Consider the following 185,941-nt stretch of genomic DNA (forward strand, 5'->3'; position numbering starts at 1 on the left):
CATCGCGGTCGCTCAGATCAAACTCCACAAAACCGTCGGTGTCGTCGTCGCATTCCTCCAAGGCCATTGGCATGTTCGCAACTGGATTGCCCAATACCTCTAGTTCTAAGGTGGTGACTGCATAACAATTTGTAGCAGCGTCCTCCAAACGAACATAAATTGTTTGGTTATTTTGAGTTGTATTTACATAACCATCAAATATTTCTGCAGTGTCAGTATCTGCTCCAAGCATTGATTCGTGAAAAGACACATCAACTCCTGTTTGTCCATTTAAAATTTCAGTAATCTTAGTTGTAATGTTAAATGGTGCAAAACCATCAGTATCATCATCACAAACCTGAAGTGGAGTTACAGCAACAACATTTGGTAAAGGATTAACTATTACATCGAAAGTAGTAGTACCATAACAATCTGGATTTGCAGGATCTTGGACTCTAACAAATATTGTTTCTGTATTTGGAGTAACATTAGTGTAAATTGTAGGTAAACCACCTACATTATTATCAGCATCGTCTTGGCTAATATGAAAGGATACGTCATAAATGGCTGGATCTTGACCACCTAAAATAGCCGCTTCCTGAGTGCTTAAATCAAATGTTTCAAAACCATCGTTAGTTGGATCATCACATGCCACCATATTATTAGGTTGGTTAGCCAAGGCACTAGGAATAACAATTAAGTTAAACACCGGATTAGCTGAAGCATTGTAACAATTAGAATCCCCAACACTTTCAACTCTCACATATATTGGCTCTGGATTTCCACCGTTGGTATACAGAATTGGTAAAACACCTGTACCTGCATCAGCATCAGCAAAACTTGTATGATAGGTTACAGTAAAATCTGTATCTGGCTGAGGACCTAGTATTCCAAGAGTTTGTGCGCCTAGGTTAAACTCTTCAATTCCATCATTAGACACATCATCACATAATTCTAAATCTGGAACAGGATTTATATCTGGTTGACCTGAAACATTCAATGTAAATGGTAGCACCTCATAACACCCAGAATCTAAATACTCAACCCTAATGTAAATAACTTCGCCATCTGTACCTGAATAGTTATTTAAGTCTACGATTGCTCCAACATCAGTATCTGCATCTGCTTGTGAATTATGGTAAGTAACCACCAAATCGCCAGCATTAGCAGCACTTGCCAGAACAACTGCCGTATTTGTTTCTAAATCAAAAATGTAAGGAGGAACACCTGTATCACAAATAAATAAGTTGTTTGGCGCTTCTGTTACTATTTCTGGTAACACATCGATACATACTTCTTCTGTGTACTCACAACCAAAGTCATCCATCGCTCTATAAGTGTAACAATACTGGCCAGAATTAGGAGGTGTTACTGTAATAATATTTCCGTTAGTGTTTGTTATTGTAGGATCTGCGTCCCAAGCCTCTGAGGTAATAACAGGTGTAAAAGATAATTCTGGTGGTTGAATCGCTGGATCGAAATTCAAATACCACTCAAATATATATCCATTATCAATCGATAAATTGTCTACAACTCTAATTGTCCAAGTTCCATTTAATTGTGTACCAAGTAAACCATTAAAACTCTCAAATGGTAAATATGTACCAGGCACCCAAGAATTATTAGGTGGATTTGTACCATTAATCTCTGTTGGTGCATCCTCTAATAACACAGAAGCACTCATTGAAAAACAGTATGTCTCGCCTGTTCCTGGTACTAGCGAGTTATCATCATTGGCTCCACCAAAATAAGTACCTCCACCTGCTTGATCAAATAATCTAATTTCTTGTCCACTAGGTCCTTCTATAAATATATCTAAATCACCTGAATAAGAATGTTCCATATTCAAACAAACCTCTATTAATTGGTTAGGGTCTGTTAATGTTTGTGAAGACTCAAAACAATCAACAACTATTGAAGATGTATATTGTTGACCCGATCCGTCAGGTAAAAATGTTTGTTCAGCTACAGGCGGAGTACAGTCATTAATAAACTGAACTGGGTTGACAACACCTGTTATATCTGTACTTTCCCCGAAACATATGGTGTTTTCGGCAGCACCTGTACCAGTAAAATCTGCTTCTGTACCTACTTGAATGACTTGATTTATAAGATTAGTATTGGAACAACCTTCTGGATCTTCAGATGTATTGGTATCTCTAATATTTAAGTTTACAATATAAACACCTGGGTCTGGATATGAAAAAACGGCTGTTTGACCTGTAACTGTATTACCATCGCCTAAATCCCATTCGTATGTGGCACCTGTGCCATCAACTTCAAAAACTCCACTACCATTTAATGTAATTTCTTCATCGGGACACACTCTAATATAACCATCTCCATTTGGCGCCGGAACAGAAGAATCTATTTGAGAATTAATGGACTGGCAAGGAGTTAAACAAGATATATTTGCTGCCCAACCACTTCCACTACCCGAAGCATTGGATATAAATTCAATTGTTATACAACCTCCTGTATTTTCCTCTGTTGCAGAAACTACACCAGGTGAATCACCACCTGAGAATTGACCAAAGGCGTCGGCAGCTGTAGAATCACCATTATATATAGTCATCACATCTGCATTCAACTGAGTGGTAAACTCCGTAAAATCCAATATCACTCTTTGCCCTGGATTTTCAGGACATATTGTTAATACAAAACTTTCGTCATTTCCATAATTTCCAAACTCACCACCAGAATCGTAAAAAACTCCACCACATTGGCTAACTGTCCCATTCTGCATATTAACATCTTGAGCAATCAAAACCGATGAAAATACTATTGTTATTAAAGTTAATAAATACTTCATTGTGTAATTTTTTTAGTGATGTTGAGATTTTATGGTTATAAAATAATTGGTGTTGTCTACCTGATACATCTTGTCTCCTCTAGCATGAAAAGCAAAATTATATTTTAAAGGATTGAAGTTCTTTGGGTCAAACGTTTTATCTCTCTCTAAATCTGAAACAAAACTATTTAGAAGAGGAATCTCTGATAGCTTCTGACAATCTTTTTTATCACTCTCTTTAGAGATGTACTCAATTACTATTCTATTTCTTAACAAATCTTTAACACTCTTTAAACGGAAAGCGTTACTGTAAATGTATTTTTCTGCGTACTCACCATAAACCTCATCTATTTGAAGTCGCTCCTTAGTTGTTAATGGTAAATCTACATTGTCTTTAAACTCAATAACCTTAAGAGGAACTTTGTTATTTTTTTCTTGACCAGATGAACACAACGGCAAGAGTATTAAAATGAAAATTGTAAGAAATTTATTCATAGCTTAACCTTATTTTAAAGTTTGGAAAATTAAGAAAATTTTATAAAAACCATTGTTAATTCGTCAATGATATTAACATTTTAACGGTTTTAGATATATAACAAGTATAATTGTAAAACTCCTACCACTCCTATCCTATTTTTATTACGTATCTTTGCAATTTCTTTTTAAAGATTGATTAATAATTATTTAACTATGAAAATCGATAACGATTTTAACGATATAGACGCTTTGGGCGATAACCACATAGGTTCATCTAGCGATACGCCAATGAGAGATGATGCTTTTGAATTATCAAAAGAAGAAAAAATAGACATTATTAAAGATGATGTAAGACACATCATGGAAACCCTAGGACTAGATCTTACCGATGATAGCCTAAAAGGCACACCAAACCGAGTTGCAAAAATGTTTGTAAATGAAATTTTTGGTGGACTTAACCCTAATAAAAAACCTAGTGCATCTACTTTTGACAATAAGTATAAGTATGGTGAAATGCTAGTAGAAAAAAATATTACCGTTTATTCTACTTGCGAGCATCACTTGTTGCCTATCGTAGGAAGAGCTCATGTTGCTTATATTTCTAATGGTACTGTAGTTGGCCTTTCTAAAATGAATAGAATTGTAGATTACTATGCCAAACGTCCTCAGGTGCAAGAGCGCCTTACCATACAAATTGTAAAAGAACTTCAAAACGTATTGAACACCGAAGATGTTGCCTGTGTCATTGACGCTAAACATTTGTGCGTTAACTCTCGCGGCATAAGAGATATTGAAAGTAGTACTGTGACTTCTGAATTTGGTGGAAAATTTAAAGAAAAAGAAACGCGAAGAGAGTTCCTTGACTACATTCAATTAGACACAAAGTTTTAATTTGTTTCCTCTTACTTTGTTCTTTAGTTTTGTTTAAACATTTTTTGAATTTTACAACATGCCTTTGTACGATACCCAAACTATAAAAATTTACAATTCCTTTTCTGGCGAAAAAGAAGTCTTTAAACCTATAAATGATGGATATGTTGGTATGTATGTTTGTGGTCCGACAGTATATAGCAACGTACATTTAGGAAATGTAAGAACCTTTATGTCCTTTGATGTTATCTTTAGATATTTAAAACATCTAGGATATAAAATAAGGTATGTTAGAAATATCACTGACGCTGGTCATTTAGAAAATGATGCAGATGAAGGTGAAGACCGAATTGCTAAAAAGGCAAGACTAGAAGCTATTGAACCAATGGAAGTGGTGCAACGCTACACTGTAGATTTTCATAACATCTTAAACAAATTCAACTTTTTACCTCCTAGTATAGAACCAACCGCAACTGGTCATATCATTGAGCAAATAGAACTCATTAAAACCATTATAGATAATGGCATGGCATATGTAGTTAATGGTTCTGTTTACTTTGATGTACATAAATACAATGAGACTAAACCTTACGGAATCTTAAGCAAGCGTAAACTCGAAGATTTAATTCATAACACCAGAGCACTTGATGGTCAATCAGACAAGAAAAACCCTCAAGATTTTGCGCTTTGGAAAAAAGCCGAGCCACAACACATAATGCGTTGGCCTTCTCCTTGGAGTGATGGTTTCCCAGGATGGCATTTAGAGTGTACAGCTATGAGTACCAAGTATCTTGGTGAGCAGTTTGATATTCATGGTGGTGGAATGGATTTAAAATTTCCGCATCACGAATGTGAAATTGCTCAGGCTGAAGCTTGTAATAATCATTCACCAGTAAATTATTGGATGCATGCCAATATGCTTATAATGAATGGCAAAAAAATGGCGAAATCTACAGGTAATTTTATTCTGCCTAATGAAATTTTTTCTGGAGACAATCCTCACATCACTAAAGCATATGCACCAAGCGTAGCTAGATTTTTTATGCTTCAGGCGCACTATAGAAGTATTTTAGATTTCACTAATAATGGTTTATTAGCTAGTGAAAAAGGGTTTTATAGATTAATGGATGCTATTAATTTAATTGAAGATTTAAAAACTAGTGAATCATCATCATTTAATATTTCTGAATGGAAACAAAAATGTTATGATGCAATGAATGATGACTTTAATACTCCTATTTTAATAGCAACCTTATTTGACGCTGCAAAGTTTATCAATCAAGTTAAAGATGGTAGCGCAACAATAACTAAAGAAGATTTGGGCTTATTGAAAGAAACACTAGAAAACTTCACTTTTGATATTTTAGGCTTAGTTAATGTTTCTAAAGAAAATACAGGTTCTGACAAGTTATCTGGTGCTGTTGAAATTTTAATTAACCTTAGAAAAGAAGCGAGACAAAATAAAGATTTTGCATTGTCTGATAAAATCAGGGATGAACTCGCAGAAGTTGGTATTCAACTAAATGATAGTAGGGAAGGCACTACATTTACGACTAATTAAAGCCTATCCTAAATCCTTTCCAAAGGAAAGGACTTTACTAAGAATATGAAAAAAGTTCTGATTGCACCGTTTATTTTTTTAATCAAAGTCTATCAAACTTTTATATCGCCAATAACTCCAGCAACTTGCAGGTATCAACCAACGTGTTCTCATTATGCCAAGGAAGCTTTAGAGGTGCATGGTTTTTTTAAAGGAGGTAAATTGGCATTAAAACGGATTTTTAGTTGTCATCCTTGGGGAGGTAAAGGATTTGACCCAGTACCTAAAAAGGATGACAACTAAAAATTTTGCTATCGCGCCAGCTCGCCCATTGACTACGTCGAATCTTCGATTTCGTTAAAAATGTACACTGTACATTTTCTTAACACTCTGTCGCCTTGGGGCGGTAAAGGTTATGACCCTGTACCTCCAAAAGAAGATTAATATTACGTTAATCCTATTTTCTCTCCCTAACAAAATCTTATATTTACAGCGAAAAGATTATAAATATGCATGCATTAAAAATATATTGGGATCCTATAAAATCTATTGATTTAGGCTTTTTTGAACTTCATTTCTACAGCCTTATGTGGATAATAGCCTTTATCTTAGGGTTTCAAATCACCAAGCGTATCTGGAAAAATGAAAATCAATCTAACGAGTCTTTAGATTCTTTGTTTATATATTCCGTTTTAGGAATAATGATTGGTGCGAGATTAGGCCATGTCATTTTTTACCAACCAGAATTATTTGGAGAAGACTTTTTCAGCATCTTTTTACCATTTAAGTTTAAAGGTGGTTTTGAGTTTACCGGTTTTCAAGGCCTAGCTAGCCATGGTGCTGCTATTGGTATGATAATCTCAATGTATCTATTTAATAAAAAAGTATTAAAAAAATCCATCTTATGGATACTAGACCGTGTAGTTATTGCCACGGCACTTGGTGCAGTGTTTGTAAGAATAGGGAATTTTATTAATTCAGAAATTATAGGAAAATACACTAACAGTGATTTTGGTGTCGTATTTAGACAACTTGGCGAAACAGAACCAAGACATCCTGCGCAGTTATACGAAGCATTTTGCTACATATTTGTATTTATCACTTTACTTTATTTCTACTGGAAAACCAATAAATCTAAACAAGAAGGTTTCTTATTCGGATTATTTTTAGTCTTCCTTTGGACTATACGATTCTTTGTTGAATTTGTTAAAGAAGCTCAGGTTGATGAACGCGCAGAATGGGCTTTAAATACCGGACAGTGGTTAAGCATACCTTTTATGTTAATTGGGTTATACTTTATGTTTGTCTACAAACCAAAAAACAAGATTGCTTAATGAGTTATAATCGTTTTATAAGATTTTTAATCCTTATTTTTTCTTTGGTTATGTTTTTCAATTGTAAAAATGAAAAGCATGCTACTTCGGGTGATAAAGTAGAAGTTAGTTTTAAAAAGGAAGGTATTTTACATCTCAAAAAAGCAAGTTCAGATTCTGTTATAAAAACTTTAGATATAGAACTTGCAGATGATGACTACGAAACGCAGACAGGTTTAATGTATCGAAATAAGCTTGGTATTAACCAAGGTATGCTGTTTGTATTTCATAATGAGCAAATCCGAAGCTTTTATATGAAGAACACTAAAATCCCTCTAGATATTATTTACATAAATGAGGCACAAGAGATTGTAAGCTTTCAGAAGAATGCTAAACCATTTGATGAAACATCCTTACCTTCTGAAGCGCCTGCCAAGTACGTTCTAGAAATTAATGCTGGTCTGTCGGATGAATGGGAGTTAGAAGTTAGTGATAAGATTGTTTTTGAAGTAACAAACTAATGATACCCTAGCTTAGTCACCATTAAAGTTACACATCCTAAGACTATTAGGACGTAACTCAACTTTAGCTTAAAATTACTACATAAAAATAATCCACAACTTGCAAGCATTGCCATAAAAGCCGTTTCGAGCCTAGTAATTAATATACCTAGAATCATTAAGACCAATAGTATGTGTACCCATGCTCTTTTTGGTTTCCAAAGTATGGCCATGGCAACTATAAATTCAAAAGCAATAGTTATTTTGGCAAAGAGTAAACTTACATAACCAATATTTGGAGTTATATTTTTAAAAACAATGGTTTGCCCATCATTGGGATTGGTTTCCCATAGATTCAAATAACTTTCAGAATTACTTTGCACAATATCTAAACTTTCAGGGAAAAATTTCATTATAAACTGAAATAACGCACCCTTATTAATCATGAAGTAGTAAAAATTACCACTTGTAAACTGATCTGACATTAGTTTTTGCACTATCGAAGTTAGAATAACAATTACTAGTATTATTTGAATGTTTTTTTGAAGAACTCCTTTATGCTGATGATACATATAAGCTATTACCGAAAGCACTACAAATGTTATCATAAAATGATGATTAGCAACCCAGAAATAAGAATGCCAAAAATCACACAAAAGAAGTGCTAAAAAAACCAGCCAAATGATAGGGTGTTTTGTTTTATCACGTAAAAAAAACCAAATGAGCAACCCTAAAAAAAGTATAGGCACTTTCCATATACTATTGAATTGAGACATAATAAAAACATAAACACCAAGTATTAAAAGTAACATTTGTATTGCCACCTTGTTACCTTCATAGAGTTTGGACTTTATATCTTCTAAATATCTCATGGATTTATGTTTTTTAAATAAACCTCATCAATCAAAACCCTAGTATAAAGACCACTTTTTGAATCTATCTTTGGCTTCCATATCTGCATGTGAATACTGTCTCTCTGTGTTTTTTTTAAGACTAGTTTAGCGACTTTCTCTAGATGATTATTATTAGGCATTAATCTGAGAAGCTTAAAAGCTTCTTTTATATCCATGTCTTTCTCTAGTGAGTCTACAGATATACCATCCTGAATATAAATTTGGTTATGGGAGTAATGAATCTCCGTATACATTCCATATCCACCACCTTTCCATCTGCTTAGCTGCTTGGTATGTACTAAAAAAAGCTGTACTATAATTACAATAACCATAAAAGCTGGTATGGTATAATTAAGCAATTGTCTTTTAATAGTATCGTTCATTTCTTATGATTCTTTTACTAAAATAAGGAAACTACATTCATTTTTCTATAGGTTTTAATTGTTAAGCCACCAAAAAATGATATATCTTAGAGAACAATTTTTAATCATTAACTGCATGAAATCATTTAAAAATCTTTCAATTTTAATTCTATCCTTAGTTTTATTCTGTTCTTTTTCACTTAAAGATTCACCTTCTTATGTAGGCAAATGGAAAGGGGAAGACAAAGGTGATATAGGCTATATAACACTTACAAAAGACGGTTATGCTTTGTTTGAATTTGATGGCCAAGTAATGGGCGGAAAATCTTTTGTGAGAGACGGTGTTGAAGCATCTATGCAATACGAAGTAGAGAAAAAAGACAATTATTACAACCTGGATATCATAGTTAAAAAAATTGAAGATGATGAAACTATGGGAACACTACAAGGCATTTTTAGGATGAATTCTGATACAGAAATGATTTTGGCTCTTGGTTTTGATGGATCTTCACGACCAACTAATTTTGAAACCGATCAAATCACCTTGAAAAAGGTGGACTAAAAAAAAACAAAAAGCCTTTCTTTTCAGAAAGGCTTTTTCGTAAATAAATTAATATTAAACTATTTCTTCATTATTTTCCTTACTTCTTTTAAACCAATTGTTTTGTTAGATATTTCTATAAAATATTGCGCCTTCACGAGATTATTTAAATATTCTATCTTGATTTCTTTTTCATCACAATCATGAACTTGACGATAAACTTGTCGACCACTTAAATCATAAATAACGACATCTACCTTAGATCCAACCATTTGTTCTGGCAAACTCAAAACAATAACGTCCTTGAATGGGTTTTGCAAAATTTCTATAGTTTCTAATCTAAAATCATCTAAGCTTAATAGATTACCATCAACACCATCACAATTTTCATCAACACCATTCCCTTCGGAGTCATCAGCATCAGGATTTACCGTATTGTTTGTATCATTACAATCTAAACCGTTTACCACATATCCAAAAGGAGGAGTATCCGAACAGTCTTCAATTGTGCTATTAGGATCTCCGTAACCATCGCCATCTAAATCCTCATAGAACGTTGTTGGTGGTTGACCTTCAGCTGTCATAGTCACACAGACTTCTTCAGTATACTCACAACCAAATTCATCTACAGTTCTAAAGGTGTAACAATGCTCACCCTCAGATTCTGGTGCAACAGTAATAATGTTACCGTTTATTTCTGTAATACTAGAATCAGTATCCCATGATTGAGAAATTATCTGAGGCGTATATTCATAATCTTGTAATTCTAAACTTGGGTCAAAATTAAGTTCCCAAGAAAAAATATAGCCATTATCTATTGAGAGGTTATCTACAATTCTAATGCACCATTCTCCATTTAATGGACTACCTAATAGCGCATCAAAATTTTCGTAAGGTAAATAAGTACCTGGCACCCATGAATTATTTGGAGGATTAGTTCCGTTAATTTCAGTTGGTGCATCAGCTAATAAGGTAGTTGCACTCATTGAGAAGCAATAATCTTCACCAGTGCCAGGGTCTAATGTCTGATCATCATTTGCACCACCAAAATATGTACCACCACCTGCTTGATCAAACAATCTAATTTCCTGACCATTTGGACTTTGAATAAAAATATCTAAATCACCTGAGTAAGAATGCTCAATATTCATGCAAATATCAATAATTTGAGAGACATCTGTTAGCACAGCATCGTCAGCAAAACATGTAACATTGATACATGTACTATAAGCAACACCACTACCATCTGGCAAAAAGGTTTCCACGCTCTCTGGTGGAGGACAATTATAGAACAATAATAAAGGATCAGCTACACCCTCAATTGTCGTTGCACCACCAAAACACAAAGTACTATCATCTGCCTCTGTACCTGTAAAGTCTGGAGCTCCAGAAACCCTAATTACTTGATTAATTGAATTTGTATTTGGACATCCATCCATAAAATTATCCATGTTTGTATCTCGGATATCTAAATTCACCAAATAAACACCTGGTTGGTCGTAAGAGAAATTAATATTTTGGCCGTTTAATAAATTTCCATCTCCCAAATCCCATGTATAAGTTGCTCCCGTTCCATCATTTTCAAATATTCCACTTCCACTTAGGCTAATTAAATCACCTGAACAAACTTCTATTATACCTTCTGCATTTACTATTGGATTGGTTGAGTCTAAAACTGCAGTAATATCCTGACAAGGATTGGCACAAGAAATTTCTGCTTGCCAACCTGAACCGTTTCCAGCGTTGTCAGAAGAAAATTCAATAGTTAAACAACCACTTGTATTATTAAAACTTGCAAAAACTAATCCAGGTGAAGAAGGCCCAGAATAGGAGTTTATGATATCTGATGTTACATCTGGTCCATCATAAATGGTCATTACATCAGAATTAAGTTGTGTAACAAAATCATAAAAATCTAATCTAGTACGCTGTCCGTCTTCTTCAGGACATATTGTCAATACGAAATTTTCGTTATTACTATAATTGGAAAATTCCCCTCCAGAGTCATAAAATATTCCTGAACATGAAGTGACAGTTCCGTTTTGCATAAGTACATCTTGACTAAAAACTGAAAATGAAATCCCTAATAAGAGGATGGATACTATTTTTTTCATAGGATTGATTGGATTAGTGATTCTAGTAGATAATATAAGACTTTTATACCTTACTCTCCATTTAGATAGATAAAGTGTAAAATGGTTGCGTCTAAAAACAAAAAAAGCCTTTCTGAAAAGAAAGGCTTTTTGTTTTAATATATAAGAAATCAGAGATTTACTCTTCGTCTTCTTCTTTTACTTTTTTCTTTAAAGATTCTGCAGCGTCACCTTTTTTAGCTGTGTCATACATTAAAGGTGTTGCTATAAACATAGAAGAATATGTACCTACTAGCACACCTATAATTAATGCAAACAATAATCCTCTTAATGATTCTGCACCAAAAATGAACATTGCCAATAACACTACCAAAGTAGTTACAGAGGTGTTTAATGTTCTGCTTAATGTACTGTTAAGAGATGCGTTTATTGTCTTGTCAAACTTCCAAGATGTATGTTCATTTAAGAACTCTCTAATTCTATCAAACACAACTACGGTATCATTTAGCGAGTAACCAATTACTGTTAAGATTGCCGCAATAAATGCTTGGTCAATTTCCATACTAAATGGCATAAACTTCCATGTTAATGAGAAGATACCCAACACAATTAAAACGTCATGGAATACTGCTGCAACTGCACCAAGTGAGAATTGCCATCTCTTAAATCTAAATAAGATATAAAGGAATACGACTACTAAAGATCCTAAAACTGCCCAGAAAGATGACTTCTTAATGTCATCTGCAATTGTAGGACTTACTTTACTAGAAAGCATTTTACCAATTTTAGCTTCACCTGAGCCATCTTGGAACTCCGAATAAGTCATACCATCTGGTAGGTAAGGCTTAAGTGCTTCGAACAATTTAGTTTGCACTTCTTCATCAGCTTCAACCGAATTATCTTCCACTTTATATTTAGTGGAAATCTTTAATTGGTTTGCTGCACCAATAGTTTTAACTTCTGCACTACTGAAAACGTTAGGATCATTAAGAACACTTGTTATTTCCTCTGTACTTACAGGTTGCTCAAAGCGCACTTGGTATGTTCTACCACCAACAAAATCGATACCTTGATCTAATCCTGTTGTGAATAAAGACCCTAAACTAGCTAGAATTAATACGCCAGAAATAACATAAGCAATCTTACGTTTCTTTAAGAAATCAATATTTACATTCTTAAATAAACCTTTAGTCATTGCTGTTGAGAAATCTAAGGTACCACCTCTATTTACCCACCAGTCTATTAATAAACGCGTGATGAAAATTGCGGTAAATAACGATGTTAAAATACCAATGATTAACGTTGTTGCGAAACCTTTAATAGGTCCTGTACCAAATACAAATAAGATTAATGCTGTTAAACCAGTAGTGATGTTAGCATCTAAAATTGAAGATAAAGCATTTGAGAAACCGTCTTTAATAGACTCTTTTTGTGACTTCCCTTTTGCCAATTCTTCTCGTATACGCTCAAAGATAAGTACGTTAGCGTCTACCGAAATACCAATGGTTAAAACGATACCTGCAATACCTGGTAAGGTAAGCACAGCACCTAAACTTGCTAAAACACCAAAGATTAATAAAATGTTTAACAATAATGCAACATCTGCAGCAAGACCTGCTTTACCGTAATAGAATACCATCCATAATAAGACAAACACTAATGCTATGATAAAAGATTTCATTCCACTATCAATAGCCTCTTGTCCTAAAGAAGGGCCTACTTCATCTGCCTGAACAATCTCAGCAGATGCTGGTAATTTACCAGCTCTAAGTACGTTAGCTAAATCCACTGCTTCATTCAGCGAGAATGCACCTGAAATTTGAGATCTACCACCAGCAATACCTTCTGGTTGGTTTCTTACACTTGGTGCAGAATACACTATGTCATCTAGTACTATAGCTATGAATCCATTTTCTTGATTGGCTCTTTTAGTTATTTCTTGCCATTCTCTTGCCCCTTTAGGATTCATTTGCATGCTTACCGCAGGTCTGCTTAGTTCGTCATAATCTTGTCTTGCATCTGTAATAACAGCACCACTCAATGGTGGTACACCATCTCTGTTACTCTTTATAGCATAAAGCTCAGAGAACTCAGAATCTTTAGACTGTATACCCCAAACAAATTTTGCATAACGCATCTCTGCTGGTAAAAGTGCTCTATTTTTTGGGTCATTAAGTGCTTCTAATACTTTCTTTTTATCCTTTGCTAAAAATGTTGCAATCATTGGTCCACCACCTGGACCTTGAATACCTAACGGATTAACATCTGCAACATTAGTAGTGTCTGTTTCTATTTGCCCTGTTAACTCGTCAATAGTACTTGTTGTTGTATCTTGCTCTACTTCTTCTGTAGCTTCAGCAACTTCGTCTTCGTTTTCTTTTTCTTTAGCTGCTTCTACCAATGCTTGGTTTACCTGAAATACATAAGGCAACATTTCTTCTGCTTTGTAAGTATCCCAAAACTGTAATTGTGCTGTTTTAGTAATAATATCTACGACACGCTTCTTATCTCTTGCACCTGGCAATTCTATCAATATACGACCAGAGTTTCCTAAACGTTGAATGTTTGGAGATGATACACCAAAACCATCAATACGATTACGCAATACCTCAAATGCAGAAACTATTGACTCATCTATTTTCTTTTCTAAAATGGTTTTAACCTCATCGTCTGACATATCAAATTTGATGTCATCACTTAAGTCTCTGTTTGCAAAAATATCTGGAGATGCTAATTTAGTATCACCTTTAATAGCATCAAATGCTCTAAAAAATGACTCTAAATACGACTCTTGTGCGTCTTTTTGTAACTCTTCTGCATCAGCTAGTGCTTTATTAAAAACAGGGTCTTTACTATTGTTCGCCAATCCTTTCAAGATGTCTTTTACAGAAATCTGAATAATAGCATTAATACCACCTTTAAGGTCTAAACCTAATTTCATGGCATTACTTTCAACTTCATTATAAGTATATTGCTGCACGCCTAACATATTGTAAACTTCTATAGACTCATAATTGTCTCCAACCTGAACTTTAGAAGTTTTTAAAGAATCTAAGTAATTAATCTCTGCTTGAGTTCTTAAATCCTGATAACCATCTACTGTTTCATCGTACTTTGCTATGGCTGCTTGCTTTGCCTCATCTTCAATTTGGTTGGCCTTAAATGTAAAAGACAATTGGTAAATACTTACCAAACCAAATAGTAGTGCAAACAGTTTAATTATTCCTTTGTTTTGCATTTTGTTTTGTTTTACGTCTAATTTTTAACGCGCAAATATAGAATTTACCGTATAATCAGACAATTGATTTTTTATGTTATAAATTATTTTTTTGTGTCTTTTGATTGATTCAAAAGTGAAATGGAAAGTGCTGGAATTACTTTATTTTAATTCCTTAAGCTAAAGGTCCTGCTCTAACTTCTGGTATGCAATACGTTTTTTTACCACTTATGCCATATACAGAATCATTAATTTTAAAAGCTGTTTGTGTGAGTTGATTTATAGCATCAACTTGGTTTAAATAGCCTGAAACAACTTTTTTTATTGTATTAAATCGATCTGTTTTTTGATTGTGTTCTGTAATTTGAACTCTATCAAAATCCCAGTCGTTAGTTTGACTATCCTTTTTTATTTCAGACACATTAAGTTTGTAGTCCTTTACAATTTTAGTGTCGGAATTTTTATTCGAAGTGTTTGAATCTATTCCGAACAAAAGGTTAAAATCACTATTGTCGGACAGAATTTGTTCTATACTTTGAGCATCAGTAGCGCTGTAGTATGCGATTTTAAAACTTCCTGAATCGTCATAACGTATTACAAAATTTTCGGCACCTATTTTATGTAGTTTTTGCTGAATATCCTGAAGCGCATTTTGCACTTCAATTTTGGTAACGTTTACATCAGAAAACTGAACAGTAATCTCTTGATTAGGAGTAGCAGGAGTTTCTATAAACCTTCCTAAAAAAGCTAATAGAACTATTATAATACCAAAATGTAATTTGGTGCGCATTCGGCAAATATAACAAAAAATAAAGACCGCATTTCTGCAGTCTTTATTTATATATAATTTAATGACCTAAGTCTTATAATTCTAAAAGACCATTTGTCTTTTTAACACCTTCAGCGCTTTCTGCTAAATGTTGCTTTTCTGCATCGCTTAACAGCACATCTACTATTTTTCGATAGATACCATTAACAGATATATCACTAACAAATAATACTCTTCTATTTATAAAATATATTTTTTAAGTAATTTAAATACAATATTTAGCATAAATAATAATGCAACCAAAATAAAGATGTATGAATAACTTATTAAGTAGTATGTTTCGTAAATATTTACATTAAAAAAATAATTTCTTAATAAAAAACCTAACAGAAGTAAAGTAATGATTATAGCTATTTTTTTTGTCATAAAAACAATGATTTTTCGTCTGAAAAAAGCTTATTCACAATTTTGAACAATCATCTTATTTAAACTAGAATTAAAAATTGTCATGCTTGTTCTGTTTATTTCTTCAATAGGAAACACATATTGTAACAATTCGTCAATATAAATAGCAAGAAAATACGTTTCGTTTATTTTTTCAATGCTGAATCCTTTATATGTTATATCCTCTAACGTCTTGGAATCTGAATTAGAAGATTGCTTTATTTTTAATTCTTTATTCTCATCAACATATAATTCTAAACAAGATATTTTCATTTTAATGTCATCTTCATTTAAATCGGTATCAGTTTCCTCTATTTTAAAATACTTCATCATTAAACTCTTATCTGGATTAGTATTTAATAGAATGACATTGTCACTAAGGAATTCAAAATTAGCTTTAACTCCGGAAGGATAAGTAATAAAATTGTTAGATACCACAATTGAAGTCGAATCAATAGGTCGATTAAAATCATAACTAATCATCTTGCCTTCTTTGAACTCAATCACAGGAATAGTAGGTTTTGACATTACGTTTATTCCTTTCATATGTATCCATTTTCCTTCTAATTCTTGTGCATTTAATAATATGTTTGCTATTACAAATACTGAGAATATGATTTTCTTTATTATGTTCATTTTAATTTGTCTATTTTATAGTTTTCATTTCCAACTATCTGAGGAATTTCATTTATCATATAATTATAAGGAAGAAATTTTGAAAAAAATACACCTCCTAGACGGCAATTGAAATTATTAAAACCACTCATTGTAACTTTTAACTTATCAATATCCATAGCATCCAATGCAAAAGGTAAAAATAAAACACCATTAAATTTATTATTTATTAGATTTTCAATAAATTTAAATTCTTCATCAAAAAATCCATCAGTAGGTGAAACTACTAAAACATCTATTTTTCGATTGATATAATTTTTAGGGCTATTGTTTTTCACCTGTATTTTTGGCTCTTCACTAATATATGCAATATGAATAGAGAAAACATTAAGTATTAAGCTTACATAAAAATGTAGTTCAATAACTTGGTTACCTTTCTTTCCTAACTGAACATATCCTCCATAATTTGGTGTCGTCCCAAACGTTGCACCAACAACTGGTAACTTTAATTCTTCTTCAACTGCTTTGCAAAAGCCTTGAACCCAAACATGGTTAAAAACTTTTTTATTAACAATATATTTTTGTATCAGCTTATTATTTATCTCTTTTTTTTCCTTATGGAGAAATCCATCCTCAAGATTATAATTTATGTTTAGTATACTATAAATCTTTGGTGCAATAGATTTAAGTTTCTCTATATTACTTTCAAATCTTTTTCCCATTAATCATCATTTATACAATAAACAGCCTCGTTTGTAGGAACGTTATCACATGGTGCTGAACTAAAAGAAGAACCTGATTGCTCAATTATTAATTCTTCGAGTAAAAATTCTTTAAACAAAAGAGTTGCTGTAATACTATTATATTGTAAAGGGTTTCCTCCAACTTCGTCAAAAAGCCTAACCTTAGAGTCTTCCCACGCACTATTAAATGCATTAGAAGCTCCAATGGTAGAAAGATATGGGATGCTTACACAAATTTCATTCAGATTAATATCAATAACATCATAAGTACTCACACTAGTTTGGACATAAAATTCAATGTGTAAATTTGAAATATTAGCATATTGAGAATTTCCTATTTGAGTAAAGTTATAATTGCCACATATTACAGTTAAACTTTGTTCTTCATTAATACACTCTTCAAGATCATTCCCTTCAGCCACACACTCACAGACTTCTTGGCTGTTGCCACCTAATTGGCAATCTATAGCATCTACATCACAATCTCCATCTTTATCTTGGTCAATTATATCTTCAGGTAATTCACACTCTTCACTACCGCCAACAATAACAGTTATAGATTCTTAGTCGGATGGTGAGCCAGTATCAGATGGATTTTGCCCAAGATCATCATCAGGATCTGTATTTACAGGATCGTTTGGGTCATTGCCAGACCAGCCGTCATCCATGGTCATACAACTGTAATAAGGGATCTGTACGTCTCTAAAACCATCAGAACAACCTTGCGGACTACAATTGCCAGGCAAATGATCCATACAGTAACAAAGTGACAGGGTTTCGTAGGTAACAAGTACTATACCATCACAGTCCCAAGGGTATTCTGGACTAAATTCTGATGGTAAACTCTCTTCGCCTGCACCACCTTCGTGGTCAAACACCCAAGTAAGGTCTGTTACACTATTTGTAGGATTGTTGAAATCACCATCTCCAAAGGAAGTAATGGTGCCCTCAAAAGGTTGCTTTTTATCGTTCAGCCAATTTTGGGTTGGACTGTATTTGGTAACGAGCATTTTAGATTGTCCATTTTTATCCTCTATGGTAAGGTTGTAAAATGCTGTTGTATCGACCTCTTGTATTATTTTCATGGATTAAGAGGTGTAATCGTCTAGTGTAACTTGTTTTATGACATCAGTATCAATTTTAATGCCTAAAGTATCGAGTGTGTTTCTTCCCTGTAGGTGAGAATCATGAGGCAGTTGCAGATAGTTTTCGATATGCAGGTCGCTTACTAGTCTGTTAAAAGTTTGATTGACTTGGTCATAGGATACGGTTTCTATTTTTGGTATTTTTTGTTTAGAACTTTGTTCTAGAGTAATAGCGTCATCTTTTTGGCAAGCAAAGTAAAGCGTTAGCAATCCTAATAATAGGATTGGAATTAGAAATTTGTTTTTCATTTTTATATTTGATTTATAAGTTACATAATGTAGCTATAAATCAGTTCTAAGAGGGTTGCTAAATTTAGTATATATAAGTTTTCTATCAAAATATAGGACAATAAGTGTTTATATAGTTAAATAAGTGGGAAATAAGTATATTTATAAAATAACATATTTAGTTACTGCCAATATATCAGACGGTTTTTAGATAAAACTACCTTAGCTTTTATCTAATTGATACAAATCATATTGTTAAAGTATGACACTTAAAAATATTGGAAAGATAGAAACTCTAAAAAATTAATTAAATTCAAAAGAAAAGGTGTAAAATCGTAAAAACCTTAAATTTACAATAATTATAACGAGAATGTAATAAAAAATAAAGACCGCATTTCTGCAGTCTTTATTTATATATAATTTAATGACCTAAGTCTTATAATTCTAAAAGACCATTTGTCTTTTTAACACCTTCAGCGCTTTCTGCTAAATGTTGCTTTTCTGCATCGCTTAATGGTACATCTACTATTTTTTCGATACCATTTTTGCCTAAGATTACTGGCACACCAATACAAAGATCGCTCAATCCATACTCACCTTCTAACAATGTAGAACATGGGAACATTTTCTTTTGATCGCAAGCAATTGCTTGTACCAATCCACTAACAGCAGCACCTGGCGCATACCACGCAGAGGTTCCTAACAATTTTGTTAAGGTTGCTCCACCCACCTTAGTATCTTCTTTTACTTGATTTAAGCGTTCTTCTGATAAAAACTCAGAGACTTTAATACTATTTCTTGTGGCATGTGATGTTAATGGCACCATACCTTTATCGCTATGACCACCTATTACCATACCATCTACATCGCTGATTGGAGCTTCTAAAGCTTCAGCTAATCTGTACTTAAAACGAGCAGAATCTAAAGCTCCACCCATTCCTATAATTCTATGTTTTGGCAAGTCTGTAGTTTTGTGAGCTAAATACGTCATTGTATCCATAGGGTTACTCACTACAATTAAAATCGTATTTGGCGAATGCTCAACTAAGTTGGCAGAAACTGTTTTTACAATACCAGCGTTAATACCTATTAACTCTTCGCGAGTCATACCTGGCTTACGAGGAATACCAGAAGTAATAACACAAATATCACTATTTGCAGTTTTTGAATAATCATTTGTACTTCCTGTAATTTTAGTATCAAAACCATTTAAAGAAGCTGTTTGCATTAAGTCCATTGCTTTACCTTCTGCATAACCTTCTTTGATGTCTAATAGAACAACTTCAGATGCAAAATTTTTAATCGCGATGTATTCTGCACAACTTGCGCCAACTGCACCAGCGCCAACTACGGTTACTTTCATTTTATTTTTTATTTAAATCGTTAAAAATGTGACACAAATTTACGGTTTTACAATCTAAATTCCATGATTTATGTCATGTATCTAAAATAAAAAAGCAGCCTTTTCAGACTGCTTTAAGATATATCTAATTTGATTTTATCTGAACCCAAAATTAACACCTACTGAGAAGGCATCAAACTCTGATATGTGATATTCTCCGTTAAGTCTAAAAAATCCTAATTTCAGTTTAAAACCTACTGTACCTCTAACTGCCGAAACATCACTTGATACTGAAAACGGATCTACTATAGTTTGAGAAGTTAAAATACCATCTGTTACCCTATAACTCCCCAATAAATCTGACTCAGATGTACCTTTTAAGTAACCTAAACCTCCGTAAAGATTAAACACAGGCAATTTTGTAGACACTATCATCTGAAACAACCATGTATTTGTCTTGTTTTCTAATCTTTGATTTTCACCTTCTATACCAGAAGATTCCGTAAGATTATATGAACCATCTATATGATTATAAGCCACTAATGCAGATAATGCAACTGGCCAAATCTTATCTGCTGGCAACCATTCTGTAAATTCTAACTGTAGTGCAGCACCATACATATTAAAAGTTACTTCATCTGTATCTATTTTTGGCAAGTAACGTGCTTTGACCTCTATGCCACTTCCTAAACCTACTGCACCTTGTAAAGCCGCAGAAGGAATTAAATTATAACTGTCTTCTCCTATACCTTGAGGCAATTCAAACTCTGCGGTTTGAGATCCAAAAATAGGGTCGTCGTACTCAACTTCAACAAAAATTGAAGGGTCGTTTTCGCCTAAAACAGTTGCTACATTTTGTACACTAGGCCCTGTAACAAACTGAACATTATTATAATCGGCTGCGTTCATACCAAAGCTCTTATCATCATCACCAACTAAAGATGCATTAGCTACTAGCGAAATCTCAAAACCTCCTAATGGTTTGACTTTAGCTGAATTAAACCAATTGGTATTCATACTATGCATAACACCATTGGTTCCAGGCGCTAAATAATCATTAGCAAAACGCTGGGCATCATCTACACCTGCTGCTAAAAGTACATCTATGTCATTTTGAGCTTTTAGAGAAAAAACACATACAAACAAGACCAGAGATAAAACAATTTTTTTCATTTAGGTTAAGTTTATCATTAGTTACAAATATATTAAAATAACGCAAAAAAATGCATTTTGTCGTTATTAATTGCTTTTTATCGTTGTTTTAATTCTATTTTAATAGAATTTAAACCTTATTTAATGTAACTACGTATATAATCGTAATAACTTATTACAATAACCAAATCTTAAAAAAATTAAAATCAAACTATTTACAAGTTCAATACTCCTATTAATTTTTTTCAATTTTGGTGTGTATGCACAAAGCGATGATACAACAAAAACTTCAAACTTTGGAATTAAAGGTGGTTACAATTTAGCTGCTGTAAGTTTTGATGAAGATAGCGAAACTGGTCAACGACATAGCTTTCATGTTGGTTTCTATGGTGAGTCATTCTTTACAGAAAGCATAGCTTTACAAGTAGAGCTTATATACTCACAACAAGGTTACGAGATTGAAAATAATGGAGGTACATTTACACAAAAGCTAGACTACATCAATGTACCATTAATGTTTAAAATGTATCCAGACAAAAACTTTTTCTTAGAAGTTGGTCCTCAGATAGGTTTAGCAATTTCTCACAAAGAAGAATTTGACAGTAGTTTTAATCTATTTGACACTTCACAAGAGTTTGACCCTAATAGTTTTGATTGGGGAGTTAATTTTGGTGGTGGCATTAAAACCAATTCTGGCATTAACTTAGGTGTAAGATACCACCTTGGACTTGGAGATATCTATGAAGAAGGTAACCCTAAAAACAGAGTCTGGCAATTTTCTATAGGATTCGATTTCTAACAGAAACATTAAAGCATAAAAAAAACCGCATAGGAGATTATGCGGTTTTTATTTTTGTATACTGTTGTTAATTATGCATCGATATTTGCATATATAGCATTCTTTTCAATAAACTCTCTACGTGGTGGCACTTCATCTCCCATTAGCATAGAGAATATACGATCTGCTTCTGTACCATTATCAATCTGAACTTGACGCATAGTTCTAAATTCTGGATCCATTGTGGTGTCCCAAAGTTGCTCTGCATTCATTTCACCAAGACCTTTATATCTTTGAATTTTTGAATTCTCCCCAAATTCTGAAATAATAGCATCTCGTTCTTTATCTGACCATGCATATTGTTTTTTAGCACCTTTTTTAACTAAATACAATGGTGGAGTAGCAATATAAACGTGCCCATTTTCTACCAATTCTCTCATATATCTGAAGAAAAATGTTAGAATTAAGGTTGCAATATGACTACCATCAATATCAGCATCACACATAATGACAATTTTGTGGTATCTTAATTTTGAAAGATTTAATGCTCTCGGATCTTCTTCGGTACCAATAGTAACACCCAATGCTGTAAAGATATTTTTGATTTCCTCATTCTCAAACACCTTGTGCTGCATTGCTTTTTCAACATTAAGAATCTTACCCCTTAATGGCAGAATTGCTTGAAAGTTTCTATCTCGTCCAGCCTTAGCTGTTCCACCTGCAGAATCTCCCTCTACAAGATACAATTCACATTTTTCTGGGTCTTGTTCTGAACAGTCAGATAATTTTCCTGGTAATCCGCCAATACTCATCACTGTTTTACGCTGCACCATTTCGCGAGCTTTCTGTGCTGCATGACGTGCTTGCGCTGCTAAGATTACTTTTTGCACAATAGTTTTAGCGTCATCAGGATGTTCCTCTAAGTAATCGGTTAGCATCTCGGAGACTGCTTGTGAAACAGATGCCGAAACTTCACGGTTACCAAGTTTGGTCTTGGTCTGACCTTCAAACTGAGGCTCTGCTACTTTTACAGAAACAATAGCTGTTAACCCTTCACGAAAATCATCACCAGAAATATCAAACTTCAATTTATCTAGCATACCTGATCCATCAGCATACTTTTTAAGTGTATGTGTTAAACCTCTGCGAAAACCAGAAAGGTGTGTACCTCCTTCGTGGGTGTTAATATTGTTTACATAAGAATGTAAATTCTCAGCGTAAGATGTGTTGTAGACCATTGCTACCTCAACAGGAACTCCGTTCTTTTCTCCTTCAAATGAAATAACATCGTTCATTAGAGGCTCTCTATTGCCATCTAAAAACCTCACAAATTCTGAAAGCCCTTCTTCGGAATAGAATGTTTCACCTTCAAAAGAGCCATCTTCCTTCTTGTTACGACGATCTATCAAATGAACAGTAATACCTTTATTAAGATATGCCAACTCGCGCATACGGCTAGCTAGCGTATCGTAGTTGTACTCTAATGTTTGTTGAAAAATTTGTGGATCTGGTTTAAAGGTTACAATAGTTCCTGTTTTGTCAGATTCACCAACTACTTTTACAGGATACATAGTTTTACCACGTTCGTATTCTTGCTCCCATATCTTACCTTCTCTGTAAACGGTAGCCTTTAAATGCTCTGATAATGCATTAACACAACTTACACCTACACCATGCAGACCACCTGATACTTTATATGAGTCTTTATCGAACTTACCACCTGCACCAATCTTAGTCATAACAACTTCTAATGCAGATACTCCTTCTTTTTTGTGAAGACCAACCGGAATACCACGACCATCATCTTCTGTAGTTATAGAATTATCTTCATTTATAGTTACAGTAATATTATCACAATGGCCAGCTAAAGCTTCATCAATAGAGTTATCTACAACTTCATATACCAAATGGTGTAATCCTCTTGTACCTACATCACCAATATACATTGACGGACGCATACGCACGTGCTCCATCCCTTCTAGGGCTTGGATACTGTCTGCGCCATACTGTTTTTTGTTTTCTTCGCTCATTTTATTATTAATAAGATTTAGTTCTAACTTTACAGCAAAAAAGACGCTTGTCGCGTCTCTTTTGAGTACTTTCAAAGATACAAAAAATTAAAGCCTAAACATAGCTTTTTATCGACTTTAAGCAATAATTATCAACAATTGTTAAAAACTTAAAAATGTCTTAAAACGCTTAAAAAGTGCCTTAAATTGGATTTTAATGATTTTTGAACCTAACTAAAAATTGAAATTTAAAAAAGCAGCTTAGAAGTGAAGTTTTGGATGAACCATAATATAAATCGAAATGAAATTTAGGTCATTTTTTTTCAATAAATCTTCAAAATCGACATAGTTTTCATTTTAAACAATATCCTTTAATTTGAAAAACTTTAATTGCATCAAATAAAGTATTGAAGCCAATGTTATTACCGAAGGAAACAATCCTTTGAAAGGACTAAAATAAAGCCAGTCCCAATCCCTTAATTCTACCTTAGATATAGCTTCAAAAATGAGTTCACCATAAGGCTGAGATTCAAAAAAGAATGAATTTGTAATATTTATACCTAGATGAAAACCAAAACCCATCATTATAGATTTAGTTTTATAAAAACTGTATGCCCAAACATATCCTGTAAACCCAGTCACCAAAATGACATATAGAATAGGGATAAGTCGTTCATTCATCATACCATAAGAAAATACATGATACACACCAAAAAATAAAGCAGAAATAAAAATGGCCCATTTCGCACCAATTCTTCTTATGAGAATATAAAGAATGGCTCCTCTAAATATTAAATCTTCGGTTAATGCAGACTTTAAATGATACCATAAAGCGTTAAAAATAGTCCTGTAACTTACTGTTTTTAATTCCCAGTCTATATTTAAAATTCTAGTTTCAACATAGATGTTAATCAATGCTATAAGCGAGATAATAATGAAACCTACAAAAAATTGAAAAGCCCTATTGACACTTGGCATAATACCAAGCGCATCAATACTTTTCTGTTCAAAAAAATGCAATAGTAACCAAGAGATTACTATTATGATTAATAATCCTAGCATATTCTATAAATGTGATTAGTGTTAGTCTTTTTTAGGTTTTAAAAAAGGGATTGATAAAGGGTATTTACAAGTTTGTTTGTTTAAGGCCGAAGAAACATTAATAATACTTACAATTATTCCGAAAAGAAAAATACCGCCAGTAAAGAAAAAGTTAAACCCAGGTATTATGAAAAATGTAAGTAATGAAATTAACAAGAGTACATTTAAGGTAATGTGAAAGTTGACCACTGCTCTCCCATGTTCGTCATAAATTTTATTGCCATTGGCCTTACTTATCCAGATGAATAATGGAAATAACACATTTGCTAGAGGAATAATAAGACCGAAAAAAGGCGAGCCATGTATTAATAACATCCATTTACGTTGAATAGTTTCTTCCTTTGGATCATCTAACACCAATAAATCGTCTACTTCAATACCCAACCCAGTGGCCAACAATCTTACCGTTTGTAAATGTGGCTGCACATCTCCTTTTTCTATGCGCTGAATCGTTCGTACGGTTACTGTAGTTTTATCAGAAAGTTCTTCTTGCGTGAATCCTTTTAACTTTCTTTGGTAGATTAAATTCTCACTTAATGTTTGATTCTTCATTTTGTGTATTTTGATGACACAAATCTAGAACTAAGAATTGGTTTTTTACACGACATTTAATGTCATCTATCTGTCATTTACAGTAAATATAAGGGTTTCAAACTACATAATACGACCTTATAAAACACAGAGATTGTTTAAAAACAAAAAGGTTGGTATAAAAACCAACCTTTAAAAAACTCAAACTAAATATATTAATATGCATCATCGTGAACATTGGCAATAGCTCTACCAGAAGGCTCATTCATATTCTTAAACGCTTCGTCCCATTCTAGTGCTGTGGCAGTACTACAAGCTACGCTTGCTTCTTGCGGTACACTTAATGCTGCTGCATCACTTGGAAAATGCGACTCAAAAATAGAGCGATAATAATATTCCTCTTTATTTAATGGTGTGTTTATTGGAAATCTAAATTTAGCATTTGTCAATTGCTCGTCCGTGACTTCTTTTTCTACAATTTCTTTTAAAGTATCAATCCAGCTATAACCCACACCATCACTAAATTGTTCTTTCTGCCTCCACGCTACACTTTCAGGTAAATAATCCTCAAAGGCTTTACGAATTACCCATTTCTCCATTCGCTCGCCATTAATCATTTTGTTTTTTGGGTTGATGCGCATTGCCACATCAATAAACTCTTTATCTAAAAATGGTACGCGACCTTCTATTCCCCAAGCCATTAAACTTTTGTTAGCACGCAAGCAATCATACATATGCAATTTGTCTAACTTACGAACCGTTTCTTCATGAAATTCTTTTGCATTTGGCGCTTTGTGAAAGTAAAGATAACCACCAAAAATCTCATCTGCCCCTTCGCCAGATAGCACCATTTTTATTCCCATAGATTTAATAACACGAGCCATTAAATACATTGGTGTAGAGGAACGTATTGTAGTTATATCATACGTTTCAATATTGTATATAACATCTTTAATAGCGTCTAAGCCTTCTTGTATAGTAAATTTTATTTCATGATGAATGGTCCCAATATGATCTGCAACTTTTTGTGCTGCAGCCAAATCTGGTGACCCTTCCAATCCTACAGAAAAGCTATGCAATTGTGGCCACCAAGCTTGTTCTTTATCATCAGCTTCTATACGTCGTTGAGAATATTTTTTTGCTATTGCTGATGTTACAGAAGAATCTAAACCACCTGATAATAAAACACCATATGGCACATCGCTCATAAGCTGTCTGTGTACCGCATCTTCTAATGCTTGTTTTACTTCTTCAATACTAGTTTCGTTATCTTTAACAGCATCATAGTCTTCCCAATCGCGCTTATACCATTTTACAAACTCGCCATTTGTACTAGACATGTAATGCCCTGGAGGGAATAATTCAATTTTTGTACACACACCTTCAAGAGCTTTTAATTCTGAAGCCACATAGAATGTTCCGTGCTTATCCCAGCCCATATATAATGGAATGATTCCCATGTGATCCCTTGCTATGAAGTACTCATCTTTATCAACATCGTAAATGGCAAAGCCGAAAATGCCGTTCATTTCATCTACAAAGTCAACACCTTTCGCCTTATAGAGTGCAAGAATAACTTCACAGTCACTTTTAGTTTGAAACTTATAATCTGGAAATTGAGCACGTAAGGCTTTATGGTTATAGATTTCTCCATTTGCTGCTAAAATCAACTTTTTATCTCCACTAAATAGTGGCTGTTTTCCTGATGCAGGATCAACAATGGCCAAACGCTCGTGAGCCAAAATTGCTTTTTCATTACTGTAAATACCACTCCAGTCTGGCCCTCTATGACGAATCGTCTTTGCCATTTCTAACACCTGAGGTCTTAAATCTTCTGATTTTTGTTTTATATCAAACGCACATACTATTCCGCACATAACTCTTTCTTTTATTATTAATTATGAAACAAATATGAAATTAAACTTTCATTTTTTAAACATAAACAGCCATAATGATTTCAATATAAAACACAACTCATTTAATTTTAAAATTATTAAAAGTTAAAACAACCCAAATCACCTGTTTAACTTTTAATCTGTAAACTTTAGGATTTCTTTTCGACCATTTGATTTATCAAAACCTAATTTTATTAAAACTAAAAAACCAAAAACATGAAAACAACACGACTAATTGCAACCATTGCCTTTGCATTTGCTCTACTCCTATCTTTTAATGCTGAGGCTCAAAAATTTTCAGGATTAGATAAAAGCCCTATGGATGCGGCATCTTACCCAAGTGATTACAAAGTATCTGACAAACTGATAAAAATAGTTTACAGCAGACCTCAGTTAAAGGACAGAGAGGTATATGATTTAGCTAAGCCTGGAAAAGTATGGAGACTAGGAGCCAATGAAGCAGCCGAACTCCATGTATATTCCGATATGAAACTGAATGGAGCAGATGTGAAAGAAGGCACCTATACTGTATATGCGATTCCTGGAGAAAAAGAATGGACCGTTATTCTTAGTACAGATTTAAATGTTTGGGGAAGCTATTTTTACAATGAAGAAAATGATGTAGCCAGAATTACTGTACCTACTAGTAAAGATGATGAATCTCTAGAGGCTTTTTCTATAGCTTTTGAGGCATCTGATAATGGTGTACACATGCACATGGGTTGGGACACTGTTAGAGTTGTGGTACCCTTTACTAAATAAGTATTTAAGAATTAAAAATACAAATCGATTGAAATGCTTTGGTTTCAATCGATTTTTTATTTAAAAATAAAAAAAACAGTACCTATTTTAAGGCAGGAACATGCGCCCAATTTTCTCCTGTTTTAATCCTTTGTAATTGCATTGTACTTACACCAAACTGTTTAGCAATAATCTTTAACCGTGTTTTTCTGTTTGGGTTATTTAGCATTTTTTTTATTCTCATAACATCAATTTCAGTAAGCTTCGCTGATGTTAATTTTTTGGGCTTTTTGTAATTAGGATTGCTAAACTGATGTATTTCTTTTTCTCGTTTTGTAGCCCATTTAAGATTATCGATATGATTATTTAACTTATCATAATCTAAATGTATAACGTAAATACCATCATTTTGCACTAAGAAATGTTGCGCCATGAGCTTATGGACATAGTAGGTTTTGAATTTTCCTTTTTGCTTTTTTTTTACTCTAAAATAGAGGTAGCCATGCATATTATAAGGATTAAAAAGTTTCTCTTCACCATCTCTAATTCGAATTAGACGGCCATAATTAGAAACTTTAAATTGTTCATCTGGATGAACAAAATCATCAAAAACTACGATTTTCCATTCCTCGTTCCAGAAATTTCGAATCATTGCGTATTTATTATTAATTAAGGGTTCTGTAAAAATACAAAAAAAATAAGAAAGCTTAATTCTTACTAGTATTTACGGTATGTTTAGGTATTTGTGTGTTTGTAGAGACACCTTCCATTTTGGGTTAGCCATTACATAATCTACAATCTGTGGCATCATTTTTTCGCGCTTACTCCACTCTGGTTGCAAGTACAGAATACAATCCCTATTTACTTTGGCTGCTTGTTGTTCTGCAAATTTAAAATCGTCTTTATTGTAGATTATACATTTTAACTCGTGTGCCTTATCGTAAATTTCTTCGGTAGGTAATTTTACTTTTTTAGGAGATAAACAAATCCAATCCCATTGACCCGTTAATTTATATGCTCCAGAAGTTTCAATATGTGTTTGCACACCTTTGGCTTTTAACTGCTCAGTTAGTGGTCCCATATCCCAAGTTAGTGGTTCACCTCCTGTAACAACAATTGTATTACTATACTTTACAGCATTGGCTACAATTTTTTCCGTTTCAGTAGGTGGATGCAACTCTGCTAGCCAACTTTCCTTTACATCGCACCAGTGGCAACCTACATCGCAACCACCAATTCTTACAAAATATGCAGCAGTACCTTTATGATATCCTTCACCTTGAATAGTATAAAACTCTTCCATTAAAGGTAACAGATGTCCTTTATCTATTAATTCTTGTCGTTCTCTTCTCGTCATAGTCGGCAAATATATCAATAAGTCTTCAGTATTCTGTTGTTGATAGTACTAAAGTACTAGACAGATTGGTGTTTTAGCGATGAATTCAATTTTATACTTGATTAAAATTACACTATTTTTATGCAAATTTTCTGATCAATGCGTAATTCTGAAAAATTCATAAACGATATTAATTCTGGCAACACTTTTAAAGGAGATTACATCACCTTAGGTGCTGCTATGTTAGATGGCGAAACTAAAACAAATGCCTTTGTTAATATTCCTTTAAAAACAATGAACCGTCATGGTCTCATTGCTGGAGCAACAGGTACAGGAAAAACAAAGACACTTCAGGTGTTGGCGGAAAATCTTTCTGAAAAAGGTGTACCGGTTTTATTAATGGATATAAAAGGTGATTTAAGTGGATTAGCAAAGGCAAGTCCAGGTCATCCAAAAATTGACGAGCGTCATAAAAAAATAGGACTTCCGTTTGACCCTAAATCTTTTCCTGTTGAAATTTTAACCTTATCCGAACAAGATGGTGTTAGACTTAGAGCTACTATTAGTGAATTTGGACCAGTTCTTATTTCGAGAATATTAGGTGTTACCGAAACACAAGCCGGAATTATATCTGTTATCTTTAAATATTGTGACGATCATAAATTGCCGCTTTTAGATCTAAAAGATTTTAAGAAAATTTTACAATACGCAACAGGCGAAGGCAAAAAAGAATTCGAAGAAGCCTATGGTCGTATCTCTACAGCATCAACAGGTGCAATTCTGAGAAAAATTATTGAAATAGAACAACAAGGTGGTGATTTATTCTTTGGAGAAACCTCTTTTGATACACAAGATTTATTAAGAATAGATGAGAATGGTCTTGGTTATATCAACATTATCAGACTAACAGATATTCAGGATAAACCAAAGTTGTTTTCAACATTTATGTTGAGTCTTTTGGCTGAGATTTATTCTACCTTCCCAGAACAAGGAGATAGCGGAAGACCAGAATTGATTATGTTTATTGATGAAGCACATTTGATTTTTAATGAGGCTTCAGATGCTCTTTTAAACCAGATTGAAAGTGTAGTAAAACTCATACGTAGTAAAGGAGTTGGCTTGTATTTTGTAACTCAAAATCCTACAGATGTTCCGGAAGCTGTGCTTGGACAATTAGGCTTAAAAGTGCAACATGCCTTACGTGCTTTTACTGCTAAAGATCGAAAAGCAATAAAGTTAACTGCACAGAACTACCCAGACACAGAATATTACGATACTGCAGAAGTTTTAACTTCCTTAGGAATTGGTGAAGCTTTAGTTTCGGCATTAAACGAAAAAGGAAAACCAACACCACTTGCCGCTACAATGATGCGCGCACCAATGAGCCGTATGGATATCTTAACAGAAAGTGAACTTGTTAGTTTATTAGCACAATCTAAATTAGCTCAAAAATATAATAAAGAGGTCGATAGAGAGAGTGCCTATGAAATGCTAAACGAAAAAATAAAACAAGCAGAAGCTGAAGAAGCCAAACATAAAGCTGAAGCCGAAAAAGCGGCTTTAAAAAAGGCAGAAAGTAAACGCAAAGCCAGTACAAGCAGAAGACGAAGCACAAGACAAAACCCAATAGTAAAAGTACTCTCTAGTCCAACAGTAATTAGAAGTGTACTAGGAATTTTAACCAAAATGCTAAAATAATAAACCCTCAATCTTTGATATGAAAGCCCATAATGGGCATTTGGCAAACAATGACCATTATCTAACCAAATAATTAGATAACAAAATCATAAGTTTTTGAAAAATTTAAATTAGATGAAGAAAACAATTTTTATAATTTTAATTGTAACTATACTTTTTACAAGTTGCTCTAATGACAGACCAGTAGATCCTTTTTTAGTTAAAAAGTATAATATAGGGTTGCTAACAGACTCTACAACCGTAAAAGATTTAGATGCTGTTTTCAGCAATGACTCTGTTGTAAAATATGTTTCTGGTGATGAATTTGCAGGTACTGTTAATGTTATTGAAATATTTGATAAAAACGGTAAAAAGCTTTTAGACTTATCGCCGAAAGAAGCCCTAGACTCTACTTCTGTAATTTCTAGCGTACGCATTAACGATGAGCGCTACAGAACAGAAAAAAACATCTCAACATTAAGTACGTTTAAGGATATAAAAGACAATTATAAAATTTCTAAAGTTGATAACCTTATCAATACTGTCGTTGTTTCTGTTAATGAGATAAATGCTTCATTTACTATTGACAAAAAGGAATTACCAAGTAGTCTCAGATTTGACATGGACGCAACTATTGATCCTATTCAAATACCAGAGAAGGCAAAGATTAAGTATTTTATGATTCATTGGTGATTAAGGTTTAAGTAAACAGTATTCAGTCACAGTAAACAGTAAACAGTAGCACAAACATTGAAGAAAGAGAAAAAATATACCATCCAAAATTCACCATTTGTTGTACCAACTGATGACGGTAAAATTATTAAGGAACATTTTGGAAATGCAACTGATGGCAATTCAGAAATAAGTATTGCTCACATGGTTGCACCTCCTGGCTGGAGTGAACCTTTTCAAACACCAGAATTTGACGAATACACCTTTATCATAAAAGGAAAAAAACAGTTTATAATAGAAGGTGAAACTATAGTTTTAGAAGCAGGGCAATCTATTAAAGTTGAGAAGAATACAAGACTTCAATATTCTAATCCTTTTGATCAACCTTGTGAATATATTGCTATTTGCTTACCTGCATTTTCAATAGAAGCCGTAAACAGAGAAAACGAGTAAAATGAGCAGTTTTGTTATAAAATCTATCGGTAACGCTTTAAATGCTACAAGCTTAATCTCTTCTAAATACGCTTCAAAAAAGGCATTACATCTATTCGCTTCACCTCGTAAAGGTCGCTATACAGACAACCAAAAAACATTAGTTGCTTCTGCTAAATTTGAAACCTTGTCCCGCAACGGACATAACATTGCAACGTACCATTGGCAAGGTAATGGACCAACAATTTTACTAGCTCACGGATGGGAAAGTAATGCGTCACGTTGGAGTTATATTCTCAATGACTTAAAAGCTCAAGAGTACAACATTATTGCTTTAGATGCACCTGCGCATGGAAAATCCAGTGGTCGTCAATTTAATGCTGTTTTATATGCCGATTGTATTTCTGTAGTGGCAAAAAAGTTTGAACCTGAAGTTATTCTTGGTCACTCCGTAGGTGGCATGGCAACAATTTTTAGTTTACACAACTATCATTTACCTTTTGTAAACAAGATTGTTTCGCTTGGTGCACCAGCCCATTTCAGTGGAGTATTCTCTAGATACAAATCTATGATGGGCTATAACAGACGAATTTCTAAAGGCCTCGACAATATCGTTTATGAACGTTTTGGAAAACCTGTTGATTATTTTTCTGCAGCCAACTTCACAAAGACTATTGAAGCTGAAGGATTAATCATTCATGATAAAAAGGATAAAATTATTCCTTTTGAAGATGCACTCTTATTTGCCAATCGCTATAAAAACTCTGAGCTTATAGAAACCGAAGGTTTTGGCCATGGCCTTAAAGACGCATCGCTCACACCAAAAATTATAGGATTTATAAATCGTTAGTTCTTTATTATGCTGAATAATAAAACACTTTTCATTCTTTTAATATCGCTTTGTTTTAACTGCAAACCAAACACCAAAGCGCAACAAAACAATACTTATGCAGATGTTGTTAGTGTTGCAGCCATGAAAGATGTCATGTGGAAAGGTGAACTATTTAGTAAAATACAATTAGACACCATTAATCCAAAAAATGGACTTTACGGTCTTGGTCCTGAAGCCTTTTTGCGTGGTGAAATCCTCATCAATAATGGTAAAACTTATGTGTCGAAGGTACTTACAGACACTACAATGACTGTTAAAAAAATGCCTGATGCTGAAGCTCCATTTTTTGTTTATGCTAACGTTAATGAATGGAATAAAATTAGATTACCTAGCACTGTAAAATCTATTAAAGATTTAGAAACATTCATCGATAGTAAAACAAAAGACAAAAAGAGGCCTTTCACTTTTAAACTAGAAGGTGGTATTTCAAAAGCTACAATTCATATTCAAAATTTACCTGAAGGTACTAAAGTCTCTTCTCCAAAAGAAGCACATCAAGGCCAGACCAACTATGAATTAGATAATGAGAGTGTTGAAATCATTGGTTTCTTCTCTACCGAACACCAAGGTATTTTTACACATCATGATTCTTTTTTACACATGCATCTTATCACCACAGATGAAACTAAAATGGGACACTTAGATAGCGTTATTTTTGACGAAATGCTATTGTTATTACCTAAGTCCTAAAAGACTTTATTGTATTTTTGCGACATGTCTGATGATTTAAAACGCCTTAACAAATACCTCAGCGAAGCAGGTTATTGCTCTCGTCGTGAAGCGGATCGATTAATCGATGCTGGCAGAGTAACGATTAATGATGTTGTACCAGAAATGGGAACTAAAGTTGCACCTGACGATGTGGTAAAAGTAGATGGAGACGTTATTGGCGAACGCAAACAAGACTTCGTCTACTTAGCATTTAACAAGCCTGTTGGTATTGTTTGTACTACAGATACACGTGTTGAAAAAGATAATATTATAGATTACATCAATTACCCTAAACGCATTTTTCCAATAGGTCGATTAGATAAGCCGAGCGAAGGGTTAATTCTACTCACAGACGATGGTGATATCGTTAATAAAATTCTACGTGCTAGCAACAATCACGAAAAAGAGTATGTTGTCACAGTAGATAAGCCTATTTCGCAAACATTTATTCAACGTATGGCAGGCGGCATCTATATTGAAGAACTTAAACAGCGTACCAAAAAATGCGTCGTTAAAAAAATAGATAAATACACGTTTAGTATCATACTAACCCAAGGTTTAAACCGACAAATACGTAGAATGTGCGAGTACTTAAACTACGAAGTACAAACCTTAAAACGGGTAAGAATAATGAATATAAAGCTCGATATACCCATAGGAAAATATCGAGAACTTACTAAGGAAGAGTTTAAAACTTTGAGTGAATTAATAAGCGACTCTAAGAAAACGTTTCAACCAAACCAACGTCGAACCAGAAAAAATTGATATTTAATTAAACTATGGCTTTATCTCCGTTTCACCTAGCAATTCCTGTTCATAACCTTTCGGAATGCAGAAATTTTTATACTAATACTTTAAATTTTGAAGAAGGCAGAAGTAGCGACCATTGGGTAGATTACAACTTTTTTGGACATCAATTAGTGATCCATCTGAAACCAAAAACCAAGGAGGACGCACATACTAATTCTGTAGATGGTAAAGATGTACCTGTGCCACATTTTGGTGTGGTCTTACAGTGGCAAGCCTTTCAGGATTTTGCAGAATTGCTAAAAAGCAAAAACATTAAATTTATTATTGAACCTTATATCCGTTTTAAAGAACAAGTAGGCGAACAAGCTACAATGTTTTTTAAAGATCCTTCAGGAAATGCCTTAGAGTTTAAAGCATTTAGAGATATGAGTCAATTATTTGCTAAGTAGCTATTTTTCTTTCTGCTAAATAGAATGGTAAATAAATCAATAAAAACAAAGGAACAACTATCAGTTGCGCTACTATAATGTAATAAGGCCAATCACCAAAATAATCTAATAATGACGCTGACTTTGGCTTTTCATTGAGATAAAAATAATTAGCATCAAGCGCATAATTAATCATTACCATCAGAACAACATACAATTGCAGGGCAAAAAAAGACTTAAAAACACTTTTTAATCTTGGTTTCATCTCTAAGACAAAAATGAAATAGAAGATTATTGACAATAAACCTAAGTGAACTATCCAATACCTAAAATAATCGAAACTTGGTATTCCTACTGCAATATCTGGTGTAATAACACCTTGAAGCGTTCCTCCAATAATCCAGAAGACTAATACTTCGAACATCCAGTATTTTCTATAATGAGTAAATATGGGAATTATTAGAGCCATTAAACTACAGAGGTATAAAGGTAGATCCGTTTTAAAGTTATAATTATCAAAACCTATCCTATACAAGTGGAAACTAATAATTGTAATAGATACAAAACAAGCTAATACATGTATTGTATTTTCTTTCTGTTTTTGGGTTAAATGCTTTTTGGAGTATTTGATGAGCCAAGTTGTAAAACCTAAAGCAAAAACTATTGGAAAGACATGCTGCAAACTTCCTATCGTAACTTTACTAAAACCGACAAGAACCTGCACTAAAAACATAGCATAGAATTACTTATGATTAGCTCTATGCTGCTCTCTGGCTAAAAGGGTGTTTTTAAGTAACATAGCAATAGTCATTGGTCCTACTCCACCTGGAACAGGTGTTATGAAACTTGCCTTTTTACTAACATTTTCAAAATCTACATCTCCCGTTATGTAGTAGCCTTTTTCTGAGTCGTCCGGAACACGCGTAATACCAACATCAATAATAACAGCATCATCTTTTACCATTTCGGCTTTTAAGAAATTAGGAATACCTAAAGCTGAAATAACTATATCTGCTTGTGATGTTATTTGGGTAATATTTTTAGTATGGCTATGAGTTAATGTTACCGTAGAATTTCCAGGAAAACCTTTACGTCCCATTAATATACTCATTGGACGACCAACAATATGAGAGCGACCAATAACAACGGTATGTTTTCCTTTAGTCTCTACTCCATAACGGTCTATCAATTCTAATATACCAAAAGGTGTAGCAGGAATAAATGTAGACATATCTAATGCCATTTTACCAAAGTTTGTTGGGTGGAAACCATCGACATCCTTATCTGGATTTACAGCCATTAATACTTTTTGGGTATTTATTTGTGGTGGTAATGGTAATTGAATGATAAAACCATCGATATCATCATTGTTATTTAATTCCTCGATTTTATCCAATAATTCTATCTCACTGGTCGTACTAGACAAACGCACCATAGTAGACTCAAAACCAACACGCTCGCATGCTCTTACTTTACTACCAACATAGGTTAAACTTGCACCATCATTACCAACAATCACTGCGGCAAGGTGAGGCACCTTTTCACCATTAGCCTTCATTTTATCAACTTCAGCTTTTATTTCGTTTTTAATGTCGTTACTGGTTTTTCTTCCGTCTAGTATGGTCATTTTTTATTGTTTTCTTGCTAAGACGCCAAGGCGCAAGAGCTAATTGAAAATATATTCATAACTTCTCGACTACGCTCGAAGTGACTGTTTACTGTATACTACTTACTGCCAACTATCTCGGCATATTTTTCATCATCTGCATCATGCGTTTTCCGCCACCACCTTGCATCATCTTCATCATTTTACTCATTTGCGTAAATTGCTTAAGCAACTGATTAACCTCTTGTACTGATGTACCAGAACCTTTGCCAATTCTCTTTTTTCTACTTGAATTTATAATTGAAGGATTAGCACGTTCTGCTGGTGTCATAGAATGAATAATGGCTTCAATACCTTTAAAAGCATCATCGTCAATATCTATATCTTTCATCATTTTTCCAGCTCCAGGTATCATACCGATTAAATCTTTCATGTTACCCATTTTTTTGATTTGCTGAATCTGTTTTAAGAAATCATCAAACCCAAACTGGTTTTTGGCTATTTTCTTTTGAAGTTTACGTGCCTCTTCTTCATCAAATTGTTCCTGGGCACGCTCTACAAGAGACACAACATCACCCATCCCAAGAATTCTGTCTGCCATACGTGAAGGATAGAAGACATCAATTGCTTCCATCTTCTCACCAGTACCAATAAATTTAATTGGTTTGTTTACAACAGACTTAATTGAAATTGCCGCACCACCACGTGTATCACCATCTAACTTGGTAAGAATAACACCATCAAAATTTAAAATATCGTTGAAGGCTTTTGCTGTATTTACAGCATCCTGACCTGTCATAGAATCTACCACAAACAGCGTTTCTTGTGGCTGAATAGCTTTGTGGATGTTAGAAATCTCGGTCATCATTGCTTCATCAACCGCTAAACGACCTGCGGTATCTATAATTACCACATTATGGCCATTAGCCTTTGCATGAGCAATACCTGCTTGTGCAATAGCAACCGGATCAATATTTCCTTTGTCGCTATAAACCTCAACATTGATTTGATCTCCAACCACATGAAGCTGATCTATCGCTGCAGGACGGTAAACATCACAGGCAACTAATAAAGGCTTCTTTGTTTTTTTATTTTTAAGATAGTTAGCAAGCTTACCAGAAAAAGTCGTTTTACCAGAACCTTGCAAACCAGACATTAAAATCACACTTGGGTTTCCAGAAAGGTTAATGCCTTCTGCATCGCCTCCCATAAGTTCGGTTAACTCGTCTTTGACGATTTTAACCATTAACTGACCTGGTTGAAGTGTCGTTAATACATTTTGGCCAAGTGCTTTTTCTTTAACCTTATTGGTAAATTCTTTAGCGATTTTAAAGTTAACATCGGCATCTAAAAGCGCACGTCTTACTTCTTTTAAAGTTTCGGCAACATTAACTTCGGTAATGCTTCCGTGTCCTTTTAATACGTGTAACGCTTTATCTAACTTATCACTTAAATTATTGAACATAATCTTTATCTCTTTTTGAAGTTGCAAATTTAAGAATTTACAAGAGATAAACGAATGGCATATCTATAATTCTAAAATTCAATATTTAAGAATACAACAAAAAAAAAGAGCTGCCTAGCGGTTGGCAACTCCTTTCCTCAACTTAAACTTACTAAAATTACTAACTAAGCGGTTCTTTTATATATTATTCACATGCTCTCTCAAGAACTAAAATATCATCTCCACTGTGCAACTGTAAACGATCTTCTTCACATTCTACAACCAACCACTCACCGTTTATTGCTTGAATATTTGGTCCTGCAACATTAGAAAATGTAAGGATTACACCATCTTCTGATTGTGATGTTGTCCATGTGGCATCTATTGTAGTGTCGTTATTATAAATTACTACAGTTTGGCTATTTGGTTCAAAATCAAAATTCCAGTTCATAAGATTATCACTGCCATTATAATTTACGGCATTCCAAATACACTCCACTAAAAAGCCGTCTACATCTTCTTCTGAACAGCCTGATGGATTACAGTCTTGAACAACTAGAACAATAGGAAACACCTCAAACTGATCTTCGATTACAACTCGAGTATATAAAATAGCTTCTACTCCAATGATTGTATATGATTCTGGATTTGAAATTGGATTAACATCAGTTTCAGCATCTACCAAAGTTTCATGATAAGTCACAACATCAGCACTAGGATTACAGTTTGAAAATGCAATGGTTAGGTCAAAACTATATGGTCCATCAGTACCATTGTCACATTGTTCTATAACAGCATCAAAACTTTCAAAACATTCAAAATAGTTACATTCTTCTGTATTGAGATAAATAGTAAACACTTCATATTCTCCATTCTCTGCCTCAATTCTTAAGTACACTTCACCAGTACCAGACCAATATGATTCTGTTTCTACAATAGCACTAACTCCTGCTTCAGCATCGGCTTCAGTTTCATGGAAACTAGCTTCAAAAGCATACTGACAATCTATTAAACCAATGGTATCTGCACTTAGATTAAACTCAGCCTCATTATTTGGGCCTAAACATTCTTCGAGTTCAAAATCACCGAAACATTCAAAAACTTCGTCATAAGTTTCACAATCTTGTTCGAGCACCAGTTCATTTTCATCTGCAACAACTACTAGCCTATCATCCTCACACTCAACAATCCTCCAATCATAAGACAATACTCCGTAATCGCCTGGTAAATCTAAAATTAAAAATATACCTGTATTACCAACTAAAACCTCCCACGATCCTGTAAGCGCTTCGTTGTTACCAATGGCAACGGTTCCACCTTCGTAGAAATTTAATGGTCCGTTATAGTTAGGGCTTAATAAGTCTGTTCCTAAATACCATAAACACTCTTTTAACTCTTCTACAATTTCTTGAGCATCACAGTCTTCAACATCATCGCAATCTAGTTCTAATTCCATAGTAACAATACCGTCCTCAGTTTCTTTTTCAAACTCAAGCTCATCATCGTCGTCGCAATCGGTTAATAACCATAAGCCATTAGCAGTACCGAAAGTTTCTAATCCTTCAATAACAAGTTTATATCCTAAATCTGTTTCTATGACATTCCATTCACCTGTTTCAACAACTGTTGGATCTCCAGTTACTGTTACTTCACCATTTTCATTAAAATAAAGGTGGAATGTGTCGCTTAAATCTCCACTTTCGTTATAAAATTCAGCTTCAAGCCCACATTCTAGTAATAGATTTTCAATACCTTCAATATTAAGATCACAATCTTCGTCATCGTCATCACAATCGTCTTCAGCGGCTTCAATAGCATCAGATAATTCCTGATTTGAATTTACCTCAACAGTAGCTCCATTTGCATAAACGAGTGTTACAGGATAGTTGAGACTAACAATAAGTGCATTATCATCATCTTCTAAATCTTCTAGAAAATTATATAGTGCTTCATCATTAGCTATGGTTACCGTATCTACAATATTAAAGTCACCATTAAACACGGAGAACGTTATTGGATACACAAAATCCACACATTCAATAACATCATCATCTTCGAGGTCGCAATCTTCGATAAAATCTTCTAATTGCTCTTCGTTTTCTATTATAACTTGGTTGTAATCGTTAAAAATTATTGTAATTGGAAACACAAAATCGAAGAAATCATCTTCATCTTCATATTGAGAAAATATATCTTCTAGTTCTTCTAAATCGTTTAAAGTTTCTATAACAATTGTAATATCACCAACTATTATTGTCACTGGTAATTCCACAGAAAAACAGCTAGAGTCATCTAAAATATTATCGTATTCGCCATAGTTGGCGGTTACATTACCCATAAATCTTGCCAACTCTGAGTTAGGCTGAATCATCTCCTGTTCTTCAGGATTATTGACATCTATAGTTTCGTCTTGACAAGACGTAAATACCAAAAGGGCAAAAAAGGCATAAACGATTAGATAATTAAATTTAATTTTCATCTTTTGGAGCATTATGATTTTAATATATAACATTTAAGGTTTTAAATCTCCTACCATTGCTTTAGAAAAATTAATTTATAATTTGTAGGCGAAATTATGAGCCAACCAATTAAAGATAATATCTGCGAGGAACAGTTATTTGAGCGTATCTATAAAAAACACTCAAAAAACCTGCATGATTTTTTGTACTATAAGTTTGGTGATCACTTAAATCCTAGTGATAAAGTACAAGAAGCTTTTATTAAGCTATGGCAAAATTGTGGTAAGGTAACACCAGATAAAGCCAAAAGTTTTTTATTTACCACTGCAAACAACCTAATGCTTAATGCTGTTGCACATCGTAAAGTAGTTTTAAAATTTGAGAAAATACCTCAAAAAAAATCCACAAATGAAACTCCTGAGTTTGTTTTACAGGAAAAAGAATATCACGAAAAGCTACAAAAAGCACTTGGTAAATTAACAGAAGCACAACGTGTAGCTTTTTTAATGAACAGAGTTGAGGGTAAAAAATTCAAAGAAATCGCAGTGCTTTTAGATATCTCAACCAAGGCTGTAGAAAAACGCATTTATGGTGCGCTAAAAAAGCTTCGAGAAGATATAGATGGATTATAAAATAATTTGTGGGTAGGAAATTTAATAAGTTAACTGTTCTATAACTGAATTGAAATTTATGACAAGAGAAGAACTCATACAAAAATGGCTAGACCATAGCCTTAACTCAGAAGAGCAAAAAGCTTTTGAGCAGTTAGAGGACTATAAAGATTTAATGCAGTTAAACAATGCTTTACACTCTTTTAAGTCTCCAGAGTTCTCTGTTGATAAAAACTACCAAGCATTACGACCTAGTTTAAAGAAAAAGTCTACACAATCTTGGCATAAACCATTACTTAAAGTTGCTGCAGTACTAGCAATATGCTTTAGCGTCTATTATTACACAACTACTTTAGACAGCACATTTAACACTGAAATTGCACAGCAAACCACTATAGATTTACCAGACACCTCTGAAGTTATTCTAAATGCAAATTCTAATTTGGTTTTTAACAAAAGTAGTTGGGACGACCAACGTAACGTAAAACTTAATGGTGAAGCATTTTTTAAAGTTGCTAAGGGAGAGAAATTTAATGTGGTAACAGACAAAGGTATTGTTAGTGTCCTTGGAACTCAATTTAATGTAAAACACCGTGAAAACTACTTTGAAGTAAAATGCTATGAAGGTTTGGTTGGCGTAAAAACAAAAGATAATTACACTGAGTTAACGCCAGGAAATGGACTAAAAATAATTGATGGGAAGTTATTTGCCAATGAAAAAGAAATCACTACGCAACCCAATTGGTTGCGTGGTGAAAGTACTTATGTTAATACTCCCTTTAAACACGTTATTACTGAGTTAGAAAATTATTATGATATAAAAATAGTTGTAGATAAAGCTGATGCTGACCGACTATATACTGGTGGTTTTACACATAAAAATCTAGAATTGGCATTGAAATCTGTAACAATACCATTAAATTTAAGCTATAGTAAGTCCGGAACTTCTATTGTATTAAAGCGTGAATAAACTTATACATCGTATTGTTTTATTTCTACTAATTTTTACCTTCTCTAATCTTGCATTCAGCCAAAAAGAGGAACCACAACAACTCGTTCAAATACTAGAGCGTTTAGAAAAACGCTATGAAGTAAAGTTTTCTTTTGAAACTAAAACTATTCTGAATATTGAGCTTTACCCATTAAAGGAAGAACTTTCATTAGAAGAAGCGTTAAACCAACTCAAATCTATTACCAACCTTAATTTTGAAGTTTTAAGTCGACGTTTTATTGCTATTACACCAAGCGATAAAACAGTGCACACATTAGAAGAAGTCGTCGTTAACAACTATTTATCTAGAGGTATTTCTAAAACCAACAATGGTACCATTACTGTAGACGCCAATGCCTTTGATATTTTACCTGGATTAATAGAACCAGATGTTTTGCAAATAGTACAAAATCTACCTGGTATTGTGAGTGTAGACGAACGTATATCTAACATCAATGTAAGAGGTGGTACCAACGATCAAAACCTTATACTTTACGAAGGTATTCGTATGTACCAATCTGGTCATTTCTTTGGGCTAATTTCAGCATTTAATCCTTATTTGTCAGATGATATTCGTATTTCAAAAAATGGTACAAGTGCACTTTATGGTGATGCTGTTTCTGGTACAATATCCATTAAAAATTTAGATAAAATAGACCAGACCTTTAATGCAGGCTTAGGCAGTAATTTACTTAATTTAGATGGTTATGCAAAAGTACCTTTAAGTAAAAAAACAGAATTACAACTTTCTGCCAGACGCTCTTTTACAGATATATTGGTGTCTCAAACTTACGACGCTTATTTTGACAGAATTTTTAGAGACTCAGAACTTAACATTGCCAACAATGTTAATACACTTTTGGCATTAGACGAGCGCTTTTTATTTTATGATGTCAATGCCAAGTTTCTTTACGATATTAACGACACATCTAAACTTAGAGTAAGTCTATTAAATATCTATAACAATCTCGATTACAACCAAACCTTTGCCAACTCAGATAATAATATTCAAGAAACAAGAAGTGCACTCAACCAAGTAAGCTATGGCGCAAGTGCAACGTACTCTAAAGTTTTTAAAAATGACATACAGGCTTCCGCACAGGTATATTATTCTCATTATGATTTAGATGCTCAAAATAATGATATAACCAATAGTCAATTACTTATACAGGAAAATAAAGTTGAAGATTACGGCTTACGTTTCGATATAAATAAAACAATAGATAATAATGTTGAGGTAAGAGGTGGATATCAATTTAATGAAGTGGGAGTTACTAATTTTGAAGATGTATCTAACCCTGACTTTACACGTTTAGTAAAAGAAATTGTAAGAACACATGCTATTTTTGGTGAAACAGAGCGTTATTCAAAATCCCGAAACACATATATACGGCTAGGTGCTCGTATCAGTTATTTTGAAAAATTAAAAGAACTTGTATTAGAGCCAAGATTTGCTTTTAATCAAAAAATCTCTGATGATATCAGATTAGAAATTTTAGGCGAACTAAAGAGTCAAACTATTTCTCAAGTAATAGATCTACAGCAAGACTTTTTTGGTATCGAAAAACGTCGTTGGCAATTATCTAATCTAGAAAATGTTCCGCTTGTAAAGAGTCAACAAGTTTCCCTTGGATTAAGTTACAACCAAAACAACTTATTGGTTTCGCTTGAAGGGTATTACAAAAATGTTGAAGGTATTACTGCTCAAAACCAAGGGTTTCAAAATCAATTTCAATTTGTAAATGATATAGGTGCGTATACCATTACTGGCTTGGATTTTTTAGTAAATAAACGTTTTAATAATTTTAGTACTTGGATGAGCTATACCTTAAGTAACAACGATTATAAGTTTGATGTTATAAATGAAGGCAGTTCATTTCCTAACAGTGTAGATTTAACACATGTTGCCAACGCATCGTTGACTTATAGCTTAAAAAACCTTAAAATAGGTTTGGGTGTTAATTGGCACTCTGGGAGAGCTTATACAAAGCCATTACAAATACAAGATAACAGCAATTCTTCTATAGAATACCAAAGCCCAAATAGTGCCCGATTAGAAGATTATTTTAGAGCTGATGTATCTGCAATCTATAAATTTCACATTTCAAAAGGCATAAAAGCAGAAGCCGCTGCTGCTGTTTGGAATATGTTTAACCAAGATAATATTATAAATCGTTATTACACCTTAGACACAGACAATACTATTGTTGAAATTGACAATCGCTCATTAAAATTTACACCCAATCTAAGCTTTAGAGTCAGTTTTTGATTAATTATGCTTAATTTACATATTGCATAAAATCTGAACTAATTTTTTCATAAATGCAATTATGATACAGATAAATATAATTACCAAAGACAGAGAGCAAGCAGAGGAAATAACCACGCTTTTATTCGAAGAGAGATTAGTTGTTAACGAGTTTATAATCAACGATATGACTGGCAGGAATCCTAACGAGCGAGGTAATTTAACCAGTGAGAAAGAAGTCCTTATTGTAGGTACTACCAAGGCTCTATTATTTAATGCGATTGACGAATTATTACAGCTAAAGTATGGTGAGCATATGCCTGTAATTTACGCAATACCAATAGTCTACATGAATTCTAAGCAGAGTGATTATTTAAGGCAAAATACCGCAAAAGTTTAATACCCTTAGATAATGACTGAACAAGAATTATATAAACTAAGGTTTCCGATTGGCGAATTTGAAAAACCCAAACAAATTACTAAAAACCATATCAATAGTTGGATTTCTATTATTGAGGATTTTCCTCAAAAAATAGAAAATATTACAAAGAATCTTAGCGAAGAACAACTCAATTATAAATACAGACCTAATGGTTGGACAATTAAACAAGTAGTGCATCATTGTGCTGACAGCCATATAAATAGTATTATTAGATTTAAGCTTGCAATTACTGAAAATACGCCAACTATAAGACCCTATTTTGAAGACAGATTTGCCACACTTATAGATTACTCTCAACCTCTTGATGCTTCACTATTTATTTTAAAAGGTGTACATCACAAGCTTGGTGTACTGTTAAATAATTTTTCTGAAGACGATCTAAAACGAACATTTATCCACCCAGAACATGGCAAACAATTTTCGATTGAAGAAACCATTGGTGTTTATGCGTGGCATAGTAATCATCATTTTGCTCATATAGAGCAAGCTTTAAAATACAATGGATCGTTTAACTAAAAAAAGAGCCTGTCTGAAAGGTACAAGAATCTGTCATTCTGAATTGTCCCACAGAGTGCAGTCGAAGTGTATTTCAGAATCTCAACAAACCGATTTTCAATTTTATATTAGAATCTGAAACGAGTTCAGATTGACAAAATTTTAACTATTTCAAATAGCCTCTAATGTATTGGTATGTCTTTAAGGTCTACCATTTGCAGCACGCTCTGCCTTTTGTTTTTGTTTCTCAATACTTTTTTTAATTTTTTCTATAGCAGACTCAATAGATTTATCTGGTTCTATAAGATTATATTTTCCCCAGAAATCTGGATCTGAAAAACCTGAAATTGCATCTGTAATAATAACAGAAGGTCTTAATTTATCTTTACTTTTTATTCTTCTATCTGTTGAGTTTATTTCCCAATCGGTTACAGCCATCTCACTTGATAACGAATAAACCTTATTAAAAATTTCTCGCTTTTTATTAACCTTGAATTCTAAAAATAAATTAGAATAACTATAATACCACTTACCACCTTTCTCCTTATAGTTAACTTTATAGTTAGCTTCTAATGGATAAACGATAACATTACTAGGCTTCTTTTTAACTAAAAGGTTTTTACTCTTGTTTTTATTACTAAGATCTAATGAGTAATCTGCACTTACAAGAGCCAAGGACTCAACATCTATAAATAACTTGCCATTGTAACTATAGTTTAAAGCATTATTCTTAGGACTAAAATTAACAACATAAACATTTCTGTTATTTATGTTAGACGGATTGTCAAAAGAAAAATTATAACTATTTATGGTAGCATCTGTAAAAATGTATTCAGGGTATTTCATAATGTCCAAATAAATAGTTGAAAACGGGCCACCTTGTAATTTTACGGAAACTGTATCTAGTCGCTTATAATCTGTACTTTTTCTGGCTTTATTTAATTCAATTGCATCTGCAACAGAAGATCTGTTAGGATACTTTAGAATATTAACTACAGCCTCTGTTAGTGATACATTTCTATTACGCCTTTTAATGGTTTCCCTATAAAAAGCAGTCATATAAACTGATTCGTCTTGATGATTTTTGCTTTTGTTTTCAAATACTTTCCTAATTAGGCTTTCGGCATTTTTAAAGGCAGAAATACTTACCTCAGATAACTCAGTAACTGTTCTATACAATTCAATCTTATTGTCCTTAGCAGACAATTCTGATAATGGAATAACCCTAGTACTATAACCCAATAAACTTATAATAACTTTAGAGTCTAAATATTCATTTGAAACTTTTAACACAAATTCACCTTCTGAATTTGTAATCGTTCCAACATTAGTTTCATTGACGTTAAGACTTGCAGCTTCTAGTGCATTATTTGTTTTACCGTCTACCACCTTACCACTAAATTCTGAGAAATTCTCTTGAGCACTTAGGGTAAAAGTCACCAACAAAATAGCTAGGAATGTGTTGGCTAAAGATTTAAAATACCGTGTAGTTTTCATCTGTTAGTTTTTATTGCTTTTTTTATTTGTCAGATGGAATTCGCTATAAAATTTAAGTCTATTTAAAATTTATTATCATTGCTCATTTCATAGCATAGTTCCTTAATTTAACATTATCTAAGATACTAAAAAACGAACATATTACTACACAGCAATCTGTTAAAACTACTGTAAACACTACACTTAGTAAGATATTTCTTAATAAACCTACATACGTTCTGGCACGTCAATACCTAGAACACTAAACGCATTTTTTATAGTTTGCCCTACAGTTTTAGACAACTGTACTCTAAAGACTTTCTCTTCTTCCTTATCAGCACCAAGAATAGATACATTTTGATAGAACGAATTAAAATCTTTGACCAAATCGTAAGTATAATTTGCAACTAAAGCTGGACTATGGTTTTCTGCTGCATTTTGAATAACTTCAGGAAATTGCTCTAGCTGTTTAAGAAGCTCTCTTTCTTTTTCATGAAGTGTCACTTTGGATCCGCTCAGTGTGACATTTTGATCAATATTAGACTTTCTTAAGATAGATTGAATTCTTGCATAAGTGTACTGAATAAAAGGCCCTGTATTTCCTTGAAAATCTATTGATTCTTTAGGGTCGAATAAAATTCGCTTTTTAGGATCTACTTTTAAGATGTAATATTTAAGCGCACCTAAACCAATGGTTTTGTACAGTGCCTTTTTATCAGCTTCAGAATAATCATCTAGCTTTCCTAATTCTTTAGAAATCTCCTCTGCAGTATCTGCCATTTCTTGTATAAGATCGTCTGCATCTACTACAGTACCTTCTCTACTCTTCATTTTACCACTTGGTAAATCTACCATACCATAACTTAGGTGGTATAGATTTTTTGCCCAATCAAAGCCTAGTTTTTTAAGAATTAAAAACAGCACTTTAAAATGATAATCTTGCTCATTTCCAACCGTATAAACCATACCATCAACATCTGGATAATCTTTTATACGCTGAATAGCAGTACCAATATCTTGAGTCATATAAACTGCTGTACCATCTGAACGAAGTACTATTTTTTCATCGAGACCATCTTCGGTTAAATCGCACCAAACAGAGCCATCCTCTTTTTTAAAGAACACACCACTTCTTAAACCTTCAGCAACAAATTCTTTTCCTAAAAGATAGGTTTGGCTTTCATAATAATATTTATCAAAATCTACACCTATAGCTTTATAAGTCTCTTCAAAACCTTCATAGACCCAACCGTTCATTTTTTCCCAAAGTGCCACGACGTCTTTATCTCCTGCTTCCCATTGTCTTAGCATTTCTTGAGCCTCTAAAAGAATCGGTGCATTTTTTTTGGCATCTTCATCGTTTTGTCCTTGTGCCACCAATTCTGCAATTTCTGCTTTGTAGGCTTTATCAAATTCAACATAGTAATTCCCAACAAGTTTATCACCTTTTAATCCAGTAGATTCAGGTGTTTCTCCATTGCCAAAACGTTGCCAAGCTAACATACTTTTACAAATATGAATGCCTCTATCATTGATGATTTGCGTTTTATAAACTTTCTTTCCAGAAGCTTTTAAAATCTCAGAAACCGAGTAGCCCAAAAGCACATTTCTAACATGTCCTAAATGCAATGGCTTGTTGGTATTAGGTGAAGAGTACTCAACCATTACAGCTTTATCGTCTTTAAGACTCGCAAAACCATAGTTTTTTTGATCTTTTATGGTGTTGAAGAAATCTATATAATACGAATCATCAATTTCTATGTTCAAAAAGCCTTTTACAACATTAAACCCTTTAACCAGAGTAACATTATCCTGAAGATATTGCCCTATCTGCTCGCCAATAACCACAGGATTTCCTTTTACCACGCGTAACATAGGAAAAACAACAACAGTGATGTCGCCGGCAAACTCTTTGCGAGTGGCCTGAAATTCAACAGATTCTAAATCTGCCTGAAATAATTCCTTTACAGCTGCTTTTACGTGTAATTCTAAAGTATCCTGAAGCTTCATATTAATTTTAATTTAGGCTTTTAAAACGCCTGCAAAGATAGCAGTTTTATTATTCTATTAAGACAACAGCGCATCATTATTCCCTATTTTTAAAGACATACAAAAACATCAATTAAAAATGGAACGAAAATCGCGCCTCCTAAGAGGCATTCCTGTTTTAGCTTCTTTAAACATCAAAAAGACTGTAGAGTTCTATAAAACTAAACTCGGTTTTAATAAAATTGGTTATCTAGACGACAATTATGCAGTAATTGCACGCGACAATTTTGTGGTTCATTTTTGGAAATGTAATGACAAAATTCACCCAGAAAACACAAGTTGTTATGTAGATGTAGAGGATATCGACGCGCTCTACGAAGAATTAAAAACTTTTGGTGTTATTCACCCAAACGGCACCTTAAAAAATCATCCTTATGGAATGCGAGAATTTGCAATTTTAGATCGCGACGGAAATATGATTAAATTTGGTCAGGAAATTTCATGAAAATAGTTTTTAAACTTAATAAGTTATAAATACACATTTAAGAAAATCAGAATGAAAAAGTATTGGATTATTAGCCTAATCATTTTAGCATCTTGTTCTAGTGATGATGACTCAAATGGAGAAACTACAAATCAATTTTACAGAGGCATGGATTTATCTTTTCAAAGCGAGCTGGAAAACTACAATGTAGATTATAAAGATGAAGATGGCAACTCAGTTGAGTTATTAGATTTTGTAAGATCTAAAGGTACCAACTTAGTACGTTTAAAACTATGGCACACACCACAAGATGGGCAAAACGGACTTGAAGACGTAAAGGCTTATGCACAAAAGATTAAAGCCCAAAACATTGACTTTTTGCTCAATTTTCATTACAGCGATTATTGGGCAGATCCTGGTACACAAACTCCGCCAGCTGCTTGGCAAAATTTGAATATTGACCAATTAAAAGTGGCAATCTATAATTATACAAAAGATGTTGTACAACAGTTAAAATCTCAAAATACATTACCAGACATTGTACAAATTGGCAATGAAACTGACAGTGGATTTTTATGGGATTTTGGCAGAGTTTGGGGTAGTTTTAACAATAATTGGGGAAATTATACAGACTTAGTATCTGAAGCTATACGCGCCGTAAGAGATGTTGATACCGAAGGTAAAACAAGAATAATGCTGCACCACTCTAGCGTAGAAAATGCTATTTTCTTTTTTAATGAACTAGTGCCCTATAACATTGATTTTGATATCATTGGTTTATCCTATTATCCTCAATTTCAAATCAAAGATTTAGATCTTGTTGCTTCAAAATTAAATGAACTCGCCAACAATTTCAGCAAAGATATTTTAATGGTAGAAGTAGCCTATCCCTTTACTTTACTGTGGAATGATAACCAAACAAATTATATCGGTAGCTTAGACCAAACATTAGTTGAATTTTCACCTACTCCACAAGGACAAAAAGCATACTTTGAATGGTTGATACAAACCATAAAAAACATACCTAACGACCATGGGATTGGTTTTTGTTATTGGGCACCAGATTGGGTAGCATTTGATGGCAACGAAGCAACCTCAACAAATGGCACATCCTGGGAAAATCAATGTCTTTTTGATTTCGAGCTAAAGGCATTACCAGCGCTAGAAACATATAGTACTAATTAACTAAATATCAATACATTATAACTTATGTGCATTTTATCGATAAAATGGTCGTTTTCCTATGATATTTGCCGTTAATCGATACATCATTTTTTTTATGAATTTCATCTGTCATTTCATCTAATTTATTAGCATTAAATCCCAATAATTAGCGTATTTAAGTGCATTATGGCATTTTTGGTAGGCTATTAACAAATGTCCCAAACATTAAATGAGGCTTTATAATCGAACATTAACCGCGTTGTTATTGTTTAGTGTTGACTTACTTTTTACACCTCACTATAAAAGTTACGTAAACCAAAACATAACACTTCGTCTATCAACCGCTAAATGATGAAGCAGTTAATGACATTAACTGTTTGTCTGCTAACTTTCATTGGCTTTTCTCAAAATGAAAGAATAGACGACCTTACGGTAAAATTGGCATACCAAGAAGCTGATTCTACAAAGGTCGACCTCTCGTTAATGCTTATAGATGAACTATATGCTGTTAAAGATTTTGATAAAGCTTTGCTCTATGTAAATCAGACTGCAAAACTTTCAGAAAAATTAAATTACACCAAAGGACTTGCGGAAAGCACATACTACAGAGCGCTAATTTACACCCAACGCAATGACTACTTTAATGCAATTGATAACTACGACAAATCCAGAAAGTACTATCTACAAATTAGCGACACGCTTGGCATAGCAAAAGTGAGTAATAGTATTGGACTCATTGAAATAAAGCGAGGAAACTATTCGGTTGGACTTCAAAACTCGCTTTCGGCAATTGACATTTTTGAAAAACAAAATCTTTTTGATGAACTCAGTACGGCTTATAACAATTTGGCAGAAGCATACTTTAAAACCAACCAGATTGACAAGGCTATAGACTTTAACTTTAAGGCGCTTGATGTTAGAAAAAAGATAGATGATCGTACTGGTATTATCATCTCTACAAAAAACATTGCAAACCTTTACTCACTAAGAAAAGAGCATCGTAAGTCTATTGAATACTACGAAAAGGTCTTAGAAATGCTAAACCCTACCAAAGACCAAAACTTACGTGGTGAGATACTACCAAAACTTGGTAGTGAATATTTAGAATTTAAAGAATATGATAAAGCTTCAGAATATTTAGTTGAAGGATTAAAATATAACCGCAAACAAAATAACGATGAAGGTATTTTACTAGCACTTAATGCCATTGGCAATCTAAACCTTCAAAAACGTAAAGTTAAGTTAGCAGAAATTCAACTTAATGAAGCTTACAGCATTGCTCAAAAAATTAACAATAAACCAGCACTTTTAGAAAATTACAAGCTTCATATTGCCTTAGACTCTACTCGAGGTTATTTTCAGAATGCCTTTTTCTGGCAAAACAAATATTACGATTTAAAGGATGAATTATCAAAAATAGATCAACCTGTTTTTCCTGTTGATACTGAACCTCTGGATCTCATTAACGCTAACCCAATCGAAGAAGAAATAGATAATTTTGAAGGAGAAGAAAACAATAATAAAACCATAAAAACATGGTTAAATAATCCTATAGTTGTGTATGGTGCGCTTGCCGCTACTGCTGTTCTGCTTACGTTATTATTACTTAATTACTTAAAAAATAAAAAGTACAGAGAAACCATTGTTGAACAGAGAGAAAAACTAAAACAAGAGCAAATACGAAGTGAAGCTATATTAGAGCAAACCCATCATCTCGAAGAGGTTAACCAAGTTAAAGACAAATTATTCTCAATAGTCTCGCACGATTTAAAAGATTCCATTTCATCCATAAAAGCTTTTTTAGACTTATTGAAAGAAGACAGTATATCTAAAGAAGAATTTAGAGAGTTAATACCAGAGCTGAGTGAAAATGCAAATAATGCGTCTTCACTATTGTTTAATTTACTAAACTGGTCTAAATCTCAAATGCAGAATTTAGAGCCAAATCCAGAACTATTTAATATTCAGGAAGTATTTCATACAAAAATGGCATTGGTAGAACAAAAGGTTGAAGATAAACGCATAGTTCTAATTGATGAGTCTCAACGCGACTTTGTTTATGCCGACAGAAGCATGGTGGAAATTGTAATTCAAAATTTAATTACTAATGCTGTAAAATTCAGTAGAACTGGCGATGTTATTACGGTATCTAATCAAGATGTAAATGGTAAAGCTTTAATTTGTGTTGAAGATACTGGTGTCGGTATTTCTGAAGAAAACATTAATAAACTTTTTAATGCCAATAAAAACTTTACTACTATTGGGACTAAAAATGAAAAAGGAACAGGTCTTGGTTTAACTATTGCTAAAGACTTAGTAGAATTAAATAATGGACGCATTTGGGTGGAAAGCACACTAAATGTTGGTAGTAAATTCTTTATAGAGCTTCCTAAGACTGCACCAAAAGCTTAACTTATTTTATATATTTGAGCTTTAATCATATACTTACATGAAACGTTTTCTCCCAATACTTTTAGTTTTTTTTATAGTTCTTAATTGTAAAAACAGAGATAAATCAAAATCAGATACAAAAGTCAAAGAAGACACAGAACTTGAGGAACTCTTCGCTTTAATGCAAGGTTCTTTTAATTCCGAAATACAATCTCAAGTAGACTCTACGTATTACAATATTTCATTACACATGTATCCTATTTGGGAAGACAAGGGAAATTATCTTTATGTTGAACAAGCCTTAAACAGTAGGCAGAACAAACCTTACAGACAACGTATTTATGAGGTAAAGCGTTTAACAGATAGCACATTTAGTTCTGCTGTATACAACCTTAACATAGACTCGCTTTGGATTGGCAAATGGAAAAACCCAAAAGTTTTCGACTCTATTTCACTCAACGAGATCGCACTTAAAGAAAGTTGTGAGGTAATCTTAAAACGAATTTCTAAAAACCATTACATGGGAAAAACAGGAGATACTACTTGTGTTAGCACCATGCGAGGGGCTTCTTTTGCCAGAAGCGAAGTTGAGATACTTGAAGACAAAATATTATCTTGGGATAGAGGTTTTGACAATGATGGCAACTACGTTTGGGGAGCTGAAAAAGGACCTTATATCTTTAATAAACTAGATTAGCTGCTATAGTAGTAACCAACAAACAAGTAGTTTATACTAAACATGCTTTGGCAAAAACACCTCTGCCATCATACAACGCGCACTACCACCACCACATGTTTCTATGGTTTCTAAAGAACTTGAAATTATAGGACAGTGCTTTTCAATTTTATTAATCTGATCATTAGTTAAGCTATTATGTGCAGCTTTACTCATAATTAAATAACGCTGATTATCCTTCCCTCTAAGCTGTAACATATTACCAGCAAACTGGTGCATTTGCGCTTCCGAAATTGATATAATTTCTTTATCATCTTCTTTTAGATGCTTAATTATATTTTTGCGCTCTTTTTTGTCATCAATTGTTTCTAAACAAATCACTGCGAAAGTTTCTGCCAAACACATCATTACATTGGTATGATAGATTGGTAAACGCTTTCCTTCTACGGTTTGATTGGCTACAAAAACTATTGGTGTATATTCAAAATCTTCGCAAAACTCAATAAACAAATCTTCGTCAGCTCTAGGTGATAATGCACAGTAAGCCTTTCTATTAACACGGTCTAAAATAAGACTACCTGTGCCTTCTAAAAATACACCTTCATCTTCAGCAGCAGTATAGTCTACAATATTTTCAATTTTAAAACCCTCATTTTCTAGCCTAATAAATACTTCATCTCGTCTTTCTTTACGTCTATTTTCTGCAAACATTGGATACAAAGCTATGTCACCATTACTATGAAAGCTCACCCAATTATTTGGAAAAATAGAGTCTGGCGTATCCATTAACTCATCATCACTTTCTACAACAACATTAATACCAACTGCCTTTAATTTTTCGACAAAAGCATCAAACTCTTCTTGAGCTTTAGCATTGATTTCTGCATTTTTTAAATCAATATCCTCTTGAAAATAATTGTTAACAGCAGTCTGCTCATTCATCCTAAAATTCACAGGACGAATCATTAAAATAGTGTCTGTAGTTTGTTGCATTATCCAGTTTTTAAAAGTGATGCAAAATTAGTCTTTTTTCTATTTTGAAATTTATGATGTTAACATTTTTTAGATTAAAAATCTGTAAGTTTGAAAGCCCATAATGGGCACTTGGCATACAATGCGATTTATCAACTATATAATTAAATTACTGAACCAAAAGCTCTTGAAAATTTTCAACTATATGAAAAAACTTATACTTCTTCTGTTATTTCTTGTATCATGCACCGAAAAAAGTAACCACACTGAAACTATAGATTTTACAACAGTTTTTGAAAAAAGTAATGGAACCGAAACAGCAACATACCAAGAGACTATTCAGTTTTATTCAGATTTAGCAGATAATTACAGAGAAATTTCAATCCGAGAAATGGGTGAGACAGATTCTGGTGAACCTCTACATATTGTAATTTACAATCCAACGCAAGTTCATAATGATTTTAGACTATTAAGAGATAAAAATAGAATCATGTTAATTAACAATGGAATTCACCCAGGCGAATCTGATGGCATAGATGCTACTATGATGCTTTATAGAGATATCGTACAAGGTAAAGTTAAAGCTCCTAAGCACACCATTTTAGTTACAATTCCTATTTACAATATTGGTGGAAGCCTTAATAGAAATTCTGGCACACGCACCAACCAAAATGGACCTAAAGAATATGGCTTTAGAGGTAACGCACGCAACTACGATTTAAACAGAGATTTTATAAAATGTGATACCAAAAATGCTAAGGCTTTTGCGGAAATATTTCATACAGTACAGCCAGATGTATTCATAGATAACCATGTAAGCAACGGTGCAGATTACCAATACACACTAACGCATTTATTTACCCAACATAATAAATTAGGTGGTAATTTGGGAGCTTATCTTCACTTGGAAATGATGCCAAAACTAGAGCAAAAATTGGCTCAAAAAGAGTGGGACATCACTCCATATGTCAATGTTTTTAATCGTACACCTGAGTCTGGTTTTTCTCAATTTTTGGACTCACCACGTTATTCCACAGGTTACACCACTTTATTTAACACCCTTGGTATGATGGTCGAAACACATATGCTTAAACCATATAAACAACGTGTTGAAGGCACATACGAACTAATGAAAAGCATGATGGAGATTACAGAAGAAGATGCTGAAAAAATAAAAGACTTACGCAGTGCTCATCAAAACAATTGGAAACCAGGTAAAGAATACCCAATTGTATGGACAATCGATACGACACAATCTACAACGCTTCAGTTTAAAGGTTACGAAGGTAAAATGATAGAGAGTGATCTAACAGGTGCTCAGCGATTAAAATACGACAAGTCTAAACCGTTTACAAAGCCTGTGGAATACCAAAATTTCTTTGTACCAACAAGCAAGGTTACTATACCTAAGGCTTATATAATTCCTCAAGGCTGGCATAACGTAGTAGAATTATTAAAGTTGAATAAAGTAGATTTAAAACCTTTTGAAAAAGATACCACTTTAACTGTAGAATCTTATAAAATTGAGGATTACAAAACCAGAACATCTCCATACGAAGGACATTACCCACACTACAATACTAAAGTAAAAACAACAAAAGAAAACTTAACTTTTAAAGAAGGAGATTATTTGGTAAAAACAGACCAAAAAGCCTTACGTTACCTCATTGAAACCCTAGAACCAACAGCACCAGATTCGTTTTTTAATTGGAATTTCTTTGATACCATATTACAGCAAAAAGAAGGTTTTTCACCTTATGTTTGGGAAGACAGAGCAAAACAGGTGCTTAGGGAAAACCCAACCTTACAAATAGAGTACAATGTTAAAATAAGTTACGATGAGGAGTTTGCAAATAACTGGTTTGCCCAATTAGATTGGCTTCATAAAAAAAGTAAACACTACGAAAAAACGCATTTACAGTATCCTATTTATAGACTAGATTAAAAAACTAAAAAGCCACCATTTACTGGTGGCTTTAAAGGCTCATTTCCCGTAATTTTAATGCTATTAATTTACATGAACCTTGGTCGTGAAGTTTCTAAATTCTGAGTTAAGTTGAACAATGTATGTCCCAATACTTAGATTACTCATTTCAATCTGGTGTTTGTCAGATGATAATGTAGTGATTACTCCACGTTTTAAAAGTCGTCCTTGCATATCAACAATAGTATAGTTAACGATTTCATCTTGCAATAAAAGTGTGTTGATATTTAATGTTGTTCTTACCGGGTTTGGATATACTGTAGTTTTAGTATACTCGGCAAGCATGGCATCTTCAAAACTTTGATAGCTATCATAATCATTTAAAAAAGCATTTACAGCGTCAACCTCTATATTTCTACCATATCCAAAGTAATAATTGAAGAAATTACAAAACCAACCTGGAAGAACTAAACTAACTGGTGCCTTAACTTCTAACGATGCACATATATCACCACCACTTTGTTGTAATAAAGGTAAAATATCAAATGCGGTAGTGGCACCAAATTCAACAATACTTAAATCTAAGGTACTCGGATCATAAACTAAGCTGTGAATTCTATAAAATCCAACTTGAGATATATCAAATTGAGGTGTGTTTGAAACGTTTAAAATTGTTAGATTGAATGCATTTGTAAGAACATAAAGCTGAGAATAACCTTCTGGAATTATTGGTGCTTCATTCACATCTGCATAAATAGTAGCAACACCTTTTTCAAGACATTGTATTGGTTGTTCTGAATACAAAGTTCCTGCAAAAGCAATACATTCTTCAGAGCCTTCGATCACATGAATCGGTGCACCTGCAACATCCAAGGATGCACACAAATCACCACCACCTTGCACTAACAGACCGTTAACATCAAAGCCTGTGGTAACTCCCGGTACAACAACACTTAAATCCAAACCTGTTGGATATACCAAGGTATGGATCGTGTAATCCCCTGCCTCATTTACCATGAACTCTGGCGTACCGCCTACCTGCTCGATTACCAAGTCTTCTCCTCTGGTCAGTACAAATAAAGTACTGTAACCAGCCGGCACATTGGCATCACCATTTGGTGTTGCAGAGATCATCGCTTCACCGCCTGATAACTCAACGCTGTTATTATTTGCGGTCAAGGTTCCTGCATCTGGATTTGTTATATGTACTGGTGCTCCAGCTACGTCTAAGGACGCACACAACTCACCGCCTCCCTGTATCAATAAACCATTGACATCAAAGCCCGTGGTAACGTTCGGTACTACTCCACTCAAATCCAAACCTGTCGGATATACGAACGTGTGGATGGTATAATCTCCTCCTCCTGAAACCGTAAACTCCGGTGTACCGCCTACTTGACGAATCACTAATCCTTCACCCTCTGTCAGTACATATAATACACTATAGCCTTCAGGTACGAATGCATCACCGTTCGCGTGTGCGGAAATCATCACCTCGCCTGTACTACAAACCGAACTATCAGTAGCGGTAAGCGTGCCTGCATCTGCTAGGCATGGCTCTTCTCCTACATGAATCGGTGCACCTGCTACATCCAAGGATGCACATAAATCACCACCACCTTGTACTAACAGACCGTTAACATCAAAGCCTGTGGTAACTCCAGGAACAACAACACTCAAATCCAAACCTGTTGGATATACCAAGGTATGGATCGTGTAATCTCCTGCCTCATTTACCGTAAACTCTGGCGTACCGCCTACCTGTTCAATTATCAAGTCCTCTCCTCTAGTCAGTACAAATAAAGTACTGTAACCAGCTGGCTCATTGGCATCACCATTTGGTGTTGCTGAGATCATGGCTTCACCACCTGATAATTCAACACTGTCATTATTTGCAGTCAAAGTTCCTGCATCTGGATTTGTTATATGCACTGGTGCTCCAGCTACATCTAAGGATGCGCATAACTCTCCGCCTCCTTGTATTAATAAACCATTAACATCAAAGCCTGTGGTAACATTCGGCACTACTCCGCTCAAATCCAAACCTGTAGGATATACAAACGTATGGATAGTATAATCTCCACCTCCTGAAACCGTGAATTCTGGTGTACCGCCTACTTGACGAATCACTAATCCTTCACCCTCTGTCAGTACGTATAATACACTATAGCCTTCAGGCACGAATGCGTCACCGTTCGCATGAGCGGAAATCATCACCTCACCTGTACTACAAACCGAACTATCAGTAGCGGTAAGCGTACCTGCATCTGCTAAACATTGCTCTTCTCCATCATTAATTGATATGGTAATCGTTTCTCTATCACAAATCCAGCCTCTTCCACCATTAAAATTATAAAGTGACGCTGTTATTCTAAATGTACCATTACCTAAATCCCATGAATTTCCTCCATTAGGATATGTGTAAGGTAGATAATTCTCAATAATCTGATATATCTCACCAGTTTCGAGATTTTTAACTTTATACCGCAAACTTTGTGAGTAGCCTTCTACATGAGCATTGACGTAAAAGTTTTCCGGAAGTTGGGAAGCTTCATAAGTATCATTATTACTTATTTGGATTGACTCTTGACCATTAGTAAATTCAAACCCTTCAATGTGCCCACACCATCGGGATTGAGTTTGGGAGAAAGCGGTCATTAAAAAACTAAAGAATAAAACAAATAGGTTGATTTTCAGATTTGGGGATCCGAAGAGTAGTTTGTTTTTCATTGCTTTTGTTTAATTATTTTTACTTAAAGTTAAACAAAACAGTTGTTGTAATGATTTAGTCTTTCAAAATTTAAGATAAGTTAACAAGAAATCGGATTAAAGGTTGATTTTTAAGGTTAAAATGCTACACCAACAACTTAATATTAGCACAACTATTTTTTAAAGCTTTTTGAACAGCTTTTTATTTAGTCATCTTCTTTGGCTATGTGACTGTTTTTGAGGAAAAAAAAACACTGGTATATAGTTTTAACACTTCAAACCAAAGGAAACTTTTTATTTTCATGTAGATGTAAAACTAATTAAAAAATACTATAATTTTGTATTAAATTTTAATAGCGTATTGCGCTCTAAATGAATAAATACATTGTCGTAAATCAGCCTGAAAACTGGAATTTTTCAACTGGTAACACCAACGTCATTTCCTCTCAAGATTACCTTACCAACCCAAAATATGCTCTTTTAAAAAATGCACGTATTTTTAATTTGTGTAAGGATTATTCGTACCAATCCAAGGGCTATTACGTATCCCTCTTGGCGGAGGCGAGAGGGCACTTGCCAATCCCAACGACCAAAAACATAGTAGATTTAAAAACACTAAAACTTGTTAGAATTGTTTCCGATGAGTTCAACGATGAAATTCAAAAAAGTCTTAAAAATATTAAATCTAGAGAATTTACGCTAAGTATTTACTTTGGGCAAAATGTAGCTCAAAAGTATAAAGTGTTGAGCTCCCTATTCTACAAACACTTTCAGGTACCATTTTTGCGTGTTAAATTCAATTATAACAATAAATGGAACGTACAGAGCATAAAAGCAATTTCAGAATCTGAAATTCCAGTAGAACATATTGCTAGTGTTAGAGAATTTGCTAATCAGTATTTTTCAAAAAAGCGTTATGATACTGCAAAAGTAAGCAACTACGATTTTGACTTAGCAATATTGGTTAACCCAAATGATCCTGCTCCTCCAAGCAATTCTAAAGCTCTAAAAAAGTTTGTGGATATTGCCGAAAAGATGAATATCTATGCAGAAATCATTGAGCCAAAAGATTTGTCTCGCCTATCTTCTTTTGATGCCCTATTCTTAAGGCAAAGCACCGAAGTAAACAATGAAGCGTACACTTTTTCTAGAAAGGCACAGCAAGAAGGTTTAGCAATCATTGACTACCCTGATGCTATTTTAAAATGCTGTAATAAGGTTTATATGGCTGAAGCTTTACAAAATGCCAATATTGATACTCCAAAAACAGTCATAGTCCATAACAACAATAGAAATTCAGTACTAAAGGAAACAGGACTACCTTGCATACTAAAGGCGCCAGACTCTACATTTTCTTTTGGAGTAAAAAAAGCTAACACCAAAGAGGAATTTGATACTTTGGTAACAGAAATGCTCAAAGAATCAGAACTTATTATTGCTCAAAAATTCTGTCCTTCGGATTATGATTGGCGCATTGGCGTTATTGACAATAAACCTTTTTATGCCTGTCGTTATTACATGGCTAAAGGTCATTGGCAAATTTATAATTGGAAAGCTAAAAAGAAAACCGAACAAGATGGTAATGCCGATTGTATGGCCATTGAAGATGTGCAAAAAAATGTCATAGATATGGCGTTAAAATCTGCAAAACTTATGGGCGAAGGTCTTTTTGGCATTGATATTAAAGTAGTGGAAGAAAAACCAATGGTTATTGAGATTAATGATAATCCTAACATTGACTTTGGAGTTGAAGATTTACACTATGGAGATTTGGTATATACCGAAATACTCTACGCACTAAAAAAACGATTAAATTAAAAAATGGCAAAAAAATATCATTTATTCGAGGTTTATGGAATAGAACTCGAATATATGTTGGTAAATAAAAATACGTTTAAAGTTGCACCACAAGTAGATGAGCTTTTAACAAAAAAGGCAGGAAAAATAAGCTCTGACATTGATAATGGTGATATAGCTTGGAGCAACGAACTTGTGGCTCATGTTGTGGAATTGAAAACTAATGGCCCAACCTCTAACATCGACGATTTAGCTTCAAAATTTCATGCTAATGTTTTAGAGATGGATGCTCTATTGAGCGATCTTCAATTAAAATTATTAGGATCAGCCGCCCATCCATTAATGAATCCTGATTTAGATACGCAACTATGGAAACATAGCTACAATGAAGTCTATGCACTTTACAATACGATTTTTAACTGTAAAGGTCATGGATGGAGCAACGTACAAAGTACACATTTAAATCTACCATTTAATGACGATAAAGAATTTGAAAAACTGCACGCAGCAATAAGAATTATTCTCCCTTTACTTCCGGGAATCTGTGCAAGTTCACCAATCTTAGAAGGCGAAATTACCGGCTTCATGGATACCCGTTTGGAGTTCTACAAAACCAATCAAAAAGAAATACCAGATTTAACTGGTATGGTTATTCCTGAGAGGGTATTTTCAAAATTAGATTACCATGCCTCTATTTTTGAACCTATTAAGCGCGCTATAAGACCTTATGACAAGAATAAAATTTTAGATCATCATTTTTTAAACTCTCGTGGTGCTATAGCACGTTTTGATAGAAGTGCAATTGAAATACGATTAATGGACATTCAAGAATGTCCAATGGCTGATGTAGCTATCTGTGCTTTGGTAATTGAAATATTAAAAGCCATTATTGATAAGCAATTTTGCACATTGCAAGCTCAAAAAATTTGGACAAAACAAGAACTATTTTTGATTTTAGATGAAGGCATCAAAAACGGTGAAAATAGTATCATTGGGAATATACCATATTTAAAGCTATTTGGCTTGAACAAAGTTTCTACAATGAACGACGTTTGGAAACACCTCTATAAAAAAGTAAGATCACAAATTCATAAAAATCATCAAGAATCTATTGAACTGATCTTAGAAGAGGGCACTTTATCTACAAGACTTTTAAAAGCCATAGGAAACGATATTTCTGAAGCGCACATCATTGAAGTTTATCAAAAACTTCAAAGTTGCTTAATAAAAAATAAAATGTTTCAACCTTGAAACTTGTCTTAACCTGTGAGCATGGTGGTAATGTTATACCAAAAGCTTACGCAAAACAGTTTACTGATAGAGAGATTTTAAAAACCCATCGTGGGTTTGATCTAGGTGCTTTAGATCTGTTCGAATATTTAGAACCTTTGGCTGAAGCATCATTTTATAATATAAATTCGCGTTTATTGATAGAATTGAATCGATCATTGATTCATAAACAGTTATTTTCGGAATTTACTACACCTTTATCTAGAGCTGAAAAAAATAATATTATTAAAACCTATTATTTGCCCTACAGAACAGCTGTTGAACATAAAATAGCTAATCTAATAGCTTCAAATAATAAGGTAGTACACCTGTCTATTCATAGTTTTACACCAAAGTTAAATGGAGACATTCGTAACTGTGATGTAGGTTTATTGTACGACTCACGGAAAAAAGAGGAACAAGAGTTTTGCAGCCACTTTAAAACAGAAATTTTAAACTATAATTCGGATTTAAATGTACGCTTTAATTATCCGTATTTAGGTAAGGCAGATGGTTTCACTACATTTTTAAGAAAACAATTTCCAAAAAACTATTTGGGTATTGAAATTGAAGTGAACCAAAAGTTTTGCAAAAACAACAAAATGAATATTCAAATAAAGCATAACTTATTTAAAACTATTGACAAGCTGAGTAGGTAGCTATAATCTAAAATGATTAAATCAAAATCTTAATATTAGCATAACTATTTTCTAAAGCTTTTTGAGCTGTTTTCATGTCTAACCATTCTACCTTAGTGATACCCTCCTTTTCTTGAGGATAAAGCTTACCATTAAATTTAGTTTTCATTTCAAACCAATAGGTAATCTTAATTTTATGTTTACCGTTGCGCTTAAAAATGTGGTAAGTCGTCGGTAAAGCTTTGGTAATTTTAAGCCCTTCTACTCCAGTCTCCTCTTCAACTTCCCTGATAGCGGTTTCTTCAATAGATTCTTTACCTTCTATCTTACCCTTGGGTAAATCCCATTTATTATTTCTATATATAAACAACACTTCATTGTTTTCATTATATACTTTACCACCACCTGCAACAACATTTGGTAATAGTTTTAGAAAATGTTTTAAAAGCTTATCTGGATTGTTGTGTATTAAATGTACAGCTTTTAAATCTGTACTATTAAGTATTTTTATAACCTTACCAATATTAACAGATTTAAGAAGGAAGGATTTAAAATCTGTTTCCTTTTCAACTTTAGTAGTTAAAATTATAGGCTTATCACCTACATAAATAGTGTACATAGATTGGGTTAGTTATAACTTATCAATTGTAAATGTATTATTTTTTATTAAACCACTTTTAAACTTAGAATTAAATTAGTTTAAAATTTAAAAACTTATAAAATTCATTAATTTTGCAATTATGATTTTTAATAAAGAAACCGCAAAAAAAACCGCAGAAGTTTTACTGCAGATTAATGCAATAAAACTACAACCAAAAGAGCCTTTTACTTGGGCTTCTGGCTGGAAATCACCAATATACTGCGACAATAGAATTGTACTCTCATATCCATTGATAAGAAATTATATAAGAGAGACATTAGCTAGAGAGATTGAAGAACTATACGGAAAACCAGATGTAATAGCCGGTGTTGCAACTGGTGCAATTGGTATTGGAGCCTTAGTAGCAGATTATCTTAATCTTCCGTTTGTTTATGTAAGACCAGAGGCTAAAAAACATGGTCGCCAAAACCAAGTTGAAGGTCATATAGAAAAAGGACAAACTGTAGTAGTAGTAGAAGATTTAATAAGTACAGGAAAAAGTAGCCTTAACGCTGTTGCTGCCTTAGAAGAGGCTGAAGTTAATATAAAAGGCATGGTTGCTATTTTTTCTTACGGATTTGATGTTGCGAAAAAAAACTTTAGTGATGCCAATATAGAATTACACACTCTTGGCAACTACGAAAATCTTTTAGAACAAGCCTTAGACACCAACTACATAACCAAAGCAGAACAAGACATTTTAGCACAATGGAATGCTAATCCTAGCGAATGGAACGCTAATTGATATATTATCGTTGAGCCGTTTAGTTGTTGATTCGTTTAAATTCATTAAAATTAAAACGACATCAATTAAACGCATTAACTAATTAACATTATTAAACATGAATTTAGAATCACCAAAGGTAACCTTAGATAAAACACCAGAAGAAACGTTCAATTTCTTATCAGACGTTAAAAATTTTGAAAGCTTAATGCCAGAGAACATTAGCAAATTTGAAGTTCTTGACAATGACAAATTTCTTTTTGCTTTAAAAGGTATGCCAGAAATAGTACTTAAGAAAAAAGATGAGGTTCCGCACAACAAAATTGTTCTAGGAGCAGCTGGCGGAAAGTTAGATTTCTCACTCATAGGTCATATCACAGAAGTTGAAACTAATAAAAGTGAGGTGCAGTTAACTTTTAACGGAGAGTTCAACGCTATGATGGCTATGATGATAAAAGGACCAATCAATAAATTTATTGAAACCCTTGCTACTAAAATGAAAACTGCGATCTAATAAAGCAAGGTCACTTGTTTTAAATCAAAAGTTTTTATTACATCATCTTCGGTCCAAACGTTAAGTTTACCTGATTCAGTTACACCTTTTATAATTCCAGAAAAGATAGTACCATCTTCATTTTTAAATGTTGAAGGTTTGTCTTTTCGGAATAAAAGCGCTTCATATTGCTTTTTGATTTCAGCATAATCTTTAGATTCTAATAACTTAAAATAGAATTGGAGTTGCGTTAAAACAGCTGATAAAACTTCATCTTTATTATATACAACACCAGTAAGTAAATTCATTGATGAAGCCATAGGTAAATCCTCAAAATTCTTTTGATTTACATTTAACCCAAATCCAATAATAGAACCTTTGAGTTGGTTTTGCTTTATCACATTTTCTATTAGCGTGCCACAAATCTTTTTATTTGCTGACAAAATGTCGTTAGGCCATTTTATTGAGAGTTGGGGTATTTTTAATTGTCTGAGTGTCTTACAAATTGCTAAAGCCACAACCATGCTAATGTAAAATTGCTTCTCTACATTAAGTGCGCTAACCTCTTTAAATACACTAGCCGTGAGGTTTTTACCCTCTTCTGTTTGCCATACTGTACCCATCTGTCCTCTTCCTTTTGTCTGATGGTTAGCCAAAACAACAGTAAAATCTTTAGGTAAATTAATTGCAGCCATAGCCTTTAGGTAACTGTTTGTTGAGTCAATGGCATCAAGTTTGATAATGTACATAGCAAATAACGGTCTATTTTTTATGGTTTTCTTATGACATTTAGGGTCTACAAGAACTAAAAAAATAATAACTTTGCATAAATTTAATTCAATTTAATGACGAAAGAAAAAACTAGTGCAGACCAACTCATTACAACAATCATTGCTGGAATAGAAGAGGTTAAAGGAAAAGAAATTACAATTTTAGATTTAAGAGATATTGAAAATACGGTTTGCGATTATTTCATAGTTTGTGAGGGTACTTCTAATACACAGGTTAACGCAATCGTCAATTCCATACAAAAGTTAGTTAGTAAAACCACTAAAGACAAGCCTTGGCATATAGAAGGTACTGACAATGCCGAGTGGGTTCTAATGGATTATGTAAATGTAGTTGTACATGTTTTTCAAAAACATATCAGAGAATATTACGACATAGAAAGTCTTTGGGGAGACGCTAAAATGACACAAATAGAAACAAGTTACTAAAAAGAGAAAAGGCTAATAATGGCAAAAGACAATAAAAATTCAAATAAAAAACCTAAAGTAAATCCGTATTGGATTTACGGAGTAATCATTGCTATATTCTTATCAATTCAATTATTTTCCGGTGGGTTTGGAGGATCTACTGGCAAGCAGATTAATCCATCACAATTTATAGATTATCTAGATAGAGGTGATGTTGCCAAGGTAGAAATAGTAAACAAACGTGAAGCTAGAGTTTATTTAACTAAAGAAGCCCAGCAACAAGAAGTTCATAAAAACTCTAAGCCTCAAACTATTTTACCATCGGTAACCCCAATTCCTAATTATAAGTTTGAATTTGGTGATCTTCAAAATTTTGAAAAAGATATAAGAAAAAGCATAGAAGATAATAGCCTTGAAACTGTTGTAGAGTATGAAACTGAACAAAACGTTTGGGGAGATTTCTTACTTACACTTTTACCATTCATCCTTATCATTGGTGTTTGGATTTTTATAATGAGACGTATGTCATCTGGTGGTGGTGGCGGAGCTGGTGGGCAGATTTTCAACATAGGAAAATCTAAAGCCAAGCTTTTTGATGAGAAATCTGACACAAAAACTTCATTTAAAGATGTAGCAGGTTTAGAAGGTGCTAAAGAAGAGGTTCAAGAAATAGTGGATTTCTTAAAGTTTCCTGAAAAATATACTTCTCTTGGTGGTAAGATTCCTAAAGGTGCATTGCTTGTAGGACCTCCAGGTACGGGTAAAACCTTATTAGCAAAAGCTGTTGCAGGTGAAGCTAAAGTACCTTTCTTTTCATTATCTGGTTCTGATTTCGTGGAGATGTTTGTTGGTGTTGGTGCTTCTCGTGTAAGAGATTTGTTTAAACAAGCTAAGGAAAAATCACCATCAATTATTTTTATTGATGAGATCGATGCCATTGGTAGAGCAAGAGGAAAAAACAATTTCTCTGGTTCTAATGACGAAAGAGAAAACACGTTGAACCAGTTATTAACTGAAATGGACGGTTTTGGTACTAATACAAACGTTATTGTACTCGCGGCAACCAACAGAGCAGATGTCTTAGATAGCGCATTAATGCGTGCTGGTCGTTTTGACAGACAGATTTACGTAGATCTTCCTGATGTTAGAGAGCGAAAAGAAATTTTTGAAGTACACCTTCGTCCGCTTAAAAAAGAAGAAACTCTAGACGTAGATTTCTTAGCAAAGCAAACTCCTGGTTTCTCTGGAGCAGATATAGCAAATGTTTGTAATGAGGCGGCTTTAATTGCAGCCAGAAAAGGAAAAAAAGCAGTTAATAAACAAGATTTCTTAGATGCTGTAGATAGAATTATTGGTGGTTTAGAAAAGAAAAACAAAATTATAACACCAGAAGAAAAACGAGCAGTTGCTTTCCACGAAGCTGGTCATGCCACTGTAAGTTGGATGCTAGAACACGCTGCACCATTGGTAAAGGTTACCATTGTTCCTAGAGGTCGTTCTCTTGGTGCTGCTTGGTATTTACCAGAAGAACGCCTTATCGTAAGACCTGAGCAAATGCTAGATGAAATGTGTGCCGCTTTAGGTGGTAGAGCTGCTGAGCAAGTAATTTTTGGTAAAATATCAACTGGAGCATTAAGTGATTTAGAAAAAGTAACCAAGCAAGCAAGAGCCATGGTTACAATTTATGGCTTAAGCAATAAGGTTGGAAACCTAACCTACTATGATTCTTCAGGACAATCTGAATATGGGTTTACAAAACCATATAGTGAAGAAACTGCTGTTTTAATCGACAAAGAAATTTCTAGCATTATAGAAACACAATACAAGAGAGCAGTAAAACTTTTAGAAGAAAACAAAGACAAACTTACTGAACTTGCTGAAGTGCTATTAGATAAAGAAGTGATTTTCAAGGATAACTTAGAAAAAATCTTCGGAAAACGTGCTTTTGATAAAGAAGAAATAGTTGTAGACGAAGAAGAATAAACTACACTGCAATCATATAAAAAACTTAAATTGACATCTAGTTAGTTTAAGTTTTTTTATATTTGAGAAATGCACTAACCTAGGATTAATAGTAGCAGTTGAATGAGCTTATTTCGTAAACTCTTCGGAAAAAAATCAAATCAGTCCGAAGAACAAATACCAAATCAAGAGCGTGGCAAATATATGCCTGAAATTAAGTTGCCTGCCGATGAACGTTTTACAATAAACTTCAAGGCAAACGGAGGTAAGTTCTTGTATTGTGAAAATATGGATGAGGTTAAAGAAAGTTTCAATGCTATTCTTCATGAGAACCAATGGCACAATGATAAAGTATTTGTTATTGACGAACGTTTATTAGATCTATTCAAGGATTTTAAACTTAACAGTACCAATAAAATTTCTGAGAGTAAATACTTTTTATCAACTTGTGAATATTTAATTTCTGATGATGGTTCTTTACTAATATCATCTAATCAAATAGCAGAGAAAAAATTAAAAGAGTTACCAGAGCATTTTATTATTTATGCTACTACAAGTCAATTTGCAGAAAATATTGGTGAGGGGCTAAAAGGTATTAAGGCAAAAAGCAAATCTAAAATCCCAACCAACATTACTACTATAAAGCATTTTAAAACTGCAGACGACAAAGATTTTCTCACCTATGGAAGTAGTGCAAAAAATCTATACCTACTTCTTTTAGAAGATTTGTAATGAAAGAATTCTATATACGAGCCATATCTGGCATTATCTATGTTTTATTACTTATTGGATCTTTGTATATGCAAAATACGCTAACTGCGTTGCTAGCCTTATTTGGGATGCTAAGCTTGGTAGAGTTTAGTAAACTCATTAAGCTAAAATCAATTGCTCAGTACATCGTATTTATTCTATTATTTGGAGGTTTTTGGTATTTGTGTCTATTAAATAAAAATGTAAATGGTAGTGATGAGGCTATTCAAATTCTATTAGTCACTACTATTTTTGTCAATCTCATCCTCATAAAAGATTTGTTTACAACAAAGCGTATTCCAATATTCAGTTCAAAAAGTTTTATTGTAACTACTTTCTATTTAACAAGTGGTTTTGTTTTTATGCTTCTAATTGCTAATTATAAAAATGTTTTTACACCCTTATTACTATTAGGGAGTTTTATACTCATTTGGGTTAATGATAGTGCAGCTTATTTAGTTGGCAAGAACTTCGGTAAACAAAAATTGTTTCCTAGTATATCACCTAAAAAAACAGTCGAAGGATTTCTTGGCGGGTTGTTTTTTGCTTGTATTTCTAGTTATTTCATTGCAAAGTATACTGAGACTTTAGGTTTTACAAGCTGGTTAATTATGGGTATCATTGTAAGTGTATTTGGTACTTTGGGTGATTTAATAGAGTCGAAATTTAAACGTCAAGCTGGTGTAAAAGATAGCGGAGTTATAATGCCTGGTCATGGAGGTCTTTTAGACCGACTAGATAGTATTATCTTTGCATCACCATTTATTTATTTATTTTTAAGAATACTAAGCTATGTTTCATAAAGAAGGTCATAAAATTATATTTATCACATTAGTCCTTGTAGTAGGCTCGTTTTTTACAATAGATGAGTTTATAACCAACGAATGGCTTAGAAAAGGTTTGATGATAGCCATACTTATCTTCTTTATCCTTATTCTTCAATTTTTTAGAAATCCAAAACGCCACACTCATGCCAATGAAAAGCATGCTTTATCACCAGTAGATGGAAAAGTTGTGGTAATTGAAGAAGTGATGGAAAATGAGGTTTTTAAGGATAAACGCATTCAGGTGTCTGTGTTTATGTCGCCTATTAACGTACATGTTACAAGATATCCTATCAGTGGTAATGTAAGTTTTAGCAAATATCATCCCGGAAAATACTTAGTGGCTTGGCATCCAAAAGCAAGCGAAGAAAACGAACGTACTACAGTAGTAGTTGAGAATGAAAGTTTTGGCAAAGTGCTTTATCGCCAAATTGCAGGAGCGCTTGCCAAGCGTATTGTAAACTACGCTACTATAAATTCTAAGGCTATACAAGGTGAAGACTCTGGTTTTATAAAATTTGGCTCTAGAGTAGATTTATTTTTACCTTTAGATGCCGAGATTAAAGTAAAACTCAATCAGAAAGTAAGAGGCGGTGAAAGTATTATTGCAGAAATGAACTAAATGACTTCAGAAGAACTACATAAAGAGTTTGAAAATGCTGTAGATCGTATTAATGCTCATACAGATCCGTTTCCTGCAGACTTTTTGCTTCGTCTTTATGCCTATTACAAAAAAGCAACCAATGACTACGGACGGCCAAGTAGCCGCAAGCCTATAATTAATGCTTTTAAGACCAATGCACTTTTTCAGGTACAAGACATAAGTCCGGACGAAGCTAAGAGAGAATATATAAACCTAGTGAATGATTACTTTTTGTACAGAAAATAGAGTAATAACACCTAAGATAATATCCTTTTATTTTGTTATGATTCTAAATTAAAGCCGACAGATTTTATACTCTTTAATTATTATAATAGTTTATAGAAGGTGATTATATCTAACAAAAATGGAAAAGTATTTAGACGCATTTTTTAACGCATTTGAAGGCACATTAAACTGGACTTGGAAATCAATCATTTTTGAAGTACCATGGTACACTAACTATTTTTGGGGACTTATAGCTATCTCTGTTTTTGTATGGCTATTAGAAATTGCCTTTCCGTGGCGAAAGAATCAATCTATTTTTAGACGCGACTTTTGGTTAGACGCATTCTATATGTTTTTTAATTTCTTCATGTTTTCTATTGTTATCAGTGGTTTTTATAAGATTTTAGAATTGTTATTTGCTGAAGTAAATATTAATGCTAAAAGTTTGGCGTTGATAGATATGTCTAATTGGTCTACTGGAATGCAGTTACTAGTATTTTTTATAATTCTAGATTTTGTGCAATGGTTTACACACGTACTTCTTCATAGGTATAAATTTTTATGGAATTTCCATAAAGTGCATCATAGTGTAAAAGAAATGGGATTTGCAGCGCACTTAAGATTCCATTGGATGGAAAACATCTTATATAAGCCATTAAAAACATTTGGTGTTATGATTATTGGAGGTTTTGAACCAGAACAAGCTTTTATAGTCCACTTTATAGCTATAGCTATTGGTCACTTTAACCACTCCAATATTAAAATAACTTGGGGACCGTTGAAATACATTTTTAATAATCCTGTAATGCATTTATATCATCATGCCTATCATTTACCAGAAGGTAAACATGGTGTTAATTATGGGATTAGTTTAAGTCTGTGGGATTACATTTTCAAAACAAACTATGTTCCTGAAGATAGTGGAACTATAGAAATAGGTTTTAAAGGCGATGATAAATTTCCTCAAGATTTTATTGGGCAAAACACCTACGGCTTTGGAAAAAACAAAAGTTGATTTTTATATAGACTAGTCTCTTATTAATGGTAAAGTGGAGCAACGCAATAACCCTTCTTGTTTTGCTATTTCTGTATAAGGCACTTCTTCAACTGTAAAGCCATTATTACGCAACCAAGTATTTAATCTTGTGAAATTCTTTTCTGAAATGATTACATCTTCAGAAATTGAAAACACATTACTGTTCATATGGTACATTTCTTCTTTTGTAATTTCAAAAATATTATCCTTACCAAAGAAATCTACTAGCCACTGGTATTCTTCTTCTTGTAAAAATCCATTTTTATGTAGTATGGCTTTATCTTTTCCTATGGGTTGAAAACAACAATCTAAGTGCAGCGCATTTTCCATAGCGTTTGTCTGTGACTTCCTAAGGTTGAAACTCTTAACGGTTTTATGAGGAAATTTTTCTGCAATGTAATCTACACCTGCCTTATTGGTACGAGCTACAATAAAATCTGCATAATCGTCCCCTCTATATGTACCTATAAATATATGATCGTTCCATACAATAACATCACCTCCCTCTATATGTGCTTCTACTGGTGGACGCATTACTTTTTTCGGGTCGATTTGATCTATAATGTATTGAATAGCATCTAACTCTTCTTCCCTATCTGGTAATATGTTTGCTTTTATAAAAATATCATCAATTACAAAACCTATATCTCTTGTAAAAATCTGATTACAGTCTGTAATAATTTGTGGTCTGTAAACTTTTACATCGTACTTTTCAAATACCTTAGCTACGGCTTCCATTTCTTTAACCATGTCTTCTTCTATAGGATATGTGCCTGCCTTGATGTGCTCTAAGGATTTTGGGTCGTAAGCATCCTCTTCTGATGGTGTAGGGCCATTACTTTTTGCTGTTCCTAAAATAACAGCTCTTAATCGAGACGTCTCGTTTGGTATATTAAGTTTCATCTGTAAATACTTGTTGTAATTTATCTAATGACTTTGACTATTTACTTTCTATTTAGTTTTGACTAAATTTGATAATTATTATTCCTGTAGGCATAAAAAAAGCCTCATAGTTTTATGAAGCTTTTTTGCTTTTCAATATTATAAATTATCTCTTATCAATAGTTTTAAATTCTCTGTAAGTTTCGCCAATATATAATTGTCTCGGACGACCTATTGGCTCTTTGCGCATGCGCATTTCTCTCCATTGTGCAATCCAACCTGGCAAACGACCTAATGCGAACATTACAGTAAACATTTCTACAGGTATACCCATTGCTCTATAAATAATACCTGAATAAAAATCTACGTTGGGATATAATTTTCTATCTACAAAGTACTGATCTTCTAAAGCTTCTTTTTCAAGTCCCTTAGCAATATCTAAAATAGGATCTTCAACACCTAAATCGCCCAATACTTCATCTGCTGCCTTTTTAATGATTCTTGCTCGTGGATCAAAATTCTTGTACACTCGGTGACCAAAGCCCATTAAACGGAAGGGATCTTCCTTATCTTTAGCTTTTGCCATATATTTCTTAGTATCACCACCATCTTCCTTAATTGCTTCTAACATTTCTAACACAGCTTGATTTGCTCCACCATGTAATGGTCCCCAAAGTGCTGAGATACCAGATGCCAAGGACACAAATAGTCCTGCGTGAGAAGAACCTGCAATTCTAACAGTTGAAGCAGAACAGTTTTGTTCGTGATCTGCATGTAGAATTAAAAGTTTATCTAAAGCATTAACTAAAATTGGGTTTTGCTCATACTCGCTATCTGGTCTTTTGAACATCATCTTAAGTACGTTTTCTACGTAACCTAAATTTTTGTCACCATAATCTAATGGTAAGCCGTGTTTTTTGCGCATTGTCCAAGCCACAAGAATTGGAAACTTAGCTAATATTCTAACGATGGCATTATACATGGCCTCCTCTGAATTTACATCAACGGAAGATGGATAAAATGCTGTTAAGGCACTTGTTAAAGAAGATAATACACCCATCGGATGTGCAGACTTAGGAAAAGCATCTAATATCTTTTTTATATCATCGTCTACCACTGACTTATCCTTAATATCTGCTTCGAACTTATCAAGTTGAGATTGTGTTGGTAATTCACCAAAAATCAATAAGTATACAACTTCTAAAAAGTTAGCTTTCTCAGCAAGTTCTTCAATTGAATATCCTCTATACCTTAGTATTCCTTTTTCACCATCTAAGAAGGTGATTGCACTTTCGCAACTTCCTGTATTTTTGTAACCAGGATCAATAGTAATTACACCTCCTGTTGCACTTCTTAAGGTTTTTATATCGATGGCAACTTCATTTTCTGTTCCTACTTTAATCGGTAGTTCGTATTTTTCTCCATTAATTTCTAAGGTAGCTTTATCTGACATCTTTTTTACTTGTTTTTGTGAATTTTTAAGGTTCGCTAATTTACAAAATATCAAACGATTTCGGAAGTCAATTTATCAATGATTTAACACTTAATACATTGTAAAAAAGAAGAGCGATTATCGCATTGATAACCGCTCTAAAAATTTATCCTTAAAGGTATTCTACTTTATCTTAAAAGCTTTTTCCTGTGGAAAGTAAGCAACATCACCTAGTTCTTCCTCAATACGCAATAATTGGTTGTATTTTGCCATACGATCGCTACGCGACGCTGAACCCGTTTTAATCTGGCCTGTGTTTAATGCTACCGCTAAGTCTGCAATAGTATTATCTTCGGTTTCACCTGATCTGTGAGACATAACAGAAGTATAACCTGCATTGTGTGCCATATTTACTGCAGAAATAGTTTCTGTTAAAGTACCGATTTGATTTACTTTAATTAAGATAGAATTAGCAATACCGTTTTCTATACCACGAGATAGACGCTCTACATTTGTTACAAATAAATCGTCACCTACTAATTGTACCTTATCTCCTATTTTATCCGTCAGTACTTTCCAACCGTCCCAATCGTTTTCATCCATACCATCTTCAATAGAGATGATTGGGTATTTTGCTGCTAGTTCTGCTAAGTATTGTGCTTGTTCTTCAGAAGTTCTTACTACTCCAGAGTCACCTTCAAACTTTGTATAGTCATATTTACCATCGACATAAAACTCTGCTGCCGCACAGTCTAAAGCAATCTTAACATCCTCACCAAATTTATATCCTGCCTTTTCTACAGCCAATTTTATAGAATCTAAGGCGTCTTCTGTTCCACCTTCTAAATTAGGAGCAAAACCACCTTCATCACCTACAGCTGTGCTAAGACCTCTGTCGTGTAATACTTTTTTAAGATTATGGAAAATTTCAGTTCCCATTTGCATCGCATGTGTGAAGTTTTTGGCTTTAACAGGCATAATCATAAATTCTTGAAATGCGATTGGAGCATCACTATGAGAGCCACCATTAATGATATTCATCATAGGTAATGGTAGGGTATTTGCAGATACACCACCAACATAGCGATATAATGGCATTCCTAATTCATTAGCTGCAGCTTTTGCAACTGCAAGTGAAACCCCTAAAATTGCGTTGGCGCCTAAGTTGCCTTTATTTTTTGTTCCATCAATCTCAATCATTAATTGATCTATCATGTTTTGTTCAAAAACAGATATCCCAAGTAATTCTTGTGCAATTGTTGAATTCACATTTTCTACAGCCTTTAACACGCCTTTACCCATGTAAGTATCTCCACCGTCTCTTAATTCTACAGCCTCATGCTCACCAGTTGAAGCACCAGAAGGCACTGCTGCTCTTCCCATAATACCATTTTCTGTTACAACATCTACTTCTACAGTTGGATTACCTCTAGAGTCTAAAATTTGTCTTGCGTGTACATTAACTATAATGCTCATTTCGTTATCTTTTTAATTGTTGATAATTTCAAAATTACGAAAATATAGACCGTAAAACAGAACAAAAATCATATTTACGATTAATATTTACTATAATGTTTTCGAAACTAAAAAAACGCAACAAATCTGAAATTTTGTTGCGTTTTTTATATTAGTTGTTTTTGATATTCTCTATAAACTGATCAAATAGATATACTGAATCGTTAGGTCCAGGACTTGCTTCTGGATGATACTGTACTGAGAAACAATTTTTATCCTTTATTTTAATACCTGCTACTGTATTATCATTAAGGTGCACGTGTGTTATTTCTACATTCTCATTGGCTTCTGTTTCTTCTCTATTAATAGCAAAGCCATGATTTTGAGACGTAATTTCACCTTTACCTGTTATTAGATTTTTTACAGGATGATTTATTCCTCTATGACCATTATGCATTTTATAAGTTGAAATACCATTGGCCAAGGCAATAACCTGATGTCCTAAACATATACCAAATAATGGTTTGTTTCTTGCAATAATTTCTTTTGCTACTGCTTGAGCTTCTACCAATGGTTCTGGATCACCTGGTCCGTTTGATAAAAAGTATCCATCTGGATTAAACGCTTCTAAATCTTCAAATTTAGAATTGTATGGAAAGACTTTTATGTAAGCATCTCTTTTGGCAAGATTTCTTAAGATGTTTTTCTTAATTCCTATATCTAATGCAGCAATTTTATAAGTGGCATTTTCATCACCAAAATAATATGGTTCTTTTGTCGAAACTTTTGAGGCCAACTCTAAACCCTTCATATTTGGTTGTTCTGCTAATTGCTTTTTTAGGCTATTTATATCTTCTACTTCAGTAGAAATAACAGCATTCATAGCTCCACTATCTCTTATATAGCTTACCAAGGCTCTTGTATCTACATCTGCAATAGCTAGTGTATTATACCTTTCAAAAAAGTTTTCTAAAGAATCATCTGCTGCTGGACGAGAGTATTCAAAACTGAAGTTTTTACAAATTAAACCTGCAATTTTTACATTATCAGATTCCATCTCATCTTCCTTGGTTCCATAGTTGCCAATATGAGCGTTTGTAGTTACCATAAGTTGACCATAGTAAGAAGGATCGGTGAAAATTTCTTGATAGCCAGTTGTACCAGTGTTAAAACATACTTCACCGAATGCTGTACCGTCTTTCCCTATGGACTTACCATAAAAAATTGTACCATCCTCTAATAGAATCAGTGCTTTTTTTCTTTGTTTATATTTCATGTGCAGTGTTTATGAGATTTCTGCTTTAGCAGAAAAGTTTTACAAAATTCCAAAAAAAAAGGATAAACTTAAAAAGTCTATCCTTTATATTTATCAATGATTATTAACATCGATTATTCTTCTTCGTTTGAAGCTTGAGTTTCTACTGGCGGAACAGCAGTTGTGCTCTTCTTACCACCTCTTCTACTTCTACGAGTAGATTTCTTAGCAGGCTTACCAGCATTATAAAGCTCGTTGTAATCTACTAATTCAATCATAGCCATATCAGCGTTGTCACCTAAACGGTTACCTAACTTAATGATACGTGTGTAACCACCAGGACGATCGCCTACTTTAGCTGCTACATCTCTAAACAATTCTGCAACTGCCTCTTTTTGTCTTAGCCTAGACATCACAATTCTTCTATTGTGAGTAGTGTCTTCTTTAGACTTAGTAATTAATGGCTCTACAAACTGTTTTAATGCTTTTGCCTTTGCAGTCGTTGTATTAATACGCTTATGCTCTATTAAAGAACAAGCCATATTAGCTAACATTGACTTTCTGTGCGCCGATTTTCTACCTAAGTGATTGAATTTTTTTCCGTGTCTCATGACTCTTGTTTTATCATCTTGCTACCAAACTCATTTTTTGAGGAGCAAAATATGATTAATAATTAATTATAATTAGTCTTTATCTAATTTGTATTTACTTAAATCCATACCAAAGTTAAGACCTTTAACGCTTACTAATTCTTCAAGCTCAGTTAAAGACTTCTTACCAAAGTTTCTGAATTTCATTAAATCATTTTTGTTGAATGATACTAAATCCCCTAAAGTATCTACCTCTGCAGCTTTTAAACAGTTAAGCGCACGTACAGAAAGGTCCATATCAACTAATTTAGTCTTCAATAGTTGTCTCATGTGAAGTGATTCTTCATCATAAGTTTCTGTTTGCGCAATCTCATCAGCCTCTAATGTAATACGCTCATCAGAGAATAACATGAAGTGGTGGATTAATATTTTAGCTGCTTCAGTTAAAGCATCCTTAGGATGGATAGAACCATCTGTTAAGATTTCGAAAACTAATTTTTCATAATCCGTTTTTTGCTCAACACGGAAGTTTTCGATACTGTACTTAACATTTTTTATTGGAGTATAGATAGAATCTGTAAAGATTGTTCCCATTGGTGCAGAAGCTTTTTTATTTTCTTCAGCAGGAACATATCCTCTACCTTTTTCAATCGTTAACTCCATGTTGATATTTACTTTAGGATCTAAGTTACAGATTACTAAATCTGTATTTAAAACTTGGAAACCAGAAATAAACTTTTGGAAATCACCAGCAGTGATTTGCTCTTGTCCAGAGATAGAAATAGTAACAGTTTCGTTATCTACTTCGTCAATCTGACGCTTAAAGTTTACTTGCTTTAAGTTTAATATCATTTCAGTTACATCTTCTACTACTCCAGAAATTGTAGAAAACTCATGATCTACACCTTCTATTCTAACAGAAGTGATTGCGAAACCTTCTAAAGAAGATAATAATACACGTCTTAATGCATTACCAACTGTTAAACCATATCCTGGCTCTAATGGTCTGAATTCGAATTTACCTTCGAAATCAGTAGAGTCAATCATGATTACTTTGTCTGGTTTTTGGAAATTTAATATTGCCATTTTGTTGTCTTCGTTTTAATTGTTATTTGGTTGCGCGGTTTATAAGTTTGAAGAAGACAAATAAACCCTTTGGCCAAATACCAATGTGATTAATTTATTATTTAGAGTAAAGTTCGACGATGAACTGCTCATTGATTTGCTCAGGAATTTGGATTCTCGCTGGTACAGAAACATAAGTTCCTTCCATTTTATCATTATTCCAAGTTATCCACTCATAAACATTGCTAGAGTTAGATAATGAAGCTTGAATAGTTTCTAAAGATTTAGATTTTTCTCTTACACCTACAACATCACCAGACTTTAATTGGTAAGATGGAATGTTTACCTTTTGACCATTAACTGTAATGTGTCTGTGAGATACTAATTGTCTTGCAGCACTTCTAGTTGGAGCAATACCCATTCTGAAAACCACGTTATCTAAACGAGACTCACATAATTGTAATAATACTTCACCTGTAATACCTTGAGCGGCAGTTGCTCTTTTGAACATATTTCTGAATTGCTTTTCTAAAATACCGTAAGTATATTTAGCTTTTTGCTTTTCCATTAATTGGATAGCATATTCAGATTTTTTTCCACGTCTTCTGTTGTTACCATGTTGACCTGGAGGATAGTTTCTTTTTTCGAAGGCTTTATCGTCTCCGAAGATAGCTTGTCCGAATTTACGAGCTATTTTAGTTTTAGGACCAGTATATCTTGCCATTTTAAATTAATTTTGAGAGTGATTATAAAATTAAGGTCTTAAGCTTATCCTTCTATAACCGTTAATCTCTCGTTGATACTTGTTTTAAATTTTTCAGTTTGCAAATGTACATAAAAAAAGTTAATATCAACCGAATAATCGACTGATATTAACCTTACTGTGTGTACGTTATTATACGCGACGTCTCTTAGGAGGACGACAACCGTTATGTGGCATTGGAGTTACATCAACAATTTCTGATACTTCAATACCTGAGTTGTGAATAGATCTGATAGCAGATTCTCTACCGTTACCAGGACCTTTAACGTATACTTTTACTTTCTTTAAACCAGCTTCTTTAGCTACACCTGCAGCATCTTCTGCAGCTAATTGCGCTGCATAAGGAGTATTCTTTTTAGAACCTCTAAAGCCCATTTTACCAGCAGATGACCAAGAGATTACATCACCCTTTTTATTTGTTAAAGAAACAATGATGTTGTTAAATGAAGCAGTGATGTGTGCTTCACCAATAGCATCTACTATTACTTTACGTTTTTTTGAACTTGACTTTGCCATATTTTTTAGTTTCTAGTTGTTAGCTTTTAGTTGTTAGAATCCTAAACCTTCCGATTTCGAACAGATTCATCTAACGTCTAATTACTAATGACTAATGTCTGTTATTATTTAGTTACTTTTTTCTTGTTAGCAACTGTTTTTCTTCTACCTTTTCTTGTACGAGAGTTGTTCTTAGTACGCTGCCCTCTTAATGGAAGACCAGCTCTATGACGAATACCTCTGTAACATCCAATATCCATTAAACGCTTAATGTTTAATTGTGTTTCAGAACGTAATTCACCTTCTATTTTGTAAGAACCAACTGCTTCACGGATTGCTCCGATTTCATCGTCAGTCCAATCTTGTACTTTAGTGCTCTCGTCAACTTTAGCAGTCTCTAAAATTTCCTTAGCTCTACTTCTACCTATTCCATAGATATAAGTTAAAGAGATAACTCCTCTTTTTTGTTTTGGTATGTCTACACCTGCAATTCTTGCCATATAATTTAGTTTTTAGCTGTTAGCTTTTAGTTGTTAGAATCCTAAACCTTTCGATTTCGAACAGATTCATCTAACTACTAATTACTAATTGACTTTTTTATCCTTGTCTTTGCTTGAATCTTGGATTCTTTTTGTTAATAACGTAAAGTCTTCCTTTACGACGTACTAATTTACAATCAGCACTTCTCTTTTTAACTGATGCTCTTACTTTCATCTTGTTAGTATCTATAGGTTATACGAGCCTTAGTTAAATCGTATGGGCTCATTTCTAATTTTACTTTATCACCTGGTAACAACTTAATGTAATGCATACGCATTTTACCAGATATGTGTGCCGTCACAATGTGACCATTCTCTAATTCAACTCGAAACATTGCATTAGATAATGCTTCTATTATTGTTCCGTCTTGTTCTATTGCTGCTTGTTTCGCCATAATTTATTTTTAATGTTCAATGCTCAATTAACAAATACCTTGCCTAATTTTTAGTTGAACATTTTTATTGATTTTATAATTATGCGGTAACAGATTTTCTGTTTTTACCGGTTTTCATCAAGCCATCATAATGCTTATTCAATAAATAAGAATTAATCTGCTGCATAGTATCAATAGCCACACCAACCATAATTAATAATGATGTACCACCAAAAAATAAGGCCCATCCTTGTTGCACACCTACTAATTGATAAACAAACGCAGGGAATATTGCTACTAAGGCGAGGAAAATAGATCCTGGTAATGTAATCTGAGACATGATCTTATCTAAGTACTCAGCTGTTTCTGTACCTGGTCTAATACCAGGAATAAACCCACCACTACGTTTTAAATCATCAGCCATTTTGTTAGTAGGTACTGTAATTGCAGTATAGAAATATGTAAATATTATAATTAATAATGCAAAAACAAGGTTGTACCAAAATCCAAAAATATCTTGAAAATTAGTTTGCATCCATTGTCCTACTCCACTTTCAGGTCCGAATAATTTACCAATGTATGCCGGCGCAAACATTATTGCTTGTGCAAATATAATAGGCATAACACCTGAAGCATTTAACTTTAATGGTAAAAACTGACGTGATCCAAATACATTTTTCTCATAGCCACCAGACGCAGTTCTTCTTGCGTATTGAACAGCAATTTTACGCACAGCCATTACTAAGAATACTGAACCTAAGATAATTAAGAACCAGATAACTAATTCTATTAAAATCATCATAAATCCACCATTTCCACCTTCTAATCTTGAGAACATGTTTTGAGCAAATGACTGTGGCATGGTTGCTATAATACCAACCATAATCAATAATGAAATACCATTACCTATGCCTTTATCAGTAATTTTTTCACCTAACCACATTGCGAAAACACAACCTGTAACTAGAATAATCACTGAGGAGAAATAGAAAATGTTTTCTGAAAATCCTGGTATTAACATTTGGTTAATTGACTGTAGCCCAGATAAAGACGGAATAGTACCTAAATAAGCAGGTGCCTGTACCAAACAAATTCCAATAGTTAACCATCGTGTAATTTGAGTAATTTTCTTTTGTCCACTCGCTCCTTCTTTTTGGAGTTTCTGTAGATAAGGAATTGCAATACCCATAAGCTGTACAACGATAGATGCAGAGATGTATGGCATAATACCAAGTGCAAAAACAGAAGCTTTAGAAAAGCCACCACCTGTAAATGCATTAATTAACCATAATAAACCACCTTCTGCAGCAGAACTTTGAAGCTCTGACAACTTTGGAAAATCTACACCTGGTAAAACCACCTGAGCACCAAAACGGTACACCAATAATAAGCCTAAGGTTAGAATAATTCTATCCTTAAGCTCAGTGATTTTCCAGACGTTTTTTAATGTTTCTATTATCTTCATCTTTTAAATCTTATAAAGTTACAGCTTCACCACCAGCAGCCTCAATAGCAGCTTTTGCTGTTGCAGTAAATTTATGTGCAGTTACTGTTAATTTTGCTTTTAATTCACCTCTACCTAGGATTTTAACTAGATCGTTCTTTCCAGCTTTTCCTAATGACACAAGTGTTTCAAAATCTACAGTATCCTTAATTTTCTTTTCATCTACTAACTCTTGTAAAGTATCTAGGTTCACACCTTGATATTCTACTCTATTAATGTTAGTAAATCCAAACTTAGGAACTCGTCTTTGTAAAGGCATTTGACCACCTTCGAAACCTAATTTCTTAGAGTATCCTGAACGTGACTTAGCACCTTTGTGTCCTCTTGTCGCAGTACCACCTTTACCAGATCCTTGACCACGTCCAACACGTTTTCCTTGATTTTTAACTGAACCTTCTGCAGGTTTTAAATTACTTAAATCCATTGTTAAGTTTATATTTTTAAGCTTCTTCTACAGAAACTAAATGTTCAACTTTCTTCACCATACCAAGGATATTTGGTGTGGCATCGTGCTCTACTACTTGTCCAATCTTTCTAAGACCTAAAGCTTCTAATGTTTGCTTTTGTCTTTTAGTACGATTGATTGCACTTTTTACTTTAGTTACTTTAATCTTTGCCATCTTGTCCTAGATTATCCTTTATATACTTTTTCAAGTGAAATTCCACGTTCTCTTGCTACAGCTTTTGCGTCTCTTAATTGTAATAAAGCATCAAAAGTTGCTTTTACAACGTTATGAGGATTTGAAGATCCTTGAGATTTTGATAATACATCATGTACACCAACGGCTTCAAGTACCGTTCTTACAGCACCACCAGCAATAACTCCTGTACCAGGTGCAGCTGGAATAATGTTTACTCTAGCACCACCGTACTTACCTTTTTGTTCATGAGGTAAAGTACCTTTTACGATAGGAATTCTTACTAAGTTCTTTTTCGCGTCTTCTACAGCTTTTGAAATTGCCGTTGCCACGTCTTTAGATTTACCTAATCCATGACCTACAACACCTGCTTCATCACCTACAACTACAATAGCAGAAAAACCAAATGCTCTACCACCCTTTGTTACTTTAGTTACACGCTGTACACCTACTAAACGGTCTTTTAAATCTAATCCGCCTGGTTTTACTAATTCTGCGTTTTTATATTTTTGATACATAATGTCTTAAAATTTAAGTCCTGCTTCTCTAGCACCTTCTGCTAATGATTTTACTCTACCATGATATAAGTAACCACCTCTATCAAAAGAAATAGTTTCTACACCAGCTTTCATAGCTTTTTCTGCAACAGCTTTTCCTACTAAAGCAGCAATCTCAGTCTTATTTCCTTTAGACGTTGCTATATCTTTATCTCTTGAAGATGCAGCAGCTATAGTTTTACCAGTTACATCATCTACGACTTGAGCATAAATTTCTTTATTACTTCTAAAAACAGCTAATCTAGGTCTAGCTTCTGTCCCAGATACTACCTTACGGATTCTGTTTTTTATTCTTAATCTTCTTTCGTTCTTTGTCAATGCCATAACTTACTTATTAAGCTGATTTACCTGCTTTTCTTCTAATTATTTCACCAACAAACTTAATACCTTTTCCTTTGTAAGGCTCTGGCTTACGGAAACCACGGATTTTAGCTGCTACTTGACCAACTAATTGTTTGTCGTGAGATGTTAATTTAACGATTGGGTTTTTACCTTTTTCTGAGATAGTCTCAACTTTTACTTCTGGAGCTATGTCCATAACAATATTGTGAGAAAAACCAATTGCTAAATCTAATTTCTGTCCTTGATTTGATGCTCTATAACCTACACCTACTAATTCTAATTCCTTAGTAAATCCGTTAGATACACCTTCTATCATATTGGCAATTAACGCTCTATAAAGACCGTGTTTTGCTCTGTGATCTTTCTTGTCTGAAGGACGGTTCAATGTTATTGTCCCGTCTTCTATAGTAATTTCAACATCAGAGTAAGTTTGAGTTAACTCTCCCAACTTACCTTTTGCCGTAATTACGTTGTCTTTAATCTCTACAGTTACACCTTCAGGAACTGTGATTGGGCTTTTACCTATTCTTGACATAATTTCCTGTTTTTAGTATACGTAACATAATACTTCGCCACCAACGTTTTCTCTTTGCGCTTGCTTACCAGTCATCACTCCGTGAGATGTAGAAACAATTGCAATACCTAAACCATTTAAGATTCTTGGCATTTCGTTAGCACCAGCATATTTACGTAAACCTGGTTTACTGATTCTTTGAATTTTTTTGATGACAGACTCTTTTGTCTCTTTGTTGTACTTTAAGGCAATCTTAATTGTACCTTGTACAGTTGAGTCATCAAACTTGTAACTTAAAATATATCCTTGATCGAATAATATTTTAGTTATCTCCTTTTTTAAGTTAGATGCAGGAATTTCTACCACTCTGTGGTTAGCTTTCACAGCATTTCTAACTCGCGTTAAATAATCCGCTATTGGATCTGTGTACATAGTTTAAAATTTTGGAAAATGGTTTTCGAACTTCTCGAACCTAGATTCCGATTATACAATAGTTATATTGATAATTGTACAGAAGCTAATTCGCTTCCTCAATGTTACCAACTTGCTTTTTTCACACCAGGAATTAACCCTTTGTTAGCCATTTCTCTAAACATTACACGAGAGATACCAAACTGTCTCATATAACCTTTTGGTCTTCCTGTAAGTTTACAACGGTTATGCATACGTATTGGTGATGCATTTTTTGGCAGCTTTTGTAACGCTTCGTAATCTCCAGCTTCTTTTAAAGCTTTTCTTTTCTCAGCATATTTAGCTACTGTCTTTGCACGCTTCACCTCACGAGCTTTCATTGATTCTTTAGCCATACTTAATTCTTTTTAAATGGTAATCCTAGTTCTGTTAATAAAGACTTTGCTTCCTTATCTGTTTCAGCAGAAGTCACAAATGTAATATCCATTCCTGAGATTTTATTGATTTTATCAATATCAATTTCAGGAAAAATGATTTGCTCTGTAATACCTAAGTTATAGTTTCCACGACCATCAAAACCTGTAGCTTTGATACCGTTAAAATCTCTTACTCGTGGTAATGCAGTTGTTACTAATCTATCTAAGAACTCGTACATTTGCTCACCACGTAAAGTTACTTTTGCTCCAATTGGCATTCCTTTACGTAACTTAAATGAAGCAACGTCTTTCTTAGAAATTGTAGCTACGGCTTTTTGCCCAGATATCTTCGTTAATTCATCAACAGCGTGATCAATCAACTTCTTATCAGCAACAGCAGCACCAACACCTCTAGATAAAACTATCTTTTCAAGTTTAGGTACTTGCATTACATTTTTATATCCAAATTCTTCTGTAAGAGCAGGAATTACTTTTTCCTTGTACTCTTTTTTTAATCTTGCAACGTAAGCCATAATTAAATTACTTCATTAGATTTTTTAGAAAATCTTACTTTATTGTCGCCATCCATTCTGTAACCTACTCTTGTAGTTTCTCCCTTGCTTGTTAATAAAGACAAGTTTGAAATATGAATTGATGCTTCTTTCTCTACAATACCACCTTGTGGGTTTTGCGCACTTGGTTTTGTATGTTTCTTAACCATATTTACACCTTCCACAATGGCTTTGTTCTTATCTTTTAATACTTTAAGTACCTTACCTTCTGATCCTTTGTGGTCTCCAGCAATTACTTTTACAGTATCTCCTGATTTTATTTTAAGCTTTGTCATCTTATTTATCAATTAAAGCACTTCTGGTGCTAATGATACAATTTTCATGAATTGTTTATCACGAAGTTCTCTTGCTACTGGACCAAATACACGCGTACCTCTCATTTCACCTTGTGGGTTTAATAATACACATGCATTATCATCAAATCTAATGTAAGAGCCATCCGGACGTCTTACCTCTTTAGCTGTGCGTACAACAACAGCAGTAGAAACTGCTTTTTTCTTTACACTTCCATTGGGAGTAGCATCTTTAACAGAAACTACTACCTTATCTCCAACAGAAGCATATCTTCTTTTTGTACCACCTAAAACACGAATTACTAAAACTTCTTTAGCACCTGTGTTATCTGCTACTTTTAATCTTGATTCTTGTTGTACCATAATTACTTCGCTCTTTCAATTATTTCTACTAATCTCCAACACTTAGATTTACTCATAGGTCTTGTTTCCATGATCTTTACAGTATCTCCTTCGTTGCAGTCGTTTTTCTCATCGTGCGCAACATATTTCTTTGTTTTTAACACGAACTTTCCATACATAGGATGTTTTACTTTTTTTACTTCTGAAACAACTATAGATTTCTCCATTTTGTTACTAGTAACAACTCCTATACGTTCTTTTCTTAAATTTCTTTTTTCCATCTTTCAGCAGAATACAATTATTGTCCGTCTCTTTTAGTTAATTCTGTTGCTAATCTTGCTACAGTTCTTCTTACAGTACGTAACTGTATAGGGTTATCTAAAGGAGATATTGTGTGAGCCATTTTTAGGTCTGAATAACTCTTTTTAGTCTCACTAAGTTTTTCTTGTAACTCAGCTGTTGAAAGCTGTTTAATTTCTGATTGCTTCATAATTTCTTTTTATTATGCTTCGTAATCTCTAGCAATGATAAACTTAGTTTTTACTGGAAGTTTTTGTGCTGCTAAACGCAAGGCTTCTTGAGCTGTTTCTAACGGCACTCCACTTACTTCAAATAATACGCGTCCTGGTTTTACAACAGCTGCCCAATATTCTACACTACCTTTACCTTTACCCATACGTACTTCAAGAGGCTTTTTTGTAATAGGCTTGTCTGGAAATATTTTAATCCATAACGATCCTTCTCTTTTCATATAACGAGTAGCGGCAATACGCGCTGCTTCTATTTGACGTGCAGTTATAAATGACGAGTCTAAAGATTTTATACCAAAAGTACCATTTGATAACAAATGACCTCTTCCGGCATTACCTTTCATACGACCTTTTTGCTGCTTACGAAATTTTGTTCTTTTAGGCTGTAACATTTTGTCTTTTCTTTAAAAAATTACTTTCTACGACGTTGGTTTTTGTTTCCTCCACGTCCACCTTTTCCTTTTTGCTTAGAAAGACCTACTAATGGAGAAAGTTCTCTTTTTCCATAAACTTCGCCTTTCATAATCCACACTTTTACACCTAATCTACCATAAGTAGTATGTGCTTCAACAAGAGCGTAATCAATATCAGCTCTAAATGTAGATAAAGGAATACGTCCTTCTTTGTAGTGCTCAGAACGTGCCATTTCAGCACCGTTTAAACGACCACTAATTTGAACTTTAATTCCTTCAGCATTCATACGCATAGCTGCAGCGATAGCCATTTTGATTGCTCTTCTGTAAGAAATACGACTTTCTATCTGACGAGCGATACTTGCTGCTACTAAATGTGCATCTAGTTCAGGTCTTTTAATTTCAAAGATGTTCAATTGAACTTCTTTACCAGTAATTTTCTTAAGCTCTTCTTTTAGCTTGTCTACCTCTTGACCACCTTTACCAATAATAATACCAGGTCTAGCAGTAGTGATAGTAACGGTTACAAGTTTAAGCGTACGCTCAATAATTACTCTACTCACACTAGCTTTAGATAAACGAGCATGGATATACTTACGGATTTTATCATCCTCTGCAAGTTTATCTCCATAATCATTTCCGCCATACCAGTTAGATTCCCACCCTCTGATAATTCCTAAGCGATTTCCGATTGGATTTGTCTTCTGTCCCATATCTCTATCTTAGCTTTGTGTTTTATTTAATGAATCTACCACTACAGTAACGTGGTTAGATCTTTTTCTAATTCTGTGTGCTCTACCTTGAGGTGCAGGACGTAAACGCTTAAGCATTGTACCTCCATCTACTCTAATCTCTTTAATAAATAGATTAGCCTCCTCAACATCAGCATCTTCGTTTTTAGCTTGCCAGTTTGCAATTGCAGACATAACCAATTTTTCTAAACGACGAGAAGCTTCCTTAGGACTAAATCTAAGAATCTGAAGAGCTTTCTCAGCCTTTTCACCTCTAACTAAATCTGCAACTAAACGCATCTTTCTTGGAGATGTAGGACAGTTATTTAGCTTAGCAAAAGCAACCTGCTTCTTCTCAGCCTTAATAGCTTCCGCCATTTGTTTTTTACGACTTCCCATGATTCTTATTTTTTACCTTTATTCTTAGCACCTGCATGACCTCTAAATGATCTTGTTGGTGAAAATTCTCCTAATTTATGACCTACCATATTCTCAGTTACATATACTGGAACAAATTGACGACCATTGTGTACTGCTATAGTCTGACCTACGAAATCTGGAGAAATCATAGACGCTCTTGACCAAGTCTTGATAACAGTCTTCTTGTTTGAAGCCACATTTTCTGCAACTTTCTTTTCTAACTTATAATGAATATAAGGTCCTTTTTTTAATGAACGTGCCATACTATCTTACTTATTTCTTTCTACGTTCTACAATATACTTATTACTCGCTTTCGTCTTAGAACGTGTTCTATAACCTTTAGCAGGAATACCATTCTTAGATCTTGGGTGACCACCTGAAGATTTACCTTCACCACCACCCATTGGATGGTCTACTGGGTTCATTACTACTGGCCTTACTCTTGGACGTCTACCTAACCATCTACTTCTACCTGCTTTACCAGATACTAATAATTGATGATCTGAGTTTGAAACAACACCTATAGTAGCCATACAAGTAGCTAACACCATTCTAGTCTCACCAGATGGTAACTTAATAGTTGCGAACTTACCATCTCTTGCCATTAACTGAGCAAAAGCACCAGCACTACGTGCCATAACAGCACCTTGTCCAGGACGTAACTCTATACAAGAAATAATAGTACCTAAAGGTATTTCACTTAATGGCATTGCGTTTCCAATTTCTGGAGCTACTCCGCTTTCACCAGACACAACATTTTGACCTACTCGTAAACCATTTTGGGCGATGATATATCTCTTCTCACCATCTTGATAGTTTAACAAAGCAATAAATGCTGTTCTGTTTGGATCGTATTCTATTGACTTAACTTCAGCTGGAATTCCAGTTTTGTTACGTTTAAAATCAATAATACGATACTTCTTCTTATGACCTCCACCCATGTGGCGCATGGTCATTTTTCCTTGACTGTTTCTACCACCAGATCTTTTTTTCGGAGCTAATAAACTTTTCTCCGGCTTATCAGTAGTTATGGCGTCAAATCCATTTACTACTCTAAAACGCTGAGCTGATGTGATCGGTTTTAATTTTCTAACTGACATTTGTGTCTAATTACATGTTAGCGTATAAATCTATTGTTTCACCTTCCGCCAGTTGTACAATTGCTTTTTTAATAGCATTTGTTTTACCATGTTGAATACCTGTTTTTGTATAACGCGTTCTTCTATCTGGACGGACATTTATCGTACGAACTTTTTCTACAGAAACACCATAAGCAGCCTCAACCGCTTTTTTGATTTCTACCTTGTTCGCCTTTGTGTTCACTTCGAATGCGTAAGCATTTAACAACTCACTTTGAGTGGTTGCTTTTTCTGTGATGATAGGTTTAATTAAGATACTCATCTGTGTTCTATTTACTTAAATTCGATTCAATTCCTTCTAATGCACCTTCTAAAAGAACAACCTTATTAGCGTTCATTATTTTATAAGTGCTTAATTCTGAGCTTGTTACAACTTCAGAGCCTTTCAAATTGCGCGACGACAAATATACATTATTATTTGAGTCACCCAACACAAACAAGGACTTTTTGTTGTCTATCTCTAAGGCCTTCAATACATTCACGAAATTTTTAGTCTTTGGAGCATCGAAATTAAAGTCTTCTAATACTACAATTGCTTTATCGTTTGCCTTGATGCTTAATGCTGATTTACGTGCTAATCGCTTTACGTTTTTGTTTAATTTAAAACCGTAATTTCTTGGTCTAGGACCAAACATACGACCACCACCTTTAAATACACCAGACTTAATAGAACCTGCACGCGCTGTACCTGTTCCTTTTTGTTTTTTAATCTTACGTGTACTACCAGTAATCTCACCTCTTTCTTTAGCCTTATGTGTACCCTGTCTTTGGTTTGCTAAGTATTGCTTAACATCTAAATAAACAGCGTGATTATTAGGCTCAATAGCGAATACGTCCTTAGAAAGCTCAGCTTTTCTACCCGTATCTTTTCCGTTTATATCTAAAACTGCTACCTTCATTACTTCTCAATAATTACATAAGAATTTTTGTGACCAGGAACACATCCTTTTACAACAAGTAAGTTCTTTTCTGGAACAACTTTATAAACTCTTAAATTTTGAACTTTTACTGTTTCGCCCCCCATTCTTCCGGCCATTCTCATTCCTTTGAATACTCTCGCAGGATAAGAAGCTGCACCAATAGAACCAGGAGCTCTTAAACGGTTGTGTTGACCATGCGTTGCTTGACCTACACCACCAAAACCGTGACGCTTTACAACACCTTGAAAACCTTTACCTTTTGAAGTTCCTGAAATATCCACAAACTCACCTTCAGTAAATTGTTCAACTGTGATAGCATCACCTAATTTGTACTCCTCGCCAAAACCTTTAAATTCTACGACTTTGCGTTTAACAGAAGTACCCGCTTTTTTAGCGTGCCCTTGAGCAGCTTTTGTAGCGTTCTTTTCTGTCGCGTCATCGAAACCTAATTGAAGTGCGTTATAACCGTCTACTTCTTCAGTTCTGACTTGGGTAACGATACATGGACCTGCTTCGATTACTGTACATGGAACGTTTTTTCCATTTTCATCAAAGATGCTGGTCATACCGATTTTTTTTCCAATTAACCCAGACATATTTATTATTTATTAATTATTATTCTTTATTTAAAACTCAAGGCTGAAAAATACATTTCAGCCTTGAATTGTATTTTTTCCGTTTTTCCCGCGACCGCATCGGTGGGACATTTTATAATTCTGTTTTTACAGAAATTTGTAATTACACCTTAATTTCAACTTCAACTCCACTTGGTAATTCAAGTTTCATTAAAGCGTCAATTGTTTTAGAAGATGAAGAGTAGATATCTAATAATCTCTTGTAAGAGCTTAACTGAAACTGCTCTCTTGACTTCTTATTAACGTGTGGTGAACGTAACACAGTGAAAATTTTCTTGTGTGTTGGTAATGGAATTGGACCTGTTACTACAGCACCTGTGCTTTTTACAGTTTTTACAATCTTATCAGCAGACTTGTCAACTAAATTATGATCGTAAGACTTTAATTTTATTCTAATTTTCTGACTCATTTTCTTTTAGTTTTAAGCTTCTACGCCTTTAGCTGCTTTGATTACTTCTTCTGATATGTTTGATGGAGTCTCTGCGTAGTGAGAGAATTCCATTGTAGATGTTGCTCTACCTGAAGATAATGTTCTTAATGATGTTACATAACCGAACATTTCAGATAATGGTACATTTGCCTTAACAACTTTAGAACCTGCTCTATCGCTCATGTCATTAACCTGACCACGACGACGGTTTAAGTCACCAACAATGTCACCCATACTTTCTTCTGGTGTTAACACTTCTAACTTCATGATTGGCTCCATGATTACAGCTTTTGCAGCTTTTGCAGCAGCTTTAAATCCTAACTTAGCAGCTAATTCGAATGATAACTGGTCAGAATCCACATCATGGTAAGAACCGTCAGTTAAAGTAACTTTCATTGCATCTACTTCGTAACCTGCTAATGGACCATTAACCATTGCCATTTTGAATCCTTTCTCAACAGAAGGGATAAACTCCTTAGGAACGTTACCACCTTTAATTTCTGAAACGAATTCTAGACCTTGCTTACCTTCTTCAGCTGGCTCAATCGTAAATACAATATCAGCAAATTTACCACGTCCACCAGATTGTTTCTTATAAACTTCTCTGTGCTCTGCACGCTGTGTAATAGCTTCTTTGTACTCTACTTGAGGTTGACCTTGGTTAACTTCTACCTTAAACTCACGCTTAAGACGGTCTACAATAATATCTAAGTGAAGCTCACCCATACCAGAAATAATAGTCTGGCCAGATGCTTCATCTGTTCTAACAGTAAATGTTGGATCTTCTTCAGCTAATTTAGCTAAAGCCATACCTAACTTATCTACATCTGCTTTAGTTTTTGGCTCAACCGCAATACCAATTACTGGATCTGGGAAGTCCATAGATTCTAAAACGATAGGTGCTTTTTCATCAGAAAGTGTATCACCAGTTTTAATATCTTTAAAACCTACAGCTGCACCAATATCACCTGCTTCGATATATTCGATTGCATTTTGCTTATTAGAGTGCATCTGATAGATACGTGAAATACGTTCTTTTTTACCAGATCTGTTATTTAAAACATAAGAACCAGCATCTAAACGACCTGAATAAGCTCTAAAGAATGCTAAACGACCTACGAAAGGATCTGTTGCAATCTTAAATGCTAATGCAGAGAAAGGTTCTTTTACGTCTGGCTTACGAGAAATTTCTTTATCAGAATCTGGATCTGTACCTACAATTGCTTCCTTATCTACAGGAGAAGGTAAGTAACGACATACAGCATCTAATAAGAATTGTACACCTTTATTTTTGAATGCAGAACCACAAATCATAGGAATGATAGACATATCCATTACCGCAGCTCTTAAAGCAGCATGTACTTCTTCTTCAGTAATTGAATCCTCATCTTCCATGAATTTCTCAAGAAGATTTTCATCGTAACTCGCTACTTCTTCAATTAACTGAGCTCTTAACTCAGCAGCTTCAGCTTTTAATTCCTCAGGAATATCGATGACATCAAAAGTAGACCCTTGAGTTTCATCGTGCCATACGATAGCACGGTTTTTCACTAAGTCAACTATACCTTTAAAATCAGCTTCGTCACCAATGTTCATTACGATTGGCACTGCATTAGACCCTAACATATCCTTAACTTGCTGACAAACAGCCATAAAGTTAGATCCTTGACGGTCCATTTTGTTAACGAAACCAATACGTGGTACTTTGTAGTTATCAGCAAGTCTCCAGTTAGTTTCAGACTGAGGCTCAACACCATCAACCGCACTAAATAAGAAAACTAAACCATCTAGTACACGCAAAGAACGGTTCACCTCAACTGTAAAGTCAACGTGACCAGGAGTATCGATAATATTAAAATGATATCCTTTTGTATCTGGAGTTGGCTGACCATTCTCTAATGGAAAGTTCCATGTACAAGTAGTTGCAGCAGAAGTAATTGTAATACCTCTTTCTTGCTCTTGTTCCATCCAGTCCATTGTTGCAGCACCATCATGTACCTCACCTATTTTGTGAGAAACACCAGTGTAGTAAAGGATACGCTCTGTAGTAGTTGTTTTTCCAGCATCAATATGTGCTGCAATACCTATATTTCTTGTAAATTTTAAATCTCTTTGTGCCATTCTAATTAAAATCTAAAGTGTGAGAATGCTTTGTTTGCTTCTGCCATTTTATGAGTATCTACTCTCTTTTTAACGGCTGCACCTTCTTCTTTAGCTGCAGCTAAAATCTCTGCTGCTAAACGTTGTGCCATAGATTTTTCGTTTCTTTTACGTGCGTAGCCAATTAACCACTTCATCGCTGTAGAAACTTTACGATCTGGACGAATTTGCATTGGAATCTGGAATGTAGCACCACCAACACGACGGCTACGTACTTCTACGTGAGGCATCACATTAGATAAAGCATCTTTCCATACTTCTAAAGCTGTTTTTTCTTCGTCGTTCTTTTTCTCCTCAACAATATCAATTGCATCGTAGAATACTTTAAAAGCTACAGACTTCTTACCATCCCACATCATGTTGTTAACAAAACGTGTTACCAACTGGTCGTTAAACCTTGGGTCTGGTAAAAGCGGTCTCTTTTTTGCTGCTCTTTTTCTCATGTCTTCTTCTTAAAGTTTTTTAAATTACTTTTTAGGGCGTTTTGCACCATACTTAGATCTACGTTGGGTACGACCAGCAACACCTGCTGTGTCTAATGCACCACGAACGATGTGATATCTAACACCTGGTAAATCTTTTACCCTTCCACCTCTAACTAATACTATCGAGTGCTCTTGTAAGTTGTGACCCTCACCACCAATGTATGCATTAACCTCGTTTCCGTTTGTTAAACGAACCCTTGCCACCTTACGCATTGCTGAGTTAGGTTTTTTAGGTGTCGTTGTATAAACACGAGTACATACACCACGTCTTTGAGGACACGAATCTAAAGCAGCCGATTTACTCTTCTTAGTTATTTTGGCTCTTCCTTTTCGTACTAATTGTGAAATTGTTGGCATATATTACTATATAAATATTTGTTTAACCCTCACTTTTGAGGGCTGCAAAGGTAGAAATATATATTTATAATTCAAATAGTTGAGAATTTATTTTTCAAAGAATTATATTAATTCATTTTATACATATATATAATGATCTATTTTTACGTTATCTTTTCAGTTATTTCATTTTAATTTAATGCCAAACATTCGTCATTATATTTTACTTCTCCTATTGGCTTTGTCTCATCAGGTTTTTAGTCAATCGTTACGCTTAAATATTCAAGGTGAGAATGAAATAAAAACAAAAACCATAGACTCTATTAACTATTCTAAAACCTTTGATAATTACAATGGTCTTGAAAATGAATTAAATAAATTAAAAGACAAACTTGCCAGATCAGGTTACATTGATACAACTATTGATAGTATCATCAGAAAAAGCGATACTCTTTTTAAAGCATTTTTATTCTTAGGCAAAAAAATTGAGCAAATTAAGATTAAATACGATGAGAATTTTAATGATGACTTTCTAAATTTTATTAACCATAAGCTTACCGAAGATTCCTTTGAAATTAATATAGCGGAATTAGAAAACTCTTTGCACACGCTTAACTCTAAAATTGCCGAACAGGGCGATCCCTTTTCCACAATACAACTTGTTAACATCATCAAAGAGCGTCCTGATTTAATTTCTGCAGAACTCAAAATTGTCACCAATCAAAAAAGACGGATTGATAAGATTGTTGTTAAAGGCTATGAGAAGTTTCCAAAATCCTACATTAAACGTTTTTTAAGACTAAAAAAAGGAAATACTTTCAACTTAAATGAAATAAAAGAAAAGGTAGAACTAATAGAAGATTTACGCTTTGCTAATATAATAAGAGAGCCTGAAGTTTTATTTACAAAAGATTCAACTACTTTATATTTATACATAGAAAAAACGCGTACTAATAACTTTGATGGATTCCTTGGGTTTGGCACCAATGAAAACACTAACAAAATTGAATTTGATGGTTATCTAGACTTGCGTTTAATAAACAACCTTAATTATGGAGAGACCATAAACTTATTCTATAAAAGCGATGAGATAGACCAACAAACTTTTAGAGTTGATACAGATTTACCTTATCTATTTGGTTCGCCAATTGGCTTACAAGCTGGTCTCAATATTTTTAGAAAGGACACTACTTTTTCTAATGCCAAGCAGTATGTAAAAATTAATTATCAGATTAATTCCCAGCATCGTATTGCAGCTGGCATTTCTTCAACTAAATCCACTAACCTATTAGATTCTGACACAACAATCTTAAATGATTATACAACCAATTATTATACTTTAGGTTACAATTTTACAAAGCCTCAATTTTACGACCCACTTTTCCCCATAAACTTTTGGTTAGATTTTTCAACAGGTTTTGGAGATAGAGAGAATAATTTAGGCAATCAAAACCAGACCGTCATTAATATAGACTCCTATAAAATATTTAATCTAAACCCTAAAAATAGTATCTACACAAGGATTAATGGCGCCATCTTAACTTCTGATGATTATTTAGATAATGAACTTTTTAGATTTGGCGGTATAAATTCTATTAGAGGGTTTGAAGAAAACAGTCTTGTTGCAAATCTTTATGGTGTAGTGAATACCGAATATAGGTATAGATTAAGTAACAGCATTTATGTTCACTCCGTTTTAGATGCTGCTTATTTTGAAAATCAAATTACAGATACCAAGGAAAAACTATTTGGTTTTGGATTTGGTTTAGGGCTTCTTACAAACGCTGGTCTTTTTAGATTAAACTATTCTAGCGGAAAATCTGAAAACAGACAATTTAGGTTATCAGACTCTAAAGTTCATGTGAGTTTAACTGCTACTTTTTAAAATCTATTATCTACCTTTACACCGATGAAAAACGAAACAACCATATTCGGCATTAGAGCTATTATTGAAGCTATAAAGTCTAACGAAACTATAGATAAAATATTTGTTCAAAAAGGTTTAAAGGGTGAACTCTTTCAAGAATTTGAAGCTTTACTTCGCTCTGAAGGTATTAATTCATCTTACGTACCTGTTGAAAAACTAAACCGACTGAGCAAAGGAGGAAATCACCAAGGAGCGGTTGCCAACATCTCTCCAATTGAGTTTCATGATATAGACGACTTAGTTATAAATGTTATAGAATCTGGAAAAACACCTCTATTTCTACTTCTAGATCAACTTAGTGATGTTAGAAATTTTGGCGCTATTGTAAGGACAGCAGAATGCACAGGTGTTTCGGGAATCATCATTCAGAAAAAAGGTGGTGCTCCTATTAATGGAGATACCATTAAAACTAGTGCAGGCGCTATTTTTAAAATTCCGATTTGCAAGGTAGACCATATTAAAGATGCTGTTTTTCACATGCAGTCTTCTGGAATAAAAGTTATTGCTGCCACCGAAAAGGCCAATGATTTTATTTACGATGTTTCCTTCAAAGAACCTTGTGCCATTATTATGGGTTCTGAAGGAAAAGGTATAAATCCTTCAGTATTAAAGGTGGTTGATGAGCAAGCAAAGCTTCCTATTTTGGGAGAAATTGAATCCCTAAATGTCTCTGTAGCTTGTGGTGCATTTTTGTATGAAGCTGTAAGGCAACGTAGTTAGTAGTTAGTAGTTAGTAGTTAGTAGTTAGTAGTTAGTGAAACTCATTTTTTCTACTGAAAAAACTAATCATCTTTCTTCTTAAAAATATAATTTATCTGAGTCGACTGTTCAGTTTCTATCTCTTGATCAATAGCTTCTTCTGGTAAGGATTCTATAAAATTTCCATTTTCATCAAAATGCTTCATAAAAGGATCATCTTCTTCATTATATTCTGGTTGTTGCCATGCGTAACGTTCAGGTTTTGCAATCTTATTTTTAAAGAGTAATGCAAATAACAATCCGGTTATAAGACCGCCTAAATGTCCTTCCCAAGACATTCCCTGTTTTATAGGAAACACATACCAAATCATGCTTCCGTATATAAAAATCACAACTAAAGATAAAGCAATCAGCCTGTAGTGTTTAGCAAAAATGCCTTTAAAAAAGATAAAACTAAACAACACGTAGATAAGTCCACTTGCTCCTATATGATTTCCTGAACTCCCAATAAGCCAAGTTAAAAATCCTGAAAGCAAAACTCCAAAACCTAACACCTTCCATGCTATTTTGTTGTAGAAATAAAACAAAGCAAGTGATAAAATCAATAACGGAAATGAGTTGTTATACAAATGATTTAAATCTCCATGCAAAAACGGACTTGTAAAAACACCCAGTAAGCCTTCAACTTTTTGCGGTCTTATACCATACGACTTTATACCATAATCAACAGTTGTCTGATACCAAAATACCAACCACACAGCAAGCAACATCAAAACCGGATAGATAATGACACCATTTGAAAATTTGAATTGTTGCTTAGACATTGTATTATTTTCTAATACCTTCTTCAAATTTAAAACCAAAAAAGCATTGTATGAAATATTGTCATAATCACCATCGTTAAGTTCTCATTTTGTAATTTTGATTTATGAATATTCCATTAGCAGAACGCTTAAGGCCAAAGACCCTAAACGACTATCTAAGCCAACAACATTTGGTAGGTAAAAACGGTATGCTCTACAACCAAATAAAGAGTGGTGTTATACCTTCGCTGATACTTTGGGGACCACCAGGAATTGGAAAAACTACTTTGGCTAATATTATTGCTAATGAGTCTGAGCGACCATTTTTTAAGCTGAGCGCCATAAACTCTGGAGTTAAGGATATTAGAGATGTTATTGATAGAGCTAAAAAAAGCGGAGGACTATTCACGGCTAAAAATCCTATTTTATTTATTGATGAGATTCACAGGTTTAGCAAATCGCAACAAGATTCTTTATTAGAAGCTGTAGAAAAAGGTTGGGTAACCTTAATTGGAGCCACTACAGAGAACCCAAGTTTTGAAGTTATTTCCGCATTACTTTCACGTTGTCAGGTATATACTTTAAATGCTTTTAGCAAAGACGATTTAGAAGCGCTGCTTAAACGTGCCATGTCTGAAGATGAAGTTTTATCTAAATTAAAGATAGAACTAAAAGAAACACAAGCACTACTAAGGTTTTCTGGTGGAGATGCCAGAAAACTGCTTAATATTTTTGAATTATTAGTTACCTCTTTTGAAAAGGAACCAATTGTAATTACCAACGAACTGGTTACAAAACAAGTGCAAAGCAAAGCAGCTCGATACGACAAAACCGGAGAACAACATTATGATATCATTTCAGCGTTTATAAAGTCCATTAGAGGTAGTGACCCAAATGCTGCTGTTTACTATTTAGCGCGTATGATTGAAGGTGGTGAAGATGTAAAATTTATTGCCAGACGCTTATTAATTTTAGCAAGTGAAGATATTGGTAATGCCAACCCAACAGCTTTGGTTATTGCAAACAATACCTTTCAGGCGGTTTCTGTAATTGGTAATCCAGAATCTCGAATTATCTTGAGCCAATGTGCCACGTATCTAGCAAGCTCTCCTAAGAGCAATGCTGCTTACGACGCTATTAATAAAGCACTACACCTCGTTAAAGAAACCGGTGATTTATCAGTGCCTTTATCTATTAGAAATGCTCCAACAAAACTGATGAAAGAACTCGGTTATGGCGATGAATACAAGTATGCTCACAATTACGAAAATAATTTTGCTGAGCATGAATTTTTACCAGACGAAATAAAAAACACTCAACTCTACAATCCAGGAAATAATACTCGTGAAAACGCCCAACGTCAATTTTTAAAAGCACGTTGGAAAGAGAAATATGGTTATTAGTATTGGGTTGTTAGAACTTGATATTTATAGGGTAACTATCGTAATCTTTTTCTGTGGCTTCTGAATAAATCCATTTTCCGTTTTCTGGGTAAACTATTGCATCTTTACCTTTAACAATAAATAAATTAGACTTAGCAGTTTTTAACAAAACCATTATTTTATTTGAGACATCATCAACTAATTGAAATCCATTTTCTATTTCTTGAGCATAAAAGATTATATCTATATTTTCTGATTGCTCTTCATTTTTGTATTTATTACTTTCTTCAGTATTAGAATCGGCACTTAATTCTGAATCCATCAATGTTACCTCAGTTTTTTCTGATGTTTCTTCAATTTTTTCTTCATTCAAAACCTTCTCTGAAGATTTAGGCTTTTCGCTAATGCTCACAACATTATTATTTTGCTCATAATCATTACTATTTTTCTCTATCTCAGGTTTATAGTTGTAGTTTAAACTTTCAATAGAAGTAAATGCTTCTCTTAATGCTTCATGATATCTTTTTTCATGGTTGTTTTCACCAGAGTCACCTACAACAGATTCAAATATGATATTATCCTTGCAATCCTTTAGTAAGATTTTCAACCTTGTCATTCTAAATCCTTCCTTTAACTCAACTATTTGTGCATAACTCGCCAAACAGCGATCCTTAAATAAGTCATCTGGAAGTTTATCACCTTCATAATAAGTTGTAAACCCCTCCTTATTGAACAAATAACGTGTTAATGTACTTAACTTAAGTGGGTTTTTACCTTTTTTAAATTCAAATTGAACAGGTATTATTAAATATTTGTAGTTATTGATATCTGTCTGTGCAAAAGTAATTTTGATTGAACAAATTATAATGACAAAAAAAATAATTCTTTTCATGTTGCTATTTAAAATTTAATTTTAAGTTCCTTCTCAATAATCTTTCCGTTATCATTCTCATAATAAAACCATTTATTATCCTCTTTAAAAACTATCGCTTTATTCTCTTTTACAAGAAAAATGTCTTTTGCACTTGTATTTAAAAGTTGCATCACTATTTTAGGCGATGCATCTACAAGCTGATAACCATGAGGTTTTTTTTGTGCATAGAGGGTTAAATCCATAGACTCATCAGACTCATTGTCTGAAATTGAATTCTCAATATCTTTTGTTTTAGTTTCCACTTTGTCAATATCCGCATTATTTTCAATTACTTTTTCATTTTTTTCTTCTACTTCAGCATCCACTGGTTGATATTCATAATCCATATTTTCTATTGAAGAAAAAGCATTTCTTACCGCTTCATTGTATGCTTTTTGAAAATCTTTTTCTCGGCTAGAACCAGTTTCGGTTCTAAACACTTCTTTACCAAAACAATCTTTTAAAACAATTTCTAACTTTGTTGCAAAAAGACCTCCTTTGATTTTTTCAACGTTTGCATACAGTGCTTCACATCTATCTTTGTTAATCTCTTCTGGAAATTCTTCTGCATCAAACAAAGCAATAAAACCTTTTTCTTTAAACAAATACCTAGTTAATGTGTTTAAACGATATTGGTCTTTTTCACTTAAAAAATCATACTTCAATGGTATAATTACATACTGATAATTATCGATTGTCTTTTGCGCTATTGCGGTAAATACAATACTAAGAAATAGCACAAACGTGATTATAAATTTTTTCATTATATACTATTAAAGATAATTCTTAATCGAATTTAGGGTTGTTACTCTTTTATATCCATTAGAATCATTCAAATTTTTGTAGTCAAAATAAATGGTTTCCATTCCTACATTATTAGCGCCTTCGATATCCGCTTCAAGACTATCTCCAATCATTACACTATTTGATGAACTGGCATTTGCGATGTTTAATGCAAAATTAAAAATCTTAGGATTAGGCTTCTTTACACCAACCATTTCAGAGTTGGTTACGGTCTTAAAATAATCTCTTATGTTCGCATTATTCATCTTTCGTTCTTGAGCCTCTTCAAAACCATTGGTAATAATATGTAGGTGGTACTTATCTTTTAAATAATTAAGAATTTCTAATGTACCTTCAAACAAATTATTGAATGTTGTTAAATAATCTATGTAGGCAACAGATAGATGATTTATCATGTCATCTTCCACCTCAACATTTATAGCATTAAATGCTTCTCTCAACCTACCATAGCGCAATGCTGACTTAGTTACTTTTTCTTCTCTGTAGAGTTTCCAATATTGTAGGTTTATGGGTTCATAAACTTCTAAAAAAGCTGTAAGATTAACATCTAAGCTATTGAGTTTAAAAATCTTCTCGAATGTTAATCCAGAGTTCTTATCAAAATCCCAAAGGGTATGATCTAAATCAAAAAAAACATGCTTTATTTTATCCCTCATCTACCGAATCTAATATTAATGTAAAAAGCGATCTAAAACCTTCCCAACGTTCTAGATTACTAAATGTATAGTTATGAAATACTGGTGTAAATGTACCATTAACTTCTTTAACTTCTTTGATTAGCTTTTGTAAATGTTCTTTTTTATCTAACTCTGATTGATACTTTAATAACGCAAAATCTAAGCAATGATAAGGATTGATCTGTAATGGTGTTTGCACTTCGAAATCGAGATCATAAAACTGAAATGGTGTGCATGTGCCTGCCCTAAAACCAAGCGTATCTATATAACCCATTGTATAATCTTGATGAATTTCTAATTCAACCAAATTTCTATAAGACTGCGGTAGGTTTAGTTTTGAAAAGGAATGCCTAACAGCTTGCAAATCTCTATTGGTTACTGCTTCCATTTTCAACTTTTCTTTCTTTAAAATCGAAATGTCTTCTAAAGCAAAATAAGAGGCTTTTAATCCTACATTACAATAATCCGCAACAGACTTTATGAGCGACACAAATTCCTTTTTATTAATACTGATGTTTTTATCGTAGGTAGAATAATCTCCTATTAAAAACAAAACCATGAACTTAAAATCGCATTGTTTTTGCTTGGTAATAATCCACTTAAATGTATCGTAAGGATCGCGTTTAAAACCCATAAGCACAGAGTAACGTTGATACAATTGCTTAAATCTAAATCTGCCTATATCTGCTAAAGTACCTCCAATAGTACGCAACAACCCTTTTTTTCGAAAGTAATACGTCATTGGTACATCTATAACTGGCTGCACTTTATAGTTGCGATCAGGAAAAACAAATTCTGGAAAACGCTCTTGCAGTACATCTTTAAGCTTATATGCCCAAATATCTATGACTGGCTGGCTTAAAAACCGATGTTTGTATGCCAGACTTTCTTTTGCCGTAAATCTTCCAAAGTCATCCTTTACATGTGGTAAATACTCTTCATATCGACTTAGTAAGTAGAATGAAGCTGCAAATATGTCGAAAGCTAAATCGCTACGTTCTCCTGTTGGAAAAAAGCCTTTGGTATTTTCCCATTGCTGTACGCTAATATCTAAATCTGAAATACCACTTTCGTACAATAAATAATGACTACGAACAAACAACTCATTACTCAATGGCTGCTTAGTGTAAGACATCTTAAGGCTATCATGCGCTATAAAATCTTCTACCTTAGAGGTAAACTTTACATCTAAGCCCAAAATACGTTTACAAATATGCTTAAAGGTATACGTAAGACGTGGCGTAATTTTATGTGTGTAAACTAATAGCATGAAGCGCAGCAAATTCCAAAAAAATAAAAGTAACAAATTCCAAAGCCAATAATCAAAATATTAGCTCTGATTTTAAAATCTGGGAATTTAGTATTTGATTTTTGAATTTAATCTTCACAGAATACTCTCATCTGCAAAACTAAAATAGGTGTTCTCTGTTATAATTAAGTGATCTAAAACTTTTATATCCAAACTCTGGGCAGCTGTCTTTAATTTATGTGTTACATCCTTATCAGCCTGACTTGGCTTTAAAGTACCCGAAGGGTGATTGTGACATAGTATTAAAGCTGTTGCTCCTACTTCTAAAGCAGATTTTAACACCAGTCTCACATCTACTAAAGTACCTGTTATACCACCTTTACTCAACTGATTTTTTTGAATGACCTTATTAGAATTATTCAAATAAAGAATCCAGAATTCTTCATGAGGCAATTCGCCAATTATAGGTTGCATTAAATCAAACACAGAACGGCTCGATGTTATTTTATCTAACTGTACAGCATCTTCTAATCGTCTTCTTCTACCCAATTCCATAGCCGCAGCTATGGTTATGGCTTTAGCCTCTCCTATACCTTTAAATTCCATTAATTGTTTAATCGATAATTTCCCTAAAGCATTTAGATTATTATCTACGCTGGCTAATATGCGCTTACACAGATCAACTGCACTTTCTTCTCTGCTTCCAGAACCAATTAAGATGGCAACCAGTTCGGCATCCGAAAGTACAGACTTACCCTTATCTCTTAATTTTTCTCTGGGCTGATCGTCTTGAGACCAGTTTTTTATAGAGAATGAACTTGAATTTTCAGACATGCTCTAAAGATAAAAAATTGTAACTTTAAGCGTCTATTTAAATCAATAATTATGCAATCTATTTTTGAAGAAAACGCTTATAACGACATAAAAAGCCGACTAGAAAACCTTAACGAAAATGCCGAAGCGAATTGGGGAAAAATGAATGTTGGCCAGATGGTTTGGCATTGTCAAGGACCATTAAATATCATATTGGAAAAAGAGAACTATGGCATGAAGCCAAGTTGGCTTGCAAAAGTGTTTTTTAAAAAATCATTGTACAATGACAAACCCTGGAAAAAGGGACTACCGACAGCTAAATTTCTTAAAACCAAGGACACTAAAGACTTTAGCATAGAAAAAGCCAAACTCGAAGCTTTATTGGATGAAACCTACGCTCATAAAGATAAATCGGAATGGAATCCGCATCCTGCTTTTGGGTATTTTACGGCTCAACAATGGGGACAAATGCAGTACAAACATTTAGATCATCATTTAAAGCAATTTGGTGTATAAATCAGTAGACAGTAAGCAGTAGGCAGTAGGCAAAAATCGTAATTCTTAAATCAATAATTGTAAATCGTAAATCGTTTGTACCCTCCAAAGCACCACCAAGATTCAGATAAAGATCACATCATAGAAGTTATTAAAGCCTACCCTTTAGCAACCATCATTTCGGTTGTGGATAATACACCTTTAATAACACATCTTCCTTTAATTTATGAAAACGGGAAACTAATTGGACATATTGATATTTACAATCCACAAACCGAATATTTAAAAGACAACAACGATATCATAGTACTATTTTACGGACCGCAATGCTACATTTCGCCAAGTATGTATTCCACTACACAATTACCAACATACAATTATATCAGAGTTCACCTCAAAGGGAAAGTAACTGCAATTGAAGATAAAGACTCCTTAAAACAGTCTTTAATTACAATGACTGAGTTTTTAGAAAATCCAAACCCAAAATACATTTTAGATCCAGATAATCCTCGCCTACACGCTAATCTCAATTACATTAAAATGTTTGAAATAGACATTACACATTGGGAAGGAAAATTTAAACTCTCTCAAGACAAAAAAACGAGTGATATGGTAGCAGCTCGTGAAGAATTAATCAGAGCTAATCAAGAAAGTATTCGCGAGTTTTTGAATAAAGTTTTTAACACAAACTAATCTAAGTAAGCTTTTGAAGAACTCTCGACTAATGTATCTTTGTAAGCCAAAAGAAAAAGGAATACATGAAAGATTTTCAAATGCTGAATTACATAAAAAACACTGTAGAAAATATACCTAGCGATTGGTTAAATTTAACAACTCATCGCTTAGACATTTACAACGAAAAATTAGCAAAAACGCAATTTATAGCGCAATTTGAAAATCTTTATAAATCTAAAGATTCCAGTACCGAATCCTTAAGCCAATTACCAACAGCTTATGATTATATAAGACTCGGCCATCCGCTGTCTTCGGTTTTAGAATGGACTATTGCCAAACTTAATGGTCTCAATGCAGAACATGTGATTAGTTTTTCTTCGGAAACCATGCCTATTTTAGCCATCTTACGCACTAATCTTTTAGAACGAAGAGCCACACGCATTTTGTATACTGAAGATTTACCAAAACGCTTTAACCCAGACGCTTTAAAATCGGTATACAACTACAATTTTGAAGTTGAATACATTGAAAATCTTGATTCTATTGAAGCCTTTGATGGTTCAACAATTCTAATTTCTAAACATCAAACTGTTGCTGCTAATCTTCAAAATAATGCTATTGATTTTTATGTCAATCTTTATGAAGATTTAGGTAGTGTATTGTTAATTTCTGGTGAAGCAAAAACGAGTTTTATTTCAGAAATTCAACATGTAAGACGTCGCGAAACTATTGCTATGACTCCAGCTAATTGTTTGGTGGCTTTAAAAGCCTACACTACTGAAACTTCTTTTTCACCTCAGCAATTAGATACAGCTACTCACAAAGCCAAAGTAAAATCTATTATTAATGAAATTAACGCGACTTCTGGCGAAGCTTTAGTAGCTTCTAGCGGATTGTCTATGCAGTATGCCATTATGATGGGATTGATAGACAACGCTCAAAAAGAGCATCCTGGCAAAGCCATAAAATTTGTGGTACCACCAAACTGTTATGGAGGTACAAACGACCAAGCCAGACGTGTTGCTGCTTGTCTAGATAATGTGGAAATTGTTGACTTGCCAGTTGATGGTGACAACGATATGGTAAATAGCGTAGAAAAAGTATTAACGCAACTGGCTGAAGCCGATGCTATACCATACATAATTGCCGAAATACCAACAAATCCTCGTGTCGAAGTTCCGGATTTAGAGCAACTCAATGCAGCAATAAGCAAAGTGCGCCAAACTTCAAATGGCTCAACTGCCATTGCACCTGTGTTTATTTTAGATCAAACATTTTGTCCTAACGTGCAGTTTTTGGGTGATGACAGCATACTCTCTAATGTAAAAACCATTGCTTACGTTAGTGGCTCAAAGTTTCCTAGTGGTGGAAAATGTACTGCTGGTTATGCAGTTGCCAATGCAAAAGCTGAATATTTAATTCAATCAATAGCCAGACATTTAGAACTTTGCGATAACGAAGCTACAGCTTTGCAATACCAAATTTTGGCTACCCAAATGCCATCAATGTTAACACGTATTGCAAACGCTTATATAAATACAAGAGCTTTTGTTAGTTATATTCACGAGGTATTACCAGATGCTAAAATTAACTTTGTTTCAGAAGCATTAGCTGCTGAAGGCTTTACACCATCCGTTTTTTCGTTAGACTTACCAACAAAAGGTAATACAGAAGAAGAACGCGAAACTTACAAACGTGCTTTAAATCTTAGATTAATCAATTTGATGATTACTGAAATTCCTACCGAAAGCAAATACTGTGTAAGTTATGGACAACTAAAGGGTTGTTATTGGACGATTCCTGCGACCTCAACACAAGGTACAACCAAGGAAGGAGACAAAGATTATATTGCCAGAGTTGCGGTTTCACCAGATTTAGATTTAGAAAAGCATAAGGCTGTGTTTTTAGATTTTGTTGAGAGTTTGTAGTTTGCCTTTCTCAAAAATTTAAACGAACTTGGCTATCGTCTGATAAAAGTCATTGAAATAGACTCATATCATTAAAGTTGTAGGCAATACCGAAAAAACTTAGAAAAATTAATGAGACCAAATAGTTCAACCAATCTTAGAAATAGAGTTAAGAAGCTATACTTGCCGAAAACCAAAGCTCTTTATCCACTATTTGAAATAATAAGTAATTCTATTCACGCAATAGACGAAAAAAAGGTTGAATTAAATGACCCTAACTTCAAAGGAAGAATTGAAATAAAGATAATCCGAAACGGAAGTGAAGAGGTTTTAAAGCAATTAGAAGACATTGAAAAATATCCTATTAATTCATTCTCAGTAACCGACAATGGAATTGGACTAAATGATGAAAATATCCAGTCATTTGCAGAATTTGACTCAGAGAAAAAAGCAGAAATTGGTGGTAAAGGAGTTGGAAGATTAGTTTGTCTCAAAGCATTCGACAAAATTATTGCAGACAGCACTTATCAAAGTAACGGTTCATTAAAAGTTAGAAAATTTAACTATCGAAAATCTAAGGAAGGTTTTGATAAGTATGAAGAAAATCTTGACACTAAAAACAAAAAAACAGGCACAAACATAATTTTATCGAATTACGAACTTAAATACCAAAAGCACGTAACCAAAGAAATGATGGAAATTGGAAGACAAGTAATTACTCATTTCCAATTGTACTTTATCCAAAAAATTGAGCCTGAGATTATAATTAGAAATCAGGACGATACTGAAATAAATTTGACATCATTATTCAATAGAGAATTTCAAACTCAAATATTGAATGATGAATTTACTCTAGCCAATCAATCATTTCAAGTTTTTATATCTAAATCCTTAAAAGCATTAAGCCACAAAATACATTATTGTGCACATCAACGCACAGTTAAAGATGAATACGTTGCCAAATATTTAGAGGATTTGAAATATAAAATACGGCAAGAAAATGAAGATGGTTTCTATTTTCAAATATTCGTTGTCGGAGACTTTCTTGACAAAAACGTTAACGAAGCAAGAACAGGCTTTTATTTTGCAACGGAAGAAGATGATGAGAACGAGGATTTAGAAGAAATAACTCTCTCAAAAATTCGTAAAAACACCATTAGTTCTATAGAAAAATTATTAAGCAATTTCTTGACCGAACTAAGAAAAGAAAAGTTGGATAAATATTTACCAATAATAAAAGAGGAATTCCCTAATTACACTAATGTCATTAGCAATAACTTAGAGAAAGTAAAAAAACTTCCTGTTGGTTTATCTAAGCAAGAATTAGATATAAAACTTTACGAAATTGAAACTGAATGGAAACTAAACGTTCGAAAAGAAGGAGTTGAACTTATTGACAAAGAAAAGGACATCACTCAGCTTGAGGATTACAAAAAGCTATATGACAAATTCCTGTCTCAATTCAATGATATTGGACAGTCTGACTTAGCAAGATATGTAGTTCATAGACGTTCAGTTATTGACCTTTTAGACAAATTGATTGAATTGAATCAAAACGAAAAATTTGCGAATGAAGATATAGTTCATAGCTTATTTTTTCCTATTCGAGAAACCAACGAAACTATTTCATCGGACAAACAAAACCTTTGGTTATTAGATGAACGTTTGACTTTTAATTCCTTATTAGCATCTGACAAGCTATTCAAACAAGTGGACCAACTTAATTCTGATTCTAAAAAGAGAATGGATTTAATAATTCAACAAGGCGAAGTCTTTGAGAATGCTACACTATTTTCAGAAGATAAGTTTCCATTTGAGTCATTCACAATCGTAGAATTTAAAAAACCTGAACGAGATGATTATAAGCAAGGCGATATCAAGAAAGACCCAGTAAAACAAGTAAGAAAATATGTTGAGGAAATAATAGCAGGAAAGGAAAAGAAAAACGGAAAGCCTATTAGAGCGGATAGAAATACACCTTTCTACTGTTATATAGTTGCAGACATAACACCAACACTTGAGAATATTTTAGACTACGAAAGTTTTGACCCTACGCCAGATGGCTTAGGTTATTTTAGGTTTTATGAAACCAGAACTTCTCGAGCTTATGTAGAAGTAATGCCTTTTCAAAAAATAATAAAGGATGCGAAACAGAGAAATAAAATACTATTTGACAAATTAAACCTAATTTAAATAGATTACAAACTTAGGATGGTTATGAGTAATTCCTTGATTTGCTTACTTCTAAAAATCTACTAAAACCCACATCATCAAACCAACTTTCAGCAAGATTTTGTCTTTTTCAAAAAATTAAACGACCTTTTACAAAAATTGACTAATCAATACAGATGAAAAAGAAATTTTCAATTCATGGTAGCTATCAAGTAAATGGTGGTGAAGAAAAAGCGTTTGAAATAGAATACAACAACCTTCCGGAAAACGAAGAAAACAACAACAAACTTCTGCAACTACTCAATCATCCATGGCGATTGATAAAAGAAGGGGGAAAACTAGGTGTGAATGGTGTAAAGCGTTTTTTTACCGTGTTATTTCTTTTTGCCATATCTAATACCATTTTGTTTTTTTATGCTATAAAGCGGCTTTTCTCTACGGACTTTGAGTTCGGCAAACTTATGTTTGTTATTCTGGTTTTTATACTTGGTCTTGCCGTAACTATTTATGCCTCTTACAGAGCATACCAGTACGTTATTATTGACACCATGAGAGTTATTTATGAAAATCTATCATCGCTCTTTCACAAAATAAGCGAACTCATTATTGATAAAACCGAGCACGTATTTAAAGGTAAAGGCAAGGTATCTGACAATCAATTGCAGAAAACTTTAGACTTCGGTAAAATGGTAAATTCCAGATACAAAAAAACACCTAAGTTTTTGCGAAAAGGAATCGTCCTTATTCTCAGTAAAATTCCTTTTGCTGGTATGTTGATAGATCTAAAAGAAGAAATTACAAGCGGTAATAAAGTTGAAGCCAGCTCAAAACTTTACAACAAGATGGATGGTTTTATATCTAACAACATATTTGGAAACAACAACACCAAATGGGTTTGGTGGTTATTACCTCTTAATATTTTGATATTATTGTTTTTAATAAAATCTAAGATTGGGTGAGTGTATTATAAATCTCCAATAGATTCCTACCTTTGCAGGAATAACAGCGAACTTCTGAAACAACACTTCGACAAGCTCAGTGTGACAGTTCAGGGTGACAAAAATCATTAAAACAGTTTTGTCACCGCATCAAAATCCAATCCACCATAATTACCAGAGCTCATTAACAACAAGGATTTGTTATCAAAATTCTGTGAGAATAAGAAGGCTTTAAATTCTTCTGGATTGGTATAGATAATTAAATCATCGCGCTCAAAGGCATTGGCTATTTGCTCGTGAGTCACTTCCTGTAATTTCTTAATTTCCACAGCATGTGGTGAATAAAAAACTACAGCAACATCGGCAGCATCTAACGCTCCTTTGTATTCTTTTAAAAATTCGGCATTAAGGCTACTGTAGGTGTGCAACTCCAAACAAGCTACTAAAGTTCTGTCGCTGTATTGTGCCTTTACTGCTTTGGTCGTGGCCTCAACTTTACTTGGCGAATGTGCAAAATCCTTATAAACCACACTTTGTGAAGTTTCGGCTATTTTCTCTAAGCGCTTGCTCGCGCCTTTGAAGGTAGAAATCGCTTCGTAGAAATCATCTTCATCAATTCCCATATGCTGGCAAATCCATTTGGCACCTGCAAGGTTATTCAAATTATGAGCACCAAATATTTCAATTGGCATTGGACCTTCTGGTGTTTCCAATATGGTTTCACCATCTTCCACAGTATATTCTGGTGTTTGGTAGGGAATTTTACGTATTTGGTTTTCTGAAGCTTCAACCACACGTTTTACTTCTTCATCTTCCTCATTGTAATTAATGCTTCCACCCAAAACAATAGAATCTACAAAGGTTTTAAACTGCTCCACATAATTCTCGTACGTAGGAAATACATTGATATGGTCCCAAGCAATACCACTTAACAATGCAATATTCGGTTTATACAAGTGAAATTTTGGGCGTCTATCTATTGGTGAGCTTAAATACTCGTCACCTTCCAAAACTATAAAATCATTGTCTTCCGTGAGTTTTACCATGACATCAAAACCTTCCAGCTGTGCACCAACCATATAATCTACATCTCTATCGTGGTAATGCATTACATGCAAAATCATAGAGGTTATCGTTGTTTTTCCATGGCTTCCACCAATAACAACTCTGGTTTTGTTTTTAGATTGCTCGTACAAAAACTCTGGATAGCTATAGATTTTGAGACCTAATTCCTGGGCTTTTAACAGCTCAGGATTATCGGCTTTGGCATGCATACCCAATACCACAGCATCTAAATCTGTTGTGATTTTTTCAGGAAACCAACCGAAAGCTTCTGGCAACAAGCCTTTAGCTTCTAATCGTGATTTTGATGGGTCAAAAATGGTATCATCACTTCCTGTAATGTTGTATCCTTTATTGTGTAGTGCTAATGCCAAATTGTGCATTGCAGCACCACCTATAGCTATAAAATGTACATTCATAAAACAAATATAAATTATAGAAAAGAGATATTAGAGATGAGAGATGAGAAAAAATTAAGAGTACACTATTTTCCTCAAAAGTCTAGCCTTTAACCTTCAAAAAACAAACTAATGTAAACTATTTTGTAAGGTGAATTCTATGATGAGTTCTCGATACAATTTGTTCATTCTTCACAAATCACTCGAACTGACGTACTACTACTGAGACTGAAAACTGAAAACTGAAAACTAAAGATCTGGATTTACCGCTAAACTATTAAACAGCTTTGCCTTAGTGCTAAAAAACTTGTATTGTACTTCAATAGCTTTTAGCTGTCCATCAATAAGTTTAGATTCACGTGAGTTAACCAAAAATAATGAACTTTCCCCAAGTTGAAATTTGCGCTCTTCAGCTTCGAGCATTCTAGAATAATCCGTAACCATATCTGCAGCAAGTGTATTCTGAATTACGTAAGAATCTAACTCCTGTCTAATGGCATTTATTTTATTCTGAAGATTAACACGTGTGGCGTCAATTTCAAACTCAGTATCTTGCTGTTTTAATTTTGCCAATCTTAAATCTCCGCGTTCTTTTCTTAGAAACAATGGAAAACTAATATTTAAACCTCCTTTATACTCAGCTGTGTTGAATGTACGTGCAACTTCTGGTACTTCTGTAATAAAGTTATACTCAACATCTACTTTTGGCAAGAGCTTATTAGCTTTTAACCTTGTATCAACCTCTAGACTTTGCAATTTATAGTCTAAAGAAATCATTTTAGGATGCGTATCTATGATAGTTTCATTATCTCGTAACTGACTAATATTAAACGCAGTATCTACAATTGGTTCAGAATTCACATCTGGAATAACATTAGGTTGCAACTCAACAGGAATATTATTATCTAACCACAAAAACGTTGACAACTCTAATGATGCTTTCATCAACTTCACCTTGGATTGTTCTAAACTTAATCGACGTTGATTAATAGCAATTCTTGCTTCAACAACATCAATATCTGCACGCTCACCTACCTCTGCACCGCGTTCTATACCTCTAAATCGTAATTGGGCATTGGTTAAGAAATTTTCGAATAATTTAAGCTCATTATATGCTTGTAACCATTTGAAATATGCCAATGAGGCATCAAACAAAATATTATTGACAAAGATATCTCTGTCTGCTTTTGCTTGCTCTCTAAAAAGCTTGGCTTGTTTTAACGATGCCATTCTATCGTTAATTAATAGTCCTTGGGCAACAGGTACTTTTACACCTGCGGAATACAAACCGTCTTCTGGCACAAAGGATTCTCTCCCTAAGAATTCACCTGAATTTTCTTCAAACGTGGCTTTAAGTTCTATACCATACCACGTCGGAATTTTAAACATACCGTTAAGTTTGTCGAAATACTCAGTGCCTTTAAACTTTTTGCGATCGTAGTCTACTTCAAACTTGGGGTCAAATGCACCACGTGATTTTAAAAGTTTAGCTTGGCTCTCGTCAATCACCAGTTCGGCTTGCTTTACGATAGGATGAAATTTTTTCACATAGCCTAAGTATTCATCAAATCTTAAAACCTCAGCAATACTGTCTGTCTGTGCAAAACCAGATAAACCTATGCAAATAAAAAGTGCTGTACGTATTAAATACTTCATGACTTATTTCTTCGCTTTTTTGGACGCTCCGCCATCTTGTGGCTGGTAATAATTTGGCGGAAAACCATTAAGTTGACGCCATAATTCAAACCAAATTGGCACATCATCTAACAATGCCATGGTAAAGGCACCAGAGCCTGCGCGTACATCCTCTGGCCAAGGGTGATCTTCTGGATCTGGTTTAAGTAATACTCTAAATTTACCATTATCGCTAATAAAACGTTCTACAGCAACTACTTCTGCTCCATATGTACCATAAGATACATTTGGCCAACCACTAAAAACAATAGCTGGCCAACCATCGAACTGTACACGAACTTTTTCACCTTTATGGATTAGAGGCAAATCTATAGGCTCCACAAAGGTTTCTACAGCTAAATCTACCTTATCAGGAATAATACCAACAAGCTCTTCACCTTCCTTAAAAGTAACACCAACACCACCTCGAAGTGCTTTATTAATAAAACCGTCATAAGGTGCTGTAACGAATAATAAGCTGTTTCTAATTTTGTAGTTAGAATATTGATTTTCTAGCTTTTGAACATCAGCCTCAGTACTAAACTGATTTGATTGTGCAGAAAATTTTTCGCTCTGCGCTTTAGATATCTTATCTGAAAATTCTTGTTTTACTCTATTAATTTCTAGCCTAGCATTGATAACTTCAGTTTTACTCTCCAAGAGTTTATTTTTTTGCGATACTAGTTTAGCTTGGGTTTCTTGCAACTTTAACCGTGCATCTTCAACATTTTTTAAGGCTGTAAAACCATCTTGATAAAGTGTATCTGCACGATTATACTTGGTTTGAGCAATTCTAAGATTGGTTTCGGCTGCCTCAAGATCTATACTATCTGCCTCAACCTTAAATTTTGCCTGTAATAGTTTGTTTTGAGCTTGCTCTAGCTTTAGTTTTCGCTCATTTGTGAGTGCACCTATTCTAACATCTTCAGATCGTGCTTTCTCCTCATAGGATTTTGCAGAAAATGCTTTTGCATCGCGTTGCTGCGCTGTACGTTCTACCAAATTTGGATCAAAGTACTCACTTTTTACTTCGGAGATCTGCATTATGGTATCTCCTTTTTTGACCTGATCACCTTCTCTAACGTACCATTTTTCGATTCTTCCTGGTATTTGAGATTGAATGGTTTGTGGTCTTTGATCTGGCGTAAGCGTAGTTACATTACCTCTGCCTGTTATATTTTGAGTCCAAGGCAAAAACAATATGATAATACCAATGATTGCAAAAGCCGCAAGGAATCTATTAAAGTATTTGTAGTAAGATTTATCAAAAACACGCTTTCCTGAATTATAATCAGATAAGTCAACGGTCTTATTTAATGGATTTTTTGAAATATTCAACATAGCGTTTTGTTTTAGATAATTTCACCATTATTTAAATTAATAACATCTGTACAGTCTTCTCGCCAATCGTTGTTAAAACTAGCAACAATAATTGCCCAAGGATGTTCTGGTGCAGTTAATGCTTTGATGATTCGTTTTGCTTCAGTGGCCTCAAAATGCTCTAAAGGCTCTTCAAGAATTAATACTTTTGGTTTTTTAAGTATCGCTCTTGCCAAAATTATCTTTTTGGCTACTGTAAACGACATCTGTTTTCCTTCAGGATAAATGATAGTTTCTAATCCTCTTTCTGTTTCTTTCAGATACTCTTTAAGACCAACGATTTCAACAGCTTTTTTAATTTCTTGATCTGTTATATCCTTATTGGTTAAAGTTAAATTATCTCTAATGCTACCTTCAAATGGAGTTTCTTCAGCCAATGACAAACCTAAACAAGACCTATAATTATTGAGATGGATATTTTGAAGCGACTCATCATTAACAAAAATTCTCCCTTTGGTTGGCTCTATAATTCCAGAAATCAATCTTAACAAGCTAGACTTGCCAGACCCACTAGGCCCTTGTACCAAAATTCTACTAGATGGGTTTATTGCCATGCTTATATTGTTAAGAATTGGTACTGCTCTATTAGGGACTTTGTAAGCAATTTTATCTAATTCTATTTTTAAGGTTTCGGCAGTATCTATCTTTATTCCATCTTGTGGTTCTAACTTTTTATCTACTACCTGACCCATTTTTTCTAAAGAGGTTAAAACATCATAAAAGGACTCTAAACCAAGAATCAATTTTTCTACTGAACCTATAACTAAAAGAATGATGATTTCTGCAGCTACAAATTGACCAATATTCATTTCTTGAGTCAATACTAAAAGTCCACCTATGAGTAATAATCCTGCTGTAACAATAACCTTAAAACCAACCATTTGAATAAATTGGATTACTAAAATTTTAAAGTGACTTTCTCTAGCTTCTAAATAACCATCTACCAATTTATCATTTTTCTCTAAAGCAAGTGATGTTCTTCCTGAAATCTTAAAACTTGTAATGGCCCTTGCAACTTCTTGTATCCAATGCGCAACCATATATTTTTTTTTAGATTCCTTTAAACTTGTATCCATACCTTTTTGAATGGTAAACTTAAACACTACATAGATCAGTATGATTAATAAAATACCGAATGCTATAAAAAACGGATGATAAAACGACAAGAGAATTAATGCAAAAACAATCTGTAATACAGCTGCTGGCACATCGATTAACAACTTTGCCAAACCTTTTTGTACAGTTAATACATCAAAAAAACGATTTGCCAACTCTGGCGGATAGTAATTGCGCAGTTCATTCATTTTTATTTTTGGAAACCTATAAGTAAACTCAAACGAAGCACGCATAAAAATACGCTGCTGAACAGTTTCTATAATTCGCATTTGCATGAGTTGAAGCACACCAACAAACGCAACACCCAAGGTTACTAATACAACAAGAACAACCCATGATGTACTAACTTGTGCTCCTTGAATTAAATTAATAATGGCCTGGATTCCTAGTGGTAAAGTTAAACTGATAAGTCCTGAAAAAACTGCATAGTAAATGACCTGTAGCAAATCCTTTTTTTCGAGTCTTAAAATCCCAACAAAACGTTGCCACGGAGTTAAAATAGGTTTATTTTGTTCCATCTGATGCTGTCTTTAATACTTTTTGGGTTAGGTTAAGAAAAAATTCTGTTGGTGTTACATCACTACCACAATCTGTAATGGAGCGAAAATGTTCTTTTAAAAAATGTTGATGCAAAGCTCCCTCCACTACAGTACTAGCAAGACTCGAAGGAAACTCATAATCTGAATTTACATTACTTATTATCTCACTTAGGCGTGTAACTACGCGTTTGTAAGCTACAAAATAGCCTTCCTTATTTTCGCTATCAACTTCTTTGGTTAAATAAGACTTAGAATATTCGTTAATGATAATTCTGTTTAAAACTATTTCGTTAATATGTGTGTAAGTGACATCTTCTTTTATTTCTCTAGTTACAACCTCAATTGCTTTTGATAACTGGTCATTATGATCGGGAACATTGTGCGTTGCAAATACCATTTGATATTCTATCCAAGCCCAGTACCAAGATGTGAGGTATAGAAGTAACTTATGTTTGCTCTCAAAATAGCGATAAATAGAACTTTCATTGGAACCGATTTTGTTACCCAACTTTTTGAAAGTAAAATTATCGAATCCTATTTCGTCAATAAGGAGAATACCATGTTCAATAATACGTTTTCCTAGGTCTGAAGACTCTGGGTCCTTGATAAAAATCTTATCAGGAACAGCAATCTTTATATTTGATAATAAATTGATCATGCCTAAATATTTAATTGCAAATATAATAGTATCACTATTAATATTGCGATTTTAACAAATATTTAAGCTATTGATATTTTAAATAAAACATATAAGTAAAATTTATGTGTTTTTGTTTAAAGTTTGGTAATGAGTGTCTTTTCTTCTTTAAAGACCTTGATATCAGGCAAACCAGCAATAGCTTTATCAATCCACTTTAAGGCTTCGGATTTGTTTTTTTTATGCTTGTAGATTTGTGCCAAACGGTAATAGGCCCAAGCTTTTGGCACACCATCCTTAGCAGAATGATTGGATAAATATGCCTTAAGGCATTTCTCTCCTTTCTCTAATTGAACGTTGTAATCTGCACAAACTTTACCAATCTGATAATGCATGGCGTTGCGTTGGTGCTTTTGTTGTGCTTCCTCAAGGTTTCCTATGGCTTTTTCAGGTTGATGATTAGACTCATAAAAATTGGTTAGCTTGTCATAACAGGTTACTGAGCCACCGACTTTAATAGCCAATTTATAATACTTTTCTGCCAATTCAGGTTCGCCATCATACTCATAAACATAACCTTTTGCCAAATAACCATCAACCTTAGAAAGGTTTTGAAGTTCATTAGCATACTTAAGAGCCTTAGAGTTACTTCCGCCAATAATTCCTGGCAATGATACATATAACTCTACCAAAGCCCAACGTGTGTCAATATGGTTAGGGTCTAGTTCTGCTGCTTTTAAAAAAGCACGTTTTACATCACCAATAATCCCAAGTGCTTTTATCTTACTTATGCTAAGAGCCTTCATCCCTAAAGCACCACCATACTTATAATGATAATTAGCATTTTTAGGGTAATTGTCCTTTAACTTTTCATATTGCTCTATAGCATCATCCCACTTTTTTTGGTAACCATAAGCATCTCCCAATAGCTCGATAGCTTCAATATCGCTAGGATTAGCCTCTATAAAGCTGGTAAGTTCTTGCTGTGCCTTTTCGTAATTCTTTTCTGTCAGATATGTCTTTGCCTTTTCTTTAGAAGATTGAGAAAAGCAAAACGTTGACAAAAAGAAAATCAATAGAAATTTATTCATAGCTCAATTCTATTTTTTTACAAAAATACAATTTAATAACGAGCGCGTTCACTCGCAAATTGTTTAACTTAACTCACCCAAATGAGCGTTTAACGCTTTATCGCTTTTTTTGGAATGCCTTTTGAAGCTACTTTGTAGAAAAATAAAATACTCATGAAAAACTATATATCAATACTAATGCTTATTTGTTTTGCTTCTTTTTCTCAAGCCCAAAATAACTTTGATGACCAGTGGAGAAAGGTTATGCAACTAGAAAATGAAGGTCTAACCAAAAGTGCCGCAGAACTTGTTGACACAATATACCAAAGTGCAAAATCTGCTAAAAACAAACAGCAACAGATAAAAGCATTATTGCACAAGGGCAAATACATGTTGATTCTTCAAGAGGATGCTCAGCTCAACATCGTCAACCTATTTAAATCTGAAATTGAAAGCGCTAAAGATATTCCAACACAACGCTTATTAGAAAACATGTTGGCAACGATGTATTGGCAGTACTTTCAACAAAATAGATATAAGTTTTACAATAGATCTAAAACCGAAGACAAAGTTAGCGATGACTTTAGAACTTGGGATTTAGAAACCTTGTTCAATGAAATTCATGTGTATTATCAACGTTCTTTAGAGAATGGTTTATTGCTCCAACAAGAGTCTTTAGAAAATTACAGTGTGCTTTTGAATGAAGCCAAAAATTCTAAAATCTACAGACCTACGTTGTTTGATTTATTGAGTCATAACGCGCTTGAGTTTTATAAAACCAGTGAAAATAGCATTACCAAACCTGCGTATCAATTTAAGATTGATAATCCTTCCTTTTTAGATGATAGTGAGGTTTTTATCAATTTAAAATTGAACTCAAAAGATTCCACAAGCCTAGAGCTAAATGCACTTAAGGTTTATCAGAATCTTTTAAAATTTCATCGTAATGATAAACAAAGTAAAGCCTTTGTAAATGTAGATATTGAGCGACTAAACTTTGTTTTACAACATGCCACTTTTGATAATAAAAAAGATGAACTAATGAAGACTTTAGCAACCAACGCAGAAGCCTTAAAGAACTCACCATTATCTGCACTCTACAATTACGAAATAGCAAGCCTTTATCAACAACAAGGTTTTGAATATGATTCAGAGATATTAAACACTGAAGCGAACAAAAAAAACAGATGGAAACTAAAAGAAGCTTTAGAACTATGTAACGATGTAATATCTGCATTTCCAGATAGCGATGGTGCTAAAAAATGTGAAATTCTTAAACAGCAAATTCTTCAACCATCTTTAGGACTTCAAGCTGAAGAATTTATTTCTGTAAATACTCCATCAAGAATTTTAGTGAATTATAAAAACCTCGCTGAGCTAGATTTTAATATTTACAAAGTTGATATTAACCAACTTGAAACTTTCAACAAGAAAAACAATACTGAGCAAAGGCTTGAATTTTTCAGCAAACTAAAACCTGCTCATACGTTCACAAGTACTTTAAAATCTGTAGAAGATTTTCAATCACACACTACAGAAATTGTAATTCCAAAATTGGCCAACGGATTTTACCTCGTCAAAGCAGACACCAATAAGGACAATGTGTTTGCCGTTACACACATTCAGATTACAGATTTAGCGCTTTTAGAGCGCAACGAAAATGACGTTGTTACTTATCAACTCATTAACCGAAATAACGGCAATCCTATTGAGGATGCTGTTATTAGTATGTCTTATAAAAACAATAAAAATCAGCATTTTAATAAAATGCGATCAACAGACCGTTTCGGAAAATTTAAATTTAAAAAAGACCGTAACTATTACAGACAGCTAGAAATTAGAGCGGATTATAAAGACGAAGTTGCCTTTTTTGGAGATTACTATATCAGTAGAGATTATAAACCTCGCAAAAATACAGATACTCAATACAACGTCTTTTTATTTACAGATCGTAGCATCTACAGACCTGGGCAAATAGCCTATTTTAAAGGCATTGTTACAGCTACCAAAGATGACAAAACCGAAGTGTATGCCAACGAAAAAGCGACTGTAAAATTAAAAAATGTTAATGGTGAAGTTGTAAGCGAACTAGAACTTGAAACTAACGAATTTGGTTCTGTTGCTGGCGAATTTATTTTACCTAACAATGGACTGACAGGAAGCTTTACAATTGAAATGGTTTGTGGTGGCAGAAAAGGCTACACGTACTTCTCTGTTGAAGAATATAAACGCCCAAAGTTTAAACCAGAGTTTCAACCTATTACTGAAACGTTTAAAGTTAACGACAGTATTACCGTAAAAGGAAAAGCTGTTGCTTTTGCTGGTAGCAATATTACTGATGCTAAGGTTGTGTATCGTGTAAAACGCCAAGTACAATATCCAACTTGGTGGTATTGGAGACGACCAGGTTATTACAGTTCTGAAGCACAAGAAATCACTTTTGGAGAAGGCACAACAAACGACAAAGGCGAATTTGAAATTACATTTAAAGCTTTACCAGATAAAAGTGCCTCTAAAGACAACCTTCCTATTTTTAATTATGAAGTTACTGCTGATATTACAGATCTTAATGGAGAAACACGCTCTACAGCAACGGTTATAAATATTGGCTATCATGCCATGACTTTGGAGATTTCTGCTCCAGAGCAGGTAGATAAATCAAAAAAAGAGGTTGAAATCTCCCTCAACTCAAAAAATTTGAATGGTCAAGAAGTGCCAGCAAAAGGAACCTTAAAAATTTATAAACTCCAAGCTCCTGATTATGTTCTGAGAGCCAGACCTTGGAATGCACCAGATTTTCAAGTGATTTCTAAAGAAGAATTTAAACGTCTATTTCCTCACGATCCATACAACGACGAGCATTTACCAACTAATTGGGACAAAGGTGAGGAAGTGTTCTCAACAAATTTCGATACTGAAAAAGAAAAAACCATCACATTAAAAAAACTAAAAAAATGGAACTCTGGTCAGTACATTATTATTGCAGAAAGCAAGGATAAATTTGGAGAAGACGTAAAAGCTGAAGCATTCACAAAACTATTTAATGATAAAGATAAAACCGTTGCAGACCATCAACTTTTTGAAGCCTCTCTAGATAAAGACAGCTACAAAGCTGGTGACGTTGCAAAACTCACCATTGGCTCAGCAGCAAAAGACATCACTGTAACTGTAGAGGTTGAAAAAGACAATAAAATTATCTCTATGCAACTAGTAACATTAAACAACTCTAAACAAACCATTAGCATTCCTGTATTAGAAAGCGACTTAGGCGGTTTTGAAGTCCACATCAGTTTTGCCGCTTACAACAATTATATTTCTCAAAGCTTTAGTATAAATGTTCCTTATCCTAAAACAGATTTAGAGATTGAAACCACAACCTTTAGAGACAAGTTACAACCAGGACAAGATGAAACCTGGAGTTTTAAAATAAAAGGCTCAAAAGGCGATAAAGTTTCTGCTGAACTTTTAGCAAGCATGTACGATGCGTCTTTAGATGAATTTAGAGGGCACAACTGGCACTTCAACCCTATTAACAAACCATCTTACTACGGAAAAATAAGCAAAAATGGCAGAAGCAGTTTTGGTACAATTAACTTTAGATTGTTTAACCGTTTTGCATATCTTCAAAATTATGATTACAGAATTTATGACCAGTTAAATTGGTATGGATTTTATTTTAGTTTAAATGAATATAAAATAATTAGAACACGAGAAGTTGCTGGTAATGTTGTATATGAAGTTGAAGAAACTGATTCAGGCATTGATTATATGTCATCACCTCAAGCAAAATTAAGTGGAGTTGTTAGAGGTGATAATGACACAAAAATTGAAGGAGGTTTTCTTAACCCAAATGATGATCTCACAATTGAAGAAGATTCATTGGCAAGTAACAAAGAATTAAACTTAGACAACATCCAAATCCGAAAAACCCTCAACGAAACAGCTTTTTTCTTTCCACAATTACAAACTGATGAAGAAGGTAATGTAAGTTTTAACTTTAAAGCACCAGAGGCATTAACCAAATGGAAACTTCAATTATTAGCACATACCAAAACTTTAGAAAGTTCGGTAAAGCAACTAGAGGCTGTGACTCAAAAAGAGTTGATGGTGATACCAAATGCACCACGTTTTTTACGAGAAAGTGATCAAATTACTATCAGTACTAAAATTGCTAATCTTACGGAAAAACAACTATCAGGTGTAGCCCAACTCATATTAACCGATCCGATTACTGGTGAAGATATATCCGCAAACTTGTTCAGTTCTTCCCCTTTGGGGAAGTTAGAAGGGGCTTCTTTTTCTGTTGATGGAAAAGACAACACCCAAGTGTCTTGGAAACTAAACATTCCAGAAGGTTTGCAAGCTGTACAATACCAAATCATAGCCAAAGCGGGAGATTTTAGCGATGGTGAACAAAACGCTTTACCTGTCTTATCCAACAGAATGTTGGTAACCGAAACACTACCAATGTGGGTGAAATCTAATGATACGAAGACGTTTACGTTAGACAAACTCGCTTCGACTTCGCTCAGCGACCCAAATAATACGCTTAGTCATCATAAGTTGACTTTAGAAATGACGTCTAATCCTGCGTGGTATGCTGTACAGGCTTTACCATATTTAATGGAATACCCATACGATTGCAACGAACAGACGTTTTCAAGATATTATGCGAATGCTTTAGCACAACATATTGTGACCTCTAATCCTAAGATTGAGGCGGTTTTCAATCAATGGAAATCCTCAGATGCATTACTTTCTAACCTTGAGAAAAATCAAGAATTAAAATCGCTTTTAATTCAGGAAACACCTTGGTTACGAGATGCACAATCTGAAACGGATCAGAAAAAGCGTATTGGTTTGCTATTCGATCTTAATAAAATGAATAACGAACTAAGTTCAGCTTTAAATAAACTAAAACAAAACCAACTACCATCTGGTGCTTGGCCTTGGTTCAATGGTGGCTATGCTAATCGTTTTATAACGCAACACATTATTTCTGGGTTTGGGCATCTGAACAAATTGGGTGTCAGCCTGAACGCAGTCGAAGGCTCTTCTGAAAACAGAATGATTCAAAACGCCATTCAATATCTAGATACAGAATTCGTAAAAGAATATAAAGACATCAAAAAATATAATAAGGATGCAGATTTAAGCAAAGATCATTTGTCTTACACACAACTGCATTATATGTATGTACGTAGTTTTTACCATGAAGTAAAAGCTTCAAAAGAAGTGGAAAGCATAATGGATTACTACAAATCTCAGATGCAGAAATATTGGTTAAAACGTTCGTTATATGCCAAAGGTTTAATGACTTTAACGCTTCACAGAATGAATGATGATGCTACAGCAGGAAAGATTTTAAAATCACTAAAAGAAAACAGCATTACCTCAGACGAATTAGGTATGTACTGGAAATCCAATACCAATTCTTGGTACTGGCACCAAGCACCAATTGAAACCCAAGCACTTTTAATTGAAGCATTTTCTGAAGTTGGAACTGTGATTCAAAGTGAAACAAAGAATATTGAAGACATTGACAACCTAAAAATCTGGTTGCTCAAAAACAAACAAACCAACAAATGGGAAACCACAAAAGCAACTACAGAAGCTGTATATGCATTATTGCTTCAAGGCAGTTCTTGGTTAGAGGTTACTGAAATGGTTGATGTAAAAGTTGGAAACGAAACTATAAACCCTTCAACATTAGATAATGTAAAAGTTGAAGCAGGTACAGGCTACTATAAAACTTCTTGGACAGGTGAAGAAATTAAAGCAGAACAAGCCAATGTTACTATTTCAAAAAAAGGAGATGGCATTGCTTGGGGAGCACTTTACTGGCAATATTTTGAAGATTTAGATAAAATTACATCTGCAGAAACACCTTTAAAGTTGAGTAAAAAACTCTTCTTAAAATCGAATACTGATAAAGGTGAAGAAATTTCAGAAATAACTAAAAACACTAAACTAAACGTTGGTGATTTGGTTCGCGTTCGTATTGAATTACGTTCCGACAGAGATATGGAATTTGTGCATTTAAAAGATATGCGTGCTGCAGGTTTTGAACCTATCAACGTATTATCGCAATTTAAATGGCAAGATGGCTTAGGCTATTACGAAAGCACTAAAGATGCAGCGACAAATTTCTTTATAGATTATTTACCAAAAGGTATCTACGTGTTTGAATATGATTTACGTGTCAACAATGCTGGAGATATGAGTAATGGTATTAGCACAATTCAGTCAATGTATGCACCTGAGTTTAGTAGTCATAGTGAAGGAGTGAGAGTGAGTGTGGAAAACAATTAAACTCAAGAAATCGTCAGTTCGAGTGATTTTGAAGTATGAAAAATTGTATCGAGAACTTTTGTTTATGACTAAATTCTTATTCTTGCTAAGATGCAAAGGAAAAAGCTAAAAACTGTCTGGAAATTTCTGTTTTGTCAATCTGAACTTGATTCAGATTCTAAAACAATATGAAATCTATCTAATGAGATTCTGAAATAAATTCAGAATGACAAATTAAGAAAAATAAAAATGTCATTGCGAGGACGAAAGACTATGCAAACTTTTTATTTGAAGAGATTGCCACGCTTCGCTCGCAATGACATTAACATTTACTTACTACTAGGAGGAGTCGTTGGTCTTACTTCAATCTTACTTGGCAAGGTTCTTGGATTCATTTTTAATAAATCTACAACCAATTCGCCTATATCTTCAATTTGAATTTTCCAAGCACCAGCTTCACTTGGTTCGTTACCATTAAAATGTGTAGACACTGAACCTGGCATTATCGTACTGACTTTGATACCGTATTTGCGCAAGTCTAACATTACAGCTTGTGTAAATCCTGTAACACCAAACTTACTAGCATTGTATGCAGAACCTCCTGCGAAGAAATTGGTTCCTGCTAAACTTGAAATTGTGATGTAATAGCCTTTGCTTTCTTTTAAAGCATCAACACTTGCTTTTATAGAATTGAAAACACCTGTTAAGTTGGTATCTATAACTGCGTTCCATTGCTCTACCGTTAAATCTTCGATACTTCCGAAGTGTCCTAAACCTGCATTAGCAACAACAAGATCTAACTGACCAAAAGCATCAAGCGTTGCTTTTACTGCTTTTTCCTGACTTTCTAATTGTCTTACATCGGCTTCAAGTCCGATTACATGGTTTTCTGAATTGGTTTTAGATGCTAGTTCTTTCGCCACTGCTTCCGTAGATTCTTGATCTCTTCCTGTTATAGCAACTTTGAATCCTTGGTTAAGTAATGCCTCGGCAATACCATAACCAATACCTTTAGTTCCACCTGTTATCAGTGCTACTTTACCTTCTAATATGCTCATCGTTTTATTTGTTTTTTGAATTCAATCAAAATTACAAAACCGAATGACCATGATGAAGTTTATAATGTTAGGAAAATGATAAAGTTCTGACAATACTTTGAATCACTTCGACTTCGCTCAGCGACCAATACATTCTGAGACGATAATGAGTAATATTATTTTTTAGGAGGATACTTAGCAAAAACTTTTTCAACCAAAGAATCAAAATAGGCTTGACGTTTTTCTGGTGAAGCATTTTCTCTGTAACTGCTTTCACTAACAGCTTGCCAGAATAAGCGCTCGTTTTGTTTTTTATCTACAAAATCGATAATGATCTGTCGTGTATTTTGGTTGCCACCAATAGGAATTCCTACAGAGACACCACCAAAACCGCCTCCGCCTCCACCACCTGCACCAACGCCAACAGTAGAGTTATTTCTATTCATTACATCTTCACTTTGTATATCGATATAAAAATCTGGATTTTCTGAGCGCGACATACCCATTGTTGCCAATTTTGCATCTATAGCACGCATCATACGTTTAGTATCTAACTGACTTAATCCTGTTTGCATGTCACTGAAATAGTCATACGTTTTGTACTTTGTAAAGTCTGTAGATTTCTCGTAATCATAGTTCACCACAGTACCACATGACGACACTAAGAGCAATAAGAATAGGTATTTTATAGTCTTCATTTTTTATTTTAAAGATACTTAAAAAATACCTTCTATATCAAGCTTGAAGTTATAGTAGGAAAATTTTAACTATTCTTCCTCAGAATCTGGCTCAACAACTTTAGTGAGTGAAGAAGAAATAATTCCGGTTGGTATGGCTACAATACCTAAACCTATTAAAAGTATAAAAAAGGTGAAAATTCTGCCACCAACTGTAATAGGATACACATCTCCATAACCTACAGTTGTTAAAGTAACGATAGACCACCAAAGGCTATCGAAAATTGAAGAAAAATGCTCTGGTTGCGCTTCGTTTTCAAAATAGTAAATGCCTATTGCTGCAAAATAAATAAGTACTAAAGTAACTCCCATAAAGAGAATTATTTGCTCTTTTGCCAATAGCATAGCTTTGGCAAAATGTCGCATTGCTCTGTTGTACCTTACCAACTTTAAAAGCCTAAAAAGTCTAAACATCCTCAACACTCTGAGAGAACGAAGATCTAAACCAAAAGACAAGTAAAAAGGTAGAATAGCGAACAAATCTATGAGCCCAAAAAAGCTAAAAATGAATTTTGGCTTGTTGTCTGCAACATAGATTCTAGCTAAATATTCTAATGTAAAGACTACCACACAAAATACCTCAATAGAATTGAGAATTACTTGGGTTTGCGGTTTTAAATTTGGAAGTGTTTCTACTGAAAATGTAATGACAGATAAGACAATTAAAAACTGAATAAACAACGCAAAACTCTTACTGAGCATATTGTCGTTATATTCTACAATGTTTTTAATAGTATCCTTCATAAACGCTTTATGAATTCAGCATTTTCCAAAGTTTGTCTTTCAGTTCAGTAAGTCCTTGCTGCGCTACAGATGAAATAAACATATACTCACATTCTAAATCCTTGTCTAAAATGGTAGACATTTCAGATTTTAATTCGTCATCGAGCATATCAGATTTAGAGATACAAACAAAACGCTCTTTATCTAACATTTCTGGATTGTAGCGTCTTAACTCATCTACTAAAATTTCGTACTGCTCAACAATATCTTTTGCGTCTGCAGGAATTAAAAATAATAAGATTGAATTACGCTCTATATGTCTTAGAAAGTAATAGCCAAGTCCTTTTCCTTCGGCTGCTCCTTCAATAATACCAGGAATATCTGCCATTACAAACGACTGAAAATCGCGATATTTCACAATACCCAAATTAGGCTTGAGCGTTGTAAACTCGTAATCTGCAATTTTTGGTTTTGCAGACGTTAACACAGACAGCAACGTTGATTTCCCTGTATTAGGAAAACCAACCAAACCAACATCTGCTAATACTTTTAACTCTAAAGTAATATCTCTTTCTTCCAGAGGAATACCAGGTTGCGCATAACGCGGAGTCTGATTTGTAGAACTCTTAAAATGCCAGTTACCACGACCACCTTTACCGCCTTCAGCAACGATTTTTTCTTCACCAGCTTCAGTGATTTCAAAGAGGATATTATTTGTTTCTGTATCTCGAACAACAGTTCCTAAAGGCACTTCAATAATAGCATCTTCTCCATCAGCTCCTGTACTTCTGCCAGAACTACCATGCTCACCATGACCTGCTCTAATGTGTCGCTTAAACTTAAGATGCAAAAGCGTCCATAGGTTTTCATTTCCTCTAATAATCACGTGACCTCCACGACCACCATCACCACCATCAGGTCCACCTTTGGCTATGTATTTTTCGCGATGTAAATGCGCAGAACCTTTACCTCCATTACCGGAAGAAACGTGCATTTTTACGTAGTCTACAAAATTTCCTTCTGTCATCTAAAGTTGAATGGTTTATTTGTTTAAGCGTTTATTTGATATTTTCTCAATGAATTAATCTTATTAGAAATTTTCAAAATATTACTTCTAAGATTATCATATTGAACTTCATCTATAAAGGCTAAACGTTTACAAATTTCAGTTTGACATAGAAGTTCCATTGTAGAACTAAATGCCATAGTAGAAAAATGTGCTTTATCTTTCTTTGTTATTCTTGATGTTCCTTCTGCTAAATTTGAAGAGATAGACACTGCTGATCTTTTCATTTGGCTAATTAATCCAAACTTCTCTTCTTTAGGAAATGAGCTAACTGTTTTGTAAATCAATTCAACCAAATCAATTGAGTCTTGCCAAACAGTTAATTTCTCAAATGAATGTTGATACATGTTGAACTTGTTTCAATTAAACCAATAAACAGTTAAACGAATAAACTTCTATAATTTATCAATCACAGCACTCAAACGCTCTGTGATATCTTCAATGCTACCTACACCATCAACACCGTAATATTTGTCTTGTGCAGAATAGTAATCTTTTAATATCGCTGTTTTGTCGTAGTATTCTTTTATACGGTTTCTTATGATACTTTCGTCTGCATCGTCAGCTCTTCCACTAGTTTCACCACGTTTTAGTAAACGCTCCACCAACACCTCATCATCAACTTCTAAGGCTACCATTGCATTAATTTGAGAATCTTTACTATCCATTAATTCATCTAGTGCTTTGGCTTGTGCATTTGTTCTCGGAAAACCATCAAAAATAAAACCGTTAGCATCGGCATTTTTTTCAACCTCTTTATTCAACATGTCAATTGTTACTTGATCTGGCACTAGCTCACCCTTGTCCATGTAAGACTTTGCCAACATACCTAAGGCAGTTTCGTTTTTAATGTTGTACCTAAATACATCTCCAGTTGAGATATGTACGAGATCGTATTTTTCTTTTAAGAAGTTTGCTTGTGTTCCTTTGCCTGCTCCTGGAGGGCCAAATAGCACGATGTTTGTCATGTGTTGTGTTGTTTTTAATTGGTATACATCTGGTAAATCTCTTCCTAAACCATCGTAATCTAATCCATAACCCACGATGAATTTATTCGGAATTTCTTTACCTATATAATGAAGTTTAAAATCTTTGTTATAAGCTTCAGGCTTGTAAAACAATGTCGCAATAAGAAGCTGCTTAACATTTTCGTTCTTAAAAATGCGATGCACCTCTTCAAGCGTATTACCTGAGTCTATAATATCTTCTAAAATAACAACCGTTCTACCTGTTAAATCTTGTGTTAACCCAATCAGTCTCTGAATGTCTTCGGTAGATTTAACTCCTTCGTAAGAAGCCAATTTTATAAACGTAACTTCACAAGGGTTTGGATATTTTTTTACGAAGTCACTCACAAACATAAACGACCCATTCATAATCCCAACAAACACAGGGATTTCATCTCCTATATCTGCAGCGATTTCATTGACCATTCGCTGTACTACACCATCAAGTTCATTTGCATTAACAAAAGGTTTGAAATATAAATCGTGAAGCTTAACAACCATGGCATTATTTTAGAAATGCAAAGATAATGAATTGATTGCCGTTTGCCGATTTTTTGAATTACGAATTTAACAGTATCTGCTATAATTAGCTTATTTTTGCATTGAATTAATGTTGAATCTTTAAAAATTTCCCTTTTACTTGGGAAGTAAACATGAACTACTTTTCTTCAAACTTTAAACTCGGCATTCTTGGTGGTGGACAATTAGGCAAAATGATGTTGTATCATACGCGAAAATACGACATACACACTTGCGTCTTAGACCCTAGCAAAGATGCACCTGCAAGATTAGCTTGTGATGAATTTTCGGTAGGCGATTTATTAGATTACAAAACGGTTGTTAACTTTGGAAAACAAGTTGATATCCTTACTATTGAAATTGAAAACGTAAACGTTGAAGCGCTTGAAACACTTGAAAAGGAAGGCGTAAAAGTTTATCCTTCTGCAAAGACCTTACGCACCATTCAAAATAAAGCAACTCAAAAACTATTTTATCGCGACCACGATATCCCAACGGCTGATTTTTCGAGATTTGCACATACATCTCAAATTGATGAAGCAGTAGATAATGGTGGATTAGAGTATCCGTTTGTTTGGAAAAGCGCACGATTTGGATACGATGGTCAAGGTGTAAAAGTTGTTAGACGTTACACAGACTTGGCAGATTTACCAAATGTTGAATGCATTGCAGAAGACTTAATCCCGTTTAAAAACGAACTGGCAGTCATTGTTGCAAGAAATAGCAAAGGCCATTTAAAAACATATCCTGTGGTTGAAATGGAGTTTCATCCTGAGGCCAATCAAGTTGAGTATGTAATTTGTCCGGCAAGAATTCCTGATAATATTGCTAAAAAGGCAGAACTTGTGGCCTTAAAAACTGCAGCCGCTTTTGAACATGTAGGACTTTTGGCTGTAGAAATGTTTCAAACTGAAAATGATGATATTATTGTAAACGAAGTAGCACCGAGACCACACAATTCTGGTCATTACAGCATAGAAGCAAGTTATACAGATCAATTTGAGCAGCACTTAAGATGTATTTTAGGATTACCACTCGGTAACACCGAAAGTAAAGTAGCTGGTGTTATGGTGAATTTGGTTGGTGCTGAAGACCACACAGGAAACGTACTTTACAAAAACATTGAAGACATTATGGCAATGGATGGTGTAACACCACACATTTATGGTAAAAAGCAAACTCGTCCGTTCCGTAAAATGGGGCATGTAACCATTGTAAATAAAGACATCAATAAGGCTAGAGCAATTGCCGAAAATGTAAAACAAACTATAGAAGTAATAAGTGAATAAAAATGTCACCTCGAGCGCAGTCGAGAGGTCATTCTAAAAAATTTATTTTCTATCTAAGAGGTCTCGACTGCGCTCGACCTCACATAAAATATATTATAAGCATGAGTAAAGTAGGAGTAATAATGGGAAGCAAAAGCGATTTGCCAGTAATGCAAGACGCTATAGATATATTAAAGGGATTTGATATCGAAGTAGAAGTTGATATCGTATCCGCACACCGCACACCTGAAAAATTATTCGATTATAGTAAAAATGCCCATACCAGAGGCATTAAGGTAATTGTTGCTGGTGCTGGTGGCGCTGCACATTTACCTGGCATGGTAGCTTCGCTATCGCCATTACCAGTAATTGGTGTACCTGTAAAAAGTAGTAATTCTATTGATGGTTGGGATTCTGTACTCTCTATTTTACAAATGCCAGGTGGAGTTCCTGTGGCGACTGTGGCATTAAATGGTGCTAAAAATGCTGGCATCTTAGCAGCTCAAATTTTAGGCAGTTCTGACCAGTGTATTTTAGATAAGGTAATCGTTTACAAAGAAGGCCTAAAAGCTAAGGTTATCGAGTCTGCAAAAGACCTATAAAAAAGCCTCAACTTTCGTCAAGGCTTTTTTCGCTATTAACCAATCCTTAAGAACAAAAAGTTCTTGTTCGTCAAAGATGGCACAAAGGTAATTAAACTTATTTAACTGATAAAAACGAACATCATAAAATAGCGTTAAAATTCACATTATCAACAATATACGTAAGAAAAATTAGACGATAAGACAATGACTATTCTAAATAAAACTTTTGATACTCAATACAATACAGCACCATTCTCAAAAATAAAAAATGAAGATTTTCTTCCGGCTTTTAAAATAGCTATTGAGAATGCTAAAAATGAGATTGATACGATTGTAAATAATACTGAATTACCAACTTTTAAAAACACTATTGAGGCTCTAGATTTTTCAGGTGAAGAATTAGATAGAATCTCCAGTATTTTCTTCAATTTAAATTCAGCTGAAACAAATGATGAGATTCAAAAAATCGCTCAAAAAGTCTCGCCAATTTTATCTGAATTCAGCAATGATATTACATTGAATGAAGATTTATTCAAGCGTGTAAAAGCTGTTTACGATTCTAAAAGCGACTTAGAATTAACAACAGAACAAGAAACACTTCTGGATAAAAAATATAAAAGTTTCTCTAGAAATGGTGCTAATTTACCTGAAGACAAAAAAGAAAAATTACGTGCTATTGACAAAGAATTAAGTCAGCTAAAACTAAAATTTGGTGAACACATTTTAGCAGAAACTAATAAGTTTGAAATGCTTCTTACCGATGAAAATGATCTTTCGGGATTACCAGAAGGAGCAAAAGAAGCAGCAAAACAACTGGCTGAAAGCAAAGGTAAAGATGGCTGGCTAATCACTTTAGATTATCCTAGTTACATCCCTTTTATGACTTATGCCGATAATCGTGAACTTCGTGAAAAACTATCCAAAGCTTTTGGCAGCAAAGGATTTCATAACGACGACTTAGACAACCAAGATATTGTTTTAAAAATTGCTAATCTTCGTTTTGAGCGTGCTCAACTTTTAGGTTATAATACCCATGCTCACTTTGTTTTAGAAGAGCGCATGGCAGAAACACCTGAGAAAGTTAATGCTTTTTTAAACGAGTTACTAGATAAAGCAAAACCAGCGGCACAAGAAGAGTTTGAAAAACTTGAAGCTTTTGCAAAAGAAATTGATAATATAGATCGATTACAAAAATGGGATTCGGCTTACTACTCAGAAAAATTGAAACAAAAATTATTTGATTTGGATGATGAAAAACTAAAGCCATATTTCAAATTAGAAAATGTTATTAATGGTGCTTTTACTGTTGCCAATAAATTATTCGGACTTCAGTTTGAAGAAATTAATACCATAGATAAATATCATGAAGATGTTTTAACCTATAAAGTTACAGATAGTGAAGGCGAATTGGTTTCTATATTTTATGCCGACTTTTTCCCAAGATCCGGAAAACGTAATGGTGCCTGGATGACCTCTTACAAACCGCAAATGATAAAAAATGGTGTTAACGAGAGACCTCACGTATCTATCGTTTGTAATTTCACCAAACCAACAAAGAGTAAACCTTCGTTATTAACCTTCAATGAAGTTACGACTTTGTTTCACGAATTTGGACACGCACTACATGGTATGCTAGCCAATACCACCTATCCTAGCCTTTCTGGCACAAGCGTGTATTGGGACTTTGTAGAATTACCAAGTCAGGTTTTAGAAAATTGGTGTTACGAAGAAGAATCTCTAAAACTCTTTGCTACGCATTACGAAACCGGAGAAGTGATTCCGATGGAACTCGTTGAAAAGATAAAAGCATCAGCAACTTTCCATGAAGGTATGCAAACCTTACGCCAGCTGAGTTTTGGAATGCTAGATATGAGCTGGCATGGTATAGATCCAACAGCAATTACAAACGTAAAAGCACATGAAGTTGAAGCTTTTGGCGCAACAAAACTATATCCTGATGTCGAGGAAAACTGCATGAGTACAGCTTTTGCTCATATTTTTCAAGGAGGTTATTCTTCTGGCTACTACAGCTACAAATGGGCTGAAGTTTTAGATGCAGATGCGTTTGAATATTTTAAACAAGAAGGCATTTTCAATAAAACGGTTGCCAATAAATTTAAAATCTTTGTATTGTCTCAAGGTGGTACAGAAAACCCAATGACATTATATAAAAAGTTTAGAGGGCAAGAACCTCAACCTGAAGCGTTGTTACGACGTGCTGGGTTGATAAAATAAGCACAAACTTATTTCGTTTTAGTACTTCATGAAGTTTCTAAAACTCATAGGGCACATCTCATTTATAGCACTCTTAACCTTACTAACCCAAGTTGGAGGATTATTATGGTTAATGAGTGTTTTTATTGCTGTAAAACTTCAAAAAAGAAAACGGTATGTTTTCCCGATAGTATATCTTGCCTATAATCTAATTATTGTTCCAAGTGTAGCTCCTTATTTTGGAAGAACAAAACTCCCTGTTATAAAAAGTGCACTTAAGCCTCAAAACCTTATTTATCCGTTATTGTTTAGAAATTACGTAGACAATGAGCTTTATGATGTTTTACAACAATCAACAGCAGATTTGGCTCACTTCGGTATTAAAACAACTTACTTAGATGCTAATTTCCCTTTTTTAAATGGGTTTCCGCTATTTCCTCATCTTAGTCATAATGACGGAAAGAAAATAGATATCGCATTTATGTATTTAGAAAATAACAACAAAACAGACCAAAAACCCTCGTTTATGGGTTATGGCGCTTTTATAGATGATACAAACCCTACTACTAATCAGTGTAAAAAACAAGGCTATTGGCAATATGACTTAACAAAATACTTATCGCCAGATAAAAATGATGCACTCCAATTAGATAAAGAAAACACTAAAACGCTTATTCAAGGGTTGTTTTACAGAAATAAAAACTCAAAAATTTTCATAGAACCTTATCTAAAAAAAGAATTAGGACTTAGCAAATATGACAAAATCAGATTTCATGGATGCCAAGCTGTAAGGCATGACGACCATATACATTTTGAAATTAAATAGCTAAGCTAATATTTCAACATCTTAACCGTTCGGCTGTAACTACCAGAACTAATTTTTACAAGATAAACACCTGTGTTTCTTAACTGGAGATTGTGAGTGGTTTGAGAAGTAATATTTAAGGTTTTATCAACTACTTTTTTACCAAGCACATCGTAAACTGCGATCTCATATTGTGCCGCACTGTTAAAGGTGATTGTTCCATTTCCGACGCTTACTTCATTAGTTTTATTAAACGTATAAACTGATAAAACTGCCGAACCAAAACCATAATCACTACCCTTTAAATCACCTGATTGACGTGACTGGTCAGAGTTGGTGATTAAAAAATACCAATCAAAAACTTCAGTACCCGAAGGAATTGTAGTTGTGTTTAACATAGGCTCTTCTAAATACGTCCTAGTGGCTGGGTTAAAAGTCGCCACATAATACCCTAAAACGGCATCGTAAGTTAAAGGAATCAGTGTGGACACATCAGAAAAATCATCATGATAATCCCAAGTCAATGGATCTGCATCGGTTTGCAAACCTGTATATAAATACAAATTAGGGTCACTTAAAGGGTCAAAAACTGAATAGTCACCCAACTCACCATATTTAAAGGTAATAGTACCAGAATTTATATCACATGGATTTGGAACAAGCTCTATTTGGGCTTGGCTTATTCCGAACACAAGTAACATTAGAAATAGTAGTTTTGTTTTCATATTTAAGGCTATTTTAATCTAAGATAATAAATTCTTTTCAAAATAAACTTTCAATAATTATTGAAAGTTTAAAATTTACTATATCTTTGTGATATGGAATATGTAGAAGCAAAAGAAAAATTTATTAGTACTTGGGGAAGTTTAGGCACACTTTGGGGCATCAATAAAGCGATGGCTCAGATACAAGCTTTGCTTTTTATTTCTACGAAGCCATTATCTATGGAAGAGATTATGGAAGAACTTAAAATCTCTCGTGGTAACACCAGCATGAACTTGAGACAACTTATAGATTGGGGAATTGTAACTAAGGTTTTAGTAAGTGGTGAACGTAAAGAGTTTTTCACAACAGAAAAGGATGTACAAGAACTCGCTCGCATTATTACCAAAGAACGTAGCCGTAGAGAAATAAAACCTGTAATCAAAGTTTTAGAGGAGGTCTCCTCTATTAACGATGATGGCACGGAAAAAACAAAGGAATTGATTAAACAAACAAAAGCTTTAAAGGAACTGACAGACGATTTGGATACATTAATGAACAAATTAGTAAACCAAAAACAAAACTGGTTAACAAAGTCTGTTTTAAAACTAATGAAGTAGACTATTTTTTTAAACCATACTTTCAATATTTTTTGAAAGTTTTAAAACAACAGAATTATGAAAAAATTATATAACATTAACAAATGGTTAGTCATAATTACGCTTCTCCTCTACTTAACTATTTATTTAGGGATGTTATTTCAGATGGTTTTAGGTGTTGGTCAGGTGCTCATGAGTTTATACATGCTTTATAATTACAATAAGCTTGAAAAGCAGATAAAATTTCTTTTCAACATTTATTTAGTATCAGTCGTAACTATACTTTCAGTTATTGCCTTTGGAAAAATTATAAGCACAGGCTTTATAACCATACATCTCGTAATACCAATGCTCATTGCTTTTTTCCATTTATATATCACCTATAAAATTCAAAAATCATGAACAAAAATCTAAAGACACCTTTTGGAAAAATTGATTTTTCATGGAGAAAAACGCTTTGGTTATACACAATGATATTCCCAATCTTATTTATTGATTTCTCATCGATTGAATGGCAAGATTTAGCTTTAAACATTTTAATCTTGTTCTTAACTATAGGTATAGGTCACTCTGTCGGTTTACATAGAGGCATCATTCATAAATCCTACAAAACAAGTAACACATTTAGAAAAATCAGCCTCTATCTTTTTGTATTAACAGGATTGGGAAGTCCATTGAATTGGTTAAAACAGCATTATTTTAGAGACTATTGGCAAAACAGAAATGATTGCCCTAGATATTTTCAATATAAACATTCTTTGTTCACAGATTACTACTGGAATCTTCATCTAACTTTTATTCCAAAAGATTTAGCACGTTATCAAATTCCAGAAGAGGATTTAAACGATTCAACTATACTTTGGCTGCATAAAACATGGCAATTACATTATATAATCCTTATGCTCCTACTATATTTTCTTGTTGGTTTTAACAGCATGCTTATTGCAACATGTTTACGAACATCAATCATAATTCTTGGCCACTGGTATATTGGCTACGCATCACATAAATACGGTTACTCTAGACATAAAATAAACGGTGCAGACGAGAGTGGTTATAATGACATATTCCTTGGTCTAATATCTTTTGGAGAAGGTTTTCACAACAACCATCACTCTTATCCTGCGTCAGCTAAATTTTCTTCAAAATGGTATGAAATCGATTTTGGATGGATGATAGTGTGGCTATTAAAAAAGTTAAAAATAATTACATCCGTAAAAACACAAAAAGGGAATTTAAAATCTACTGCTATAGCTTACGATTCTACAAATTGGAAATTACCAAAACTATAACATCATGAAAACACAAACCATACCTTACACAAATTACGCAGAACAAAATCGAATAGAAATGGTAGACTTCTATAACGAAGCTACCGAAGATTACGAGTTTTGGAGTAGTGATTATAATATGCATTTTGGGTATTTCATTCCGTTTAAAACAAATCCTTTTAAGCGCGATTCCATGCTAAATGAAATGAACAACCAAGTCACAAAAAGACTAAACATAGATAAAACTAAAAACAGACTTATAGACTTAGGCTGTGGTATGGGAGCTACAATGCGGTATGCATTAAAACACTACAAAAACGTAATAGCTTACGGAGTAACGTTATCTGATTTTCAGGTCAAAAAAGGAAATGAATTATTAAAAGGTAAAAACTGCATCATACTCAAAGAAAATTATAACAACACCTCTTTTCAATCTGGCTCATTTGACTCTGCTATAGCGATTGAAAGCTTCTGTCATTCTGGTCACAACCTTAATTCGCTTAAAGAAATGCATAGACTTTTAAAACCAGGCGGACGCTTTGTTATGGCTGATGCTTTTCTTAAAAAAGACAGATCTCAACTTTGTAAAGGCGGTAAATTTGCCTACAATAAACTTTGTAATCATTGGAGTCTAGAAAAATTGGAAACTCATCACTTCATCAAACAAAGCTTAGAACACATAGGTTTTACAGACATAAAAATTGAAGATGTGTCATTTAAAGTTGCTCCATCTGTACTTCATGTGCCTTTTGCCATTGCTGGTTTTATTTTAAAAAAGTTATTGAGATTTAAAAGTCTTAAAAGAGAAAGCCTTCATAATTTAAAAGGTTCTTTCTACGCACTTTTGTCTGGTTTACACCTGAAAAGTTTTGGATATTATATCATTAGTGCTACTAAACGTTAGGAAAATGTGCAGACATATTTTAGGTCTTAATTTTTTAACCTATTTTTGACTTAGCAATGAGAATGAAAAATGGCTAAGCATCAATTAAATCCAAATAACTGGATTGATTTGTATTCAGATTACCTATTCAATTATACCATCTCTAGAGTTAACGATAGAGTCATGGCCCAAGACTTGGTTTCTGAAACTTTTTTAGCTGGTCTAAAATCCATGAAAAATTTTAAAGGAGAAGCAAGTGAGCGCACCTGGTTGGTCTCTATTCTCAAACGAAAAATCATAGATTATTATAGAAAAATTAATTCTAACAAAGGTAAAGCTGAAGTTAGAATGACCTACAACAATGATTCTGAATCTGAAGGCGATTGGCTAGAAGAACGTGTAGCCGACCCATTTGATAAAACCGCTGAGGATAAAATTGAGAATACTGAACTAGGTAATGCTATCTATGATTGTTTATCAAAACTACCTGAAAAGCAAGCTGAGGTTTTTAAGATGAAAACGATTTTGGGTTATGACACCGAAACGATTTGTAATGAATTAAACATTACTGCGTCTAACCTTTGGGTACTAATACACAGAGCAAGAACAGCATTAGCAGATTGCATGGAAGAAAACTGGTTTTAAGGATAAAATGAAAAAAAGTTTTTTATTTATAAGTTGCGAAGAAGCTAAACACATTTGTGATAAAACACAATATGGTGAAGCAACTGGTTGGGAGCGTATTAAGTTGGCTTTAAGACTTTCTTGGTGTCGAATTACAAAAGCCTATTCTAATAAAAACAACAAATTAACAGACGCTATAGAACATTCTGAAATTGATTGTTTAAAGAATGATGAACGTAGTAAAATAAAACAACAATTCGAAAAAGAATTAGCTAAGCGCCAATAAAACTAACAGCCATATTATTGGCAGGCTTTCTACCCAAAGTGCACTGTAATATTTAGATTGATTTTTGTGAGCAAACAATACAAAAATTAGCGTTACACTCGTTATCACTGCATTTGCAATTACATTCTCACTACTTATTTCATCTTTAATATATTCTAAGAAGAAAAATACTAGCAGTAATAAAACCCCTATTATTTTAGTGTTCTTTACACCTATGCGCTGAGGGATTGTAGCTAGTTTCAAACTATCATACATAAGGTCTCTAATCTCAAAAGGGAGCATCAGTACAATCACAAGAAGGAAACGTTGTACACCAGTTGTTGCCACATTCGTATTTATGTGATAATCCTTTTCAATTAATGGTAAAAAAACCGTTGTAAATACCCAAACAAAAGCAATGACATAGATTTTCAAACCACTTATTTGTCTCAAATTTTTATGATTATCCCTAAAATATCGCATGGGTAATAGAGGTACAGCATAAAGAAAAGTTACAAGCCCAAAAATCGAAAGATATATTAAAGAATCGGTATTCAGTTTTATGGCATAATAACACATTCCTACAAAAGCAATAAATGAAAATATCTGAATTGTCTTTAGCCATGTAGCCAAACTTCTATGATGAAATTTTGCAACACCAAAATATTTCACAAAATTATAGCCAGTAATCGTTGCATAAAAAACAAAAGAAAGTATGACTTTGTCGTTATGTATTTCAAATTGAATAAGCGTTACCCAAGTCATAGCTACTACGGCAAAGGCCACATGAATACTACTATTGATGTAAAAATTTAATATATGCTTAAGTATACGCATTAAACAAAAATAACTAATGTGTTAATAACCCAGCTTTTCAGTTAAAAACTTTAAGTCTTAGTACAGAATAAAATAGTCGTTTTCCGTATTTTTGCATATCAAAAAAATTAGCAGAATAAAGAATGGACACAACCGCTTTTGCACTTAGACACATTGGCCCAAACCAAGACGAACAAAAAGCTATGCTAAACACCATTGGTGCTACAAGTATAGAGCAACTAGTTTCAGAAACTATACCTGCAGGTATTAGACTAAAAAAAGACTTAGATCTAGAGCCTGCAATGAGCGAGCAAGAATATCTTAGCCACATTTACAAACTATCTCAGCTAAACAAAGTTTTTAAGTCTTACATTGGTCTAGGATACCACCCTTCTAATTTACCTGCTGTTATTCAACGCAATATTTTAGAAAATCCAGGTTGGTATACAGCATACACACCATACCAGGCAGAAATTGCCCAAGGACGTTTAGAAGCATTATTGAATTTCCAAACCATGGTTATTGACCTAACAGGCATGGAAATTGCAAATGCATCACTTTTAGATGAAAGTACTGCCGCAGCTGAAGCTATGAGTTTACTGTTTGCGGTTAGAGATCGTGCTCAGAAGAAAGCTGGTGTCAACAAATTCTTTGTTTCAGATTTAGTACTACCACAAACAATTGCCTTACTAGAAACAAGAGCCAATCCAATTGGTATTGAGCTAGAAATAGGTAATGAAGCAGAGTACAACTTATCCGAAGATTATTTTGGTGCACTTCTGCAATATCCTGGTAAAAATGGACAAATCACTGACATAAAATCTTTTATAGAAAAAGCCAATTCGCAAAATATAAAAGTTGCTGTTGCCGCTGACATCTTAAGTTTAGTTAAATTAGAAGCACCAGGGAAGTTTGGTGCTGATGTTGTTGTTGGTACTACACAACGTTTTGGTATACCTATGGGGTATGGTGGTCCACACGCAGCTTATTTTGCTACTAATGAGGCGTATAAACGTGATGTTCCTGGGCGTATTATAGGGGTAACAAGAGACACTGATGGCAATAGAGCCTTACGTATGGCGTTACAAACCAGAGAGCAACATATTAAAAGAGACAAAGCAACCTCTAACATTTGTACAGCTCAGGTATTACTAGCAGTTATGGCAGGAATGTATGCAGTGTATCATGGACCAAAAGGCCTAGAGTTTATAGCAAATAAAGTTCAGAACACAACAGCAACATTAGCCTCTGCTTTAGAAAAATTGGGCTTAGAACAAGTGAACTCTCACTTTTTTGATACACTTCAAATAAAGGCAGATCCTGTAAAGGTAAAGTACGAAGCAGAAAAGAAAGAAGTCAATTTCTACTATCCAGATAACAACACTGTTACAATAGCTATAAACGAGACGACAACAATTTCAGACTTAAATGAAATTATTTCAATTTTTGAAGCTGTAACAGAAACAACTACAGAAGAGATTGTATCAATTTCTGAAGCTGATACAGTTCCAGATCACTTAAAGCGCCAATCAGAATTTTTAACTTTTGACATTTTCAATACTTACCATTCTGAAACAGAATTAATGCGCTACATCAAAAAATTAGAGCGTAAAGATTTGGCATTAAATCACTCTATGATTTCACTAGGTTCTTGTACTATGAAGCTTAACGCTGCTTCAGAAATGTTACCACTTAGTTGGCCAAGTTGGGGCAATATGCACCCATTTGCACCAAAAGAACAAGCTGCCGGTTATCAACTTATGCTAAACACATTAGAAAACCAGCTTACAGAAATCACTGGCTTTGCCGCAACATCCTTACAACCAAACTCTGGTGCTCAAGGTGAATTTGCGGGACTTATGGTGATAAAAGCCTATCACGAATCTCGTGGAGATCACCATAGAAATATTTGCTTAATTCCATCGTCTGCTCACGGAACAAACCCTGCAAGTGCTGTTATGGCAGGCATGAAAGTTGTTGTAACAAAAGCATCTGAAGATGGTAATATTGATGTAGATGATTTAAGAGAAAAAGCTGAATTGCATAAGGATAATCTTTCTGCATTAATGGTAACTTACCCATCAACTCACGGCGTTTACGAATCTGCAATTAAAGAGATTACACAGATTATTCATGATAATGGCGGACAAGTGTATATGGATGGTGCCAATATGAATGCACAAGTTGGTTTAACCAATCCTGGTAATATCGGTGCAGATGTATGTCACCTTAACTTACATAAGACCTTTGCTATTCCTCACGGTGGTGGTGGACCTGGTGTTGGCCCAATTTGTGTTGCAGAACAATTGGTACCATTTTTACCAGGAAATCCTATCATAAAAACAGGAGGTCATCAAGCAATCTCAGCCATATCAGCTTCACCTTTTGGATCTTCATTGGCTTGCATCATTTCTTATGGATACATTACAATGCTAGGCGCCAAAGGCTTAAAGGAAGCAACGGAAGTAGCCATTCTTAATGCCAATTACATTAAAGAGCGTTTAGAAGGCTATTACCCAACGCTATATACAGGTGAAAACGGAAGAGCGGCACATGAGATGATTATTGACTGCCGTGACTTTAAGTCCAAAGGCATTGAAGTTACTGACATCGCAAAGCGTTTGATGGATTATGGTTTCCATGCACCAACAGTGTCATTTCCAGTTGCAGGTACTATGATGATAGAACCTACAGAAAGTGAAAGTAAAGCGGAAATGGATCGTTTTTGTGATGCTATGATTTCTATTAGACAAGAAATTGACCTAGCATCTAAAGACGAACCTAATAACGTGCTGAAAAACGCACCACATACATTAGAAATGCTAACTTCAGATGAATGGTTATTACCTTACAGTCGTGAGGCTGCAGCTTTCCCACTAGAATTTATTAGAGACAATAAATTCTGGCCAAGTGTAAGACGTGTGGACGATGCTTATGGAGACAGAAACTTAATTTGTAGCTGTGCACCAATTGAAGATTTTGTTGAAGCTTAGTTTTTATAAACATAAATTAAAAAAGTGCTCGTATTGAGCACTTTTTTTATGGTATTTACAATAGAATTTAGGATAATTGAGAATTTAAAAAAAATATCGTTTTTACTCAGTTAATTTATTCTCATGTATGAGAGTTTAACTAGTTTAGTAAATTAATAGCAAATTTTGAGGTATGGGAATTAAAATCACAGGTACAGGAAGCTATATTCCTAAAGGGATTGAAAAAAATGAAGATTTTCATCAACATGAATTTTTAAATACTGACGGATCAAAAATTAATCATCCAAACGAAGTTATTGTAGAAAAATTCAAAGCCATTACTGGTATTGTTGAACGTCGTTATGCAGATAATCAATTAGTAGCTTCGGACATTGGTTTTCTAGCAGCTCAAAAAGCTATTGATGATGCCAACATCAATCCTGAAACAATAGATTATATTATTTGTGCTCATAATTTTGGAGACGTAAAAGCCAATACCATTCAGAGTGATATTTTACCATGTTTAGCTTCACGTATTAAACACAGACTTCGCATCAAGAATCCTAAGTGCGTTGCTTACGATATTTTATTTGGTTGTCCTGGTTGGGTAGAAGGAGTTATACAAGCACAAGCATACATTAAGGCTGGTATGGCAAAACGCTGTCTTGTTGTTGGTGCAGAAACGCTTTCTCGCGTGGTCGATAAACACGACAGAGATTCTATGATATACTCTGATGGTGCTGGTGCTAGTATTGTTGAAGCTACAGAAGATGATGGCGGAATTTTAGCTCACGAATCTGCCTCATTTACTTACGATGAAGCTTACTATTTATTCTTCGGAAATTCTAACAATAAAGATCTTTGTCCAGATACACGCTATATAAAAATGCATGGACGCAAAATCTATGAATTTGCATTAACCAACGTAGCTCAAGCTATGAAAGATTGCTTAGAAAAAAGTGGTGTTGACGTTTCTGAAGTAAAGAAAGTACTCATCCATCAGGCAAATGAAAAAATGGATGAAGCTATTATAAAACGTTTCTACAGACTTTTTAAAGCGAAGGCTCCAGAGGGTATTATGCCTATGAGCATTCATAAATTAGGAAATAGTTCTGTGGCAACTGTCCCTACCCTTTTCGATTTAATACGAAATAATAAACTCGAAGACCACCAAATCAATAAAGGAGATGTTATTATATTTGCAAGTGTTGGCGCAGGTATGCATATTAATGCCGTTGTTTACAGATATTAATAAAACTATTACCGCTGTTGCGGAAATGTAATGTACGAAAAAACATATCCTAACAAGCGATTTAAACTCACTCTTCTGTTTTTAAAAAAACATATTTCAACATCTGAAACGATTTTAGATTTAGGTGTTAAAAATCCATTTTCAAAAGTTATGCTTTCTGAAGGCTATACTGTTGAAAACACCAAAGGCGAAGACCTTGACGAAGACCGTTCTACAATAGAAAATTCTTCTGCCGATGTTGTTACTGCGTTCGAAATTTTTGAACACTTACTTTCTCCTTACGAGGTTTTAAAATCTATTAAGTCTAAAAAACTTGTCATTAGCGTTCCTCTAAGATTATGGTTTGCTTCAGCGTACAGAAGTAAAACCGATAAATGGGACAGACACTACCATGAGTTTGAAGATTGGCAACTCGATTGGTTATTAGAAAAAACAGGCTGGAAAATTATTGACCGACAACAATGGACCAATCCTGTAAAAAAATTCGGTATTAGACCGCTTTTAAGACACTTTACAAATCGGTATTATATTATCTACGCTGAAAGAATTTCCGGATAGAATTCTTTAGATTTGAAATTTAGAATTTAGATATTGAATTTCTACATCGTCATACCAGCTCATAACGAAGAGGCCTTTATTAGCAAAACACTAGAGTCATTAGTAAAGCAAACACTTTTGCCTAAAAAGTTGGTTGTGGTTAATGATAATTCTACTGACGAAACAGAAGCAATAGTAGAAAGTTTTACAAAAATGCATCCTTGGATTTCTCAGGTAATTTCAAAATCGTCAGATCAGCATTTACCTGGTTCTAAAATTATAAATGCCTTTTATAAGGGCTTTGAAACTTTAGATGACAACTATGATGTGATTTGTAAGTTTGATGCAGACCTTATTTTTCCGGATAATTATTTAGAAACGCTGGCTAATCATTTTAGTAAAAACCCCAAACTTGGTATGGCTTCTGGTTTTTGTTACATCGAAAAAGACAACCAATGGATTCTTGAAAACCTTACCAATAAAGATCATATTAGAGGTGCTTTAAAAGCTTATCGTAAAACCTGTTTTAATCAAATTGGGCAACTAAAACCTTCTATGGGTTGGGATACTGTAGATGAGTTATTAGCAAAATTTCATGGTTGGGACATTCTAACAGACGAATCACTTCATGTAAAACACCTGAAACCTACAGGACAATCTTACAACAAGGCTTCTAAATACCTGCAAGGGGGTGCGATGTATAAAATGCGCTATGGTTTCTGGATTACTTTAATTTCTGCTATAAAATTAGCGTCGAAGAAAGACAGCTTTAGATTATTCAAAGATTATATGGCTGGTTATTTTAAAGCTAAATCCTCAAAAACTGAATTTCTGGTTTCTAAAGATGAAGGTAAGTTTATTAGAGATTTGCGCTGGGAAGGGATAAAATCAAAATTCAAACTATAGCTAAACTTTAAGCATTCTCTAGACTGACATTTTATTAAAAACTCCACTTTTTATAACTGCTTGATGCTTCTATTTTGTTTTCGATAGTATCATCTAATTCTGGGAAGAAATCTATTCCTGTTAATTTTTCAACCTCATCTACAGATACCACAAACTTATACAATGGCAAATCTGAGTCTTTATGATTCAGCAGAAAAGCCAATACTTTGGGGTTTCCGTTGGTATTATCCAAAACAATTTTATAAAACTGATTTGGCACAGCAACACGCTCTTCGCCTATTGTTTTTAGACCGTCTTTTAAAATTCCTCCAGTAACCACAAAAACACCATCGTACTTTTTAGCCCAATACCTTACTTTCTGTTCTAATCTGTTCCATACACCAGCATTAAATTGATGTTCTTGCGGACTAATATTACTGGTTAAAAAAGTTTCATCATGTGCAGTTTTACTAAACCTACGATCTCCTGCTGGACAAAGGTGTCCTCTATCGTAACCCGATTGCTTATAATTTCTCCAATGTGCTGCTCCACTTTTTACAGCGTTATCAATTTCAAAATATGGCCGTTTGTGATTTGTAGAACTCAAATGAGAGGACTTAAGTTCATATGCTACCCACTCTGCTTGTTCGTATGGCTCATTATACGATAATGAATAATTTTGATGATGTACAATTTGTCCTGTAGTACTAGTCGGTAAAAAGTATTCGTTGGTTTCTGTTTTGGGTTGTTTACCTTCTTCTATTACAGCCGATTTTTCTTCAGAATTAAGGTAATGCTCAAAAACATAAATAGCCACCACTATCGTAATGGCTATTATGGAATATAATCGTTTTTTGTTCAAAATAAAGCTTAATCTATTACAAAACCTAAAGGCTGACCTGTAGCACCATTAGGAAAACTTATACCTAACAATGCAGAAATCGTAGGTGCAATATCTGGTATCACTGTTTTATCAAAGGTTTCACCTTTCTTAATACCTGCACCAAAAAAGATTAACGGTACATGTGTGTCGTAGTTTAAACCACTACCGTGTGTAGAACCTGTTCTACTGTAAGCTATATGGGCAATATCATCAACTACAATAACATCACCAGAACGTTTTTGGTTAAATCCGTTTTGCAACAAGGCTTCAATACCAGTAGTAAAGTTTGTGCTGTTCATTGCTGTTGCAGTATACACCTTTGCAATGTTAGAATAACTGATTTGCTCATCTACCAAGGCTTGCTCAACATCATGAAAATTTAAGTTTAACTCTTTAAGCTTTGCTTTATTTAAAAACACTTGGTTATTACTTATGTTTTCTACAATATCTGTTGTGCCGTAAGTATTGGTTAAAAACTTATTGAACTTCTCTTTTCTAGAATTATAATCTAAGTAACCTGCTGGAATTTTTACTGATTGCAAATACGCAGGTACATCTACTGCTCCATGATCTGCTGTGAGAAAAACAGTGTACTCGCCTTCGCCTACATTCTCATCTAAATAATTAAAGAAACGTTCTAAATCTCTATCTAGTCTTATGTATGTATCTTCTACTTCTTTTGAATTTACACCAAAATTATGACCTACATAATCTGTTGAAGAGAAACTTACGGCTAAAACATCTGTATCATTGTCTTGTCCTAATGCTTCTCCTTCTATTGCTGCTATCGCAAAGTCCATAGTTAAACTATTACCATAGGCTGTTGCCTTTAAAATATCGTAACCACCATTTTCTTCTTTTAACGCTGCTAAGTCGTATGGAAAGGTCGCGGTTTCCTTTCCTTTAAAACCGCCTTCAAAATTGTTGAGATCTGATCCACTTTCTATATAAGTTTCTATTGGCTCATATGTATCCCAAACTTTAAGATAAGATTCAACAGCATCAGAGTCGTTAAAATCTTTTACCCATTCTGGTAAATTAGTTCTATAAAATGTACTTGTAATCCATACGCCTTCATTCTTTCCATAAAACCAATAAGCTGCATTTGCTGTATGGCCTGCTGGCAATATTGCACCTCTATCTTTTATAGCTATGCCTATTGTTTTTCCTCGCATTTGTGTAAACAGTCTATTCTCGTCTGCAACACTTGTGGTTAACATTCTGTGTGGAGACATTTTACCTGCCCAACTATCCGTACCTACAGATTCTACGTCATCATCTTGAGCACAATAGACAGACTTTTTAATATCTTTATCATACCAATTGTTTGATATTATACCATGGTATTTTGGTGTTGTACCTGTATAAACAGAAGCGTGCCCAGGCCCAGTGTATGTTGGCACATAATTAAAATGATTGTTTTTACAATTAAAACCTTCATTTATCATCCGGATGAAACCACCTTCTCCAAACTTAGATTCAAAACGTGTGAGATAATCATAACGCATTTGATCTACAACAATACCAACAACTAATTTTGGTCTCGAGGAAGAAACTTTATCTGTATTTAGAATTGAATTATTATTAGACTCTTGTTGGGCGCCACATGAGTAAATTAACGCTGCGAATAGGAATAAAGTAAGGTATTTTTTCATGATTAATATACAGTTATTCTAGTGTTCAAAAATACGGTTTTCTGTGTATCTTAATTTAAATTAACATTAATAAACTCATCTTTTTTCATACTTTAGCACTAAGAAATTCTTGCATGAAGTACCTTCATAATATTGGCACTTATTTTATAATGATAAAGGATATGTTTCGAAGACCTACCAAATGGTCTGTATTAAAAACATTAATCCTTAAAGATATTGATGACCTTATCATTGGTTCGCTAGGTATTGTAGCTTTCATTGCATTTTTTGTTGGTGGCGTTGTAGCTATTCAGACCTCATTGAATATAAGCAATCCCTTAATCCCAAAATACCTAGTAGGTTTTGCGACTCGGCAATCTATAATTTTAGAGTTTGCACCCACTTTTATTTCCATAATTATGGCCGGAAAAGTAGGTTCTTTTATTACTTCTAGTATCGGAACCATGCGTGTTACAGAACAGATTGATGCTTTAGAAGTAATGGGTATTAATGCTATTAACTATTTGGTATTTCCCAAGTTTATAGCCTTAACTTTATATCCTTTTGTGATTTCAATTGCTATGTTTTTGGGAATCCTTGGTGGTTTAGCTGCTTGTGTTTACGGTGGTTATGGAACTTTAGAAGATTATATTGAAGGTGTTCAAAATGACTTTATACCCTTTCATATGGCATATGCCTTCATAAAAACTATGGTTTTTGCTTTTATATTGGCGACAATTCCTTCGTTTTATGGCTATTTTATGAAAGGTGGTGCTTTAGAAGTTGGAAAGGCAAGTACAACCTCTTTTGTGTGGACTAGTGTCGTCATCATTCTACTCAACTTTTTATTAACCAGTTTACTTTTAGGCTAATGATAGAAGTTAAAGACTTACATAAATCGTTTGGTGATGCTCATATTTTAAAGGGTATTTCTACGACGTTTGATAAAGGCAAAACCAATCTCATCATTGGGCAAAGTGGGTCTGGTAAAACTGTATTTTTAAAATGTCTACTTGGTCTTTTTGAATACGAAAAAGGAAGCATTTCTTACGATGGTAAGGTTTTTAGTAATTTAAGTAGAGACGAACGAACAGAGTTACGTTCTGAGATTGGCATGGTGTTTCAAGGCAGTGCACTTTTTGATTCTATGACAATCGCAGAAAATGTGATGTTTCCTTTACGAATGTTTACCAAGCAGAATAAAAGTGAAATGGAAGACAGAGTAGATTTTGTTTTAAAACGTGTAAACCTTGACAATGCACATCATAAAATGCCAAGCGAAGCTTCTGGTGGTATGCAAAAACGTGTCGCTATTGCGAGAGCTATTGTAAATAATCCGAAATATTTATTCTGTGACGAACCAAACTCTGGATTAGACCCAAAAACTGCTATTGTTATTGACAACCTCATCCAAGAAATTACTGACGAATACCAAATAACTACAGTTATTAACTCTCACGATATGAATTCTGTTATGGAAATTGGTGAGAAAATTGTCTTTCTTAAAGATGGGCATAAAGAATGGGAAGGCTCTAAAGACACTATCTTTAGAACAGATAATGAAGCTGTTACCAACTTTGTCTATTCCTCGGAGCTCTTTAAAAAAGTGCGAAAAATGTACCTTGATGGAAATCAGTAGCACAATTTTACCTATCTCTTTTTATTTTTATCTTTTCTGTTTTCAACTCGTTTTTTAACCAAGCTAACAGTTCAGTATCTTTAGCTAACATTAAACTGTCATTGATACTTTCCTTCCACCTTATATTAGCGATCGTCATTGTATCAATATTTTTAAAATCGTTAGACTCTAACATTTTAGCATAACCAAAATACTCTAAATCGTTAAATCTAATTTTGGCGTCCTTTGCAAGTAGCATAAAGGAATTGTTGTCTAATAAGTTACTTTTTTTACTAAAAATTGCTTTTAAGGTATCAAGTTCAGATTGCCTAACCAGTAAAAGGCTATCGCGTTGCTCAATTGAAATTAGTGCTTTGTTATAGAGATCCATTAAGCGCTCCGTACTTACGTTTTTGTTTCCATTGATAACCAAATCAAAATCACTTATGTTTTTATAACCACTAAGCTCTTTTCTTAAATCACTCTCAGTTGCATCAGTTATTTCACCATTAAAATAAAGAGTTATTCTCTTTTTTTCAGGTTCTATTTTTTGTCGTTGTAACCATAGTGACTCATTTTCTTCAATTTCATACTTTAAAAACTGCTCATAATCACTACCCATTTGACTCTCTCTAAGTACAATAACAAAAGTATAAATAGGCCATGCCATTACTATAATTGCTATTAACAGTGCTAGTTGGGAAATTCGCTTACGCTTTTTGGAATTGGCATACTTTAACATTGGAAAACGAAGCACCTTCAAAACAATAAATGTTGCAAGTGCAATAAATATAGTATTGATACCAAAAAGATACATCGCCCCACCAAAATAATCCCAATTACTTTTGGCTAGACCATAACCTGCAGTGCATAATGGAGGCATTAAGGCAGTGGCTATTGCAACACCAAAAATTACTGAAGCTATTGTTCCTTTTTTTGTTCGTGCAATAATTAATGCCAAACCACCAAAAAAGGCTATTAGAACATCCCTTATATCTGGTTTTGTCCTTCCTAATAGTTCAGAGGTATCCTCACTTAAAGGAAAAAATTTAAAGAATAGCCAAGCCGTCAACAAACTCAAAATAATCATTACAGCAAGGTTTATCATAGATTTTTTGAGAGTATCAATATCGTTTATTGCAATTGATAAACCAACACCCAAAATTGGACCCATTAGAGGAGAAATTAACATGGCACCAATCACTACAGCTGTAGAATTGGCATTTAGCCCAACCGAAGCCACCATAATGGAACATACTAAAATCCAAGCTGTGGCACCTTTAAATGGTATATCAGCTTTAATAGCTGCAATAGTAGCATCCCTATCTGTATCGTCTCTAAAATCTAGAAGCTCGCTCAAAAAATTTGAAATACTCGCAAATAAACCTTGTGCGTCCTTCTTTACGGCTTCCTTTTTTTCTTCAACGGCAGCCTCTTTATTCATTTCGTTTGTTACTCTTGAGTTTTCTTCCTCAGAAAAATTGAATTTATTTTCGTTACTCATATGTTAACCATATTCTTCTCCAAAATTAGCTTTAACATTCTGGAGTACTTTTTTAATATCTTGTTCTTTAGCCTTAGGAAAGATAAGCAAAACTTCGTCTTTATCAACAATGATGTAATCTTTTAATCCGTCTACAACCACAATTTTATCTTTTTTGGATCTGATCATATTCCCGGAAGCGTCATCGGCTAAAACTCTTGCGTTTACGACTGCGTTAGCATCAGAATCTTTCTCTAATTTATCGTATAAACTTCCCCAAGTACCAAGATCATTCCAATCGAAAGTTGCAGGAATCACGTAGACATTGTTACTTTTCTCCATAAGGGCGTAATCTACAGATATGTTTTCTGCTTTTGGGTAGTTATCTTTTATAAAGTCGTCTTCAAACTCTGTGTTATACACATTATACCCACTTTCAAAAAGTTGATATAACTCTGGTTGATTTCTTTGAAACGCAGCAACCACGGATTTTACACTCCACATAAAAATACCTGCATTCCATAGAAAATTACCTTGTGCTAAAAAAGACTTAGCGGTTTCGTAATCTGGTTTTTCTCTAAATTGATTTACAGGTTTCACTTCGGCTACGCTTAGTGACCGTTCTTTGTCAAACTCTATATAACCATAGCCTGTATTTGGGAAGGTTGGTTTAATACCTAAAGTCATTAAAGCATCATTAGATTCGCAATAATCAAAGGCTGTTTTCACATTATTTGAAAAGGCATCTTCATCCTCAATCCAGTGGTCACTCGGAGCCACAATCATTACTGCATTTTCATTTTCCTTTTGAATTTTTAAAGACGCATATAAAATACATGGCGCTGTGTTACGCATTGCTGGCTCTAATACAACCTGACGTTTTGTAACACTTGGCAATTGCTCAAAAACCAAATCATTATAACGCTCATTGGTAAGAATAAAAATATTTTCTTGGGGAATAAGTTTTGCTAGGCGATTAAAGGTTTTTTGGATTAAAGTATCTCCTGTTCCTAACATATCATGAAATTGTTTAGGAAAGTTCTGTGTACTTACTGGCCAAAATCGTGAGCCTACTCCACCTGCCATTAAAATGGCGTAATAATTTTTGTTTTTCATCAGTCTAAAATTTCTACCTCTGCATTAGGGTTAAACAAATATAGTTTACCGGTTTTTACCTCAACACATTCTATTCGTTTTCTTCTTTTATTTCCTTTTTTAAACACTCTACCGTTATAAAGCTTAAAGGTTTTGCCCAAAGGTACTTCAAAAACGTAAGTTTTATTTTCACCTTCGTCGAATTGCTTCAATGCTAAGGCGAGTTGCGTATCTGTGTCGCTAGATGCTTTAGGGTTTTTAAAGTGTTTGGCAAGTAATGGCAGTAATTCTAACGGAAAGACTTCTGGTCTTAAAAATGGGAGCATTAAGTGTTGAAAAGTTAGTTTCCACTCTTTGCCATGTGGTTTTATAAATCGTCCAAATTTGGTGAATGCTTCGAAGTGAGCAATTTCATGAACGAGTGTAATCAAAAAACGATACGCATTTAAATTCGCATTTACAGTAATCTGATGCTTACCATTCGGCAATTGTCTGTAATCACCATGTTTGGTCTTACGTTCTTGTTTTACTTTAACCACCAAATTATCCTTTGCCAGTAAGGCTTTAACCTGAACTTGTGCTTGCTCTGGAATAAACTCTAAAAGTTGATCTTGCATTAAAACAAAAGTAGTGGATTTGAGTTATTAATCCTTAACTATAATCATTTTAGAAGTGCTATTCACTTTGAGGAGGTATAAACCTAAAGTGTCCACCTTAAATTTTATTGTAGTTGTACCATTTAAGGTATCATAAGCCTTAATTAAACCTTGTATTTTCCTTCCTGTTATATCATAAATATCAATAGTCTCTGTACCATCAGTATTAGCAATAAAAACTTCACCATGAATTATAGGATTAGGATAGATATTAAGTGAAACCTCATGCTCATCAAAACCAAGAGATCCATTAAAATAAGGTACTGCAAAATCAAACGTATCTTCCGCCACTTCTTGACCAATAAATCGACCAGGTATGTCATCAGCTGGAGGATGAATACCTCCCCAAATTCTACTTAAACTTGTTTGATCTGATGCATCTCTATATGTTGCCCATTGCAGCACAACATCAACTGAAGGCCCTTCTTCAAACTCTAAAAACTCGTTAGCTTTTGCAACAAATTCTCCTAAACCACCAGGAAAGAATTCACTACCTGTCATCATGGTCATTAACTCTGATGCTGTTCTAGAAAATGTAGAATGACCAGACACATAGCCTGCAAATGGAGGTGTTACAAAAGTTGGTCTTTGGTATGGGTACCAATCCTCAGCTAAAATCCAGCCAACTCCGGCCTGATCTGTTTCAGTATCGTCTATAAAATCATGACCTTTCCATGTGTATAGTTTTATTTTTCCAACATGTTGATTGGCAAAACCTGCTAATGGATCACCAGCTTCAACCACTTCTATATAACCATCTATCAATTCTATGCCGCCAACATGATAGTTATCTAATGTGTTATCTGTACTTTGCCCGCGTTCTGCCATAGATCGTATAGCTGAAATTGGTCTTATATAATCATACCAACCTTTAACACTCCACGCAGAAATAGCTGCATCATGCATACCACCTCCTAAAATAAAATAAGCTTTAACATCCCATTCTAATGGATCCAGAATATCTCCTTGACCTTCAAATCGTCTTTCAAACAAGGGATGGTCATTTACATAGTTTAAAATAGAGAACCAGTGTCCTGGCGGAGTCTCAGAGTCCGGACCATCTGCCCAAAACTCAGCTAGAACTCTAGCATAGTCACCTCTAGGTACCATATTTACTTCATACGGATTGCCTGTTATTGGATTAATTGTATGTCCGTTACTGTTTGTACCACCATTAAAAACGTCATAAAAAGCAGGATAGTCTGCATAATTAGTCGGAAAAGTACTTATGTCAACATTACCTATTGAATTCGGAGAAATATCCCACATAACTCCATCTGTTTGGTCTAAATGTGACTGCCATACAGACACCATAGAAAATCCCCATTTATAAGCATCACTTGAAGGATTCTCTTCAGTCATACTGATATATGGAGGGTCGGAAGGATCATGAAATACATGATAATTATTTCCGTCGCGTTGGTAAGTAACTTTGTCTTCTTCTTTGAGAGCAAAGCTATAAACATTTCCCCATTCTGGACTTAAAAACGGTGGCACATTACTGTCTATAATATTTCCACCTTGATCAATAAACGAATCTAAACCAAGCGGTTGCCAACGATTAGGATCTTGAATTGGTGGATTATCATTATCATCTAATGCATAAGCCTGATTTGCTGGCTCATAATAGGCATTGTCGTAACCTGTTGCTTCTCTCGAACCATCTTGTAACCCATAATCTATAACAGACTGAGCAATAAAATTACCTAGAGCCGCAGCATCACCATCTTCGTACAGTAAAGAGGTATTATTAATATCATAACCTAATTTCTCCATCAGCAAGTCAAATCTTGCTTGAGTTTCTTCTAATCCTGGGGAATTTTGAAATCGATGCGTCAACAAACGGTACATAGCATAGCTAATCGTCTTATTTACAGAAGTGTCTAAATCTTCATTTGGTATGAATTCTTCTAATACTGTAGTAAAGTCGTTGACTGTATTTCCTATTAAATAAGGTGTTGCTGTATCATCATAAATTGCCCAAGCATCGTACATTGCAACACTGGTGTGAAATAAGTTTCTTGCGTGTACTGTCGGTCTTGCAAAATCGTCTCTAATAGCTTCTAATAATGCTTCATTCCATAGTCTTGCAATCGAAATATTTTCTGGAAGATTATCTACGCCTAACTCAATGTCTATTGACACTTCTTGACTAGAACATTGATCATCCGTTTCAGTAATAGCTACTCTTCCAGAATCTTCTAAATGCCATCTTACAGTAATTGAATTTGTGCCTTGACCACTTACTAATTCACCACCTGAAACTACCCAATTTGCTGTTGAACCTGCGGCAACATTATAGGTATAAGTCTCTGTTCTTAAAAAAGAGGAACTCGTATTACCTACTATATTTTGAGAAGGCAGATACACGCAAGAACCATCATCTAATGTAGCATCTGGATTATAATTACAGGATGTTGGATCTGTGCAACCATAAATTTTTTGGCTTGGTTCAATATTTAGAATCTCTAGACCAATTCCTTCGGTTAACTTTATTGTAGTGTTTGAAGATATATTTGAATAATTCTCAACTAATCCTGAAGTCCATTTTACTTCTAAAGTAAGAACTTCCGTTGCGTCATCTAACCCAAAATGTACTGCTTGTAGACTTTGACCTAAAAAACCAACTCCTGTGTAGTAACGTTTTTGTGTTCCGTTGGTTGTTGTTATTGTTAAAGTTGTACCAATTGCGTTTCTATTAGATGTGGTGCCTTGTAGATGAACCTTAAACCAATTTAATGTTGTCTCGGTGTCATCAAAATTAAGAAGTTTATTTTCATAAAAAATTGCAGAACCATCACCATTTGTAATCAACACATCTATATCACCATCATTATCATAATCAAAATCTAGAACCTCTACGCTTTCTGTATTATCATTTACACCTAATTCTACTGAAGCATCTTCAAAAATCGGCTGTCCTTGACTATGAAGATTTCTGTAATATACATTTTGTTCTGGCCCTCTGGCTTCAAAATCGTAACCGTTAACAATAAATAAATCCTCATCACCATCTAAATCAAAGTCTGAAAATCGTGCTCCCCAAGCCCAACCTGTTCCTGAAATTCCATAAGAGGCAGAAGCATCAGAAAAACTATTTGATCCATTATTGTGTAGGAGCGTATTTTCATCAATTCCAGTATGAAAAAAATCAAAATCACCATCATTATCAAAGTCACTAATAGCGAGCCCCATATCATCTATCATATTATCTAATCCATAGGTTGCTGCATCCTCTGTAAAAGAAGTACCATTCTGATTGATGTATAAATAATTTGGATCCTCTAAGTCGTTTGTGACTATTAGATCCATCCAACCATCGTTATTTACATCAAAAGGAAATGGTGTATAGCTGTAATTTGATTCAACTTCTGTAAGTCCTAATTCTGCTGTTACATCAGTAAAAGTATTATTGCCATTGTTTCTATACATAGAATTAGAATCGCACCTACTCCAATCAGTGATGTAGACATCTAATAAACCGTCATTATTATAATCTAACCATGTTGCTCCAATGTTTAAACAATCGTTTGTTGCTCCAAATCCAGATATTTCAGTAACATTGGCGAATGTACCATTACCAAGGTTTCTCCATAATTGAACCTTTAAAGAATATGTTAGAAATAAATCTGGAAAACCATCATTATTATAGTCTCCCCAAGATGCACTAAACTTATAACCCTGTTGCGCTAGAGTGAGCTGAACATCTTCTTCTGCTGTTAGCAATTCAACCAAACCAGATGCTTCGGTAACATCTGTAAAATAACCATCATTATTATTTTGGTACAGACGACTGTAACTAGTAATATCGTTTGGGTTTTCAATCGCGTTCGCTACAACAAAAATGTCTAGATCATTATCGCCATCATAATCTGCAACAGCAACTCCATTATTGTGAGCTAAGTTTTGTAAACCAACAACGGTTTCAACGCGCTCAAAGTTTTGAGCACCCAAGTAGCCATTAATAAGAAAAATAAGAAAGAATAGCTTATAGTTGCGTAAATTTATAACCATAAGTTTTTTTTCTAAAGATAGAAAATACGTTAGAATTTTAACAATTCTTTTAGATTTTTCAAATGGTCAAAGGTTTTAGTCGCTTTTTTGTGCAATTCATCTTTATAATCATGAGCAGTAAATCCAAAAACATCAAAACCTCCGCTTATCGCTGCTTCAATTCCTATCGAACTATCTTCTATAACTAAGCACTCATCATTTTTAAAACCCATGGTTTCGGCGGCCCATAAAAAAACAGCTGGGTCTGGTTTCCACTTTTTAATAGCATAACAACTAAATATTGTTTTATCCTGAAAAAAAGATGATAGACCTGTAAGTTCTAAATTGAGTTTTATTTTTTTTACCGGACCACTAGAAGCTACACAAAACGGAATTTTTAAATCTTGAAGAACATCTTTTACACCATCAATAGGCTTAATCTCTTTTTGAAATCTCTGGTAAGATTCTTTTCGGTATTGCTCTTCAAAATCAATAGGTAGTTTTTGCGTAATTAGTTTTGAAATTTTATTAGCACACTCATTAAAACTATTGCCTTTAAAATGCTGATATGCATAATCTAAATCTATATTCGCACCAAGTGCATTTGCCAAGTCTACCATAACTTGATTGCTTATAGGCTCACTATCTACTAGAACACCATCACAATCAAAAATAATGCACTTGTATTTAGACATATTAAGGTGTAGAGTTAGAAACCTGTAAAACCTTACCGTTATAGTATTTATTTCCGCTGAGCGAAAAGTTAAAAATATATTCTGCCATTTCCATAGCAGTTGTTGGTGCCTGATAGTCCGGAAAAGCTTCTTTTAACATCTCTGTTTGTACAGCACCCAGAGCTAAAACATTAAATTGCGGCCCTGTATCTTTATATTCTTCGGCGAGTAACTCTGTTAATGTGATTACCGCTCCTTTGCTGGAACTATAAGCGGAAAGTCCTGGGAATTTCATGCTTCCTTGTATACCTCCCATACTACTTATGGTTACCACATGTCCATCTTGTTTCATAAAAGGAAGAACTATTCTGGTCATTTCTGATACTCCAAAAACATTTGTTCTATATACGTTTTCAAAATCTTGGAATGTGGTTTCTGCAAAAGGTTTATTTAGCAACATACCAGCATTATTAATGAGAATATCTACATGTTTCCACTCAGCACTAATAAAGTCTTCTACTTTTTTGTAGTCTTCATCTTTACACAAATCAAAAGCAAAAGATGTTATATTTTCAAAATGCAAGTTGTTAACCGGTTGGGCGTTTCTTGATAATGCCAATACATTGTGCCCTTGACTGGCAAAAAGATGTACTAACTCAAAACCTATACCTCTACTCGTTCCTGTTATAATAATATTCTTACTCTTCATTTAATACGACTTCTTTTGTGTTGGAATTCATCATACCTTCTAAAGCAGGTATCATTTTATTGATAAAATTTACCATATGCTCATAATCCATTTTATCAGCTTCATCATCTACATGGTGATAATAATCAAAATTTGTAAAATCGAATGTAGAGATGGCATGCGCAGGAACATTAAATTCTTTAAAAAACGGAAAATTATCCGATCTGTAAAACAATTGAAATTCTTTAGCCTTTGGAAAAAAACCAACGATCTCTTCACCTGCATACTTATTGAGTGTAGGTGCAAAATTAGAACGGTTATAGCCACTCATATAAGCCATAGACTTATCCTCTGCCCTTGGCACTCCGATCATCTCAAAGTTTAACATGGTATAGACATTTAATCCAGCTTCTTTAAGTTTAGCTGCCAAGTGCGCTGAGCCCTTTAAACCCATTTCTTCAGCGTCATATAACGTAATAAGTATACTGCGTTTATTACTTTTAGATTTTGAAAAATATCTACCAAACTCCATAGCGGCTATAGTACCAGAGGCATCGTCATTGGCTCCGTTGGCAATACTGTCTCCTTCTACTATTTTACCTTTTCCTATATGGTCGTAATGACCACCAAGTATTATGAATTCATTTTTAAGTTTATCATCAGTTCCTTCAATCATTCCAACTACATTATAACCATCAATTTCACCTAGCTTAAAGCTATCTCTATAGGTTTCAAAATATGGTTTTATTCCATTCTCTTCAAAGTAGTTTTCAATAAAGACAGCGGCTTTTTCAATACCTTCGCTTCCTGTTGCTCTACCTCCTAACTCATCTGAAGCTAAATATTCCATGCTCATTTTTATATCTTGAGCTGTGATGGTAATTTTTTCTGAAATGCTTTGGTTGCCAACAGAATTATTTTGCTTTGTACCACAAGCCGTTACTAATAACAAACCAAGTACGGTCAATACATATTTCATACTAATTTTTGATTTGAGTTTAAAGATAAAAAAACCTGATTTGAAATATCTCCAAATCAGGATTTAAAATTATTATTAGACTCTGAAACAACACTTCGACTTGGCTCAGTGAACAACGCTCAGTGTGACGATTCAGAATAACAATCCGACTTATACTAACATCGTTACAGGATTTTCTATGTATCCTTTTAATGTTTGCAAGAATTGCGCACCAGTAGCACCGTCTACGGTTCTATGATCGCACGCCATAGTTAACTTCATTGTGTTGCCTGGCACAACTTGTCCGTTTTTAACAACCGGTTTAGAAACTATTGCACCCACAGATAATATTGCTGAGTTAGGCTGGTTGATGATAGATGTAAAACTCTCAATTCCAAACATGCCTAAGTTAGAAATAGTAAAAGTACTACCTTCCATCTCATCTAAAGATAGCTTCTTATTTCTTGCTTTGCCCGCAAAATCTTTTACAGCTACGCCAATTTGAGTTAAGCTTTGCTCGTTAGCAAACTTAACAACTGGCACCACCAAACCATCTGGTACCGCTACAGCTACACCAATGTGCACATGGTTATTTAACTTCATTCTATCATCAAACCATTGAGAATTAACTTGTGGATGCTGCTTTAATGCTAGAGCACAAGCTTTAACAATCATATCATTGTAAGATATCTTCGTGTCTGGTAAAGAATTATACTGAGCTCTAAACGCAATTGCATTTTCCATATCAAACTCCACATTTAAATAATAATGTGGTGCTGTAAATTTAGATTTTGCTAAATTCTTAGCGATTGCTTTACGCATGTTAGAGTTTGGTACTTCATCAAAGTCTTCTGTACCAGTCGGTACAAATTTCCCAACAGATGCAGACGCTTGTGATGGTGTAAAACTCTCAATATCTCTTTTTACAATTCTACCGTTTTCACCTGAACCTTTTACCTGAGATAAATTAATACCTTTTTCTTCAGCCATTTTTTTAGCTAAAGGTGAAGCAAAAATTCTTCCACCTGATTCAGAAACATTTGCTGTTGGTTTACTCGTTGGTGTTGACTTCTCCTCTTCTTTCTTAGACTCTTCTTTCTTTTCTTCTTTTGGAGCTGCTTTACTTTCAGTCTTAGGCTCTGATTTAGATTCTGAACCACCAGCTTTAAAGTTTTTTGCAATACCAGATACATCAGTTCCAGAAGGACCAATAATTGCTAGTAATGCATCTACTTTTGCAGATTCACCTTCTTCTAAGCCAATATGCAGCAAGGTACCAGACTGAAAAGATTCAAATTCCATCGTAGCTTTATCTGTTTCAATTTCAGCAAGAATATCACCTTCTTCTACCTCATCACCAACTTTCTTTAACCATGTTGCCACGGTTCCTTCTTCCATTGTATCACTTAAACGAGGCATAGTTACAACAGTAACTCCCTCTGGCAATTCTTCTGGGCTTTCAGCTTCTGTTGTGTCTTCTTTTTTATCTTCAATTTTTTCTTCAGTTTCTTCAGACCTGGTTTCTTCTTCTGATGAAGAGCTTCCATTTAATAATTCTGAAATGTCCTCCCCTTCTTCACCAATGATAGCTAAAAGCGCATCTACTTTAGCTGTCTCTCCTTCTTGAATTCCAATATGAAGCAATGTGCCTTCATTAAAAGACTCAAACTCCATTGTAGCCTTGTCGGTTTCAATTTCAGCTAAAATATCTCCTTCTTCAACCTTGTCACCAACTTTCTTTAACCAAGTGGCAACAGTTCCTTCTTCCATTGTATCGCTTAAACGCGGCATATTTATTACTTCTGCCATAGCTTATAGTTTGTGTTGAATAAATGGGTAATCTTCTTGCTCATATACAGCATCATACATTACATTCTTGTCTGGATATGGTGATTCTTCAGCAAATTTTTCGCATTCAGAAACATGTTTTTTAACACGCTTATCAATGGCTTTAATCTCGTCTTCAGTTGCGTAATTATTTTCTAAAATAACCTCTTTCACCTGAGTGATTGGATCTATTTTCTTATACTCTTCAACTTCATCCTTTGTTCTATAATGTTGTGCGTCTGACATTGAATGCCCTCTATATCTATATGTCTTAACCTCTAAAAACGAAGGTCCACCCCCTTTTCTTGCACGCTGAATAGCTTCGTCAAATGCTTCAGCTACTTTAACAGGATTCATACCGTCTACTGGTCCTGACGGCATTTCGTATCCTAAACCTAGTTTCCAGATATCTGTATGGTTTGCAGAACGTTCCACTGAGGTTCCCATAGCGTAACCATTATTCTCACAAACAAATACTACCGGCAAATTCCACAGCATTGCAAGATTAAACGTTTCGTGCAATGAGCCTTGTCTTGCAGCACCATCACCAAAACAACATAAAGTTACGGCATCACTGCTGTGATATTTATCACCAAAAGCTATACCTGCTCCTAATGGGATTTGTCCACCTACAATACCATGACCTCCATAAAATCTGTGCTCTTTAGAGAATATATGCATAGAACCACCTAAACCTTGCGAGGTTCCTGTTGCTTTACCATATAGCTCTGCCATAACACGTTTAGGATCCACTCCCATCCCTATAGGCTGAACGTGATTACGATAAGCAGTAATCATTTTATCTTTGGTTAGATCCATAGCATGCAAAGCTCCTGCTAAAACTGCTTCTTGACCATTATATAAGTGAAGAAATCCTCTTACTTTTTGTTGAATATATACTGCGGCAAGTTTATCCTCAAACTTTCGCCAAAACAACATATCCTCGTACCACTTAAGGTAAACTTCTTTGGTTATTTTTTGCATTTTTTGATTCGTTCTTTTAATCAGAATAACAAAAATAACACATTAGTTAGTAACCAAAAAGCTCAAAATTGTAAAATTTGTTACGAAAACGTTATAGGAAACTTCTATCGAAACCAAGAGGCAATAAATTTGCTAAAGAGTTTGATTTTACAACCTTACCTGTAGCTCCCATAAAGTAAATCTCTATAGGTTTATCTTGTTTTATTTCATATTCTGAAATAGCTTGCCTACATGCGCCACAAGGTGGAATTGGAGAATCTGTAATTTGATTTTGGGATGAAGCTGTTAGAGCCATTTTTAAAATCTTAGCTGTAGGGTATTTTGCACCTGCATAATAAATGGCAGTGCGCTCAGCACACAGACCAGAAGGATAAGATGCATTTTCTTGATTACTACCAACGACAACTTCATTATTGTCTAATAAAATAGCAGCACCTACTTTAAATTTAGAGTAAGGAGCATAAGCATTTTCTCTAGTTTCAATAGCAGATTGCATTAAATGTTGAATATCGTCCGGAAGCTCACTGAAGCCTTCATAAACTTTAAATGTTGATTCAATCTTAACTTCCTTCATATTCAAATTCTTTATTAGACAAAAAAACTATTGCTTTTAGACAATAGTTTTGAAAGATCTTTTTAATTGTATATTCTAATATTCGTCATACTCACCATCACCAAAATTAAATGTCAGTGAGAAACGTAGAGTATTTTCTAATGGGCTTTGTACTCTTGATGCTGAAAACAAATATGATAAATCAATGTTTATAGTGGTATATTTAAAACCAGCACCTAGGGCAAAAAACTTACGAGCACCTTTATCTTCTGCCTCATTAAAGTAACCTGCTCTGAAAGCAAAGTTTTCTTGATAAGTGTACTCAGCACCTAAGGCCCACGTAAATTCACGAAGCTCTTCACTGAAACCACCAGGGGCATCACCAAAAGATTGAAAAATTCCGTTGATAAAACTAACATTAGGATCTTGCCCTTCTATTATGACGTTTTCTTGTGATGCATCTTCTTGCTCTTGTGTTTGAAAATCTCCATCTGCTTCATTAAAGACCCCATCTCCATTAGTATCTGTAAAGACTATTCTATCACCAAGTCTTGGTGGTGTTGGCACTAATAATTTAGAAACCTCCGCAGTAATGCCTAGTGTACTATATTCGTCAAAAATAAAATCAAAACCAGCACCTAATCTTAAGGTTGTTGGTTGAAAATTTTCTCTACCACCATCATCATATTTAAATTTTGGTCCTAAGTTTTGTATAGCAAAACCTGCTCTCCAGCGCCCATTAAAGTCATTATAAGCTTCCTCTTCACTCTGATAATACCCTGTGATGTCCGCACCAAAAGTATTAGCGGCATCTGCTACAGGATCTATTTGATCTATTCTTAGGTCTGATCTCATAAAACGTAATGCAACAGCCATAGCAAATTGATCTGCAAGTCTTAAAGTATAAGCTACATCTGCGGTAAATTCATTTGGTTTTACATTAAAACCAGGATCATCTGCGCTTTGGGTCAAAAGGATATCACCATAACTAAAATATTTAAAACTTGCTGAGACAGCACTATATTCATTTAACCTATTGAAATAAGTAATGTAGCCTAGAGAAATATCATTAACAAGTTTACTTAGATAAGGTGTATAACTGAGACTTATACCTGATTTAGCTTCAGAAAATGCATATTTTGCGGGATTCCATTGTTGTGAATATGCATCCATTGATGTGGCTACTCCCACATCTCCCATAGCTGCCGATCTTGCGTCTGGGGCTATGAGCATAAATGGTAAACCAGTTGTTATTACTCTACTATCCGTAGAATTAGGTATAATTTGAGTGGTTTCTTGCGCAAACGTGAAACTTAATGTTACTAAAGCGATAAGGGTTATTGCGTATTTCTTCATGTTCATAATTGGGTTATTAGCACTAAGCGCTTGGTACTAATTCGTTAGCAAATATAATTTATTATTAGAGTATGACAAGTTTTTGAATTTTTTCAACTTGTTTATTTAAACGGTTAGATCTTACTTTTAGTTTATAAACGTACACTCCTTTTCCAATTTTATCACCGAAATCGTCTCTACCATCCCAAATAATATCTTTGGATAAGGAACTTACAGACTTACTTCCGCCTGATGTTTGACCGTTTAATGTTCTTACAAGTTTACCTGAGACAGTAAAAATTTGCACAGAAACATCTAATGGCTCTACACTATTGTGATTAAACCAAAACTCGGTATAATTAACAAAAGGATTAGGATAATTAAGAACGTTATCTATAACCAATTCTTCATCCTTATCGTATACAACAAATTGAATTTCGGCAGTAGATGAATTATTATAGGTGTCCCAAGCTTTTAAGGTGAGTGTATGCGGACCGGGTTCTAAATCTCTAAAGGGATACGTAACCGTACCGTTTGTATAATCATCAACATTAGCTTGGTAATAATCGTTTAGCACTATAGGGTTTGTCTCATCTCCATCAATTATGGCTGTAATGTCATGTCCTATACCACTTGCTGTGTTTATTCCATTATCGTCTTGTAGTTTTGCCAAAAGATTAGGGGATTCATTAGTAATGCCTCCTGACACGAAGTTTTCATCATTCATGAAAAGATTAATTACTGGACCAATATTGTCCTCAGGAGCGTCTTCATTAATACCGCCTACTTTTATATCAAAATTAGCACCTGCCTGATCTGATAATGGACTATTAGTTTGCGCATAAAAACTAACTTTTCCATTGCCTACAGGTATACCAATATCTCTAGGCACAATAAAATCAAATTCGAATTGACCATTTTCAACTGTTGCCTGTCCTTTAAATAAAACTTCACCTAAAGTCGTAAAGTTCAAATAAATTGTACCTCCATTATCACTGGTACCATCATTAGCTAAAGTTTGACGCTCAATTCTTTTATCAAAAACGGTTGCCGTTAAAGTACCATTATAATTAGATAGCAAATTACCATTGACATCTGTAACTTCACCAGCTAATTTAGTATAACTTAAAGCCTTAAGCGTATCTATTGGTTGTGTAATTTCAATGTCATTAACTTTGGTTAGCCTAACGTCTGGTTGTGGAAAAGCTAATTTCATAGCCGGATCACCAATTAAAAATACAAGTCGCTTTTGTGATATACCCGCAATATTATTATCCGTCTTTGTTAATCTTAAAACTTCACCCATAGGTTGGTAATCATTAGAACCGTAAGCAAACAAATAATCATCTAATACCTCATTAAAACTTTCTCCTACGGTAACAAAAATTTGTCTTGTTGTTGTCATTAAGGCAATGGATCCACCCGTTTTGTTCCAATAAGTGAATTCCCCTGCAGTTGGTCTACCAGGATCATCAAACTTAGTGTATTCACAAGTAACCGTAATGAATAAATTGTACTTGCATATGTTATTAATTTCCTGTGCATCAAATTTATCGAAAATACGTTCTTTCGCTAATCCATCTTCACCACCATGACCAAAGTAATTTACAACTAAAGCACCAACTTCTATAGCATCCTTAAAAGCTTCGTTTACTTGAGGATACCGATTACCTGCAGCTGAAGATTCTTGCTCAAAAGCATCAGTATGAATCTTTATAACATTAAAAAAGGGTTTGTCCGTCTCTATGTTAGTGCCTAATTCGTCAGTTGTTTCTTGTAATGTTCTTTCCCAACCTACATCAACATCATCAGATACTAACAGTATGTTATTTCGCCAGCTTCCGTATGCTTCTGGTTGATAGTAAGCTTCAATTTTATCTACTAGTTCTTTTGCTCGCTGAATATCTTCGGCTAATATTCTACCAACAGCAACATCCATTCTATCACTACTTCCCATACCTCCTTCGGTATCATCTAACATCGCGTAAAAATCGTCCGACACAAATGAATTGGTAAGGCTAAAACTCGGCATAGAGTACCATGAAGGCACCAAATTAGTGTTATTATTTACTCTGTCTTTATAATCATAAGAACCTTCTCCAAATAAGCATACGTATTTTAGCCTTTCACTAGGAACACTTGCATTATCGTAAACATATTTTATGAAGTTTCTTATGGCTGCTATATCTTGACTACCTGTACTAAACTCATTATAAATAGTCTGAAGATCTACAACCTTAACATTAAGATTATATTGATTTCTATTAATTTGAGCCAAGCGTTCTGCTTGAGACCTAAGTTCTGCAGGTGTTAGTATAATGTAATCCACATCTTCAGAAGCACCCTGACTGTTTAGGAATATTGTTCCTTTTAAATTCTGGTTTGCTAAAGTAGACCTAGATTCTTTTTTAGGCTGTAATATATTTGAAGAAGAAAAAGCTAAGTAAGTACGTTCTTCACCAGATACAGCTTTAAAACTTAAATTACTTAACCCCTCAGAATTTAAAATATTTGAAACATTAAACCTATCTGTTACATCCCAAACCTCTTGTATTCCTGAAGCGTTAGCAAGATTATACTCAGCAATTCCAGGTGTAGTAACTACATCTTTATTCTTAAAAACTAATTGATCCCCTTCATATATTAAATCTCTTGTTGCTTCAATATTAATATAATCTAAATAGGCATTTGCTGACGGATTACCATTGTTATTGTAATCTAACGTTACTGTTATTTCATCTGAAGAAATAGTAATATCATCTCCATAAGCATTTGCAGTTCCTAAAACCGAACCAGGACTAATAACACCTAAGCCAAGACTAGAAACAAAATTTCCATTAATGGTAATACCCATAGTGGTGCCGTCAGTTTCAGAAACCGAGCCCACAGCAATATCAAATCTAACAGTCTCACTTGTTACTAAATTTGGAAACTGAAAGTTATAAACGCGTTCATTTTCAATTGCAAAATCATCACCAAACCACCGTCGTCCTAGTTTCGCTAAATTAAACTCATCAACTTCATAAAATTGGTAATCCTGAAATGTATTAACCTGAATATCAGCAGCCGCATCTATGGTAGGCATTTGCTGAATTCTTTTACCATTACCAGAACTAATATTTACGTAGTAATATGTTCTATCTGTATATAAATTTAAATTTGTTTCGCTTTCTTCACTATAAGTTTTTGGACCCTCACCATAAAACAAAATATAATCTCCATTATCAAAACTTCCATCTTCTTCACCTACAAATCTTACTGCATTCTCAACAACATCAAAAGGGTAATTCTCAGAATTTAGCAAGGGCAACATTCTACCTCCATTACCATAAATTTTTATAGTGCGTGGATCTACAGAATTTGTATTAACACCTAAACTGCTCAAGAATCCTTTAGTGAGTTGAAAAACACCAGATTCTTCAATATAAAATTTGTACCACTCCCCAGAGCTAAGTACTGAATTGGTAATTTCTGTCCTTGCTGCTGTTTGGGATCTATTTGCTGAAAAATTATAATTTATCGTAAAAGATTTTATCTTCTTAAAAACGCCTCTATCATTGATAATTGGGCTTATTTCAAAATAGTACCCACGTTTATCTCTAGCAGTGGTATTATGAAAATTGAACTTTGGAGATTTTGGGATGAGATTTGTATTTAAGTTTCTTAGACCACTTTGAGTAATAGTTTCGTAGGTTACATTAGATAAGGTTACCGAATTTTCATCAACATACCCACCATTACTATCCCATTGAGAAAAAAACTTCAGACCATTTTTATTATCATAGCTAAAATGTTGCTCACTAAAACCTGGAACAATTATTTTTCCATATTCTGTTTCTAAAACCTTATCGCCATTCCATTCAATATTGAATTGTTTTTGTTGTCCAAAAGCAAACAAACCAATTATCATTAGAATAAAAACAGAGCAATTTTTCATTTAGTTTTCTATGATTTAAAAGCCTTAGCTTTGTAAGTGCGAATATCACTAACCTGATATAGTATAAAATACAGTTGAATAACGGTTAAATTATAGGCTTATTATAGTACTTCAATTTTTATTTCAAAAATACAACAATAATTTATTTTAGTGGTCGTTATTAAAGAGCAAAATACATCGTTAAATCGACCAAAAATCCGTTATTGTGTTCAAAAAAAAGGATGAAATGCATATTTTTTTGAATTTTCAGGCGAAAAAAAGTTGTTGGTTTACCTTTAATTGTTATATTGCGGAACTAAAATTCAACGAGCTTACTTAAACATATGGATATGAAAAATGTCTCAAACCTAAAATTTTTAATTGCACTGACGCTTTGCGCTAGTATTGTTAGCTGTAAACGCAACTCTAATTCAGGCAATGTAGATAGTGCAACTGGATGGAAAATCAACGACAAAAATGGTGGTTTTCAGTACAATACCAGTTTTAAAGAACAAGAAACACCTCCTGGAACAGCGTTTATAGAAGGTGGAACTTTTACAATGGGTAAGGTACAAGATGACCCAATGCACGATTGGAACAATACACCAAATCAGCAACATATTCAGTCCTTTTATATGGACGAAGCAGAGGTTACTAACGTAAACTACCTGTACTACCTTCACTATTTAAAGAGTGTATATCCTCCAGACGATCCAAATTATGCGCTTATATATAAAGGAGCACTTCCGGATACTTTGGTTTGGAGAAATCGTTTAGGTTACAATGAAATGATGACAGAAAACTACTTACGTCATCCTGGTTATGCAAATTACCCAGTTGTAGGAGTAAGTTGGATTCAAGCTGTTGAATATGCTAATTGGAGATCTAACCGTGTAGCTGAAATGTCGTTACAAGATGCTGGTTACATTAAAAGAGATGCTCATTTAACAGACTTAAATGCAGAAAGCACTTTTGATGTAGATACATATATTAACGCACCAACTGAAACATATGGTGGTAATTCTGAAGTTTTAGAAGGTGGTAAAAGAAGACAACAAACTGATGCTGACGGAAATCCAATTAACGTTTACGCAAATAGAGAAACTGGATTAATTCCTGTAAAATACAGACTCCCAACTGAAGCAGAGTGGGAATATGCAGCTTTAGGAATGAGTGAGTTAAGAAGCTATAACGTTTATAGAGGACGTAAAAAATATCCTTGGGATGGACAATATACAAGATCTGGTAAGCGAGTAAATCGTGGTGATCAGTTAGCAAACTTTAAGCAAGGTAAAGGTGATTACGGTGGAATTGCAGGATGGTCTGATGATGGTGCTGACATTACTGCCGAAGTAAAATCTTACCAACCAAACGACTACGGTCTTTATGACATGGCTGGTAACGTTGCTGAGTGGGTAGCTGACGTTTATCGTCCTATTGTAGATGATGAATTTAATGACTTTAACTACTACAGAGGTAACGTATATACTAAGAATGCCTTAAATGAAGATGGTACTGTAAAGATTGTTACTGCAGATGAGATAGTATACGATACATTAAGTAACGGTAAAATCATAGCTCGTAATCTTCCAGGTGAAATTGCAAAAATCCCAGTTGATGACGAAGATACTTATCTAAGAACTCAGTTTGACAAGAGTGACAACAGAAACTTTAGAGATGGTGACAAGCGTTCTTCGCGTTACTACAGAGAAAGTTTTGACGAAGGTGATGATAGAATTGATGCTACTGGCAAGATGTATAACTCACCTAAACATAGAGTTGAAGTAGATTCTGCTGGTGGTAAGTTAATTAGAGAATACGATAAATCTAATAACAGAACGTCATTAATTAACGATGAAGTAAGAGTTTATAAAGGTGGTTCTTGGAGAGACAGAGCATACTGGATAGATCCTGCTCAACGTCGTTACTTCCCACAAGATATGGCTACAGACTATATAGGGTTTAGATGTGCAGTTTCTAGAGTAGGTTCAAAATCTGTAAAATCTCAAAAGAAGCGTAACTAATAAGACGTTAAATAATATTAAAAAAGTCCTGATAAAATATCAGGACTTTTTTATTTTTAGGCTTATGGAAATAGCATCTATTTATAAAAGGTTTGAAGCCTGTACTAATGTCTCTACCGACACAAGAAAAATTAACAAGGACGATATGTACTTTGCCCTAAAAGGCGATAATTTTGATGGTAATAAATTTGTAAAGCAAGCATTTGACAACGGAGCAAAATATTGTGTCGTTGACGATAAAACCGCAGTAATAAATGATCATTGTTTATTAGTAAATGATGTGCTGACTACACTTCAGAATTTAGCTACTTACCATCGCAAAGAAATTAAGGTCCCAATAATTTCTCTAACAGGAAGTAATGGTAAAACCACCACAAAAGAACTTATTAAAGCTGTGCTTTCAACAACATACAAGGTAAATGCAACCAAAGGTAATCTTAACAACCATATTGGTGTACCGCTTACATTATTGTCCTTTACCAAAGATTTAGATTTTGGTATTGTTGAAATGGGTGCCAACCATCAAAAAGAAATAGAATTTCTTTGCAGTATTGCCGAGCCCGATTTTGGATTAATCACAAATTTTGGAAAAGCCCACCTTGAAGGTTTTGGCGGTGTGGAAGGTGTAATAAAAGGCAAGTCTGAATTGTATGATTTTATAAAAACAAATAAAAAAATCGCATTCATAAGCGCAGACGATCCAAAACAGTTGAAACAAATTAGTGGTTATCGGAACATTGTGAGTTTTGGTAAAGATCAAAAAAACGACTGTACTGTTGAGTTTAAAAGTGCTGACCCATTTGTAATCTTAAACTACAAAAATATTGAAATTGAAAGTCAACTGATAGGAGACTATAATTATGGTAACATCGCAGTAGCAGTTGCCATTGGCCAATATTTTAAAGTAAAACCTGATGTTATTAAAAAAGCCATTGAAGGGTACCAACCTAATAATAATCGCTCAGAGATAATTGAAAAAGGTTCTATGAAAATTATTTTAGACGCCTATAATGCCAACCCAACGAGCATGTTGGCTGCACTTAAAAATCTAAAGCAGCTCAACGCAGAACTCAAGTATCTTTTTCTTGGTGACATGTTTGAGCTTGGCGATGAAGCTGAAATGGAACATCAGGCAATAACCAATTTTGCGGAAGATAGTTTTGATGAAAATATTATTCTAATAGGTGAGAATTTTTACAAAACAACCACCAAATCAAAGACTAAAAAATATAAAACTTTTGAAGACTTAAAGCCTTATCTAAAAAATCTAGACATAGAAAACGCTACAATTTTAATTAAAGGATCTAGAGGAATGGCTTTAGAACGAATTTTAGAATTTCTATAAAAATAAAAATCCAAACTTATGTTTGGATTTAATTTTTAAAGTGGGTCATACTGGATTCGAACCAGTGACTTCTACCCTGTCAAGGTAACACTCTGAACCAACTGAGTTAATGACCCTTATACGAACAAAAAAAGTTCACATTTCTGTGAACTTTTGTGGGCGCGAAGGGATTCGAACCCCTGACCCCTTGGGTGTAAACCAAGTGCTCTGAACCAACTGAGCTACGCGCCCTAATTATTAGGACTGCAAAGATAGACTAGTTTTTAATATCTCAAAATATTTTTTAGAAAATTTTTCTTTATTCCACAATCCAAAAAAATGAAAAACATTTTTCTACTTAATTAATTTAACTACTTTTAAAACTGATAAGATTTTAGACTTGAAATACACCTCTTTAACAGACCTTCTTGACCTCAACTTAGACCAAATCTCTGAGCTTAATGCCAATAGTATTATTAGGCTCCAAAAACAACTGAAGGCTAAAGCAATGTTAGAGGATAATAACAACCTTGGTGAAATAACTAAAATTATAGATGATCTTAAAAGTGATAGTCTAAGAGCATGCTATATTTTTGTTGAAAAGCATGCTTGGCTTAAACATTTAATTTCAGGAAATTTTGAAGACATAAAGTTAAAAGACATTGAGGTTGATGAGTCTTCCATACAAGACTTAGAAACGCTTAAATATTTTCTCAACGACTATTTAAAAGAGAACTTAATTGTATTTATAAGTAATGCATTAAGCAAAGGTAAATACGAGCATATACAGAAGGTACTTCAACATAACTATCTATTTACTGAAGCTATCAATCAATTAGTTATCAACTTCTTCAAAGCAAGGCTAAATTACGCGATTGCATATCTTCAAGAAGGTAAACTAAGCGAAAAACAATTTCCTGTGGCTTTTATTAGCAACAAAATATTTATAAAAAGTTTAAATGCTTATCCAGATGCTTTTAATGAAGAAATACAGGATTTAAACTCTGAGGTTATTGACATCTATAACCGTTTAAGGAGAAATACTAGTAGAGATAACTTTAGGTTTTGTGCTAAGGTGATGGTTGCTTTTGCAGACTTAGATACCTCAAAAGCCTTTTTAAAAGAAACTTTAGAATCTAACGCAGAGATAGCAAAAGAATATGCATATTCATCTAATCGTGAAAAAGAAAAATCTGGATCTGGCCCAAATAGCTGGAGTGTTATTTTTGTTGTTTTTATAGTTATAAGGCTTATTTTTTGGATAGGTAAGAGTGTTTCTAACGATTCTCGTCCTGATTATAACCCAATAAATTTTGATAGTTACGACTTTAATTCTTCAGGTATTAAAGACCATCGTCTAAAAAGTATCGATAGTATCATTAAAGAAATGCAAAAGGGAAATGCAGGTGAAGACGATTTAAAAGATGTTCTTAGTGGAAATTCTATATCGTCTACTAAAGACACTTCAGACGATGAGATTGAAGAAACTGTAATTGAATCTACAGAAGACATTGAGGAGACTGTTATTGAATCTGCAGAGTTAATAGACGAAGAACCTCTTTCTAAAGCAGATAAAAGAAAGTTAGTGAGTCATATTCGTTTTTTATATTCATTAAAATATAAGTATTATAAAAAACCTAAAGACAATGCTATATTTTCATCATTGTACCCTAACACAAATCCTTACCCTAAAACATTTAACCTTATGCCAGGAAAATCAAGGGTCAGCAGCATTGACAACATTACATTAATAAGTAATAAAAGTAATGAAGATCTTGTTGTTTTTAGATTAAAAAGTGGAGTTGACCAATCTGTTTATATACCCAGAGACACTGACAAATATGTTTATCTAAGAGAAAGAGATTGCCTTGCGTTTTATACAGGAACAGATTTTATAAAGTCTAAATTCTCTCATTTTAAAAATGATGGAAGACTTTCAGAATTATATAAAATAAAAAAACTCGAAAGAGGAAATAGTACAATAATTGTTTATCCACCAAAGAAAGGCAATACTGATACGTCAAAAAAAAGAGTACAACATAATGCTTATGACACAGATAATTTAAGCTTCTATGATCTAAGTATGAAGCCTCTATATATTGATGAACTTTATAAACAATATTATAATAACTACTACAACAAAAATTAATTTAAACCTGTTTTACTATCATCATTAAAGTCTTTGCGTTTTTGTCTATCACTTTCAGGTACCAATGCCGAAAGTCCGTAAACTACATGACGTATTACCTTATAATCTTTTTGTTCTAAAGCTTTATCACCTTGCTCGAATAATCTTTCGGCTTTGCGCTTATTAATAAAATTATCATAAAATTTTAATCCTAAATAATAGGATATAAAATTCTCATCACTAGATTGTATAATAGCATTATATAGCTCCTCTAGCTCCTTAATTTTTGAGCGAATCAGGTATTTATCTAAAGAGTTGATAACCTCTTTTTCGTTTTGTATAATACGTTGATACTTAGTTTTAAAACGTTCGTTTTCATCTTGATTAAGATGATATTCTAAATCTGCTTTAATGTCATTATACTCTTCTATTTCTTTTGCTACTAGTTCATTTCTAGTTAAATCATCAAACTCTTGTATAAGCTTTCGCTTCTTATCATCGAGTTGAAATTTAGTGTCAGAAATATCATCGTCTTGCAACATTGAAGCTTCAATCTGAATCTCTATAAGACCTACTCTTATAGACTCAAGTTTATTAGAATATTCAAAATTTTCAAGAGAATTTGCTGTTTTAATTACTGCTTCAACATCACCTAAAACTGTATTAATCTCTGTGTTGATTTTATTAATACTTATAGAGCGTTCAGACTCACTAAACACATTCTCAAATTCTTGATCGCATGACTGCAAATAGACATTAATCTTTAATTCTCTAGATTCTGATATTTCTAACTCAATCTCAATATCAGTTCCTTTTATTAAATCATCTTCTAAATCCTCACCAAAAATTTCGATATAGCCGATACTTAAACCAGAGCTTGGCAAACCATTAGATTTACCTTCAATGACGTTGATAGTAAGGTTTGATTTCGATTTTTTTAATATCGTTTTAGAAGCTGTCTTGTATATTTTTTTCTTTAATGGCAGTATACTTCCCTTAGCAAATATGCGCTCTAACCGAGTGGCAGAAGCATCTAAATCATCAACTTCCATACAAATATCATTTGGTAAAGGCTGCCCATTTACACTATAACTACCATGATTAATAGAAAGCGGATCGATGGTTTTTAAAACTTCTAAATCTGTATTAAGTAACTGTACTTTAAACAGATTCAGCCTCCCTTCTAGAAGTGGTACAAATTCTGAAAATGAATTATTCTTTAGAGCTTTTACACCAGAATCGTAACCTCCATCTTTTCTAATTATTCTAAAATTAGCAATATCTACACCTGAAAATTTTGCTGTAATTAACTCTTCAGAATCTCTGGTATTCTGTTCATAAAAGAACTTATAATCTATTATTGATTCCTCTTGAGTTTTTTCCTCTTCAACATTCTCTTCTTCTTTTAACTCGCTAGGTTTAGAGCCTGCATAATAGGCTGCACCTTCTACAACAGCAGAAGTTGGGTCTATTGAAGCGTTAACTTCAACACCAATTGCATTTGCAATAGACTTCTTTATTAAAGGTATATACGTGGTTCCTCCAATTAAGATTACGCGTTTTATATCTGAATTTAGTAGCTGGTTATCTTTTATAATATCTTTAATAATAGTGACCGTATTCTCTACATTTGAAAGAATTAAATTCTCAAACATTTCGCGTTTAATGATCAAATGATCGTATAAATCTTCGCTATTAATTGTTATATCAAGCTCTATTTCTGTCTCTTCAAAATTTGACAACTCTTTTTTTGCTTCTTCGGCCTTCTTCAATAATTCGAAATAAAGTCCTTTATGAGCTGAAGATTTTGATTTTAATGATTTCCATAAATCCGACTGTCCGGTTTTTTCCTCAATAAAAGGCACTATTAAATTCTTGACTATTAAGTTGTCAAAATCGGCACCACCCAAATAATTATCGCCTTGATGGTCTATAACCTTTAGTTCTCTCTCATCGACTTCAACCAAAGCCACATCAAACGTTCCTCCACCAAAATCATAAACAATCCAATATTCTTTTTCTTTTACTGCGATGTTTGATGTATTGGCAAATGCTAAACAAGCAGCTATTGGCTCTTGTAGCAAAACCACTTCTTTAAATCCTGCCAAATAACCTGCTTTTTTGGTAGCATTAGATTGAATGGTATCAAAGGCTGCAGGTATGGTAATTACCACACTATTTGCAGTTTCATCATCTGGTAAAAAGTTTTTTAGCTCTTTTAAAACCAATGATGAAAGTTCTATAGGCTGCTTTTCTTGATCTAAAGAAGGTACATGATAAGTATCTTGCGTGCCCATTTTTCTTTTAAAAAGCATGCAAACATTCTCTGCATCTTTTTCTAAATAATCTAAGGCCTTATCTCCAATTACTATTCTGTTACCTCTAAAAGCTATGCAAGATGGCAACGTTTGTTTTAAACCAAGAGGGTTATTGTATATCTTAATTTTACCGTTATCATATTTAGCAATTAAGCTATTTGTTGTTCCTAAATCTATAGCAAAATTTATAGTCTTCATTAATCTTATTCTACAATTACAATTCCTTTTTGTACAAGCTTAGTTTCATTATCATCTATTTGGTAAATGATGGGTTTTAAAACTTTAGTGATTTTAGAATTTTTATTTAAATCCCCTGAAATACTTGCTTCAACATCTGTCATTTCGTTTCTATAAGGCTTTCCTATCGGATTAATGACATGGTAGTTTAGATTTTCAAATTCTGAAGCAATACGATCAAAGTTTCTGGTATAATCGTTACTCCCTGTTTTGATAAGTTTAGATTCTAATGCAAATATTTGGTTGATAATTTCTATCATCGATTAAAAAATTTGATTTTGAAATATACATATTTTTAGACTCTAAAGAACCTCTGCCACAACAAAAGTACTTCCACCTACGTAAATTAAATCATCATTTGTAGCCACATACTTAGCATGACTGAATGCTTTACCTACACTTGGATAAGCATTTCCGTACAGACCGTTTTTAGCAAATGTCTGTTTTAAAATTTCGGCATCTAATCCACGTTGTACATTTGGTTTACAGAAATAGTAAGTTGCTGTTTTTGGTAATAATGGCAGTATGGCTTCTAAGTCTTTATCGCTTACAACACCAAAAACAATATGTAAATTATTATAAGTTTCCGATTGTAATTGCTTCATAGTATAACTTAAGCCTTCTTTGTTGTGCGCTGTATCGCAAATTACTTTTGGGTTCTTTTGTAATACTTGCCATCGTCCTTGTAAACCAGAATTTTTGACAACGTTTAATAATCCATTTTTTAAGTTTGAATTTGAAATATTATAACCCAATTGTGTTAGGACTTTAACTGACTGAATGACGGTTTTGATATTATGGCTTTGGTACGACCCTTTTAAGTCACTTTCAAAAATTTCTTTAACTAATTGATCTGCAAAATATATTTCAGAATTTGTAGACTTAGCCTTTACTTTAAAAACTGCTTGAGTTTCAGGCTGTGTTTCACCAATTACAACCGGAATATTTTGCTTAATAATTCCTGCTTTTTCACCTGCAATTTTTTCGAGTGTATCACCTAAAAACTGCATATGGTCAAAACCAATATTGGTAATTACAGAAAGTTCTGGGGTAATAATATTTGTCGAGTCTAAACGACCACCTAAACCTACTTCTATAACAGCTATATCAACTTTTTGCTTCGAAAAATAATCGAAAGCCATACCAACAGTCATTTCAAAAAAAGATAAGTTGTTAGATTCTAAAAAAGCTTTGTTCCGCTTTATAAAACCAATGACAAATTGTTTTGAAACAACCTTTCCGTTAATCCTTATGCGTTCTCTAAAATCTTTTAAATGTGGTGATGTATAAAGTCCAACCTTGTAACCTGCTTCCTGAAGTATAGAAGCCAACATGTGGCTTGTAGAGCCTTTTCCGTTAGTACCGCCAACATGAATAGATTTGAATTTTTTTTCGGGATGATTAAGGTGTGCTGAAAGTTTTAGTGTGTTAGATAAATCCTTTTTAAAAGCAGATTTCCCCTTGTTTTGATACATTGGCAGTTGTTGAAACATCCAATTGACTGTATCGGTATAGTTCATTTGCTATTGACCTATATCGAAATTAATACTTACAAATCCCACTTGAATAGTTGGCGCATCAGAATCTGCTGGCCATTTATGACTGAGTGCTATTTTCTTAGCTGGTTCTAATAAGCAAGGATGCGTATTGGTTGTTCCTCTAATTCCAGGAGTAGCCTTAACAACTTTTCCTTGTCGGTTTACTTCTATCTTTACAACAACCAAACCATATTCATTACAATCTTGCTTATAAATCTCTCTTGATGGTCTACCTCTTCCACCAAGACCATAACCTACACCACCTTTTCCTGGTCCTGAACCACCAAAATAACTTGGTGCATATGGATCACCATCTAACTGTCCTTTATTACCTCCTTTGTTATCTGGCCCTTCACCTCCATCGTCATTTCCGCTTGAGTTTTTTACACCACCAATTAGGTTATCTAATTTCTTTCTTTTTTCTTCTTCCTCTTGCTTTTTGCGTTCTTCAGCCTCACGCTTTTCTCGTGCAATACGATCTGCTTTTGCTTTTGCTTTTGCCTCAGCCTCCTTTTGCTTTTTAATAGCGATGGCTTCTGCGTCTTCCTGAGTCATTACATCCTCAGTCTTTTGAATAGCTTCAGTAGGTTCAGATACTGATGGCTCTGGCTGAGATTCTTCAACTACTTTTTCTTCTACTGCTTCTCTTGGTTGTGATAATGGTTTGTTTCCACTCCCAAAATCTGTGGTTCCAAAATTAACAGCAACACCATATTCTTCTGGTGGATCCATATACATCAAACCAAATCGAAATAAAAGAAATAAAACCACCAATGTTAAAATCGTAGTTAGTCCCCTAGATCTATTCTTAGGAGATAATCCTTTAACGTTCCATACTATCAAAAAAAGTACGAATACTGCCAAAAAGATTCTAACACTTACGCTAAACATACTATTCTGTTTTATTAATATTCATTTTCAAAACTCAGTTTCAAAAACGATGCCGTTTTAATTTGGCTGCACTGCCAAAATCACTTTAAATTTATTTCTATTAGCTATGTCCATAACCTTAACAACATTCTCAACAGGTACAGACTTCTCGGCACGCAACACAATTGTTGGTTGCTCTTGAGTTGAGAGCGCTTTCACCAATTCATTTTCTAAAACACTTTCACCAACACGCTTCTGATCTATGTAATAGGTTAAATCTTTTTTGATACTTACTGCTGTCGATTTTTTATTTTCGGTTTTACCGCTGGCTTTTGGTAAAATAATATCTATTGCATTAGTAGTTACCAAGGTTGAAGCAATCATAAAAAAGATCAATAACAAGAATACAATATCGGTCATTGATGCCATATTGAATTCTGGTGTTACTTTATTTCGTCCTCTAATATTCATAAATTAGATAGGTTCGTTTAAGTGATCTAAAAACTCTACAGAGTTGGCTTCCATCTGGTAAACAACCTTATTTGTTTTTACAACTATGTGGTTATAGGCAACATAAGCTATAATACCCACTATAAGTCCGCCAACAGTAGTTGTCATTGCAGTATAAAGTCCGCTGGCTAAAACATCCATTTGTATTGTTCCGCCAGCATTAGCTAGTTCAAAAATAGAAAGTATCATACCAACTACAGTTCCTAAGAAACCAATCATTGGAGCCACACCAGAGATCGTTGCAAGTACACTTACATTCTTTTCTAAGCTATAAATCTCTAATCTACCAGCGTTTTCAATTGCAGTATTAATATCTTCTAATGGTTTACCGATGCGAGTAATGCCCTTGGCAATCAATCTTGATACCGGTGAATTTTGTTGTGCACATAACATCTGAGCAGAATCTATTTTACCATTGCTTACATGATCTTTAATCTGATTCATAAAATTAGAATCTACTTTAGAAGCTGCCTTGATAGCAAAAATTCTTTCAAAATAAATATAGGTTGCTACAATAAGAAGTAGGAATAGGATAAGAATTATTACCATTCCTGAAGTTCCACCACTAGTGATCAACTCGATAATGGAAAGTGTTTTTTCTACTTGCTCTCCTTCTGCTAATACTTCTGCACCATCTTGAATATTACTTAGTAATATCATATAAAAAGTTTTAAGTTTAAAAGTTTCTGTAAGTTATAACGTTTAGTTTTTAACTTAAGTATGTTAGAAAATTGCTCTGGTAACCATGAAAGCAATTGCTCCAGCTATAAATCCTAAAAGTGCCAACCAAGCTATTTTCTTTAAGTACCAGAAAAAATCTATTTTTTCCATACCCATTGCAACTACACCTGCAGCAGAACCAATAATTAACATGCTACCACCTGTTCCTGCTGAATATGCTATAAAGTGCCATAATTCGTTATCCATTGGCTCAGAAAACATTCCTAAACTTGCTGCTACTAGAGGCACATTGTCAATTACCGCAGAACCGACACCTAGTAGTAGCACTACTAAATCTGAAACGCCTTCTCCGTGTAACTCAGTACCCATCATTGGCATAGACGTCTGTAATGAATTTGCGAAACCGAATAAAATACCTAAAGATTCTAATGCTGCTACAGCCATTAAAATACCTAAAAAGAATAGTATACTTGGTAATTCAATTTTTGATAACGAATAATGTACAGGGCTGTGACTAGCATGTGCCTCATGCTCTCCATGTTCAGCAGCAGAAATTGCAAATTTTGAATTACTATAAACCTCCGCAAAAATAGCAACTACACCAAGAGATAACATCATACCTACATAAGGTGGTAAATGTGTTATTACTTTAAAAATTGGGACAAATATAATGGCGCCTAACCCTAAAAATAACATGGTAGAACTAAATTTGCTTTTAGGTTTGTCATCCGCTTTTTGTAATTCTACTGTTCCCTTAAATGCTGGTAATAATGAAGCAATAAAAGTTGGTACTGCCATACAAATCACTGAAGGAATAAATAAGTATGAGAATAACTTTCCTGTAGACACTTTATCTCCTATCCAAAGCATTGTCGTTGTAACATCACCAATTGGTGACCATGCTCCCCCTGCATTTGCCGCAATAATGATTAAACCAGCAAACCATATTCTTACATCTCTATCTTTAACAATTTTTTGAAGTATAGATATTAAAACAATAGTTGCTGTAAGGTTATCTATTATTGCTGAAAGAATGAAAGCTAATATTGAAAACATCCATAGTAACTTTTTTCTACTATTAAATTTTACTGCTGATTTAATAGTTGAAAAACCATCAAAATAATCTATTATCTCTACAATGGTCATAGCACCAAGTAAGAAAACTAATATTTCAGCAGTCTTACCTAAATGATGCAAAAGGGTTTCTTCCATTAGGTGCATTTTTTCTTCATGAGGCAACAACCCAAAATTTTCCATGAGGTTGTGCTTAGCAGAATCAAACCATTGTGTGAAATCATCTATACCTAATGATATTAATGCCCAACTTATAGCCATCATTACCAAAGCTGGAATAAGCTTATCTATTTTAATATTATGTTCGAGAGTAATGGCTAAGTAACCAAATACAAATACGAGAATTATTACGGTTTCCATAAATTAAGGGATCTATTTTTTTAAATTAATTGTCTTAGTGCAATCTCAAATGCAGTTTCGCTTATGCCAACAGTTGATGGATTGTTGTTTTTAACTTCTTTTAGAGCCTTTTTTATGACATCTGATGTGTCATTAAAAATTGCTTCATCTGTCATCTGCACTTTACGTTCCATAAAATAAGCAAAAACTCTTGCCATTCCGCAATTGGAAATAAAATCTGGTATTAAACTTACCTTTTGATCTGTATGTTCCATTATGGGTCCAAAGAAAATTTCTTTATCTGCAAAAGGCACGTTTGCACCACAGGTAATAACTTCTAGACCAGTAGCAATCATCTGATCGATTTGATTTTTAGTGACTAATCGAGATGCAGCACAAGGCGCAAATACTTCGGTCTCTAAAGACCATATTTTTTCGTTTATTTCGTCAAATGGAATAAGATTATCCGCTACTAATGTATTTCCGTTTTTATTAAGATATAAATCAGTAATTTCTTTAAAAGAAAATCCTTCAGGTCTAATTAAACCTCCCACGCGATCTATAATACCAACGACTTTAGCACCCATTTGGGCAAAATAAAATGCTGCAGCTGCACCAACATTGCCAAAACCTTGCACAACAACACGTTTTCCTTTTATTGAGCTTTCGTTTAACTCATAAAAATGTTTTGCCGCAACAGCTACTCCAAAACCAGTAATCATGTCTGCCACAGTATATTTTCTAGATACATCTGGTGAATATTCTGGGTTTTCAATAACCTTTATTACACCTTGCCTTAACTGACCGATTCTATTAATCTTATCAGCTTGCGTAGGTTTAAAATGACCTTCAAAAACACCTTCCTGAGGATGCCAAACACCACTTTCTTCAGTAATAGGAATCACTTCATGTATTTCATCAACATTGAGATCTCCTCCTGTTCCGTAGTAACTTTTTAACAATGGTGAAACTGCTGCATACCAACGTTCTAGCACACCTTTTTTTCTAGGGTCTTGAGGATCGAAATTAATACCAGATTTAGCACCACCAATTGCAGGACCAGACACAGTAAACTTCACTTCCATTGTTTTTGCCAATGAAAGTACTTCATTCATATCTAAGCCTTTACGCATTCTGGTTCCGCCTCCGGCAGCACCACCTCTTAAAGAATTTATAACTGTCCAACCTTCTGCCTCGGTCTCTGGATCGTTCCAATGGAACACTATTTCTGGGGATTTATCTTCGTATGTTTGAAGTAATTGCTTTATCAATTTCGATGATTTAGTTAATGGTAACAAATATAAAAAACTCCAATGCCTAAAAAGTGAATTAAATATTAATTTTAAGCCTTTGGAATTAAAATTTTTCCTGAAGAATGATCTTTGGTTGCACCTGTAACACTTTTAAGACAATTAACTTCATTTCTATCTCTAAGAATGCCCAATAAACCGAATACTAGAGCCTCCTTAAATTCTATTATTTGATTATCAGGAATTATGATCTTAGACTGGGTTTTTAATTTAAGCTGTTCTATTAAAAAATCATTGTAAGCTCCTCCGCCAGTAATTAATGTTTTCGACACTTTATCTTTTAAAACTTTAGCTATCTGTGTTGCAATATGTTCTGTAAAAGTTCTTAATATATCTTCGGTTTTAAGTTCAAATCTATCTATAGTTGGAAAGATGTGCGTTTTAACCCATTCTAAACCTAGTGATTTTGGTGCAGATTGTTTATAAAATTCAAGTTGATTTAATTGGTCTAATAAACCTTTATGTACTGTTCCTTTCGAAGCTATCTTTCCTCTGTCATCATACTCTAAATTAATTCTAGAAGCATAATGATTAATTACAATATTAACTGGGCAAATATCGAAAGCAATACGTCTTTTATTTTTTTCAAACGAAACATTGGCAAACCCACCTAAATTCAAACAATAATCATAGTCATAAAAAAGTAACCTATCGCCTATTGGTACTAATGGAGCGCCTTGCCCACCATACTTAACATCTTGCACTCTAAAATCGCAAATTAGTTTTCTATTAAGCATATCTGCTAAAATCTGTTGATTACCTATTTGATAGGTTAGCCCTTTATCTGGTTGATGCAATGCTGTATGTCCATGGGAAGATACAAAGTCTATTTCACTGAGATTGTGCTTAGTTATGAAACATTTTATCGCGTTAGCCAAATACTCAGAATAGGCAAAATCTAATTCCTTTAATTCTTCAAGAGAATTGTCTACAAGATTGCTGAGGATAGTCTTCCATTCGGTTGAATATTTTAGAGTTTCCGCATGATAAATTTTAAAGCTCCAATCCTCATGAAAATTAAAACTTGCATAGATAACATCTATACCATCCAAAGACGTTCCAGACATTACTGCAACAACTTTATATTCAGTTTTTATCATATTAGTAAAAATAATATTACTTATTGAAAATACAGCAAGAAAGCGTTATCTTTGCATGAATTTTTTAACAAATCAATAATTAATTTACTATATGGATTTTAGCTTAACTGAAGAACATTTAATGATTCGTGATGCGGCCAGAGATTTTGCTCAAACAGAATTACTTCCTGGTGTTATTGAACGTGATAATACACAAACTTTTCCGGACGAATTAGTTCGTAAAATGGGCGAATTAGGGTTTATGGGCATTATGGTAGACCCAAAGTATGGTGGTAGCGGTATGGATACAATTTCGTACGTGCTTATTATGGAGGAGCTTTCTAAAATTGATGCGTCTGCTTCTGTAATGGTTTCTGTAAATAATTCGTTGGTTTGTTATGGTCTTGAGGCTTATGGTACTGAAGAACAAAAACAAAAGTATTTAACAAAATTAGCTACTGGTGAGCAGATTGGTGCATTTTGCTTAAGTGAACCTGAGGCTGGTAGTGATGCAACATCACAAACAACAACTGCAATTGATAAAGGTGACCATTATGTAATTAATGGAACAAAAAATTGGATTACTAATGGAGGTAGATCTGATGTTTATTTAGTAATTGCACAAACAGACAGAGAAAAAGGACACAGAGGAATCAATGCTTTTATAGTTGAAAAAGGTATGGAAGGTTTTGATATTGGTCCTAAAGAAGATAAATTAGGCATTAGAGGAAGTGATACACACACACTTCAATTTAACGATGTTAAAGTACCAAAAGAAAACAGAATTGGTGAAGACGGATTTGGTTTTAAATTCGCAATGAAAACACTTTCAGGTGGACGTATTGGTATTGCTGCACAAGCTTTAGGTATTGCTTCTGGTGCTTACGAGCTTGCTTTAAAATATAGTAAAGAGCGTAAAGCTTTTGGTACTGAAATTTGCAACCATCAAGCTATTGCTTTTAAACTTGCAGACATGTATACTGAAGTTGAAGCTGCACGTATGTTAGTAATGAAAGCGGCTTGGGATAAAGACCAAGGTAACAATTATGACATGGCAAGTGCTATGGCAAAATTATACGCCAGTAAAGTTGCAATGGAACAAACAGTTGAAGCCGTACAAATACACGGTGGAAATGGTTTTGTGAAAGAATACCACGTAGAACGCTTAATGCGTGATGCAAAAATCACTCAAATTTATGAAGGCACTTCTGAAATCCAAAAAATTGTAATTTCTAGAGGTGTTATAAAAGGGTAACATCTCAATTTTAAAAATTGAAAAGGCTTCGCATGTAATATTGAAGCCTTTTTTTATGAATTTAATTCGTCTAAAACCAACCTGATTTCACCATAACTATATTTATCATCTAGTTGATGTTTTAAATCTGAAAGTGTATCAAATGTATGTTTTGGTATCAATTTTTTTAATTCTTGATAATGCGCGTTAGGAATTAAGTCGGAAATTTTAATTTCACCAGATTTAATAAATTTAGCCAAATGACCAAAGATTGTATTTTCATTTAATTCTCTAAGGTGAGCTATTTCTTCTATAGTTTTACCGTCTTTAAAAAGTGCTAAAGATTCTTTTTGTGTATCACCTTTTTTACGTTTAGGCTTTTTTTCTTCTACAAATTCAAATTGACTATCATCTGAAACATTAATATCATTGTCCTCACAGTAATCTTTGATCACCGATAGAATATCGTTTCCATACTTTTCAACTCGCACTTTACCAAAACCATTAACTTGTAACAGTTCCTTTTTGGTCGTTGGTAAAGTCTCACACATTTGGTATAGTGCTTTTTGGGTGAATATTTGATAGTGAATTAAATCGTGTTCTTGCGCTAGTGTGTTTCTTAAGGCTCTTAACAGTTCAAATAACTCGATATTTGTTGTACCATCAATCACTGTTTTTCTTAACTTTTTAGGTTTGTCTTTAGTTAAAAAAACCGATTTTGCTCTTAATCCTAAAAACTTGTTGACTTCAAAACCTTCTTTTAACTCAAAAAAATAGAGTTTTTTAGTCACTATAAGTTCTTCAATAGTATCTAATTGTTTACTAATATCTTTATCTAAAGCTTTGTTATCTGTGCTAAAACTAAAGTTTTGATAAGCATCGATAATCTTACTTTTAGTTTCTTCAGTGAAATAAGTAATAGCTTTTTTAAAACGTTCTTGTATTACTTTATCATTTTCTGGCAACATATCTTGGGCTAATTCTTTTAGTTGAATTTTAAATGAATTAGCTACTTTCAGTAAGTTTGTAGCACAATCCTTTATACTGGTTAAAGGTTGTTCTAGGTTACCTTCAATACTACCTCTGTTTTTATAATAGATATCTAAAATTCTATTAACAGGATATATAAATTGAAAAAAATCAAAAACTTCTGAAATTAATTGAAGCTGAAATGTAGATTTTGATTGTTCTAATTCTGAATCATCTGGTTGGTTTTCTTCTGCTTGTTTGGTAAAATTAAGAACATTGGTATCACTTATAATATGTCTTGAATCAATCTTACTCTTTAAGACTAAACCTTCTAAAGATTTACATCTACTCAAGGCTACGTAAGTTTGTCCATGGGCAAAAGCACCTTCTGCATCAATTACAGCTTTTTCAAAGGTTAAGCCTTGACTTTTATGGATAGTAATTGACCAAGCTAAGCGCAAAGGCATCTGCCTATAGCTACCAATCTTTTCTTCGGTTATAGCGTCTGTTATTTTGTCAACATTATAGGTAATGTTTTCCCAAGTCTCAGGTTTTGTGATAATATTAAAATCGTCATCAGGACATTTAACAACAACTTCGTCTTTATCTAAATGAATAACTTTCCCTATTTTACCATTAAAATAACGTTTTTCTGGTGAACTATCGTTTTTAATAAACATCACTTGTGCACCTAGTTTCAATACTAATTTATCCTCATTAGGAAAAGAATGTTCAGGATATTTACCTTCTACTTTAGCTGAATAGCTTACTTTTTTTGTTGAAAGTTTATCTAATTCTGAATTATTAACTTGATCTGCTTTACTATTATGAGTCGTTAAAAATATATAGCCTTCATTTTCAGGAGGTGAAAAATTTGGATCAAAACGTTTATTAAGTTCTTCTATTGAATTTTGAGATAGTCTATTAGATCTTATTTCATTTAAAATCTCGATAAATTTGGGATTGTCTTGCCTATAAATATATTTTAACTCAACAGTTATTGGGTTACAATATTGATAAGCATGACTACTGAAGAAATAAGGATTGTTATAAAATGGTTTTAGCAATTCCCATTCATTATCTCTTACAACTGGTGATAATTGTTGCAAATCACCAATCATAAGAACTTGGACACCACCAAAAACTTGATTTCTATCTTTATATCGTCTCAGAATTTTATCAATAGCATCTAATAAATCAGCTCTAACCATACTAATCTCATCAATAACTAATAAGTCTAACGATTTAATAATATTGATTTTGGTTTTACTGAACTTATTTTTGAATCCATTTCCACTTGAACGCGTATCATCAGGTAGTATTGGCCCAAAAGGCAATTGAAAAAATGAATGAATAGTTACACCTTTAGCATTAATTGCAGCTACACCTGTAGGAGCAACAATAACCATTCTTTTAAGTGAATTTAATTTTAACTTATGAAGAAAAGTTGTCTTTCCTGTACCAGCTTTACCTGTTAAAAAAATATTTCGACTGCTTTTATTTACGAAATCCCAAGCTAACTGTAACTCTTTGTTATTATTCATTAGTGGCAAAATTAAGAATATAATAAAGAAAAGGAATCAAAAAAGATATTAGCTATGAAAATATCTAAAAAACAAAAGACCCTTACTGTAACAGTAAGGGTCTTCAAAAAAGGCGGCGACCTACTCTTCCACAAGTGCAGTACCATCGGCGCAAACGGGCTTAACTTCTCTGTTCGGAAAGGTAAGAGGTGAGC

Annotated in this window: 176 protein-coding genes, 2 tRNA genes, 1 rRNA gene and 1 pseudogene; 66 read left to right on the forward strand and 114 right to left on the reverse strand. The window is 33.9% G+C overall.

Annotation, left to right across the window (positions count from 1 at the left end):
- A partial coding sequence (locus tag FC091_RS13225; RefSeq protein WP_138434744.1) for a PKD domain-containing protein occupies nt 1-2,791 on the reverse strand: 2,791 nt, incomplete at its 3' end.
- Between the two features lie 12 nt (nt 2,792-2,803).
- Nucleotides 2,804-3,265, reverse strand: a complete 462-nt coding sequence (locus FC091_RS13230) for a hypothetical protein (RefSeq protein WP_138434745.1) — start codon at nt 3,263-3,265, stop codon at nt 2,804-2,806.
- Between the two features lie 195 nt (nt 3,266-3,460).
- Between FC091_RS13230 and folE the strand changes: the two genes are divergently transcribed.
- The 5 genes from folE to FC091_RS13255 all read left to right on the forward strand — a co-directional run bounded on the left by folE (nt 3,461) and on the right by FC091_RS13255 (nt 7,491).
- Complete coding sequence (gene folE, locus FC091_RS13235) at nt 3,461-4,138, forward strand: GTP cyclohydrolase I FolE (RefSeq protein ID WP_138434746.1); 678 nt, start codon at nt 3,461-3,463, stop codon at nt 4,136-4,138.
- A gap of 58 nt (nt 4,139-4,196) precedes the next feature.
- Complete coding sequence (cysS, locus tag FC091_RS13240; protein WP_138434747.1) at nt 4,197-5,678, forward strand: cysteine--tRNA ligase; 1,482 nt, start codon at nt 4,197-4,199, stop codon at nt 5,676-5,678.
- Nucleotides 5,679-5,723: 45 nt separating this feature from the next.
- On the forward strand, nt 5,724-5,960 hold the full coding sequence (yidD, locus tag FC091_RS13245; RefSeq protein WP_138434748.1) for a membrane protein insertion efficiency factor YidD: 237 nt from the start codon (nt 5,724-5,726) through the stop codon (nt 5,958-5,960).
- Nucleotides 5,961-6,166: 206 nt separating this feature from the next.
- The gene (lgt, locus tag FC091_RS13250; RefSeq protein WP_138434749.1) at nt 6,167-6,991 is read left to right on the forward strand and encodes a prolipoprotein diacylglyceryl transferase; all 825 of its coding nucleotides are present in this window, start codon (nt 6,167-6,169) and stop codon (nt 6,989-6,991) included.
- The gene (locus tag FC091_RS13255; protein ID WP_138434750.1) at nt 6,991-7,491 is read left to right on the forward strand and encodes a DUF192 domain-containing protein; all 501 of its coding nucleotides are present in this window, start codon (nt 6,991-6,993) and stop codon (nt 7,489-7,491) included. The genes lgt and FC091_RS13255 overlap by 1 nt, the downstream gene beginning before the upstream one ends.
- Here FC091_RS13255 and FC091_RS13260 read toward each other — a convergent pair.
- Complete coding sequence (locus tag FC091_RS13260; protein WP_138434751.1) at nt 7,488-8,342, reverse strand: hypothetical protein; 855 nt, start codon at nt 8,340-8,342, stop codon at nt 7,488-7,490. The two genes, FC091_RS13255 and FC091_RS13260, sit on opposite strands and share 4 nt — an antisense overlap.
- Complete coding sequence (locus FC091_RS13265; protein ID WP_138434752.1) at nt 8,339-8,746, reverse strand: hypothetical protein; 408 nt, start codon at nt 8,744-8,746, stop codon at nt 8,339-8,341. Before FC091_RS13265 ends, FC091_RS13260 begins: the two co-directional genes overlap by 4 nt.
- A gap of 115 nt (nt 8,747-8,861) precedes the next feature.
- On the opposite strand from FC091_RS13265, the gene FC091_RS13270 reads away from it, so the two are divergent.
- On the forward strand, nt 8,862-9,287 hold the full coding sequence (locus tag FC091_RS13270; RefSeq protein WP_138434753.1) for a hypothetical protein: 426 nt from the start codon (nt 8,862-8,864) through the stop codon (nt 9,285-9,287).
- A 59-nt stretch (nt 9,288-9,346) separates the two neighbouring features.
- Here the strand turns inward: FC091_RS13270 and FC091_RS13275 are convergent, their stop codons facing one another.
- From FC091_RS13275 to FC091_RS13320, 11 genes and pseudogenes are all read right to left on the reverse strand, one after another.
- Nucleotides 9,347-11,380: a PKD domain-containing protein gene (locus FC091_RS13275; RefSeq protein WP_138434754.1), complete on the reverse strand. Its 2,034-nt coding sequence runs from the start codon at nt 11,378-11,380 to the stop codon at nt 9,347-9,349.
- A 157-nt stretch (nt 11,381-11,537) separates the two neighbouring features.
- Nucleotides 11,538-14,597 carry a protein translocase subunit SecDF gene (gene secDF / locus FC091_RS13280; protein WP_138434755.1) on the reverse strand — a complete coding sequence of 1,020 codons (3,060 nt, stop codon included), beginning with the start codon at nt 14,595-14,597 and terminating at the stop codon, nt 11,538-11,540.
- 154 nt (nt 14,598-14,751) lie between these two features.
- Nucleotides 14,752-15,366, reverse strand: coding sequence for a hypothetical protein (locus tag FC091_RS13285; protein ID WP_138434756.1), 615 nt, complete (start codon nt 15,364-15,366; stop codon nt 14,752-14,754).
- Nucleotides 15,367-15,439: 73 nt separating this feature from the next.
- Nucleotides 15,440-15,535, reverse strand: a pseudogene (locus tag FC091_RS15400) (malate dehydrogenase); the annotation flags it as partial.
- 266 nt (nt 15,536-15,801) lie between these two features.
- Entirely contained in the window at nt 15,802-16,425 is a 624-nt protein-coding gene (locus FC091_RS13290) for a hypothetical protein (RefSeq protein WP_138434757.1), read from the reverse strand.
- A complete protein-coding gene (locus FC091_RS13295; protein WP_138434758.1) occupies nt 16,422-17,126 on the reverse strand; it encodes a hypothetical protein in 705 nt (234 codons plus the stop codon). Before FC091_RS13295 ends, FC091_RS13290 begins: the two co-directional genes overlap by 4 nt.
- Nucleotides 17,126-17,569 carry a hypothetical protein gene (locus FC091_RS13300; RefSeq protein ID WP_138434759.1) on the reverse strand — a complete coding sequence of 148 codons (444 nt, stop codon included), beginning with the start codon at nt 17,567-17,569 and terminating at the stop codon, nt 17,126-17,128. The genes FC091_RS13295 and FC091_RS13300 overlap by 1 nt, the downstream gene beginning before the upstream one ends.
- 141 nt (nt 17,570-17,710) lie before the next feature.
- Nucleotides 17,711-18,232 carry a hypothetical protein gene (locus FC091_RS13305; RefSeq protein WP_138434760.1) on the reverse strand — a complete coding sequence of 174 codons (522 nt, stop codon included), beginning with the start codon at nt 18,230-18,232 and terminating at the stop codon, nt 17,711-17,713.
- A 3-nt stretch (nt 18,233-18,235) separates the two neighbouring features.
- On the reverse strand, nt 18,236-18,541 hold the full coding sequence (locus FC091_RS13310) for a hypothetical protein (RefSeq protein WP_138434761.1): 306 nt from the start codon (nt 18,539-18,541) through the stop codon (nt 18,236-18,238).
- Between the two features lie 415 nt (nt 18,542-18,956).
- The gene (gene mdh, locus FC091_RS13315; protein ID WP_138434762.1) at nt 18,957-19,883 is read right to left on the reverse strand and encodes a malate dehydrogenase; all 927 of its coding nucleotides are present in this window, start codon (nt 19,881-19,883) and stop codon (nt 18,957-18,959) included.
- A 135-nt stretch (nt 19,884-20,018) separates the two neighbouring features.
- A complete protein-coding gene (locus tag FC091_RS13320) occupies nt 20,019-21,035 on the reverse strand; it encodes a DUF6588 family protein (protein ID WP_138434763.1) in 1,017 nt (338 codons plus the stop codon).
- A 217-nt stretch (nt 21,036-21,252) separates the two neighbouring features.
- Here FC091_RS13320 and FC091_RS13325 point away from each other — a divergent pair, with 217 nt between their 5' ends.
- The gene (locus FC091_RS13325; protein ID WP_394344071.1) at nt 21,253-21,813 is read left to right on the forward strand and encodes a porin family protein; all 561 of its coding nucleotides are present in this window, start codon (nt 21,253-21,255) and stop codon (nt 21,811-21,813) included.
- A gap of 71 nt (nt 21,814-21,884) precedes the next feature.
- On the opposite strand, the gene gyrB is transcribed toward FC091_RS13325, so the two are convergent.
- The 4 genes from gyrB to asnB all read right to left on the reverse strand — a co-directional run bounded on the left by gyrB (nt 21,885) and on the right by asnB (nt 27,310).
- Nucleotides 21,885-23,822 carry a DNA topoisomerase (ATP-hydrolyzing) subunit B gene (gene gyrB, locus FC091_RS13330; protein WP_138434899.1) on the reverse strand — a complete coding sequence of 646 codons (1,938 nt, stop codon included), beginning with the start codon at nt 23,820-23,822 and terminating at the stop codon, nt 21,885-21,887.
- Between the two features lie 336 nt (nt 23,823-24,158).
- Nucleotides 24,159-24,863 (reverse strand): CPBP family intramembrane glutamic endopeptidase, encoded by a 705-nt coding sequence (locus tag FC091_RS13335; RefSeq protein ID WP_138434765.1) that lies wholly within the window; start codon nt 24,861-24,863, stop codon nt 24,159-24,161.
- 21 nt (nt 24,864-24,884) lie between these two features.
- Nucleotides 24,885-25,454: a helix-turn-helix domain-containing protein gene (locus FC091_RS13340; protein ID WP_138434766.1), complete on the reverse strand. Its 570-nt coding sequence runs from the start codon at nt 25,452-25,454 to the stop codon at nt 24,885-24,887.
- 194 nt (nt 25,455-25,648) lie between these two features.
- On the reverse strand, nt 25,649-27,310 hold the full coding sequence (gene asnB / locus FC091_RS13345) for an asparagine synthase B (RefSeq protein ID WP_138434767.1): 1,662 nt from the start codon (nt 27,308-27,310) through the stop codon (nt 25,649-25,651).
- 234 nt (nt 27,311-27,544) lie between these two features.
- On the opposite strand from asnB, the gene FC091_RS13350 reads away from it, so the two are divergent.
- Nucleotides 27,545-28,090, forward strand: a complete 546-nt coding sequence (locus FC091_RS13350; RefSeq protein ID WP_138434768.1) for a DUF2911 domain-containing protein — start codon at nt 27,545-27,547, stop codon at nt 28,088-28,090.
- An 82-nt stretch (nt 28,091-28,172) separates the two neighbouring features.
- Here FC091_RS13350 and FC091_RS13355 read toward each other — a convergent pair whose 3' ends face one another.
- A complete protein-coding gene (locus FC091_RS13355) occupies nt 28,173-28,721 on the reverse strand; it encodes an HNH endonuclease (RefSeq protein ID WP_138434769.1) in 549 nt (182 codons plus the stop codon).
- Between the two features lie 72 nt (nt 28,722-28,793).
- Nucleotides 28,794-29,426, reverse strand: coding sequence for a 7-carboxy-7-deazaguanine synthase QueE (locus tag FC091_RS13360; RefSeq protein WP_138434770.1), 633 nt, complete (start codon nt 29,424-29,426; stop codon nt 28,794-28,796).
- 138 nt (nt 29,427-29,564) lie between these two features.
- On the opposite strand from FC091_RS13360, the gene FC091_RS13365 reads away from it, so the two are divergent.
- The 7 genes from FC091_RS13365 to FC091_RS13395 all read left to right on the forward strand — a co-directional run bounded on the left by FC091_RS13365 (nt 29,565) and on the right by FC091_RS13395 (nt 34,988).
- Complete coding sequence (locus FC091_RS13365) at nt 29,565-31,103, forward strand: helicase HerA-like domain-containing protein (protein WP_138434771.1); 1,539 nt, start codon at nt 29,565-29,567, stop codon at nt 31,101-31,103.
- Between the two features lie 114 nt (nt 31,104-31,217).
- A complete protein-coding gene (locus tag FC091_RS13370) occupies nt 31,218-31,775 on the forward strand; it encodes a hypothetical protein (protein ID WP_138434772.1) in 558 nt (185 codons plus the stop codon).
- Nucleotides 31,776-31,832: 57 nt separating this feature from the next.
- Entirely contained in the window at nt 31,833-32,207 is a 375-nt protein-coding gene (locus FC091_RS13375) for a cupin domain-containing protein (protein ID WP_076620417.1), read from the forward strand.
- A gap of 1 nt (nt 32,208) precedes the next feature.
- Complete coding sequence (locus tag FC091_RS13380) at nt 32,209-33,036, forward strand: alpha/beta hydrolase (RefSeq protein ID WP_138434773.1); 828 nt, start codon at nt 32,209-32,211, stop codon at nt 33,034-33,036.
- Between the two features lie 9 nt (nt 33,037-33,045).
- On the forward strand, nt 33,046-33,768 hold the full coding sequence (locus FC091_RS13385; protein ID WP_138434774.1) for an acetolactate decarboxylase: 723 nt from the start codon (nt 33,046-33,048) through the stop codon (nt 33,766-33,768).
- A 24-nt stretch (nt 33,769-33,792) separates the two neighbouring features.
- Complete coding sequence (gene rluF, locus FC091_RS13390; protein ID WP_138434775.1) at nt 33,793-34,554, forward strand: 23S rRNA pseudouridine(2604) synthase RluF; 762 nt, start codon at nt 33,793-33,795, stop codon at nt 34,552-34,554.
- A gap of 14 nt (nt 34,555-34,568) precedes the next feature.
- Nucleotides 34,569-34,988 carry a VOC family protein gene (locus FC091_RS13395; RefSeq protein WP_138434776.1) on the forward strand — a complete coding sequence of 140 codons (420 nt, stop codon included), beginning with the start codon at nt 34,569-34,571 and terminating at the stop codon, nt 34,986-34,988.
- Here FC091_RS13395 and FC091_RS13400 read toward each other — a convergent pair.
- From FC091_RS13400 to FC091_RS13415, 4 genes are all read right to left on the reverse strand, one after another.
- Nucleotides 34,981-35,700: a YwaF family protein gene (locus FC091_RS13400; protein ID WP_138434777.1), complete on the reverse strand. Its 720-nt coding sequence runs from the start codon at nt 35,698-35,700 to the stop codon at nt 34,981-34,983. The two genes, FC091_RS13395 and FC091_RS13400, sit on opposite strands and share 8 nt — an antisense overlap.
- Nucleotides 35,701-35,709: 9 nt before the next feature.
- On the reverse strand, nt 35,710-36,594 hold the full coding sequence (locus tag FC091_RS13405) for a bifunctional 5,10-methylenetetrahydrofolate dehydrogenase/5,10-methenyltetrahydrofolate cyclohydrolase (RefSeq protein WP_138434778.1): 885 nt from the start codon (nt 36,592-36,594) through the stop codon (nt 35,710-35,712).
- A gap of 112 nt (nt 36,595-36,706) precedes the next feature.
- A complete protein-coding gene (gene ffh / locus FC091_RS13410; protein WP_138434779.1) occupies nt 36,707-38,038 on the reverse strand; it encodes a signal recognition particle protein in 1,332 nt (443 codons plus the stop codon).
- 184 nt (nt 38,039-38,222) lie between these two features.
- Entirely contained in the window at nt 38,223-40,496 is a 2,274-nt protein-coding gene (locus FC091_RS13415) for a hypothetical protein (protein ID WP_138434780.1), read from the reverse strand.
- Between the two features lie 96 nt (nt 40,497-40,592).
- On the opposite strand from FC091_RS13415, the gene FC091_RS13420 reads away from it, so the two are divergent.
- From FC091_RS13420 to FC091_RS13440, 5 genes are all read left to right on the forward strand, one after another.
- Nucleotides 40,593-41,108 (forward strand): RNA polymerase sigma factor, encoded by a 516-nt coding sequence (locus FC091_RS13420; RefSeq protein ID WP_138434781.1) that lies wholly within the window; start codon nt 40,593-40,595, stop codon nt 41,106-41,108.
- A 58-nt stretch (nt 41,109-41,166) separates the two neighbouring features.
- A complete protein-coding gene (locus tag FC091_RS13425; RefSeq protein WP_138434782.1) occupies nt 41,167-42,057 on the forward strand; it encodes a FecR family protein in 891 nt (296 codons plus the stop codon).
- Complete coding sequence (locus FC091_RS13430) at nt 42,050-44,347, forward strand: TonB-dependent receptor domain-containing protein (RefSeq protein WP_138434783.1); 2,298 nt, start codon at nt 42,050-42,052, stop codon at nt 44,345-44,347. The genes FC091_RS13425 and FC091_RS13430 overlap by 8 nt, the downstream gene beginning before the upstream one ends.
- Before the next feature lie 61 nt (nt 44,348-44,408).
- The gene (gene cutA / locus FC091_RS13435) at nt 44,409-44,726 is read left to right on the forward strand and encodes a divalent cation tolerance protein CutA (protein WP_138434784.1); all 318 of its coding nucleotides are present in this window, start codon (nt 44,409-44,411) and stop codon (nt 44,724-44,726) included.
- 12 nt (nt 44,727-44,738) lie between these two features.
- Nucleotides 44,739-45,284, forward strand: a complete 546-nt coding sequence (locus tag FC091_RS13440) for a YfiT family bacillithiol transferase (protein WP_138434785.1) — start codon at nt 44,739-44,741, stop codon at nt 45,282-45,284.
- Between the two features lie 180 nt (nt 45,285-45,464).
- Here the strand turns inward: FC091_RS13440 and FC091_RS13445 are convergent, their stop codons facing one another.
- Nucleotides 45,465-46,760 carry a carboxypeptidase-like regulatory domain-containing protein gene (locus FC091_RS13445; protein ID WP_138434786.1) on the reverse strand — a complete coding sequence of 432 codons (1,296 nt, stop codon included), beginning with the start codon at nt 46,758-46,760 and terminating at the stop codon, nt 45,465-45,467.
- A gap of 207 nt (nt 46,761-46,967) precedes the next feature.
- Nucleotides 46,968-48,749 carry an arginine--tRNA ligase gene (gene argS, locus FC091_RS13450; protein ID WP_138434787.1) on the reverse strand — a complete coding sequence of 594 codons (1,782 nt, stop codon included), beginning with the start codon at nt 48,747-48,749 and terminating at the stop codon, nt 46,968-46,970.
- Between the two features lie 118 nt (nt 48,750-48,867).
- Between argS and FC091_RS13455 the strand changes: the two genes are divergently transcribed.
- The 4 genes from FC091_RS13455 to FC091_RS13470 all read left to right on the forward strand — a co-directional run bounded on the left by FC091_RS13455 (nt 48,868) and on the right by FC091_RS13470 (nt 53,464).
- Nucleotides 48,868-49,233 carry a bleomycin resistance protein gene (locus FC091_RS13455; protein ID WP_138434788.1) on the forward strand — a complete coding sequence of 122 codons (366 nt, stop codon included), beginning with the start codon at nt 48,868-48,870 and terminating at the stop codon, nt 49,231-49,233.
- Nucleotides 49,234-49,284: 51 nt separating this feature from the next.
- On the forward strand, nt 49,285-50,397 hold the full coding sequence (locus FC091_RS13460) for a glycoside hydrolase family 53 protein (protein ID WP_138434789.1): 1,113 nt from the start codon (nt 49,285-49,287) through the stop codon (nt 50,395-50,397).
- A 330-nt stretch (nt 50,398-50,727) separates the two neighbouring features.
- Nucleotides 50,728-52,788: a tetratricopeptide repeat-containing sensor histidine kinase gene (locus tag FC091_RS13465; protein WP_138434790.1), complete on the forward strand. Its 2,061-nt coding sequence runs from the start codon at nt 50,728-50,730 to the stop codon at nt 52,786-52,788.
- A 37-nt stretch (nt 52,789-52,825) separates the two neighbouring features.
- On the forward strand, nt 52,826-53,464 hold the full coding sequence (locus FC091_RS13470) for a chromophore lyase CpcT/CpeT (RefSeq protein WP_138434791.1): 639 nt from the start codon (nt 52,826-52,828) through the stop codon (nt 53,462-53,464).
- A gap of 36 nt (nt 53,465-53,500) precedes the next feature.
- On the opposite strand, the gene ctlX is transcribed toward FC091_RS13470, so the two are convergent.
- On the reverse strand, nt 53,501-54,436 hold the full coding sequence (gene ctlX / locus FC091_RS13475; RefSeq protein ID WP_138434792.1) for a citrulline utilization hydrolase CtlX: 936 nt from the start codon (nt 54,434-54,436) through the stop codon (nt 53,501-53,503).
- Nucleotides 54,437-54,620: 184 nt separating this feature from the next.
- Between ctlX and FC091_RS13480 the strand changes: the two genes are divergently transcribed.
- Complete coding sequence (locus tag FC091_RS13480) at nt 54,621-56,360, forward strand: M14 family metallopeptidase (protein WP_138434793.1); 1,740 nt, start codon at nt 54,621-54,623, stop codon at nt 56,358-56,360.
- Nucleotides 56,361-56,423: 63 nt separating this feature from the next.
- On the opposite strand, the gene FC091_RS13485 is transcribed toward FC091_RS13480, so the two are convergent.
- Nucleotides 56,424-59,069 (reverse strand): T9SS type A sorting domain-containing protein, encoded by a 2,646-nt coding sequence (locus FC091_RS13485; protein WP_138434794.1) that lies wholly within the window; start codon nt 59,067-59,069, stop codon nt 56,424-56,426.
- Between the two features lie 351 nt (nt 59,070-59,420).
- On the opposite strand from FC091_RS13485, the gene FC091_RS13490 reads away from it, so the two are divergent.
- Genes FC091_RS13490 through FC091_RS13500 form a run of 3 tightly spaced genes read left to right on the forward strand, consistent with a single transcriptional unit; the run spans nt 59,421 to nt 62,773 of the window.
- Entirely contained in the window at nt 59,421-60,866 is a 1,446-nt protein-coding gene (locus tag FC091_RS13490; RefSeq protein WP_138434795.1) for a RimK family protein, read from the forward strand.
- A 3-nt stretch (nt 60,867-60,869) separates the two neighbouring features.
- Entirely contained in the window at nt 60,870-62,096 is a 1,227-nt protein-coding gene (locus FC091_RS13495) for a glutamate-cysteine ligase family protein (RefSeq protein ID WP_138434796.1), read from the forward strand.
- Nucleotides 62,093-62,773 carry an N-formylglutamate amidohydrolase gene (locus FC091_RS13500; protein WP_138434797.1) on the forward strand — a complete coding sequence of 227 codons (681 nt, stop codon included), beginning with the start codon at nt 62,093-62,095 and terminating at the stop codon, nt 62,771-62,773. Before FC091_RS13495 ends, FC091_RS13500 begins: the two co-directional genes overlap by 4 nt.
- A gap of 16 nt (nt 62,774-62,789) precedes the next feature.
- On the opposite strand, the gene FC091_RS13505 is transcribed toward FC091_RS13500, so the two are convergent.
- The gene (locus FC091_RS13505; protein WP_138434798.1) at nt 62,790-63,371 is read right to left on the reverse strand and encodes an NUDIX hydrolase; all 582 of its coding nucleotides are present in this window, start codon (nt 63,369-63,371) and stop codon (nt 62,790-62,792) included.
- Between the two features lie 121 nt (nt 63,372-63,492).
- On the opposite strand from FC091_RS13505, the gene pyrE reads away from it, so the two are divergent.
- Complete coding sequence (pyrE, locus tag FC091_RS13510) at nt 63,493-64,137, forward strand: orotate phosphoribosyltransferase (protein WP_138434799.1); 645 nt, start codon at nt 63,493-63,495, stop codon at nt 64,135-64,137.
- Between the two features lie 97 nt (nt 64,138-64,234).
- Entirely contained in the window at nt 64,235-64,630 is a 396-nt protein-coding gene (locus FC091_RS13515) for an SRPBCC family protein (protein ID WP_138434800.1), read from the forward strand.
- Here FC091_RS13515 and FC091_RS13520 read toward each other — a convergent pair.
- Nucleotides 64,627-65,358: a biotin--[acetyl-CoA-carboxylase] ligase gene (locus FC091_RS13520; RefSeq protein WP_138434801.1), complete on the reverse strand. Its 732-nt coding sequence runs from the start codon at nt 65,356-65,358 to the stop codon at nt 64,627-64,629. The two genes, FC091_RS13515 and FC091_RS13520, sit on opposite strands and share 4 nt — an antisense overlap.
- Nucleotides 65,359-65,454: 96 nt before the next feature.
- On the opposite strand from FC091_RS13520, the gene rsfS reads away from it, so the two are divergent.
- The 7 genes from rsfS (at nt 65,455) to FC091_RS13555 (ending at nt 71,224) form a co-directional block, all read left to right on the forward strand.
- Nucleotides 65,455-65,826 carry a ribosome silencing factor gene (rsfS, locus tag FC091_RS13525; protein WP_138434802.1) on the forward strand — a complete coding sequence of 124 codons (372 nt, stop codon included), beginning with the start codon at nt 65,455-65,457 and terminating at the stop codon, nt 65,824-65,826.
- Nucleotides 65,827-65,844: 18 nt separating this feature from the next.
- Nucleotides 65,845-67,788 (forward strand): ATP-dependent zinc metalloprotease FtsH, encoded by a 1,944-nt coding sequence (ftsH, locus tag FC091_RS13530; RefSeq protein WP_138434803.1) that lies wholly within the window; start codon nt 65,845-65,847, stop codon nt 67,786-67,788.
- Between the two features lie 102 nt (nt 67,789-67,890).
- The gene (locus tag FC091_RS13535) at nt 67,891-68,499 is read left to right on the forward strand and encodes an LUD domain-containing protein (RefSeq protein WP_138434804.1); all 609 of its coding nucleotides are present in this window, start codon (nt 67,891-67,893) and stop codon (nt 68,497-68,499) included.
- Complete coding sequence (locus tag FC091_RS13540; protein ID WP_138434805.1) at nt 68,499-69,320, forward strand: phosphatidate cytidylyltransferase; 822 nt, start codon at nt 68,499-68,501, stop codon at nt 69,318-69,320. Before FC091_RS13535 ends, FC091_RS13540 begins: the two co-directional genes overlap by 1 nt.
- Nucleotides 69,310-69,963: a phosphatidylserine decarboxylase family protein gene (locus FC091_RS13545; RefSeq protein WP_138434806.1), complete on the forward strand. Its 654-nt coding sequence runs from the start codon at nt 69,310-69,312 to the stop codon at nt 69,961-69,963. The genes FC091_RS13540 and FC091_RS13545 overlap by 11 nt, the downstream gene beginning before the upstream one ends.
- The gene (locus tag FC091_RS13550; RefSeq protein ID WP_138434807.1) at nt 69,964-70,230 is read left to right on the forward strand and encodes an acyl-CoA-binding protein; all 267 of its coding nucleotides are present in this window, start codon (nt 69,964-69,966) and stop codon (nt 70,228-70,230) included. It abuts the gene before it with no gap.
- Nucleotides 70,231-70,348: 118 nt separating this feature from the next.
- Complete coding sequence (locus tag FC091_RS13555) at nt 70,349-71,224, forward strand: sterol desaturase family protein (RefSeq protein ID WP_138434808.1); 876 nt, start codon at nt 70,349-70,351, stop codon at nt 71,222-71,224.
- Nucleotides 71,225-71,236: 12 nt separating this feature from the next.
- Here FC091_RS13555 and FC091_RS13560 read toward each other — a convergent pair whose 3' ends face one another.
- From FC091_RS13560 to rpsL, 36 genes are all read right to left on the reverse strand, one after another.
- Entirely contained in the window at nt 71,237-72,148 is a 912-nt protein-coding gene (locus FC091_RS13560) for a dimethylarginine dimethylaminohydrolase family protein (RefSeq protein WP_138434809.1), read from the reverse strand.
- A gap of 145 nt (nt 72,149-72,293) precedes the next feature.
- Entirely contained in the window at nt 72,294-73,580 is a 1,287-nt protein-coding gene (locus FC091_RS13565) for a citrate synthase (protein ID WP_138434810.1), read from the reverse strand.
- A gap of 162 nt (nt 73,581-73,742) precedes the next feature.
- The gene (gene eno, locus FC091_RS13570) at nt 73,743-75,035 is read right to left on the reverse strand and encodes a phosphopyruvate hydratase (RefSeq protein WP_138434811.1); all 1,293 of its coding nucleotides are present in this window, start codon (nt 75,033-75,035) and stop codon (nt 73,743-73,745) included.
- A 151-nt stretch (nt 75,036-75,186) separates the two neighbouring features.
- Complete coding sequence (gene carA / locus FC091_RS13575) at nt 75,187-76,290, reverse strand: glutamine-hydrolyzing carbamoyl-phosphate synthase small subunit (protein WP_138434812.1); 1,104 nt, start codon at nt 76,288-76,290, stop codon at nt 75,187-75,189.
- Nucleotides 76,291-76,403: 113 nt separating this feature from the next.
- On the reverse strand, nt 76,404-76,880 hold the full coding sequence (gene rplQ / locus FC091_RS13580; protein WP_138434813.1) for a 50S ribosomal protein L17: 477 nt from the start codon (nt 76,878-76,880) through the stop codon (nt 76,404-76,406).
- 72 nt (nt 76,881-76,952) lie between these two features.
- Nucleotides 76,953-77,945, reverse strand: coding sequence for a DNA-directed RNA polymerase subunit alpha (locus FC091_RS13585; RefSeq protein WP_138434814.1), 993 nt, complete (start codon nt 77,943-77,945; stop codon nt 76,953-76,955).
- Nucleotides 77,946-78,042: 97 nt separating this feature from the next.
- A complete protein-coding gene (gene rpsD, locus FC091_RS13590; RefSeq protein ID WP_138434815.1) occupies nt 78,043-78,648 on the reverse strand; it encodes a 30S ribosomal protein S4 in 606 nt (201 codons plus the stop codon).
- Nucleotides 78,649-78,819: 171 nt separating this feature from the next.
- Nucleotides 78,820-79,203, reverse strand: a complete 384-nt coding sequence (rpsK, locus tag FC091_RS13595; RefSeq protein ID WP_138434816.1) for a 30S ribosomal protein S11 — start codon at nt 79,201-79,203, stop codon at nt 78,820-78,822.
- A 104-nt stretch (nt 79,204-79,307) separates the two neighbouring features.
- Nucleotides 79,308-79,682: a 30S ribosomal protein S13 gene (rpsM, locus tag FC091_RS13600; RefSeq protein ID WP_138434817.1), complete on the reverse strand. Its 375-nt coding sequence runs from the start codon at nt 79,680-79,682 to the stop codon at nt 79,308-79,310.
- Nucleotides 79,683-79,779: 97 nt separating this feature from the next.
- Nucleotides 79,780-79,896 carry a type B 50S ribosomal protein L36 gene (gene ykgO / locus FC091_RS13605; RefSeq protein WP_008269159.1) on the reverse strand — a complete coding sequence of 39 codons (117 nt, stop codon included), beginning with the start codon at nt 79,894-79,896 and terminating at the stop codon, nt 79,780-79,782.
- 4 nt (nt 79,897-79,900) lie between these two features.
- Nucleotides 79,901-80,116 (reverse strand): translation initiation factor IF-1, encoded by a 216-nt coding sequence (gene infA, locus FC091_RS13610; protein WP_007094967.1) that lies wholly within the window; start codon nt 80,114-80,116, stop codon nt 79,901-79,903.
- 79 nt (nt 80,117-80,195) lie between these two features.
- Nucleotides 80,196-81,560: a preprotein translocase subunit SecY gene (gene secY, locus FC091_RS13615; RefSeq protein ID WP_138434818.1), complete on the reverse strand. Its 1,365-nt coding sequence runs from the start codon at nt 81,558-81,560 to the stop codon at nt 80,196-80,198.
- Nucleotides 81,561-81,570: 10 nt separating this feature from the next.
- Nucleotides 81,571-82,023, reverse strand: coding sequence for a 50S ribosomal protein L15 (gene rplO / locus FC091_RS13620; RefSeq protein ID WP_138434819.1), 453 nt, complete (start codon nt 82,021-82,023; stop codon nt 81,571-81,573).
- A 16-nt stretch (nt 82,024-82,039) separates the two neighbouring features.
- Nucleotides 82,040-82,219, reverse strand: coding sequence for a 50S ribosomal protein L30 (gene rpmD / locus FC091_RS13625; RefSeq protein ID WP_076620351.1), 180 nt, complete (start codon nt 82,217-82,219; stop codon nt 82,040-82,042).
- A gap of 11 nt (nt 82,220-82,230) precedes the next feature.
- A complete protein-coding gene (gene rpsE / locus FC091_RS13630; protein WP_076620350.1) occupies nt 82,231-82,755 on the reverse strand; it encodes a 30S ribosomal protein S5 in 525 nt (174 codons plus the stop codon).
- Nucleotides 82,756-82,761: 6 nt separating this feature from the next.
- Nucleotides 82,762-83,118, reverse strand: a complete 357-nt coding sequence (gene rplR / locus FC091_RS13635; protein ID WP_138434820.1) for a 50S ribosomal protein L18 — start codon at nt 83,116-83,118, stop codon at nt 82,762-82,764.
- Nucleotides 83,119-83,128: 10 nt separating this feature from the next.
- Nucleotides 83,129-83,671, reverse strand: coding sequence for a 50S ribosomal protein L6 (rplF, locus tag FC091_RS13640; RefSeq protein ID WP_138434821.1), 543 nt, complete (start codon nt 83,669-83,671; stop codon nt 83,129-83,131).
- A 12-nt stretch (nt 83,672-83,683) separates the two neighbouring features.
- On the reverse strand, nt 83,684-84,082 hold the full coding sequence (gene rpsH / locus FC091_RS13645) for a 30S ribosomal protein S8 (protein WP_076620347.1): 399 nt from the start codon (nt 84,080-84,082) through the stop codon (nt 83,684-83,686).
- A gap of 104 nt (nt 84,083-84,186) precedes the next feature.
- On the reverse strand, nt 84,187-84,456 hold the full coding sequence (gene rpsN, locus FC091_RS13650) for a 30S ribosomal protein S14 (protein ID WP_076620346.1): 270 nt from the start codon (nt 84,454-84,456) through the stop codon (nt 84,187-84,189).
- Nucleotides 84,457-84,458: 2 nt separating this feature from the next.
- Nucleotides 84,459-85,010, reverse strand: coding sequence for a 50S ribosomal protein L5 (rplE, locus tag FC091_RS13655; RefSeq protein WP_138434822.1), 552 nt, complete (start codon nt 85,008-85,010; stop codon nt 84,459-84,461).
- A gap of 2 nt (nt 85,011-85,012) precedes the next feature.
- Complete coding sequence (gene rplX, locus FC091_RS13660; RefSeq protein ID WP_138434823.1) at nt 85,013-85,324, reverse strand: 50S ribosomal protein L24; 312 nt, start codon at nt 85,322-85,324, stop codon at nt 85,013-85,015.
- Nucleotides 85,325-85,336: 12 nt separating this feature from the next.
- Entirely contained in the window at nt 85,337-85,705 is a 369-nt protein-coding gene (gene rplN, locus FC091_RS13665) for a 50S ribosomal protein L14 (protein ID WP_076620342.1), read from the reverse strand.
- Between the two features lie 2 nt (nt 85,706-85,707).
- On the reverse strand, nt 85,708-85,965 hold the full coding sequence (gene rpsQ, locus FC091_RS13670) for a 30S ribosomal protein S17 (protein WP_076620340.1): 258 nt from the start codon (nt 85,963-85,965) through the stop codon (nt 85,708-85,710).
- A gap of 17 nt (nt 85,966-85,982) precedes the next feature.
- A complete protein-coding gene (rpmC, locus tag FC091_RS13675) occupies nt 85,983-86,174 on the reverse strand; it encodes a 50S ribosomal protein L29 (RefSeq protein WP_138434824.1) in 192 nt (63 codons plus the stop codon).
- A 12-nt stretch (nt 86,175-86,186) separates the two neighbouring features.
- Entirely contained in the window at nt 86,187-86,606 is a 420-nt protein-coding gene (gene rplP, locus FC091_RS13680) for a 50S ribosomal protein L16 (protein WP_138434825.1), read from the reverse strand.
- 20 nt (nt 86,607-86,626) lie between these two features.
- Nucleotides 86,627-87,340, reverse strand: coding sequence for a 30S ribosomal protein S3 (gene rpsC / locus FC091_RS13685; RefSeq protein ID WP_076620335.1), 714 nt, complete (start codon nt 87,338-87,340; stop codon nt 86,627-86,629).
- A gap of 9 nt (nt 87,341-87,349) precedes the next feature.
- A complete protein-coding gene (gene rplV / locus FC091_RS13690; RefSeq protein WP_138434826.1) occupies nt 87,350-87,757 on the reverse strand; it encodes a 50S ribosomal protein L22 in 408 nt (135 codons plus the stop codon).
- Between the two features lie 5 nt (nt 87,758-87,762).
- Complete coding sequence (rpsS, locus tag FC091_RS13695; RefSeq protein WP_008269180.1) at nt 87,763-88,041, reverse strand: 30S ribosomal protein S19; 279 nt, start codon at nt 88,039-88,041, stop codon at nt 87,763-87,765.
- Nucleotides 88,042-88,051: 10 nt separating this feature from the next.
- Nucleotides 88,052-88,879: a 50S ribosomal protein L2 gene (gene rplB / locus FC091_RS13700; protein WP_138434827.1), complete on the reverse strand. Its 828-nt coding sequence runs from the start codon at nt 88,877-88,879 to the stop codon at nt 88,052-88,054.
- A 10-nt stretch (nt 88,880-88,889) separates the two neighbouring features.
- Complete coding sequence (gene rplW, locus FC091_RS13705) at nt 88,890-89,180, reverse strand: 50S ribosomal protein L23 (protein WP_138434828.1); 291 nt, start codon at nt 89,178-89,180, stop codon at nt 88,890-88,892.
- Nucleotides 89,181-89,187: 7 nt separating this feature from the next.
- Nucleotides 89,188-89,817 carry a 50S ribosomal protein L4 gene (gene rplD / locus FC091_RS13710; RefSeq protein WP_138434829.1) on the reverse strand — a complete coding sequence of 210 codons (630 nt, stop codon included), beginning with the start codon at nt 89,815-89,817 and terminating at the stop codon, nt 89,188-89,190.
- Entirely contained in the window at nt 89,817-90,434 is a 618-nt protein-coding gene (gene rplC, locus FC091_RS13715; RefSeq protein WP_138434830.1) for a 50S ribosomal protein L3, read from the reverse strand. The genes rplD and rplC overlap by 1 nt, the downstream gene beginning before the upstream one ends.
- 142 nt (nt 90,435-90,576) lie before the next feature.
- Entirely contained in the window at nt 90,577-90,882 is a 306-nt protein-coding gene (rpsJ, locus tag FC091_RS13720) for a 30S ribosomal protein S10 (RefSeq protein ID WP_007650482.1), read from the reverse strand.
- Between the two features lie 12 nt (nt 90,883-90,894).
- Nucleotides 90,895-93,024, reverse strand: a complete 2,130-nt coding sequence (gene fusA, locus FC091_RS13725) for an elongation factor G (protein ID WP_138434831.1) — start codon at nt 93,022-93,024, stop codon at nt 90,895-90,897.
- Nucleotides 93,025-93,029: 5 nt separating this feature from the next.
- A complete protein-coding gene (rpsG, locus tag FC091_RS13730; protein WP_138434832.1) occupies nt 93,030-93,506 on the reverse strand; it encodes a 30S ribosomal protein S7 in 477 nt (158 codons plus the stop codon).
- Nucleotides 93,507-93,530: 24 nt separating this feature from the next.
- Nucleotides 93,531-93,905 (reverse strand): 30S ribosomal protein S12, encoded by a 375-nt coding sequence (gene rpsL / locus FC091_RS13735; RefSeq protein ID WP_008269190.1) that lies wholly within the window; start codon nt 93,903-93,905, stop codon nt 93,531-93,533.
- Between the two features lie 178 nt (nt 93,906-94,083).
- On the opposite strand from rpsL, the gene FC091_RS13740 reads away from it, so the two are divergent.
- Nucleotides 94,084-95,769: a POTRA domain-containing protein gene (locus FC091_RS13740; RefSeq protein WP_138434833.1), complete on the forward strand. Its 1,686-nt coding sequence runs from the start codon at nt 94,084-94,086 to the stop codon at nt 95,767-95,769.
- A gap of 24 nt (nt 95,770-95,793) precedes the next feature.
- Nucleotides 95,794-96,531, forward strand: a complete 738-nt coding sequence (gene rlmB / locus FC091_RS13745) for a 23S rRNA (guanosine(2251)-2'-O)-methyltransferase RlmB (protein WP_138434834.1) — start codon at nt 95,794-95,796, stop codon at nt 96,529-96,531.
- 62 nt (nt 96,532-96,593) lie between these two features.
- Here the strand turns inward: rlmB and FC091_RS13750 are convergent, their stop codons facing one another.
- Nucleotides 96,594-97,361, reverse strand: a complete 768-nt coding sequence (locus FC091_RS13750; protein ID WP_317128745.1) for a rhomboid family intramembrane serine protease — start codon at nt 97,359-97,361, stop codon at nt 96,594-96,596.
- Between the two features lie 77 nt (nt 97,362-97,438).
- On the opposite strand from FC091_RS13750, the gene FC091_RS13755 reads away from it, so the two are divergent.
- The gene (locus FC091_RS13755; protein WP_138434835.1) at nt 97,439-98,716 is read left to right on the forward strand and encodes a replication-associated recombination protein A; all 1,278 of its coding nucleotides are present in this window, start codon (nt 97,439-97,441) and stop codon (nt 98,714-98,716) included.
- 10 nt (nt 98,717-98,726) lie between these two features.
- On the opposite strand, the gene FC091_RS13760 is transcribed toward FC091_RS13755, so the two are convergent.
- From FC091_RS13760 to radC, 5 genes are all read right to left on the reverse strand, one after another.
- The gene (locus FC091_RS13760) at nt 98,727-99,587 is read right to left on the reverse strand and encodes a hypothetical protein (protein ID WP_138434836.1); all 861 of its coding nucleotides are present in this window, start codon (nt 99,585-99,587) and stop codon (nt 98,727-98,729) included.
- 8 nt (nt 99,588-99,595) lie between these two features.
- Nucleotides 99,596-100,372: a hypothetical protein gene (locus FC091_RS13765; protein WP_138434837.1), complete on the reverse strand. Its 777-nt coding sequence runs from the start codon at nt 100,370-100,372 to the stop codon at nt 99,596-99,598.
- A 9-nt stretch (nt 100,373-100,381) separates the two neighbouring features.
- Entirely contained in the window at nt 100,382-101,068 is a 687-nt protein-coding gene (locus FC091_RS13770) for a YjjG family noncanonical pyrimidine nucleotidase (RefSeq protein WP_138434838.1), read from the reverse strand.
- Nucleotides 101,058-102,359: a polysaccharide deacetylase family protein gene (locus FC091_RS13775; protein ID WP_138434839.1), complete on the reverse strand. Its 1,302-nt coding sequence runs from the start codon at nt 102,357-102,359 to the stop codon at nt 101,058-101,060. Before FC091_RS13775 ends, FC091_RS13770 begins: the two co-directional genes overlap by 11 nt.
- A 114-nt stretch (nt 102,360-102,473) precedes the next feature.
- Nucleotides 102,474-103,172, reverse strand: coding sequence for a RadC family protein (gene radC / locus FC091_RS13780; RefSeq protein WP_138434840.1), 699 nt, complete (start codon nt 103,170-103,172; stop codon nt 102,474-102,476).
- A gap of 51 nt (nt 103,173-103,223) precedes the next feature.
- On the opposite strand from radC, the gene FC091_RS13785 reads away from it, so the two are divergent.
- The 5 genes from FC091_RS13785 (at nt 103,224) to FC091_RS13805 (ending at nt 109,359) form a co-directional block, all read left to right on the forward strand.
- A complete protein-coding gene (locus tag FC091_RS13785) occupies nt 103,224-103,667 on the forward strand; it encodes a DUF1569 domain-containing protein (protein WP_138434841.1) in 444 nt (147 codons plus the stop codon).
- Nucleotides 103,668-103,742: 75 nt separating this feature from the next.
- Entirely contained in the window at nt 103,743-104,339 is a 597-nt protein-coding gene (locus FC091_RS13790) for an FMN-binding negative transcriptional regulator (protein ID WP_138434842.1), read from the forward strand.
- Between the two features lie 65 nt (nt 104,340-104,404).
- Nucleotides 104,405-106,249, forward strand: coding sequence for a PLP-dependent aminotransferase family protein (locus FC091_RS13795; protein ID WP_138434843.1), 1,845 nt, complete (start codon nt 104,405-104,407; stop codon nt 106,247-106,249).
- Between the two features lie 111 nt (nt 106,250-106,360).
- Nucleotides 106,361-108,421: an ATP-binding protein gene (locus FC091_RS13800; protein WP_138434844.1), complete on the forward strand. Its 2,061-nt coding sequence runs from the start codon at nt 106,361-106,363 to the stop codon at nt 108,419-108,421.
- Nucleotides 108,422-108,576: 155 nt separating this feature from the next.
- Nucleotides 108,577-109,359 (forward strand): hypothetical protein, encoded by a 783-nt coding sequence (locus tag FC091_RS13805; RefSeq protein WP_138434845.1) that lies wholly within the window; start codon nt 108,577-108,579, stop codon nt 109,357-109,359.
- Between the two features lie 107 nt (nt 109,360-109,466).
- On the opposite strand, the gene FC091_RS13810 is transcribed toward FC091_RS13805, so the two are convergent.
- The 6 genes from FC091_RS13810 to FC091_RS13835 all read right to left on the reverse strand — a co-directional run bounded on the left by FC091_RS13810 (nt 109,467) and on the right by FC091_RS13835 (nt 117,235).
- Nucleotides 109,467-110,819 carry a UDP-N-acetylmuramate--L-alanine ligase gene (locus FC091_RS13810; protein WP_138434846.1) on the reverse strand — a complete coding sequence of 451 codons (1,353 nt, stop codon included), beginning with the start codon at nt 110,817-110,819 and terminating at the stop codon, nt 109,467-109,469.
- A 228-nt stretch (nt 110,820-111,047) separates the two neighbouring features.
- A complete protein-coding gene (locus tag FC091_RS13815; RefSeq protein WP_138434847.1) occupies nt 111,048-112,454 on the reverse strand; it encodes a TolC family protein in 1,407 nt (468 codons plus the stop codon).
- 3 nt (nt 112,455-112,457) lie between these two features.
- Complete coding sequence (locus tag FC091_RS13820; RefSeq protein ID WP_138434848.1) at nt 112,458-113,813, reverse strand: HlyD family secretion protein; 1,356 nt, start codon at nt 113,811-113,813, stop codon at nt 112,458-112,460.
- A gap of 11 nt (nt 113,814-113,824) precedes the next feature.
- Nucleotides 113,825-115,486 carry a peptidase domain-containing ABC transporter gene (locus tag FC091_RS13825; protein ID WP_138434849.1) on the reverse strand — a complete coding sequence of 554 codons (1,662 nt, stop codon included), beginning with the start codon at nt 115,484-115,486 and terminating at the stop codon, nt 113,825-113,827.
- On the reverse strand, nt 115,473-116,165 hold the full coding sequence (locus tag FC091_RS13830; protein WP_138434850.1) for a TetR/AcrR family transcriptional regulator: 693 nt from the start codon (nt 116,163-116,165) through the stop codon (nt 115,473-115,475). Before FC091_RS13830 ends, FC091_RS13825 begins: the two co-directional genes overlap by 14 nt.
- A gap of 116 nt (nt 116,166-116,281) precedes the next feature.
- Nucleotides 116,282-117,235, reverse strand: coding sequence for a tetratricopeptide repeat protein (locus tag FC091_RS13835; RefSeq protein WP_138434851.1), 954 nt, complete (start codon nt 117,233-117,235; stop codon nt 116,282-116,284).
- A gap of 153 nt (nt 117,236-117,388) precedes the next feature.
- Here FC091_RS13835 and FC091_RS13840 point away from each other — a divergent pair, with 153 nt between their 5' ends.
- On the forward strand, nt 117,389-123,526 hold the full coding sequence (locus FC091_RS13840) for an alpha-2-macroglobulin family protein (RefSeq protein ID WP_138434852.1): 6,138 nt from the start codon (nt 117,389-117,391) through the stop codon (nt 123,524-123,526).
- A gap of 308 nt (nt 123,527-123,834) precedes the next feature.
- On the opposite strand, the gene FC091_RS13845 is transcribed toward FC091_RS13840, so the two are convergent.
- The 6 genes from FC091_RS13845 to FC091_RS13870 all read right to left on the reverse strand — a co-directional run bounded on the left by FC091_RS13845 (nt 123,835) and on the right by FC091_RS13870 (nt 128,576).
- Nucleotides 123,835-124,563, reverse strand: a complete 729-nt coding sequence (locus tag FC091_RS13845) for an SDR family oxidoreductase (RefSeq protein WP_138434853.1) — start codon at nt 124,561-124,563, stop codon at nt 123,835-123,837.
- Nucleotides 124,564-124,718: 155 nt separating this feature from the next.
- On the reverse strand, nt 124,719-125,240 hold the full coding sequence (locus FC091_RS13850) for a DUF4136 domain-containing protein (RefSeq protein WP_138434854.1): 522 nt from the start codon (nt 125,238-125,240) through the stop codon (nt 124,719-124,721).
- Nucleotides 125,241-125,309: 69 nt separating this feature from the next.
- Nucleotides 125,310-126,023, reverse strand: coding sequence for an ion transporter (locus FC091_RS13855; protein ID WP_138434855.1), 714 nt, complete (start codon nt 126,021-126,023; stop codon nt 125,310-125,312).
- A gap of 7 nt (nt 126,024-126,030) precedes the next feature.
- Nucleotides 126,031-127,029 (reverse strand): GTPase ObgE, encoded by a 999-nt coding sequence (gene obgE, locus FC091_RS13860; protein WP_138434856.1) that lies wholly within the window; start codon nt 127,027-127,029, stop codon nt 126,031-126,033.
- Between the two features lie 23 nt (nt 127,030-127,052).
- Nucleotides 127,053-127,415: a four helix bundle protein gene (locus FC091_RS13865; protein ID WP_076620271.1), complete on the reverse strand. Its 363-nt coding sequence runs from the start codon at nt 127,413-127,415 to the stop codon at nt 127,053-127,055.
- Between the two features lie 48 nt (nt 127,416-127,463).
- Complete coding sequence (locus FC091_RS13870) at nt 127,464-128,576, reverse strand: adenylate kinase (RefSeq protein ID WP_138434857.1); 1,113 nt, start codon at nt 128,574-128,576, stop codon at nt 127,464-127,466.
- A 152-nt stretch (nt 128,577-128,728) separates the two neighbouring features.
- On the opposite strand from FC091_RS13870, the gene FC091_RS13875 reads away from it, so the two are divergent.
- The 4 genes from FC091_RS13875 (at nt 128,729) to FC091_RS13890 (ending at nt 133,486) form a co-directional block, all read left to right on the forward strand.
- On the forward strand, nt 128,729-129,883 hold the full coding sequence (locus FC091_RS13875; RefSeq protein WP_138434858.1) for a 5-(carboxyamino)imidazole ribonucleotide synthase: 1,155 nt from the start codon (nt 128,729-128,731) through the stop codon (nt 129,881-129,883).
- A gap of 101 nt (nt 129,884-129,984) precedes the next feature.
- On the forward strand, nt 129,985-130,464 hold the full coding sequence (gene purE, locus FC091_RS13880) for a 5-(carboxyamino)imidazole ribonucleotide mutase (protein WP_076620265.1): 480 nt from the start codon (nt 129,985-129,987) through the stop codon (nt 130,462-130,464).
- A 186-nt stretch (nt 130,465-130,650) separates the two neighbouring features.
- On the forward strand, nt 130,651-132,681 hold the full coding sequence (locus FC091_RS13885) for a M3 family metallopeptidase (RefSeq protein ID WP_138434859.1): 2,031 nt from the start codon (nt 130,651-130,653) through the stop codon (nt 132,679-132,681).
- A gap of 28 nt (nt 132,682-132,709) precedes the next feature.
- Complete coding sequence (locus tag FC091_RS13890) at nt 132,710-133,486, forward strand: hypothetical protein (RefSeq protein WP_138434860.1); 777 nt, start codon at nt 132,710-132,712, stop codon at nt 133,484-133,486.
- A 5-nt stretch (nt 133,487-133,491) separates the two neighbouring features.
- Here the strand turns inward: FC091_RS13890 and FC091_RS13895 are convergent, their stop codons facing one another.
- Nucleotides 133,492-134,190 carry a T9SS type A sorting domain-containing protein gene (locus FC091_RS13895; RefSeq protein WP_138434861.1) on the reverse strand — a complete coding sequence of 233 codons (699 nt, stop codon included), beginning with the start codon at nt 134,188-134,190 and terminating at the stop codon, nt 133,492-133,494.
- A gap of 93 nt (nt 134,191-134,283) precedes the next feature.
- Between FC091_RS13895 and FC091_RS13900 the strand changes: the two genes are divergently transcribed.
- The 6 genes from FC091_RS13900 to FC091_RS13925 all read left to right on the forward strand — a co-directional run bounded on the left by FC091_RS13900 (nt 134,284) and on the right by FC091_RS13925 (nt 137,830).
- A complete protein-coding gene (locus tag FC091_RS13900) occupies nt 134,284-134,787 on the forward strand; it encodes a GbsR/MarR family transcriptional regulator (RefSeq protein WP_138434862.1) in 504 nt (167 codons plus the stop codon).
- A 57-nt stretch (nt 134,788-134,844) separates the two neighbouring features.
- The gene (locus tag FC091_RS13905) at nt 134,845-135,168 is read left to right on the forward strand and encodes a hypothetical protein (RefSeq protein WP_138434863.1); all 324 of its coding nucleotides are present in this window, start codon (nt 134,845-134,847) and stop codon (nt 135,166-135,168) included.
- Complete coding sequence (locus FC091_RS13910) at nt 135,165-136,058, forward strand: fatty acid desaturase (RefSeq protein ID WP_138434864.1); 894 nt, start codon at nt 135,165-135,167, stop codon at nt 136,056-136,058. Before FC091_RS13905 ends, FC091_RS13910 begins: the two co-directional genes overlap by 4 nt.
- Nucleotides 136,059-136,062: 4 nt before the next feature.
- Nucleotides 136,063-136,941, forward strand: coding sequence for an SAM-dependent methyltransferase (locus FC091_RS13915; protein ID WP_138434865.1), 879 nt, complete (start codon nt 136,063-136,065; stop codon nt 136,939-136,941).
- A gap of 69 nt (nt 136,942-137,010) precedes the next feature.
- Nucleotides 137,011-137,565, forward strand: coding sequence for a sigma-70 family RNA polymerase sigma factor (locus FC091_RS13920; protein WP_138434866.1), 555 nt, complete (start codon nt 137,011-137,013; stop codon nt 137,563-137,565).
- Between the two features lie 7 nt (nt 137,566-137,572).
- On the forward strand, nt 137,573-137,830 hold the full coding sequence (locus tag FC091_RS13925; protein ID WP_138434867.1) for a hypothetical protein: 258 nt from the start codon (nt 137,573-137,575) through the stop codon (nt 137,828-137,830).
- On the opposite strand, the gene FC091_RS13930 is transcribed toward FC091_RS13925, so the two are convergent.
- A complete protein-coding gene (locus FC091_RS13930; RefSeq protein ID WP_138434868.1) occupies nt 137,813-138,646 on the reverse strand; it encodes a UbiA prenyltransferase family protein in 834 nt (277 codons plus the stop codon). The genes FC091_RS13925 and FC091_RS13930 overlap by 18 nt on opposite strands.
- A gap of 122 nt (nt 138,647-138,768) precedes the next feature.
- Here FC091_RS13930 and gcvP point away from each other — a divergent pair, with 122 nt between their 5' ends.
- From gcvP to FC091_RS13950, 4 genes are all read left to right on the forward strand, one after another.
- Nucleotides 138,769-141,618 carry an aminomethyl-transferring glycine dehydrogenase gene (gene gcvP, locus FC091_RS13935; RefSeq protein WP_138434869.1) on the forward strand — a complete coding sequence of 950 codons (2,850 nt, stop codon included), beginning with the start codon at nt 138,769-138,771 and terminating at the stop codon, nt 141,616-141,618.
- A 172-nt stretch (nt 141,619-141,790) separates the two neighbouring features.
- Nucleotides 141,791-142,849 (forward strand): 3-oxoacyl-ACP synthase III family protein, encoded by a 1,059-nt coding sequence (locus FC091_RS13940; RefSeq protein WP_138434870.1) that lies wholly within the window; start codon nt 141,791-141,793, stop codon nt 142,847-142,849.
- Between the two features lie 30 nt (nt 142,850-142,879).
- Nucleotides 142,880-143,407 (forward strand): methyltransferase domain-containing protein, encoded by a 528-nt coding sequence (locus FC091_RS13945; RefSeq protein WP_138434871.1) that lies wholly within the window; start codon nt 142,880-142,882, stop codon nt 143,405-143,407.
- 33 nt (nt 143,408-143,440) lie between these two features.
- Complete coding sequence (locus FC091_RS13950) at nt 143,441-144,292, forward strand: glycosyltransferase family 2 protein (RefSeq protein ID WP_138434872.1); 852 nt, start codon at nt 143,441-143,443, stop codon at nt 144,290-144,292.
- A gap of 34 nt (nt 144,293-144,326) precedes the next feature.
- Here FC091_RS13950 and FC091_RS13955 read toward each other — a convergent pair whose 3' ends face one another.
- Nucleotides 144,327-145,133: a DNA/RNA non-specific endonuclease gene (locus tag FC091_RS13955; protein WP_138434873.1), complete on the reverse strand. Its 807-nt coding sequence runs from the start codon at nt 145,131-145,133 to the stop codon at nt 144,327-144,329.
- An 8-nt stretch (nt 145,134-145,141) separates the two neighbouring features.
- A complete protein-coding gene (gene pafA, locus FC091_RS13960; RefSeq protein WP_138434874.1) occupies nt 145,142-146,809 on the reverse strand; it encodes an alkaline phosphatase PafA in 1,668 nt (555 codons plus the stop codon).
- Nucleotides 146,810-146,922: 113 nt separating this feature from the next.
- On the opposite strand from pafA, the gene FC091_RS13965 reads away from it, so the two are divergent.
- Both FC091_RS13965 and FC091_RS13970 read left to right on the forward strand, forming a co-directional pair.
- Nucleotides 146,923-147,660: an MlaE family ABC transporter permease gene (locus FC091_RS13965; RefSeq protein ID WP_138434875.1), complete on the forward strand. Its 738-nt coding sequence runs from the start codon at nt 146,923-146,925 to the stop codon at nt 147,658-147,660.
- Nucleotides 147,660-148,427: an ABC transporter ATP-binding protein gene (locus FC091_RS13970; protein WP_138434876.1), complete on the forward strand. Its 768-nt coding sequence runs from the start codon at nt 147,660-147,662 to the stop codon at nt 148,425-148,427. The genes FC091_RS13965 and FC091_RS13970 overlap by 1 nt, the downstream gene beginning before the upstream one ends.
- Before the next feature lie 7 nt (nt 148,428-148,434).
- Here the strand turns inward: FC091_RS13970 and FC091_RS13975 are convergent, their stop codons facing one another.
- The 12 genes from FC091_RS13975 to porU form a co-directional block, all read right to left on the reverse strand.
- Nucleotides 148,435-149,910 carry a DUF389 domain-containing protein gene (locus tag FC091_RS13975; protein WP_138434877.1) on the reverse strand — a complete coding sequence of 492 codons (1,476 nt, stop codon included), beginning with the start codon at nt 149,908-149,910 and terminating at the stop codon, nt 148,435-148,437.
- Nucleotides 149,911-149,913: 3 nt separating this feature from the next.
- Nucleotides 149,914-151,005 (reverse strand): mannose-1-phosphate guanylyltransferase, encoded by a 1,092-nt coding sequence (locus tag FC091_RS13980; protein ID WP_138434878.1) that lies wholly within the window; start codon nt 151,003-151,005, stop codon nt 149,914-149,916.
- Nucleotides 151,005-151,601: a SprT-like domain-containing protein gene (locus FC091_RS13985; protein WP_138434879.1), complete on the reverse strand. Its 597-nt coding sequence runs from the start codon at nt 151,599-151,601 to the stop codon at nt 151,005-151,007. Before FC091_RS13985 ends, FC091_RS13980 begins: the two co-directional genes overlap by 1 nt.
- A gap of 27 nt (nt 151,602-151,628) precedes the next feature.
- A complete protein-coding gene (locus FC091_RS13990; protein ID WP_138434880.1) occupies nt 151,629-155,654 on the reverse strand; it encodes an FG-GAP-like repeat-containing protein in 4,026 nt (1,341 codons plus the stop codon).
- 29 nt (nt 155,655-155,683) lie between these two features.
- Nucleotides 155,684-156,328, reverse strand: coding sequence for an HAD family hydrolase (locus FC091_RS13995; RefSeq protein WP_138434881.1), 645 nt, complete (start codon nt 156,326-156,328; stop codon nt 155,684-155,686).
- Nucleotide 156,329: 1 nt separating this feature from the next.
- Complete coding sequence (locus FC091_RS14000) at nt 156,330-157,016, reverse strand: SDR family NAD(P)-dependent oxidoreductase (RefSeq protein ID WP_138434882.1); 687 nt, start codon at nt 157,014-157,016, stop codon at nt 156,330-156,332.
- Complete coding sequence (locus FC091_RS14005; protein WP_138434883.1) at nt 157,006-157,974, reverse strand: M28 family metallopeptidase; 969 nt, start codon at nt 157,972-157,974, stop codon at nt 157,006-157,008. Before FC091_RS14005 ends, FC091_RS14000 begins: the two co-directional genes overlap by 11 nt.
- Nucleotides 157,975-158,124: 150 nt before the next feature.
- A complete protein-coding gene (locus FC091_RS14010) occupies nt 158,125-159,762 on the reverse strand; it encodes a pyruvate dehydrogenase complex dihydrolipoamide acetyltransferase (protein WP_138434884.1) in 1,638 nt (545 codons plus the stop codon).
- A gap of 3 nt (nt 159,763-159,765) precedes the next feature.
- Entirely contained in the window at nt 159,766-160,764 is a 999-nt protein-coding gene (pdhA, locus tag FC091_RS14015; RefSeq protein WP_138434885.1) for a pyruvate dehydrogenase (acetyl-transferring) E1 component subunit alpha, read from the reverse strand.
- 91 nt (nt 160,765-160,855) lie between these two features.
- Nucleotides 160,856-161,338 carry a cytidine deaminase gene (cdd, locus tag FC091_RS14020; protein ID WP_138434886.1) on the reverse strand — a complete coding sequence of 161 codons (483 nt, stop codon included), beginning with the start codon at nt 161,336-161,338 and terminating at the stop codon, nt 160,856-160,858.
- Nucleotides 161,339-161,413: 75 nt separating this feature from the next.
- Complete coding sequence (gene porV, locus FC091_RS14025) at nt 161,414-162,673, reverse strand: type IX secretion system outer membrane channel protein PorV (protein ID WP_138434887.1); 1,260 nt, start codon at nt 162,671-162,673, stop codon at nt 161,414-161,416.
- 64 nt (nt 162,674-162,737) lie between these two features.
- Nucleotides 162,738-166,589 carry a type IX secretion system sortase PorU gene (gene porU / locus FC091_RS14030; RefSeq protein ID WP_138434888.1) on the reverse strand — a complete coding sequence of 1,284 codons (3,852 nt, stop codon included), beginning with the start codon at nt 166,587-166,589 and terminating at the stop codon, nt 162,738-162,740.
- A 323-nt stretch (nt 166,590-166,912) separates the two neighbouring features.
- On the opposite strand from porU, the gene gldJ reads away from it, so the two are divergent.
- Together gldJ and FC091_RS14040 are read left to right on the forward strand one after the other, a co-directional pair.
- Entirely contained in the window at nt 166,913-168,592 is a 1,680-nt protein-coding gene (gene gldJ, locus FC091_RS14035; RefSeq protein WP_138434889.1) for a gliding motility lipoprotein GldJ, read from the forward strand.
- 64 nt (nt 168,593-168,656) lie between these two features.
- A complete protein-coding gene (locus tag FC091_RS14040; RefSeq protein ID WP_138434890.1) occupies nt 168,657-169,937 on the forward strand; it encodes a UDP-N-acetylmuramoyl-tripeptide--D-alanyl-D-alanine ligase in 1,281 nt (426 codons plus the stop codon).
- Nucleotides 169,938-169,978: 41 nt separating this feature from the next.
- Here FC091_RS14040 and FC091_RS14045 read toward each other — a convergent pair.
- Together FC091_RS14045 and FC091_RS14050 are read right to left on the reverse strand one after the other, a co-directional pair.
- Nucleotides 169,979-170,053, reverse strand: a tRNA-Val gene (locus FC091_RS14045).
- Between the two features lie 40 nt (nt 170,054-170,093).
- Nucleotides 170,094-170,168 (reverse strand) — tRNA-Val (locus FC091_RS14050).
- 148 nt (nt 170,169-170,316) lie between these two features.
- Here FC091_RS14050 and FC091_RS14055 point away from each other — a divergent pair.
- Nucleotides 170,317-172,065, forward strand: a complete 1,749-nt coding sequence (locus tag FC091_RS14055) for a hypothetical protein (RefSeq protein ID WP_138434891.1) — start codon at nt 170,317-170,319, stop codon at nt 172,063-172,065.
- Here FC091_RS14055 and FC091_RS14060 read toward each other — a convergent pair.
- The 9 genes from FC091_RS14060 to FC091_RS14100 form a co-directional block, all read right to left on the reverse strand.
- A complete protein-coding gene (locus FC091_RS14060; protein WP_138434892.1) occupies nt 172,062-174,560 on the reverse strand; it encodes an Hsp70 family protein in 2,499 nt (832 codons plus the stop codon). The two genes, FC091_RS14055 and FC091_RS14060, sit on opposite strands and share 4 nt — an antisense overlap.
- Before the next feature lie 5 nt (nt 174,561-174,565).
- Nucleotides 174,566-174,859, reverse strand: a complete 294-nt coding sequence (locus tag FC091_RS14065; protein WP_138434893.1) for a hypothetical protein — start codon at nt 174,857-174,859, stop codon at nt 174,566-174,568.
- A gap of 42 nt (nt 174,860-174,901) precedes the next feature.
- Nucleotides 174,902-176,119, reverse strand: coding sequence for a bifunctional folylpolyglutamate synthase/dihydrofolate synthase (locus FC091_RS14070; RefSeq protein ID WP_138434894.1), 1,218 nt, complete (start codon nt 176,117-176,119; stop codon nt 174,902-174,904).
- A 3-nt stretch (nt 176,120-176,122) separates the two neighbouring features.
- A complete protein-coding gene (locus tag FC091_RS14075; RefSeq protein WP_246035949.1) occupies nt 176,123-177,028 on the reverse strand; it encodes an energy transducer TonB in 906 nt (301 codons plus the stop codon).
- 57 nt (nt 177,029-177,085) lie between these two features.
- On the reverse strand, nt 177,086-177,478 hold the full coding sequence (locus FC091_RS14080) for an ExbD/TolR family protein (protein WP_076620209.1): 393 nt from the start codon (nt 177,476-177,478) through the stop codon (nt 177,086-177,088).
- Between the two features lie 3 nt (nt 177,479-177,481).
- Nucleotides 177,482-178,177, reverse strand: a complete 696-nt coding sequence (locus FC091_RS14085) for a MotA/TolQ/ExbB proton channel family protein (RefSeq protein ID WP_076620208.1) — start codon at nt 178,175-178,177, stop codon at nt 177,482-177,484.
- A gap of 63 nt (nt 178,178-178,240) precedes the next feature.
- Nucleotides 178,241-179,632 carry a sodium:proton antiporter NhaD gene (gene nhaD / locus FC091_RS14090; protein WP_138434895.1) on the reverse strand — a complete coding sequence of 464 codons (1,392 nt, stop codon included), beginning with the start codon at nt 179,630-179,632 and terminating at the stop codon, nt 178,241-178,243.
- A gap of 20 nt (nt 179,633-179,652) precedes the next feature.
- Entirely contained in the window at nt 179,653-180,879 is a 1,227-nt protein-coding gene (locus tag FC091_RS14095) for a Glu/Leu/Phe/Val dehydrogenase dimerization domain-containing protein (RefSeq protein ID WP_138434902.1), read from the reverse strand.
- A 74-nt stretch (nt 180,880-180,953) separates the two neighbouring features.
- Nucleotides 180,954-182,021, reverse strand: coding sequence for an anhydro-N-acetylmuramic acid kinase (locus FC091_RS14100; RefSeq protein ID WP_138434896.1), 1,068 nt, complete (start codon nt 182,019-182,021; stop codon nt 180,954-180,956).
- 91 nt (nt 182,022-182,112) lie between these two features.
- Here FC091_RS14100 and FC091_RS14105 point away from each other — a divergent pair, with 91 nt between their 5' ends.
- A complete protein-coding gene (locus FC091_RS14105) occupies nt 182,113-183,255 on the forward strand; it encodes an acyl-CoA dehydrogenase (RefSeq protein ID WP_138434897.1) in 1,143 nt (380 codons plus the stop codon).
- A gap of 53 nt (nt 183,256-183,308) precedes the next feature.
- Here FC091_RS14105 and FC091_RS14110 read toward each other — a convergent pair whose 3' ends face one another.
- Nucleotides 183,309-185,747, reverse strand: coding sequence for a helix-turn-helix domain-containing protein (locus FC091_RS14110; protein ID WP_138434898.1), 2,439 nt, complete (start codon nt 185,745-185,747; stop codon nt 183,309-183,311).
- Between the two features lie 107 nt (nt 185,748-185,854).
- A 5S ribosomal RNA gene (gene rrf, locus FC091_RS15410) occupies nt 185,855-185,941 on the reverse strand; the annotation flags it as partial.

Origin of the sequence: Winogradskyella algicola, assembly GCF_005869935.1 — a bacterium.
Taxonomy (GTDB): domain Bacteria; phylum Bacteroidota; class Bacteroidia; order Flavobacteriales; family Flavobacteriaceae; genus Winogradskyella; species Winogradskyella algicola.

Bases quoted from the DNA above. Each gene is read 5' to 3' on its own strand.
- FC091_RS13230 (WP_138434745.1), bottom strand. From the start codon at position 3,265: ATGAATAAATTTCTTACAATTTTCATTTTAATACTCTTGCCGTTGTGT.
- folE (WP_138434746.1), top strand. From the start codon at position 3,461: ATGAAAATCGATAACGATTTTAACGATATAGACGCTTTGGGCGATAAC.
- cysS (WP_138434747.1), top strand. From the start codon at position 4,197: ATGCCTTTGTACGATACCCAAACTATAAAAATTTACAATTCCTTTTCT.
- yidD (WP_138434748.1), top strand. From the start codon at position 5,724: ATGAAAAAAGTTCTGATTGCACCGTTTATTTTTTTAATCAAAGTCTAT.
- lgt (WP_138434749.1), top strand. From the start codon at position 6,167: ATGCATGCATTAAAAATATATTGGGATCCTATAAAATCTATTGATTTA.
- FC091_RS13255 (WP_138434750.1), top strand. From the start codon at position 6,991: ATGAGTTATAATCGTTTTATAAGATTTTTAATCCTTATTTTTTCTTTG.
- FC091_RS13260 (WP_138434751.1), bottom strand. From the start codon at position 8,342: ATGAGATATTTAGAAGATATAAAGTCCAAACTCTATGAAGGTAACAAG.
- FC091_RS13265 (WP_138434752.1), bottom strand. From the start codon at position 8,746: ATGAACGATACTATTAAAAGACAATTGCTTAATTATACCATACCAGCT.
- FC091_RS13270 (WP_138434753.1), top strand. From the start codon at position 8,862: ATGAAATCATTTAAAAATCTTTCAATTTTAATTCTATCCTTAGTTTTA.
- FC091_RS13275 (WP_138434754.1), bottom strand. From the start codon at position 11,380: ATGAAAAAAATAGTATCCATCCTCTTATTAGGGATTTCATTTTCAGTT.
- secDF (WP_138434755.1), bottom strand. From the start codon at position 14,597: ATGCAAAACAAAGGAATAATTAAACTGTTTGCACTACTATTTGGTTTG.
- FC091_RS13285 (WP_138434756.1), bottom strand. From the start codon at position 15,366: ATGCGCACCAAATTACATTTTGGTATTATAATAGTTCTATTAGCTTTT.
- FC091_RS13290 (WP_138434757.1), bottom strand. From the start codon at position 16,425: ATGAACATAATAAAGAAAATCATATTCTCAGTATTTGTAATAGCAAAC.
- FC091_RS13295 (WP_138434758.1), bottom strand. From the start codon at position 17,126: ATGGGAAAAAGATTTGAAAGTAATATAGAGAAACTTAAATCTATTGCA.
- FC091_RS13305 (WP_138434760.1), bottom strand. From the start codon at position 18,232: ATGAAAATAATACAAGAGGTCGATACAACAGCATTTTACAACCTTACC.
- FC091_RS13310 (WP_138434761.1), bottom strand. From the start codon at position 18,541: ATGAAAAACAAATTTCTAATTCCAATCCTATTATTAGGATTGCTAACG.
- mdh (WP_138434762.1), bottom strand. From the start codon at position 19,883: ATGAAAGTAACCGTAGTTGGCGCTGGTGCAGTTGGCGCAAGTTGTGCA.
- FC091_RS13320 (WP_138434763.1), bottom strand. From the start codon at position 21,035: ATGAAAAAAATTGTTTTATCTCTGGTCTTGTTTGTATGTGTTTTTTCT.
- gyrB (WP_138434899.1), bottom strand. From the start codon at position 23,822: ATGAGCGAAGAAAACAAAAAACAGTATGGCGCAGACAGTATCCAAGCC.
- FC091_RS13335 (WP_138434765.1), bottom strand. From the start codon at position 24,863: ATGCTAGGATTATTAATCATAATAGTAATCTCTTGGTTACTATTGCAT.
- FC091_RS13340 (WP_138434766.1), bottom strand. From the start codon at position 25,454: ATGAAGAATCAAACATTAAGTGAGAATTTAATCTACCAAAGAAAGTTA.
- asnB (WP_138434767.1), bottom strand. From the start codon at position 27,310: ATGTGCGGAATAGTATGTGCGTTTGATATAAAACAAAAATCAGAAGAT.
- FC091_RS13350 (WP_138434768.1), top strand. From the start codon at position 27,545: ATGAAAACAACACGACTAATTGCAACCATTGCCTTTGCATTTGCTCTA.
- FC091_RS13355 (WP_138434769.1), bottom strand. From the start codon at position 28,721: ATGATTCGAAATTTCTGGAACGAGGAATGGAAAATCGTAGTTTTTGAT.
- FC091_RS13360 (WP_138434770.1), bottom strand. From the start codon at position 29,426: ATGACGAGAAGAGAACGACAAGAATTAATAGATAAAGGACATCTGTTA.
- FC091_RS13365 (WP_138434771.1), top strand. From the start codon at position 29,565: ATGCGTAATTCTGAAAAATTCATAAACGATATTAATTCTGGCAACACT.
- FC091_RS13370 (WP_138434772.1), top strand. From the start codon at position 31,218: ATGAAGAAAACAATTTTTATAATTTTAATTGTAACTATACTTTTTACA.
- FC091_RS13380 (WP_138434773.1), top strand. From the start codon at position 32,209: ATGAGCAGTTTTGTTATAAAATCTATCGGTAACGCTTTAAATGCTACA.
- FC091_RS13385 (WP_138434774.1), top strand. From the start codon at position 33,046: ATGCTGAATAATAAAACACTTTTCATTCTTTTAATATCGCTTTGTTTT.
- rluF (WP_138434775.1), top strand. From the start codon at position 33,793: ATGTCTGATGATTTAAAACGCCTTAACAAATACCTCAGCGAAGCAGGT.
- FC091_RS13395 (WP_138434776.1), top strand. From the start codon at position 34,569: ATGGCTTTATCTCCGTTTCACCTAGCAATTCCTGTTCATAACCTTTCG.
- FC091_RS13400 (WP_138434777.1), bottom strand. From the start codon at position 35,700: ATGTTTTTAGTGCAGGTTCTTGTCGGTTTTAGTAAAGTTACGATAGGA.
- FC091_RS13405 (WP_138434778.1), bottom strand. From the start codon at position 36,594: ATGACCATACTAGACGGAAGAAAAACCAGTAACGACATTAAAAACGAA.
- ffh (WP_138434779.1), bottom strand. From the start codon at position 38,038: ATGTTCAATAATTTAAGTGATAAGTTAGATAAAGCGTTACACGTATTA.
- FC091_RS13415 (WP_138434780.1), bottom strand. From the start codon at position 40,496: ATGAAAATTAAATTTAATTATCTAATCGTTTATGCCTTTTTTGCCCTT.
- FC091_RS13420 (WP_138434781.1), top strand. From the start codon at position 40,593: ATGAGCCAACCAATTAAAGATAATATCTGCGAGGAACAGTTATTTGAG.
- FC091_RS13425 (WP_138434782.1), top strand. From the start codon at position 41,167: ATGACAAGAGAAGAACTCATACAAAAATGGCTAGACCATAGCCTTAAC.
- cutA (WP_138434784.1), top strand. From the start codon at position 44,409: ATGATACAGATAAATATAATTACCAAAGACAGAGAGCAAGCAGAGGAA.
- FC091_RS13440 (WP_138434785.1), top strand. From the start codon at position 44,739: ATGACTGAACAAGAATTATATAAACTAAGGTTTCCGATTGGCGAATTT.
- FC091_RS13445 (WP_138434786.1), bottom strand. From the start codon at position 46,760: ATGAAAACTACACGGTATTTTAAATCTTTAGCCAACACATTCCTAGCT.
- argS (WP_138434787.1), bottom strand. From the start codon at position 48,749: ATGAAGCTTCAGGATACTTTAGAATTACACGTAAAAGCAGCTGTAAAG.
- FC091_RS13455 (WP_138434788.1), top strand. From the start codon at position 48,868: ATGGAACGAAAATCGCGCCTCCTAAGAGGCATTCCTGTTTTAGCTTCT.
- FC091_RS13460 (WP_138434789.1), top strand. From the start codon at position 49,285: ATGAAAAAGTATTGGATTATTAGCCTAATCATTTTAGCATCTTGTTCT.
- FC091_RS13465 (WP_138434790.1), top strand. From the start codon at position 50,728: ATGAAGCAGTTAATGACATTAACTGTTTGTCTGCTAACTTTCATTGGC.
- FC091_RS13470 (WP_138434791.1), top strand. From the start codon at position 52,826: ATGAAACGTTTTCTCCCAATACTTTTAGTTTTTTTTATAGTTCTTAAT.
- ctlX (WP_138434792.1), bottom strand. From the start codon at position 54,436: ATGCAACAAACTACAGACACTATTTTAATGATTCGTCCTGTGAATTTT.
- FC091_RS13480 (WP_138434793.1), top strand. From the start codon at position 54,621: ATGAAAAAACTTATACTTCTTCTGTTATTTCTTGTATCATGCACCGAA.
- FC091_RS13485 (WP_138434794.1), bottom strand. From the start codon at position 59,069: ATGAAAAACAAACTACTCTTCGGATCCCCAAATCTGAAAATCAACCTA.
- FC091_RS13490 (WP_138434795.1), top strand. From the start codon at position 59,421: ATGAATAAATACATTGTCGTAAATCAGCCTGAAAACTGGAATTTTTCA.
- FC091_RS13495 (WP_138434796.1), top strand. From the start codon at position 60,870: ATGGCAAAAAAATATCATTTATTCGAGGTTTATGGAATAGAACTCGAA.
- FC091_RS13505 (WP_138434798.1), bottom strand. From the start codon at position 63,371: ATGTACACTATTTATGTAGGTGATAAGCCTATAATTTTAACTACTAAA.
- pyrE (WP_138434799.1), top strand. From the start codon at position 63,493: ATGATTTTTAATAAAGAAACCGCAAAAAAAACCGCAGAAGTTTTACTG.
- FC091_RS13515 (WP_138434800.1), top strand. From the start codon at position 64,235: ATGAATTTAGAATCACCAAAGGTAACCTTAGATAAAACACCAGAAGAA.
- FC091_RS13520 (WP_138434801.1), bottom strand. From the start codon at position 65,358: ATGTACATTATCAAACTTGATGCCATTGACTCAACAAACAGTTACCTA.
- rsfS (WP_138434802.1), top strand. From the start codon at position 65,455: ATGACGAAAGAAAAAACTAGTGCAGACCAACTCATTACAACAATCATT.
- ftsH (WP_138434803.1), top strand. From the start codon at position 65,845: ATGGCAAAAGACAATAAAAATTCAAATAAAAAACCTAAAGTAAATCCG.
- FC091_RS13535 (WP_138434804.1), top strand. From the start codon at position 67,891: ATGAGCTTATTTCGTAAACTCTTCGGAAAAAAATCAAATCAGTCCGAA.
- FC091_RS13540 (WP_138434805.1), top strand. From the start codon at position 68,499: ATGAAAGAATTCTATATACGAGCCATATCTGGCATTATCTATGTTTTA.
- FC091_RS13545 (WP_138434806.1), top strand. From the start codon at position 69,310: ATGTTTCATAAAGAAGGTCATAAAATTATATTTATCACATTAGTCCTT.
- FC091_RS13550 (WP_138434807.1), top strand. From the start codon at position 69,964: ATGACTTCAGAAGAACTACATAAAGAGTTTGAAAATGCTGTAGATCGT.
- FC091_RS13555 (WP_138434808.1), top strand. From the start codon at position 70,349: ATGGAAAAGTATTTAGACGCATTTTTTAACGCATTTGAAGGCACATTA.
- FC091_RS13560 (WP_138434809.1), bottom strand. From the start codon at position 72,148: ATGAAACTTAATATACCAAACGAGACGTCTCGATTAAGAGCTGTTATT.
- FC091_RS13565 (WP_138434810.1), bottom strand. From the start codon at position 73,580: ATGTCAGATAAAGCTACCTTAGAAATTAATGGAGAAAAATACGAACTA.
- eno (WP_138434811.1), bottom strand. From the start codon at position 75,035: ATGAGCATTATAGTTAATGTACACGCAAGACAAATTTTAGACTCTAGA.
- carA (WP_138434812.1), bottom strand. From the start codon at position 76,290: ATGAAATATAAACAAAGAAAAAAAGCACTGATTCTATTAGAGGATGGT.
- rplQ (WP_138434813.1), bottom strand. From the start codon at position 76,880: ATGAGACACGGAAAAAAATTCAATCACTTAGGTAGAAAATCGGCGCAC.
- FC091_RS13585 (WP_138434814.1), bottom strand. From the start codon at position 77,945: ATGGCAATATTAAATTTCCAAAAACCAGACAAAGTAATCATGATTGAC.
- rpsD (WP_138434815.1), bottom strand. From the start codon at position 78,648: ATGGCAAGATATACTGGTCCTAAAACTAAAATAGCTCGTAAATTCGGA.
- rpsK (WP_138434816.1), bottom strand. From the start codon at position 79,203: ATGGCAAAGTCAAGTTCAAAAAAACGTAAAGTAATAGTAGATGCTATT.
- rpsM (WP_138434817.1), bottom strand. From the start codon at position 79,682: ATGGCAAGAATTGCAGGTGTAGACATACCAAAACAAAAAAGAGGAGTT.
- ykgO (WP_008269159.1), bottom strand. From the start codon at position 79,896: ATGAAAGTAAGAGCATCAGTTAAAAAGAGAAGTGCTGATTGTAAATTA.
- infA (WP_007094967.1), bottom strand. From the start codon at position 80,116: ATGGCGAAACAAGCAGCAATAGAACAAGACGGAACAATAATAGAAGCA.
- secY (WP_138434818.1), bottom strand. From the start codon at position 81,560: ATGAAGATAATAGAAACATTAAAAAACGTCTGGAAAATCACTGAGCTT.
- rplO (WP_138434819.1), bottom strand. From the start codon at position 82,023: ATGGATTTAAGTAATTTAAAACCTGCAGAAGGTTCAGTTAAAAATCAA.
- rpmD (WP_076620351.1), bottom strand. From the start codon at position 82,219: ATGGCAAAGATTAAAGTAACTAAAGTAAAAAGTGCAATCAATCGTACT.
- rpsE (WP_076620350.1), bottom strand. From the start codon at position 82,755: ATGTATCAAAAATATAAAAACGCAGAATTAGTAAAACCAGGCGGATTA.
- rplR (WP_138434820.1), bottom strand. From the start codon at position 83,118: ATGGCATTGACAAAGAACGAAAGAAGATTAAGAATAAAAAACAGAATC.
- rplF (WP_138434821.1), bottom strand. From the start codon at position 83,671: ATGTCAAGAATAGGTAAAAGCCCAATCACAGTTCCTGAAGGTGTAACT.
- rpsH (WP_076620347.1), bottom strand. From the start codon at position 84,082: ATGTACACAGATCCAATAGCGGATTATTTAACGCGAGTTAGAAATGCT.
- rpsN (WP_076620346.1), bottom strand. From the start codon at position 84,456: ATGGCTAAAGAATCAATGAAAGCTCGTGAGGTGAAGCGTGCAAAGACA.
- rplE (WP_138434822.1), bottom strand. From the start codon at position 85,010: ATGGCTTACGTTGCAAGATTAAAAAAAGAGTACAAGGAAAAAGTAATT.
- rplX (WP_138434823.1), bottom strand. From the start codon at position 85,324: ATGACAAAGCTTAAAATAAAATCAGGAGATACTGTAAAAGTAATTGCT.
- rplN (WP_076620342.1), bottom strand. From the start codon at position 85,705: ATGGTACAACAAGAATCAAGATTAAAAGTAGCAGATAACACAGGTGCT.
- rpsQ (WP_076620340.1), bottom strand. From the start codon at position 85,965: ATGGAAAAAAGAAATTTAAGAAAAGAACGTATAGGAGTTGTTACTAGT.
- rpmC (WP_138434824.1), bottom strand. From the start codon at position 86,174: ATGAAGCAATCAGAAATTAAACAGCTTTCAACAGCTGAGTTACAAGAA.
- rplP (WP_138434825.1), bottom strand. From the start codon at position 86,606: ATGTTACAGCCTAAAAGAACAAAATTTCGTAAGCAGCAAAAAGGTCGT.
- rpsC (WP_076620335.1), bottom strand. From the start codon at position 87,340: ATGGGACAGAAGACAAATCCAATCGGAAATCGCTTAGGAATTATCAGA.
- rplV (WP_138434826.1), bottom strand. From the start codon at position 87,757: ATGGGAAGTCGTAAAAAACAAATGGCGGAAGCTATTAAGGCTGAGAAG.
- rpsS (WP_008269180.1), bottom strand. From the start codon at position 88,041: ATGGCACGTTCATTAAAAAAAGGACCTTATATTCATTATAAGTTAGAA.
- rplB (WP_138434827.1), bottom strand. From the start codon at position 88,879: ATGTCAGTTAGAAAATTAAAACCGATCACATCAGCTCAGCGTTTTAGA.
- rplW (WP_138434828.1), bottom strand. From the start codon at position 89,180: ATGAGTATCTTAATTAAACCTATCATCACAGAAAAAGCAACCACTCAA.
- rplD (WP_138434829.1), bottom strand. From the start codon at position 89,817: ATGAAGGTAGCAGTTTTAGATATAAACGGAAAAGATACGGGTAGAAAA.
- rplC (WP_138434830.1), bottom strand. From the start codon at position 90,434: ATGTCTGGGTTAATTGGAAAAAAAATCGGTATGACCAGCATCTTTGAT.
- rpsJ (WP_007650482.1), bottom strand. From the start codon at position 90,882: ATGAGTCAGAAAATTAGAATAAAATTAAAGTCTTACGATCATAATTTA.
- fusA (WP_138434831.1), bottom strand. From the start codon at position 93,024: ATGGCACAAAGAGATTTAAAATTTACAAGAAATATAGGTATTGCAGCA.
- rpsG (WP_138434832.1), bottom strand. From the start codon at position 93,506: ATGAGAAAAAGAGCAGCAAAAAAGAGACCGCTTTTACCAGACCCAAGG.
- rpsL (WP_008269190.1), bottom strand. From the start codon at position 93,905: ATGCCAACAATTTCACAATTAGTACGAAAAGGAAGAGCCAAAATAACT.
- FC091_RS13740 (WP_138434833.1), top strand. From the start codon at position 94,084: ATGCCAAACATTCGTCATTATATTTTACTTCTCCTATTGGCTTTGTCT.
- rlmB (WP_138434834.1), top strand. From the start codon at position 95,794: ATGAAAAACGAAACAACCATATTCGGCATTAGAGCTATTATTGAAGCT.
- FC091_RS13755 (WP_138434835.1), top strand. From the start codon at position 97,439: ATGAATATTCCATTAGCAGAACGCTTAAGGCCAAAGACCCTAAACGAC.
- FC091_RS13760 (WP_138434836.1), bottom strand. From the start codon at position 99,587: ATGAAAAGAATTATTTTTTTTGTCATTATAATTTGTTCAATCAAAATT.
- FC091_RS13765 (WP_138434837.1), bottom strand. From the start codon at position 100,372: ATGAAAAAATTTATAATCACGTTTGTGCTATTTCTTAGTATTGTATTT.
- FC091_RS13770 (WP_138434838.1), bottom strand. From the start codon at position 101,068: ATGAGGGATAAAATAAAGCATGTTTTTTTTGATTTAGATCATACCCTT.
- FC091_RS13775 (WP_138434839.1), bottom strand. From the start codon at position 102,359: ATGCTATTAGTTTACACACATAAAATTACGCCACGTCTTACGTATACC.
- radC (WP_138434840.1), bottom strand. From the start codon at position 103,172: ATGTCTGAAAATTCAAGTTCATTCTCTATAAAAAACTGGTCTCAAGAC.
- FC091_RS13785 (WP_138434841.1), top strand. From the start codon at position 103,224: ATGCAATCTATTTTTGAAGAAAACGCTTATAACGACATAAAAAGCCGA.
- FC091_RS13795 (WP_138434843.1), top strand. From the start codon at position 104,405: ATGAAAGATTTTCAAATGCTGAATTACATAAAAAACACTGTAGAAAAT.
- FC091_RS13800 (WP_138434844.1), top strand. From the start codon at position 106,361: ATGAGACCAAATAGTTCAACCAATCTTAGAAATAGAGTTAAGAAGCTA.
- FC091_RS13805 (WP_138434845.1), top strand. From the start codon at position 108,577: ATGAAAAAGAAATTTTCAATTCATGGTAGCTATCAAGTAAATGGTGGT.
- FC091_RS13810 (WP_138434846.1), bottom strand. From the start codon at position 110,819: ATGAATGTACATTTTATAGCTATAGGTGGTGCTGCAATGCACAATTTG.
- FC091_RS13815 (WP_138434847.1), bottom strand. From the start codon at position 112,454: ATGAAGTATTTAATACGTACAGCACTTTTTATTTGCATAGGTTTATCT.
- FC091_RS13820 (WP_138434848.1), bottom strand. From the start codon at position 113,813: ATGTTGAATATTTCAAAAAATCCATTAAATAAGACCGTTGACTTATCT.
- FC091_RS13825 (WP_138434849.1), bottom strand. From the start codon at position 115,486: ATGGAACAAAATAAACCTATTTTAACTCCGTGGCAACGTTTTGTTGGG.
- FC091_RS13830 (WP_138434850.1), bottom strand. From the start codon at position 116,165: ATGATCAATTTATTATCAAATATAAAGATTGCTGTTCCTGATAAGATT.
- FC091_RS13835 (WP_138434851.1), bottom strand. From the start codon at position 117,235: ATGAATAAATTTCTATTGATTTTCTTTTTGTCAACGTTTTGCTTTTCT.
- FC091_RS13840 (WP_138434852.1), top strand. From the start codon at position 117,389: ATGAAAAACTATATATCAATACTAATGCTTATTTGTTTTGCTTCTTTT.
- FC091_RS13845 (WP_138434853.1), bottom strand. From the start codon at position 124,563: ATGAGCATATTAGAAGGTAAAGTAGCACTGATAACAGGTGGAACTAAA.
- FC091_RS13850 (WP_138434854.1), bottom strand. From the start codon at position 125,240: ATGAAGACTATAAAATACCTATTCTTATTGCTCTTAGTGTCGTCATGT.
- FC091_RS13855 (WP_138434855.1), bottom strand. From the start codon at position 126,023: ATGAAGGATACTATTAAAAACATTGTAGAATATAACGACAATATGCTC.
- obgE (WP_138434856.1), bottom strand. From the start codon at position 127,029: ATGACAGAAGGAAATTTTGTAGACTACGTAAAAATGCACGTTTCTTCC.
- FC091_RS13865 (WP_076620271.1), bottom strand. From the start codon at position 127,415: ATGTATCAACATTCATTTGAGAAATTAACTGTTTGGCAAGACTCAATT.
- FC091_RS13870 (WP_138434857.1), bottom strand. From the start codon at position 128,576: ATGGTTGTTAAGCTTCACGATTTATATTTCAAACCTTTTGTTAATGCA.
- FC091_RS13875 (WP_138434858.1), top strand. From the start codon at position 128,729: ATGAACTACTTTTCTTCAAACTTTAAACTCGGCATTCTTGGTGGTGGA.
- purE (WP_076620265.1), top strand. From the start codon at position 129,985: ATGAGTAAAGTAGGAGTAATAATGGGAAGCAAAAGCGATTTGCCAGTA.
- FC091_RS13885 (WP_138434859.1), top strand. From the start codon at position 130,651: ATGACTATTCTAAATAAAACTTTTGATACTCAATACAATACAGCACCA.
- FC091_RS13890 (WP_138434860.1), top strand. From the start codon at position 132,710: ATGAAGTTTCTAAAACTCATAGGGCACATCTCATTTATAGCACTCTTA.
- FC091_RS13895 (WP_138434861.1), bottom strand. From the start codon at position 134,190: ATGAAAACAAAACTACTATTTCTAATGTTACTTGTGTTCGGAATAAGC.
- FC091_RS13900 (WP_138434862.1), top strand. From the start codon at position 134,284: ATGGAATATGTAGAAGCAAAAGAAAAATTTATTAGTACTTGGGGAAGT.
- FC091_RS13905 (WP_138434863.1), top strand. From the start codon at position 134,845: ATGAAAAAATTATATAACATTAACAAATGGTTAGTCATAATTACGCTT.
- FC091_RS13910 (WP_138434864.1), top strand. From the start codon at position 135,165: ATGAACAAAAATCTAAAGACACCTTTTGGAAAAATTGATTTTTCATGG.
- FC091_RS13915 (WP_138434865.1), top strand. From the start codon at position 136,063: ATGAAAACACAAACCATACCTTACACAAATTACGCAGAACAAAATCGA.
- FC091_RS13920 (WP_138434866.1), top strand. From the start codon at position 137,011: ATGGCTAAGCATCAATTAAATCCAAATAACTGGATTGATTTGTATTCA.
- FC091_RS13925 (WP_138434867.1), top strand. From the start codon at position 137,573: ATGAAAAAAAGTTTTTTATTTATAAGTTGCGAAGAAGCTAAACACATT.
- FC091_RS13930 (WP_138434868.1), bottom strand. From the start codon at position 138,646: ATGCGTATACTTAAGCATATATTAAATTTTTACATCAATAGTAGTATT.
- gcvP (WP_138434869.1), top strand. From the start codon at position 138,769: ATGGACACAACCGCTTTTGCACTTAGACACATTGGCCCAAACCAAGAC.
- FC091_RS13940 (WP_138434870.1), top strand. From the start codon at position 141,791: ATGGGAATTAAAATCACAGGTACAGGAAGCTATATTCCTAAAGGGATT.
- FC091_RS13945 (WP_138434871.1), top strand. From the start codon at position 142,880: ATGTACGAAAAAACATATCCTAACAAGCGATTTAAACTCACTCTTCTG.
- pafA (WP_138434874.1), bottom strand. From the start codon at position 146,809: ATGAAAAAATACCTTACTTTATTCCTATTCGCAGCGTTAATTTACTCA.
- FC091_RS13965 (WP_138434875.1), top strand. From the start codon at position 146,923: ATGAAGTACCTTCATAATATTGGCACTTATTTTATAATGATAAAGGAT.
- FC091_RS13970 (WP_138434876.1), top strand. From the start codon at position 147,660: ATGATAGAAGTTAAAGACTTACATAAATCGTTTGGTGATGCTCATATT.
- FC091_RS13975 (WP_138434877.1), bottom strand. From the start codon at position 149,910: ATGAGTAACGAAAATAAATTCAATTTTTCTGAGGAAGAAAACTCAAGA.
- FC091_RS13980 (WP_138434878.1), bottom strand. From the start codon at position 151,005: ATGAAAAACAAAAATTATTACGCCATTTTAATGGCAGGTGGAGTAGGC.
- FC091_RS13985 (WP_138434879.1), bottom strand. From the start codon at position 151,601: ATGCAAGATCAACTTTTAGAGTTTATTCCAGAGCAAGCACAAGTTCAG.
- FC091_RS13990 (WP_138434880.1), bottom strand. From the start codon at position 155,654: ATGGTTATAAATTTACGCAACTATAAGCTATTCTTTCTTATTTTTCTT.
- FC091_RS13995 (WP_138434881.1), bottom strand. From the start codon at position 156,328: ATGTCTAAATACAAGTGCATTATTTTTGATTGTGATGGTGTTCTAGTA.
- FC091_RS14000 (WP_138434882.1), bottom strand. From the start codon at position 157,016: ATGAAGAGTAAGAATATTATTATAACAGGAACGAGTAGAGGTATAGGT.
- FC091_RS14005 (WP_138434883.1), bottom strand. From the start codon at position 157,974: ATGAAATATGTATTGACCGTACTTGGTTTGTTATTAGTAACGGCTTGT.
- FC091_RS14010 (WP_138434884.1), bottom strand. From the start codon at position 159,762: ATGGCAGAAGTAATAAATATGCCGCGTTTAAGCGATACAATGGAAGAA.
- pdhA (WP_138434885.1), bottom strand. From the start codon at position 160,764: ATGCAAAAAATAACCAAAGAAGTTTACCTTAAGTGGTACGAGGATATG.
- cdd (WP_138434886.1), bottom strand. From the start codon at position 161,338: ATGAAGGAAGTTAAGATTGAATCAACATTTAAAGTTTATGAAGGCTTC.
- porV (WP_138434887.1), bottom strand. From the start codon at position 162,673: ATGAAGAAATACGCAATAACCCTTATCGCTTTAGTAACATTAAGTTTC.
- porU (WP_138434888.1), bottom strand. From the start codon at position 166,589: ATGAAAAATTGCTCTGTTTTTATTCTAATGATAATTGGTTTGTTTGCT.
- gldJ (WP_138434889.1), top strand. From the start codon at position 166,913: ATGGATATGAAAAATGTCTCAAACCTAAAATTTTTAATTGCACTGACG.
- FC091_RS14040 (WP_138434890.1), top strand. From the start codon at position 168,657: ATGGAAATAGCATCTATTTATAAAAGGTTTGAAGCCTGTACTAATGTC.
- FC091_RS14060 (WP_138434892.1), bottom strand. From the start codon at position 174,560: ATGAAGACTATAAATTTTGCTATAGATTTAGGAACAACAAATAGCTTA.
- FC091_RS14065 (WP_138434893.1), bottom strand. From the start codon at position 174,859: ATGATAGAAATTATCAACCAAATATTTGCATTAGAATCTAAACTTATC.
- FC091_RS14070 (WP_138434894.1), bottom strand. From the start codon at position 176,119: ATGAACTATACCGATACAGTCAATTGGATGTTTCAACAACTGCCAATG.
- FC091_RS14075 (WP_246035949.1), bottom strand. From the start codon at position 177,028: ATGTTTAGCGTAAGTGTTAGAATCTTTTTGGCAGTATTCGTACTTTTT.
- FC091_RS14080 (WP_076620209.1), bottom strand. From the start codon at position 177,478: ATGAATATTAGAGGACGAAATAAAGTAACACCAGAATTCAATATGGCA.
- FC091_RS14085 (WP_076620208.1), bottom strand. From the start codon at position 178,177: ATGATATTACTAAGTAATATTCAAGATGGTGCAGAAGTATTAGCAGAA.
- nhaD (WP_138434895.1), bottom strand. From the start codon at position 179,632: ATGGAAACCGTAATAATTCTCGTATTTGTATTTGGTTACTTAGCCATT.
- FC091_RS14100 (WP_138434896.1), bottom strand. From the start codon at position 182,021: ATGATAAAAACTGAATATAAAGTTGTTGCAGTAATGTCTGGAACGTCT.
- FC091_RS14105 (WP_138434897.1), top strand. From the start codon at position 182,113: ATGGATTTTAGCTTAACTGAAGAACATTTAATGATTCGTGATGCGGCC.
- FC091_RS14110 (WP_138434898.1), bottom strand. From the start codon at position 185,747: ATGAATAATAACAAAGAGTTACAGTTAGCTTGGGATTTCGTAAATAAA.